General features: G+C 49.3%; 208 protein-coding genes and 1 riboswitch (2 of these 209 only partly in view). Of the genes, 138 read left to right on the forward strand and 70 right to left on the reverse strand.

All coding sequences use genetic code 11. From position 1 onward, the window contains the following. Nucleotides 1-918, reverse strand: the 5' portion of a protein-coding gene (gene rsgA / locus JHJ32_RS00255; RefSeq protein ID WP_200119081.1) for a ribosome small subunit-dependent GTPase A. 3 nt of this gene lie to the left of the window's left edge; 918 of the gene's 921 nt are visible here — the first part of the coding sequence; its start codon is at nucleotides 916-918; its stop codon lies off the left edge, out of view. Between the two features lie 191 nt (nucleotides 919-1,109). On the opposite strand from rsgA, the gene polA reads away from it, so the two are divergent. From polA to JHJ32_RS00345, 18 genes are all read left to right on the forward strand, one after another. Beyond that, nucleotides 1,110-3,911 carry a DNA polymerase I gene (gene polA, locus JHJ32_RS00260; protein WP_200119083.1) on the forward strand — a complete coding sequence of 934 codons (2,802 nt, stop codon included), beginning with the start codon at nucleotides 1,110-1,112 and terminating at the stop codon, nucleotides 3,909-3,911. A 24-nt stretch (nucleotides 3,912-3,935) separates the two neighbouring features. Beyond that, on the forward strand, nucleotides 3,936-5,060 hold the full coding sequence (locus JHJ32_RS00265; protein WP_200119085.1) for a toxin-antitoxin system YwqK family antitoxin: 1,125 nt from the start codon (nucleotides 3,936-3,938) through the stop codon (nucleotides 5,058-5,060). Between the two features lie 68 nt (nucleotides 5,061-5,128). Next, nucleotides 5,129-5,788 (forward strand): phosphatidylserine decarboxylase family protein, encoded by a 660-nt coding sequence (locus tag JHJ32_RS00270; RefSeq protein ID WP_200119088.1) that lies wholly within the window; start codon nucleotides 5,129-5,131, stop codon nucleotides 5,786-5,788. Between the two features lie 15 nt (nucleotides 5,789-5,803). Next, on the forward strand, nucleotides 5,804-6,841 hold the full coding sequence (locus JHJ32_RS00275; RefSeq protein ID WP_200119090.1) for a cell wall metabolism sensor histidine kinase WalK: 1,038 nt from the start codon (nucleotides 5,804-5,806) through the stop codon (nucleotides 6,839-6,841). Nucleotides 6,842-6,926: 85 nt separating this feature from the next. Beyond that, nucleotides 6,927-7,574, forward strand: coding sequence for a DUF47 domain-containing protein (locus JHJ32_RS00280; RefSeq protein WP_079717415.1), 648 nt, complete (start codon nucleotides 6,927-6,929; stop codon nucleotides 7,572-7,574). Nucleotides 7,575-7,595: 21 nt separating this feature from the next. Beyond that, on the forward strand, nucleotides 7,596-8,606 hold the full coding sequence (locus JHJ32_RS00285) for an inorganic phosphate transporter (RefSeq protein ID WP_200119092.1): 1,011 nt from the start codon (nucleotides 7,596-7,598) through the stop codon (nucleotides 8,604-8,606). Between the two features lie 417 nt (nucleotides 8,607-9,023). After that, nucleotides 9,024-10,412, forward strand: coding sequence for an OmpA family protein (locus JHJ32_RS00290; protein ID WP_200119094.1), 1,389 nt, complete (start codon nucleotides 9,024-9,026; stop codon nucleotides 10,410-10,412). A gap of 137 nt (nucleotides 10,413-10,549) precedes the next feature. After that, complete coding sequence (locus JHJ32_RS00295; protein WP_200119095.1) at nucleotides 10,550-10,735, forward strand: CsbD family protein; 186 nt, start codon at nucleotides 10,550-10,552, stop codon at nucleotides 10,733-10,735. 70 nt (nucleotides 10,736-10,805) lie between these two features. Beyond that, nucleotides 10,806-11,582 (forward strand): 5'/3'-nucleotidase SurE, encoded by a 777-nt coding sequence (gene surE / locus JHJ32_RS00300; RefSeq protein ID WP_200119096.1) that lies wholly within the window; start codon nucleotides 10,806-10,808, stop codon nucleotides 11,580-11,582. A 277-nt stretch (nucleotides 11,583-11,859) separates the two neighbouring features. Further along, nucleotides 11,860-12,741, forward strand: coding sequence for a menaquinone biosynthesis family protein (locus JHJ32_RS00305; protein ID WP_200119097.1), 882 nt, complete (start codon nucleotides 11,860-11,862; stop codon nucleotides 12,739-12,741). 152 nt (nucleotides 12,742-12,893) lie between these two features. Next, entirely contained in the window at nucleotides 12,894-16,184 is a 3,291-nt protein-coding gene (secA, locus tag JHJ32_RS00310; protein ID WP_200119098.1) for a preprotein translocase subunit SecA, read from the forward strand. 23 nt (nucleotides 16,185-16,207) lie between these two features. Further along, nucleotides 16,208-16,648 (forward strand): SPOR domain-containing protein, encoded by a 441-nt coding sequence (locus tag JHJ32_RS00315; protein WP_200119099.1) that lies wholly within the window; start codon nucleotides 16,208-16,210, stop codon nucleotides 16,646-16,648. Between the two features lie 99 nt (nucleotides 16,649-16,747). Further along, the gene (locus tag JHJ32_RS00320) at nucleotides 16,748-17,929 is read left to right on the forward strand and encodes a M20 family metallopeptidase (protein ID WP_200119101.1); all 1,182 of its coding nucleotides are present in this window, start codon (nucleotides 16,748-16,750) and stop codon (nucleotides 17,927-17,929) included. A gap of 16 nt (nucleotides 17,930-17,945) precedes the next feature. Next, the gene (locus JHJ32_RS00325; protein ID WP_079717406.1) at nucleotides 17,946-18,506 is read left to right on the forward strand and encodes a hypothetical protein; all 561 of its coding nucleotides are present in this window, start codon (nucleotides 17,946-17,948) and stop codon (nucleotides 18,504-18,506) included. 3 nt (nucleotides 18,507-18,509) lie between these two features. After that, on the forward strand, nucleotides 18,510-19,007 hold the full coding sequence (locus JHJ32_RS00330; RefSeq protein ID WP_200119102.1) for a GNAT family N-acetyltransferase: 498 nt from the start codon (nucleotides 18,510-18,512) through the stop codon (nucleotides 19,005-19,007). 121 nt (nucleotides 19,008-19,128) lie between these two features. After that, the gene (locus tag JHJ32_RS00335) at nucleotides 19,129-19,857 is read left to right on the forward strand and encodes a nucleotidyltransferase (RefSeq protein WP_079717404.1); all 729 of its coding nucleotides are present in this window, start codon (nucleotides 19,129-19,131) and stop codon (nucleotides 19,855-19,857) included. An 8-nt stretch (nucleotides 19,858-19,865) separates the two neighbouring features. Further along, entirely contained in the window at nucleotides 19,866-20,645 is a 780-nt protein-coding gene (locus JHJ32_RS00340) for a metallophosphoesterase (RefSeq protein WP_200119103.1), read from the forward strand. Nucleotides 20,646-20,762: 117 nt separating this feature from the next. Beyond that, complete coding sequence (locus JHJ32_RS00345) at nucleotides 20,763-22,550, forward strand: glycoside hydrolase family 15 protein (protein ID WP_200119104.1); 1,788 nt, start codon at nucleotides 20,763-20,765, stop codon at nucleotides 22,548-22,550. On the opposite strand, the gene JHJ32_RS00350 is transcribed toward JHJ32_RS00345, so the two are convergent. After that, nucleotides 22,540-24,738: a bifunctional alpha,alpha-trehalose-phosphate synthase (UDP-forming)/trehalose-phosphatase gene (locus JHJ32_RS00350; protein ID WP_079717401.1), complete on the reverse strand. Its 2,199-nt coding sequence runs from the start codon at nucleotides 24,736-24,738 to the stop codon at nucleotides 22,540-22,542. The two genes, JHJ32_RS00345 and JHJ32_RS00350, sit on opposite strands and share 11 nt — an antisense overlap. 261 nt (nucleotides 24,739-24,999) lie before the next feature. Here JHJ32_RS00350 and JHJ32_RS00355 point away from each other — a divergent pair, with 261 nt between their 5' ends. Then, on the forward strand, nucleotides 25,000-26,565 hold the full coding sequence (locus JHJ32_RS00355; protein WP_079717399.1) for an FAD-dependent oxidoreductase: 1,566 nt from the start codon (nucleotides 25,000-25,002) through the stop codon (nucleotides 26,563-26,565). On the opposite strand, the gene JHJ32_RS00360 is transcribed toward JHJ32_RS00355, so the two are convergent. Further along, entirely contained in the window at nucleotides 26,562-27,692 is a 1,131-nt protein-coding gene (locus JHJ32_RS00360; RefSeq protein WP_200119108.1) for a polysaccharide pyruvyl transferase family protein, read from the reverse strand. The two genes, JHJ32_RS00355 and JHJ32_RS00360, sit on opposite strands and share 4 nt — an antisense overlap. Nucleotides 27,693-27,907: 215 nt before the next feature. Here JHJ32_RS00360 and JHJ32_RS00365 point away from each other — a divergent pair, with 215 nt between their 5' ends. Then, entirely contained in the window at nucleotides 27,908-29,014 is a 1,107-nt protein-coding gene (locus JHJ32_RS00365; RefSeq protein ID WP_200119110.1) for a DUF748 domain-containing protein, read from the forward strand. A gap of 13 nt (nucleotides 29,015-29,027) precedes the next feature. On the opposite strand, the gene JHJ32_RS00370 is transcribed toward JHJ32_RS00365, so the two are convergent. Continuing rightward, nucleotides 29,028-29,321 (reverse strand): KTSC domain-containing protein, encoded by a 294-nt coding sequence (locus JHJ32_RS00370; protein ID WP_233632416.1) that lies wholly within the window; start codon nucleotides 29,319-29,321, stop codon nucleotides 29,028-29,030. A gap of 22 nt (nucleotides 29,322-29,343) precedes the next feature. Between JHJ32_RS00370 and JHJ32_RS00375 the strand changes: the two genes are divergently transcribed. Then, entirely contained in the window at nucleotides 29,344-30,120 is a 777-nt protein-coding gene (locus tag JHJ32_RS00375; protein ID WP_079717395.1) for an SDR family NAD(P)-dependent oxidoreductase, read from the forward strand. A gap of 12 nt (nucleotides 30,121-30,132) precedes the next feature. On the opposite strand, the gene JHJ32_RS00380 is transcribed toward JHJ32_RS00375, so the two are convergent. The 3 genes from JHJ32_RS00380 to JHJ32_RS00390 all read right to left on the reverse strand — a co-directional run bounded on the left by JHJ32_RS00380 (nucleotide 30,133) and on the right by JHJ32_RS00390 (nucleotide 33,223). Continuing rightward, on the reverse strand, nucleotides 30,133-30,519 hold the full coding sequence (locus tag JHJ32_RS00380) for a PleD family two-component system response regulator (protein WP_079717394.1): 387 nt from the start codon (nucleotides 30,517-30,519) through the stop codon (nucleotides 30,133-30,135). A gap of 117 nt (nucleotides 30,520-30,636) precedes the next feature. Next, on the reverse strand, nucleotides 30,637-31,593 hold the full coding sequence (locus JHJ32_RS00385; protein WP_200119112.1) for a TIGR03885 family FMN-dependent LLM class oxidoreductase: 957 nt from the start codon (nucleotides 31,591-31,593) through the stop codon (nucleotides 30,637-30,639). Between the two features lie 10 nt (nucleotides 31,594-31,603). Further along, nucleotides 31,604-33,223 (reverse strand): alpha-amylase family protein, encoded by a 1,620-nt coding sequence (locus tag JHJ32_RS00390; RefSeq protein WP_200119114.1) that lies wholly within the window; start codon nucleotides 33,221-33,223, stop codon nucleotides 31,604-31,606. A gap of 53 nt (nucleotides 33,224-33,276) precedes the next feature. Between JHJ32_RS00390 and JHJ32_RS00395 the strand changes: the two genes are divergently transcribed. Next, nucleotides 33,277-33,594, forward strand: a complete 318-nt coding sequence (locus JHJ32_RS00395; RefSeq protein WP_233632417.1) for a SemiSWEET family sugar transporter — start codon at nucleotides 33,277-33,279, stop codon at nucleotides 33,592-33,594. 24 nt (nucleotides 33,595-33,618) lie between these two features. Here the strand turns inward: JHJ32_RS00395 and JHJ32_RS00400 are convergent, their stop codons facing one another. Then, nucleotides 33,619-34,413, reverse strand: coding sequence for an SDR family oxidoreductase (locus JHJ32_RS00400; RefSeq protein WP_200119116.1), 795 nt, complete (start codon nucleotides 34,411-34,413; stop codon nucleotides 33,619-33,621). Between the two features lie 259 nt (nucleotides 34,414-34,672). Here JHJ32_RS00400 and JHJ32_RS00405 point away from each other — a divergent pair, with 259 nt between their 5' ends. Further along, on the forward strand, nucleotides 34,673-35,173 hold the full coding sequence (locus tag JHJ32_RS00405) for a hypothetical protein (protein WP_200119118.1): 501 nt from the start codon (nucleotides 34,673-34,675) through the stop codon (nucleotides 35,171-35,173). Between the two features lies 1 nt (nucleotide 35,174). Next, nucleotides 35,175-35,621 (forward strand): DUF421 domain-containing protein, encoded by a 447-nt coding sequence (locus JHJ32_RS00410; RefSeq protein WP_079717389.1) that lies wholly within the window; start codon nucleotides 35,175-35,177, stop codon nucleotides 35,619-35,621. A gap of 72 nt (nucleotides 35,622-35,693) precedes the next feature. On the opposite strand, the gene JHJ32_RS00415 is transcribed toward JHJ32_RS00410, so the two are convergent. Continuing rightward, entirely contained in the window at nucleotides 35,694-36,443 is a 750-nt protein-coding gene (locus JHJ32_RS00415) for a ferritin-like domain-containing protein (protein WP_079717388.1), read from the reverse strand. Between the two features lie 196 nt (nucleotides 36,444-36,639). Here JHJ32_RS00415 and JHJ32_RS00420 point away from each other — a divergent pair, with 196 nt between their 5' ends. Both JHJ32_RS00420 and JHJ32_RS00425 read left to right on the forward strand, forming a co-directional pair. Continuing rightward, nucleotides 36,640-37,464, forward strand: coding sequence for an SDR family NAD(P)-dependent oxidoreductase (locus JHJ32_RS00420; RefSeq protein ID WP_200119127.1), 825 nt, complete (start codon nucleotides 36,640-36,642; stop codon nucleotides 37,462-37,464). Between the two features lie 44 nt (nucleotides 37,465-37,508). Then, nucleotides 37,509-39,224, forward strand: a complete 1,716-nt coding sequence (locus tag JHJ32_RS00425; RefSeq protein ID WP_200119135.1) for an alpha-amylase family protein — start codon at nucleotides 37,509-37,511, stop codon at nucleotides 39,222-39,224. Nucleotides 39,225-39,317: 93 nt separating this feature from the next. Here JHJ32_RS00425 and JHJ32_RS00430 read toward each other — a convergent pair whose 3' ends face one another. Continuing rightward, nucleotides 39,318-39,830, reverse strand: coding sequence for a sigma-70 family RNA polymerase sigma factor (locus JHJ32_RS00430; RefSeq protein ID WP_079717385.1), 513 nt, complete (start codon nucleotides 39,828-39,830; stop codon nucleotides 39,318-39,320). 234 nt (nucleotides 39,831-40,064) lie between these two features. After that, entirely contained in the window at nucleotides 40,065-41,678 is a 1,614-nt protein-coding gene (locus JHJ32_RS00435) for an alpha-amylase family protein (RefSeq protein WP_200119136.1), read from the reverse strand. 197 nt (nucleotides 41,679-41,875) lie between these two features. Here JHJ32_RS00435 and JHJ32_RS00440 point away from each other — a divergent pair, with 197 nt between their 5' ends. From JHJ32_RS00440 to JHJ32_RS00455, 4 genes are all read left to right on the forward strand, one after another. Beyond that, nucleotides 41,876-42,325 carry a DUF2243 domain-containing protein gene (locus JHJ32_RS00440; RefSeq protein ID WP_200119137.1) on the forward strand — a complete coding sequence of 150 codons (450 nt, stop codon included), beginning with the start codon at nucleotides 41,876-41,878 and terminating at the stop codon, nucleotides 42,323-42,325. A gap of 48 nt (nucleotides 42,326-42,373) precedes the next feature. Further along, on the forward strand, nucleotides 42,374-43,165 hold the full coding sequence (locus JHJ32_RS00445; protein WP_200119138.1) for a cytochrome c oxidase assembly protein: 792 nt from the start codon (nucleotides 42,374-42,376) through the stop codon (nucleotides 43,163-43,165). Nucleotides 43,166-43,279: 114 nt separating this feature from the next. Next, a complete protein-coding gene (locus JHJ32_RS00450; protein WP_200119139.1) occupies nucleotides 43,280-44,434 on the forward strand; it encodes a zinc-dependent alcohol dehydrogenase in 1,155 nt (384 codons plus the stop codon). Nucleotides 44,435-44,445: 11 nt separating this feature from the next. Continuing rightward, entirely contained in the window at nucleotides 44,446-44,940 is a 495-nt protein-coding gene (locus tag JHJ32_RS00455) for a hypothetical protein (RefSeq protein WP_200119142.1), read from the forward strand. Between the two features lie 54 nt (nucleotides 44,941-44,994). Here the strand turns inward: JHJ32_RS00455 and JHJ32_RS00460 are convergent, their stop codons facing one another. Then, the gene (locus tag JHJ32_RS00460; RefSeq protein ID WP_079717380.1) at nucleotides 44,995-45,357 is read right to left on the reverse strand and encodes a hypothetical protein; all 363 of its coding nucleotides are present in this window, start codon (nucleotides 45,355-45,357) and stop codon (nucleotides 44,995-44,997) included. 59 nt (nucleotides 45,358-45,416) lie between these two features. After that, a complete protein-coding gene (locus JHJ32_RS00465; RefSeq protein WP_200119145.1) occupies nucleotides 45,417-46,394 on the reverse strand; it encodes an MBL fold metallo-hydrolase in 978 nt (325 codons plus the stop codon). A gap of 110 nt (nucleotides 46,395-46,504) precedes the next feature. Between JHJ32_RS00465 and JHJ32_RS00470 the strand changes: the two genes are divergently transcribed. Together JHJ32_RS00470 and JHJ32_RS00475 are read left to right on the forward strand one after the other, a co-directional pair. Beyond that, nucleotides 46,505-46,801, forward strand: coding sequence for a hypothetical protein (locus JHJ32_RS00470; protein ID WP_139378686.1), 297 nt, complete (start codon nucleotides 46,505-46,507; stop codon nucleotides 46,799-46,801). A gap of 40 nt (nucleotides 46,802-46,841) precedes the next feature. After that, entirely contained in the window at nucleotides 46,842-47,882 is a 1,041-nt protein-coding gene (locus JHJ32_RS00475; RefSeq protein ID WP_200119147.1) for a Gfo/Idh/MocA family protein, read from the forward strand. Between the two features lie 667 nt (nucleotides 47,883-48,549). Here JHJ32_RS00475 and JHJ32_RS00480 read toward each other — a convergent pair. Further along, nucleotides 48,550-50,526 (reverse strand): patatin-like phospholipase family protein, encoded by a 1,977-nt coding sequence (locus tag JHJ32_RS00480; RefSeq protein ID WP_200119149.1) that lies wholly within the window; start codon nucleotides 50,524-50,526, stop codon nucleotides 48,550-48,552. Nucleotides 50,527-50,843: 317 nt separating this feature from the next. Further along, nucleotides 50,844-51,011, reverse strand: coding sequence for a hypothetical protein (locus tag JHJ32_RS00485; protein WP_200119154.1), 168 nt, complete (start codon nucleotides 51,009-51,011; stop codon nucleotides 50,844-50,846). 123 nt (nucleotides 51,012-51,134) lie between these two features. Here JHJ32_RS00485 and JHJ32_RS00490 point away from each other — a divergent pair, with 123 nt between their 5' ends. Both JHJ32_RS00490 and JHJ32_RS00495 read left to right on the forward strand, forming a co-directional pair. Continuing rightward, nucleotides 51,135-51,890, forward strand: coding sequence for an SDR family NAD(P)-dependent oxidoreductase (locus JHJ32_RS00490; RefSeq protein WP_079717375.1), 756 nt, complete (start codon nucleotides 51,135-51,137; stop codon nucleotides 51,888-51,890). A gap of 74 nt (nucleotides 51,891-51,964) precedes the next feature. Next, nucleotides 51,965-52,891, forward strand: a complete 927-nt coding sequence (locus tag JHJ32_RS00495; protein ID WP_200119156.1) for an AraC family transcriptional regulator — start codon at nucleotides 51,965-51,967, stop codon at nucleotides 52,889-52,891. Here JHJ32_RS00495 and JHJ32_RS00500 read toward each other — a convergent pair. Both JHJ32_RS00500 and JHJ32_RS00505 read right to left on the reverse strand, forming a co-directional pair. Beyond that, nucleotides 52,888-54,423, reverse strand: coding sequence for a hypothetical protein (locus JHJ32_RS00500; protein WP_200119158.1), 1,536 nt, complete (start codon nucleotides 54,421-54,423; stop codon nucleotides 52,888-52,890). The two genes, JHJ32_RS00495 and JHJ32_RS00500, sit on opposite strands and share 4 nt — an antisense overlap. 46 nt (nucleotides 54,424-54,469) lie before the next feature. After that, on the reverse strand, nucleotides 54,470-55,447 hold the full coding sequence (locus tag JHJ32_RS00505; protein WP_200119160.1) for a GlxA family transcriptional regulator: 978 nt from the start codon (nucleotides 55,445-55,447) through the stop codon (nucleotides 54,470-54,472). 137 nt (nucleotides 55,448-55,584) lie between these two features. On the opposite strand from JHJ32_RS00505, the gene JHJ32_RS00510 reads away from it, so the two are divergent. The 6 genes from JHJ32_RS00510 to JHJ32_RS00535 all read left to right on the forward strand — a co-directional run bounded on the left by JHJ32_RS00510 (nucleotide 55,585) and on the right by JHJ32_RS00535 (nucleotide 58,025). Continuing rightward, complete coding sequence (locus tag JHJ32_RS00510; RefSeq protein WP_200119162.1) at nucleotides 55,585-56,010, forward strand: SRPBCC family protein; 426 nt, start codon at nucleotides 55,585-55,587, stop codon at nucleotides 56,008-56,010. A 24-nt stretch (nucleotides 56,011-56,034) separates the two neighbouring features. Next, on the forward strand, nucleotides 56,035-56,409 hold the full coding sequence (locus JHJ32_RS00515; protein ID WP_079717370.1) for a DoxX family protein: 375 nt from the start codon (nucleotides 56,035-56,037) through the stop codon (nucleotides 56,407-56,409). Next, a complete protein-coding gene (locus tag JHJ32_RS00520; RefSeq protein ID WP_200119164.1) occupies nucleotides 56,402-56,785 on the forward strand; it encodes an iron chaperone in 384 nt (127 codons plus the stop codon). The genes JHJ32_RS00515 and JHJ32_RS00520 overlap by 8 nt, the downstream gene beginning before the upstream one ends. A gap of 22 nt (nucleotides 56,786-56,807) precedes the next feature. Further along, on the forward strand, nucleotides 56,808-57,257 hold the full coding sequence (locus JHJ32_RS00525) for an SRPBCC family protein (RefSeq protein ID WP_200119166.1): 450 nt from the start codon (nucleotides 56,808-56,810) through the stop codon (nucleotides 57,255-57,257). A gap of 10 nt (nucleotides 57,258-57,267) precedes the next feature. Then, a complete protein-coding gene (locus JHJ32_RS00530; protein WP_200119167.1) occupies nucleotides 57,268-57,669 on the forward strand; it encodes a glyoxalase in 402 nt (133 codons plus the stop codon). Between the two features lie 113 nt (nucleotides 57,670-57,782). After that, nucleotides 57,783-58,025 (forward strand): TfoX/Sxy family protein, encoded by a 243-nt coding sequence (locus JHJ32_RS00535; protein ID WP_200119169.1) that lies wholly within the window; start codon nucleotides 57,783-57,785, stop codon nucleotides 58,023-58,025. 110 nt (nucleotides 58,026-58,135) lie between these two features. On the opposite strand, the gene JHJ32_RS00540 is transcribed toward JHJ32_RS00535, so the two are convergent. After that, nucleotides 58,136-58,675, reverse strand: coding sequence for a dihydrofolate reductase family protein (locus tag JHJ32_RS00540; protein WP_200119171.1), 540 nt, complete (start codon nucleotides 58,673-58,675; stop codon nucleotides 58,136-58,138). Between the two features lie 323 nt (nucleotides 58,676-58,998). On the opposite strand from JHJ32_RS00540, the gene JHJ32_RS00545 reads away from it, so the two are divergent. From JHJ32_RS00545 to JHJ32_RS00565, 5 genes are all read left to right on the forward strand, one after another. Next, complete coding sequence (locus JHJ32_RS00545) at nucleotides 58,999-59,439, forward strand: GNAT family N-acetyltransferase (protein WP_200119174.1); 441 nt, start codon at nucleotides 58,999-59,001, stop codon at nucleotides 59,437-59,439. After that, nucleotides 59,436-60,596: a sugar MFS transporter gene (locus JHJ32_RS00550; protein WP_200119176.1), complete on the forward strand. Its 1,161-nt coding sequence runs from the start codon at nucleotides 59,436-59,438 to the stop codon at nucleotides 60,594-60,596. Before JHJ32_RS00545 ends, JHJ32_RS00550 begins: the two co-directional genes overlap by 4 nt. Before the next feature lie 244 nt (nucleotides 60,597-60,840). After that, nucleotides 60,841-61,734, forward strand: coding sequence for an AraC family transcriptional regulator (locus JHJ32_RS00555; RefSeq protein ID WP_200119178.1), 894 nt, complete (start codon nucleotides 60,841-60,843; stop codon nucleotides 61,732-61,734). A gap of 78 nt (nucleotides 61,735-61,812) precedes the next feature. Continuing rightward, nucleotides 61,813-62,352, forward strand: coding sequence for a lipocalin family protein (locus JHJ32_RS00560; RefSeq protein ID WP_079717362.1), 540 nt, complete (start codon nucleotides 61,813-61,815; stop codon nucleotides 62,350-62,352). A 79-nt stretch (nucleotides 62,353-62,431) separates the two neighbouring features. After that, complete coding sequence (locus tag JHJ32_RS00565; RefSeq protein ID WP_079717361.1) at nucleotides 62,432-62,710, forward strand: hypothetical protein; 279 nt, start codon at nucleotides 62,432-62,434, stop codon at nucleotides 62,708-62,710. 10 nt (nucleotides 62,711-62,720) lie between these two features. Here the strand turns inward: JHJ32_RS00565 and JHJ32_RS00570 are convergent, their stop codons facing one another. Further along, nucleotides 62,721-63,122: a VOC family protein gene (locus tag JHJ32_RS00570; protein ID WP_200119183.1), complete on the reverse strand. Its 402-nt coding sequence runs from the start codon at nucleotides 63,120-63,122 to the stop codon at nucleotides 62,721-62,723. 161 nt (nucleotides 63,123-63,283) lie between these two features. Then, on the reverse strand, nucleotides 63,284-64,564 hold the full coding sequence (locus JHJ32_RS00575; RefSeq protein ID WP_200119184.1) for a sugar MFS transporter: 1,281 nt from the start codon (nucleotides 64,562-64,564) through the stop codon (nucleotides 63,284-63,286). A 274-nt stretch (nucleotides 64,565-64,838) separates the two neighbouring features. On the opposite strand from JHJ32_RS00575, the gene JHJ32_RS00580 reads away from it, so the two are divergent. Beyond that, nucleotides 64,839-65,510: an STING domain-containing protein gene (locus JHJ32_RS00580; RefSeq protein WP_200119185.1), complete on the forward strand. Its 672-nt coding sequence runs from the start codon at nucleotides 64,839-64,841 to the stop codon at nucleotides 65,508-65,510. A gap of 12 nt (nucleotides 65,511-65,522) precedes the next feature. On the opposite strand, the gene JHJ32_RS00585 is transcribed toward JHJ32_RS00580, so the two are convergent. The 4 genes from JHJ32_RS00585 to JHJ32_RS00600 all read right to left on the reverse strand — a co-directional run bounded on the left by JHJ32_RS00585 (nucleotide 65,523) and on the right by JHJ32_RS00600 (nucleotide 69,265). Beyond that, nucleotides 65,523-65,891: an MmcQ/YjbR family DNA-binding protein gene (locus tag JHJ32_RS00585; protein WP_200119186.1), complete on the reverse strand. Its 369-nt coding sequence runs from the start codon at nucleotides 65,889-65,891 to the stop codon at nucleotides 65,523-65,525. Between the two features lie 240 nt (nucleotides 65,892-66,131). Beyond that, a complete protein-coding gene (locus tag JHJ32_RS00590) occupies nucleotides 66,132-67,031 on the reverse strand; it encodes a glutaminyl-peptide cyclotransferase (RefSeq protein ID WP_200119187.1) in 900 nt (299 codons plus the stop codon). Nucleotides 67,032-67,672: 641 nt separating this feature from the next. After that, nucleotides 67,673-68,926, reverse strand: coding sequence for a thioredoxin family protein (locus JHJ32_RS00595; RefSeq protein ID WP_200119188.1), 1,254 nt, complete (start codon nucleotides 68,924-68,926; stop codon nucleotides 67,673-67,675). Nucleotides 68,927-69,049: 123 nt separating this feature from the next. Continuing rightward, on the reverse strand, nucleotides 69,050-69,265 hold the full coding sequence (locus JHJ32_RS00600) for a hypothetical protein (protein ID WP_079717355.1): 216 nt from the start codon (nucleotides 69,263-69,265) through the stop codon (nucleotides 69,050-69,052). A 232-nt stretch (nucleotides 69,266-69,497) separates the two neighbouring features. Here JHJ32_RS00600 and JHJ32_RS00605 point away from each other — a divergent pair, with 232 nt between their 5' ends. The 3 genes from JHJ32_RS00605 to JHJ32_RS00615 all read left to right on the forward strand — a co-directional run bounded on the left by JHJ32_RS00605 (nucleotide 69,498) and on the right by JHJ32_RS00615 (nucleotide 74,213). After that, nucleotides 69,498-70,919, forward strand: a complete 1,422-nt coding sequence (locus JHJ32_RS00605; protein ID WP_200119189.1) for a sensor histidine kinase KdpD — start codon at nucleotides 69,498-69,500, stop codon at nucleotides 70,917-70,919. Between the two features lie 247 nt (nucleotides 70,920-71,166). After that, on the forward strand, nucleotides 71,167-73,380 hold the full coding sequence (locus JHJ32_RS00610; RefSeq protein WP_200119190.1) for a hypothetical protein: 2,214 nt from the start codon (nucleotides 71,167-71,169) through the stop codon (nucleotides 73,378-73,380). Nucleotides 73,381-73,448: 68 nt separating this feature from the next. Continuing rightward, nucleotides 73,449-74,213 carry an SDR family oxidoreductase gene (locus JHJ32_RS00615; RefSeq protein ID WP_079717352.1) on the forward strand — a complete coding sequence of 255 codons (765 nt, stop codon included), beginning with the start codon at nucleotides 73,449-73,451 and terminating at the stop codon, nucleotides 74,211-74,213. Nucleotides 74,214-74,238: 25 nt separating this feature from the next. Here the strand turns inward: JHJ32_RS00615 and JHJ32_RS00620 are convergent, their stop codons facing one another. Together JHJ32_RS00620 and JHJ32_RS00625 are read right to left on the reverse strand one after the other, a co-directional pair. Further along, nucleotides 74,239-75,252 (reverse strand): SDR family oxidoreductase, encoded by a 1,014-nt coding sequence (locus JHJ32_RS00620; RefSeq protein ID WP_200119193.1) that lies wholly within the window; start codon nucleotides 75,250-75,252, stop codon nucleotides 74,239-74,241. Further along, nucleotides 75,249-75,722: a DUF2938 domain-containing protein gene (locus JHJ32_RS00625; protein WP_139378683.1), complete on the reverse strand. Its 474-nt coding sequence runs from the start codon at nucleotides 75,720-75,722 to the stop codon at nucleotides 75,249-75,251. Before JHJ32_RS00625 ends, JHJ32_RS00620 begins: the two co-directional genes overlap by 4 nt. Before the next feature lie 103 nt (nucleotides 75,723-75,825). Here JHJ32_RS00625 and JHJ32_RS00630 point away from each other — a divergent pair, with 103 nt between their 5' ends. Next, complete coding sequence (locus tag JHJ32_RS00630; protein WP_079717349.1) at nucleotides 75,826-76,203, forward strand: STAS/SEC14 domain-containing protein; 378 nt, start codon at nucleotides 75,826-75,828, stop codon at nucleotides 76,201-76,203. 239 nt (nucleotides 76,204-76,442) lie between these two features. Beyond that, on the forward strand, nucleotides 76,443-77,285 hold the full coding sequence (locus JHJ32_RS00635; RefSeq protein WP_079717348.1) for a manganese catalase family protein: 843 nt from the start codon (nucleotides 76,443-76,445) through the stop codon (nucleotides 77,283-77,285). 63 nt (nucleotides 77,286-77,348) lie between these two features. Here the strand turns inward: JHJ32_RS00635 and JHJ32_RS00640 are convergent, their stop codons facing one another. The 3 genes from JHJ32_RS00640 to JHJ32_RS00650 all read right to left on the reverse strand — a co-directional run bounded on the left by JHJ32_RS00640 (nucleotide 77,349) and on the right by JHJ32_RS00650 (nucleotide 78,817). Next, a complete protein-coding gene (locus JHJ32_RS00640; protein WP_200119194.1) occupies nucleotides 77,349-78,011 on the reverse strand; it encodes a hypothetical protein in 663 nt (220 codons plus the stop codon). 18 nt (nucleotides 78,012-78,029) lie between these two features. Beyond that, nucleotides 78,030-78,281 (reverse strand): hypothetical protein, encoded by a 252-nt coding sequence (locus JHJ32_RS00645; RefSeq protein ID WP_079717346.1) that lies wholly within the window; start codon nucleotides 78,279-78,281, stop codon nucleotides 78,030-78,032. A 131-nt stretch (nucleotides 78,282-78,412) separates the two neighbouring features. Beyond that, nucleotides 78,413-78,817: an SPW repeat protein gene (locus tag JHJ32_RS00650; protein WP_200119196.1), complete on the reverse strand. Its 405-nt coding sequence runs from the start codon at nucleotides 78,815-78,817 to the stop codon at nucleotides 78,413-78,415. A gap of 350 nt (nucleotides 78,818-79,167) precedes the next feature. Here JHJ32_RS00650 and JHJ32_RS00655 point away from each other — a divergent pair, with 350 nt between their 5' ends. The 3 genes from JHJ32_RS00655 to JHJ32_RS00665 are packed head-to-tail and all read left to right on the forward strand — an operon-like array spanning nucleotide 79,168 to nucleotide 81,559. Beyond that, nucleotides 79,168-79,665 carry a DUF4142 domain-containing protein gene (locus tag JHJ32_RS00655; protein ID WP_233632442.1) on the forward strand — a complete coding sequence of 166 codons (498 nt, stop codon included), beginning with the start codon at nucleotides 79,168-79,170 and terminating at the stop codon, nucleotides 79,663-79,665. 4 nt (nucleotides 79,666-79,669) lie between these two features. Continuing rightward, the gene (locus JHJ32_RS00660) at nucleotides 79,670-80,371 is read left to right on the forward strand and encodes an SRPBCC family protein (RefSeq protein ID WP_200119200.1); all 702 of its coding nucleotides are present in this window, start codon (nucleotides 79,670-79,672) and stop codon (nucleotides 80,369-80,371) included. 6 nt (nucleotides 80,372-80,377) lie between these two features. Then, a complete protein-coding gene (locus JHJ32_RS00665; RefSeq protein WP_200119202.1) occupies nucleotides 80,378-81,559 on the forward strand; it encodes a zinc-dependent alcohol dehydrogenase in 1,182 nt (393 codons plus the stop codon). A 26-nt stretch (nucleotides 81,560-81,585) separates the two neighbouring features. Here JHJ32_RS00665 and JHJ32_RS00670 read toward each other — a convergent pair whose 3' ends face one another. Beyond that, a complete protein-coding gene (locus JHJ32_RS00670; protein ID WP_079717341.1) occupies nucleotides 81,586-81,846 on the reverse strand; it encodes a hypothetical protein in 261 nt (86 codons plus the stop codon). 125 nt (nucleotides 81,847-81,971) lie between these two features. Between JHJ32_RS00670 and treY the strand changes: the two genes are divergently transcribed. Together treY and glgX are read left to right on the forward strand one after the other, a co-directional pair. Continuing rightward, nucleotides 81,972-86,054 carry a malto-oligosyltrehalose synthase gene (gene treY, locus JHJ32_RS00675; protein ID WP_200119203.1) on the forward strand — a complete coding sequence of 1,361 codons (4,083 nt, stop codon included), beginning with the start codon at nucleotides 81,972-81,974 and terminating at the stop codon, nucleotides 86,052-86,054. A gap of 39 nt (nucleotides 86,055-86,093) precedes the next feature. Then, nucleotides 86,094-88,214 (forward strand): glycogen debranching protein GlgX, encoded by a 2,121-nt coding sequence (gene glgX, locus JHJ32_RS00680; RefSeq protein WP_079717339.1) that lies wholly within the window; start codon nucleotides 86,094-86,096, stop codon nucleotides 88,212-88,214. Between the two features lie 91 nt (nucleotides 88,215-88,305). On the opposite strand, the gene JHJ32_RS00685 is transcribed toward glgX, so the two are convergent. The 5 genes from JHJ32_RS00685 to treZ are packed head-to-tail and all read right to left on the reverse strand — an operon-like array spanning nucleotide 88,306 to nucleotide 92,715. Beyond that, complete coding sequence (locus JHJ32_RS00685; RefSeq protein WP_079717338.1) at nucleotides 88,306-88,695, reverse strand: hypothetical protein; 390 nt, start codon at nucleotides 88,693-88,695, stop codon at nucleotides 88,306-88,308. Nucleotides 88,696-88,707: 12 nt separating this feature from the next. Then, nucleotides 88,708-89,040, reverse strand: a complete 333-nt coding sequence (locus JHJ32_RS00690; RefSeq protein WP_139378681.1) for a four-helix bundle copper-binding protein — start codon at nucleotides 89,038-89,040, stop codon at nucleotides 88,708-88,710. Between the two features lie 10 nt (nucleotides 89,041-89,050). Further along, nucleotides 89,051-90,682 (reverse strand): alpha-amylase family glycosyl hydrolase, encoded by a 1,632-nt coding sequence (locus JHJ32_RS00695; protein WP_079717336.1) that lies wholly within the window; start codon nucleotides 90,680-90,682, stop codon nucleotides 89,051-89,053. Between the two features lie 14 nt (nucleotides 90,683-90,696). Beyond that, nucleotides 90,697-90,876, reverse strand: a complete 180-nt coding sequence (locus tag JHJ32_RS00700; RefSeq protein ID WP_079717335.1) for a hypothetical protein — start codon at nucleotides 90,874-90,876, stop codon at nucleotides 90,697-90,699. A 12-nt stretch (nucleotides 90,877-90,888) separates the two neighbouring features. Further along, entirely contained in the window at nucleotides 90,889-92,715 is a 1,827-nt protein-coding gene (gene treZ / locus JHJ32_RS00705; protein WP_079717495.1) for a malto-oligosyltrehalose trehalohydrolase, read from the reverse strand. 318 nt (nucleotides 92,716-93,033) lie between these two features. Here treZ and JHJ32_RS00710 point away from each other — a divergent pair, with 318 nt between their 5' ends. Together JHJ32_RS00710 and JHJ32_RS00715 are read left to right on the forward strand one after the other, a co-directional pair. Next, nucleotides 93,034-93,726 (forward strand): DUF421 domain-containing protein, encoded by a 693-nt coding sequence (locus JHJ32_RS00710; protein ID WP_233632418.1) that lies wholly within the window; start codon nucleotides 93,034-93,036, stop codon nucleotides 93,724-93,726. Between the two features lie 10 nt (nucleotides 93,727-93,736). Continuing rightward, on the forward strand, nucleotides 93,737-94,426 hold the full coding sequence (locus JHJ32_RS00715; protein ID WP_079717333.1) for a DUF421 domain-containing protein: 690 nt from the start codon (nucleotides 93,737-93,739) through the stop codon (nucleotides 94,424-94,426). A 14-nt stretch (nucleotides 94,427-94,440) separates the two neighbouring features. Here JHJ32_RS00715 and JHJ32_RS00720 read toward each other — a convergent pair whose 3' ends face one another. Both JHJ32_RS00720 and JHJ32_RS00725 read right to left on the reverse strand, forming a co-directional pair. Further along, complete coding sequence (locus JHJ32_RS00720) at nucleotides 94,441-94,725, reverse strand: hypothetical protein (protein ID WP_200119204.1); 285 nt, start codon at nucleotides 94,723-94,725, stop codon at nucleotides 94,441-94,443. 28 nt (nucleotides 94,726-94,753) lie between these two features. Further along, nucleotides 94,754-94,969: a hypothetical protein gene (locus JHJ32_RS00725; RefSeq protein ID WP_079717331.1), complete on the reverse strand. Its 216-nt coding sequence runs from the start codon at nucleotides 94,967-94,969 to the stop codon at nucleotides 94,754-94,756. A 163-nt stretch (nucleotides 94,970-95,132) separates the two neighbouring features. On the opposite strand from JHJ32_RS00725, the gene JHJ32_RS00730 reads away from it, so the two are divergent. Beyond that, nucleotides 95,133-95,324, forward strand: coding sequence for a hypothetical protein (locus JHJ32_RS00730; RefSeq protein WP_079717330.1), 192 nt, complete (start codon nucleotides 95,133-95,135; stop codon nucleotides 95,322-95,324). Nucleotides 95,325-95,350: 26 nt separating this feature from the next. Here JHJ32_RS00730 and JHJ32_RS00735 read toward each other — a convergent pair whose 3' ends face one another. Continuing rightward, on the reverse strand, nucleotides 95,351-96,655 hold the full coding sequence (locus JHJ32_RS00735; protein ID WP_079717329.1) for a M20/M25/M40 family metallo-hydrolase: 1,305 nt from the start codon (nucleotides 96,653-96,655) through the stop codon (nucleotides 95,351-95,353). A gap of 82 nt (nucleotides 96,656-96,737) precedes the next feature. Here JHJ32_RS00735 and JHJ32_RS00740 point away from each other — a divergent pair, with 82 nt between their 5' ends. Together JHJ32_RS00740 and JHJ32_RS00745 are read left to right on the forward strand one after the other, a co-directional pair. Beyond that, nucleotides 96,738-97,052 (forward strand): rhodanese-like domain-containing protein, encoded by a 315-nt coding sequence (locus JHJ32_RS00740; RefSeq protein WP_079717328.1) that lies wholly within the window; start codon nucleotides 96,738-96,740, stop codon nucleotides 97,050-97,052. A gap of 17 nt (nucleotides 97,053-97,069) precedes the next feature. Further along, nucleotides 97,070-97,258: a DUF6358 family protein gene (locus tag JHJ32_RS00745; protein ID WP_079717327.1), complete on the forward strand. Its 189-nt coding sequence runs from the start codon at nucleotides 97,070-97,072 to the stop codon at nucleotides 97,256-97,258. A 15-nt stretch (nucleotides 97,259-97,273) separates the two neighbouring features. On the opposite strand, the gene JHJ32_RS00750 is transcribed toward JHJ32_RS00745, so the two are convergent. The 3 genes from JHJ32_RS00750 to JHJ32_RS00760 all read right to left on the reverse strand — a co-directional run bounded on the left by JHJ32_RS00750 (nucleotide 97,274) and on the right by JHJ32_RS00760 (nucleotide 99,617). Further along, the gene (locus JHJ32_RS00750) at nucleotides 97,274-97,996 is read right to left on the reverse strand and encodes a 2-phosphosulfolactate phosphatase (RefSeq protein ID WP_200119205.1); all 723 of its coding nucleotides are present in this window, start codon (nucleotides 97,994-97,996) and stop codon (nucleotides 97,274-97,276) included. Nucleotides 97,997-97,999: 3 nt separating this feature from the next. After that, complete coding sequence (gene gcvT / locus JHJ32_RS00755) at nucleotides 98,000-99,079, reverse strand: glycine cleavage system aminomethyltransferase GcvT (RefSeq protein ID WP_200119704.1); 1,080 nt, start codon at nucleotides 99,077-99,079, stop codon at nucleotides 98,000-98,002. Between the two features lie 196 nt (nucleotides 99,080-99,275). Further along, a complete protein-coding gene (locus JHJ32_RS00760; protein WP_079717324.1) occupies nucleotides 99,276-99,617 on the reverse strand; it encodes a single-stranded DNA-binding protein in 342 nt (113 codons plus the stop codon). Nucleotides 99,618-99,904: 287 nt separating this feature from the next. Between JHJ32_RS00760 and JHJ32_RS00765 the strand changes: the two genes are divergently transcribed. From JHJ32_RS00765 to bglX, 18 genes are all read left to right on the forward strand, one after another. Beyond that, entirely contained in the window at nucleotides 99,905-100,693 is a 789-nt protein-coding gene (locus tag JHJ32_RS00765) for a PhzF family phenazine biosynthesis protein (RefSeq protein ID WP_200119206.1), read from the forward strand. 75 nt (nucleotides 100,694-100,768) lie between these two features. After that, nucleotides 100,769-101,533, forward strand: a complete 765-nt coding sequence (gene map / locus JHJ32_RS00770; RefSeq protein ID WP_079717322.1) for a type I methionyl aminopeptidase — start codon at nucleotides 100,769-100,771, stop codon at nucleotides 101,531-101,533. Nucleotides 101,534-101,556: 23 nt separating this feature from the next. Next, entirely contained in the window at nucleotides 101,557-102,720 is a 1,164-nt protein-coding gene (locus JHJ32_RS00775) for a hypothetical protein (protein ID WP_079717321.1), read from the forward strand. A gap of 64 nt (nucleotides 102,721-102,784) precedes the next feature. Beyond that, nucleotides 102,785-104,077, forward strand: a complete 1,293-nt coding sequence (locus tag JHJ32_RS00780; RefSeq protein ID WP_233632420.1) for a regulatory iron-sulfur-containing complex subunit RicT — start codon at nucleotides 102,785-102,787, stop codon at nucleotides 104,075-104,077. 6 nt (nucleotides 104,078-104,083) lie between these two features. Beyond that, nucleotides 104,084-104,557 carry a gliding motility lipoprotein GldH gene (locus tag JHJ32_RS00785; protein ID WP_079717319.1) on the forward strand — a complete coding sequence of 158 codons (474 nt, stop codon included), beginning with the start codon at nucleotides 104,084-104,086 and terminating at the stop codon, nucleotides 104,555-104,557. 16 nt (nucleotides 104,558-104,573) lie between these two features. Further along, the gene (locus JHJ32_RS00790; protein WP_079717318.1) at nucleotides 104,574-104,765 is read left to right on the forward strand and encodes a hypothetical protein; all 192 of its coding nucleotides are present in this window, start codon (nucleotides 104,574-104,576) and stop codon (nucleotides 104,763-104,765) included. A 154-nt stretch (nucleotides 104,766-104,919) separates the two neighbouring features. Next, on the forward strand, nucleotides 104,920-107,931 hold the full coding sequence (locus JHJ32_RS00795; protein ID WP_079717317.1) for a SusC/RagA family TonB-linked outer membrane protein: 3,012 nt from the start codon (nucleotides 104,920-104,922) through the stop codon (nucleotides 107,929-107,931). Between the two features lie 14 nt (nucleotides 107,932-107,945). Then, on the forward strand, nucleotides 107,946-109,496 hold the full coding sequence (locus JHJ32_RS00800; protein ID WP_200119214.1) for a RagB/SusD family nutrient uptake outer membrane protein: 1,551 nt from the start codon (nucleotides 107,946-107,948) through the stop codon (nucleotides 109,494-109,496). 192 nt (nucleotides 109,497-109,688) lie between these two features. Continuing rightward, on the forward strand, nucleotides 109,689-110,033 hold the full coding sequence (locus JHJ32_RS00805; RefSeq protein WP_079717315.1) for a PadR family transcriptional regulator: 345 nt from the start codon (nucleotides 109,689-109,691) through the stop codon (nucleotides 110,031-110,033). 66 nt (nucleotides 110,034-110,099) lie between these two features. Further along, nucleotides 110,100-111,740: a PspC domain-containing protein gene (locus JHJ32_RS00810; RefSeq protein WP_079717314.1), complete on the forward strand. Its 1,641-nt coding sequence runs from the start codon at nucleotides 110,100-110,102 to the stop codon at nucleotides 111,738-111,740. Nucleotides 111,741-112,032: 292 nt separating this feature from the next. Beyond that, nucleotides 112,033-114,474 (forward strand): TonB-dependent receptor, encoded by a 2,442-nt coding sequence (locus tag JHJ32_RS00815; RefSeq protein ID WP_200119216.1) that lies wholly within the window; start codon nucleotides 112,033-112,035, stop codon nucleotides 114,472-114,474. Nucleotides 114,475-114,565: 91 nt separating this feature from the next. Next, nucleotides 114,566-117,457: a triple tyrosine motif-containing protein gene (locus JHJ32_RS00820; RefSeq protein ID WP_200119218.1), complete on the forward strand. Its 2,892-nt coding sequence runs from the start codon at nucleotides 114,566-114,568 to the stop codon at nucleotides 117,455-117,457. Between the two features lie 340 nt (nucleotides 117,458-117,797). Then, the gene (locus tag JHJ32_RS00825; protein ID WP_200119220.1) at nucleotides 117,798-120,824 is read left to right on the forward strand and encodes a TonB-dependent receptor; all 3,027 of its coding nucleotides are present in this window, start codon (nucleotides 117,798-117,800) and stop codon (nucleotides 120,822-120,824) included. A gap of 18 nt (nucleotides 120,825-120,842) precedes the next feature. Beyond that, on the forward strand, nucleotides 120,843-122,342 hold the full coding sequence (locus JHJ32_RS00830; RefSeq protein WP_200119222.1) for a RagB/SusD family nutrient uptake outer membrane protein: 1,500 nt from the start codon (nucleotides 120,843-120,845) through the stop codon (nucleotides 122,340-122,342). Nucleotides 122,343-122,405: 63 nt separating this feature from the next. Then, nucleotides 122,406-123,746 (forward strand): glucoamylase family protein, encoded by a 1,341-nt coding sequence (locus JHJ32_RS00835; protein ID WP_200119223.1) that lies wholly within the window; start codon nucleotides 122,406-122,408, stop codon nucleotides 123,744-123,746. A 102-nt stretch (nucleotides 123,747-123,848) separates the two neighbouring features. Continuing rightward, entirely contained in the window at nucleotides 123,849-125,615 is a 1,767-nt protein-coding gene (locus JHJ32_RS00840) for a family 43 glycosylhydrolase (RefSeq protein WP_200119224.1), read from the forward strand. Between the two features lie 12 nt (nucleotides 125,616-125,627). After that, nucleotides 125,628-127,121: a sulfatase gene (locus JHJ32_RS00845; RefSeq protein ID WP_200119225.1), complete on the forward strand. Its 1,494-nt coding sequence runs from the start codon at nucleotides 125,628-125,630 to the stop codon at nucleotides 127,119-127,121. Between the two features lie 22 nt (nucleotides 127,122-127,143). Beyond that, nucleotides 127,144-129,435, forward strand: coding sequence for a beta-glucosidase BglX (bglX, locus tag JHJ32_RS00850; protein WP_200119226.1), 2,292 nt, complete (start codon nucleotides 127,144-127,146; stop codon nucleotides 129,433-129,435). Here the strand turns inward: bglX and JHJ32_RS00855 are convergent. From JHJ32_RS00855 to JHJ32_RS00870, 4 genes are read right to left on the reverse strand one after another with little or no spacing between them, the layout of a single operon-like run. Beyond that, nucleotides 129,422-129,781 carry a hypothetical protein gene (locus JHJ32_RS00855; RefSeq protein ID WP_079717305.1) on the reverse strand — a complete coding sequence of 120 codons (360 nt, stop codon included), beginning with the start codon at nucleotides 129,779-129,781 and terminating at the stop codon, nucleotides 129,422-129,424. The two genes, bglX and JHJ32_RS00855, sit on opposite strands and share 14 nt — an antisense overlap. Then, on the reverse strand, nucleotides 129,768-130,076 hold the full coding sequence (locus tag JHJ32_RS00860; protein ID WP_200119227.1) for a GNAT family N-acetyltransferase: 309 nt from the start codon (nucleotides 130,074-130,076) through the stop codon (nucleotides 129,768-129,770). The genes JHJ32_RS00855 and JHJ32_RS00860 overlap by 14 nt, the downstream gene beginning before the upstream one ends. 18 nt (nucleotides 130,077-130,094) lie before the next feature. Beyond that, nucleotides 130,095-130,718, reverse strand: a complete 624-nt coding sequence (locus JHJ32_RS00865; RefSeq protein WP_200119229.1) for an alpha/beta hydrolase — start codon at nucleotides 130,716-130,718, stop codon at nucleotides 130,095-130,097. A gap of 6 nt (nucleotides 130,719-130,724) precedes the next feature. Beyond that, nucleotides 130,725-131,663, reverse strand: coding sequence for a ring-cleaving dioxygenase (locus JHJ32_RS00870; protein ID WP_079717302.1), 939 nt, complete (start codon nucleotides 131,661-131,663; stop codon nucleotides 130,725-130,727). Nucleotides 131,664-131,797: 134 nt separating this feature from the next. Here JHJ32_RS00870 and JHJ32_RS00875 point away from each other — a divergent pair, with 134 nt between their 5' ends. Next, a complete protein-coding gene (locus JHJ32_RS00875) occupies nucleotides 131,798-132,382 on the forward strand; it encodes a Crp/Fnr family transcriptional regulator (protein WP_079717301.1) in 585 nt (194 codons plus the stop codon). A 372-nt stretch (nucleotides 132,383-132,754) separates the two neighbouring features. On the opposite strand, the gene JHJ32_RS00880 is transcribed toward JHJ32_RS00875, so the two are convergent. Further along, nucleotides 132,755-135,655: a S9 family peptidase gene (locus JHJ32_RS00880; RefSeq protein ID WP_200119231.1), complete on the reverse strand. Its 2,901-nt coding sequence runs from the start codon at nucleotides 135,653-135,655 to the stop codon at nucleotides 132,755-132,757. A gap of 149 nt (nucleotides 135,656-135,804) precedes the next feature. Between JHJ32_RS00880 and argH the strand changes: the two genes are divergently transcribed. Continuing rightward, entirely contained in the window at nucleotides 135,805-137,136 is a 1,332-nt protein-coding gene (gene argH / locus JHJ32_RS00885; protein WP_200119233.1) for an argininosuccinate lyase, read from the forward strand. 1 nt (nucleotide 137,137) lies between these two features. Here argH and JHJ32_RS00890 read toward each other — a convergent pair whose 3' ends face one another. Genes JHJ32_RS00890 through galK form a run of 5 tightly spaced genes read right to left on the reverse strand, consistent with a single transcriptional unit; the run spans nucleotide 137,138 to nucleotide 144,531 of the window. Beyond that, the gene (locus JHJ32_RS00890) at nucleotides 137,138-137,524 is read right to left on the reverse strand and encodes a response regulator (protein WP_200119235.1); all 387 of its coding nucleotides are present in this window, start codon (nucleotides 137,522-137,524) and stop codon (nucleotides 137,138-137,140) included. A gap of 8 nt (nucleotides 137,525-137,532) precedes the next feature. Next, nucleotides 137,533-141,096, reverse strand: a complete 3,564-nt coding sequence (locus JHJ32_RS00895; protein WP_200119237.1) for a response regulator — start codon at nucleotides 141,094-141,096, stop codon at nucleotides 137,533-137,535. Between the two features lie 2 nt (nucleotides 141,097-141,098). Beyond that, the gene (locus JHJ32_RS00900; RefSeq protein ID WP_079717297.1) at nucleotides 141,099-142,247 is read right to left on the reverse strand and encodes a hybrid sensor histidine kinase/response regulator; all 1,149 of its coding nucleotides are present in this window, start codon (nucleotides 142,245-142,247) and stop codon (nucleotides 141,099-141,101) included. A 9-nt stretch (nucleotides 142,248-142,256) separates the two neighbouring features. Then, the gene (locus tag JHJ32_RS00905; protein WP_200119239.1) at nucleotides 142,257-143,330 is read right to left on the reverse strand and encodes an aldose epimerase family protein; all 1,074 of its coding nucleotides are present in this window, start codon (nucleotides 143,328-143,330) and stop codon (nucleotides 142,257-142,259) included. Nucleotides 143,331-143,355: 25 nt separating this feature from the next. Next, nucleotides 143,356-144,531 (reverse strand): galactokinase, encoded by a 1,176-nt coding sequence (galK, locus tag JHJ32_RS00910; RefSeq protein ID WP_200119241.1) that lies wholly within the window; start codon nucleotides 144,529-144,531, stop codon nucleotides 143,356-143,358. 44 nt (nucleotides 144,532-144,575) lie between these two features. Here galK and JHJ32_RS00915 point away from each other — a divergent pair, with 44 nt between their 5' ends. From JHJ32_RS00915 to JHJ32_RS00965, 11 genes are all read left to right on the forward strand, one after another. After that, nucleotides 144,576-144,743 (forward strand): hypothetical protein, encoded by a 168-nt coding sequence (locus JHJ32_RS00915; protein WP_200119243.1) that lies wholly within the window; start codon nucleotides 144,576-144,578, stop codon nucleotides 144,741-144,743. 557 nt (nucleotides 144,744-145,300) lie between these two features. Beyond that, a complete protein-coding gene (locus tag JHJ32_RS00920) occupies nucleotides 145,301-148,285 on the forward strand; it encodes a TonB-dependent receptor (RefSeq protein WP_200119245.1) in 2,985 nt (994 codons plus the stop codon). Nucleotides 148,286-148,338: 53 nt separating this feature from the next. Beyond that, nucleotides 148,339-149,793 carry a RagB/SusD family nutrient uptake outer membrane protein gene (locus JHJ32_RS00925; RefSeq protein ID WP_200119247.1) on the forward strand — a complete coding sequence of 485 codons (1,455 nt, stop codon included), beginning with the start codon at nucleotides 148,339-148,341 and terminating at the stop codon, nucleotides 149,791-149,793. After that, a complete protein-coding gene (locus tag JHJ32_RS00930; protein ID WP_139378678.1) occupies nucleotides 149,793-151,784 on the forward strand; it encodes a beta-galactosidase in 1,992 nt (663 codons plus the stop codon). The genes JHJ32_RS00925 and JHJ32_RS00930 overlap by 1 nt, the downstream gene beginning before the upstream one ends. Then, nucleotides 151,774-154,080 (forward strand): DUF6259 domain-containing protein, encoded by a 2,307-nt coding sequence (locus tag JHJ32_RS00935; protein WP_200119249.1) that lies wholly within the window; start codon nucleotides 151,774-151,776, stop codon nucleotides 154,078-154,080. Before JHJ32_RS00930 ends, JHJ32_RS00935 begins: the two co-directional genes overlap by 11 nt. Further along, nucleotides 154,077-155,288, forward strand: a complete 1,212-nt coding sequence (locus tag JHJ32_RS00940) for an exo-beta-N-acetylmuramidase NamZ domain-containing protein (protein ID WP_233632421.1) — start codon at nucleotides 154,077-154,079, stop codon at nucleotides 155,286-155,288. Before JHJ32_RS00935 ends, JHJ32_RS00940 begins: the two co-directional genes overlap by 4 nt. A gap of 46 nt (nucleotides 155,289-155,334) precedes the next feature. After that, a complete protein-coding gene (locus JHJ32_RS00945; protein WP_200119253.1) occupies nucleotides 155,335-156,558 on the forward strand; it encodes an exo-beta-N-acetylmuramidase NamZ domain-containing protein in 1,224 nt (407 codons plus the stop codon). A gap of 50 nt (nucleotides 156,559-156,608) precedes the next feature. Next, a complete protein-coding gene (locus JHJ32_RS00950) occupies nucleotides 156,609-157,835 on the forward strand; it encodes an exo-beta-N-acetylmuramidase NamZ domain-containing protein (protein WP_176146195.1) in 1,227 nt (408 codons plus the stop codon). 96 nt (nucleotides 157,836-157,931) lie between these two features. Continuing rightward, entirely contained in the window at nucleotides 157,932-158,747 is an 816-nt protein-coding gene (gene murQ, locus JHJ32_RS00955; RefSeq protein WP_200119708.1) for an N-acetylmuramic acid 6-phosphate etherase, read from the forward strand. Between the two features lie 10 nt (nucleotides 158,748-158,757). After that, complete coding sequence (locus tag JHJ32_RS00960) at nucleotides 158,758-160,239, forward strand: sodium:solute symporter (protein ID WP_079717288.1); 1,482 nt, start codon at nucleotides 158,758-158,760, stop codon at nucleotides 160,237-160,239. A 110-nt stretch (nucleotides 160,240-160,349) separates the two neighbouring features. Continuing rightward, nucleotides 160,350-162,896, forward strand: a complete 2,547-nt coding sequence (locus tag JHJ32_RS00965) for a TonB-dependent receptor (protein ID WP_200119255.1) — start codon at nucleotides 160,350-160,352, stop codon at nucleotides 162,894-162,896. Between the two features lie 111 nt (nucleotides 162,897-163,007). Here the strand turns inward: JHJ32_RS00965 and JHJ32_RS00970 are convergent, their stop codons facing one another. From JHJ32_RS00970 to JHJ32_RS01010, 9 genes are all read right to left on the reverse strand, one after another. Continuing rightward, the gene (locus JHJ32_RS00970) at nucleotides 163,008-165,587 is read right to left on the reverse strand and encodes a M14 family zinc carboxypeptidase (RefSeq protein WP_200119257.1); all 2,580 of its coding nucleotides are present in this window, start codon (nucleotides 165,585-165,587) and stop codon (nucleotides 163,008-163,010) included. A gap of 31 nt (nucleotides 165,588-165,618) precedes the next feature. Further along, entirely contained in the window at nucleotides 165,619-166,962 is a 1,344-nt protein-coding gene (locus JHJ32_RS00975) for a RagB/SusD family nutrient uptake outer membrane protein (protein ID WP_079717286.1), read from the reverse strand. Between the two features lie 8 nt (nucleotides 166,963-166,970). After that, the gene (locus JHJ32_RS00980) at nucleotides 166,971-169,946 is read right to left on the reverse strand and encodes a TonB-dependent receptor (RefSeq protein WP_200119259.1); all 2,976 of its coding nucleotides are present in this window, start codon (nucleotides 169,944-169,946) and stop codon (nucleotides 166,971-166,973) included. Between the two features lie 613 nt (nucleotides 169,947-170,559). Continuing rightward, on the reverse strand, nucleotides 170,560-171,987 hold the full coding sequence (locus JHJ32_RS00985) for a RagB/SusD family nutrient uptake outer membrane protein (RefSeq protein WP_233632422.1): 1,428 nt from the start codon (nucleotides 171,985-171,987) through the stop codon (nucleotides 170,560-170,562). Nucleotides 171,988-172,042: 55 nt separating this feature from the next. Continuing rightward, nucleotides 172,043-175,153 carry a TonB-dependent receptor gene (locus JHJ32_RS00990; protein ID WP_200119263.1) on the reverse strand — a complete coding sequence of 1,037 codons (3,111 nt, stop codon included), beginning with the start codon at nucleotides 175,151-175,153 and terminating at the stop codon, nucleotides 172,043-172,045. Nucleotides 175,154-175,262: 109 nt separating this feature from the next. Next, nucleotides 175,263-176,258, reverse strand: a complete 996-nt coding sequence (locus JHJ32_RS00995) for a TlpA disulfide reductase family protein (RefSeq protein ID WP_200119265.1) — start codon at nucleotides 176,256-176,258, stop codon at nucleotides 175,263-175,265. Between the two features lie 6 nt (nucleotides 176,259-176,264). Continuing rightward, on the reverse strand, nucleotides 176,265-177,707 hold the full coding sequence (locus JHJ32_RS01000; protein ID WP_079717281.1) for an amidohydrolase: 1,443 nt from the start codon (nucleotides 177,705-177,707) through the stop codon (nucleotides 176,265-176,267). Nucleotides 177,708-177,852: 145 nt separating this feature from the next. Beyond that, nucleotides 177,853-177,960: riboswitch (SAM riboswitch) on the reverse strand. Nucleotides 177,961-178,165: 205 nt separating this feature from the next. Next, entirely contained in the window at nucleotides 178,166-179,752 is a 1,587-nt protein-coding gene (locus JHJ32_RS01005; protein WP_200119271.1) for a RagB/SusD family nutrient uptake outer membrane protein, read from the reverse strand. A gap of 18 nt (nucleotides 179,753-179,770) precedes the next feature. After that, nucleotides 179,771-182,905 carry a TonB-dependent receptor gene (locus tag JHJ32_RS01010; RefSeq protein WP_200119272.1) on the reverse strand — a complete coding sequence of 1,045 codons (3,135 nt, stop codon included), beginning with the start codon at nucleotides 182,903-182,905 and terminating at the stop codon, nucleotides 179,771-179,773. 656 nt (nucleotides 182,906-183,561) lie between these two features. Here JHJ32_RS01010 and JHJ32_RS01015 point away from each other — a divergent pair. Continuing rightward, on the forward strand, nucleotides 183,562-183,915 hold the full coding sequence (locus JHJ32_RS01015) for a helix-turn-helix domain-containing protein (RefSeq protein WP_079714759.1): 354 nt from the start codon (nucleotides 183,562-183,564) through the stop codon (nucleotides 183,913-183,915). Nucleotides 183,916-183,969: 54 nt separating this feature from the next. Next, nucleotides 183,970-185,124: a methionine aminotransferase gene (locus JHJ32_RS01020; protein WP_200119273.1), complete on the forward strand. Its 1,155-nt coding sequence runs from the start codon at nucleotides 183,970-183,972 to the stop codon at nucleotides 185,122-185,124. 40 nt (nucleotides 185,125-185,164) lie between these two features. Here JHJ32_RS01020 and JHJ32_RS01025 read toward each other — a convergent pair whose 3' ends face one another. Then, nucleotides 185,165-186,583, reverse strand: a complete 1,419-nt coding sequence (locus tag JHJ32_RS01025) for a Gfo/Idh/MocA family protein (protein ID WP_200119275.1) — start codon at nucleotides 186,581-186,583, stop codon at nucleotides 185,165-185,167. Between the two features lie 721 nt (nucleotides 186,584-187,304). Between JHJ32_RS01025 and nagB the strand changes: the two genes are divergently transcribed. Beyond that, nucleotides 187,305-189,233, forward strand: coding sequence for a glucosamine-6-phosphate deaminase (nagB, locus tag JHJ32_RS01030; RefSeq protein ID WP_079714762.1), 1,929 nt, complete (start codon nucleotides 187,305-187,307; stop codon nucleotides 189,231-189,233). An 81-nt stretch (nucleotides 189,234-189,314) separates the two neighbouring features. Here nagB and JHJ32_RS01035 read toward each other — a convergent pair whose 3' ends face one another. The 8 genes from JHJ32_RS01035 to JHJ32_RS01070 all read right to left on the reverse strand — a co-directional run bounded on the left by JHJ32_RS01035 (nucleotide 189,315) and on the right by JHJ32_RS01070 (nucleotide 201,510). After that, the gene (locus tag JHJ32_RS01035; RefSeq protein WP_200119277.1) at nucleotides 189,315-190,631 is read right to left on the reverse strand and encodes a TldD/PmbA family protein; all 1,317 of its coding nucleotides are present in this window, start codon (nucleotides 190,629-190,631) and stop codon (nucleotides 189,315-189,317) included. 4 nt (nucleotides 190,632-190,635) lie between these two features. Beyond that, the gene (locus tag JHJ32_RS01040) at nucleotides 190,636-192,273 is read right to left on the reverse strand and encodes a TldD/PmbA family protein (protein WP_079714764.1); all 1,638 of its coding nucleotides are present in this window, start codon (nucleotides 192,271-192,273) and stop codon (nucleotides 190,636-190,638) included. A 69-nt stretch (nucleotides 192,274-192,342) separates the two neighbouring features. Next, complete coding sequence (locus tag JHJ32_RS01045) at nucleotides 192,343-193,983, reverse strand: TldD/PmbA family protein (RefSeq protein WP_200119279.1); 1,641 nt, start codon at nucleotides 193,981-193,983, stop codon at nucleotides 192,343-192,345. A gap of 104 nt (nucleotides 193,984-194,087) precedes the next feature. Further along, a complete protein-coding gene (locus JHJ32_RS01050; protein WP_200119281.1) occupies nucleotides 194,088-195,881 on the reverse strand; it encodes a hypothetical protein in 1,794 nt (597 codons plus the stop codon). A 3-nt stretch (nucleotides 195,882-195,884) separates the two neighbouring features. Continuing rightward, nucleotides 195,885-198,152, reverse strand: a complete 2,268-nt coding sequence (locus tag JHJ32_RS01055; protein WP_200119283.1) for a hypothetical protein — start codon at nucleotides 198,150-198,152, stop codon at nucleotides 195,885-195,887. Further along, a complete protein-coding gene (locus tag JHJ32_RS01060) occupies nucleotides 198,142-199,623 on the reverse strand; it encodes a BatA domain-containing protein (RefSeq protein WP_200119285.1) in 1,482 nt (493 codons plus the stop codon). The genes JHJ32_RS01055 and JHJ32_RS01060 overlap by 11 nt, the downstream gene beginning before the upstream one ends. A 4-nt stretch (nucleotides 199,624-199,627) precedes the next feature. Continuing rightward, entirely contained in the window at nucleotides 199,628-200,509 is an 882-nt protein-coding gene (locus JHJ32_RS01065; RefSeq protein WP_200119287.1) for a DUF58 domain-containing protein, read from the reverse strand. 14 nt (nucleotides 200,510-200,523) lie between these two features. Beyond that, a complete protein-coding gene (locus JHJ32_RS01070) occupies nucleotides 200,524-201,510 on the reverse strand; it encodes an AAA family ATPase (protein WP_370584461.1) in 987 nt (328 codons plus the stop codon). A gap of 168 nt (nucleotides 201,511-201,678) precedes the next feature. Between JHJ32_RS01070 and JHJ32_RS01075 the strand changes: the two genes are divergently transcribed. The 4 genes from JHJ32_RS01075 to JHJ32_RS01090 all read left to right on the forward strand — a co-directional run bounded on the left by JHJ32_RS01075 (nucleotide 201,679) and on the right by JHJ32_RS01090 (nucleotide 204,551). Beyond that, entirely contained in the window at nucleotides 201,679-202,302 is a 624-nt protein-coding gene (locus tag JHJ32_RS01075; protein WP_200119288.1) for a DUF4159 domain-containing protein, read from the forward strand. Between the two features lie 89 nt (nucleotides 202,303-202,391). Then, a complete protein-coding gene (locus tag JHJ32_RS01080; protein WP_233632424.1) occupies nucleotides 202,392-202,796 on the forward strand; it encodes a DUF983 domain-containing protein in 405 nt (134 codons plus the stop codon). A gap of 39 nt (nucleotides 202,797-202,835) precedes the next feature. Further along, nucleotides 202,836-203,714: an AraC family transcriptional regulator gene (locus JHJ32_RS01085; protein WP_079714772.1), complete on the forward strand. Its 879-nt coding sequence runs from the start codon at nucleotides 202,836-202,838 to the stop codon at nucleotides 203,712-203,714. An 87-nt stretch (nucleotides 203,715-203,801) separates the two neighbouring features. Continuing rightward, nucleotides 203,802-204,551, forward strand: coding sequence for an SDR family NAD(P)-dependent oxidoreductase (locus JHJ32_RS01090; protein ID WP_200119290.1), 750 nt, complete (start codon nucleotides 203,802-203,804; stop codon nucleotides 204,549-204,551). Between the two features lie 87 nt (nucleotides 204,552-204,638). Here the strand turns inward: JHJ32_RS01090 and JHJ32_RS01095 are convergent, their stop codons facing one another. Beyond that, nucleotides 204,639-205,001 (reverse strand): phage holin family protein, encoded by a 363-nt coding sequence (locus tag JHJ32_RS01095; RefSeq protein ID WP_317043084.1) that lies wholly within the window; start codon nucleotides 204,999-205,001, stop codon nucleotides 204,639-204,641. A gap of 172 nt (nucleotides 205,002-205,173) precedes the next feature. Here JHJ32_RS01095 and JHJ32_RS01100 point away from each other — a divergent pair, with 172 nt between their 5' ends. From JHJ32_RS01100 to JHJ32_RS01290, 39 genes are all read left to right on the forward strand, one after another. After that, nucleotides 205,174-206,289: a putative sensor domain DACNV-containing protein gene (locus JHJ32_RS01100; protein ID WP_200119292.1), complete on the forward strand. Its 1,116-nt coding sequence runs from the start codon at nucleotides 205,174-205,176 to the stop codon at nucleotides 206,287-206,289. 288 nt (nucleotides 206,290-206,577) lie between these two features. Further along, nucleotides 206,578-207,786 (forward strand): serine hydrolase, encoded by a 1,209-nt coding sequence (locus tag JHJ32_RS01105; protein WP_079714775.1) that lies wholly within the window; start codon nucleotides 206,578-206,580, stop codon nucleotides 207,784-207,786. 27 nt (nucleotides 207,787-207,813) lie between these two features. Beyond that, complete coding sequence (locus JHJ32_RS01110) at nucleotides 207,814-208,179, forward strand: CoA-binding protein (protein ID WP_079715368.1); 366 nt, start codon at nucleotides 207,814-207,816, stop codon at nucleotides 208,177-208,179. 209 nt (nucleotides 208,180-208,388) lie between these two features. Continuing rightward, nucleotides 208,389-209,426, forward strand: coding sequence for a LacI family DNA-binding transcriptional regulator (locus JHJ32_RS01115; RefSeq protein ID WP_079714776.1), 1,038 nt, complete (start codon nucleotides 208,389-208,391; stop codon nucleotides 209,424-209,426). 2 nt (nucleotides 209,427-209,428) lie between these two features. Further along, nucleotides 209,429-211,024: a solute:sodium symporter family transporter gene (locus JHJ32_RS01120; protein WP_200119294.1), complete on the forward strand. Its 1,596-nt coding sequence runs from the start codon at nucleotides 209,429-209,431 to the stop codon at nucleotides 211,022-211,024. A gap of 125 nt (nucleotides 211,025-211,149) precedes the next feature. Next, the gene (locus JHJ32_RS01125) at nucleotides 211,150-211,848 is read left to right on the forward strand and encodes a response regulator transcription factor (protein WP_079714778.1); all 699 of its coding nucleotides are present in this window, start codon (nucleotides 211,150-211,152) and stop codon (nucleotides 211,846-211,848) included. A 12-nt stretch (nucleotides 211,849-211,860) separates the two neighbouring features. Then, complete coding sequence (locus tag JHJ32_RS01130; RefSeq protein ID WP_200119295.1) at nucleotides 211,861-213,246, forward strand: ATP-binding protein; 1,386 nt, start codon at nucleotides 211,861-211,863, stop codon at nucleotides 213,244-213,246. 147 nt (nucleotides 213,247-213,393) lie between these two features. Then, a complete protein-coding gene (locus JHJ32_RS01135; RefSeq protein WP_079714780.1) occupies nucleotides 213,394-213,891 on the forward strand; it encodes a hypothetical protein in 498 nt (165 codons plus the stop codon). Between the two features lie 18 nt (nucleotides 213,892-213,909). Then, a complete protein-coding gene (locus tag JHJ32_RS01140) occupies nucleotides 213,910-214,356 on the forward strand; it encodes a lipocalin family protein (RefSeq protein WP_200119296.1) in 447 nt (148 codons plus the stop codon). 45 nt (nucleotides 214,357-214,401) lie between these two features. Further along, nucleotides 214,402-215,202 (forward strand): YoaK family protein, encoded by an 801-nt coding sequence (locus JHJ32_RS01145; protein ID WP_200119297.1) that lies wholly within the window; start codon nucleotides 214,402-214,404, stop codon nucleotides 215,200-215,202. Between the two features lie 159 nt (nucleotides 215,203-215,361). Continuing rightward, a complete protein-coding gene (locus JHJ32_RS01150) occupies nucleotides 215,362-216,603 on the forward strand; it encodes a glycoside hydrolase family 88 protein (RefSeq protein WP_200119298.1) in 1,242 nt (413 codons plus the stop codon). 393 nt (nucleotides 216,604-216,996) lie between these two features. After that, entirely contained in the window at nucleotides 216,997-217,614 is a 618-nt protein-coding gene (gene rplC, locus JHJ32_RS01155; protein ID WP_079714784.1) for a 50S ribosomal protein L3, read from the forward strand. A gap of 4 nt (nucleotides 217,615-217,618) precedes the next feature. After that, entirely contained in the window at nucleotides 217,619-218,248 is a 630-nt protein-coding gene (gene rplD, locus JHJ32_RS01160; RefSeq protein WP_079714785.1) for a 50S ribosomal protein L4, read from the forward strand. 1 nt (nucleotide 218,249) lies between these two features. Beyond that, nucleotides 218,250-218,540, forward strand: coding sequence for a 50S ribosomal protein L23 (gene rplW, locus JHJ32_RS01165; protein WP_079714786.1), 291 nt, complete (start codon nucleotides 218,250-218,252; stop codon nucleotides 218,538-218,540). A 6-nt stretch (nucleotides 218,541-218,546) separates the two neighbouring features. Next, complete coding sequence (gene rplB / locus JHJ32_RS01170; protein ID WP_079714787.1) at nucleotides 218,547-219,371, forward strand: 50S ribosomal protein L2; 825 nt, start codon at nucleotides 218,547-218,549, stop codon at nucleotides 219,369-219,371. Then, entirely contained in the window at nucleotides 219,371-219,637 is a 267-nt protein-coding gene (gene rpsS, locus JHJ32_RS01175) for a 30S ribosomal protein S19 (RefSeq protein ID WP_002997495.1), read from the forward strand. The genes rplB and rpsS overlap by 1 nt, the downstream gene beginning before the upstream one ends. 7 nt (nucleotides 219,638-219,644) lie before the next feature. Then, entirely contained in the window at nucleotides 219,645-220,079 is a 435-nt protein-coding gene (gene rplV, locus JHJ32_RS01180; RefSeq protein ID WP_079714788.1) for a 50S ribosomal protein L22, read from the forward strand. 11 nt (nucleotides 220,080-220,090) lie between these two features. Continuing rightward, nucleotides 220,091-220,939: a 30S ribosomal protein S3 gene (gene rpsC, locus JHJ32_RS01185; protein WP_079714789.1), complete on the forward strand. Its 849-nt coding sequence runs from the start codon at nucleotides 220,091-220,093 to the stop codon at nucleotides 220,937-220,939. 60 nt (nucleotides 220,940-220,999) lie between these two features. Beyond that, nucleotides 221,000-221,416, forward strand: coding sequence for a 50S ribosomal protein L16 (gene rplP / locus JHJ32_RS01190; RefSeq protein ID WP_079714790.1), 417 nt, complete (start codon nucleotides 221,000-221,002; stop codon nucleotides 221,414-221,416). Nucleotides 221,417-221,534: 118 nt separating this feature from the next. Further along, nucleotides 221,535-221,768 carry a 50S ribosomal protein L29 gene (gene rpmC, locus JHJ32_RS01195; RefSeq protein WP_079714791.1) on the forward strand — a complete coding sequence of 78 codons (234 nt, stop codon included), beginning with the start codon at nucleotides 221,535-221,537 and terminating at the stop codon, nucleotides 221,766-221,768. 14 nt (nucleotides 221,769-221,782) lie between these two features. Then, complete coding sequence (gene rpsQ / locus JHJ32_RS01200; RefSeq protein WP_079714792.1) at nucleotides 221,783-222,037, forward strand: 30S ribosomal protein S17; 255 nt, start codon at nucleotides 221,783-221,785, stop codon at nucleotides 222,035-222,037. A 1-nt stretch (nucleotide 222,038) separates the two neighbouring features. Further along, complete coding sequence (gene rplN, locus JHJ32_RS01205) at nucleotides 222,039-222,407, forward strand: 50S ribosomal protein L14 (protein WP_079714793.1); 369 nt, start codon at nucleotides 222,039-222,041, stop codon at nucleotides 222,405-222,407. Between the two features lie 32 nt (nucleotides 222,408-222,439). After that, on the forward strand, nucleotides 222,440-222,760 hold the full coding sequence (gene rplX / locus JHJ32_RS01210; protein ID WP_176146075.1) for a 50S ribosomal protein L24: 321 nt from the start codon (nucleotides 222,440-222,442) through the stop codon (nucleotides 222,758-222,760). Then, nucleotides 222,760-223,329: a 50S ribosomal protein L5 gene (gene rplE, locus JHJ32_RS01215; RefSeq protein WP_079714795.1), complete on the forward strand. Its 570-nt coding sequence runs from the start codon at nucleotides 222,760-222,762 to the stop codon at nucleotides 223,327-223,329. The genes rplX and rplE overlap by 1 nt, the downstream gene beginning before the upstream one ends. Beyond that, on the forward strand, nucleotides 223,322-223,591 hold the full coding sequence (rpsN, locus tag JHJ32_RS01220) for a 30S ribosomal protein S14 (protein ID WP_079714796.1): 270 nt from the start codon (nucleotides 223,322-223,324) through the stop codon (nucleotides 223,589-223,591). The genes rplE and rpsN overlap by 8 nt, the downstream gene beginning before the upstream one ends. 129 nt (nucleotides 223,592-223,720) lie before the next feature. After that, complete coding sequence (gene rpsH / locus JHJ32_RS01225) at nucleotides 223,721-224,119, forward strand: 30S ribosomal protein S8 (protein WP_079714797.1); 399 nt, start codon at nucleotides 223,721-223,723, stop codon at nucleotides 224,117-224,119. A gap of 18 nt (nucleotides 224,120-224,137) precedes the next feature. Then, the gene (rplF, locus tag JHJ32_RS01230; protein ID WP_079714798.1) at nucleotides 224,138-224,695 is read left to right on the forward strand and encodes a 50S ribosomal protein L6; all 558 of its coding nucleotides are present in this window, start codon (nucleotides 224,138-224,140) and stop codon (nucleotides 224,693-224,695) included. Nucleotides 224,696-224,703: 8 nt separating this feature from the next. Then, a complete protein-coding gene (gene rplR / locus JHJ32_RS01235) occupies nucleotides 224,704-225,057 on the forward strand; it encodes a 50S ribosomal protein L18 (protein WP_079714799.1) in 354 nt (117 codons plus the stop codon). A 12-nt stretch (nucleotides 225,058-225,069) separates the two neighbouring features. Further along, on the forward strand, nucleotides 225,070-225,588 hold the full coding sequence (gene rpsE, locus JHJ32_RS01240) for a 30S ribosomal protein S5 (RefSeq protein WP_079714800.1): 519 nt from the start codon (nucleotides 225,070-225,072) through the stop codon (nucleotides 225,586-225,588). 5 nt (nucleotides 225,589-225,593) lie between these two features. Next, on the forward strand, nucleotides 225,594-225,773 hold the full coding sequence (gene rpmD / locus JHJ32_RS01245; RefSeq protein WP_079714801.1) for a 50S ribosomal protein L30: 180 nt from the start codon (nucleotides 225,594-225,596) through the stop codon (nucleotides 225,771-225,773). Nucleotides 225,774-225,832: 59 nt separating this feature from the next. Then, nucleotides 225,833-226,279, forward strand: a complete 447-nt coding sequence (gene rplO, locus JHJ32_RS01250) for a 50S ribosomal protein L15 (RefSeq protein WP_079714802.1) — start codon at nucleotides 225,833-225,835, stop codon at nucleotides 226,277-226,279. Nucleotides 226,280-226,282: 3 nt separating this feature from the next. Then, nucleotides 226,283-227,617, forward strand: coding sequence for a preprotein translocase subunit SecY (secY, locus tag JHJ32_RS01255; RefSeq protein ID WP_079714803.1), 1,335 nt, complete (start codon nucleotides 226,283-226,285; stop codon nucleotides 227,615-227,617). Between the two features lie 8 nt (nucleotides 227,618-227,625). Beyond that, the gene (map, locus tag JHJ32_RS01260) at nucleotides 227,626-228,411 is read left to right on the forward strand and encodes a type I methionyl aminopeptidase (protein ID WP_079714804.1); all 786 of its coding nucleotides are present in this window, start codon (nucleotides 227,626-227,628) and stop codon (nucleotides 228,409-228,411) included. Between the two features lie 72 nt (nucleotides 228,412-228,483). Then, on the forward strand, nucleotides 228,484-228,702 hold the full coding sequence (gene infA / locus JHJ32_RS01265; protein WP_013665023.1) for a translation initiation factor IF-1: 219 nt from the start codon (nucleotides 228,484-228,486) through the stop codon (nucleotides 228,700-228,702). Between the two features lie 39 nt (nucleotides 228,703-228,741). Next, a complete protein-coding gene (gene ykgO / locus JHJ32_RS01270; RefSeq protein ID WP_013665024.1) occupies nucleotides 228,742-228,858 on the forward strand; it encodes a type B 50S ribosomal protein L36 in 117 nt (38 codons plus the stop codon). Nucleotides 228,859-228,963: 105 nt separating this feature from the next. Beyond that, nucleotides 228,964-229,341 (forward strand): 30S ribosomal protein S13, encoded by a 378-nt coding sequence (rpsM, locus tag JHJ32_RS01275; RefSeq protein ID WP_079714805.1) that lies wholly within the window; start codon nucleotides 228,964-228,966, stop codon nucleotides 229,339-229,341. A 16-nt stretch (nucleotides 229,342-229,357) separates the two neighbouring features. Further along, a complete protein-coding gene (gene rpsK / locus JHJ32_RS01280; RefSeq protein WP_079714806.1) occupies nucleotides 229,358-229,747 on the forward strand; it encodes a 30S ribosomal protein S11 in 390 nt (129 codons plus the stop codon). Between the two features lie 61 nt (nucleotides 229,748-229,808). Further along, a complete protein-coding gene (rpsD, locus tag JHJ32_RS01285; RefSeq protein WP_079714807.1) occupies nucleotides 229,809-230,417 on the forward strand; it encodes a 30S ribosomal protein S4 in 609 nt (202 codons plus the stop codon). 85 nt (nucleotides 230,418-230,502) lie between these two features. After that, nucleotides 230,503-230,686, forward strand: partial view of a DNA-directed RNA polymerase subunit alpha gene (locus JHJ32_RS01290; RefSeq protein WP_079714808.1) — the 5' end (the start) only. It continues 809 nt past the right edge of the window; only the first 184 of its 993 coding nucleotides appear in the window; its start codon is at nucleotides 230,503-230,505; its stop codon lies beyond the right edge, outside the window.

Raw genomic sequence — 230,686 nt, forward strand, 5'->3', positions numbered from 1 at the left:
TGCGCGCGTGTCGTTGCCATGATAGATGCTCAAATAACTATCATAACGGCTTGGCGCAATGTCGCCCGCTTCGAGCGCCAGCAACACCGCACACCCGGGTTCGTTGATGTGGCGGCAATTATTGAAGCGGCAGCCGTTCATTCGTTCCCGCATTTCGGGGAAAAAGTGGCTCAACTCCTGTTGTTCAATATCGATGATGCCAAGCTCGCGGATGCCGGGGGTGTCGATAAGTCGGCCTCCAAATGGAAGCATAATCATTTCTGCGAAAGTGGTGGTATGCCGGCCTTTGTCTGACCAGTCTGATATATCGGCCGTGCGCAGCGCCGCTTGGGGATAGATCGCATTGATGAGCGTTGATTTTCCTACACCGGAATGGCCGGAAACTAATGTTGTTTTGTCTTGGAACAGCTGTTTGATTATGTTAATGTTGGTCCCGTTGCGCGCGGAGACCTCGTAGCATGGATAACCGATGTGTCTATATATCGACTGATATTCGTTTAGAACATGCATTCCTTCCTCACTGAACAGATCGAGTTTGTTGAATATCAGTCCCGCCGGGATATCATAAGCTTCGGCGGTAACAAGGAAACGGTCGATAAACCCCAATGAAGTGAAGGGCGAAGCTAACGTGACTACTAAAAAAGCTTGGTCCAGGTTGGCAGCGATAATCTGTGCCTGTTTTGATAAGTTTACTGATTTCCGGATAATGTAATTGCGTCGGTCATGTAGGCGAACGATGACGGCTGTATACGGCTCGGCCTCGGGCGCGATATCCACCCAATCGCCTACGGCGATGGGATTCGTGGTCTTGATGTCCTTGGTTCTGAATTTTCCTTTGATGCGGCACCGGTACGAGTTGCCGTCATCAGCAAGGACCTCATACCAACTCCCGGTTGATTTGGTAACGAGGCCTTTCATCCCAGTGTGAAGTTAAGTCCTAAGGTGCATACCGTCATTGGCACAAAAGTCGGAAAAAAAACCACAATATCGCTATCTTTGTAACCACACCGATGCGCTTTTGTGTGAAGTGGGTGAATTGACGCTAACCATCATGGTAGGTTGCGGTGGCTTACGGTACGCTTCATCACCAATGCGAACAAATAAATCAGATGAAAAAACTGTTTCTTTTAGACGGAATGGCCTTGATCTACAGGGCGTATTTTGCATTGAGTAAGACCCCAAGGATTACGTCTACAGGATTTAATACTTCGGCTATATTTGGATTTGCCAATACCTTACTGGAACTGTTGCGCACGCAGCAGCCGACGCATATCGCCGTCGTCTTTGACACCATGGCGCCCACGAACCGGCATGCTGAATTTGAGTTGTATAAAGCAAATAGGCAAGCAATCCCAGAAGATTTAGCAGCAGCAATCCCTTTTGTTTTTAGGTTGGTGGAAGGCTTTAATATGCCCATCATCACGCTTGACGGCTATGAGGCCGACGATATTATCGGTACACTTGCAAAACAAGCCGAAGGAAGAGGCTATACGGTCTATTGCATGACGCCGGATAAGGACTTTGGCCAACTGGTATCTGATAACATCTTTATTTATAAGCCTGCACGGTTGGGGAATGGGGCGGAGGTATTAGGAGTGAACGAGATCCTCGAAAAATGGGGGGTAACTGACGTCAAGCAAGTAATCGATATTCTGGGGCTTTGGGGGGATTCGGTAGACAATATCCCCGGTATACCGGGAATCGGTGAAAAGACAGCGAAAGATCTTATTAAGCGGTTTGGTTCGATGGAAAACCTGTTGGCAAACACCGACCAGCTCAAGGGAAAGCAACGAGAAAACTTGGAGACGTTTGCTGAACAAGGATTGATCTCAAAAAAGCTGGCGACCATTCAATTGGACGTCCCCATTGAACTGGATGAATCCAGTCTTGAAATTCGCGAGCCGAACAGAGAAGCGCTGGAACCATTGTTTGCCGAGCTGGAGTTTCGTACCCTGGGCAAGCGTGTTTTTGGCGAAGCGTTTAATGTATTGGATGTAAAATCTACCGCAGGTACCCAGATGGATTTGTTTGGCAATGCCGCGGAGGGCAGTGGCGACTTATCCGTTGCTACAGCGGAGTATGTGCCGCCACCTGCAGGGCGGAGCGTACACAATACGCCCCACGAATACATACTTGCGGATACAGCGGCGTTGCAACAGGAACTGGCTTCTTTGCTATCGCAACAGCGGTTCTTTTGCTTCGACACGGAGACTACGGGCACCGACGCCAATACGGCTGATTTGGTAGGCTTTTCGTTTGCTGTCGAACCTGGCAAAGCGTGGTATGTGCCCACACCCGCGGATCGGGATGGCTGTATGCGTATCCTGGAATTTTTTAAACCGGTATTCGAGCATGAAGCCATCGACAAAATTGGGCAGAATATTAAGTTCGACATCCTGCTATTGGCGCGCTATGGCATAACCGTTCGGGGTATGCTTTTCGATACTATGCTTGCCCATTACCTCCTTGATCCCGATACCCGCCATGGTATGGATGTGTTGGCCGAAAATTACCTCGGCTATACCCCTATTCCGATTACTGACTTAATCGGGCCAAAGGGTAAAAATCAAGGCAATATGCAGGACGTTGATATGGAAACCATCAAAGAGTATGCAGCGGAAGATGCGGATATCACCTTGCAGCTGAAGGCTGTATTCGAGCCGCTTTTGGAGGAGGCGGAAGCCATGAAACTGGCCAAGGAAGTCGAGTTTCCGTTAATCTACGTGCTTGCCGAGATGGAGCAATGTGGCGTCAATATTGACGTGCCGGTACTTCGCCAGCTGTCGACCTCCCTTGCAACGGATATCGCCGAGATTGAAAAGACTATTTATCAAAAGGCGGGGGTACGGTTTAACATTGCATCGCCTAAGCAGTTGGGTGAGGTGCTCTTTGAAAAGCTTCAACTTGATCCAAAAGCCAAAAAGACAAAAACAGGACAGTATAAAACCGGAGAGGATGTGCTGCTGGCACTCGCTCCTAAAAGTGATATCGTAAAGGATATTCTGGAATTTAGGCAATTGCAGAAGCTCAAGTCGACTTATGTGGATGCTTTGCCTATGCTGATCAACCCGATAACGGGTCGCGTGCATACGTCTTACAACCAGGCGGTGGCAGCTACGGGCAGACTCAGCTCGACCAACCCCAACTTGCAGAATATTCCCATTCGGACAGAACGTGGCCGCGAAGTGCGGAAAGCGTTTATTCCAAGGGATGAAAACCATGTGATTCTGTCTGCTGACTATTCCCAAATCGAACTGCGTTTGGTAGCCCACATGAGCGGTGACGAAGGCATGCTTGATGCATTTGCCAAGGGGCTGGATGTGCATCGTGCCACGGCGGCAAAGGTGTATGGTGTGCCGTTGGAGGAGGTAACCGCTGAGCAGCGCCGGAATGCCAAAGCGGTTAATTTTGGTATTATCTATGGTCAATCTGCATTCGGGCTTTCACAAAACCTGGGCATACCACGTTCGGAAGCCGCCCAAATCATCGAGCAGTATTTTGCCCAGTATCCGGGTATTAAAAAATACATGAGTGATACGATCAACTTTGCCAAGGAAAACGGCTATGTGGAAACGTTGCTTAGACGGCGGCGTTACCTGCGGGATATCAACTCGGCCAACCAGACTGTACGGGGATTTGCTGAGCGAAATGCCATTAATGCACCGATTCAAGGTTCAGCGGCGGATATGATTAAAGTGGCGATGATTGGCATTCACCAGGCTATCAAACGGCAGGGGTTGCAAGGGAAGATGACGATGCAGGTGCACGACGAATTGGTGTTTGATGTGCCCAAAAACGAAGTTTCCGTGTTCAAAGAGCTGGTAGAGGAGCATATGAAAAATGCATTGTCCATGTCTGTGCCCATCGTGGTAGAATTGGGAGTGGGAAGTAACTGGCTCGAAGCACATTGATAGTATTATAATTAAATCGACAAAATGATAGGGCAGTTGCTGATAAGTCTGATGTGGTTGGTCTCGCCGCCGGCATTTCTCGATGACCTGGATACGGTATCGGCGCAACCTGTATACTATGAAAAGGCCCCCGGTGGCAAGACCCGTTTTTTCTACGATGAATATTATTTTCTGGCGGATAAAGACTGTCAATTCAAGGCGATAGAACGTGTTGCTGCCTATGATTTTGAAAAGCAGGTGTTCGTAGGCGAGTTTGCCGATTTCAATAATTGGGGGAGGGCTATCTTACGTGGAAATTACCGTAATGGCAAGAAGGATGGGCCGTTCAAGGCCTATCATCCCAACGGGCAGTTGAAATGGGAGGTTTCTTATGTGCAAGATACGCCGCAGGGCATGTGGAAATACTATTACCCGGACGGTAAGCCGTTATTGGAGGTGGAATACCAGGAAAATAACATGTTCATCCGTAATTTTTGGGATCAACGCGGCCGGCAACGTGTTATCGATGGAAATGGACGATATGATTTCGCCGTAGAGGCAGATGGCTACAATCCCTACGGATATGTACGGTACCTCCGCCGGGGAAAAGTCGTGGACGGGCGCCCTGATGGTGTCTGGGCGATAACCTACTTGTTTGCCGATGCAAATAAGGAGCCGGCTGGCCACGAAGTCTATCAAAAGGGCAGGTTTGTGAGGGGATACGAGGCTTATGAAGACGATGAATTTTTCAATGCTCCCAAATATGGCGTATTGCCGGTATCCTTTTTTCCGCGTGCGGAAGCGATGATTGGAAAGCGGTGTACCATTGACGAGTATAGCGGTTTTACGAATTACTTAATTGAGCACTTGGGAGAATGGTTTGATGGCGAATTGGACGAATTGCCCGACCCATTAACGGTCGAATACACAATTTTGGTGCGCAGAAACGGCGAACCGGGAAAAATCGAAGCAAAAACGACCTTTCCGCAGAAGCGATATGCGGACCTACTAATGATGGGGCTTAATGGGGTCGGATATTGGTTTCCTTCCTACGCCGATGGTGAATATATCGATGACAACCTTACCGTCACCATGGAGGTATTTCCGGACGCCGCCGAACGAAAACTGCGATTTTATAACATCACGATTGAACGTGAAAAAGGGATATGATTGGCGAATGGCGGAATTACTTGCACATGAGCGCAAGTTTATCTAAGTTTGCCTATTAAACTTGACGCATGACCATTCATAAGGAAGGATATACCAGCATTGCAATCGTTGTCTTGGTCGTTTTTGTGGCCAATGCCTTAGTTCATTATTTTATCTCGGACAATACATTTGTGGTTTGGACGGTGTACGTCCTGTCTTTCCTATTGCTGATCACGATCTTGCAATTTTTTAGAAGCCCTAAAAGGCGTATCAAAACTGATGAAAACCTGATCCTATGTCCCGCAGACGGAAAAGTAGTCGTCATTGAGGAAACGGAAGAATCCGAATATTTCTGCGACAGGCGCCTACAGGTGTCTATTTTTATGTCGCCCATCAATGTGCACATCAACCGTAACCCAGTCAGTGGAATAGTGAGTTTCTTTCGTTACCACCCCGGGAAGTACCTGGTAGCATGGCATCCAAAATCATCGACGCTTAATGAACGGACCAGTATTGCGGTACGTACAAACTCAGGAAGGGAAGTGCTCTTCCGTCAAATTGCTGGTGCAATGGCGCGGCGCATCGTGTGGTATGTACAGGAAGGTGCCGAGGTAAAGCAAGGAGAGGAATTTGGGTTTATTAAATTTGGTTCAAGGGTAGACGTCTTTTTGCCGTTGGGCACCCAGGTAGATGTGAAAATCGGAGATAGCGTCTCCGGCGGGCTTACCGTGTTAGGGCGTTTTGCATAGCGATTTATTTTTGTCATGAGATTTATCCTGCTTGTCTTTATTAACGCATTTGCGGTGGGGCTATCTATTGCCTGTGTGAATTTTTATTTTCAGCACAGTTGGCAGCACTTTTTTGTCACATTCGCCATTTCCTTTACGCTTAGCTTTTTGGCATTTTACTACCTTTTTCAACGGTATATTTATAATAAAATAAAACTGATATATAAACTCATTCACAACCTCAAATTGGGGAAGGACCTGAAAGAGGCACTTGGCGAGAAGCTGAGTGACGATCCCATCAATGATGTGGAGCAGCAGGTGAGGGATTGGGCAAAAGAAAAGAAGAAGGAAATCGATACCCTGAAAGAGCAGGAGCGGTTCAGGCGTGAGTTTCTGGCTAATATTTCGCACGAGTTCAAAACTCCTCTTTTTGCTATCCAGGGTTACATCGATGCGTTGCAAGACGGCATGATGCTGGAAGACCCCGAACTGGCGACGCAGTTTTTGATGAAGGCATCGCAGAATCTTGATAGACTGACGTTCCTGATTAAGGATTTGGATGAGATTTCGAAGCTCGAAAGTGGCCAGATACCGATTAATTATGAACGGTTTGATTTGACAACGTTAGTAAAAGAAGTATTGGAATCGATGGAGGATAAGGCTGTTGCCCACGATATATCCCTCGTATTCAAGGAAAAGTACCAACACCCGATGATGGTAAAGGCCGACAGGGAGAAAATAAGGCAGGTACTTGTCAACCTCATTGATAATTCATTCAAGTATGGGAAAGCCAAAGGGCAGACCAATGTCCGGATTTATGAGCTTTTTGAAACGGTGCTGGTGGAGGTGACTGATGACGGAATCGGCATCGAGGAAAAGAATTTGCCGCGGGTTTTTGAACGGTTTTATCGGACAGACAAAAGTCGATCGCGTAAAATCGGAGGGTCAGGGTTAGGGCTTTCCATCGTAAAACATATCATCGAGGCACACCAACAAACCATCAATGTGCGTAGTACGGAAGGTTTAGGAACCACCTTTGCCTTTACGTTAGAAAAAGTAAAGACCGCAATGTAGTGTAGCCGGGGGTTAATGTAGAATCGCTTGTTAATTAACATTAACTTAACATTAACATCATATTTTTGCAGAAATATTTTGTTTTATGTCGCTCAATAGCATATTCCAATATTTTGTCCCCAAAGACAAGAAATTCTTTCCTTTATTCGAACAGGCTAGCAGCAACCTTATCGATATGGCGAAGTTGCTTAAAGAATTGGTTAATCTGTCAGATGCCAGTAAACGGAAAGAACTTACCCGGAAAATTGAAGATCTGGAGCACCGCGGCGACGATATTTCCCACCAAATACACTTGGAGTTGGGGAAGAACTTCATTACCCCGTTTGATCGTGAAGATATCCATACATTGACCAGTTCGTTGGATGATGTGGCGGATTTTATCCATGGCGCGTCCAACCGGATCGAATTATATAAAGTTGAAAAAATCACGGAGCCCATTATTGAAATGGCCGATTTGATTTTGGAAGCAACAGAAGATGTCGCCAAAGCAATACATGAGTTGCGCAATCTGAAAAATATCCGGAATATCACAGATTCCTGTGTGCGTATCAACAGTATTGAAAATAAAGCAGACTATATTTTTGATAAAGCCGTAGGCGAACTGTTTGAATTTGAAAGGGACGCTATTGCGCTCATTAAATATAAAGAGGTATTGTCGGCGATGGAAACTGCTACAGATAAATGCGAGGATGTAGCCAACGTATTGGAAAGCATTCTAGTAAAGAACGCCTAACCTTAGTAATTCGAAGCGTATATGGTCACCACCCTATTGGTTATTGTCGTCATCCTCGCCATTGCATTTGATTATATCAATGGTTTTCATGATGCGGCCAATTCCATTGCAACAATTGTTTCTACCAAGGTGCTTTCGCCTTTCCAAGCCGTGCTCTGGGCTGCTGCTTTCAATTTTGCGGCCTATTTTTATTTTACGGATCATAAAGTGGCCAATACGATAGCCAAAACGGTGCTGGAGGAGTACATTACGCTGGAAGTTATTTTTGCGGGACTGATGGCTGCAATCGGTTGGAATTTATTTACCTGGTATTATGGTGTGCCTTCCAGTTCTTCTCATACCTTGATAGGTGGTTTTGCAGGCGCAGGGATGGCGCATGCGTTTATATTGGGCGACAGTGCCGTAGGCGCAATTAATCTGGGGCCGACGTTGCAGATCATCTCATTCATTGCGCTTGCTCCACTGATAGGGATGTTTATCGCCGTGGTGATAACGCTGCTTATCATCAACATTTCGAAACATGCCAAGCCATCTGTTGCTGAATGGTGGTTTAGAAAGCTGCAGCTGGTATCTTCCGCGGCATTGAGCTTTGCTCATGGCGGCAATGATGCGCAGAAGGTTATGGGTATTATTTTCGTGGCCATGGTGGCCGGTGGGTATCTACAATCGGGAGATCCAATGCCTGAATGGATACCGCTTACCTGTTATTCGGCGATTGCTTTGGGTACCATGAGCGGTGGCTGGAAAATTGTAAAGACCATGGGTACCAAAATTACCAAGGTAAACGCTTTGGAAGGTGTGGGTGCGGAGACTGCCGCGGCCGTAACGCTGGGGATTACCGAGCATTTCGGTATTCCGGTATCCACGACGCACACGATCACGGGATCCATCATTGGCGTGGGCGTCGTTAAACGGGTTTCGGCTGTCAGATGGGGGGTTACCATAAGCCTGTTGTGGGCATGGATACTTACGATTCCCGTGTCGGCTATTTTAGCGGGAATCACTTATGCCATTATTCATTATCTGTTTTAGCATTGACCGGCAAAAAGTGATTTCAAACAAACTTTTGTTTTTTGTTAGGAAACAATGCGATTTATTGATAGATTTACATCGTTTTTTGCCTGACTGACCATTATAGAGGACATGCTGGAGGGTAAATGGTAGGTGATGTTGGAAGGCATTCCGGAGCTTTTCATGCGAAAAACAATGCAGCTGGAGGGATGGATTCGGTTTCAACAGAGCCAAGCAGCCTATTTAAGTAGCTGTATAATAGTTGAATAAGTTCTTTATATCAATACGTCTGAACACGTTATTAGGCCGTTTTTTTTACAAAATCAAAAAAATGGGAAAAACTGGAATAGTATTTGCAAATATTGCGTGAATCAAACTATTGGTTATTTTTGCGAAAAATTAGACAATTAAAAATTTTTAACCTTAAAAAAACAGAGTATGAATTATTCTACAATCAAAACGGCGGTTGCTTGCTCGCTCGTTGCGGCCTTAGGGTTTGCTGAGACAGCACAGGCACAGGAGCCGACTGTATTTGGAGGAAGATCCCAATACAGAACGTGGACAATTGGTGTTAATGGTGGTTTTACAACCCCATCAGTAATTATCGGTGGTTCTAATTCTTTTGGAAAAGAGTTAGGCTTTTTTGAATATAAGCTACGTGAATACTATGGCATTACCCTCCGTAAGCAGTTTTCAAGCTGGTTTGGATTGGAAGGTGCTGTAAACCGTGGACGTATTTTCGCGCATAATGAAGGTGGTGCTAAGACTTACTACAACCCATCTTGGCCAGGAGTAGATCCAGCAGGATATGAATCTGCTGAGACTTCGGTACAATATTCTGCCAGCATTAACGGTGTATTCCAATTCGCAACTATCGATTTCTTGAGAAGAGAAAATGCGGTTAATTTCTATGCCAGTGTTGGTCTCGGTATGTTGGCCTACAACCCAGTAGGTTATACCGATGCAGACGGTTCTACAGGCGCTTGGGATAACAAAGGTAACTGGGGTCAAGAACGTGATGGCGGAGCAGAGTTGACAGGTGACAAAGATTTCAAGAGAGCGACCAACATCCCTGTTGGCGTGGGCATGAAATTTAAATTGTCTGATCGGGTAGCCTTAAACTTGGGCTATACCATGAACTTTGTTGACGACAAGACCTTGTACGGACCGGTAAATGGCCGTGCTACGAACGACAAGTTCTCGTACACTTATGCTGGTTTGGAATTCTCTTTGGGTTCTTCTTCAAAACCGGATTTGACTTGGCACAACCCTGTATCTACACTGTATGACGAGTTGAAAGATCCTTCGTTGCGTAACGAGCTTGAAGCGTTGAAACAACGGGTTTCTACCTTGGAAGGCCTTGTTGACGAGTTGAGCCGCGACGAAGATGGTGACGGTGTATCTGACAAGTTCGACAAATGCCCAGGCACACCTGCAGGTACGCAGGTAGATGGCGCTGGTTGTCCGATTAAATTCCCAGAGCCCGAAGTAAAAGAGGTAACTGGTACGTATCCAAACATCCAGTTTGAATTCGACAGTTCAGTGTTGAAGACAGAGTCTTACGCTACCCTTGACCGGTTGTCTTCTGAATTGCGTGAAAGCGGTGCAACAGTAACCTTGGACGGCCATGCTTCTGCTGAAGGTTCTGAAGCTTACAACTTGAACTTGTCAAGAGACCGTGCCAACTCCGTGAAACAATACTTGGTTAACTCTGGTGTGGACGCAGCTAAAATCAATGTTCAAGCTTTCGGTGAATCAGCTCCGATTGCTTCTAACGCAACGGAAGAAGGCCGCGTGCTTAACCGTCGCGTTGAAATCAAAAAATAAGCAAGTCTTTTAAGAACTTGATAAAAAAAGCGGTTGCCGTATAGGTAGCCGCTTTTTTTTGTTATCCAAATTGTTCTTAAAACTTTTGGTGTGCGCTGTTGTTTATTAGGTAGAGTGATAATTAAAATGATACGACTATGAGCAACTTGAAGTTAAAAGGAAATTGGAATGAATTGAAAGGGAAGGTTAAACAGCAGTACGCGGACTTAACGGATGACGACTTGTTATATGAAGAAGGCCAGGAGGACGAATTGATTGGCCGTCTCCAAAAAAAGACCGGTAAGGCGCGGGATGAAGTAGTCAATTGGCTCAATAGTTTGTAAATCATTGCCAACTTTGAGGGAGGAGCGTTACGGATATTGTCCGTAACGCTTTTCTTTTTAACTTCGTCCCATGACAAAGAAAAGACCTGCTATACTCGTCGTTAATGATGATGGGATTACAGCACCCGGTATCAAAGTATTGATTGAGGAAATGCAGAAAATCGGTGATGTGACGGTGGTGGCGCCGGAAGGCCCCCAATCCGGTACCGGGCATGCCATTACGATTGGCAAGCCACTGCGTATAGACCGTATTTATATTTATCCGGAGGTCGAGATGTATAAATGTTCTGGCACCCCTGTAGACTGTGTCAAGCTTGCCGTGAACAAGGTGTTTAAGGGCAGGAAGCCTGATATCTGTGTGTCGGGTATTAATCATGGGCTCAATAATTCCATTAATGTGCTCTATTCAGGCACCATGTCGGCAGCGGTAGAGGGTGCTATTGAGGATATTCCCTCCATCGGGTTTTCGTATGACGACTTGGAATACGACGCGGACTTTACAAGGTGCAGGCCCTACGTACGGGCGGTGACTGAGCAGGTCTTGGCCAACAAGTTGCCGAAAGGCACCTTATTAAACGTAAATTTTCCCAAAGGAAATATCAGGGGGATTAAAATTTGTAGGCAGGCCGATGCAAAGTGGGCAGAGGAATTCGAGGAACGGACAGACCCGAGCAACCGGAGCTATTATTGGCTTACAGGAGTATTCCAGCTTCGCGATCGTGGCGAAGATACTGACGTTTGGGCTTTACAGCAGGGGTATGCTTCGATTGTGCCGGTGCAATTCGATATGACTGCCCACTATGCCATACCTGAGCTCAACTCCTGGAATTTTGACGTTAGCGGCTGATGAATATATCGAAACTACAAAGGAATTCGTTTTTGTTTGGTTGTGCAATCGGGTTTTTGGCCCCGGCAATTGCATATGTATTGACCCTGTGGTTTGATTCACAGCGTATAACCATCGGCGATAGGCCAACGGCATTATATGTCATTGCAGCGTTAATTAACCTGTTACTTGTGCGTTTTTTTTATCGGAATGAGCTGGAACGAAGCGCTCGCGGCGTGATTTTGGTTACCTTTGCAGCAGCATTGTTGTTAATTATTGTCGAAAAGCTGTCGATAACATGAAACTATCTCTTGGTTTTTCTCCTTGCCCCAATGATACGTTTATCTTTGATGCACTTATCCATCATAAAATCGATACGGAAGGGCTGGAGTTTGAGGTGTTTTATGAAGATGTCGAAACGTTGAACCAGAAAGCGTTTCAGGGAGAATTGGCAGTTACTAAGCTGAGCTACCATGCGTACGCCTACGCAGTGCCGCATTACGTATTGCTTGACGCGGGAAGTGCATTGGGGTTTGGCGTAGGGCCGCTGCTTATTTGCCGGCGTTCCGAGCTGGCGGAGCAGTTGTCTGCCGTTGCCGTAGGCCAACATGCCTCGTCTATCGGCCCATCACCTGCTGACGGCCTTATAGTGGGGATACCCGGGCGGTATACCACCGCTAACTTCCTGTTGGGGCTAGCTTTTCCCGGATTGAAAAATAAACGGGAGATGGTGTTTTCTGATATTGAACGGGCTTTGGTTGAGGGAAGTATTGATCTGGGACTCATTATTCATGAAAACCGTTTTACCTATCAGGATAAAGGCTTGCACAAGGTGATCGATTTGGGTGATTATTGGGAGAAAATGACGCAAGCTCCTATACCATTGGGTGGAATTGTCGTCAAACGGCAATTGCCTGATGAAGTAAAGCGCCGTATTGAACGAACTATCCGAAGGAGCGTGGAATACGCCTTTGCCAACCCAACGTCCGGCATCGATTTCATCCGTTCGCACGCGCAAGAAATGAGTGAGGATGTCCTATATAAGCACATTGAATTATACGTCAATCGTTTTTCACGAACCCTTGGTGCAGAAGGCCGGCTCGCTATACAGACCTTGTTTGATAAGGCTTGGGAGCTTGGTGTGGTACCTCGGCCGACCAACGATTTGTTTTTGTCCTAACTTGCGTGGCATTTCCATTACCAGGCTATCTCACATCTCCTATCCCAAATTTCAAATCTAATAACTAACTTTGCCCAATATGCCATAATGGCGGTATTGCATTTTGGTGCTATTATTGACCATTGGTATATCATACAGTAAACAATTAGCAAATGTTAACATTCTTAAGTAAAATATTTGGCAGTAAGTCAGATCGCGATATTAAACATATTCAGCCGCTGTTGACCAAGATCAAGGACGAATATCCAAAACTTGAAAGCTTGACTCATGACGAGCTCCGGGCAAAAACCGCAGCCTTTAAGCAACGGATAAGTGATTACCTTGCTGATATTGACAAGGAAATCGCAGGACTAAAGGCAGATGCTGAGCAGGAAGGGGTAGACATGTCCCAGAAGACAGCGATTTATGACAAGGTAGACAAATTAGGCAAAGATCGCGATCAAAAGTTGGAGGAAGTTTTGATGCAGCTACTTCCCGAGGCATTTGCCGTAGTGAAAGAAACCGCCCGGCGGTTTACTGAAAATACGGAGTTGGAAGTCACTGCAACGGATTTTGACCGCGAAATAGCCGCATCAAAACCGCATGTACAGGTTGTTGGGGATAAAGCTATCTGGAAAAATAAGTGGACTGCTGCCGGCAATGAGGTGACCTGGAACATGGTACACTACGATGTGCAGCTTATCGGCGGTATCGTACTTCACGAGGGCAAGATTGCGGAGATGGCCACGGGAGAGGGTAAAACACTGGTCGGCACACTTCCGGCCTACTTAAACGCGTTATCTGGTCAAGGGGTGCATATCGTGACGGTAAACGATTACCTCGCACGCCGTGACTCCGAGTGGAACGGCCCGCTGTTTGAATTTCATGGACTGCGGGTAGACTGCATTGATAAGCATCAACCCAATTCACTAGCCCGGCGCAATGCGTACGCAGCAGATATCGTGTTTGGTACCAATAATGAATTCGGGTTTGATTATCTGCGCGATAACATGGCGCAGTCTCCCGAGGCGTTGGTGCAACGGAAATTGCACTTTGCCATGGTAGACGAAGTGGATTCGGTGTTGATAGACGACGCGCGTACACCGTTGATTATTTCCGGCCCGATTCCTCGGGGCGATCAGCATGAGTTTTATGAGTTGAAACCGCGTATAGAACGCTTGGTCAATACCCAGAAGGCGTTTATAAACGGGGTGTTGAATGAAGCAAAAAAGGCCATTGCCGCTGGTGATACAAGTGTAGAAGGGGGAGGGCTTGCGCTTTTACGTGCCCACCGTGGTTTGCCGAAAAACAAGGCGCTGATTAAATTCCTTAGCGAGGGCAGCAACCGGCAAGTACTTCAGAAGACAGAAAATTATTACTTGCAGGAGCAAAGCAAGAACATGCCCAAAGTGGATGCCGAGCTTTACTTCATTATTGACGAAAAGAACAATCAGGTGGAGCTGACCGAGAAAGGGATCGAGCTTATCACGTCTTCGGGTGAAGATCCCAATTTCTTCATCATGCCGGATGTAGGGACTGAGGTCGCTGAGATAGAAAAGTCCGGATTAAGCCCTGAAGAAAAATTAGCCAAAAAAGAAGAGCTGATGCGCGATTTTTCGGTTAAGTCCGAACGTATCCATTCTGTCAATCAATTGCTGAAGGCTTATACCCTCTTTGAGCGGGATGATGAATACATCATTGACGAAGGCAAAGTGAAAATTGTCGATGAGCAGACAGGCCGGATTATGGAGGGGCGCCGTTATTCGGATGGCTTGCATCAGGCGATCGAGGCCAAGGAAAACGTAAAGGTAGAAGATGCGACACAAACCTATGCGACCATTACGTTACAAAATTATTTCCGGATGTATCACAAACTAGCCGGGATGACCGGTACGGCAATTACCGAGGCCGGTGAGCTTTGGCAGATCTATAAGCTGGACGTGGTGGAAATTCCGACGAATGTGCAAACGCAACGTGAAGATAGGCATGATCTCATTTATCGCACGGCGCGTGAAAAATATAATGCCGTGGCGGAGGAAATTCAACGGCTTACCCAAGAGGGCCGTCCCGTATTGGTGGGTACTACTTCAGTAGAAATTTCCGAATTGCTGAGCCGCATGCTCAAGCTTCGGGGTATTAAGCACAATGTGCTGAATGCCAAATTGCACCAACGCGAAGCCGATATCGTCGCTGAGGCAGGGCAGGCGGGCATGGTAACAATCGCAACGAACATGGCAGGCCGGGGTACCGATATCAAGCTTGGGCCGGGCGTGAAAGAGGCTGGCGGTTTGGCAATCATCGGCACGGAGCGTCACGAGTCTCGCCGCGTAGACCGACAGTTGCGTGGACGGGCAGGACGGCAAGGCGATCCCGGCTCTTCCCAGTTTTTCGTATCACTCGAAGATCCGTTGATGCGGTTGTTTGCATCTGAGCGTATTTCGAATATCATGGTTCGCATGGGTGTGCAAGAAGGTGAGGTGATGCAGCATAGCATGCTTACCAAATCCATTGAGCGAGCGCAGAAAAAAGTAGAAGAGAATAACTTTGGAATCCGTAAACGACTGTTGGAATATGATGACGTCATGAACTCCCAACGAACAGTCATTTATGCGAAGCGTAAAAATGCGCTGTTTGGCGAACGTTTGGATGTCGACTTGAACAACACGATTTTCGATGTGGTAGAGGATGTCGTGGCAACCTATAAGGAGTCGGGTACTTACGAAGACTTTCAGTTGGAAGTAATCCGGATTTTTTCGTTGGATCCGGAAATTGATGCAGACGAGTTCGCTCACAGCAATATCGCTGCGCTTACCGATAAACTGTTTGCCCAGATCATCGGCTACTATCGCGAGAAAGGCGATAAGATAGCAAAGCAAACCCTGCCGGTATTAACGGATGTGTTCGCTGCCAGGGGTGGGCAAATAGAGAATATCGTCGTCCCTTTTTCGGACGGGCTAAGAGGTATACAGGTGGCAACCAACCTGAAAAAAGCGGTAGAATCCGGTGGAAAAGAAGTGTTCAAGTCCTTTGAGAAAGGTGTGGTCCTTGCGTTAATAGACGAAGCTTGGAAAGAGCATCTCAGGGATATGGATGAGTTGAAGCAGTCCGTACAAAATGCCGTGTACGAGCAAAAGGATCCCATTATCATTTATAAGATGGAGGCCTTCAACCTGTTTAAGCAGATGTTGGTCAATATGAATAAAGATATTATCGGGTTCTTATTCAAAGGCGAAATTCCTAATCAGCAACCACAGGATGTCCGCGAAGCACGCCCATTACCCCGGCAGGAGGCTAAGGTGAGGACCTCGAAGCCCGAGTTGGTCGCGTCGGGCGGTGGTGCCCCCGTTGAGGATACCCGTGAGGTGCAACGTACCCAGCCGGTTCGTAATGAGCAAAAAGTTGGAAGAAATGATCCTTGTCCATGTGGTAGTGGTAAAAAATATAAAAATTGCCACGGGGCATAAGCAATATAAAAATGGGTAGGATAATGGTAAGAAGTTTTGTATTTGCCGGACTATTGGTCGTCGCCTGCTGCATGGTGGGCCGTGCACAGCAAAACGGCGATGTGGAGATTGTGGCGGATCCGTTGATCAGCCTGATGCAGCGTAGTCGAAAAGGTACCAATATCACCGCTGCAACGGCCAATAGACCCCCGGTGGACAAGAAAAACGCCACGCGTACAACAGCCATGGGGTTTCGCGTTCAGATCTATTCGGGGTCTAACCGCACCGAGGCGTATGCCGAACAGGCGCGTTTCAGGAGGCTGTACAAAGACATTGATACGTATGTTACTTACGAAGAACCCAATTACCGGGTAAAGGTGGGAGATTTCAGGAGCCGTGCAGAAGCCCAGGAGCTTATGCAAGGATTGCGTAAGCAATTCAACAATGTATTTATCTTTACCGAGGAGATTTATATTTATCAATAAAGGGCAACGCGAAAGATGAAACCTGCATAAATTGCCATAAACAAAAGGATATGAGTAATTTATGCAAGCTTCATTGCCGTGTAAAAACAAATTACTCGAATGAAAAATAAGATTGGCACTCTTGCCGCCCAAATTTTTGAGCAAACCGTAGCCCAGCGCAGACACCTCCACCAGCACCCCGAATTATCGTTTGAAGAATACCAGACATCGGCATTTGTAAGGGCAGAATTGGAACGTTTGGCGATCCCTTATCGGTCCATGGCCAATACCGGATTGGTGGCCGAGATAGTCGGTGACCGGCCGTCGGGCAACGTGGTGGCTTTGCGCGCTGACATGGACGCGCTCCCCATTACCGAGGTGGCCGGCAGAATATATGGATCAAAACATGAAGGCGTGATGCACGCGTGCGGGCATGATGCACACACGGCTTCACTCTTGGGAACAGCCCATATCCTTCAATCATTGAAAGCTGACTTTGGCGGCACGGTCAAACTGATTTTCCAGCCGGGTGAAGAGCGGCTGCCGGGAGGCGCAAGCCTGATGATTAAGGAAGGCGTCTTGCAGAACCCTGCTCCGCAGGCTGTGATCGGACAGCACGTAATGCCTTTGATTCCTGTCGGCAAGGTTGGATTCCGCGCAGGTAAGTACATGGCATCTACTGATGAACTGTATGTGACTGTAAGAGGCAAGGGAGGGCATGGAGCCCAGCCGCAGCAAAATATTGATCCGGTAGTAATTGCTGCGCATATTATCACTGCATTGCAGCAGGTAGTAAGCCGCATTGCCGATCCGAAAATGCCCACCGTATTATCGATAGGCAAAGTCGTTGCAAATGGTGCTACCAATGTGATACCGAATGAAGTCTACATGGAAGGTACGTTTCGTACGTTTGACGAAAAGTGGCGTAAAGAGGCGCATGCACAAATGAAGAAAATTGCTTCCGGCATTGCCGAAAGCATGGGCGGTACCTGCGATTTTGAAGTTCGTGTAGGCTATCCATTCCTTGTCAATGAAGAACAACTGACCGCCAGGGTACGGGAATATGCTGTGGAATTCCTTGGCGAAGAGCATGTGGTCGATCTTGATCTCTGGCTTGCGGGCGAAGATTTTGCGTATTATTCACAGGTTGCTGATGCTTGTTTTTACCGTCTGGGTACGGGCAATGAAGCCAAAGGGATAACCGCTGCCGTACACACGCCCACATTTGATATTGATGAGCAGGCGTTGGCGATAAGCACGGGCCTGATGGCTTATATAGCATTACGCCAGTTAGGTAATTAACTTTTGTGCTTTAGCCATGTCTTCGCATCACATTGTCAAGGAAGACCAAGAACCAGCGTTGATCATCGTCGATACCGAGGGAGTAACAAGACCCCAGCTCAACCAGTTGCTGGAATGGAATCCGATTGTAGTCACCCATCATGAAAATGCTCAGTCCGTCATTGATAAGGGCATCAAGGTTGATGTCCTCATCACTGACAAGCAACTGGACTTGCCTCAGGATCATGTTCTCATTTTACCCATTGATGGTACCTTTTTAGATACAGCATTGACATATTTGGTTGGGAGGGGCTGTAAGGCGGCTAACATTATCTCCAATGATGCCGACGTTGACGTATCATTATTCAGGCATATCGATATTCATGTAACGGTATTGGGTGATGGCAAACGCATATTTGCCGTCAAGTCGGGGTTTCGTAAATGGAAACCTCAGGGCGAACCGGTCTATGTGTACACGGCAGTAACTCATACGCTTGGATTGATACGCCAAGGTGAAAACCACTACATTACGGCGAAGGACGGTTTTTATGCCATCCATTTTGCTGAACAGTATGGATTGGTAGGCGAATGTTTATAAGTCATGAATGATATCACCATCCAAGCTGCAGCAACGGCCGACATACCGACCATTCATCGGCTGGCTCATGAAATTTGGTGGCCCGCCTATGGCGGCCTTTTATCCCCGGGGCAAATCAGCCTAATGTTGGAGAATATTTATTCAGCAGATGGATTGCAGCAACAAATGGACGCCGGCCAGCGTTTCTCGTTAGCCATAATGGAGCGTACAGCCGTAGGTTTTGTAGGGTTCCGGCTAAAGCCTTCGGCTACGGACATCATGCGCATTGAAAAACTGTATATCCTCCCCGCTGTGCAAGGGCACGGAATAGGGCAACGACTGATACATCATGTCGCCCGACACGCATTGGTCGCTGGCGCCAATTGCCTGGAATTAAATGTGTATCGGTACAATCCAGCAAAAGCGTTTTATGAACGGCAAGGTTTTGCCGTTGTCGAAGCTGTAAAAATTCCCTATCACGGCTATGTGCTGGACGATTATATCATGCAAAAAAAACTGTAACGTTAATCCGGCTATCCTCGTTTATGCTGCTTTTTTGGAGTAATTCCAAACAATGGCATCCTGAAGATTGTCTCTCAACAGAGAAGCTTATCCGATCAGGGGAGCTATAGGTTATAAGCGAATGATTAACGAAAAAGTAACAGCCTTTTATTGTGATGCGTTGACCTTGTTGAAGAATAATCAATGTGATTTTATGATCGGGGGCGGCCATGCGGTTGTCCACTATACCGATGTGCACCGGGCAACCAAGGATTTGGATATTTTTTGCCTTCCGCAGGAATATCCGAAAATACTGAAGTGTTTCGCAGATAATGGATACCGCACGGAGCTGACTGATTCGAGGTGGCTTGCGAAGGTGTTTAAAGACGATTATTTTATTGACATCATTTTCGATACGGTAAACAATATCTGTAAAGTAGATGACACCTGGTTTACCTATGCAGAGGAGGGCGACTTCTATGGTATGCCGGTCAAGTTTATTCCGCCCGAAGAGCTGATCTGGTGTAAAATATATGTTCAAAATCGGGAGCGTAATGACAGTGCGGACGTCAATCACCTGCTGTTAAAAGCCGGACATCGGCTGGACTGGCCACGGCTGTGGAAAAGGCTGGACACTCATTGGCACTTGTTGTTGGCTCAACTATTAATTTTTCAATTTGTATACCCCTCCGATTACCGGAATATTATACCGGATTGGCTGTTTCATGATCTGATTAGCCGGGCAAAAGAGCAATATGATTTGCCTCCTTCTCAGGAAAAAGTGTGCCGGGGTCCCTTGATTGACCAGACGCAGTATGAGATAGATATTAAGTTGTGGAATTACAAAGCATATACGATAATGACAGTGTAATCAAGCTTATGGAAACAGCAAAAAGAACAATACGGATAGCTGCGATAGGTGATCTTCATGTCCGCGAAACAGACCGTGGGAAATGGAAGGACTATTTTTCGGTTATCAATAAAGAGGCAGACATTCTTGTCATAGCCGGCGATATCACCGATACGGGCGACGAAGATGAGGCTGCGTTATTTGTCGAAGAGCTGAAAGGAAGTTCAATTCCTTTGGTTGGCGTATTGGGTAATCACGATTATGAGAAAGGGCGTCATAAAATTATCAAAGAAGTACTTCAGCAAGCTAATATGCAGGTGCTGGATGGTGAATCGACGGTCATTGCAGGCATCGGGTTTGCAGGTATTAAAGGATTCGGAGGTGGGTTTGGACCAAGGATGTTATCCCGATTCGGAGAGGATATGATGAAATCCTTTGTCCAGGAAGCGGTTGATGAAGGGCTCAAGCTGGAGCGTGCATTGTCGCGGCTAGGGCAGCACCGAGGGGAAATACCCAAAATAGCCATCATGCATTATGCGCCTATTCCAGAAACCGTAGAAGGAGAACCGTTGGAGATCTATCCATTTTTGGGATCTTCCAGGTTGCTGGAGCCGCTGCAGCGGACCAAGGTGGAAGCGGTGTTCCATGGGCACGCGCATATGGGCAAATATGAGGGCCAAACTCCGGATGGTACCAAAGTATGGAACGTATCATTGCCTATTTTAGCCCGCTTAGGTAAATCCGTTCCTTTTCATCTCATGGAAGTGGAAGCCATACTGGAAGAACCAGCGGGAGCACCGATTAAGTGAGTCTACCGTCCCAACTTTATTCCCGTCTTTCTTGGTATTCGCTCCGGTTTTATTATTTTTGGGGAACACTACATATTTAAAACGCTTTTTCTTACACCTAACTAAACTAATCGGTACATGGATAAACGGCACGTCTATAACAGCGGAATCATTGGCAACTGTGCTTATTTGGCGCACATTCAAGAAGACACGAATATTTCCTGGTTATGTTGGCCATCTTTCGATAGTTCATTTATTTTCGGCAGCTTGTTGGATACCGCCAAAGGCGGTCGGTTTTCCATACAGCCGGTCAACGAGTTTAGCAGTAAGCAATATTATATCGAAAACACGAATGTGCTGCGTACAGAGATTACAACGACCGACGGCAGTTACCGGATTACGGATTTCGCTCCCCGATTCAGGCAATATGAGCGCTATTTCAAGCCATTGATGCTTATCCGGAAAATCGAGCCTTTGGAAAGCCGGCCTCGCATCCGTGTAGTGTGTGATCCGGTGAGTGCGTACGGACAGCGTTCGTTTGACAAATACCGGGGAAGCAATCATGTGGGCTTCAATAATGGCGTCGAGCAAATGCGTTTGACGACGAATGTTCCGGTGAGTCATTTTTTCGGCGACGAGTCTTTTGTGTTGAGTGAAACCAAGTACCTTGTTCTTACCTATGGCGAGCCGCTCGAAGCGCCCCTTGAACGTACGGTCGAACACTTTCTTCGGGAGACCATAGGTTATTGGCGCACCTGGATTAAGCACGCCACGATATCCTCTTTTTACCAATCGGCGGTAATCCGCTCTGCATTGGCGCTGAAAATCCATCAGTACGAAGATACCGGAGCCATCATTGCGGCGAGTACCACAAGTTTGCCCGAATATCCGGGGAGCGGCCGAAACTGGGACTACCGGTATTGCTGGCTGCGCGACAGCTATTATGTCATCACGGCGTTGAACCATATCGGACAATTCGAAGAAATGGAGCACTATGCCAATTACATCACCAATATCACCCATTCGGATACCGGCAGGCTTCAGCCACTTTATGGCATAAATGGTCAGTTTGAATTGACGGAGCAAATTTTGGACGATTTGGCGGGCTACCAAGGGAATAAGCCCGTGCGGATAGGAAACCAAGCGTACGAACACATCCAAAACGATGTTTACGGACAGGCGATGATTGCCCTATTGCCCTTGTATACCGATTACCGCTTTGTGTTTAACGAACGTTCGGACGCCGGGCGCTGGGTAGATTACATTCTGCAGAAGATTGGGAAGACCATTGATGAGAAGGATGCCGGAATCTGGGAATTCCGCAATTTTGCCAATCACCATTGCTACTCGAACCTCTTTCAATGGGCTGGATGTGCAGCTGCTTGCAAGATTGGAAGGACGATTGGTGACCAGCAGATGGTCAGCAAAGCCGAAGCGCTGATGCAACGGGCTGCCCAACATATTGAAGCCTGTTATGATGCAGAGCGACAAGTGTATACCAATGCGGCCGGAAGCCCTCATCTTGATGCCAGCACATTGCAACTGATTATGATGCATTATCTGGATCCAGCATCAGAAAGGGCCAAAAACCACCTTGCTGCGCTGGAACGTGAACTGAAGACCCCGGAGGGTCTTTTCTATCGATACCTCCATTCGGATGATTTCGGTAAACCGAGATCAACTTTCTTGATTTGTGCCTTTTGGTATGTGGAGGCATTGGCCTGCGTTGGGCGCGTGGATGAAGCCGTGGCTACCTTCGAACGATTGTTGAGCTACGCCAATCACCTCATGCTATTCAGTGAGGACGTCGACGAGTCTGATGGAAGCCAATGGGGCAACTTTCCTCAAGCGTATAGCCATGTTGGCCTGATGAATGCTGCTTACCGCATTTCGATGAAGCTTGACCAACCCATATTTATTGGGTGACAGGTGGTTTGTTCGATGCTACAAGCTTGGTCAGCAAAACGCGTACATCGCGTTGCCGTTTCAAATAGAACTTCGCCGCAGACACTTCGGTACCAACCTTTATGGTGCATGCTTCCGTTGGCAGTGCCTGAAAGGTGTCCTCGTCTGTCCGATCATCACCTATCGACAAGATGAAGTCGTACCGATTTTCATGAAGGATATCCAAGGTTGCCCGGCCTTTGTTTACTTCCGCACTCCGTATTTCCACCACCTTGTCGCCATCCAGCAGCTGTAAGCCATAGGCAGCCGAATAATCGCGTAGGTTGTCAATGAGCTCGTGCGCCCGCAATGTGCCCAAATCGCGCTGTACTTTGCGGTAATGCCAAGCCAGCGAAAAACTTTTTTCTTCCACGAAAGCACCTGGCGTTCGGTCTGCATACGATTCCATGAGTGTACTTACCTCTTCCTTCCAAGTATTGGAGAGCCCACTTTTCAATCGCCAATCGGCATCGGGCTCTTTTGTCCAAACCCCATGTTCGGCCACCAAGCTATAGGGTCTCCCCTGAAACCACTTTTCGAGCGTACTATGTTTGCGCCCGCTGATGATAACCAAATGATTATGCATGTCAGCTTCCAGCGCATCGAGCAGTTGGTAAAGCTCTTCATCTGGCGAAGCTTTATCAATATCATCTTGGAATCCCACCAGCGTACCGTCATAGTCCAGTAGGAGTAGCCTGCTACTGGCGCGTCGGTATTGGTCAATGATTTGTTGTTCGATATTTGCGCCGACCAGGCGCGCTTTGGTAGTGGATTGTACGTTTTTTGTTTCTTGTAGTTTGTTCATGAATAATGTTGCCCAGTGTTGTACATTGAATTTAAATACAAGCTCACGCATGGCTTTCATGCGCTTTTTCATCTCGGCTGTTGGCATATTCAGAGCATTCAACAGCGCATCGCGGATATCGTGGATGTCGTTCGGGTTGACGATAAGGGCATCAATGAGCTCTTTAGCGGCTCCTGCAATTTCGCTGAGAATGAGTACACCGGTTTCGTCATTTCTGCTGGCGACATATTCTTTGCTGACCAGGTTCATGCCGTCGCGCATGGGGGTGACCAGGCAGATATCTGCTACATTATACAACGCCGAAATTTCTTCGACCGGGTACCCGTGGTAAAAATAGGCTACTGGATACCAATCATACGCACCATATTTTGCATTGATGTGGCCCACCAAGCGATCGATCTGATCCTTGAGTTCGCGGTACCGCGGAACGGTATCACGGGATGGCACAACGACCATATACAGCGTCACCCGTTTATGGAAATCGGGGTTCTCCTCCAAAAACAAATCAAATGCTTCAAGTCGTTGTGTAATACCTTTACTATAATCCAAACGGTCAATAGAAAGAATGATTTTCTGATCGGCAAAATTGGCTTTCAGCTCGGCAATCCGATTCAACACCGGTTCCTCGGACGACAGGGCAGAAAACCGTTTACTGTCGATACCCATGGGAAAAGGCTCTACAAAAACGGTCCGATCATCCACCTCCAATCGGTTTGAGTTGTTGTTCGTTGAAGTAAGGCGGGTAGCCGAACTGATAAAATGGCGGACGTCGTCAAACGTATGGAAGCCGAGCAAATCGGCACCCAGCATGCCTTCCAGTAGTTCCCTTCGCCAAGGAATAAGGCGGAAGAGCTCTTGCGAAGGAAAAGGGATGTGCTGGAAAAAACCGATGGATGCTTCGGGTAGAACTTTCCTTAGCAATCCGGGAAGCAATAATAGTTGATAATCGTGCACCCAAATCGTGTCATCCGGATCGGCATGTTCAAGGATAAGATCCCTGAATTTCTCGTTGACCCGCACATACATTTCCCAATTGCTGAGGTCATAATTGGCGTAGGATGGAAGGTAATGGAAAATAGGCCACAAGACCTCGTTGGAAAATCCTTCGTAGAATCCTTTGATTTCTTCCTCATCCAGAAAGAGGGGAACCAGTCGCTTTTTTTTCAATGCGGATGTAAAATAGGCCCGTTGGTCTGCATCGACTATCGATACGCCGGGCCATCCTATCCAACTGTTTTCGCCCTCCGCATGTATGGAGGCGAGGCCTGTTGCCAATCCTCCCTCACTGGGTTGCAGTGTATAATGATCACCTTCCTCAATGATTTTGATGGGCAACCGGTTGGATACAATGATTGTTTTGCTCACTTTACCTCAAAAATTAAGTTTACGCGCCTGCTTGTCGCGGATAGACGGACAATTCATGAAAAAACACTGATGCCTAATCCGGTGCAGGAGGTATACGGCATAATTAGGATGCCAATCTGATTCAATGTTCACAATATAAGAATAAACAAGCAAAAAGCAAAAAGTTTGGTGGTATTTGCCTTTTATTGTGATGTGTGGTTGTTCCATGATAAACCATAAACAATCCGAAGTCTCCCATGTTATCATTGAAAACGACACATTATGAAAACCAATTCAGCTGACGCATCTACCACAAGTTTTTTGGCGAGAGACGGGATATTGTCCAGCCCTTGGCAAACATCTGCTGTAATACAGGCACAACGGGGAGGACGGGAAGACCGTGTCGAAACCAAGGTGTGGGATGTGCTTATCGCCGGAGGGGGCATTACGGGATTGACCACGGCGTTGCTATTGCAAGAGGCGGGCATCGCATGTGTAGTCGCTGAAGCCCATCATCTGGGGTTCGGCACCACCGGAGGGACGACATCACATATCAATACCATGCTCGATACGCCATACTCCACCATCGAAAGCGACTTCGGTGCGGAAGGTGCCGAATTGGTAGGCAGCGCCGCTCGCGCGGGCCGCGATCTTATTGCACGCAATGTCTCGACGTATCAAATCGCATGTGATTTTGAATACAAAGACGGGATTCTTTTTGCCCAAACAGAAGAAGAGGTTGCTCAACTCGACAAAATTTACGAGGCGTCGCAGCGGGCGGGGGTAGCGGTCGAGCGCGTCGCAACCATACCGCTGCCGTTGCCGTTCATGCAAGCGATAAAATACACAGAACAAGCGCAGATCCATCCGCTCAGTTATCTGTACGCACTTGCGGACGCCTTCGTAAAACAGGGCGGTGTGATACTGGAAAAGACCCGCGTTGAAGACACCGTGCACAAGGACGGTATTCATCACGTGCAGACCAGTGCAGGTGTTGTCCGTGCCCAGCAGTTGGTATACGCCACTCACATTCCTCCGGGGTTGAATATCTTGCACCTACGGTGTGCACCGTACCGCAGCTATGTGCTGGGTGTCCAGCTGTCGTCCAGTAATTATCCCAGTGAGCTGGCTTACGATATGCAGCAGCCTTATCATTATTTCCGAAGTCACCATATCAATGGCAAGCCCTATTTGATTGTGGGCGGAGCAGACCATAAGACGGGACATGGAGACCCGCATGCGGCCTTCCAAGATTTGGAAGTTTATACGCGCAAACATTTTCATGTCTCATCCATAGACTACCGGTGGTCGGCACAGTATTTTGAACCCGCGGATGGTTTGCCATACATAGGGAAACTCCCCGGCGGCGACGAAAATACTTATGTGGCCACCGGATTCAGCGGAAACGGCATCCTAATGGGGAGCTTTTCAGGGCTGTTGTTGGCGGATCTTATTTTGGGACGGGAAAGCCCTTATGAAAAGCTTTTTTCGCCGCAACGCATTAAGCCAATTGCTGGATTTGCCAACTTTGTAAAAGAAAATGCGGATGTAGCATACCGGTTTGTGGCCGATAGGGTGGCGACTGAGCGGCTGGAGGCTTTAGTGGAGCTGGCTCCGGATACCGGTGCGGTGGTTAACTATGACAGCAAACAAATCGCTGTATATAAATCAGCCGCCGGAGCGGTCATCGCATTAAGCCCGGTATGCACACACGCCGGATGTATCGTCACGTGGAATGATGCGGAGAAAAGCTGGGATTGCCCCTGCCACGGCGGGCGTTATGACACCAATGGACGGGTACTTACCGGCCCGCCGCGAAAAGATCTCGCCATTGTTCCGCTTACCTAACATCGGAATGAGGAATGGCTTTCCAAAACATCCAGCATGAGTTGGTGAGTCAGTTTTGATTTGGTTCGAATGGCCGGTAATTTTTCACGTATCTGCTCGCGAATCCCTTCCTGGTTATCCCAAAACTGGTCGATATACGCAATAAGCCTGCCTGCGTTTACCAAATGTAGTGGCGGCATATCAATGGCTAATTCGCTCAGCAAGCCTTTTACTTTGGCGGCATATGGTAATGCGATAAAAGGAACATGCTGCAAAGCAGCAAAAATGAGGAAGTGTAGGCGCATGCCCACGGCGAAGTCGCAGTGTTTCATAATCGACAGCAGCTGGCCTGCTGAATATTCGCCTTTAAGTACATGCGCATGCTGCGGGCGGAGCATCAATGAAATGACAGCGTGTGAATGTTGTAAGTCCCGATGGTCGCGCTCCGTGGGAATGAAAAGGATGTTTGCTCCAAAGCGGTCAACCATGTAATCCGCAGCGTTGGCCAGCAAGGAGTGATACTGATTTTCGTCCAAATCCGGAGCTGCACCACCTGGCTCCCTGACTGAAACGGCAATCAACCTGCGCTGCGTGTTGAGCTGTTCTTTAACCAATACGTCATCGCCGATCGGTTCGGGCTCGAGCAGAAAAGCTGGATCGGCAGTTACATGGATCTCTTTTGTTATCCCGATGCTTTCCAATAAGTGTTTTGAGTCGATGTCGCGTACCGTAATCAAATTTACATGATTTAGGATATCGCTAATGTCGGGGTGTAGCGAACGTTTCTCAAGCGGCCCCACACCAATGGCATATAGCATTACCGGAACGGTTTGCTCAATGGCTATTTTGACTTCGCGTAGGTACAATAAGATATCCTGATCATACAAAATACCACCTCCCCCCAGAATAAAAAGATCCAAATCGGCGATGTGAGGTTTTATTTCGTTAATCGAAAGATCCCGTACGGCTACCACATTATCGGCGTCATGCCGATTGCGGGTGTCATCTACATAGCGGGAGAAAACGGTGACTTCAGCGTCCAATGTGGCCTTGATTTGATTAAGCATCACTTGCAAGATTGCTTCATCGCCTAAGTTCATCCCTCCATAGGATCCCGAAATTCCGATTTTAAGTTGTCGATTATACATAGCATGTAATGTGAAGGGTTCCAGTTGAATAGTTTACAATCAACGCCGTCGATTGTTTCCTTATTTGGCGACAGGGCAAATTTCATTTTAATGAACGGAAAGTCTACGATTTGCTACAGCCAACGTTCAGGAGGCGCTCTTATTCCTCAGATAGTCTCAAAAACAGGGCAAGGGAAAGGTTTTTGCAGTTCTGATAACACAAAGACCTTGTAAGAATGAAGAACCGGAAATGGAAAAAGCAATATAGCATCGTTGCGGGTATTATCCTCTTGCTTGTCATCATTAGGCTGCTTTTGCCTACCATCGTATTGCGGTACGCCAACCGTACCTTGGCCAATTTAAACGGGTACTACGGGCATGTTTCAGACATCGATATCGCGCTATACCGGGGAGCTTATCAACTGGATCGGTTGTACCTCAACAAAGTCGATTCAACGTCCGGCGAGCAAATAAAATTTTTCGTGGTCAACAGGATTGACTTATCGGTTGATTGGCGGTCATTATTGAAGGGTGCGCTTGTCGGTGAATTGGCATTTGAGGCGCCGGAGCTCATCTTCACCAAGGACAAGGCTGAGGTTGATGCTGTAGCCAAGGACACAACGGATTTTCGGCAATTGCTCAAGGATTTTATGCCGTTGCGGGTCAACCGTTTTGAGGTACGGAATGGCCGCATCCGTTATACCGACAGTACCACGTCGCCGCTTGTGGATATCGCGCTTGAAAACGCACATATTATAGCCGAAAACCTGAAAAACACATCTCGTGAAGATGAAAAATTGCCCTCCACCATTCGTGCAAGTGCGCAAGCGTATGGTGGCTCACTGAATCTTGATTTAAAGATGGATGCGTTGGCAGATCAGGCTACCTTTGATCTGACGGCCGAGATAGAAGGGGCAAATTTGCCCGACTTAAATGACTTTTTCATTGCCTATGGGAAATTTGATGTCAGTAAAGGTACATTTGGGCTTTACAGCGAATTTGCAGCAAATAATGGCAAGTACAAAGGATACGTAAAGCCTATCATCACCGATCTGGAGGTCGTGGGGCTTGAGGATCGCGATGATAATTTTTTCCAACGGGCGAAAGAGGCCGTTATCGGTGTGGTGGGCCAGTTGTTAGAAAACCCGAAAGCTGAGCAAGTCGCTACGCGGATACCCATCGAAGGGAGCTTTGGGGAAACCAATATACTCGTTTGGGAGGCGATATGGCAAGTCCTTAGAAATGCATTCATTGAAGCGTTGATGCCGAGCGTTGATCATCAAATCGATATCCGGTCGCCAGAGGAAGTAGCGGGTAGAAGCGGGATTTTTGAGGCTAAGTAGGTAATCGTTATCGTTACGATGAAATCTTGTCAAATGCGTATTGTCCCGCGATATGGGCATTGAAATACTTGCCTTTTGATCGGGCTTGACGCAGTCCGATATAGACCATTTCGGGTACTTCATAATAGGTATAAACAGCTCCCGTTTGAAAGGTGATTTTCAGGATATTGCTGGTTTCACTGTAGTCGATATGTCTAATAACGCTTGATGGCATAGCGAGTCGTCTGACGTAATAACCCGGCGTTCCGGTGATTGTTTGGTTGTTTGTTATGAAACAAATCCGCGTATTTCCTGTTAAATTTGACATAGGCCATATTGAAAAATACGAGATGGAAAGACTGAAAAACAAAGTAGCATTGATCACCGGGTCCGACTCGGGAATAGGGCGGGCTATTGCAATCGCTTACGGCAAGGAAGGTGCAAAAGTAGTGGTCACCTACCGATCGGACGAGGAGGGAGGAAAACGTACCGCAGCAGATATTGTTGCCGCCGGTGGCGAAGCCATCTGTCTTCGATTGGATGTGACCGATGAAGAGCAGGTCGCGAAGGTATTCGATGCTATTATTGAGGAATACCAAAAAATCGATATCCTAGTCAATAATGCCGGAGTAAATGGGAGGAATATACCCGTTGCCCAAATGGATACAGATACGTTTGATACCTGCATGAAGACCAACCTTTACGGACCCTTTTTTTGTAGTAGGGCTTACCTTCAACGGCGAAAGGACAACGCTTCCGAAGGACATATTATTTTTGTGTCGTCTATTCACGAGGATGTCAACACGGCAGGTAATGCAGACTACAACGCATCAAAGGCCGGTATCAAAAATTTCAGCCGGAGCCTCGCCTTAGAGCTTGCCGACAAGCATGTCCGGGTCAACAACATCGCTCCGGGCATGATATTGACGGAGATGAACCAAGAGGCCGTAGAGAGTGATGCGGTGAGAAAGGAAAAGGAACAGCACATTCCCATGAAGCGAGCCGGCAAACCGGAAGATGTCGCTCATGTTGCCGTATTTCTCGCTTCAGCCGATAGCGGTTACGTGACCGGATCAACCTACGTTGTCGACGGCGGGTTAATGATTCATCTCGGACAAGGAGCCTGATTGCGATGTAATCTACTGGGGTAAATAATGGAGGTTTACCACATCGATTACGTCATAAATATCGAACGGCTTGCGGATATATGTCGTTGCGCCGCATTGTTCGGCTATTTTGTCAATATCCCGCAAGGCGGAAATCAGCACAATAGGAATACCGGCGGTTTCTTTGTCGGCCCGCAGTTCCCTGCACAGATCGCTGCCCCACCCCCAGTTTAAATTCTCATCTAAAAGTATCAGGCCGATTTGGTGCTGTTTCAGTTTTTTCTTGATTGTTTTTCCATTGTCCGTCACAACCTCATAATCTTCGAATTGCATAAATTCCGAAACGATATCCAACATGTCGCCATCGTCTTCCGCATACAGGATTTTTTTCGCCATACTCAATGTTCCCTGCCTTTTCATGGGTAATTTACCTCGTTAGCAAATTTAATACATGCGCGTATTAGAATACAATAGTTCGTAATTTTTTTTATTGTTAGCAGCAAAATTAATAGTTTAATCGGCTTTCTCTTGCCAAATTCAAAGTTTAGGGAGGACCGCGCGTCCAAAGTCCTCAATAAATGCCGCCTGTTCGCGGTTTACATTATGCAGGATAAGGCAGTCCACACCCAGCGCCAGGTAAGATTTCAACCAAACTTCGTGTTGGCGAGGGTCGCTTGAAATATTAACAGCCTGTTCCAAGTCTTTCGGCTCTATAAATTTAGCCAGCGCTTCGAATTGCTCGGGTTTCCACAAATCGGCCAGCACCGAACTATCAAAAATGTTAGTGCGCCATTGGTCGAAAGCGCCCGCATATGCAGCCGATTCGCTCCGCGAATAGGAGATTTGTACTTTGACAAACACGGGCTTACCATCCCCCCCGCCTACGCGGAATTGTTTGATCACCCGTTCGAGTTTTTCCAGTGGGTGGTTGATGGTCAGTAGCCCCTCTGCCCAGCTTCCCATCCAATGGGCCGTCTCTTCTGTAATGGCGGCACCCAGCAAAAGCGGACGCTTCGGTGGGCGGGTGTAAAGACGCGCTTCATCTGTGCAGACGCGGCCATGACAGGTGACTGTTTCACCATCCAACAGTCGACGGATGATGTGAAAACTTTCCAGCAACCGCTCATTACGGATGGCTTTGGAAGGCCACGGCTGCCCGGTAATTCGTTCGTTGATCGCCTCGCCACTGCCGAGCGCGACCCATAATCGTTCAGGAGATAAGTCGGTTAACGTAGCGATTGCTTGCGCTGTCACTGCTGGGTGGTGACGGGGACCTGGCGCGCAAATCAAACCAAAGGGAAGCTTACAAGCTTGCATGGCGGCGCCCAACCAAGAAAATACATGGCCACTTTCACCTTGCCGTTCGCTCCACGGTTGGAAGTGATCGGACGAATGAATCGCTGTGAACCCGGCCTCTTCGGCCATTTGTGCGTGGCTTAACAGCTCGGATGGACTAAACTGTTCATGCGACGCGTGATATGCAATTTGAGCCATAAAACTTATTTTATTGGGGAAACTTTTTCATCCATAGATATCCATATGCCGCAAGGGTGATTTCACGGTGGGCAACTTGAGTTTTTCCATCCCGGAAGATTTCCACCCAGTCGTCAGCCAGCACATCGGCCTCATCGGCGGAGACGCTAATTTCCTTATCTGTAAGGTTATGGAAGAGCAGTAATTGCAGGCCTGTCTTGTCTTCATACCGATGAGCGAAAAGCCCTTCATGCCGGACCTTGATGGCTTGAACTGGCGCAGTACCAATAAGGGCGCACTGTTTCCGGAGGGCAATAAGCCGTTTCATGAAGTTGAGTAACGAATCGGGGTCTCTATAAGCGCCGATAACATTTACATGTTTGGGGTCGTAAGGTGCTTCTTGGATGACGTTTCGATTTACGTGGTCAGCCGGCGAGAATCCGCCGTGCTTGCCTGTAGACCACTGCATGGGGGTGCGTACGCTGTTCCGGCCTTTAAGCCGGAGGTTGTCACCCATGCCGATTTCATCGCCATATCGGATCATGGGGACGCCCGGTAAGGTAAAAATGAGGCTGAACGCCAGTTCCATTCGGCATTGGTCGTTCCCAAACATGGGGGCCAGGCGTCGGCGTATGCCATGGCCGTACAGCTGCATCCGCTTTTGGGGCGCAAAGGCCTGGAATATTTCGTGCTGTTCGTCTTCACTCAACTGGTCAAGGGCAAGTTCGTCATGGTTTCTTAGGAAGTTGAGCAGCTGATTTCCATAAGGTATGGATGTTTGCTCGCTTAAGGCAGCATAGAGTGGCCTTGCCGATTTTCGGGCTAAGCTAAGGAAGAGCTTCATGTTCATGTAAAAATTAAAGAGCATGTGCATCTTTTGCCCCTTATCCATGTAGGTTTTCATCGCTGAAGGAGGCACATTGGCCTCGCCAAGTAAGATCACATCACCTTTTCGCAGCGAAGCATAGTCACGCATTTCTGCAATAAACGATTCCAGGTCCAATTTTTCACCATCTTTCAAACCATAGGGTTCGATGAGTAATGTTGCCGCATCTATACGAAATCCGGACACACCCATTTTGAGCCAAAACCCAATTATCTGAAGGATTTCCTGGCGAACCGCTGGGTTGCCAATGTTTAAATCCGGTTGCTCCTTGTAAAATCGATGAAGGTAATATTGTCCGGCTTCCTCGTCATATGTCCAAATGGTGTTCTCTTCGCCAGTGAGTTTGAGGTGCTCTTCGCCGAAATCCCACGGTTCGTCCGACCAAACATAGTAGTCCCGGTATTCGGAGTGTTTGTCTTTTCGTGCCGCTTTAAACCACGGGTGTGCGATGGAGGTATGGTTGACGACCAAGTCAACGATTACCCGGATGCCCAAATCACGGGCATGGTCAATAAGTTCAGAAAATATCCCATGGTCGCCCAGCTTCGGATCGATGCCGTAATAATCGGTCACATCGTAGCCATTATCCCTATTGGGCGAAGGATAGAAAGGCTGAATCCATATACAGGTAATACCTAAGCCGGCAAGATAATTGAGTTTCTCTTTTATCCCCTTCAGGTCGCCGATGCCATCACCGTTTGTGTCATAAAAAGTCTCGGGGTCGAGTGAATACAAGACCATGTTGCTGTACCACGTATCCATCATAGAAAACCTATCGATTTATCAGATCTATGGAGTTGAACAATTGAATAAATGAAATGTTTAGTTTATGGATAAACCATCCGGTCGCCACGATGTTGTGCTTGCATATGGGATTCATCGAAATCATTGGCATCGTGGCGGGTATTTGTACGTCTTCATCTATCATTCCACAGATCATCACAACACTTAGGCGCAAAAAAGCAAAGGATGTGTCGGTACTTATGTTTATTGTACTCAGCACGGGCAATGGCTTATGGATATATTATGGGACAGAAAAAAGCGACGTGCCGATTATTGCGACCAATATCTTGGCACTGTCGCTCAATGTGGTGATGATGGTATTAAAATATCGATACCGGAAAGCCAAATCTTAATTCGATGCGATGCCGCCCACGCTATCATGACTTATTCACGGGCTCCTGTTGTTTTCGCAGGGTATCCGTTGCTTTGCTGTCTGACATCACATTGCTCATCGCTACCTGCATCTTATTTTTGAAGCCAGATATGATCATGTCTTTTCCGTCCATCAGCGCTTTGTAACCATCCCTGGCTACATCTGCGGGGTCTGCCAAATCGCCTTCTTGCACCATCTTTGAGGCCTCCATATCCGCCTTGTTGAAGAAATCTGTGTCGGTAGCGCCGGGCAGCAATGAAGTAACGGTAACATTGGTATCCCGGATTTCGTTGCGGATAGCCTCGCTGAAAAAATGAACGAATGCCTTTGTGCCGTGATATACAGCCTGATAAGGCCCCGGTATTTTTCCGGCAATGGAAGACACATTGAGTATTTTTCCGGAATTGCGGGCGACCATATCTTTCAATACATACTTCGTGAGCACAATGCATGCATTGATATTCAGCTGTACGATAGCTAACTCCCTATCCAAATCGTTGGTGATAAACTCGCCGTATACTCCTTGACCAGCATTATTGACAAGGACATCCAGGGTAATCTGCTTTGCCTTCAGGGCATCAATCACCTCATGCGGTGCTTCAGGGTTGAACAGATCCTTTTGAATGGTAATCACCTCTATGGGGTGCAGTTGTGAGAGCTCACTGCTGACACCATCGAGCTCTTGCTGATCCCGTGCTACAATAACCAAATTATAGCCGTCTGCTGCGAACAGCTTGGCTAGCTCCAACCCAATGCCACTGGTCCCTCCCGTTATCAGGGCAAATTTTCTTGCAATCATAAGTACCTCCGTTAATGTTTACCTACGTGCTGCAAACTTTACACCAACCAAAGGGGGATAAACGGGGGAGCCGTGCGGGTTGCATGAAATCCAGTTTAGTGAACATCAAGGCTGAAAATTAGTACAGTGCCCCTTTGGTTGACCCCACAAATAACGTGTAGGGGATCTAAAATGCGTATTCGTGTGTAATCGGTATTAACGGACGGATTCTTGTATTGAGCATCGCAGGCGTCGGTATGCCTTATGATTGGTCATAACTATGCAGAAAATTCACCAAGTCGAAAAGATTGAACACACGCTTGAGTTAGACGAGAAGCTAAGCCACCAGCAAAAAGGCTGGAATGTGCAGCGGGTTTGTGGTATACTGATTTTGATTGTGGTCGTACTCACCGCGTTAGGGCTCTTCGGCAACGGGCTACTGAGTAAGCGACAGTTGGCAAATGGGGGTACAGCACTTCGATACGATCGGTTCTTACGCTATGAAAAAGAGACGACCATCACGTGGCAATTAAGTGGGAGGGATGAGATTGAAATTCTTATACCGATGCGTTACCTTGATGCGTTCAAAATCGAGAAGATTACTCCCGAAGGTTATGAATCACGTATCGTCAATGGAAATGTTAGCTATACGTTTACGGTGGCGGGCGCAGGTGAAACAGCCATCTATTTTTATTTAAATCCGCAAAAGGCAGGATCTGTGGCCGATACCTGGCGGGTCAACGATCAAGCATTCGAAATAACACATTTTATCTACCCTTAGTATGGAACTTTTTCTTCGCGGGGTTGCCGTATACTTGTTCCTTCTGGCGTTGTTTCGTATACTCGGCAAGCGCAGTTTGGCCGAGACGACAACGTTTGACTTTGTGCTGTTGTTAATTGTCGGCGAAGCCACTCAACAGGCACTATTGGGGAATGATTTTTCCGTGACTAATGCATTGGTGCTGATTACGGTACTAATGGGGATTGACATGGTATTTGTGAAGCTAAAGGGGCGGTATAAGAAGCTCGACAGGCTGTTGGAAGGAACACCGCTGATTTTAGTAGACCACGGGAAACCCTTGAAAGGCAGAATGAGCCAGGCAAGGGTGGATACCGAGGACATTATGGAGGCAGCGCGGCTTGCACACGGGTTAGAACGGATGGAGCAAATCAAATACGCCGTTTTGGAACGAGACGGTCAGATTTCTATTATCCCGTTACCTGAATAGATAATTGTTGCAATATACGAAAGGAAGCTCTGGCTTCCTTCCGTATTGTATTTCGATGCCATGCTCTTGTGCCTATGCTTTAGCCTTGCGGGTACTTCTCTTTTTCGCTTTAGGCGTTCCATCGTCGTTTACCAATAACGCATCGGCCGAACCGGGAGCACTGGCTTCTGCACCTTCATGGGTGGGTTTGGAGCTCGCGCCGGCGTCCATGCCGTCTATTCCTGCTTTCATGGCATCCACCGCAGGGTCGGATTCCGTAGTGATGCTGGACGTGTCGGTAGGTGGTAGCTGCTCCTCAGACGCCGGCTCAATACTGGCTTCGGTATTGATGTCTCTCTCGGCCAATGTCGTCAGCGTGGCGTCTGCTTTCTTTTCCTCGGCAAGGGTCTGTTCCAGCAAGTCGGCAGCCTCCTGATAGCCCAGTGTTTTCGCCAATGTGCTCAAGCTGCCGTAGGTTGCAATTTCATAATGCTCAACTTTTTGTGCAGCTACGATAAGCGCCGCGTCACGATGTGCCGACCCTTCCTCTGTTTCATCAATCACTTGCCAACCCTCATCAAACAGGCCCTGCATCCCCACGCAGAATACGGGCTGTGCTCCCACACCTTTCTTGTAAAAAATTTTTTCCAACCGGCTCACCTGATTGTTTGTTTCCTCACGGTGGTTTCTGAAGGCCGTTTTCAGTTCATCCGTGCTCGCGCGCTCCTCCATACTTTCCAGGACATCACGTAGGTGCAGTTCGCACCAATAAATCTCCTGCAGCAATGTCTGATAGAATAATTCCAGTCCCGACGGCGCTCCTTTTTCAACTTGTGTTTCCATATTATTTCAAATTTTTAGTTATCGCTTACCCTTGATCGCATAACAACAGGAGGTGGTGTCGGTTTTAAAAATATATCAATTGAATTGAGTTGGATTCCGGTGGCGATTGATCGGTTCCTTCAAACCTTCATACCCCGCTTTTGTTAGGCTCTTATAGTGGCAAGAGAACCCTTGAAGACGTTTAGAAACGATACTTATGAGAGCATTATCCGAACAGGTAGTTATGATAACCGGTGCCACAGATGGACTGGGTAAAGCGCTTGCTAAAGCGCTAGCTTGGAAGGGGACGGCGCTCATTTTGCACGGGCGCAATCCGGATAAGGGGAGATCTACGGTTGATGCACTGGTTCAGGAAACAGGCAACAAAAACATTATATACTACAATGCTGATATGGCAAATCTGGGGGAGGTTCGTGCATTGGCGGCTAAGCTTTTGTCGGCACATCAGCAACTGGACCTGTTGATAAACAATGCAGGAATTGGTCCAGCTGGTGGTGGCGGTCGTCGGCAAATGAGTCAAGATGGCTATGAACTTCGTTTTGCGGTTAACTACCTTGCACCATTCTTGCTTACCGATCTGCTTTTACCCCTGCTGCAGCAAACCGAAGGTTCCCGGGTCGTCATGGTAGCTTCAGGGTTGCAGGAACCGCTCGACTTTGAAGATCTCATGCTGGATGCCGCGTATACCGGGCGGCGTGCCTATGGCCAAAGTAAATTGGCCTTGGTAATGCTTGCCATGACCTTGTCACATAGGCTCCGCGATGCGGGTATTCGGATCAATAGCGTACATCCGGCATCACTCATGGATACCACCTTGGTTCGCGAGAGCAACAGTCGCCCCAGAAGCAGCATTTCAGAAGGCGTCGATGCCGTGTTATTTGTGGCCACTTCACCAGAGGTTGCTGATATTAGCGGGGCGTTTTTCGACGGCAAACGGCAAGCGCGGGCCCATGATCAGGCTTATGATGAAAATGCCAGAAAAATGTTATTCACGATAAGCTCAAAGCTTGCCGGATTATAAGCGAACACCTTCTAGTCAACGAACAATCGATACACCGAAAAACTATGGAGCATAAAAAAGCGCAACCGACCCACATTTGGTGGAGCTTATTCGTCGGACTCGCAGCGTCCGGACTATCTATGGCCTTGGGGCAAGAGTCAACTGCACCGGATGATGGCCTTTGGTATAAAAACAGCATCATCTACAACCTTGAAGTAGGCACATTCAAAGACAGCGATGGCGATGGAATAGGCGATTTTCAGGGACTCATCCAAAAGCTGGGGTATCTGGACAGCCTGGGTGTCGATGTAATTTGGCTGGCTCCATTTAATCCGTCGCCGGGGAATGATGATGGTTATGACGTGAAAGACTATTACACGATTAATCCGAAGTTCGGCACGATGGACGATTTTGACCTATTTATGGCTGAGGCTAAGAAAAAAGGTATGAAAGTGATTTCCGATGTTGTACTCAATCATACATCCATCGAGCATCCATGGTACGAGGAGGCGCGCCGGAGTCCCGATTCGCGGTACCGTAGATGGTATGTGTGGTCAGCGGACCTGCCGGACGACGCGGACAAAGGGATGGTATTTCCAGGTGTCCAGCGTACTACCTGGTCTTACGACTCCATCGCCGGTTTATATTATTTCCATCGGTTTTATCCCTTTCAGCCCGATTTGAACTACACCAACCCGGAAGTACAACAGGAAGCTTTCAAGATTCTGCGCTTTTGGCTGGAACAGGGCATGGACGGCTATCGGCTGGATGCGGTACCCTTTATTATCGATGTTCCTGAGACAGGCAGTGAAACTCCTCAACGGATGATGCAGTTGGTGCCCACCATGCGCAATATCATGCGGGATGCAAAACATGATGCGCTGATGTTGGGCGAAGCTAACCTTTCGCCCCAGGAGAATAAGGACTATTTTGGCGAAGATAACAATGGCATGCAGATGATGTTTAACTTTTACGTCAATCAGTTTTTATTTTATGCACTTGCTACGCAGGAGCTCCGCTTGTTTATCAAAGCCATCGAAGATACCAAGGAAAAGCCATCGACGGCACAGTGGGCACATTTTCTGCGGAATCATGATGAGATTGACCTCGATAGGCTGGGGGAACGGCGGCGGGAAGAGGTATACGCCAAATTTGGCCCTGATACGTCCATGCAGCTGTATGGCCGGGGCATACGTAGACGGCTGGCTCCTATGCTTGGCGATCCTAAGCAGTTGCGCATGGCATACAGCTTGTTATATGCCCTGCCGGGAACGCCCGTTATCCGCTACGGCGAGGAGATTGGTATGGGTGATGACCTATCATTGAAAGAGCGATTGGCTGTGCGGACACCGATGCAATGGAGCGGAGCGCCTCATGGCGGATTCACATCGGCAGATACGCCGTTTCGAAATGTTATCAGCCATGGACCTTATGGATACCAGCAAGTTAATGTGATGCAGCAGCTTACAGATTCGACATCACTGCTCAACCATATTAAACGACTTATTCGCACACGCAAGGCCTGTCCGGAAATCGGGCTCGCCGACTTTGAAATCATCCCGGCCAATTCGAAATATATTTTTGCGGTCCGGTACGACTACGGTGACAAGTCACTGCTGACGATCCATAACTTCTCGGACAAGCCGCAAGCATTCAGACTCGAGCATCGGCTATTGGCAGACAACCAATTGACCGATCTTTTTTCTGGTCAACCGGTACCGGTCGAAGATGATCAATTGAAACTTGACGGCTATGGTTATGGTTGGTATCGATTGAAGTAAATGCAGCGTAACTAAACAATTAAATAAATAAAGCCGATACGTGCGGGTATCGGCTTTATTTTTATATTGTGTGATGTATGCAGCTTAACTTGCTTACTTGCCTTTGGCGTATGGCTTGAGCTTTTTCTTGAGCTGCTGCCTGGCCACATGTATGCGGGTTTTTACCGTCCCAATTGGGATTTGGAATTGTTCAGCGATTTCGTGGTATTTATATCCTTCATAATACATGGTGAAAGGATAATAATATTCTTCAGAAAGCTTTGACAAGGCATATTCAATGTCTTTCATAATGAATTTCCCCTCCGCGTTATTGCGCAACGAGCTCTTATAGAGATCGGATGAGGAAATGGTTTCCGTTTTCATAATGATAGCGTTGGTCTTTACCTTCCTTCTGTAATAATTGATGAAGGTATTTTTTAGTATTGTATAAAGCCAAGCTTGTAAATTGGTGCCTTCCTTAAACTTGTTATAATAAGAAAATGCCTTTAACATCGTGTCTTGGACTAAATCACTCGCATTTTCAGGGTCTCGGGTAAAATAACGTGCGTAGTTGTTTAACGAGCCTACTTCCTGTACTACCTTGGTGCTAAATTCAATCTTATTCATAATCTGCTTTGATGATGGTGTCGTGTGTTTTACATTACGTATGTGTGTTTTACATTATCTATGATTTTCAGCTATTTTCATAAACTAAGCACTCATTAACCCATGCTCTTGTCGGCTATTGCTGCCGAATCGAGCACTTACTCAATTTTAACTACCTCACTGATCGTCTGTTTGGCAGAGAAGCAGACAAAAAACCACCTAAAATTGTTTTAATTATTTTAAAAAAGTTTTAAATCATACACCCATCATTAGCCAGCTATATCCATAACCAGGCAGGCCAATAGCGAAGTGCTTATCGGCTACCACTGTGTTTTCCTTATTTATCAAGACGGCAATAAGATGGCTTGGCTTGGTCAGCAACATGACTGTTGCGTCCTGTGGCTGTCCGGAAAAATTATGGACGGCGACTAACAATTTATCGGCCAGCCTATAGCCGAAAGCCAACACCGCATCGTTGCTTGAGCGTAAAAGCGTAAAACTTCCAGAACCGAATAAATCCGCTTTGTCCTGACGAATACATATCATGGTTTTCACGACGTTTAGCAACGAAGTAGCATCTGTCAGTTGGTCCGCTACGTTGACCCTATCATAAGCAAACTCACCCTTTCGTATTAGCGGATAGTTAGGCGCAGCGTCTGAAAAGCCGCCATTAGGCTGATTAGCCCATTGCATGGCGGTACGGACACTTCTTCGTTCGGGTAGGTTGAGGTCGTCTCCCATACCAATTTCTTCGCCGTACCGTATTACGGGTATGCCTGGCAGTGTGAAAAGTAAGCTCATGGCCAGTTTTATGCGGCTGCCATTGTTATCTACCATCGGAGCCAGCCTTCTCCGGATTCCTCTATCGTAGATGATCATCGATCGCTTGGGAGCGAATTGCTTGAAAACCTGTTGGCGTTGGTCGTCAGCGAGACGTTCGAGGTCCAGCTCATCATGGTTTCGCAGAAAATTGAGGTAACGTCTGCCCTCCATAAGTGGTAGACGCTGGATCGCCCGGTGCAATGGGACAGCTTTTTGAGTGGCCAACGCGAGAAATGTATAGTTGTTGAGGTAAAAATTGAATAGCCCGGTCAATTTCCGCCCATTCAGGAAATTGGAGTATTCCTCCGGCTCCACGTCGGCCTCACCAACGAGTATGGCCTGTGCATTATGCCGTAGTGTAGCTGATCGCCAGTCCTCCAGCAATTTATAGGGGTCGCCCACGAAATAGCTATCGCCTTTATTGCGAAGGATATGCGGTACGGCATCTATACGGAATCCGTCTATTCCTTTACTCATCCAAAAATCGATGATACGAATGATTTCGGCCTGTACCCGTGGATTAGCCACATTCAGATCCGGTTGATGGCTGTAAAAAGTGTGGTAAAAGTAGGCAGACACTGAGGGCTCATACTCCCAATTGCTGTCTTCAACGGTTTTAAATACGAGGTCGTCTTTGTCGTTTGGTGGTTTTTGTTTTTTCCAGATATAATAATCGTGGTACAGGGAATCGGGTTGCTCTATAGCCATCTTAAACCAAGGATGAGCATTGCTGGTGTGGTTTACAACAAGATCGAGGATGATCTTTACATCTTTCGCTTTGGCCTCCGCGACCAGCATTCCGAAGTCTTCCATGGTACCCAACCTGGGATCTATCGCATAATAGTCAATGACATCATACCCGTCGTCTTGTTGGTTCGTGCAATAAAAGGGGGCTATCCAGACACAATTGATACCAAGCCCGATCAAATAGTCGAATTTAGAAAGTAAACCGTAGATATCTCCGAGACCGTCCAGATTGCTGTCCTTAAAACTCCGGATATCAAGCGAGTAAACGATTGCGTGTTTAAGCCAATTAATTTGTTGCATATATTTTAGTTTAGTTTGCTTCCAACCCTCATCACGAAGGCTGGTGAACAAGCCGGGTTAACAACGTTTTTCGGTAGTATAACAGGAAAACCAGTTACTGGTTTGAGCAGGCAGATTGCGCCAAGGCATATTTGGAAGAAAAAACGGCCAAACAAAGGAGCGACCTTATGTGTTGCCCCAATTATTTGGAGGCCGCAATGATAGACAACACAATGACAGGCTATCGTTTTGCCCGCATGCGTTCAACATGGGGAGGCGTGTTGGTGGGTATCGGCATGATGGCTGCGGTAGATGAGATTGTCTTCCATCAGCTGCTGGCTTGGCATCACTTCTACGACGGGTCTACTACCGATGTCGGATTGATGGCAGACGGCTTGCTCCACGCGGCGGAAATCATTGCCATAGCCGCTGGATTCATCATGTTATTGAAGCTGAAGCATAGCCAGCTACTCATAAAACGAAGGGCCGTGGCCGGATTTTTCCTCGGCGCAGGTGGCTTTCAACTGTTTGATGGTATCGTCAATCATAAAATTTTACGCCTGCATCAAATCCGGTATGTAGACCCTATTTTGCCGTATGACATCGCGTGGAATGTTGCGGCGTTAATATTGCTTTTTACCGGCATTTATTTGATAAGGCGGACTTAGACGATAGCTATGCATCACCACCCAGTTCATGAAATTACGGTTGGCCATATGGTGCTCCTTGCGGTGCTTTCGGCCATCGCTGCAATCTATGCAGGAAGCTATTGGTATGTGAGGAGGCGAGGCGGTAAGTGGCCGGCATGGCGTGCGCTCAGCTTTGTCTTGGGCATCAGTACATTGATGGCGGGTGGTAGCCCGCCGCTCATGGAAAGGGCCCATCACGACATTTATAGCCATATGGTGCAGCATCTGTTAATCGGTATGTTTGCTCCTATCTTTTTGGTGGTCGGGGCGCCTTTTACCTTAGCCCTGAAAACGCTGCCTGCGGCACCTGCCAGAAGGCTCATGGCATTGCTGAAACACAAGGCCTTTCGGGTGGCGTGTCATCCCGTGGCCGCGATGGTGTTCAATATTGGCGGCATGTATGTGCTATATTTGTCGCCGCTGTACGCCGAGAGTCTGGCCAAACCCTACCTGCATCATGTTATCCATTTTCATTTTTTAGCTGCAGGTTATTTGTTTACTTGGGCCATCATTGGGCCAGATCCGGTGCCGGCACGCCCCAGCTTCCAGGTGCGTGCATGGGTGTTGTTTTTTAGTATCGCTGCTCATGCTTTTCTTGCCAAATACATGTATGCACACTTTTATCCACGGAACGTCCCTTTCACTGGTGAAGCGATTCGTTCGGCCGCCCAGATGATGTATTATTGGGGTGATCTCGCCGAGCTCATCGTCGCCTTCATCCTATTTGCACAAACGCCTTTTGCAAAACGCCTGTCTGCCATGCCCAGCAGGCGTAGCATTTGGCCGCCATTGGCATGGCTCACGTTGTTTTTTCAATGAAAGCCAACAATTGCGGACTTTCGCTGTCATCTCTATGGCATGGCTGAGCAGCTATCGGACAAGTATGAACAATCAGCTCAACCATGAAAGTAGGATGTTTTTAAAACGATTGTTATGTTAGCAATGAATTACCGAGGTCCACGCCGTGTACGGGTGGATCACAAACCCTACCCCGAAATCCTCCATCCCAATGATGCCATTGTACGTGTGACGCGTTCCTGCATCTGCGGCTCGGATTTGCACTTATATCACGGAATGGTTCCGGATACGCGGGTAGGCACCACCTTTGGACATGAGTTTATCGGTATTGTCGAAGAAGTAGGTCCTTCCGTTCAGAAGCTGAAAAAAGGCGATCATGTGCTGGTGCCTTTCAACATTGCCTGTGGTGCCTGTGCTTTCTGTAAGCAGGGATTGTATGGCAATTGCCACGAGTCCAACCCGGAAGCCACAGCAGTTGGCGGGATATTTGGTTATTCACACACCGCAGGGGGCTATGACGGCGGACAGGCAGAATATGTGCGGGTGCCTTATGCCGATGTGGGGCCTACCATCATACCAGCCGATATGGATCCCGACGATGCCGTGCTCTTGACGGATGTAGTGCCCACGGGCTACCAGGCGGCCGAAATGGGCGGCATCAAACCTGGAGATACGGTGGTGGTTTTCGGGGCCGGCCCTATAGGCATTATGGCCGCTAAATGTGCATGGCTTTTTGGCGCTGGCCGTGTCATTATCATCGACCATCTGGAGTATCGGTTGGAGTTTGCTCGCCAATACGCGCAATGTGAAGCCTATAATTTCCGCTCTTTGGAAGATCCGGTGTTGTTCCTGAAACGGGAGACAGGATGGCTGGGAGCGGACGTATGCATTGACGCCGTGGGAGCCGATGCTGCTGGAAGTGCATTACATACCATTACCGGAAAGAAACTGATGCTTCAGGCAGGCGCGGCTATCGCGCTTCACTGGGCAATAAATTCGGTCAAAAAAGGAGGCATTTTGTCTATCGTCGGCGTGTATGGGCCTACGGGCAACCTCATCCCTATCGGAAATGTGGTAAATAAGGGGATTACTATCCGTGCCAATCAGGCATCGGTCAAGCGTTTGCTTCCTCGGTTGATCAAGCATGTGCAAGACGGATACATTGATCCGAAAGGGCTGATCACTCACCGCATGCCGCTCGAAGAAGTCGCTGACGCTTACCACATTTTCTCATCAAAACTCGATAATTGTATCAAGACGGTATTGATACCGTCCTCGGCGAGTAACTAAAAAATCATATTATGGAAAACGACATGTCACAAAAATATTCCCATATCAAAGGTTGGGGTATTGATGCAGATCCGGAGAACGAGCCTACGTATCCGATGAAGCATTACACCGGCGACGATCACCGTCGGCTCGATTGGCAAAGGCCGCCGCAGCAATTGGAAAATGTGGAGGTGCTACATTCCAACGAAAGACCGTATGTGTCGGCTGTTTTTGGTGCCCCGCTTCCGCCCCGAGGATTAAGCGGTGTGCTACGCCGAAAGGCGTTTAAATACAGTGAGTCTCGGTTCGCTCATTGGCTACCGTTATTGTTGGCCGATCGGATCAACGTGGCGGAAGGTTTTTTGGATGACCTCAGGCGTGGTCACATTCCTAATATCCTCGCTGAACGCGGCTGGAACGCAGCTTGGAAATACAATCGCAAGGGGGTTCTCGCCCGTGTGGCGTTAGGTACGCTATTGGCTGCGGGGATCGCCGCTGCGGTATTGGCAAAAAGGCGAGGCAAGTAAACGTGATCGCCTGTGCCACATTCGGGCACGGGAGAGCCGCGCGATGATGCCAGCTTAGTTTGGCAAGTCGTCTGAGTGGTTTTCCCATTCCCGCAAAAAACGATCAAACGCGTCGTCACTTGTATCGAGCCAGTCGATTATGTTTCGATACCATTCTTTCGCTTGCTCAAACACGGCAGTAAGATCATCGGTTACGTAACGATGCACAATAAAGGTGAATTTATCAATTTCACCGTATTTGTTTATCCGTTCCCATTCATAGCAAGGGCTAACGGTTTTTGATAGTGGATCCTCGGCGTGTAACAGCTCCAGAACCGTATGCGTCGGAAAGTGAAGTATCACTACCCTCCCCTTCAATGACGTTACTCCTGGTATCAACTCCGTCAACAAACTAAAGTCGGGTATTTCAAATCTCATGTCATCGGCCTCCCCTCATTGTGTCAATAGCCAAAAGTTCGATGAGTGAGTTAAGGTGGCTATTTCATTTTCTTCATTTGCAGCCAAGCAAGCCCACCTACGACTGCAATTGCCACTATTGAAGTCACCAACGTTTTGTTCAGCATTGGGCGGGCGCTTGGAAGTTCCACCACCCCCCGTCTGTTTACACGTGCAGGCTTTCTTGTGTATCTGCCGTTTTGGGGTACTGCTATCCGGTCGAAATTTTTGACTAAATTTAAGAGTCCCTCGGTGAGTTCACGGCCCCGCATTGGTTTTCCATGTCCGCTTGCGGCTACAGATGGGTTGAGTTCCTGTAACATTTTTACGGATTCCGCCGCCGTTTCCCAGTCGTATGTAAAATATTTCGGCGGACCGGACAGGTGTCTTTTTTGGAAAAGGATAGAGAAGGCAGATTCCTGACGCGTGGTGACGAATGCGTCTCCCGCGATGAGGACCTTGTCGGTGTCACGAAATAACGATATGTGCCCAGGCGCATGACCGGGTGTAAGCAGGTAGCGCCATTTATGGAGAAAGGGCAGGCTGCCGTCTTTGTCCAGAGGGGTTACGCGGTCGCCCAAATTGGCGGGCTTATTCGGGTATAGGAACGATATCCAGCTCATCATTCCCCCGCCCGCGAAGGGATCTGGCGGTGGGTACTCGGCCTGCCCGGTCAGGTAAGGTATTTCCATCGCATGAGCGTATATCGGTACGTCCCATATGCCAAGCAGGTAATGCAATGCGCCTACATGGTCAAAATGGCCGTGGGTAAGGATAATTGCCGCTGGAGGGTTGTCCTCGCCAAACAATTGCGCTGCCGTGTCGGCAATTTTTTGGCCAGCACCTTTGAGTCCGGCATCTATCAGTACCCATCGGCCGTTGTCTGCAGCAACCAAATACACATTCACAAATAAAATCTTTAGCCGCCAGACACCGGTTGTTAACTGTTCGCAACTGCCGTGGTCATCAGTCATCTGACCATCTAAGGCAACAGCTTCACTCATATCTGCTTGTTTCATAATAGCTCCTTTTGTGTGGTAACCTTTAACGAATCAGTTTGTTTGGCAAAAAGAAATACAACAAAACCAGTGGTAAGGTGTTTTTCCATAACAGCACAATGCTACATTGTATGAAACAGATGAAAGTTGCAGAAGACCGTGTTATTCAGCTTAACTATGAAGACAAGAACATTTCCCTGCTCGTCAAGGAGCTTCAGCCAGTGGTTTTTCAGGCGGATGAGGGCTACAACTGCATACTCGGCCCCGATATGCAGACGGGCGTGGTCGGATACGGTGATACCATCAAAGGAGCATTGGCAAGTTGGGAAAGTGCGATGAAAAAGCGGATGGAGCGTGCGGACGACGGTGATGAGGTGGCCCTTTATGCCACAGACATGTTGCAGGCATCCAATAAAAAAGTGTGGTAGTCACTTATGTATCACCTATCGGTAAGTAAAACAGACGGCCATGTCAATACATCATTCCATACCTCGTGAAAAACTCGGCGTAGCACTCGTAGGGCTGGGTGAGTACAGTAGTGGGCAGCTCGGCCCGGCACTGAAAGCAACTGCATATTGTTCTCTGACGGCTGTGGTGAGCGGCAGCGAGGAAAAACGAAAAAAGTGGCAAGACGAATATCAGTTGAAGTCCGAAAACTTGTACAGCTACGCAGATTTTGATCGTATCAAAGATAATACTGATATCGATATCGTCTATATCGTCCTCCCTAATTCGATGCATGCCGAGTACACCATCCGCGCCGCACGTGCAGGGAAACATGTCATATGCGAAAAACCGCTGGCTACAACGGTCGAAGACGGTAAACGCATGATTGAAGCCTGCAATGAAGCGGGCGTCCGGTTATCTGTTGGCTACCGGCTTCATTTTGATCTTTTTCATCAAGAGCTGATGCGACTTGGGCGCGGCCGGACTTTAGGGAAGGTAAGACGCATCATCGCCGATGACAGCATGGCTATCGGCGAAAAAGACCAATGGCGGGTTAAGGGCAGCTTGGCCGGTGGCGGGCCGTTGATGAACAACGGTATTTACTGCGTTCAGGCCGCTCAATACATCACGGGTCAACTACCTGTTGCCGTCAACGCCTCATTTTTGCCGAAGACAGATCCTGAAAAATTCAAGGATGTAGAAGAAGGAATACAATGGGAAATGGAGTTTGTCGACGGCACGGTAGCCATTTGCGAAAGTAGCTACGCCAGGGACGGCAACTTTTTGAGGGCCGAAGCGGATGATGGCTGGTTCGAACTTAGCCCAGCGTATGAGTACAGCGGGCTGAAAGGCAGGGCTTCAACCGGGGAAATGATATTTCCCGAAGTTAATCAGCAGGCCCTCCAAATGGATGATTTTGCGATATGCATAAAGAACAATAAAACCAGCAGGGTAAGCGGCGAAATGGGTTTGAGGGATCTCATCATCCTCAAAGCGATTTATAAATCGGCCAGCGGTGGGCGTAAGGAGCCACTGGATTTGGATGCTTTTGCACAACCATAAAAGGGCTTAATATCTGATCCTGATGTATAGCATAAACAGGCCAAGCACTGCGCCCAAAAAAAAGCAGGTGACGCCAAAGCGTTTTATACGGTTGCGAGCGTTTCCCGATAGAAAAGGGCGCTTTCTGTTTTTGGCCAGCAGGTATGCGCATAAGTATCCCCCGATCAACAACAGTATAATCACCAGCAGCAGCAACTTCATGATATCTTAAATAATCGATGAATGTAGCATTCAAATTTTACAAATCAAAATAAAGGTTACCAAATGCATTATCCTTCACCCTCGTCCGCGCCTTGCCAGACCGCTGGAGCATTATGGCTTTTTAACAAAATGATGACATTCATGCCGTAATAAGGTAGGGTAATTGTACGTCTATATAAATAGTAAATAAAAAATGTCTTTTCATAATTAGGTTTATAATTGGTTAGTTAGAAAGCCCCAATCCTCCCCGTTTCGGGGCTTTTCTTTGCTGTAAATATCAGTTGATTTTCCAGCTACTGTGGCTGGTGTCCCTGTCCGAGATATCGTGGAGACTATTTGCACGGAACCGGATGCCATCGGCGAGTGGCCTACCTGCAGACCTTACCATACGGTATCGCCGATTAGGACAAGGGTCGTTCAGGTACTGTACTGCGCTAAGCCAAATTTCAATGAGCAGCTAAGAAGCTCACCTAAGCCCTTCGAATTCTTTCGGAAACTTAAAGTTGGCAATTTTCACAATTTTGAATCCCGGAAGGCCCAGAGAAGTCCCATACTGATTATACATCCAAAATGGGTCGGTGTTAAATTTGTTGAAGTCCTGCTTTAGGCTTGCATCCAGGTGGTCTATCAATTTCCGGTATTTTTCGGGCAATGTGCTGTAGTAGGAAGGTTTGCCCTTGATTGGGGAGTTCCTAAGCCTGTAAATATATTTCAGTAGGTTGTAACAGGTCGTAAATTGACCACAAGCAATGAGTGCTGCGTTGCTGTCATTTTCTTGGCTTTTGGTGTCAAACCAAAGTGTCGTTCCCATTTCAAAGGCTGCCTGGGCCACAACCTGCATTTCCCTACTGGGGGTCGTCCCCGGTATCGAATCCCTAGCCGAATCATTTGAAAAGGAAAGGTCATACAGGTGGTTGGTCTTGAGCCGATACGTGTACCGTTTACTATTGTAGGCAGCGTTGTACAAGAGAAAACGGATGCGTTTTAAAAAGACGTCGTTGTTGAGCAGCAATACGGAGCTAAACCGCTCTTTCAGCATCCGGTAAATAACACCTACAGGGGTAGCGCCGAAGTGCTTAAACAGATTGCTGACAATTTCAGGAGAAAAGTTCTTATCCAGATCCAAACCTCCCAGTTTATGGATATTACCTTTGATGTATGACCGAATCACTACTAGTATGCACAACAGCAGGCCGCTCAACAGCAACGTGGCTGAGCCGCTCAATATGGACAGTTTCGCGCCAAACCCGTGGGCATTCGCGGTGAATCCGGCAAAGACAGCGGCCAGCCCGATGGCACTTAGGAACGTTAGGACGACAAGCAAGGTGTTGAGTGTGATCCCTTTGACCCCGGTATAAGCAGATTCGTCTTTGGGAGGCACATAAGGATCCATAAGGTCACTGCCGACATCACCGATAAGCATCAGGTCAAACGGAGCAAAACTGGTTCCATCTGCCGCAAGCCGTCGCTCCTGCGCATCCAAAATACTCTCCAACGCCTGGTTGTCCGTAATTCCGCCGTCCATCATTCCAAACAGGAAAGCGTGGTCGATATCTACTGACTTGAAGGCATCGTTAATTTCTTCTGGAGTCGGGTGCTGCGGCAATTGCGCCATCACCCTTTCGACAGCCTCTTCGCCATACAGTCTCACCAATTCGCCTCGGTTCATTTCCTTTAGTCGGACGTAAAGGTCACTCAACAATTCTTCGCCGGTCAGCGATTTATTGTTTTGGTCGGCGGTTATAGCGTTGTTATACGTGAAATCATTGGGGAACATTATTGGCTCGAACCCTGCGGGAAAGCAGGATGAAGCCGCCAGAAGGTCGGACAGCTTGAGTTTCCGGGCAATGCTCCAACCCAGGTTGATGGCAAAATTCCCATACCGGAATTTTCTGTCTTCCCTGAAACCTTTGTCAAATTTCATCTTGATATTTTGCCGGAATAACAAGCCCCTGTAAAATTCCGTCGCGTTGAAACATACCTCTTCCAGGTGAGACGCGGAGTTACCACTGTACAGTTCTCCCAAAAGCGCACCTTCAAACAAGTAATAATCATAAGCCAGGGCAAAGGCGTTGATCATGTTGCGCTTTTTGTCCGGCCTAGATTCCCATTGGCTATCATCATTCAGTATCTTAAACACATAATCCAGTAGAACGGTGCCATTGAGGATGGTGAAAAGCTTTCCGTAAAAAGTGCCAAATGATTGATTTGCCGCATTATGCTGTGCATACATGGCGTTGGTGATCGTACCTCCCGACGCAGACGATATGAAGGAGACATTTTTCAATAAAGGTGTGCCTGCTTCCAATGTCAGCTCGTTCAAGTAGCTCAAGGTGCCTAACGCAAACGAAGCAGCGCGAAAGCCACCCCCGGAAAAGGCCAACGCAATACTCCTGAATGGCGTCTGTTCCCTGCGGGGTTCATTTTTAGACAGATTTTCCATTTTTTTGAGATTTGAGGGAGAGCCGAAAAAGGATCAGTCATTTTTTTATCGTGGCAGGATGATAAATAGTCCTACAATGGCATAGCCTAAAGAAGAATCCTACTTGCACGAGCCAAGTCTGTCTGGTTGCTTTAAAATTATGTACTTTGTTCCGGATTTCCAAATCCGAAGTGGGCGGCGGCGATTGCTGACATGCAAGTTAGTTAGGCTGTTTTTTGTTTTCCCAAAAGGTCGTCCGCTAGCTTTTGGACGTCGGTAGTCAGAAACAAATAAGCCTGCGCTAGGTGGGCTTTGACAATGATTTGACGGAGGACCTATCAAAAACTGAATGAGACATGCGCCAGCCACCGATCGCCCGCTTTTACGCTGCTATCAGCAAGGTTCTGCGACAGGGGCGATTGGTAATTGCCTCCGAAGGCGATTCGTCCGGCATTGATCTCGACACCCGCTACGCCGGTCAGGGAATTGCCGCCCGATTGGGCCACGTCATACCGGCCAACCCTATGTCAGTCTCTTCGCTTCCCTCGATTAGGCTTCAAAATCCCTCAATTCAGCTACGTAGCCTGATATGCATATTCGGACCTTTGTCCTATAAATCAATTACAGTTATGCAAGCAAATGAAAAAATAGCCCTTGTAACGGGTGCCAATCAGGGCGTAGGTTTTCAAATTGCCAAAGCCCTTGCCGACAACGGCTACACCGTGTATGTAGGTTCACGCAATGCGCAAAATGGCGAGGCAGCCGTAGGCGAAATCGGCGGCAAGGCTCGCGCAATACAGCTGGATGTCACCGAGCAACATTCTATCGCTGCGGCCGCGGCACAAGTACAGCGCGATTTTGGTATGCTTAACCTTTTGGTAAATAATGCAGCCATTTCGCACGCCGGAAGCCGGGGCCGTACGCTTGAGGAAATAATGGCTGCAAACCGCCCAAGCGCCGCTTCACTAACCGAAATGCGCACGGTCTGGGAAACGAACGTCTTTGGTGTTGTTGCCATGACGCAGGCTTTCTTGCCGTTGCTCCGCAATGCGCCTGCTGCGCGCATCGTAAACGTATCGAGCGGGCTCGGTTCGCTTACCATGAACATGGACCCGTCCAACCCCTGGCGAACAAGTTTTGATCTGGTTTACGGTTCATCCAAGACCGCGCTCAACGCCATTACCGTTGCTTTTGCCATCGAACTGGAAGGCACCCCTATCAAGGTAAACGCCGTCAGTCCCGGTTTTACCGCTACGGCACTCAACAATTTTCAGGGAACCGATACCGTCGAAGAAGGCTCACGTGAGCCGATACGCGTAGTGCTTGAGGAAGACGGCCCTACAGGGACGTTTACAGGGCCCGAAAGCGTGGTCTTTCCGTGGTGATACCTTCACGTTCAAAACCTATGGTGATAAGATAAATCATCATAGGTTTTTACTTTATTTTTTAAATTTAGTGGATGAAAAGACAAAACAAACTGATCAGATTTACTTCCATCGCTGATGTACACCAGGCATTTGGCCTGCCCAAGCCCCAGAACCCATTGGTGAGCTTAACGCGTTTTGACAAAGACAATCCGTTCAATCCTGATAAGGCTCCGATTTACGATGTGCTGGATTTTTATAAAATAACCTTCATTACCGAAAGCAGCGGAAGGCTGGAATACGGGCAGGACTATTATGATTTCAAAGAAGGAAGCATGATGTTTATGGCGCCGAACCAATTGGTAGGGGCAACCGAATACACCGACGTGGCTTCATCATACGTCATGCTCATCCATCCCGATTTTTTGCTTGGGTATCCACTGGCAAAAAAGATAAAACAGTACGGCTACTTTTCCTATTCAGTCAATGAAGCCCTGCACCTGTCCGATAATGAGAAGGAAGTCATTCTTTCCGTTTACCGGATTATTGAGAAAGAACTTCATAGCCGGATTGACGAATTCAGCCAAGATGTCGTTATTGCACAGGTTGAGCTGTTGCTCAGCTATGCAAACCGGTTTTACAAGCGCCAATTCATTACCCGTAAAGCGGTAAACAACGATTTGCTGCAAAAGATGGAAGCGCTGTTGGACGAATATTTCAACAGTCGGCAATCGCTGCGCCGGGGTATTCCCACCGTACACTATCTTTCGGCACAATTACACGTTTCACCAGGCTACTTGAGCGATGTGCTGCGCTCGCTCATCGGACAAAGCGCACAGCAGCTCATCCACACCAAGTTGATCGATAAGGCAAAAGAAAAGCTCTCCACTACACCATTAGCGGTGAGTGAGATTGCTTATGAATTAGGCTTTGAACACCCGCAATCCTTCAGTAAGCTATTCAGGCAAAAAACCCGTCAAAGTCCCTTGGAATTCAGGGCCGGGTTTGACCGTCATCGCTAAGGTTTGATAAATACAGGCGATCCAGTCAATGCGAGCGTACTGGTCACACGGGTTTGCTGGTTGTCCCAATCGAACTGCGTAGCTGTCGTCATCTTTAATGACGCCGGAAAGCTGTATTGGGCCGATGCTGTTTCTGATGCTTCACTGGTTTTTGCCCACAATACATAAACATAACTTTCATCATCAGCACCATAAAACGCCGCGCCGTCAATATGGCCGGGCAATTGCAGCATGGCCGTTGCAGCGGGATCATATTGCCGGGTTCTTAATAGACCGCTTACGGTGCGCCAAGCGATACCGCCGGATGTGATGGTAGCATGATAAGGGCCAGATGTTATGTTTTGATAAAAGCCCATTGCCTGATAGGGGTCGTTGGCTTGGGCTAATGGCCTGCTTTCAGCAGGGCCATAAATGTAAAGCGCGCTGATACCCGCCTTTTGCGCCTGGACCGCTGCCTTTATTAAAAAATTCCGTTGCACAACATCGCCTCCAATATAGCCGTCGATGGATTTACGCGGTATATTGCTTTCCGTAATGATGAAGGCTTTCTTAGGGTTGGTTGTTCCGTCATACGAATAGTTATCAAGCACAGCCTGAAACGCGTTTTTATGGTTGACGAGTGCCGTAGCCGCTGCGTCAGAATTGTGATTGCTTCCCAAGTAATACATTGGATACACGTGGTAACTTAGGCAATCGAACCACTCACCACCCTTTTTTGGGTAATCGGCGCTGACGCTTCCTCCGTTTGGGTTATCAGTATTGCGTAATATGGCCTCCAGAAAACTCGGATAACCTAAGCCGCCCACGCACACCAGGCCATCGCCATCCAAATGTTTGACGATTTCATAGGTAATCCTGAGCATCCGCACATAGGATTGGATAGGCGCCGCAAAGTTCGGGAGATCGCACGGGTTGGGATCTGTTTGCGCCCAGGTTTGGGTGGCTTCCCAGTTGTTGGTGTAGTCAGGCTCATTCCAGACCTCCCAGTACTTTACATAAGGACCATAAGTCTTCACTACGTTGTAAACATAGCTGGCATAGTAGTTATTGTCATTCACCTTTCCGGCCGAAGACCATATCGGCTCATACAGGTTGGCGAAGGTTTGCGATCGGATGCCATTGCAGTAGCTTGCCTGTTCCCTATGGGCATCAGTTGGGCCGTTGAGGAAGACTGTATGGTCTGTACCGCCCAGTTGTTGGTAAGTTTCAAACGCGTTTAGCCGGATGTCATAGCCCCATTGTTGCACAAAGTGGTCGTACATCGCAGGACGTAGGCTATTCACCCCCACGCCAGCAATACCCTTTGCCGTATTGCCCATTAGCAATTCAGCCAACTGTTCGTCGGACCAACCTTGATAGGCTCCCATGTTAGAACCGTACAGAAATCTTTCTGCCAGGTCTGAGGGGGGCGTTTTCGGTTCGTCCGTCGGATCCGTACGGATTTTTTCTTTTGTGCATGACACCACAAAGGATAAAAGAAGCAAGAAAGAAAGTGCATAAGCTCCACTGGACAGGTGCAATCGTTTAACCATATCGGATTACTTGTAAAAAACGTTAAGCAGCGAGACTATTTGCTCCTCACACCTCGTTAGCCACTCGGGCAAACTTATTCCTATATTCTATCGGCGTAAGCCCGGTAACCTTTTTAAAGGTGTCTCGGAACGCTTTTGTATCGGTATACCCGACATCAAACATGATTTCCGTTACGTTCTTCCTTGATGCCTCAAAGAAACTTTTGGCAGCCTCTATCCTTGCGCGCTGTATATATTCTATGGGTGTATTGTTGGTGGCCTCTTTAAACCTTCTCTCAAAGGTCCTGCGGCCTGTATTAATCAAATTTGCCAGCGTTTCTATTGTTAATTTGTGATGATAATTTTTTTCAATGTAGTCCTGTACTTTTTGGATGCCAACATCACCGTGATTCCGTTGCCCCTTGAATATAGCAAACTGCGATTGGCTATCCCTTCCAATATCTAACGCAAAATATTTGGATATCATCACGGCCGTCTCTCTGTCGGCAAATTTTTCAACTAAGTATAATATCAAATTCCACAAGCTGCTTGCTCCGCCAGAGCTGTAAATATTGCCATGTTCTGTGATGATAGCGCCATCTTCCACTTCCACTTCGGGATATCGCTCTTTAAACTCATTAATATAAGCCCAGTGCGTGGAACACTTTTTTCCGTTGAGGAGACCCGTTTCAGCCAAAAGGAAAGCGCCGATGCACAAACTGGCAAGACTTGCGCCTTTTTCATGCAACTTCTTAAAATAAGGGATTGCCTCTGCGTTAGCCTGAATTCCTTTGGCTGTGTCGCCAAATGTAGGCGGAATGATTAGTAGATCCGTTTCCATTACGTCCTTGAGCAACCTATCGGTTTTGATGGTGTATTCGCCATTGTTGGCGGGCACGTATTCCTTTAAGCCTACATATTCAACCTTAAAAATAGGTCTTTTGCCGAATGTGGCCAAAAACTCATTGGCGGTATGAAACGTTCTGAACGGCGGTGTGACGGCCTCAATCACCCCATATTCAGGTACAAAGACAGATATCTGCATACCAACAATCTAATAAGCCGCAAGATAGGAAATAGTTTGTCATAATTCACCCCTAAAGTTGTCATTTTCACAACAGCTACAATCGTATACCCTATCGTAATTTTGAATTGTAAAATTTAACAAATAAAATACTCGTGATGACACAAGCAACAAGAATTACGGTAGAGGCAACAGCAAATGCTCCCGTAGAAAAAGTTTGGAAGGTTTGGAATACACCAAGCGACATTATGCAATGGAACGCTCCAGACCCAAGTTGGCATAGCCCAAGCAGCGAAAACGACCTGCGTGTAGGAGGGAAGTTCAAGCACCGGATGGAAGCCAAGGACGGCAGCTTCGGTTTTGATTTTGAAGGCGTTTACGAAACGGTAGAATTGCACAAAGAAATTGCTTACACTATGCCTGACGGGCGAAATGCTACTACGCTGTTCACGTCACAAAATTGTAAAACCCATGTGGCAACCACGTTTGATGCCGAGACAGAAAATGACCCGGAGTTTCAGAAACAAGGCTGGCAAGCGATCCTAGACAACTTTGTAAACTATGTCGAGTCAACTAATTCATAAGGCATTGTCTTAATAGATAACAACATGAAAAAGAATAAAACAATCTTTTGGGTGGCCACGATCATCATCATCCTTTGGGAAGGTGTCATGCCGCTTAGCGCCCTGCTTTTTTCACCGGAGCAGGCGACCATAGGTACAAGGCCCTTGGGCTACCCCGACTACTTTGCCTATGCACTGATTATCTGTAAGGTCCTCGGCGTGTTAGCGATTTCCGTTCCGCAAGTCCCGGCCAGGCTCAAGGAATGGGCATATGCGGGACTTACATTCAATCTAGTCTTTGCATTCATCAGCCATGCGGCCGTAGATCAAAACATAGGGTATATGTTGATGCCACTTGCAGTGCTTGGCATTCTTGCCATTTCATATCGCTATAACCGTAAAATCCAGACCTATGGCTAAGACCAATTATCAAACAATTGATGAGTATCATCAGGCATTCAGCGGTGAAACGCTGGCGCGAATGCAGACGATCCGTGCAATCATCAATGAAGCAGTGCCTGAAGCAGAGGAATGTATTAGCTATCAGATACCCTGCTTTAAATACCACGGTTATCTACTATACTATTGCGCATTTCCTAAGCACATCACGTTATCATACCCCTATAGTGAGGCATTTTGGGAACACTTCAAGGCTGATCTGGAGGGGTATAAGATAAGTAAGTCGGCTATCCAGATTCCAACAGAAAAACCGCTACCTAACGCGCTGATAAAAAAAATCATCACGTTCCGCAAACAGGAAAATGAGCAATCAGCGGAGCGTACAAGAAATAATTAGTAACAAATTAAATTTTTTGATCATGGAAAGTAATTCAGTTTCATTACATCGGGTAATCCAGGCAAGTCCTGAAAAGGTCTTTCGCGCATTTGCAGATCCCATCGCCCATGCTACGTGGCTGCCGCCATACGGCTTTGTGTGCACTGTGCAGCAAATGGATTTCACGGAAGGTGGGAAGTTCCGTATGACGTTTATTAATTTCAGTACCGGGAATGGGCACTCTTTTGGCGGAACGTATCTTGAAATAAAACCTAATGAGTTTATTAAATATACCGATACGTTTGACGACCCCAATTTGCCGGGGGAAATGACAACAACCATACGGCTAAAAAAGGTTTCGTGCGGCACTGAACTCAACGTGCTACAAGAGGGAATTCCTTCAGCCATACCGGCGGAGATGTGTTATTTGGGCTGGCAGGAATCGCTGGAGAAATTAATCACGCTTGTAGAGCCGGAAATTCCTGATGCCTAATTCAACGAACATGATTGATCGTAATAATGGCAAATTAGTGAGTGCAATCTTCATTACTTTTCCCGGCAATTGTAGGAGAGCACTCACATTTTACCAGGCCTGCTTCGGCGGCACCTTGCAATTCGAAACATTTAGAGAAACGTTGGAAGGCTATGCCGAGGTGCCAGTCATCAGCGGGTCTCTTGTTTCTGACAGCATCATCATACACGGTTCAGATCTCGTGTATGATGAGGGAAGGACGCTTGGGAACTACATGTCTATTTTCCTGCATTGTCAAAATACTCTTGAAAGAAAAGCGCTTATTGAAAAGTTGGCGGTCGATAAAAAAGATCGTGCTTTCGAAAAGGATGACGACACAAAGCTCATTGAGGTAGTTGATGCCTTTGACGTGAGGTGGGTACTGCATATTTAGCTGCAGCGTTGGGTGGAGTCGCGGAAGCTGACTATCTTTGAATCCGCCGACGGCGATGTCTTATCAATGCCTAAAGCGAGTTACGACTTCACGTTATTGCATTATCTATATCTATGGCATACGACATTGAGTTGGCACAACGAGTAAGGGCCTACCTTGGTGGTGTCTCCGGCATTACGGTACACGAAAAGAAGATGTTCGGTGGGCTGGCTTTTCTGGTTAACGGCAAGATGTGCATCAACGTTACGGACGATTCTTTGATGTGCCGATTTAGCCCCGATCAGACCGACGCCGTTATTCAACGCAAGGGATGCCAGCCGATGGTCATGAAGGGAAAAAATTTAGCAGGCTATTAGCTATGTCAACCCCGAAGGCTTCGCCGATCCAGACGATTTCAATTACTGGATAGCGCTGTGTCTTGCGTTTAATGAAGAAGCACAGGTATCAAAGCCGAAAAGAAAGTAACTCATTGTTTTTTATCAACCCGATACCGGAGCGATACCAATCCGGTATCGTACGTTTTACTATCAAGGAGTGTAAGCCGGGTGCGGCTATCCTGTGGGCGAAAAAGCGGTTTTCCGCTGCCCAGCAGTATGGGGTGTACGGACATCCACAGTTCGTCCACTAACCCTTCCTTCATCAAGGCATCTGTTAGTGATGCGCCACCGTACAACCAGATATCTTTGCCGGGCCCCGCTTTGATCTTACGTGCTTCATTCATCGCATTATCTGATATCAAAACCGCCCCTTCTTTTACTTTTTCCAGCGTTCGAGAAAAAACATATTCGCTCGCAGGTGGCATGCCGGGTACCAGTTGACCGTCATTTCCCTCAGCGTAGGCCTGCGCCACCTCATAGCTCTTCCGCCCGATGAAGACCGCATCAATGCGCGAGAAAAATTCTTTCAAGCCATAGTCCTGGTCGGTAAAACACCAGTCGTATTCTCCGTTGGGGCCTTCTATATAACCATCCAATGTTACGGCCAATCCTAAAATTACATTTCGCATGTTGTTCGTTTTTATGCAACGTTGACTTTCATGGCCCGATGCCGCTTAGGTAAGCGGACATCGGTAGCCCATATGCCGGACTGGTGCCCTTCGCCGCGTGCGCGTATCGGCTTTCTGTCAGGCCGTGGTTCCGGCATAACGGGACATAGCAGCAAGTTCATGCCCTGCAAAGATAATGTATGGTGGCGTATGCCGCAATTCTTGTTAAATGAAACCATTCAAAGAAAATATAGCCGTTGCCTCCCGAATTTATCGTCAGATTAAAAGTGTTTTTTTTATAGCTTTGGTCGTCCCACTATGGGATTGTACAAGGAAGACATAACATGCACATCAAGGAAGTTACCTCAAACACCCCCGGTTTGCGCGAAGCCATGGCGCGGTTCCTGCGCCAGCTGACCGGGCGCGAACGCGTTTTCGACGAGGCGGATCTGGAAGCGTTGATAGCTTCGGAAAACAGCCACCTGTTTGTAGCAGTCGCAGACGACGGCAATTTCGCCGGGATGATTACCGTCTGCATCTACCGTGCGCCCACTGGGCGCAAAGCCTGGGTAGAGGATGTGGTCGTAGACGAGGCGTACCGCGGACAAGGATTGGGTCGGCGGCTTACCGAACACGCTATCGCCTTTGCGAAGGCGCAGGAGGTCGACCTGCTGTCGCTCACTTCCAATCCTACCCGTATCGAAGCGAACAAGCTGTATCCGAGTGTGGGATTTTCACGCAAGGAGACCAACGTTTATGTGATGACCTTTGAATCGAGCCGATGAACTTAAAAAGCGGCCTGCTGCTCCTGGTAATCTACCTCGCCTTTATTAGTCTTGGTCTACCCGATTCGTTGCTCGGACCTGCCTGGCCAACAATGTATGTCGATTTGCGAGTGCCGGTTCATTTTGCTGGTATCATCTCGATGATCATAGCAGGCGGAACGGTAGTCTCGAGCCTATTGAGTGCCAGGCTGATCAGCCGGTACGGCGTTGCGGCTATTACCACCTCAAGTGTACTGATCACCGCATTGGCACTGCTGGGTTTTTCCGTGTCGCAACACTTCGTTTACCTATGCTTGTTGGCGGTTCCGCTCGGCCTCGGTGCCGGCTGCGTGGATGCGGCGCTCAACAATTATGTGGCATTGCACTACCGGGCACGGCACATGAACTGGCTGCATAGCTTCTGGGGAGTAGGCGCGGCCACCGGGCCGATGATTATGGCGGCCCAATTGTCGGCTGGTGCGGGGTGGGCAAGTGGGTACCGTACCGTCGGCTGGATCCAGATTGCCTTGTTTCTGGTGCTGCTGGCGTCATTGCCGCTTTGGATACCAAACGCCACGGAGGGCGACGGGCCAAATAGAGGAAGGCGCCGTTCATTCTACGAATTGCTCAAAATCAGGGGTGTGAAACAGGCACTCATTATCTTTTTCTGCTATTGCACCGTTGAAGCTACCTTTGGCCTGTGGGGCGCCAGCTTCCTGGTATTCGCCAGGGACGTCGAGCCGGAAGATGCGGCAAGGCTGGTATCTGTCTATTTCGTTGGGATCACCGCTGGCCGCTTCATCTCGGGATTCGTGTCCGAACGAGTGGGCAACAAGCAGCTCGTCTATATCGGCGAGGGGTTAATTGCCGCGGGCCTGCTGGTGCTGTTACTGCCGGTTAAGACATTGTTCTTGCCCGGGTTCCTGTTGGTCGGCTTGGGATGTGCGCCCATCTTTCCAAGCCTCCTGCATGAAACGCCGCGCAACTTCGGCGAACAGCATTCGCAGGCAATCATGGGTTTGCAGATGGCCAGCGCCTATATCGGCATAACGGTCATGCCGCTGCTATTCGGCAAATTGGTGTCCCACACGGGCTATGCGGTGCTGCCGGCTTTTATGGGCGTGGTACTGGCCGTGAAAATCGTAATGACCTGGCACCTGAACAGAAAAGTCACTTAGCCGAATAGGGATAGTGCATTCTCAAATCGTCCAACGGGAAGCTCTCTCGTGTGTGCCGGTTTTAGCTTTAGCGTCTGCGCAATTCGGCACCGGTGGCTAAGCCTGCGCTGATTGGGAACGAATAAGCATGCAGCCTTCATGACAAGGCAAGACTTGGAACAAGGGAATCCGATATTTTTGGGCATACAAAAGTCGAGCGATATTTCGTTGGCCATGGTATTTTTGCTGCATAAAAGGAAATAAAATGTTAAACGAATTAAACGGGGTAATGGATTATATTGAAGATCATCTCACCGATGATCTGTCCCTTGAAGCCATCGCCGACTACGCAGGTGTTTCGGACTATCATTTTAGGAAGATATTTTTTTATCTTTCTGGATTGACGCTGAGTGAGTATATCAAAGGACGGAAACTGTCAGAAGCCAATAAAGACTTACTGAGTGGTGATAGGGTAACGGATGTCGCTTTCAAATATGGCTATCAGTCACTAGACGGATTCACTCGTGCGTTCAAGAAATGGAGCGGCTTTTTACCCTCAGAAATAATCAAAAAGGGACCGAACAAATCGGTTCCCAAGCTATCATTTATCATTACTGTAAAAGGAGGAAATACCATGGAATTCAGGCTTGAGGAAAAGCCGGCGTTCAATTTCGTCGGTGTCAGTAAACGGGTACCCATGCAATTCGAAGGCATTAATAGCGGAATTGTGGAATTGGCCAAGAGCATCACCGAAGCGCAAAGGCGAGAAATGCATGCCCTTCAGGATATAGGGCCATACGAAATAGTAAATGTCTCTTATGATGCCGACGCCGGGTTTAAGAAAGAAGAGGGCAATTTGACGCATTTGATAGGTGTTTTGACCACCAAAAGCGAGGTAAGTGAGCTTTTGGACAAGGTGCCTGTAGCGGCCTGCGCCTGGGCGGTATTTCCAAACGAAGGGCCATTTCCGGCAGCGTTGCAGCAAACCATGGCCAGAACGTATTCCGAGTGGTTGCCGTCGTCCGACTACGAAGTGGTTGATGCTCCTACTTTTTCTTTCACCAAAATGGATGCGCATAAAAATGATTATGCATACAGCGAAGTGTGGGTCCCTGTTTGCAAAAAGCGGAAGCGACAGGTAAACGGTTTAGCCGTTTAAAAGGCAAGAAGATTACGACGTAGACCGCGGGGTGTTTTTAAAAACATTTACGGCACACGCCGGTTGACTAAAGACCATATGAGCAAGAAAAACAACATCGTCGTCCTTGTGGCAGTCGTCCTGCTTTACTCGTGCGCGAGCATTCCTCCAAATGCAGAGCCTGTACAACATTTTGAGATGGACCGCTATTTGGGCAACTGGTATGAAATAGCACGCCTGGATCACAAGCAGGAGCGCGATCTTAACAATGTAACCGCTACGTACAGCCTCAATGAAAGCGGGACGATCAGGGTACGCAATAGCGGCTATAATTACGTCAAAGGTAAATGGGAGTCGGCAACCGGCAAGGCAAAATTCAGGGATGACCAACGTATCGGTGCACTAAAGGTGTCTTTTTTCGGCCCATTCTATTCGGGCTACAACGTGATCGCGTTGGATAAAGATTATCAGTATGCCTTGGTAGCAGGTGAAAGCCTGAAATATCTTTGGATTTTATCGAGAACGACAGCAGTTCCCGATAGTATCCGGGAGAGTTACCTTCAAAAAGCCGAACAAATCGGCTATGACACATCGCAGCTTATTTGGGTTGCGCATGATAGGGAGGAACCAGCTCATTAATGGATGTTCCGTTTTCAAAATAGGTACGAACATCCGGCGCTGTTATTTGTTGACTCAAAAGGTAAAGCTCAACAAGGCAATGGAACCATTTGAAATTAAGCAAAGCGACGGCGCGTCTACGATATACGTCACCCACAACAGGACTGGAAAAACGGTGAAATTTTTACCTGTTGAGACCATTCCGGTAGGTATGCAGCAAGTCACCGAATCCATCGTTTACGATGACCTTGGCGGCATGTATCTTGCCGAAATGGCAGATGGCTCTGTTTTAGATGCTGAACTTGTAGAACTCGCTTGGGCGTATTACAACCATGATGCTTCAAAAAAGAATAAAACAGGCGAAGATACAACAGATTAGTAGGAGGCAATCAAAGGCCATCCATGTGAAAGACATTGAAGCGATGGCCGTCAGGGTCGGCGAAGAGAAACCCATAATATCCTTCGCCAAACGCTGACGGTCTGGAAATGAGTCGGCCGCCTGCTTTTTCCACCTCCAACGCCCATTTGTCGACTGTCTCGCTGCCGTTTGCGGATAGTGTAAACACTACCTCGGCTGCCCGATGGGGATCAGCCAATTCAATTTCCAAATTGGCTTTCAGCACATCTTTCAGAAAAAAGTTGATGACGAAGCCAGCCTCGCCAAAGGAAAAGCTAACCAGTTCGCCGGAGCCATGTGTTCCATTTCGTTTAAATCCCAATGCTGTGTAGAATTTTGCTGTCCGTGTCAAGTCAGTGACAGCCAGATTTGCCCAGATTCTTTTCGGTTTCATCCTGTACGCTTGTTACGCTGCCATGTATTAGGCGAGCCTCGTTTAATGACAAAAATAGGGGTTTTATATGCTTGATTAGCAGGGTAAAAGCGACGAGTTTGCGGGGTATTTGAGACATAGGAAGCCGGGTACACGCAGATTTGATCAGGCGTACGCGGCTGCTAAGGCTTAATTTTATATCCCTCAATGGCATAATAGGCAACGAATGCAAATAGCGGGATAGGAACAAAAAAGCCAGCAGACATGTCGTATAGGTCTGAAACGTAGCCCATTAATGGTGGAAACACCGCTCCGCCCCCAACTGACATCACCAAAAAAGACGCCCCTTGCTTGGTATGAGTTCCTAAGCTCCTGATGGCCAATGCAAATATGGTTGGAAACATAATGGACATGAAAAAGAAAACGCCATAAAGCGCAATGAGGGAAGTCCATCCCAATTTCAACGATACGAGGGGTAGCAGCGCACATACCATTAGTGCATAGCAAGCCAATAGGCGGGTAGGCTTAAAGTACCTCATCAGTGCACTGCCCGAAAACCGGCCCATCATAAATAGGAAAAAACCGAGGGACAAGAAATACGGGCCATATCGCACATCAAACCTGGGATGCATATCGTGGTCCGTAACGAAGTTGATCAGGAAGCTAAAAACACCGGTTTGTGCCGCCACATAGCAAGCTTGGGCGGCAACGCCCAGTTTAAAATGCCTGTTTTTCCATAACGGTTTCTTTGAAATATAAGCGGGATGCGAAGGGTCCGAAATTTCCATGTCACTACCTGGCGTGGGGGCAGCGCCATGAGCGTGCATTAAATCTTCCTCATCGATTTTAGGCAGCTTTAACCGGGAGAAAACAAAGGCAATCGCCAGAACGGACAATCCGATGATAGCGAAGGGAAGGATAATGGAGATCATTTTTTCGCCTTCCACATGGCTGCGATTGCCATAAATGGATAAGGCGATCAGCGGGCCGATTACCCAAGCAAAGCCATTGAAAGACTGGGCAATATTGATTCGCCTTTCAGCGGATTCCGGAGGGCCCAGCTTGGTGGTATAGGGGTTGGCCCCTGTTTCCAGCGTTGCCAAGCCTGCGCCGATCACCAAGAGGCAAAAGAGAAAAAGAACAAACGATTGTAGCGGTGCGGTGCCCGCAGCGAGTAATGCGCCGATTCCAAAAAGGCTCAACCCGAATATAATTCCCTTTTTGTAGCCATATTTTTGGGTGTATAGACCGGCCGGTATGGCCATGCAAAAATAGGCCCCGTAGAGTGAGACTTGTATAAAGCTTGACTGCCATTTTTTTAAGTGCAACAATTCTTGGAAGTTCTTGTCGAGCGTATCCAGCAAGCCGTGTGCGATGCCCCAGGTGAGAAACAGTGCGCTTATTGCCATGAAGGGTGTGGTATAATTCACCCCGTCTGTAATGAAAATTGATTTTTTACTCATAATGTAGGCCGTCTCCTTGAGAATCGAGTCAGCCTAAAATAAGGAAATCCGGCGGATTATAAACAAAAAATGTAACGTCAGAACGTTGCCGGCCTGGAAATGAGCTCGTTTTTTCAAACCCTGTATGAAGGCAGTCATCGGTCCGCCCGACGCAGATAATCATTTCGTTTCCTCATGAAATAAATCAAGTCTGGCACAAAATCATTTCGGTTTTACAGTGCGAAAAGCTGGGATACCTTTGCTTGCATTGGCAATGAGTTAACAATCATTCGAAATGAAATTTGGTTTAAAATTCCTGCCGGTTAAGGACATGTTTTATTCGGTCATCCCGACTGTTGGTACCTATCTCGAATACCTAAACGGTGCTGACAATGCACTGTTTAAAAATCTGTGGGTTTCTCTCGGGGTCGGTTTAGTGGTCTCTTTGGCCTTGGCCATTCTATTTTACAGGGAAAATGTAAAAACATTTAAAAAATCGCTGGCCGAAATTCTGGCGGTCGGTTATTTTAACCATTTCTCCGGCAGGCTGGGAAAATTAGTAAAATCCAAGGTTCCTGTTGATTTTTCTTTTCCAGACAATTCGTTAAAGACATTCACTACCGACAAAATCAACGTTGAAATCGGAATCCCGAAAAATTTTTCTTCATTGTGCAGCTACGCCAATGCGGTGGAGCGAAAAGCGGAGATCGTTTATGTCAGGGAAGCGTCCCAAAGCGAACCTTTTTGGCTTCGTGCCAATATCGACAATGATAGTTTACTGATTTACGAATACCCCAGAACCTTGTTTTCGCTTCCCAAGTACCTGAAGGATGATTTTGGGGATAGCGAAAAAGCAGAAAAAAGTTCCGTAGAAGTATATGCATACTTTAAGCAGAAAATTAACCAGCTACGAATAGCGTACGCCAATGAAATTGCGGATGATCGACTACATTTTATTGATGTTTAATGCACTCCGGTATCATCCATACAGCGACTCATATTCCCTTATCGCCCGTTTAGGAGCTCGTTCTCGCCAACCTTCCAGCAGTAACTTCGCCAATTCATTGAAGTCGACGCGGGCCAGCCGTACCAGCACATAATCATACCCATCGAAATGCGGCGTAGTAAAGTATACTACGGGATTCGATGCAAGCAAGTCATCCTTTCTTTTCGTGTAGACCGCCAGCGATGCCAGGTCTTCCTGTACGCGGGCAAAGATTTTCTTGCCCGCATAAAACCCGGGCGTTCCATGGCACAGCCTTTCATTTGCTTCGGGTAGATGGGATACCGCTTCGCGGATGACATGTAGGAAAAATGGATAATCAACCTGCAATTTGTTTTTTGTCATCGTTTTATCTCCTTATTTTCACCTGACGCCTGCGGGTATATGCGTTCGACTTGCAGCCGGCTTGTAATATACGCAACATCTATTGTACTTAATGGTATTGCCGATTATCAAATTATCGCAAGCTCCGGCTATGCAAGGACATAACGCTGCCATCAGTGCAATAGAAATATTTTCTGATATCGGATTTACGAAGATACACATCACCGGGAGAGGTTGGCGCAGCCCCGGGTGTTCTATCACTTACAGCGCCTGCGGTTTGATCTCGAACAAATAAGGCCACATTTTTCCGGTTACATACAGTGTGCTGTCTGCATCATTGTATGCGATGCCATTCAGCTCATTGTCTTGCGCTTTATGGTCGTATATTCCGATCAGATTTATCCTTGATTCAACCACTCCATTTAGCGGATTGATCACGACGATATAGTCTTCTTGGTAAACATTTGCGTATACTTTTCCTTCGATATATTCCAGCTCGTTCAGCTGAGGCACAGGACCCTTATCGTCAAATACAGGGACGGTGTGTAATACACGGAAGGTTTTTGGATCAATGAAATACAACACATTTGAACCATCCGATTTTATCAGCTTCGTGCCATCGTACGTTATTCCCCAACCCTCGCGCGGTTGATCATAGTTGAAGGTCTTAATCAGTCTGAACGAATGCCTGTCAAAGACAAAGCAGGTGTTCTCGCGATAGGTCAAGACATAGATACTATCACCGACTAAGGTCATTCCCTCGCCGAAATAGTTGTCGCCTATTTCTTTTGACCGGATAACTTCCCCGGATTTTACGTTGACAGTCCGCAGCGTTGAAGCACCCTTAATCCCCGTCGTTTCATGGAGTGCCCCATGCTGATATTGTAAACCCTGCGTATACGCGCTCGAATCGTGAGAATAGCGGTTGATTACTTCGTATCGAAACTGTTTTGGAACCGGGGGGAGCAGCGTAAATGCGGAAGAAACCCGCAGCCTTTTGCCCGTATTAAGGAATACAAGGGCAGAAGCGGTATGTTGCCCCATCTTTATTTCGGCTGAATTGACAACCAAGCCTTCCGTGCCATTTTTTATGTCGAGAATCCCGTTGTCTATATAATATTGAATTGAATCGACTCCCGTTGGCAGACCCGCTATGGTCAAGTCCAACGGTTTACCATGCGTTAATCTCTTGCCTTCTGCTATATTTACAAAACGTAAATCCGCGGATCCGGTGCAGGCAAGGAAGAAAAAAAACATTGAATAATGTATGCTTTTTGCGTTCATCCAAAACTACTATCAATATGCAAGGTCGCCTGTGTCATATGTATCCTATTTAAAACAAAGATATTAATGAAATATGTTTTTCAAAACGGTGCGTTTAGGAGCAAACAGCTATGCAGGAACTTTTTTAACAAAGTTTTAACATTTTTCCTTAATCCATTGGGGGAGTTATACGTCTATATAGTAGTTTTTAAAAATTGTCTTTTCATAATTTAGGTTTATAATTGGTTAGTTAGAAAGCCCCGATTCTCCCCGTTTCGGGGCTTTTCTTTCATGTCCATCGGATTCAGCCGAAAACGAGCAGTCCGTCACTCGCCCGAAGCGCCGGCAAGCCGCCCTTCCCTTATCCTTCCCTCCGCCCCTGTCCGCATATCCTTCGCTAAAAGTACCCAAAAACGGCTCTTTAGCGAAGGTAAAGCGTTATATAGCGGTAGAAAGGCGTATACAGAGGGGGCTGCAACCATCGCAGCAACAGGGCATGCCACGGGGGACGATATGACATTTTGGGGAATAAAGGGGGCCTACTTGGCGTGTATCCGTGCGCGGATGCGATTGGCGGCGGCTGCAAATCGTTCATTCGGCATCAGCTCATCGCAGCGCATCATCCACGCCCAGGCCTCCCGCAAAGCTGGATCGTCGTCAGCCAGCGCGGTGTCGTATGCGTTGGCAGCTTCATACAAGAAGGAGACAAGCTCGCGTGTATAGGTGTTTACCAGGAACGGTTTATCGGCCTCAAACCCTTTGATGGATGTGCTGTCCTGCGCCTCGTTCAAAAAAGACTCCGTGACTGCCTGGTACCGCCGGTTGTCTTCTGCCTTGACGGAATCTGGGGGAATGGTCATGATGCTATCTACCAAGGCCTTGCCCCAGCGCTTTACGCCTGCGGTATCCCGCACCGATACGTGATGCATCAGGCTTAGGCGTAGAAACCGCTGCTGTTGCCGCTCGCCGAGATGAGGGAGCAATTGCTCAGAAAAAGCAAGTGCCTGCTTCACGTCAAACGGTCGATAGGCGGCAAGCGCTTCGGCAGCACCATCGGTAAGTACTCCAAACAGGCGCGGAGCCAGTTTGCGCTGCTGCTCCGCATCGAGCAGGTGATAGTGGTCAAGCAGGAAAACCAGCGCGAGGTTGTGCATACTGTTGATATGCTCACCCAAGAAGGCCAGTTCGTCCGGCTGGGTGAGCGAGCTCAGGGGAAGCGCCTCGAAGTAGGTGTTTATCGCTTGGCTATTGCTTATGCCGAGTTCGTTCATCTTGACGATGTAGCTGCGCAGAAACGCGGGATCGCGCTGGCCGTTGTTGAATGCCGATTCGAGCCTGCGCAGGTTTTGCGCGTCGCTTGCCGATGCCAGGGCGCGTTCAGCATGGGCAATGAATGCCTGTGCACCGAAGTAGCCTACCGCACGATGTAACAGGTTGCCTTGGGCATCAAGGTATAGGTACGTGGGATAGGCCGCCACCTCATATTGTTTGGCCAGGGCTATGCCGTCACCCTTCTCGGCATCGAGCTTGTAATTGATAAAGGACGTGTTGTATGACTCGCCCACCTCGGGTAAGGGTAGTACTTCCTTATTCATGCGCTTACAGGGGGGGCACCAATCCGTATAAACATCTACGAATATCAGTTTGCCCGCGGCCTCAGCGGCGTTCAGCGCTTCCGACCACGTACCCTCAAAAAATTGGACACCCCTATCGGGATCGGGCGCTGCCTTAGCCGGCAGCATCGGCGGAAAAAGTATGCAAAGTAGGAGAAGGAAATGGTCTGTCGTCTTCATGCAGACGAATATCGGCTTTTATCGCCGGAATCCAAAAAGCGGTAGTCTCTATACGGCTCCGCATGCGGTGTTTCGCTGAAATGCCGCCTGAATGTGCGTTTAAACGTGTACAAAGTCGCGACCTTAGTCACTGGATTGTGTATCTGTGTCAGTCGGGGCTCCGCCGTCGCCATCGGCGTTATCGGCATCGTCCTCGGTCTCGCGGCTTTCTTCGTCATCTGCATCCATATACTGTTGTGGTCTATCGAAAGCCATGTGGGCTGCATGTTCGTTCTCCAAGGTGCTCTTCCCCTTTTTCTCCGGATCATCCGGTACGTGTTGTTTGTTGTTGCTTGTCATCGCCAATATCCTCCTTTTATTCAACAGCACGCAAGGGTAAATGTTTGGCTGCTCATTGCATTGAGGTGAAGCATCCCATAGATTGGGAAGTACGTTAACCGGGAGAACCGGTAAATAGTCGATAGCTCGCCGACACGGAGCTAAATTGACGGAATTTTGACCTTCTATACGAGGAAATTAAATTGTTTTCAGCACTTTTGTAGTATTAGGCGTACAAGTTGATAATTTATCGTTGAAAAGCAAATATAGCCGTTCATTTTTGGCCTTGCTTAGGGGGTGCTGGCAGGAGCTGGTGGGAAAGCCAGGGATGCTGCCCAATGAAAACCGCAGTTTTAATGTGGTGTCGCTATTTATGATTGCACTGGTGGGGATTTTAATCCCCTTAAACTTTTATTTGGGGCTGCCGGTGCTTGCGATTGTCTTGATCGTTACCGAAATTATGCTGATTACGATGTTCGGCTTATCGCGCTATCGCGGTCTGCACCGTACGGGATTGCATGTGTATGCCGGCTACAGCTACCTGCTGGTCATCTTTACTTACTTCTACAACGATGGGAGTGCCGGACCGGCGCTTTACTTTTTTTTGCTCACCTATCAGCTGCTCATTGCGTTTACCAGCAGCCGGCTGCAGTGGGTATGGACGATATTGCACTTCCTGTTGCCCGTTAGCTTGCTGGCGATGGAATACGTCAACCCATCGGTCATCTATAATGGTTACGACTCCAGGGGTGCCCGCTTTGCCGATCTCATGACCTCGATTCCCATCATCGTCATCTGCACCTTTGTGGCAGCAAGCTACTTCCGCAAAAGGTATGAGTGCGAACGGGCAGCGGCCGAAGAACATGCCAAGCATATTGAGCAACAGAATGAACGCATCCGGCTGCAGAATGAATTGTTGACGGCTGCCAACCGCGAAAAGGTAGAGCTGATATCCATCCTCGGCCATGACCTGCGGAATCCGATGAATGCCATCATCGGTACACTTGAAATTCTGACCAAAGAGGAACTCCCTCCCGACGTAACCAAAAAGCTTAAGGAGGATTTGCTGATGGCTGCACACAATACGTCCGACCTGTTGAATAATGTACTGGCTTGGGTATCCGGGCAGATCAAGGGTATTCACCCCCTGCTTACCTGGGTGGAACCCTGCAGCGTCATCGAGCGTATATTGGCCGTGCAGCGTTACATGGCCGAAAAGAAAGGAATAGCCATCCAACTGAGTATCGAAAAGGGCATTAAAGTGATTTCAGATGCTGAAATGCTGGAAGTAATCATCCGAAACCTGATAAGCAACGCTTTGAAATTTACACCCCAAAACGGCACGATAACGCTGTCTGTCGTGGCTGATGCCGCAACCGGACAATGTATGATTTCGGTGCGCGATGACGGGGTGGGCATGACTGATGAGGATGTAAAGCGGATTTTCAACGGTCATATCCAGTCAACCTATGGCACGGAGAGCGAAAAAGGAATAGGCCTGGGCTTGTTTCTATGCCGTGAGCTTACACTCCGGCTGAACGGTGAGATTTGGGCCGAAAGTGAACTGGGCAAAGGTTCTGTCTTTTTCCTCGCATTGCCGCTCTATGACAATGGCAAGGCCAATGATCCGGTCACCCCGCGCCTGACCGAACGGGATGAAGCCGTTGCCGGATAATTGGGCTCGTGGCTTACGGGATGGATACAAACCACGTTATACACCTGAATAGTCTGAAAGCACCATGCGGAAAGCCAGCCGTTTAAAAATTAGGACGGCTGATTCGGTTTTTTAAACATGCTTGCGCAAAGCAGCGGACAATCTTAGCGTAACATTCGGACAACGATAACGCGCATGCCGCCCAGTAGCAGTTGGAGTGATTTATGTAATAAACGCTTAACACTTCGGTTAAATGCGTTGAACTTACATGAAGAAACAGAAAGATAATGTATCACCTTGGAGCTTGCATCTCACCCAGCAGCTTTTGAGCCAAGCTGCCTCAGTCGTCACAGAAAAACAACTTTCAAACAGGACAGTGAAGGTGATCCGAACCGACGATGCGCTGGCGGTATGCGTACACCAGGCGAAGGGTACTAAGCTGGTTTTCCGGGCAGCGTATACGCCGGCGGCAGATTTGACGATCGCCCACAGCCGGTCAGCAGGCGCTGAGCTAAGCTATACACTCCGGTCTGCGATTGGCCGCTACCGGGTGGTCATCTGGATGGATACCATCCAGCAGGTGCCGATGCTGCGCTATGTCACGCACTTCACCCCGCGGGACGATTTCCGTATCCCGTTTTGGCCGAAAGATGTATTGATACTCAATCCTGACGGCGGCATAGGTGGTGTAGAAGCCAATATCCACGTGGAACAGCTGGGCCTTCGCAGTGGCATGGTATATTTCAGTATCACGGAGCCAGCGGAGGGATCGGCGCTGTACCTGCAAAACCTGACCGCACTAAACAACTATTGCGCGGATACCGGTACTTCCGTGGCCGGTACGGTAGATGGCAAATGGCCCGAGTTCGGCTTTGCGCCGCCGGCGACAACCGACAAGCCGTTGTGCGGTGGTAAAGAATACACCATCGGCGATGCGTTTGTCGCCTTCGCCGACCGGGTGCCCACTGATCAATTTGACAAGGCAAAGCAGTTTACAGATTTGCTCGCCGGCCTTTATGTGCAACTGCCCAAACCGCCAACGGCATATCATGATTACGTGGGCATTGCAGCCAAGGCGTTGCAGGAGCTGGCTACCCATAAGGGCTGCTGGTCGCATCACCAGGGCCATAGTTACCTCAATGCTTATGTGTGCGACTATAAAACGCCGCCCGAAATCATGGTGCAGCTGGCAGTGCTGCTGCCGCTGAAAGAGTATGAGGAGTGGATGGGCGAAGAAGTGCCGTTGATCGCCGAGATCGAAGCGGGGCTTCCCGAGTTTTACGATGCAAACGTCGGCACCGTCAGGCGCTGGCTGCCCGCTGCGGACCACCAGTTGGACGGCAGCGAAGAGCAGAAGCAGGTGCTGGTCATGGACTCCTGGTACTTGCACCACCCACTACTCAACCTTTCGCGCATGGCGCTTCACGGCGACGAAGTAGCAAAAGACCTATTTTTGAAGTCGTTAGATTACACTATCCAGGTGGCTCACCACTTTGACTATAAATGGCCGGTGTTTTATAAGATGGATACGTTAGAGGTGGTCAAGGCCGAGACAAAGCCAGGAGCCGGTGGCGAAAAGGACGTCGGTGGGATCTATGCACATGTGATGCTGCAAGCGTGGGATCTCACCGGCGATGACAAGTACCTGAGGGAGGCTAAGAAAGCAGCCCAATCGCTCGTGTCGGCGGGTTTCGACCTTTTCTACCAAGCTAATAATACGGCGTTTGCCGCTGGGGCGATGCTCCGCCTATGGAAGGCCACCAAGGATGAAGTGTACCTCGATTTGGGTTATCTCCTCATGGCTAATGTCTTTAAAAACCTGGCGCTGTGGGACTGCCGGTACGGATATGGGAATCATTTCCCCCTGTTTTTCGCTGTCTTCCCACTGAATGATGCGCCTTACACGGCGGTCTACGAAGAGGTGGAGGTGTTTGCCGCCGTGCATGAGTATTTATCGCAGGCGGACGATACGCCCTTGTCGCGTTCGTATGCACTGCTCCTTGCCGAATTCATCCGCTACGCGTTGCACCGGATGGTACATTATTACCCTACGGTATTGCCGCGGGAGATGCTGGCCAATGATGTCAAAACGGGGGAGATAGACCCCAATTTGTGGGTGCCACTGGAGGATATCAATCCAGGGTGGGACAAGTCCGGCAGTGTGGGGCAGGAGGTATATGGCGCGGCTTTTCCGTTTGCCGTCATCCCGAGGCACTACATGAAAATTGCAGGTGGGGCATACCTGCTCTTCGTCGACTACCCTACCGCAGAAAGGGCCGCAGAAAACCGGGAGCTGCGCTTCAAGGTGCTGGGCGATGAGCGGCTGTCGTGCAAGTTGTATATCCTTCGGTCAGGCACGGGCGAATCACTGGATATCACAGTCTCGGCGGCGCAACAGGGGGGCATCAAACCTCAAACCGTTGGGGGTGATACCGTTTGCTACGAGGTGCATGGCAAACAACATGTGGTGATCAGTTGGTAATATTTGCCGGCAAAATGGGGCAGTAACGAATTCAGGCAGTAATTGTTAACGAAAAAAACGAAGTTATTATGGAAGCAGTCAAAGCAATCTATGAGGACAAACTGATCCAACCGGTAAAAGGCAAGCGCATTTTGATCACCGGAGGAACTACGGGTATCGGGCGGGCTACTGCCCACCTGCTGGCACGTGAAAACCAGGTAATGATAGTAGGCCGGCATGAGCAAGAGCTGGAGGATGCACTCAGCGATTTTCGGCAACCGACTCAATCGCGGGGAGGCCTGGCCGGTGAGGTGGGCGATTTGGTAAACCCGCAGGATATCGAAAGGCTTTTCAGCCGCGTGGATGAGGAATTCGGCCAGCTGGATGTGCTCATCAATAACGCAGGGCTCGCCTTCAACAGCATTTTAGAAGGGAGTTATGACGACTGGGCGTATATTCTCAACACTAACCTGTTGGGCTACCTCGCATGCAGCCGCCAGGCAATCGATCGTATGCGCGCCCGTGGCGAGGGCCATATTGTCAATATCGGGTCGATGAGTGCCGATGTGCGCGAGAAGGACAGCTCTGTGTATGTGGCGACTAAGTCGGGCATCCAGGGATTTTCTGAGTCCCTACGGAAAGAGGTGAACGACCTGGGCATTAAGGTGACCCTCATCGAGCCTGGGGCGGTGGGTACGGACATGCAACCCCGCGAGGGGCAGGAAGAGCAAATAGAAAAGCTGGAGATGCTGAAAGCCGAAGACATCGCTGTGGCTATTTATTACTGCTTGTCTACTCCAAAACGGTGCGACGTGGTGGAAATGCAAATCAGGCCGCACCAACAGCAGATTTAAAAAACACAAGGCGCTGCCGCAGGAACTATGGCTGTGACTTGCGGCGCGCCTCCTTTTCTTTCTTCATCCGCTGGCGCACACCGTCATCGACGCCGGTTCCTGCTTCCATGGGTTCATGTACACTGCCGGAAGTGGGAGGGGCTGGGGGCGCATTTTCGACTTGGTACTTATGCGCAATATTTGCTGATATCCGTTCGGTAAAATGGGGCAACAGCCGGTGGAAAAAAACCGCCACCTTTGCCTTGCCGCCCACGGCAGCTTGTTTACGCGGCCGAATAGCACGGCGGATAACCGCATTGATCACTTTTTCGGGCGGATCCATGGCGGCCATCCGGGGGGTACCGCCGCTGTAATTGGCAGCGTGCCGCCAAAAAGGAGTGTCTACGGCCCAAGGCTTTATCGTTACGACCTTTATCTGCTTATGGCCGCTCAGCCTGAGCTCCTGGTTGATGGCCTGCCCCAAATTCAATATGCCTGCTTTTGTGGCAGCATAAGACGCATGGTAGGCAATGGGGCTGTTGCTTTCTACCGATCCCATATTGATCAGCGTACCATATCCTTGCTTTCGGAATAGGGTGATGGCGGCATAGCTACCATAGATGAATCCGGTAAGGTTGACATCTACCAGACGGGCCTGATCAGCAAGCGGAATTTCCCAAAACCGCCCAATGGCGCCTACTCCGGCCATGTTTATCCATACATCTACGGTACCATACCGGGTTACCGCGGCTTCGGCCAGGTGCTCCACGGCTTGCGGGTCACTGATATCCATCGGCACCACCAAGGCCGTGCCGCCGGCTTGGCGTATGCCGGCAGCTATTTCTTCAAGTACCGATCCCCGCCGAGCGGCAAGTACCACATTAGCCTTGTAGGCCCCCAGTTGTTCGGCCACGCCACGGCCGAAGCCGCTGGAGGCACCAATAATGACAAACGTCTTTCCGTGGATTTTTTTTTGGCCGGAAGGGCCAAGCTTGGCGGTACCGCAACCGGTAAGCAATAGGACGGCAAGGGCATACCAATAAAAGGTGCTTTGTTTCATAGCGATTTATGCTTGGTGAATAATGGCATAGGCGCTGAGCATACGCGCGCTACAGATATGCTGAAAACCAGATGGGCGGCAAGCAGATGGAGGTAAAAGGCAGTGCGTCCGTTTCGCGGTGGGGCTGGATGCAACCGGAAGGCGGTATGCCACCACATGACGGCCGTAAGGCCACCACACCAACCATATAACAGGGCATGGGACAGTGTGGGCTTGGCGCGCATATATTTCCAGCTATGATAAAACACCGCAGCCAAAGCACAACCTATCGCATAATGGGTCGCCCAACCGGCAGGTCGCGCGATGCCGCTTTTGCGGGGTAGCAACGTGCCACGCAGCAGGTGATCCAGTAACAGAGGTTCGTTGAAATTGTCGCGCGCCGCTCGTGAGGCCAGGTGGCTGAATAGGGTCATCGTGCTGGTCGCCACAATACCGGCGGCAATGAAGCGTGGTGATTCCCGGTAGCTCATAACATTGTTTTTTCCATTCGTTGCCATCGCTATGCCATTCTTGGGCAGAGGGGTGCGCCGAAGTGGTATGGAATTGTCATTCTGATAGCAAAAAGATAAGACTATGGTAACCTTGATGACCAATTTCCCCGACCACGTGGTGGCTTACCGGGCAGCCGGGACCGTGACAAAAGATGAATACGAAGCGGTGGTAATGGCGCGGGTAGACGAGGTGGCCGCACGCTACGGGAAGATTAATTTCATCGTTTTTTTGGAAACAGGGATGGAAAATTACAGTTTGACGGCGTTCGTTGACTACCTCAAAATCAGCTTCAAGCATTTCAGCAAGTGGAACCGCATGGCCATTGTATCGGACCAGCGCTGGCTGCGGATGGCATACGAAGCATTGAGCCCGCTGGTACATGGCGAGATACGGTGTTATCCGTTGGATGATTTTCAGACGGCGAAAGAATGGGTGTCGGCGCCGCTGCCGGCCGATTGATAAGATCTGGGAAGTGTAGCGCGACTTTGCCACCTTATCTTGTATTCTGAACAGGATATGCTGTTTTCAGTACACCCGCCGGAAGCATTGCTAACAGGTTTCTGATCGATTATGCCCGGATGATGGGCTTTTTGTCAGTTGTCACAGGTTACCGGGGTTATCGGGGGGTTATGGAATAGTGGTTGTCAACGCTATGTTGGAGTATTAACCCTATCAGTTTACCAATTAAATGAATCATTATGTTTTATCACGAAAAAAGACTGCAGTATCAAGTGCGGGTGGACAAACCGGACCCGCAATTTGCACGCCTGCTGCAACAGGCTATCGGCGGTATCGAAGGGGAGATACGGGTATGTCTACAATACCTGTTTCAAGCGTGGGGCAACAGGGGGCCTGCTAAATACCGCGATATGTTGCTCGAAACCGGCACCGAGGAAATATCGCATATCGAAATGCTGTGCACCGCTGTGGCGCTCAACCTGGAGGGCGCAAAAGGGAATGTCATCGACCAGGTGGTGTCTGAAAATCCCGTGGTAGAGCAGATTATGGGCGGTATGGACCCGCGCCATTACCTCTCCGCCGGATTGGCGGCAATGGCTACTGACGCTAATGGCGTGCCGTTCAATGGTTCATGGGTGGTGGCCAGTGGCAACCTGGCGGCAGATATGTACGCGAATGTGATGGCCGAAGCAACTGGCCGTACGTTGGCTACTCGCTTGTGGCAATCGACCACCGACCCGGGCATGAAAGATATGCTTGCCTTTTTGATAGCACGGGATAACATGCATCAAAATCAGTGGCTCGCTGTCTTGGAAGATCTCGGTGGTGTGGAAGGTGTGCATCCCATCCCCAACAGTTTCCCGCAGGATCTTGAAAACCAAAGTGTCAATTATGCATTTGTATCGACAAATATCGAACGGCCCGAAAATCCGAATGCACGGTGGAGTACTGGCGCATCCATAGACGGCAAGGGACAGTTTACGTTTGAACATATCCGGGCCATGGGAGACGAACCGGTGTTGGCGCCGCCGATAAAAGAGGGCTATGCACAGAAGGAGCAGCAACTCGATAAAATCCTTTAACTGAAAATTCTCGCCCGGGCTGCATTAAGCCGGGGCGGGAATCTTTTTTTGTTTGGTCAATTGTCAATCTGCCGGTTGTGCCATTAATAAACCGTCTTTTATCATCCGCTCCAATAAAACCTCCGGATATTCCTTGGCAAAGGCATCGATGCTTGCCGGGTTGACTGTCTCGGACTGTGCCGACCAAACCAGCCGATCGGTTGCTGCATTGTAGAGGTTGGTCTCCAGAAAATAGGTTTTGTCCGTCACGTAGTAGCCCGGATCATACATGATAGGATGCCAGTAATTGAAGTATGTGTAGAAGCCGCCATACCAATTGTACATCGGAAAGGGGGCATAGCGGGCAGTGCCGCGCACATACCGGGTGTTAGCTTCGGTATCGATGAGTGACACCGTAAGGATGGCGTCCACGCCGGTTTCCTGTATTTTGGCAAATAATTCGTCACGCGCCGGAATTTGGTGGAAAAAGTCAGGCGTAAAGATGTCCGAACTCTTTACCGCTTTGATGTTCAGTTCGGCGGCCTTGGCCGCCAATGCGTTTTCCAATTTGGTGCGTACTTCGATATTGCGGCTTAGCGCAGTGATTAGTACGCTTTTGCTTTCGCCGGTACTGACGTCTACGGCCGGATCTTTCCACGATCCGGTAATGCGTGTGGATGTGCTGCAGGCACTGATCAGCACGCACAGAATAAGTGGCAGGAGTTTTCCCGATTGGTGTGTTTTCATGGTTTACTCGTTTTAATGTTACGTTGCTTTTCCTTTAAGATCCCAGTGGTCTTTCAACAGCTTACCGTCTTCCGACTTCTTTAGCCGCCTGACGTATCGCTCGCCTTTAATCTGCCCTTGCTCGTCTTTTTTCCCGAGGAATAAAAGAATGGGCGCCCCCGTAGCGTCGGTCTTGAAAGCGAGGTCCAGGTTTTTGTAGCTGGTTTCAACCAAGGTGTTGGGAGCATATTGCTTGTCCAAAATTTTTAGTATGTCATTGCCCAAATTCATGGTTTATCGTTAATTTAACCTGATTAAGTAAAAGGGCATCCGGTAGATGTAAGGTGCCGACCGCAGAGGCGTCATACATTCGCCAGATGCCCGAGTTTAAGACATGTGCTGTACGTCCTGCACATGTGGCATCAATGAGTAGTTCCCCGCAGTGCGCTGCCCTGGCGACCTGGCCTCCGGGGCTGGGCATGCTGTGATGCCGATACCGTAAACAATCCAGCACCAGCTTCCAAAATTCCCAAGATGAGGTGAGGCCCGTAAAACTGGTCGGCAAACCCGAATAGCCAGGGCGAAGCAGCAAGCACTAATCCGGCAAAAACGTCTATCGCCAAGTGGGTTGACATTGGAATTGCCTTCACCACGCCTCCCTCATAGTCGGTGAATAGCGACATCCCGATAATCGCCACCCCGATGATGACGGCCACCCAAGTTGCTGCCGCGATGGACGTAAACCCAAACAGCCAAGGGGCTGCAATCAGTAGTAATCCTGCCATATAATCCAATACGGCATGAAATCTTCGGCCAATGAATCTCATAATCTTTTTTGTTTAGTACAACACTTATTTTTATATGCAGTGGGTAACGAAAAATTCACGCCAAATTAACGCAGAAAGCCCAGGCGGCTGCGACGCATGTTAGTGTCCTAAATCAGCGACCGCTTGTTTGCTTTTGAAGAAGTGCGTTCCATATCCGTTTACATCACAACCGTGGCACTCGCCCCGACAACCAGCTATGGTGTAGCTAATGGCTGGCATTGTGCCGGAAAACAGCTTTGGAACGGACTTGGCAACGTAAACGGCAGTAAACGGAAATATCATTAAAGATAAAACACATGAAGAAGAAGGAGAAAAAACAAATGAAGAAGATCAACTTGTTGTGGCTAGTGATGCCATGTGTCCTATTAGCGGGAGCCTGTGATGATGACGACGATGATAGGGTAGACCGCATGCAAAATCAGGAGTTTGTGACGCTTGCGGCAAGTAGCAATCGCTTCGAGATAGAGGCGGGAGAACTGGCTGGTGAACAGGGAGCTGATGACCGCGTCATTGAATATGGCAACCATATGGTGATGGACCACGGCATGGCAGGTACCGAGCTCGCGGCGTTGGCAACCGCTAAAGGCTGGAATATGCCGAACGACTTATTAGAAAAAGAGCGCGAAATGCTGGAAGACTTGATGGTACTCGAAGGCGCGGCATTCGACCAGGAGTTTGCACGGAAGATGGTGATCTCCCATGAAGAGGCCGTCTCGTTGTTTGAGCGTGCCTCCGGTCCGGAAGGGGTGCTGGATGAAGAGTTGAGGGAATGGGCCGCAGGCAAGCTGCCGACATTGCGGGCACATCTGGAGGACGCGCGTGCGTTGAATGCGCAGATCAATCCGTAAAATCATGAGTAGGAAAATCGTGAAAAATGTAGGCACAACCGAGCGCATCGTTTCCATTGCGCTCGGTGCCTACTTGGGGTATAACGGCCTTAAAAATCTACGCTACCAATCGGTACCAGCACTCCTGGCCAGCGGGTACCTGTTTGTTCGTGGTGGGCTGGGCTATTGCCCAATCAGTCGGTGGCTGGGCAAAAAGGACATCCACAACCCTGCCATCAACGTCAAAGCAGTCATGACCGTGAATAAGCCCAGGGAAGAAGTGTACCGCTATTGGCGGGCGCTGGCCAACCTTCCTTCATTTATGCCCCACCTGCACGAGGTGGCGGAGATAGACGAACGGCGTTCCCACTGGATTGCCGAGATGCCGGGCATGGGCGGCAAAATCGAGTGGGATGCCGAAATTGTCAAAGATGAGCCTAATGAATTGATCGGCTGGCAATCCATCAACGGAGCGCCTGTCAAAAACGCCGGAAAAGTACAATTTTATGATGCCCCCAGACGAGGCACGGAGATGCGGGTGATTTTTAGTTACCACCCGCCTGCTGGCGGACTAGGCACCGCGGCGGCAAAATTGCTGAACCCGCTTTTCAAAGGCGTGATCGAAAATGAAATTTACAACTTTAAACGCGTAATGGAGGCTGGCGAAATACCTACCACTGATGGACAGCCTGCCGGAAAGCGAACCGGAAAACTGAAACTGATATAAGCTGTTATGAAAGCACTGTGTTGGAATGGGGTCAAGGACCTAAAAGTTGAAAAGGTCGACGACCCTAAAATACTGAATGAGCGGGACGCTATCGTGAAAGTGACAATGAGTTCCGTATGCGGCTCTGACCTGCACTTAATCAACGGGTTCGTTCCTTCAATGCAAGCGGGGGATATTCTGGGGCACGAGTTTATCGGAGAGATTGTCGAGGTGGGACCCGAGGTGCGCCAGTTGGCAGTGGGCGACCGCGTAGTGGTGGTGTCTATCATCGGCTGCGGGGAGTGCGAATACTGCAAGGACGAACTGTGGTCGCTTTGTGACAATTCCAACCCCAATGGCATCCTGCAAAAGAAAGTATTCCAGTATCCGACCGCAGGCATTTTTGGCTATTCGCACCTTTTTGGCGGCTATGCTGGCAGCCATGCCGAGTACATCCGGGTGCCCTTTGCCGACCACGGCGCATTTAAAATACCGGATGACATACCAGACGAGAAGGCCGTATTTGTGTCTGATGGTGTACCCACCGGCTACATGGCCGCAGAGATGGCGGACATTAAGCCCGGCGATGTCGTAGCGGTATGGGGCGCCGGGGGTGTTGGGCAGATGGCCATCCAGGCGGCCTATCACCTCGGGGCGGAGCGCGTCATTGCCATTGACAGCGTTGACTACCGGCTGGCAGCAGCAGCTACCCATAGCAAAGCAGAAGTGATCAACTACCGGGATGCCGATGTACTGGACGTACTCAAGGAATCTACTGGCGGCAGAGGGCCGGATTGTTGCATTGACGCTGTGGGTATGGAGGCCAACAGTACGGGCATAGAACATTACTATGACCGGACCAAGCAGTTTTTAAAATTGGAGACCGATAGGCCTGCCGTGCTGCGACAGGCGATTGCGGCTTGCCGAAAAGGAGGCACCGTGTCCGTAGTAGGGGTGTATGCCGGCTTTGCGGATAAGATACCTATGGGACTCTTCTTGAATAAGGGGTTGACCATGCGTGGTGGCCAGATGCATGGCCAACGTTATGTGCCCCTGTTGTTTGAACTTATCCGCGAAGGAAGAATAGATCCCGCTTTTATGCTTACCCACCCCACCCCACTCCGTGATGGACCAAAGGCCTACGAACTGTTCAATGGGCGGACAGATGGTTGTATGCGCGCAGTGATTATGCCACAGCAGGCCAACTGAACATATCGCTGGCGCACCGAGTTTGATTAATATTGTTGATAAAGAAAATGCTGTAGGTCTTCCAGGGTGTGAATAGGTTCTACGCGGTGGGTACCGTAATTGACAGCATACACTTCGCTGTCACCCTCTTCCTTGGCATCGCCTGCCGCCGGTAAATATTCTTCCACACCAAGCCAGGGTTTGCTGCGCAGGATAAAAAAGCGAAGTAAACGGCCGTTGGCGAAACAAGGGCCTTCAGGTGGATTGAATCCCATCAGTTCAAGTTGGTGCCTGTCAAGCGTCTTCATGGTACTCCCTTTCTTTGGCCAACACGGGGTGGGTCATTTTGTTTGATTATCGGATACAAAAAATCGTACTTTTTTTAAAAAACTATTCCGAACAATCATCGGATTGGTGGGTTAACCCATTACTTATGGAGAATGTACCTGCTACGACTTATCGGATTCAACTAAATAAGGACTTCACGCTTTCGGATTTGGAGCGGTTGATTCCTTACCTCCAGCACCTGGGCATCGGTGCGGTGTATGCATCACCGGTTTTCGAGGCTGTGCCGGACAGCACGCACGGGTATGACCAGACAAATCCCCTGCAAATCAATCCGGAAATCGGTACACTCGAACAATTGAAGAATGTGGCTAAGCAACTTGCGGCTGCAGGTATCGGCTGGATACAGGATATTGTGCCCAACCATATGGCCTTTCATCCCGGCAATGCTTGGCTTTGGGATGTACTGGAAAATGGATCCGACTCGCGGTTTAGCCGCTTTTTCGATACGCCGATAGCGTTTCCGGACTATTTTTCGGACCGCCTGATGCTGCCATTTCTTGATGCGCCGCTGGATGACGTGATTGCTGCGGGCCGCCTGAAGGTGCAAGCCATAGGCAACAGGCTGGTCTTTGACCACAACGGACAGCAATGGCCCATTAATGCAGCCGGACAGGCACTTATCCGCCCGCACCTTGGGCAGGACGGCAATCTGCCCCCTGAATGGCAGGAGTCGCTTATCCGTAAAGTGATCGCCTGCCAGTATTATGAGCCATGCCACTGGCAGGAAACGGAGCATCGGATTAATTACCGACGGTTTTTTACGGTGAATGGCCTCATTGCGGTGAATGTGCAGGATCACCGCGTGTTTCAAGCCACGCACAGGCTGTTGGCCAAGCTGGTAAAGGATGGCGTATTTACCGGGCTGCGTATTGATCATGTGGATGGTCTGGCTGACCCGACGGGCTACCTGCTCCGGCTGCGGCAACTGGTGGGTGAAGATATTTACCTGGTGGTCGAAAAAATTCTTCAGCAGGCTGAGGCGCTCCCCAGCCACTGGCCCATACAGGGCGCCACGGGCTATGAATTCCTGGCTATGGTCAACGGCTTGCTGGCCGATGGCAGCAGCGAACGCCGGATGTCACGTTTTTATGATAAGCTGGTAGGGCAGACACCCCCATCGCAGCTGCTGCACGAGGTAAAGCGCAAACAGTTGCATGACGCGATGGCGGGTGAGCTGGACAACTTGTTTCATTTTTTCCGCGATGGGATACTGAACGGCAGTGAGCTGCCAGGAAACGTGGATGAGCCTGCGCTTAAGGTAGCTTTGGCTTCATTTGTGGTTCACTGCCCAGTGTACCGTTGGTATGGGCGCACGTTTCCGCTGAGTGAGCCGGAAGCGGACGCGGTACGGCATACGTTGCAGCAAGCCGCCGCAAGCGAACCGCAATTGCGGGAGGCGCTGAGTTTTTTGGAAAGCCAGCTGGTCCCGGCTTTTTTATCCGGTACCAAACGGCGGGTTAAGGATATGACCACATTTTACCAGCGGTGCATGCAGCTTACCGGTGCACTTATGGCCAAGGGGCTCGAAGATACGCTCATGTACAGGTACCACCGTTATATCGGCGCAAATGAGGTAGGCGGTACGCCTGCGATGTACAGCGTTGCTGTGGCCGACTTCCACCGGTTTATGCAAGAGCGCGCCATGCAGTACCCGGATGCATTGAACGCGACGGCAACGCACGATACCAAGCGTGGCGAAGATGTAAGGGCACGATTGCAAACCATCACGGCATTCCCGCGCGTCTGGACGGCGACGGTAAAGGCGTGGATGCGTTTGAACGCACCCTATAAAACCGAGGGGATGCCGGATGTAAACGATGAATATTTTTGCTATCAAACGCTGTGGGGAACATTCCCGATGCCGGGCCAGCCGATCAAAGGGTACCGCGAGCGATTGGAGGCTTACCTAACCAAAGCACTGCGTGAGGCAAAACGATATACCGACTGGACGAACCCCAATCAAACGTATGAGTCGGCAACCGTCCGTTTTATCCGGCGCATATTGCGGCCGGGCACGCCTTTCTACCAGGAGTTTCGTGCGCTGCATGCGCAATGGGCAGATGTAGCTATCGTCAATTCGCTTGTGCAGATAGTGCTTAAGTTTACGTGCCCAGGGATACCTGACATCTATCAGGGCTGTGAGGGATGGGATCTGTCGTTTGTGGATCCGGACAATCGCCGCGCCGTGGATTTTGATATGCGGCGCAAATGGCAGCAGAAGTTGCGAGCGGAACGGCAGGGAACAGCCATGGTGGATGAATGGTGGGCAGATCGCTACAGCGGACTGTTGAAATATGCCGTCACCGAGCGTCTGGCACAGCTGCGGCTGTCGCATAAGACACTCTTCGGGACAGGCAGCTATGAACCAGTGACAGCGGCTGGCAGACGACGCGACCATGTACTTTCGTTTGTACGGCGGCAAGGCAATGAATGGTTGCTGGTGGCCGTCCCTCTTCATTTGCGGGAGACAATGGTTTCCGGCGCCTATAGCGCAAAACAAATCGATTGGGGCAATACACGGATACAACTACCCGAAGGTGCTCCGCAAAAATGGCGGCATGCCATCACGGGTGAGACTTATGAGGTAGAAGGTGCTTTGCGGCTTGCTGATGCCTTCCGGCGGTTGCCGGTGGGGGTGTGGACAGCTTCGGATATACCGCGCGAAAGCAAGCGTGGTGCCGGCGTGCTGCTGCCGCTGTTTTCGCTTCCAGGGCCCTATGGGGCTGGCGATCTGGGCCCCGAGGCTCATCGGTTTGCCGATTTCCTGCGTGGGGCGCGGCAACGCTATTGGCTGATGCTTCCTCATAACCCGACGGACGAGGGCGTGGGGTATTCGCCCTATAGTACCCGATCGGCGATGGCCGGCAATACGCTGCTGCTGAGCCTTGATGAATTCGGGAGGCAAGGCTGGATTACCGAAAGTGAATTGGCGGTCAACCGCCGTTCCGTATCTGCCCGTGTGGATTATGCGAATGCCGAAGCGTTGAAGCATGTTTTCTTGGGCAAGGCGTTCCGCAACTATATGCAGCAATGGAATGGCAAGGAGGAGCCGGGTTTCGGCGACTTTTGTGCACGTGAGGCCGACTGGCTGGACGACTATGCGGACTACGTGATGCTCCGCGAGCTTCACCAAGGCAAACCCTGGTATGCCTGGCCACGGGCGTACCGCAACCGGGAACAACAGGCGATAGCCACATTCCGAAGTAAGCATGCACTTGCACGCCAGCAGGTGAAGTGGCTACAATATCAGTTTTATAGGCAATGGCAGCGCTTGAAGGCGCATTGCCACCAAGCCGGTATCAGGCTGATAGGGGATCTGCCGTTCTATATCAACCACGATGCGGCGGATGTATGGGCACATCCCGAACTGTTCAGTCTGGACAGCCGTGGTCGCATGGTGGGCACGGCGGGTGTACCGCCGGATTATTTCAACGCCGACGGGCAAGCCTGGGGTATGCCGGTTTACCGCTGGGAAAACCATGCCGCGCAAGGCTATGGATGGTGGATAGCGCGCATACGCAAAAATATGGAGTTGTATGATTTGCTGAGGCTCGACCACTTCAGGGCATTTCATGACTATTGGGAAATTCCCAAAGGGGCCAATAGCGCCAAGCAGGGCAAATGGCGGGTCGGACCGGGAGCAGCGCTCTTCGATGCGGTAAAGGAGGCAATAGGCGAGCTGTCCTTCATCGCGGAAGATTTGGGCGATATCCATGACGGTATCTACCAACTGCGCGACGGACTGGGCCTCCCGGGCATGAAGGTGCTGCAGTTCGCCTTCGGCGATGATGTGGGGACAAACCTCCATGCGCCTCACCTCCACGCCGCCAACGATGTGGTGTTTACCGGCACGCATGACAACAACACAGCTGCGGGATGGTATCGTGATGAGTTGCCGGCCGAAGGCAAGGCACAGTTGAGCGCTTACGCCGGCACGGGGCGCCTGAATCCGCAACAGGCGTGCGATGTGCTGTGCCGCATGGCTTACGCTTCCCCGGCACAACTGGCCCTCATCCCGATGCAGGACTTGCTGAGATTGGGTGGCGAGGCCCGGATGAACGTGCCCGCTGCGCCGCAGGCTAATTGGCAGTGGCGGCTGGAGGCCAAACAGCTGACCTCCCGTTTGCAGCGGCAGCTGTGCGAGTGGGTGCAGCTCTACGGCCGATAATATTTGAAACAAAAACTATCACTTTATAGTTGTCTGGTTATGGAACGCTCAATCTATCCGGGGAAACCTTATCCATTAGGAGCCACATGGGATGGCGAAGGAGTGAACTTCTCCCTTTTTGCCGAAAATGCTACAAAAGTACAGCTCTGCCTGTTCGATGGCGATGCGGTGGATGCCCGTGAGGAACGTATCACCCTCACGGAACGCACCCATCAGGTGTGGCATGGTTACATTCCCGGCCTGCCGCCGGGCCAACGGTATGGCTACCGCGTGCACGGACCTTTTGACCCGCATGCTGGGCATCGGTATAATCCGCACAAGCTGCTGCTCGATCCGTACGCCAAAGCGGTATCCGGTGTGGTCAATATGCATGAGGCGCACCTGGGATATGAAGTGGGCCACCCTGATAGTGATTTGAGCTTCAGCAAGGTGGATAGTGCACCCTATGTGCCCAAATCTGTAGTCATTGATCCGGCATTCGATTGGGAGGGCGATACGCAGCTCAATATTCCTTTCCATAAAACCATCATCTATGAGGCCCATGTAAAAGGATTGACCAAGCTCAATCCGGAAGTTCCCGAAGCACTACGTGGTACCTACGCCGGGCTGGGTCATCCGGCAACGGTACGCTACCTCAAAGAACTGGGCATTACGGCCATTGAGTTGATGCCGGTGCACCAGTTTGTCAACGATCGGCAGGCGGACGGCCTGTCCAATTACTGGGGGTATAATTCTATCGGTTTCTTTGCTCCTGAAGCGCGCTATGCGGCTTCCGGGACCATGGGCGAGCAGGTGCAAGAATTTAAAAATATGGTCAAGGCACTGCATGCCGCGAACATCGAAGTGATCTTAGATGTGGTATACAACCACACCGCGGAAGGCAACCACTTGGGGCCTACGCTATGCTTCAAAGGCGTTGACAACGCCGCCTACTATCGGTTAACAGACGATTGCCGGTATTACATGGATTACACCGGAACCGGCAACACGTTGAATGTCAATCTGCCCAATGTCTTACGGCTAATTATGGACAGCCTGCGGTATTGGATCACGGAAATGCACGTTGACGGCTTCCGCTTTGATTTGGCTGCCACGCTGGCACGCGAGCTTCATGAAGTGGACCGTTTGAGTGCTTTTTTTGATATCATCCACCAAGACCCGGTGATTTCGCAGGTGAAGCTCATTGCTGAGCCTTGGGACCTCGGCGAAGGGGGTTACCAAGTGGGTAATTTTCCGCCCGGATGGGCCGAATGGAATGGCAAATACCGCGATTGCGTACGTGATTACTGGCGTGGCGCAGAAAGTACGCTATCTGAATTTGCGGAGCGCTTTACGGGGAGCTCGGACCTGTATCAGGATGATTACCGGCGGCCGACAGCCAGCATCAATTTCGTGACCGCCCATGACGGATTTACACTGAATGACCTGGTGTCTTACAACGATAAGCATAATGAAGCGAACGGCGAAGACAATCGCGATGGCGAGAGCCACAACCGCTCGTGGAACTGCGGTGCTGAGGGTCCGACCGATGATGTGGAGGTCAACGCGCTGCGTGCGCGGCAGAAGCGCAATTTCCTGACGACACTCCTGCTATCGCAAGGCGTGCCTATGCTGTTGGCAGGCGACGAGGTGAGCCGGACGCAACAGGGGAATAATAATGCGTATTGCCAAGACAACGAAATTTCATGGTTCCATTGGGACAAGCTGGATGAGAGACTACTGCAATTCACCCGCAAAGTCATCGCCCTCCGCCGTAAGCATCCGGTGTTCTGCCGCCGGAAGTGGTTTACCGGACGGCCTATCAAGGGCATCGGCGTGGAAGATATTGCCTGGTTTCTGCCGGACGGCCGGGAAATGCCAGACGAAAACTGGGACCATGACTTCGCCCGCTCGCTGGCGATATTCCTTAGTGGCCACGGTATCCACTCCCTTGGTGAGAAAGGAGAGCGCATCATCGATGATAGCTTTTACTTGATTTTCAATGCCTACCATGAACCGCTGGATTTTGTGTTGCCCAAAGACAAGAAATACGGCCGCGCATGGGAAAAGGTGATTGATACAGCTTTGGAAGCGGATGACGCTGACGGAGATACTTATCAAGCTGGCGATACGGTGCAAATCGTTGGCAGAGCCGTTCACGTGTATCGGCAAGTTAAATAGCCGGAATCCTGTACTGAATCAATGCTTGCTGATTTATAGCCTGACTACGCTGGTGCGGTGCATTGCGCAGGGCCAGGGCTGGCGCTAGCCGTTAAGAGCGCCTATAAACGAAATCAACGGGGATGTGCCGTTTCATCTGCGATGAATTAACAGTCAGGAGGCTGGCAACGATAGACAACAGACCGAACGCTACATGCGGCATGTAGGTGTCTTCATAAAAGTAAAATAACCAAGGCGAAGCAACCAAAAAGATACCCGTAAAGAGGTCGCCCCACAGGTGGGTAGACATGGCTATTTTTTTGGAAACTCCACCTTCGTAGTTGGTGAATAACGACATGACAATCACCATAAAGCCCAAAGCCATCATGATATTTCGGGCGGCTGGTATGGCGGCAAAACCAAAGAGCCAGGGGCTGGCCAGCATGGCGATGCCAGAAAGGTAATCAAGTACGGCGTGTACGGGTCTACTAATGAATCGCATGATGGGTGTGTTTTAGTGGTCATTGATGAATTGGCGGCATGCCTCGCTGCATAGCAAACATGCCGCGGCACATTGCTGGCAATAGTCTTCTTCCTGCTTGTCACATTCCTCGGCGCAAAGCTTGCAAACAAAGTCGCAAACGGCAAGTAAAGACGGTACGAGTACCGATTTCCGCTTTATCGAGCGCACCAATAGCATACACGTGTCGGCACAATCCTGGCTTAAGCGAATGCAAGTAGCCAACGCACCGACGCGCTCGGAAGCCAAGCAAGCGGCCGCACATTTTTCACTACTCAGTGCACAGTGCCAAAGTTTTTCCAATACGGCGTGATAGCGTTCGTCCATGATTTACAAGTTAAGTGGTGGCGTCGTCGCGGTGCTCCAGCCGTACGACAATGCCTTCATCTCCATTGAGGTAAATGTTTTCGCTAATTATCGTGTCTTCCATCTCCGGCGATGTTGCGACGACCACCTGTCCGTGGAGGTAGGGTTGCTGGCTTTGCCGGTATCGGCAAGGGCGCGACGTCAGGTTCAAGACCACCAGAAAGCTGTCGCCATCCGGTGAATCACGCCGGTAAACTATTACCTGATCGTTGGAAAACAGCGGCGTGTAACTTCCCTGGTTCAATGCCGGTTCCGAATTTCGCAATTCGATGAGCTTGCGGTGCAAGGAAAGCATGGAGAAAGGGTCGTCACGTTGCCGCTCCACATTGACACGGCGATAGCGCTTGTCTACCCGAAGCCACGGCTTGGCCGTGGAAAACCCGGCATGTGCCTCGCCAGACCATTGCATAGGCGTGCGGCAGGGGTCGCGGCTTAAATCTTTCTCGGGCATATTAAGTCCTTGCGGGTCTTGCATTTCTTCGGCCGGAATGGCTACATCACGCATGCCTATTTCATCGCCGTAATATAAGGTGGGTGTGCCTCGCAGGGTGAGCAGCAGCATGGCCGCTACCCGTGCTTGGGATTCGCCCACGCGGCTGACGATGCGTGGATTGTCATGATTGCCCAAAACCCAGTTGGGCCATCCATTAGCGGGCAGCGCGCCTTCGTATTGGTCTATCGCTGCGGCAATCTCCTGAGCTTGCCAGGGCAACCGCACCAGCAGGAAATTGAACGGCATATGTGCCCCGTCATTTTGCGCACCATAGTACGTCATGAGCTGCTGTATGGGCAGATACACCTCGCCGATGAGGACACGCTCGTCATACGCGTCAGTCACTTCCCGCATACGGGCAACAATCGCGTGCACCTCAGGTTGGTCGGTCGAGTAAACGGGCAGCAGTTGATCGTAAGTGGGCTGGCTTTCGGTATAATCCGGATTCACCGGGTTGTCGCGCAACTGGGCGTCTTTGATAAGGTGCCACATCACATCGACACGGAAACCGTCGACACCTTTATCCAGCCAAAAACGCATGACATCATACATGGCTTCCTGCACAGCTTCATTACGCCAATTGAGATCCGGCTGTTCTTTGAGAAACCCGTGGTAGTAGTATTGCCGCGTATGGGCATCCCACTCCCAAGCGCTGCCGCCGAATACGCTTTTCCAGTTGTTGGGCTCACCGCCGTCGGGCTTGCCGTCTTGCCAGATATACCAATCGCGTTTGGCGGACGCTTTTGAGCTCTTTGATTCGACAAACCAGGGATGGAGGTCTGAAGTGTGGTTGGGCACAAAATCCAAAATAACCTTCAGGCCGCGTTGGTGTGCTCCCTGCAGAAGCTGCTCGAAATCGTCCATTGTGCCAAACAGCGGATCGATATCCGTATAGTTGGCGATATCGTATCCAAAATCGGCCATGGGTGAAGGATAAAACGGAGATATCCAAATGGCGCGTACACCTAACCATTGGATGTAATCCAACCGATGCATAATCCCTTGCAAATCACCAATGCCATCTCCATTCGCATCGTAGAACGAGCGCGGATAGATTTGATAAATGACACCGGTTTTCCACCAAGGCGAATGGGTTGTCAATGAAGTCATGAGCGCTGTGTTTACTAGAACCTTACCTCAGGCGTATCGGTGACCGAATCCGGATCCAGACGGTTTACGCTGGTATCCAGGGGGTGAATGGAATCGCCGACACTGTCCCGGCGCACGGGGTCGTCCCCGCGTGGCGGTGTGTGCGTGCATGAAAGTAAGGCCAAACAGATCGTTGCTAAAATTAGTGTTTTCATCGCGTTATCGTTTTATGTTGTTGAAGCAAATACCAGTACACTTACCGGTGGTAGGGCAAGCGCATCCGGGCTTGCGGCAGCGCCGTGTTGCAGGTCTGCCACCGTGGAGTCTAACAAACATATCCACGTTGTGTTTGGTGGAAGCGTATAGGGGAGCGGTTGATCCCCGAGATTAAACAGTGCCACCAGCGTTGATTGCCCGGCTTCGTCCTGCCTGATCATACTCCAGGCGCGCTCGCTGAGGACGTCAACTCGAGTGCCGGCTTTGTTGAAGTTTTGCAGGGCCTTGTGCGTGCGACGAAGATGGATGAGCCGCTTATACCACGTCAACAGCAGCCGGTAGTTGCCCCATGTGCGCTTAGACCAATCGAGTATGCATGCCCGGAAGGTATCCTCTGCCTGCGGATCGGGCGGTTCTTCGTCGCCAAGAAAGTGTGCGAACTCACGCTTTCGGCCCTCTCGGACCAGCTTTACCAGCTCGGGGTCGCTATGGCTGGTAAAGTAGAGAAAAGGGTTGTCTTCACCGTACTCTTCGCCCATAAATAGCATGGGGACGTAGGGCGATAAGAGCGTGGCCGCCGCGGCAACACGCAATTGGGCGTCTGTAAGCAACACCGATAAGCGCTCACCGTTTTTGTGGTTGCCCACTTGATCGTGGTTTTGGATAAAGGAGATGAACTTGAACCCGGGGATGCCTGCTGATGAAGCGCCGTATTTCCGTTGCCGAGCCTTGACGTACTCGCCGCTGTGCACAAAACCTTCAGTATAAGCTTTGGCCAGCTGGTGCACGGTGCCAAAATCTTCATACCGTTCCTTGCCCTCCGGATAGAGCAAGACGAACAAAGCGTGGTGGAAGTCGTCGAGCCATTGGGCGTCGAACCCATAACCGTTGGTTTTGGCGTTTTGGATGACCCGGGGGGCGTTGAGGTCGCTCTCGGCGATCATATGCACCGGTTTTTGCGCGTGCTGCGTATAGCACTCGACCACTTCATTGATGTATTGCAGCACATGTATGGCCCCCGTATCAATGATGGCGTGAATGGCGTCCAACCGCAGACCGTCGATGTGAAAATGATGAAACCAATGGAGTGCGTTGGCCGCGAAATAATCGCGTACACCATCTGACCAGGGGCCATCAAAATTCAAGGCTGACCCCCAAGGTGTTTGGTAAGCATCGGTAAAATACGGTCCAAACGCATTGAAATAATTGCCCTCCGGACCCAAGTGGTTGTACACGACGTCGAGAATGACGGCGATGTCATGGCGATGGCAGGCATCCACCAGTCGCTTCAGCCCATCGGGGCCACCGTAGGATGCCTGCACAGCGTAAGGAAACACCCCGTCGTATCCCCAGTTGCGTGTGCCGGGAAACTGGGCTACGGGCATGATTTCAATCGCATTGATGCCGGTGGCGACGAGATCTTCCAGGCGGGGGATGATGGCATCAAACGTCCCGGCTTCGGTAAACGTGCCCACGTGAAGCTCATACAAAACCAACTCGCTGAGCGCTGGATTTTCCCATGCCTGATCCGACCACCGGAAGGCACCGTGATCGACCACCGCGGAAGGGCCATGAACACCTTCCGGCTGGAAGTGGGAGGCCGGATCTGGAAAGTCACCTTCCCCGTCGGGCTGGTAGTAATAGCGGGTGGCGGGCGAACAGTCATCGACGGTTGCCTCGTAATAACCATCGGCGCTCTTGATCATGGCGATGCGTTTTTCCACCGGGGAAACGATATGGAGGGTCATGGTTCGCTTTAATGGTGCCCACACACGGAAAAAGCACGTCCCGTCGGGCCGAAGATGGGCTCCTGTTGTAATGATTGGCAGTTGTTGCATGATGTCTCGGTTTGCTGTTGGTGTGTTTATCATTTTTCATGCCTAATCGGAATAGGTGGCCCCTGGTGTTGCAGGAATGCCGGATGACCTGCTTGTCGTCCGAGCCACTGTCCATTTTTGTGGTGTGTTTGTCAAGACAACTGTACTTCCTTTCCTTTCGCGGACGGCGCAGTAGCAGCACTTGACGACGATCGGCTCCCTTTCGTAAGGATTCTGGCAAAGTTTCGGTTGTACGGCGCGCGAAGACCAAGTGGGCGGAAATCTGGCATGCCGTTGGAACCTGAAGTTGGACAGCTGAGGCTACTACAGGTAAGGTGCATGGATAAGGAAGACATTAAAATCAACGATTGGGAGCGTATCCTCCTTGGCGATGCTCCTGCTATCTTCCTGGTGGAAGTATTGCTGAGAACCATTGTTGTGTACTGTGCGTTACTGCTGGCCTTGCGTTTGATGGGCAAACGGATGACCGGTCAGCTGTCTGTTACGGAAATGGCCGTGATGATTACACTCGGGGCAATTGTGTCCGTACCCATGCAACTGGCAGACCGCGGTGTACTGCTGGGGTTGCTCGTGCTATCTTGTGCGCTGCTGTTTCACCAAGGCATCAACTACTGGCAGCTGTATAGCAAGCGGGCGGAGCAGCTCGCAGAAGGCCGCGAAAGCTTGCTGGTAAAAGACGGTGTCTTACAGATGGAGGCCATGAAAGCAAACAAAATTTCGCGCCAGCAGTTGTTTGCGGCACTGCGAAACAAGCAGATCTTTAACTTGGGGGAAGTGAAGCGCGTATACCTGGAAGCGGCAGGCTTGTTTTCCATCTTTACGTTTGACAAGCCGCAGCCCGGGATGCCAACGATGTACGAAATGGATGAAGAGGTGTATACGCGGCCTGTGGAAGAAGGACAATGTTATGTGTGTGATACGTGTGGGACGTTGTTTGGCGACCATAAGCCGGAAGAAGGGACGTGCTGCACCAACTGCGGAAGCATACGATGGATAACAGCGATTCGATAAAAACCACGCTATGGAAAAACAAGATATTCAACTGTCAGACCTGCCCCGGATACTGTTTGGGGAAGTGCCGGGCATCTTTTACGTGGAGGTGATCTTCCGAATAGCCATCATTTACCTGGTGCTAATGGGTTCCATGCGCCTGATGGGAAAACGAATGGCTTCGCAAATTGGCAGGAATGAAATGGCGGCGATGGTGTCGCTTGCAGCGGCTATCGGTGTGCCGCTGCAGGATCCCAGTCGCGGCATCTTGCCAATTTTTGTGATCGCTTTCGTGGTCATGCTTTTTCAGAGCGTCATAGCCGCGCGTGCGGCCACCGACCAGCGGTTCGAACGGATAAGTCAGGGCAATGTGGAATTGCTTATTACCGATGGTGTACTCAACCTGGAAGGGATGAAGAAAAGCCGATTATCCAGAGGAAGGCTTTTTGCCCAACTGCGGGCTTCGCAAATCACGCATCTGGGGATGGTAAGTCGCCTATTTCTGGAAGCTAATGGCACCTTCAGCCTGAAGCCCAATCCGGAGCCAACTGCGGGGTTGCCCGTGATTCCCAGCTGGGACAAAGATTTCCTGGCCACCATGGAGACGGACTCCGAACAGGTAGCATGTGGGCACTGCGGAAAAGTCGTGGCCAAAAAGGAACAGCCGCTTACCTGCGCCAGCTGCCATCGGGCCAATGAATGGTCTATCGCGGTAAAGTGAGCGCGACAGCCCGCTTATTGCCGTTTGACAAACTTATGGAACGTGCTGACCTCGCCGTCGGCTTTCGTCTCCTGGTACAGGAAATCCAGGTTTTCCTCATCAAATTCCTGGAAAAAGTCCTCCCAGGGGATTTCTTTCAGGGTATCCTGGTTTTCGCTGTTTTCAGGAAAATGAATACGAAGGATGCCCTCGTCGTCTGAATTGCCGCCTGTACCTTTTACTTTTGCCGGAACTCCGCCGCGCTCGGCGGCCCAATTTTTTATCTCGTCGTGGTCGTGAGTTTGCTTGGATGTGCTCATGGTTCAAGAAATGTGATATTAGTTATAGCTAATCTTGTGTGCCTTTGTCCGGATTGCGGTTGGGATTTTTGACACGGACATTCTGCGCCGGTGTTTCCTCATCTTCCAAATAGCGGTCCGTCACCTGCTGCTCGCCTTCGGGATTGGTCACCGCGAATGCATCCCTGAGGTTGGTGCCGCCTTTGCCCCGGCCTGCTGGTCTGCCCTTCCGCCGGATGTCGTTTTCATGCCTATCAGTTCCCATATCGATACTCGTTTTGTTAACATTTTTTATTACTAAAACCAACAGCCGCGTTTTTATTTTGTTTTAAAGCACCGTATTGTTTTAAAAAACTGATAAACAGATTGAATTTTTATAAACAAAATGTTAAGCAACATTGTTAGCCCGGTAAAGAGGAATGACTACCATGATTGAAAACGAAAAAGTTGCACATCCGTTCGAGGCAGCGGAGCAAGCGAAGAACAACGAAAGAAAAAAAAGCGAGAGGAAAACGGACAGGCTGCAGCAAAACCGTAATCAGGAAAGGAACCACAAAGACCTAATCCCGAAATGGTATACGGGTATTACCAAACCTTCCTGCGATGGGATGATTTGGTAGCCACCATCGAATGGTGAGCTAATCCATTAATGTTCGAGTTTGGGAACCCTATTTGGTGTGGCTTCTCCCGTGACAATGCTCTTCGCCCCTAAGGCGATGGCCTTGATGGAAGAAGCGATATTTTCAACATTTAGGGTTTCCACCTCATCGTTTACCGTATGGTAGTATTGGTCCTGATCAATCTGAACCGTTGAAAAGGTATGTGCAGGTACACCTAATGCCGCCAACGACGCGTTGTCACTGCGATAGAAAAGATTTTGGGTAGGATATGGGTCCGGATGGAAAGTAAAATCCGTTCCTTTGACATTTTGTTGCATGAGTTCAGCCAAATTGGACTGGCTGTATCCTGTCACGTATAGCGAGTTGGGTCCGAAAGGCGCATCTTTGCCAATCATCTCAATATTGATCATGGCCACGACCTTATCGGCATTGATCTGCTGCGAAAAGTACTTTGATCCCACCAAACCGAGCTCCTCGGCGGTAAATGCTACAAACAGCAGCGTGCGCGCATTGTCATTGCGTTTCTTGTAATAGCTTGCCAAACTGATGACGGCCGATACACCGGAGGCATCGTCATCCGCGCCGTTGGCAATGGAGTCTTGCCCCACCGGCTGGATGATACCGATATGATCATAATGGGCCGAAAAGATGACATACTCATCAGGCTTGGATTTGCCGGGTAACACACCCACAAGGTTAAATAGGGGCAGCTCTTCAATCGTATTGGTAAAACTCACACGGAATGACTGGGGGATCTGATCGGCCAGTACGTACACGACCGAAGGGGTCGGTGAAGCGGCCGCTTGCTGGTTGATTCGGCCGCGCATTAAAATGCCCCTATACCGCTCGAACAATTGGCTAAAACTGGGATCAACCACGACGATGGCGTCTTTGCCCCCCGTAGATACGTCGCGGAAGCGTTGGGCGAAGTCCTCACCCGCCTTGATCTGCACAAGCGATACCCCCGGTTCGGTATTCCAGTTCATGCCCGGGCTGTTGCTCGATATGATGATATGCTCCTGTGGAATTTCTGTGCCGTCAAAGGTGACCTCCCACGTGGCCGGACTGATCCGCGTCACCAGGAATGTCTGGCGATAGTCATCACCGACATAGGGCGCTAGCCCGATTTTTCTGAATTCCGTGGCGATGAACTGGGCGGCCCGTTCAATGCCGGGCGTAAAGGAACCTCGGCCCTCCATCTCGTCTGCTGCCAATGTGTTTAATATCCGGGCCACTTCTTTCGTATCTACGACCTGATCCAACGGCTGGCGCACGGCGCATCCGGCTAAAAGCCATGCAACTACGACAAAAGGGGTGACTATCCTACGCATAATGACGATTTTGAACAGCCAAATGTATGCATTTTCCTGATTATCTTGTTAGCTTTGTAGGATAACCTTATATTGATAAGACATGAAAGAAATTACGGTCGAAGAGCTCAAGGAGAAAATAGACAAGAATGAGGACTTCCAGTTGATAGATGTGCGCGAGGAGTTTGAATATGAAACATCAAACCTTAATGGCAAAAATATCCCCTTGGCGGAGGTCGTGCTCGAGAAAGATAAGATAGCCCGTGATAAACCGGTGGTGGTTCACTGCCGTAGCGGCAAACGGAGCGCGCAAGCTATCCTATTGCTCGAAAGGGAAGGATTTGACAACTTATACAACTTGCAGGGTGGGATACTGGCGTGGCGTGACGCATTTGATCCCGATATGCAAGTGTATTAATCGGCTACGGGAGCGCCATGAAAAGGCATTTTTTATATAACACCTTGCTGAATATTGGGCTGATCTTGATGATATTCAGTGCCGTGGCCGCTTATAACAGCAAGCAGTATCCGGTGCTGGCCATCTCTGTCGTGATCGTGTGTGTGCTGGTCTATTTGAAATACCGGCTACTAAAACAGGTACGCCAAATGACCAACAAGAGGTGATTGGCTGTATGCCGCTTAGGTAGTTTCCGCTAGGCGGACAAGTTCGTGCCCATTCATGATAGGAATTACCGATACGGTATCCTGCTGCAAACAGAAGGAGATGTCTGCGTCAATATTAAGCCGCTGCATGCGTTTGCTGTGCGAGGCTTTACTCAGGTAGGCCTTCAGATTGTCCTTGGCCTCCAGGTACAGGCTTTCCGCGGCATGTGCTGCATCGTCCAGCTCAATGCCGCCGGTGTTAAGGCGGTTGGCTAATGCGCCTGCAAAGACCGTATCCTCCAGGCTGAACTGATTTTTCCATCCAGCGCAGACCATGAGTACATGGTGGTTTTGGCTTTGTAACCAGCGTGACAAGGCGCTGATGTTCAGGAATGATCCGGCAACGACAGCTGTAGCGCCGGCGCTCCACTGAATGGCACGGGTACCGTTTGTGGTGGTCAGTACGACTGTCTTTCCGCCTACCTTGTCCGCAGTGTAGGAAAAGGGTGAATTGCCGAAATCAAAGCCTGTTACCACTTCGCCGTCACGCTCAGCTGCTAGCAGGTGGCCATTTCCCCGATAGGCCAAGCATGCCTCAACTTCGGCAACGGGGATGATTGCTTTTGCACCGTTCGCCAGCCCGTAGCATATCGACGAGGTAGCCCTGAAAATGTCGATAACGACAGCAATGGTGTCATCAAGCGGATAAAAGGGCAATAACGCCGGGCTCAGGCAAACACGGATGCTTTTAGGGGCCATGCGTTATTTGACAAACGGAGGTTTTACAACCACGGCTTTCACCCGGTTGTTTCGTATCTCAATGTAAACGTCGCTGCCTTCCTTGGCATGGTCAATGGCAACGTACCCCAAGCCGATGGACTTTTTAAGCGTGGGCGACTGCGTACCTGACGTGATCCGCCCGATGGGGTTGCCGTTGGCATCCACGATGCCGTAGCCATGGCGGGCTATGCCGCGGTCCATCAGCTCAAACCCAATCAGTTTATGTTTTAGGCCAGCTTCTTTTTGCTTTTTTAGCCCCTCGGCATTGACAAAATCCTTGGTAAACTTGGTCACCCAGCCCAACCCGGCCTCCAAGGGCGACGTCGTGTCGTCAATATCGTTGCCGTAAAGGCAAAAGCCCATCTCCAGCCGTAGGGTATCACGTGCCCCCAACCCGATGGGTTTGATGCCGTAGTCGGCACCGGCCTCAAAAATGGCGTCCCATACGGCCTTAGCGTGCTCATTAGCCACATAGACTTCGAAGCCGCCGGCCCCTGTGTAGCCCGTAGCGGACACTAGGACATTGTCGACGCCGGCAAACGTGCCTTTCTTGAACGTGTAATACTCCATGGTGGCCAGATCAATATCCGTAAGGCTGGCCAGTGCCTCCGCGGCTTTTGGCCCCTGTATGGCAAATAAAGAAGTTTCATCCGAGATGTTTTTCATTGTCACGCCATACGTATTGTATTTAGCGATCCAGTCCCAGTCCTTTTGAATATTGGAGGCGTTGACGACCAGGAAGTAGGTCTTCTCGTCGATGCGGTAAACGAGAAAATCGTCCACGATGCCGCCGGTCTCATTGGGAATATAAGCATATTGTACTTTTCCGTCATAAAGTTTGGATGCATCGTTGGAACTGATCTTTTGCACCAGATCCATTGCACGGTCGCCTTTGAGGATGAATTCGCCCATGTGACTGACGTCAAACACGCCCACGCCGTTGCGGACGGTCTCATGTTCGTCATTGATGCCCGAATACTGGACAGGCATATTGAAACCGGCGAAAGGGACCATCTTGGCTCCCAGGGCTACGTGTACGTCGGTGAGGGCGGTGTTTTTAATCATGGATGCAAGCGATTTGTTTCGGGGCAAAGCTAATGAAACCTACCCGAATTGCCAATCAAAAAGAAAGATGAACCACGTGCCGCGGGCCAATGTGCCTCAATGCCTGCAAGCGTGCAGGCATCGGGCGCGTTGGCGCGAGTTCACTCTGCAGTAAGCAGAGCTGCTTACCGCAGGCAGGCTTGTCGCTACGACCTCACTCGGGCTTGCGGCTGAGCAACAGCACTTCATTTACATTGACTTCAGTGACATAACGCGTGATCCCCTCCTTATCTACGTACTGGCGGTTGACGAGTTTGCCCTCGATGGCAATCTCAGAACCCTTGGTGAGGCTCTTCTCGGCGAAGACTGCTTGCCTACCCCAAAAAACGAGGTTGTGCCACTGCGTGTCCGATACCCACTCGCCCTGGCCGTTGCGATGCCGCTCGTTGGTCGCAATGGAGACGCGGGCCAAGCTTCTGTTGTTGCTGAAGGTTTTGACTTCGGGATTGCTACCTAAAAATCCCGTGAGGCGTACACTGTTTTTTAACGTGTTCATGATAGTAATACAAATTAGTGAAACAAGCGATTAACGAACGATGGACTTCCAGTGCCATCGACGGAGCAAAAATGGGCAACCGAAAGGCAATTAGTCGGATGATAAACGGATATATCCGTTTATAAACGGTTATAATCGGCTAACATTACGGTATCATCAAGCTGCATCCGGTAGCTGTTTGCTGAATGGCGATGTGGCTTGCATGAGCCGGATGATAATTATCCGGAAGGGTGAGTGTATTGGAGATAAAACCGAATTTACCTAAGTTTGTTCCATTAGCTTAGCATATGACCCTAAAAATTTATCAAATCGATGCCTTTACCGACCGCGTATTTTCCGGCAACCCCGCTGCGGTATGTCCATTGGATGCCTGGCTGGACGATACGCTCATGCAGCAAATTGCTATGGAAAATAATCTAGCAGAGACGGCTTTCTATGTACGCCGGGGAGGTGACTACGAAATCCGGTGGTTTACCCCAACCGTGGAGGTTGACCTTTGCGGCCATGCGACGTTGGCGTCAGCCTTCGTCTTGTTCAACTACGAAGGCTATGGCGGAGATACCATTCGTTTTCACTCGTCACGCAGCGGAACGCTCCCGGTGAAGCGTGAGGGCGAGTACCTTACCCTGAACTTTCCGACCGACGTGCTGGAGCCAGCTGCGCTGACCGCTGAATTGACGGCAGGCTTTGACATCGTGCCCCTTGCCGCCTACCGGGGAAAAACCGATTACATGCTGGTATTCGAAAACGAAGCCCAAGTTCGGTCGGTTAAGCCGGACTTGGGCCGGATCGCACAGTTGGCAGCCCGGGGTGTCATCATTACGGCCGCAGGCAATGAGGTCGACTTTGTCTCCCGTTTTTTTGGCCCGCAATCGGGCGTTGATGAAGACCCGGTGACGGGTTCTGCACATACGACCTTAATCCCATATTGGGCAGACAAGCTTCGTAAAGACACGTTGGTAGCCAAGCAGCTTTCGGCCCGTGGAGGATGGCTCCAATGCAGATACTTAGGAGATAGGGTGGAGATAAGCGGGCAGGCAAAGCGGTATTTGGTCGGCGAAATCCATGTGGTGTAGTCATTGCTTTTTAGTACCTTTGAAAAATTTGGCCCCGTTGGGCTCATTTATTGAATACCAAAAAGGATAAAAACGATGTCAATCACGAGTGAATCGGAATGGATTGGGATGAAAAACGTCAGTGAGGTGGTCGCCACAACACTACGGGAGATGCGCGATTATGCAAAGCCCGGTATGACGACCAAGGCGCTGGACGATTTTGGTCGGCGGCTCCTGGAAGCGCAGGGGGCAAAACCGGCACCGACCTTGACTTACGGGTTCCCGGGTTGCACCTGCATTAGCCTGAACGGCGAAATAGCGCATGGGGTACCTGGCCAGCATCGTATCATGCAAGAGGGTGATCTGGTAAATATAGACGTTTCGGCAATGCTCAACGGCTTTTGGGCCGACAACGGCGGGTCATTCGTCTTGGGGCAGGATAGCCATGGGCATCAACGGTTGGTAGATACTTCAAAACGTATTTTGCAAAAGGCGATCGCCCATATCCGGGGTGGGGTGCGCATCGCTGATATTGGCCGGTTGATTGAAACCGAAGCGAAAAAGTCGGGGTATACCGTCATAAAAAATTTGACAGGCCACGGCGTTGGCGGGGGGTTACATGAAGAACCCCATGAGATAGCCAACTACTATGATCGGTTTAATCGAAACCGGTTTAGGAAAAACACCACCGTGGCCATCGAAACGTTTATATCAAGCCGCTCTACACACGCTGTAACGGCAGACGACGGATGGACCTTGGTGGGAGATAAAGGTGGTTTTGTAGCTCAGCACGAGCATACTATTGTGGTGACCGATGGCCCCCCGATTATCTTGACAGCGATGAATGGAATTGGAAACTGATAGGAGGAAAGCGTAGATACCGAATGCTATTCAACGAGATTATCGGACAGGCAGTCATCAAACGAAGCCTCATCAACACCGTAAAAGAAAACCGTGTCAGCCATGCACAGCTTTTTCTTGGGCCGGAGGGCAGTGGAAGCTTAGCCTTGGCCGTGGCTTATGCGCAGTACCTCAATTGTGACAACAAACAGCCTGATGACAGCTGCGGCGAATGTGCCTCTTGCCGCAAGTACAATAAGCTTATCCATCCCGACCTGCATTTTTCTTATCCCTTCTTTGCCAAACACAAGGAAGATACGGCAGCAACGTACGCGGACGCGTGGCGGAAGGCCTTTTTGAATAATCCATACCTTGGCCTTGACCATTGGCGCAGTCAGCTTGATGCCGAAAATAAACAGGCCAATATCAATATTGCCGAGGCCCATCATATCATCAAAAAACTAAGCTTGAAAGCTTATGAGGCCGAATATAAGGTGCTCATCATGTGGCTGCCCGAATACCTCGATACGCAGGGCAATGCCTTGCTGAAACTCATCGAGGAGCCGCCGGCAAAGACACTGTTCCTACTGGTGGCCGAACAGCAGGAAAAAATATTGAACACCATCATCTCCCGCACGCAATTGGTGAAGATAAACCGCCTTGCCGATGCGGAGATCAGCAGCTACCTGATGAATAGCCGGCAGTTAAACAAGCAGCAGGCCGACGAAATCGCGTTCATCAGCAATGGCAGTGTGCAACAGGCGCTCAACCTGCTGGGCGACGATACAAACGGGCATTTTGATTTGATGATCCGCTGGCTACGCTACTGTGTGACAGACGCCGGGGCTGCGCTGATCAAAACCTGTGATGAAGAATTATCGAAAATGGGACGTGAAAACCAAAAAAGTTTCTTACTTTACGCCATCAATATGATGCGGCAGGTGGTGTTGCTGAAGGAAGGGATGACTCGATTGGTCCACCTGCCCGGTGCCGAATGGGATTTTGCACAGAAGTTTAGCAAGCATTACCAGCTGACGCAGATCGAACGGGCTATCAGCCTGTTTGAGGAGGCGTACTATCATGTCGAACGCAACGCGAATCCGAAAATATTATTTTTAGATTTATCTTTGCAACTGGTTTTAATATATAAATATCAAACGTTCCGCCAGCTGGCGGACTCAACATATAGCGATAACTATGGGATGTAGCAGTTGCTCATCCGGCGGAGGGTGTGGAAGTACACCGGCAGGATGTCAAAACAACGGCGCCTGCATGACGAGCGGATGCAATAAATTGGATGTATACGATTGGCTGGCCGACATGGACATGCCAACAAATTATAAACCTTTCAATATCGTGGAGGTGCGGTTTAAGGGGTCTCGGAAAGACTTTTACGTTAACCACGAAAACCTTTACCTCGAGATGGGCGAAATGGTGGCCGTAGAGCCCAATACCGGGGGATATGACATTGGCCATGTGTCCATGACGGGAGAGTTGGTCAGGCTGCAATTGAAGAAAAACAACGTAGACCCAGCCAGCGTGACGAAAAAGGTGTACCGGAAAGTGACCGACGCCGACATCAAGAAATGGCAGGCTGCCAAGGACCTCGAATGGGAAACCATGCACCGGGCGCGTAAGCTGGCGCTCGACCTGGGACTGTCCATGAAAATCAGCGATGTCGATTACCAGGGCGATAAGTCAAAAGCTACTTTTTATTATACCGCGGACGGCAGGGTGGACTTCCGTGAGCTGATCAAGCGCATGGCCGAGGCATTCCGTATCCGGATTGAGATGCGCCAAATCGGTATGCGCCAGGAGGCCAGCAGGCTGGGAGGTATCGGATCCTGCGGTAGGGAACTCTGCTGCTCTACGTGGCTTACCGACTTCAAGACGGTATCCACGTCGGCCGCCCGCTATCAAAACCTGTCGCTCAACACGCTGAAACTCGCGGGGCAATGCGGGAAACTGAAATGCTGCCTCAACTACGAGCTGGACAGCTACATGGACGCGTTGAAGGATATTCCCAACAACATCGAACGGATAGAGACCCAGAAAGGTGTGGCTTTCCTCCAGAAGACCGATATTTTCAAGAAACTGATGTGGTTTAGCTACCCCGGCGAAGAAAACTGGATTCCACTAACAACCGATAGGGTAAAGGAAATCCACCACCTGAACAAAGAGGGAATAAAACCGGAAGATATCGGAGCCGTTGTCATCGAGGCCGTGGCGGAGAAGGTGGTCAATTATGACTACGAAAATGTAGTGGGGCAGGATAGCCTGACGCGACTGGATGAGCGGAACAAGAAAAAGCGTAAGCAGGCAAAGAATAAACGTAAGCCAGAAGGGAAGAAACCGAAGCCGGGGCAAGAACAGCCAAAACAGGATAAGCCTGAAAGCCGGAACAAACCCGAAAGCCGGAAGGAACCGGCGAAGAAGCAGGCAGCTACGTCTAAAACGCCTGAAAATCAAACGCAAGACGGAAAGCCTGCTAAACCGAAAAGACGCTTTCGGGGTAACCGGAAAGGAAAAGCAGGGGGGCAGCAACCCAATGGACAAGCCAGCTAACGACAGATGCGCTACCTTTTGACTGCACGGTACGGATTATTGGGCATGATGATATTTGCCGCTTCCTGCACGGATACGGCGGTGTTGGACCAAAACGTGCCCATTACTGATCGCGCATGGCATTACGATGATCAGCCCCGCCTGACGGCGCATATTACGGATGCCGGCAAGCACTATAACATCTATCTCAATCTCCGGCATACGCCGGATTATAAGTATTCCAATATTTTCGTGCTCCTGCACCAACATCACCCCGATGGAAGCGATACAACCGAACGCTTTGAATTGCGCCTTGCCGAACCGGACGGCCGTTGGCTGGGTCGTGGCGGCGGAAGCTTGTACGCCCACCAACAGCTAATCAAGGAAGCTGTACGATTTCCGGATACGGGCAATTATGTGTTTGTCATCGAGCAGAACATGCGTGAAAATCCGCTTCGCGAGGTCGCCGATGTAGGCATTCGGATAACTCCGGTAAACTAGTTGTATTGTACGAGCCATGAAGAAATTACAACAAATCATCACCCACCCTTATTTTAGCTACGTATATCTTTTTGTCGTCGTGTTCTGTATCATTTGCCTGCTCGTGCTGCCGCAGGGACATCCGCTTACCACCGGTGCAGTAGCCGTGGGGCTTGCCCTCTTCGTGCTGCATCGCTACCGGAAGTACTTGCTTAGGAAGCAGGGTTAACCGGCTACAAAAAAAATCACCTAACCCGAAAACAATAATTCTTATCATTTGTTGTTGTGTCAGCTATATAACGCGGTGCGCGTTTAATAGCCCTGTCCGGTTATAATGAACCGCTATGCTTAGCCAATTAATTAAACAAAACACGCAATAAATTATGAGCACATTTCCATTAACTAATCGACAATCAAGCGTCGGCATTGCCCTGCTGTGGCTGGCGTTGTTGTGTCCAATTCTTGGGTATGCCCAAGCAGGAGGCATCCAAGGAAAAGTAGTAGACGAAAGCCAACAGCCGCTAGCGGGAGCCTCTGTGGTGATCAAAGAGCTGGACAGGCAGGCGGGTACCAACGCCGAAGGACTTTATTCGTTTACGAACGTCCCTTACGGGACATACACCCTGTCTGTGTCATTTATTGGCTACCAAAGCATGGAGCGCAGTGTGACGGTGTCAAGCGCGGAGCAACTGGTTGATTTCAACCTGGTATCCAGTGGCGAAAGCCTGGATGAAGTGGTAGTCATTGGCTACGGCACCGCCAGAAAGCAGGATGTCACCGGTTCGGTCGCGTCGTTGCAGCCCAAGGATTTTAACAAGGGGGTGATCGTTGCCCCCGACCAGTTAATGCAAGGCCGGACGGCAGGTGTGATGGTCATCAACAATACTGGTAAGCCTGGTGGCTCCACCACCGTGCGGATTCGGGGGAACTCGTCCATCCGTGCAGGGAACAACCCATTGTTTGTGGTGGATGGGATTCCCTTATCTGGTACCTCTGCGCGTCCAGGGGGACAGGGGGGATATAGCTCTGACGGAGGCAATCCACTTAATTACCTTAATCCCAATGATATCGCAAGCATGGATATTTTGAAAGATGCGTCTGCTACAGCGATATACGGCTCGCGTGGTGCAAACGGCGTGGTACTCATTACCACCAAGCGTGGCCAAGCCGGCTCACCTACGCTGAACGTGCTCGCGTCGACCGGTATATCCAACGTACTGAGAAAGCCGGAGGTGCTGAATGCTGACGAGTTCAGGCAGGCTTTACAATTCTATACGCCAGATAATACCTCAGATTTCGGCGGCAATGAAAATGCATTCGATGCTATCATCCGATCCGCAGTTACGCAGAACTATTCGATGGACATCTCGGGCGGTAATGAGGATGGCCGGTATCGGATTTCGCTCGGCTACTTGGATCAAAATGGAATCATAGAGACCGATAGATTGAGAAAGTACACTGCCAACGTGAGTGGAAACTTCCGGTTTTTGGAGAGTAAGAAGTTACGGCTGGATTTTAATATTTTGGCGGCGCAGACGGATGAAAATAATGCACCCTTGGATGTGGATGTGGGCTTTACAGGCAACGTGATCTCCCAAGCGCTCCAATGGAACCCGACATTGCCCTTGCGGGATAGCAACGGCGAATTGGCGTTTCAGTCGCCCGATTTGAGAAATCCGCTCACAACGTTGACCGCATATAAAGATATTACCAAGGTAAATACTATTTTGGCCAGCATCGCTCCGTCCTTCAAGATTACCGATGAATTAGAGTATAAACTCATGTACAGCCTCACCCACCAAGCTGGGCGACGCACGGGGCGGTTTATTGCCGGAATGATCAATCCAACCGATGTGAACAACGGCTCTGCTTTTATCGGAAACGACACCGAAACCAATCACCAGCTCACGCATACGCTGTCGTTTGATAAGGAAATTACAAACGACTTGAGCCTTAATGCCGTGGTGGGCTATGAATATTTGAGTTTTGATACCCGGTGGAATTCAGTGAGCGGCAGTGGCTTCTCTGATTTGGAAGGGCTCGACTATTTTGACTATTTACAGTATTCCATTGCCAATAATAGAAATGCCAACTCCTTCAGGAGTCCGACCAATGAACTTCAATCGTACTTCGCAAGGGCAACTTTCAACTACCAGGATCGTTACTTGTTTACCGGGACGATTCGGCGAGACGGCTCTACGAAATTTGGCGAGAACAATAGATACGCCAACTTTCCTTCCCTCGCGTTCGCATGGAACATCTCCAACGAAGCATTCATGGAGGGGAATAGACTTTTCAGCAACTTGAAGCTACGTTTGGGATGGGGTCAGACGGGTAATCAGGAGTTTCCATCGGGCGCTTCGCGGGATCGTTATGTGTTCAGTGCTCAGAGTATTGCACAAGCCAATTACGGTAACCCGGATTTACGATGGGAGAGTTCGGCTACCATCAATGCCGGCATTGATTTTGGATTGTTCCAAAACAGGCTTTCCGGCTCAATCGACTATTTCCGCAAGGCAACCACGGATGCCCTGTTTGAACAAACCCTCGCCCAACCAGCTCCCAGCGGCCGGATATGGGTCAACTTGGATGGAGAGATCATTAATGAGGGTGTGGAATTGGCACTAATGGGCAATGTTGTCCAACGCGAGAACTGGAATTGGAATCTGGGCGTGAACGCGACTTATCTGGAGAACCGGGTGGACGGCCTACTTGGTTATTATGAAACCGCAGCCCTTCGGGGACAGGGATTTTCCGGTGTACTGGGACAACGGATGGTGAGTGGGCAGCCGCTCAACGTGTGGTATCTAGCGCAGTTTGAAGGCATTGATCCCGCAACCGGAACCAGCATATATAGAGGCCTCGATGGGACGGTGGGCACGGATGTGGATCCTGCACTAAACAAGTTTTATTTGGGAAGTCCCAATCCTAAGTATTTACTGGGAATCTCCACCGACGTTAGCTATAAACGGTTTAGTCTCAATGTCAACATGCATGGTGCGTTTGGCCACTACCTGTTCAACAATACCATGGCCACGGTGTTGGGCGTGAATAACCTGTCTAACCGGAATATTGGCCGCCGTTTCTTTGATATGCAGGCGGGAGAATCGACCTCCAATTCGGCGGCACCTTCCAGCCGGTATCTGGAAAAAGGAGATTTTCTGAAAATGTCGAATATGACGTTGAGCTATAACGTGGGCAACATCGGCAACACCATCAGAAATCTGAATGTATCGCTCACGGGGCAGAACTTGTTTGTACTCACCGGTTACAACGGATTCGATCCTGAAGTGAATACCGACGGTACAACCAATGGAGTGCCTTCGTTGGGTATTGAGTATCTCCCTTACCCGCCTGCCAGAACGTTTCTTTTAGGTGTTAATTTCTCATTGTAGCAAAACTTGGAATCATGAACACAATTAAATTATATCGTACCATTTTATTGGTCATTGCGGGACTGTCACTTTCCTGTACCGACTTGGACGAACAGCTTCGAAGTGAGTTGGAGCAAGGTGGGACAGACGTGAATACCTCGGATTTATTGATCGGAGCCTATCTGGCCTTGAATACGCCTTACCAACAGGAACAACGTTGGGTGTTGGAGGAAATATCTACCGATGCGGCCATCGCGCCTACTCGTGGTGGCGACTGGGATGACAATGGGATGCATCGGGCTATCCACCTCCATACATGGAACGCCGATAACGCGTACATGAACAATACATTCGTTAACTTGTTAACAGCACAGTTTCAGGCCTCCAACGTATTACGCAACAACCCGACGGCACAGCAAGCCGCCGAGGCGCGGTTTATCCGGGCACTGAGCATGTTTGATGTGCTGAACCTCTGGGGTGTGGTGCCTTACCGGGAAGATTTGGATGATTTTCGGACAAATCCTACGACATTGCAAACGCAGGAGGCCATCGATTTTATTGCAAGCGAGCTGAATGCGATCATGGGAGACCTCCCCAGCTCAAGTGCAGCGTATGTAGCCAACCAGAATGCGGCGAGGACGTTGTTAATGAAGTTATACCTGAATAAGGGCGTATTCCTGAACAGGGAAAACCCAACTTTCGAGGCGGCCGATATGAATCAGGTGATCGAATTGGCTAATCAGATTACGGCCAGCAACAGCTATACCGTCTCTGTTCCTGGCAGGTACTTCGATAATTTTGCGCCAAATAACCATGCCGTATCCACAGAAAACATCTTTACATTGTACAACGAAAACGGAGTACGGGGCGGGGCCGTCGATCGGACGTGGAATACGGTGGCCCACTACAACATGGTACCCGGTGGCTGGAACGGTTGGTGTACCCTTTCGGATTTTTATGATTTATATGATGAAGGTGATGAGCGGCTGGGGATTTACTACGAATATCCGGCAGACACAATGAGTAACCCGGATCGGCGGCGGAATGTAGGTTTTTTCATCGGCCAACAATACAACATGAGTACCGGCCGCCCGTTGAACGCCAGGAATCCTTCCAGCCAACCGCTGTCGTTTACACGGGAAGTAACCATCCGCACATCTGGAGCTACCCTGGAAACCGCAGGCATCCGCGTCATGAAGTATGCATTTGACTACAGTGTGCTTTCGGGACAGCGCAATAACGACTGGGTGGTCTTCCGGTATGCCGACGTGCTGTTGATGCAAGCAGAAGCGATACTTCGCGGTGGTACAGGTACCCCCGCCGAGGCACTTGCCTTGGTGAATACGATACGGACCAATCGTGGTGCAGCACCTTTTGCCACGCTTTCGCTGGATGATTTAATTGATGAGCGCGGCCGGGAGCTTTATTGGGAGGGCTGGCGGAGGCAGGATTTGATCCGCTTTGGTAAGTTCTTGGAACCGGGGCAGGTACGGACGACTGCTTCGGAACCACATCGTTTGGTATACCCCATCCCAAGCCAACAGATAGCGGTCAATCCAAATCTGCAACAGAATCCTGGATATTGATAGCAGCAAAGAATAAAGGCTAAACGAACGAGAATAACTTATCCGGACATGTAACCGCCCCGAATGTTTTCGGGGCGTTTTTTTTATGATTGCTGAGGATTTGCAAAATTTTGTTGCTGATAATCAGGGTTTTGATTTTTTATATACTACTATGTATTGCATAGTACAAACCAAAACATATATCTTTGTATTATGATAGTAGATAACACGCAGACCCAAATGAGGAAAGGGATACTGGAATACTGTATCCTTTCCATTATCTCGCGAGGCGAGATATATGCCTCAGACATCATCGGCGAGCTCAAAAAAGCAAGACTGCTGGTGGTAGAGGGTACTTTATATCCTTTGCTGACGCGGCTTAAAAATAACGGCTTACTGAGCTACAGTTGGAAAGAATCGACATCGGGCCCACCCCGTAAATATTACCAAATTACGCCAGCGGGGCTAGAGGTGCTTGGAAAATTAGACAGCACTTGGGAAGAGCTGGTCTTTGCCGTGCAGACATCCATGGAAGGTCGGCAGGGTGAAGGAAAGTAGGAAGGAAACATCATCAAATAAACAGGTAACAGACATCAGACAGTAAACGATAAAAACCACAAGAAAATGAACAGGACCATCATCATCAATATAAACGGCATCGTGTTCCACATCGAGGAAGATGCCTATGAAGTGCTTCGCTCGTATATGATCGATGTAAAAAAGCACTTCGGACACACGGCTGACAGCCACGAAATTGTCGGCGATATCGAAAACAGGATCGCCGAAATGTTTAATGAGCGGATTTTCCAGGGTAAGAAGGAAGTCATCACTATGGAGGATGTCAACGATGTTATCGCCCAAATGGGACGCGTGAGTGACTTCGAGACCGGCGACCAGCAAGAGGCCTACACCGAAGCATCATACGAGATACCCCACATGAGCGGGCAACGGAAGCTGATGCGCGACCCTGACGATAAGGTGTTCGGCGGGGTGTGTAGCGGCCTTGGGCATTACTTCGGTATCGAGGCCCGTTGGATACGGCTCATCCTCGTGCTGTTGTTCGTCTTTGGGGGTACTGGTCTCCTGCTGTATATCATCCTATGGATAGTCATGCCGCTTGCCCGTACGCGTGCAGATCGGATGGCTATGCGGGGCGAAGCGCCCAATTTGCAGAATTTCAAACGCAGTTTTCAGGAGGAAATGGAGGGCCTCCGATCAAATTTTACCGGGGCCGAGGCAGGGCTTAGAAGGGGTCTGGACTCGGCCGGCAATTTTCTTGTAAAGGCATTTGTCGTATTGGCTAAGGTCATCGGCGTATTGTTTATCGTAGGCTTATGCGGCGGCCTGGTAGTACTGGTCATCAGTATCGTGGCTTCCTTCGGCTTTCTCGGAGCGGACACGGATATGGCCATGTTTCCGCTGAACGTCATTGAACCGGGCTCCCGTACTCCCGTGCTGATTAGCGCGTTGGTGGTAGCAGTGATTCCATTCATAGCGCTTGTGGCATTAATTATCCGTATCTTATTCAATCGACCGGTGATGGGCCAATATACTGGATTCATACTGCTCGCCGCATGGCTGATAGCGGCAGGATTCACTATCGTATATGCTACGCGGACCGTCAATGACTTCCGCGAGGAGAGCACGGTAGTGGAAGAACAGCCGCTGGAAAGGCAGCCGGTTTATTACCTGTCCAAGAACGACCTCACCGTCATCCGGCTCCAAAATGATTCATTGGATAGGGCATCGCGCATCCGGCACCGTGCCACCATCCGCAACCGCAACTTCCTGGAATGGCAAAGCCGTATGCACATGCGCATTGTCAAAGTCGACTCCACGCAGACTCCTTCGGTCACCTACGAATATGTAGCACGCGGTGCTACCTATGAATTGGCTGCCGAACGTGCCGGTAAAATTGATTATCACTTCCAGCAACAGGGCGATAGCTTGATATTCGACAGTCATTTCAATATTGCAAATGAAGAGCTGATGCGTGATCAACGGCTTTACCTCAAACTGAACATCCCGGTAGGCACAAGGCTTATTATTGACAGGGAGCTGCGCCGTCACGTATCGGATTTGCCGTTTAACCAATGTGAAGGGCTTTATGGATATGCAGATGGAAATGCACCCGATAAAACAGAGTGGATAATGGCTGAATCGGGCCTGAAATGTGCGATCGCACCGTCGGCCATTGAAGAGGCCCCTGGGGCTGTCGATACCATGCAGGTCGACAGTATCGCAGACACTTCGGCATCGAACTGATGAAAAAACGACTGTTCGTCACCCCAAATAGGCATTTCGTCAAAAATAATTGGTGATAGTGAACGAAATCAAGTGCTTTGTATCTGCGTAGCAAAAAAATAAAAACGTACCATGCAACTTTTTGACCACATATGGCGTCATATGGACAAAAATAAACGATGTAGATAAAACACAGATAACAAAACAGCACCATACAGTTCTAAAATAAAAATCGCATAAAATACAGTAATTCAGTTGATTAAAAAGCGTTAGGCTTTTTGATAAGGGGGGTTCTGTACAGTTACTAAGCAACATGAAGCATTTTAAACACACACTTATAGCCTTTCTTCTTACGACAATTCTGGCGACTGCAGCGTACACCCAACAGGCTTCTATCGCGGGCCGGGTGCTCGATGAAAAGAACGCACCGCTGGATTTAGCCACCGTTAATTTATTGGCGGCAAGGGACTCGTCAGTGGTAAAGACGGCTTTCCCCGATGAAACCGGAAACTTCATGTTTACCGGGGTGCAGCAGGGTACATATTTGGTTAGGGCCGTATTGGTGGGATATGAAGACGCCTTGAGCGAAGTCGTAGAAATCGCGTCGGCGACAGCTGCAAAGAACCTTGCTCCCTTGGTCCTGAAAAATACCAATACGGTATTGGATGAAGTGGCGGTGACAGCACCGCAGCGGCCACTGGTAGAACGGAAACCCGACATGATGGTCGTCAACGTGGAAAATTCCACGCTGGCCGCCGGCAATACGGCAATGGATATTTTGGAGCGGTCACCTGGCGTGACTGTAGACAAGGATGACAACATCAGCCTGATGGGAAAACAGGGTGTGATCATCATGATCGATGGCAAGCAGACCTACCTGTCTGCCGAGCAGTTGGCCAACTTTCTGCGCAATACGGATGGCAATACCATCAAATCCATTGAGCTGATTACGAATCCCTCGTCCAAATATGACGCTTCGGGCACGGCGGGCATGATCAATATCGTGCTGAAGAAAAACCGGATGGCAGGCACGAATGGTACATTTACCGCGGGCACAGGATACGGGTTTGGCCATAAGGCAAACACGTCGTTGAACCTTAATCACAAAGTGAACCGGCTAAACGTGTTTGGTACCTATAGTTACATGGACAACGAAGGTGGTAATGAGATAGGCATTTTCCGTTCTATCGTGCAGCAGGATGTCAACACCGATTTCCAGCAATATACCGAGTTCAACCGGAGGAACAGAAACCACTCCTACCGGGCAGGGGTAGACTATAACACCTCCGACCGCAATGTGGTGGGCGTACTGCTAAGTGGCTACGCCAGTGGGAACGACAATAATAATTCGAGTAATACGTTGATAGGCCGTACCATCTTGTCGCCGGATTCAACGTTGTTTACTTCTTCGTTGTTTGACGGTAGCTACCGTAGCTTTGCAATCAACGCAAACAACCAGTTTACCATTGATAGCAATGGACGGAAATTGGTAGCTGACGTCGATGTATCGCGCTTTTCAAACCGGAATGATGCCGACTACAACAATACATTTTACTTGCCGTCGGGCGATATCAAGGGGCAGCCTTTGCTGTCGCGGAGCAATATGCCTACGATTATCAATATTCGCGTAGCTAAGGTAGATTATACCCACCCCTTTGGAAAGGGAAATAAAAATAAGATAGAAACCGGAATGAAATACAGCAACGTATCGTCAGACAATGATATGCGGTTTGAAAATCAGGTTGGCGGTGTATGGCAGAATGACGTGGGACGCACTAACCATTTCTTGTACGAGGAACAGGTCGCCGCGGCTTACTTAAATTACAGCACCACCTTAGGCAAGCTGGGCATCCAGGCTGGGTTGAGGAGCGAATACACGGTGTCTGATGGCAACTCCATCACCATGGCCAATCGCATCAAGCGGGATTATCTTGATTTTTTTCCAAGCGTATTCCTCAACTATAACATTTCGGATAATCATCAGACCGGCCTCTCGTACAGCAAACGGATCAATCGGCCAAATTATGGCAACCTCAATCCGTTCGAGTATTTTCTTGACCAATATACATCCGAACAGGGTAACCCCTACCTAAGGCCCGAATATACCCATGCCTTCGACTTTTCGTATACACTCATGCAGAAGTACCATTTGAGCGCCGGATATAACCGCACGAATGACGTTATTGCCGAGTCGATGGGACAGGATGATGTAACTAAGCGTACATGGGTGACACGCGATAATTTGGCTAAGCAGGAAATATGGTATGGCAATTTGAATGTGCCGGTAAAGGTGACCAAATTCTGGAATACCAACACCAATTTGAATGCCTTTTATATGGGTTTTGATGGTCCGCTGGGTGGAGAATACCTTAGCCAAGGACAGTTTGCCTGGCAGCTGAGAAGCAACCATACGTTTACCATTCTCCCGACCTTTACTGCCGAGACATCGGTCAACTACCAATCGTCCTTGGTTTATAGCATTTACCGTATCGGTTCGCAATGGTCTATCGATGCCGGGCTGAATAAGTCTTTCTACAATAAAAAAGCAAATTTGAAATTTTCCGTAAGCGACATCTTTGATACCCGCGTACAGGACGTGCGTACGCAGTATGCAAACTTGAATACGGTTATCAATCAAAAGAACGAGACAAGGGTTGCGCGGCTTACCTTCACCTACAGCTTTGGCAACATGAAAAACGGCGCCCGCCGTAATGATGGTCAGAGTGAGGAAAAAAGCCGTATAAATATGCCTTAGTGTGTTTGGGCATATAAATTTGTGGTTCGCCACCGCTGATGTGAATCGGCGGTGGTTTTTTGTTCACGTCCGAAATCCTTATGTTTGCCATATGCATCGCCGAGCTCGCATATTGAAAGCGTTAGCCACCCTCATTGTCTTCCTTTCTGTCGGTCTGGCACCTGCGCAGGAAATCCAGCGCATCGGTTCGCCGTTGGTGCAGCAATATGCCAAATCGGACTACAAAGCGGGGAATCAAAACTGGGCTGTCGCTACGGGGGAAAACGGTATCATGTATGTTGCCAATGCTGACGGATTGCTGGTTTTCGATGGCCAATACTGGGCGTTGCACCACCTGCCGAACAAGAGCACGGTACGGAGCGTGGCGGTAGACAGCGCCGGGCGGATATATACCGGAGGATTGGCCGAGTTTGGGTATTGGGAGGATTCGGGCTATGGACAGATGCGCTACACGTCCATAAGTCGGTTATTGGGAGGTGATGAACAGGTGCGGGATGAGGTATGGAAAATTATCATTGATGGCGACCGTGTGCTTTTTCAGTCGTTTTCTACCTTGTATATTTATGAGGATAATGCCCTACAGGCCATCAAAGGGCGTGGCGAACCATTTCTCTTTTTGCATCATGTGCGGGGACGTATGTTCATTGAGCTTATACCTTCGGGCCTTCATGAGCTAAAGGACGGTGAACTGGTCGCCCTAAAGGATAAGGACCTATTAAATGGGGCAAATATCCTGACAATGCTGCCCTTCGGGCGTGATGAGGTGCTTATCGGTACCGCTAAATCGGGCTTGTTTTTGATGGATAGTACATCCGCCATCCGCAAATGGCATAATGCCGCCGATGGTTTGCTGCAGGCAGCCCAGCTGAATAATGGTATGCGGGTGTTGCAGCACTATTATGCATTTGGCACCATACTCCAAGGCGTGGTGATTATGGACGAACAGGGGCATATCGTACAGCATGTTCATAAGGGAAATGGTTTGCAGAACAACACGGTGTTGGGGATTCATGCGGACCGCCAGCAGAATATTTGGGTTGGCCTCGACAATGGCATCGACCGGATCGAAATCAACGCGCCAATTTATTACTATGCAGACAACAGTGGCAGTATAGGCACCGTGTATGCGGCCCGGATATTTGGGGGTAACATCTATCTGGGTACCAACCAAGGGCTGTTTTACAGCCGGTGGCCTGCTGGCAAAAGCTACGAGCCTTTTACGTTTACATTGGTAGCAGGGTCGCAGGGCCAGGTGTGGGACCTCTCGGTAGTGGATGGCCAGCTGCTATGTGGCCACAACGATGGTACGTACAATGTGCTTGGCAATAAACTGGTACCCCTGTCATCCGTGACGGGAGGCTGGGCGCTTAGGCGACTACCGAACCAGCCGGATCGGCTATTGCAGGGTACATATACCGGCTTGGCGGTGTTTGACAGAACTGCGAGCGGCTGGCAATTTTCGCACCGCATCAGCGGATATAATGACCCCTCACAATTTATCGAGCCGGTATCGGACAACCGGGTATGGGCAAGCGGCTACCAAGGGCTGCGACTGCTCACATTGGACAACGCGTTTGCACGCGTGCAGCATACCCAGGTGTATGATTCGGCAAGTGGACTGCCGAAGAGCGCCTTTATCAATGTGTTTATGTTAGCGGGGCGTCCGGTATTTGCTACCGATAGCGGCTTCTATCGATATGATGACATTACCGATAGATTTTATGCTTATGACCAGTTAAATGGGCAACTGGGATCTTTCGCCGCTTCAAATAAAATCATTCATGCGGGCGCTAATCGGTACTGGTTTGTCAATCGCGGGCGTATTTCATGGGTCCATTTCGGGGAAAAAGGATCGATTCAAGTAGACTCCATGCAGTTTGCAACCCTCAATGGCCGGATGATGAATTTCTATGAAAGCATCAACCGAGTCAAAGATAAGGTATACCTGATCAGTCTGGACGATGGTTTTGCGATTTACCAAACAGCCGACTCGGTGGCGGCTAAACCGCGCTTGCCACTTCCGCTTATCCGTACCGTAAGTAACATTACCGATAGCCTCTCCAGTGCACAGTATACCGCCGATGCGGCTCCCGAAATCCCCTATCGGCACAACAATATTCGAATAAGCTACGCGCTCCCCTGGTATAGCGCGATTCCCCTGCGCTATCAGTTTTACCTGGAAGGCTACTCCCGTACATGGTCTGAATGGGATGAAGCCGCCCAAAAGGACTTTACCAACTTGCGGCACGGAGATTACGTCTTCAAGGTACGGGCTATGGCTCCCGACGGTATGCAATCCGGTATTACCGAATTCAGATTTACCATCCTGCCGCCATGGTACCTATCTTGGATAGCCCTGATGGTATACGCGCTGTCGTTCGTGCTTATCCTCCTCGCGGGAAGGGGATGGTATCGCCAGAAAATCCAAAAGCACCGGGAGCTGATACAAGCCAATATGGATAGAAAGCAACGGGAAGCACTGGCAAAAGAGGCCGAGCAAAATGAACAACGGCTCATGAAGCTCAAAAATGAGCAATTGGAGCGGGAGCTGGCCAGCAAAAACCGCGAATTGGCTAATACAGCAATGAGTATCGTATACAAAAACGAACTCCTCAATAACGTGCATGATGAGCTGCTCCAGCTCCGGGATAGCGACGGGCGAAAATTATCCAATGATCAGCTTCGCAAAATCAATAAAATCATTGAAGATGCACGTAGCGACGAACGGGATTGGAATGTCTTCGAAGAGAGTTTCAACGAAGCGCATGAAAATTTTTTCAAAAAACTTAAAGCTGATTACCCCGAATTGGTACCTAATGACTTAAAGTTGTGTGCCTACTTGCGGATGAATATGAGCAGTAAGGAAATAGCATCCTTACTCAATATCACGACACGCGGCGTGGAAATCAGACGGTACAGGCTGCGGAAGAAACTCAATATTCCCCATAACAAAAACCTTACGGAGTTTCTTCTGGAGCTCTAAATGCGTCGGAATCGCACCTCACCTACTACATCATTACCTCTCATCTCCTATAGTGTAAATTGTACACACATTAACTGTGGTTGAGCAGGTTGGCTTATGTTGTAATGTATTGATTGTTAATTTTTTGTTTCGATTTTATTTCCTTAATGAGAAATTATTTTAGGGGTGATGTAGGGATGTGTAAGTTGTTTTTTTGTTGGGTTAGGCCATACATCAGACTTTTGCAAAACAATACTGCTCGCGGGCTGTATTTTTTAAAACCAATTGAACTCGTAAAGTCGGGTCATGAAACACACTATATTAAAGAAAGATTAAGTAACCAATTTAATTGAGTAACGACATGAGGAATTTATTTACATGCTGCTTATTGTTGCTGTATATGTTGCCTGCCTGGGTGTACGGGCAGCAGAACAGAATAAGCGGGAAAGTGACGGACGCACTGACGTCGGGGGGGATACCTGGTGTCACTGTTATGGTAAAAGGGACATCGGCAGCCACCCAAACAGATGGAACCGGCAATTACTCCATCGAGGCAGCAGGAACGGATACGTTGATTTTCCGATCCCTCGGTTTTGCTACGCAGGAAGTGGCTATAGCTGGCCGCACATCGGTGGATGTCGTGTTGGAGGATGAAGGCACCGAATTGGAAGAAGTGGTGGTCATCGGTTACGGTACTGCCCAAAAACGGGATTTGACCGGATCGATTGCTCGAGTGAGCGGAGCTGACATTGCAGATAGGCCGGCAGCAAATCCGGTGGCTTCATTGCAAGGACGCGTATCGGGCGTGCAAGTGACTAACTCTGGTAGGCCAGGGCAGGAGCCGGACGTACGAATCCGGGGTACGAACTCCATCAATAACGTGAGGCCCTTGTATGTGGTAGATGGTATCCTAAATGACAACATTGACTTTTTGAATCCGGCAGATATCGAGTCTATGGAAATCCTGAAGGATCCTTCTTCGTTGGCCATCTTTGGTGTACGGGGTGCGAACGGTGTCATTGCCTTCACAACCAAACAGGCCAAGGCCGGTCAGCTTAACTTTAATTTTAACTCAACGGTAGGCTTCAAAAGTGTCGTAGACCGGATGGCGATGACGGATGCTGCGGGCTTCCGGATGCTTTATGATGAGCAACTGGCTAACCAGGGGTCTACACCGTTTAACTATAATGGCTGGACAGCCAATACGGATTGGCAGAATGAGATTTTTCAAACGGGGATGCTTAACTACAACAACATCAGCGTAAGCGGAGCCTCGGAAAAAAACAAATTCTATATGGGGCTGGGATATACCCTTGACCAGGGAATAATCAGGCATGAGCAACTTGATAAAATTACCGTTACCATCAACGATCAATTAAGCATAACCGATAACTTCCGGGTGGGCGTAAACTTAAATGCCTACCACGCTGACCTGCCTCCACCACAGGATATTATGGAAAGCGCGGTAGGTAGCGCATTGCGCGCAGCGCCTATCGCCCCGGTATTTAATGAAGAATATGGTCTGTATCACACCTTGCCGCTTTTTCAGCGGGCACAGATAAGTAATCCGTTGACGAATGTAGAGCTGCGGCGTGGTAACTTTATCCGCCATGAATATCGCGGCGTGGGAAGTGTATTCGGTGAGGTTGATTTTTTGCAGCACTTTACGTTCCGGGCTTCCTTCCTCGGGGACTTTGGTTTTAACAAGGATAGGTCATATACGCCGCTGAGGAATTATTACAATCCTGATTTGACGGGGGAAGATAAAACCGATCGTGTAGGATTGCTCACCGATGTGAACCAAGGACAAAACAACATGACTAAATTGCAAACAGACTGGTTGTTGACTTACAAAAATACGTTTGGTGAACATTCCCTCACTGCGTTGGTTGGATATACAACGTATAGCACCCGTTTTGAAGGACTAACCGCAAGGCGCGGCCAGGGATCGGGTGATCCGATACCCAATGATCCGGATAAATGGTTTGTTGGCATCGGATCTACGGATACACAGGAAAGTAACGGCACCGCATGGGAACGGAGGACAATTTCTTACCTAGGTCGGGTGCTATACAATTACCAAGGTAAATATCTGCTCAATGCATCATTTAGGAGAGACGGAAGCTCAGCCTTTATCGAAAGTAATCCATGGCAAAACTTTGGATCTGTCGGCGCGGCGTGGGTGATAAGTGAGGAAAACTTCCTGTCGGAGGCGTCGTTTATTGATAACCTGAAAATTAAAGGTTCTTGGGGGGTGCTGGGAAATCAAAATACCGGTGATGATTATCGATATCCGATGTTTCCCTTGTTGGTTGCAAACAGCTCCGCTGTATTTGGAAACAATATTTTCCCCGGTTATGAGCCGCAATATATCCCTGATCCAAACTTGCAATGGGAAACTGTCACAGCTTGGGAAACCGGTTTTGAGTTTACCGGTTTTGCAAGTCGGCTTACGATGGAAGCCAACTACTACAATAAACTGACGAGGCATATCATGGTGGAGGTGCCAGGTATTTTGGGCACGAAACCTGGACTTTCAAACCAGGGAACCATCAAAAACCATGGCATCGAATTAGCAGCTTCGTGGAACCAACAACTTAATGACGATTGGTCATTCTCGGTTGGGGCCAATCTAACCACCCTATCTAATGAAGTGACGTTCTTGGTGAATGAGGGCTATCAGATCTTGCGAAACGCTTCACGTACCACGGTAGGCTACCCGATCGGGTACTTCTATGGCTATGTCCACGATGGCATTTTTCAAAATGAAGCTGAGGTTGCCGCAGGCCCCACAAATGCTATGGGATCAGGCAACAACGTTTTTTTGCCGGGTGATATCCGTTATAAGGACATCAATGGCGATAACCGGATTGATGCCAGCGATAGGACAATGATTGGTAATCCTACACCCGATTTCATCTATGGAGCCAATATAAGCGTTACCTTCCGGCAGTTTGATCTCGGCGTGGAGGTGATGGGTGTACAGGGGAATGAAATTTTTCGTGATTGGAACCGTAATCAGTTTGCGCAGTTTAACTTCCAAGCAGATCGTCAGAACCGTTGGCATGGTGAGGGTACATCCAATTGGGAGCCGATACTGAATACATCGCGTGCCAACAACCGAGAGATATCTTCGTATTTTATTGAAGATGGTAGTTTCGTACGTATCCGGAATATACAGCTTGGCTATAACTTGGCCCAAGAAGTGGCAACACGGTTGCGGTTAAAGAACGTCCGGATGTTTGTCAATGCGCAAAATCCTTTCACGTTTGCTAAAAATACCGGATATACGCCGGAAATTGGAGGGTCTGCCATCCAATTTGGCGTGGATAATGGCACCTATCCTGTGCCCGCCATCTATACATTTGGTATTAACCTGAATTTCTAACCTACAGAGCTATTGAACATGAAAACGCAATATAAAAGAAAAAGATTGACTTACCTGGCACTGGGGATATTGTCTACAATCCTGGTAACCGCATGCGGAGAAGATTGGCTTGGTGGAGAGCCCCTTGGTAGATGGACCGAGGATGATATGCCTGCCGGTTCGTTGGAAGGACAGGTGTTTGGTATTTACGCTGGATTGCGGAGTGAAGGTACAAGTGGCCTTCCGTATGTGGCTATCCACAATATCCGGGCAGATGATGCCAATATCGGCGGAGGTGTCGGCGACGAGGCAGGAGCAGGGCCGATATTTGATGACTTTGGCTATCCGCTGGATTACTGGTTGATCAATAATTATTGGACCAATCATTACAGCTTGATTGCGCTGACCAACAACCTGATCAATGATGCAGATAGTCTGGAAAACCCAACGGAATTGACTGCTGTCAATGTCGGTGAGGCAAGGTTTGTCCGGGCGTTTGCCTATTTCAATTTGGTCCGCACATTTGGTGAAGTGCCGAAGATAGATTTCAGGATCTATACACAAGATCAAGCCATCGTACCCAAATCGAGCATTGCGGAGATTTACGCGTTGATTGATGAAGACCTGAACGCTGCCGTTGCCGTACTGCCCAATCGGTGGGAAGAACGGTTCAGCGGACGGATTACACGCGGTGCGGCGTTGGCTTTGCAGGCAAAAACGCATTTAGCGAGGGGGAGTTGGGGCGCTGCATTAGCTGCGGCTGAAGCGGTTATCTCATCTGGCGAATACGACTTAAGTGTCCCTTACGATATGATATTCCGGGAGGAAAGCGAAAACAGCAAGGAGTCTGTTTTTGAAATTCAGGCCCATTATACGCAAAATAATACGGGCCTAGGCATCACATTGGCTAGCAGGCAGGGTGTTCGGGGAGCAGGCGAGTTCGATCTGGGGTGGGGTTGGAATGTGCCCAATGAAATCTTATTGAGCGCATTCGAAGAGGGCGACCCGCGGAAGGATGTCACGGTACTTTATTCCGACAGTGTGAACGCGCCGTACGGCGAACGTATTCCCGGCGGACTTGAACGAGATTACTGGAACAAAAAGGTGTATACAAATCCATCGATCCGGAGATCCACCGGCAGTCGCCAAGGGCAATGGTTTAATTTTCGGGTGATACGGTATGCTGATGTGGTGCTCATGGCTGCGGAGGCCGCAAACGAAATGGGGAATACGGATTTGGCTTTGGAATACCTCGAACAGGTGCGGGCCCGTGCTAGGGGAGCGAATGTTGATATATTGCCGCCGGTGACTACACGCGATCAAGAGGAGCTTCGCCAAGCCATTCGGCATGAGCGACAGGTAGAACTGGGTATGGAAAACGAACGCTTCTATGATCTGGTCAGATGGGGTATAGACGTGGAGACGTTCCACGCGGCGGGTAAGACGAGCTATCAACCGCGGCATCGGTTCATCCCAATTCCGCAGGTCGAAATCGACCGTTCCGGTGGAGTACTTGAGCAGAATCCGGACTACCGGTAATCCTTGACAAGGACGGTGTTGGTAACATCCATCTGTCCTTTTTATTTAATTTTCTTAATCCGAATGAGAGTTTTGTTATCAATTGCGTTGTTTGGGCTGTTTCTCGCCTGTCATACAACACCTACAAATAATGAAGGGCAACCGACTTCACTATCCGACGATTCCCTGCTTACCCTGGTGCAACGCCAAACTTTCCAATACTTTTGGGAAGGTGCCGAGCCGGTGTCGGGTATGGCGCGAGAGCGTATCCATATCGATGGTGAATATCCGCAGAATGACGAGGATGTCGTTACCATCGGTGGCAGTGGCTTTGGCCTGATGGCACTATTGGTGGGTATCGAGCGCGAATTCATCACGCGGCAGGAAGGTGTCGAGCGATTTGAGCGGGTCATTGGTTACCTCGAAAAAGCCGACCGCTTCCATGGCGCTTGGCCACATTGGCTTGAAGGCCCAACGGGTAAGGCAAAGCCTTTCAGCAAAAATGACAATGGCGGTGATTTGGTAGAAACCGCTTTCATGGCGCAGGCGCTGATCTGCGTGAGGGAATATTTCCAGCAGGGCGATGAATACGAAAAGCAATTGGCTGCACGCGCCGATGCCCTCTGGAAAGCTATTGAATGGGACTGGTATCGCCAAGGCGGACAAAACGTGCTGTACTGGCACTGGAGCCCCACGGCGGGCTGGGCCGCCAACCATCCCATAAGGGGCTATGATGAATGCCTCATTACCTATATATTGGCCGCCTCTTCGCCGACCCACGGCGTCCCTGCTGAAGTGTACCATGAAGGGTGGGCCCGTGGAGGCGCTATTAAGTCAAATGCCGAACGTTATGGCCACCCGATTGAGTTGCGCCACAACGTCAGGGACAGCACGGGAGTAGGGCCGCTGTTTTGGTCGCACTATTCGTACCTCGGCCTCAATCCCAAGGGATTGAAAGACCGGTACGCCGACTATTGGCAGCTCAACACGAGTCATGCGCTTATCCATCGTAAGTATTGTATCGAAAACCCGAAGGGTTTTAAAGGGTATGGGCCCAATGCCTGGGGGCTCACGGCAAGCTATTCCATAAAGGGATACGCAGCTCACAATCCCGACGAAGACTTGGGTGTCATTGCGCCTACGGCGGCGCTGTCTTCTTTTCCGTACACGCCCGAATACAGTATGGAGGTAATACGCTACTTGTATGAGCACTTGGGGGATAAAGTGTGGGGCAAATACGGATTTTATGATGCGTACAGCGAAACAGCCGATTGGTTCCCCCAACGTTACCTCGCAATCGACCAGGGGCCGATACCTGTGATGATTGAAAACTACCGCAGTGGGTTGCTCTGGAAACTGTTTATGGGGGCACCAGAAATTAAAGAAGGATTGAAAAAGCTGGGATTCGAAAGCCCGGAGATTTAATGGGTAGTTGGTGATCCGTGATCGGTGGTGAATGGTCGGTGAGCAGTGATGAGTGGTCAGAACACCGTAAGCTATAGGCATAACGCATACAGCATAAAAAGCATGAAACATCATTGGAAATATGGTTGGTTGGTTATTGGAGCTTGGTTGCTATGCAGCGGAACCATCCGCGCCCAGGTACCGCGCACGTACTGCAATCCGATAAATATCGACTATGGTTATACACCGATTCCTAATTTTTCGGAATGGGGGCGGCATCGCGCCACGGCTGATCCCGTCATTGTGAACTACAAGGGCGACTACTATCTCTTTAGCACCAATCAGTGGGGCTATTGGTGGAGCAGCGACTTGTCGAAATGGAACTTTGTGTCCAAGAAATTTTTGCGTCCGTGGAACGGGGATGTGTATGATGAGCTCTGTGCACCGGCTGTGGGAATCGTGGGCGATACCATGCTTGTATTCGGCTCTACCTATACGGACAAGTTTACCATCTGGATGAGTACCAACCCCAAGGCCAACGAGTGGCAGCCGCTGGTCGACTCGTTCGCCATAGGCGGCTGGGACCCGGATTTTTTTACAGATGATGATGGCCGCTTCTACATGTATAATGGTAGCAGCAACCGTTATCCGCTTTACGGCATCGAATTGAACCGGCAGACCATGGAACCGATAGGCACCCGTAAGGAGCTATATCTGCTGGAAGACTGGCGCTACGGTTGGCAGCGCTTCGGCGAATACATGGATAATACCTTTCTCGACCCGTTTATCGAGGGGGCCCACATGACCAAGCACAACGGTAAGTATTACCTGCAATATGCAGCCCCGGGCACTGAGTTCAGCGGGTATGCCGATGGGGTGGCTGTTGGTGACAGCCCCCTGGGTCCGTTTGCAACACAGTCTGACCCACTGAGCTATAAACCTGGTGGCTTTGCGCGGGGCGCGGGACATGGGGCGACATTCCAGGATAACGATGGCAACTATTGGCATGTGGCAACCGTTGTCTTAGGCGTAAAAAATAATTTCGAACGGAGGCTGGGCATGTGGCCCGCGGCGTTCGATGCTGACGGTGTGATGTATTGTAACACCGTATTTGGGGATTATCCGCATTATCTGCCCGACGGACCTACTGATCATCTGCGGAGCAGGTTTACGGGCTGGATGCTGCTCAATTACAACAAGCCGGTGCAAGTGTCTTCCACCCTTGGCGCGGCGTATCCGGCAAACCATGCCGTGGATGAGAGCATGAAGACCTATTGGAGCGCCGCCAGCGGCGATAAGGGCGAATGGATACAAAGTGATCTTGGAGCCGTCAGTACCGTACACGCCGTCCAGATTAATTATGCCGATCAGGATGCAGATAGTGCCTATTTAGGTAAAATGCAGGGCATATATCACCGATACATCCTATCTTACTCGGAGGACGGCAAACGCTGGAAGGTACTGGTAGATAAGAGCCAAAATGATACCGATGTCCCGCATGATTACGTGGAACTTGAGGCTCCGGTACAAGCGCGGTATATCCGGCTGGAAAACATACACATGCCTACCGGAAAATTTGCCATCAGCGGCCTTCGCGTGTTTGGGAGGGGGCAGGGCCGCAAGCCTGATTCGGTGGAGGATTTTATCGTCATGCGCACGGAAAAAGATAAGCGTAGTGCGTGGATCAAGTGGAGCCCCGTAGACGACGCGTATGCGTACAACATCTATACCGGCCTGGCACCGGATAAGCTGTACAACTGCATCATGGTGCATGGTGCCAACGAGTATTATTACAAGGCGATGGACAGCCAAAAGCCTTACTACTTTGCCATCGAGGCGATCAATGAAAACGGGGTGTCCGCGAGGAGTGAAGTAAAACGGGTTGAATAGAACAAACGACTGATGAAAAGGATTTTTTTGTTTTTGGGTATTTGGGGGGCGGTGGTTTTCGGATATGCCCAGCCCGGCAAACCGTATAATGTGGTGTTCATCTTGAGCGATGACCACCGGTATGACTTCATGGGATTCATGGACAAGGTACCCCATCTGGAAACACCCCATATGGACCGCATGGCGCGGGAAGGGGCGCACCTGGAGAATGCTTTTGTTTCTACTTCCCTCTGTTCGCCCAGCCGGGCGTCTATTCTTACCGGTCAATATGCGCATACGCATACCATTGTAGATAACAATGCGCCCATGCCCGAAGGGCTCACCTTCTTTCCGCAGTATATGCAGCAAAAGGGGTATAAAACCGGGTTTTTCGGCAAGTGGCATATGGGTAATGAAGGTGCGGGTAAACAGCCCGGGTTCGACCAGTGGGTGAGCTTCAGGGGGCAGGGGGTGTACTATTCGCCGACGTTCAATATCAACGGGGAGGAAGTGAAGCAGCCCGAAGGAAGCTACACGACCGATCTGCTGACCGAATATGCCATCGACTGGCTTAACAGCTTAGACAGCGAGCAGCCGTTTTTCCTGTACCTATCTCACAAGGGCGTGCATGCTGAGTTCGAGCCTGCCGAAAGGCACCGGGGGACTTATAAAGACATGCCGGTTGTGACCCCGCCTTCCATGTACCTGACCGCGACAGACAGTAGCATGCGGGTGGGTACCGAAACGCCTTACGATGGCCCGGTGAACCGGGAAGATATACCGGAATGGGTGCGCAAACAACGATACAGCTGGCATGGCGTGGATTATATGTACGATGGAGCGATCGTATTTGAGGATTTCTATCGCCAGTACTGCGAGACGCTCCGCAGCGTTGATGAGAGCATCGGCGCTGTTATCGCCTGGCTTGAGGAGCGGGGCCTCGCCGAAAATACACTGGTGGTTTACATGGGTGACAATGGGTTCCTTTTCGGTGAACATGGCCTGATCGACAAGCGGAACGCGTACGAGGCATCTATGCGGGTACCGCTGCTGGCCTGGTCGCCGAAATTGGTCAAGCCGCAAACGAAAATCAGCCAGATGGTGATGAATGTCGATATCGGTCCTACCGTCCTCGACTTGATCGGTATGGAAAAACCGGAGCAGATGCAGGGTTATTCTTTCCTGCCGTTACTGCAGGGTAAGTCTATCGAAGGGTGGCGCGATAAGGTGTATTACGAATATTATTGGGAATGGGCATTCCCGCAAACGCCCACTATCTTTGCCGTACGCACCGACCGATACAAATATATTTTTAACCACGGGCTATGGGATGCCAATGAGCTGTATGACCTGGAGAATGATCCGTATGAAATGAACAACCTGATCCGCGATCCCCAGTCGCAGGAGATTGCCGGTCAGTTGAAGAAAGAACTCTGGGACTGGCTGGAGGCTACAGATGGTATGCAGATACCTCTTAAAAGGATTGATCAGAAACGTATCGATCACCGCTACCGTGGCACATATTGATGCTTTATCACGTATAACAATTATGAAAACACATACTCAACTGGTGATTCTCGCTTGCTTAGCCCTTGGTATAGTCAAGAACGAGGCATTTTCCCAACAACATAACAACGATATGGACCGCTTTGTCAGCGAACTGATGAGCCGGATGACCATCGATGAGAAAATCGGACAGCTCAATTTGGTCACTGCGGGAGAGGCTGTGACCGGATCAGTGGTCAGTACCGACGTGGAATCCAAAATCAAAGAAGGAAAGATCGGCGGGATCTTCAGCATGAGCACGCCGCAGCGTATCCGTGCTGCACAGGAACTGGCGGTCAATCACTCAAGACTGAAAATTCCCATCATTTTCGGAATGGATGTTATTCATGGTTATAAAACGATGTTTCCGATTCCGCTGGGCCTTGCGGCTTCCTGGGATATGGAACTTATCCAGGAGACTGCACGCATTGCTGCCATGGAGGCTTCAGCTGACGGGTTGAACTGGACATTCTCACCCATGGTAGATATCTCGCGTGACGCACGCTGGGGGCGGATATCCGAAGGTAGCGGCGAAGACACCTACCTTGGGTCGCGCATTGCTGAGGCGATGGTACGGGGCTATCAGGGTGACGACCTCGCCGCTCATAACACGTTGATGGCGTGTGTTAAGCATTTTGCGCTATATGGGGCTGCTGAGGCAGGGCGCGACTATAATACAACGGATATGAGCCTGCACCGCATGTATAACGAATACTTGCCTCCGTACAAAGCGGCTATCGATGCAGGGGCTGGTAGTGTGATGACCGCTTTCAATGACATCAACGGGGTGCCCGCTACAGCCAATAAATGGTTGATGACGGATGTGTTGCGCAATCAATGGGGGTTCACCGGGTTTGTCGTGACGGATTATACGGCAGTCAACGAACTTATTGACCACGGGTTAGGCGACTTACAGGAAGTGTCTGCCCTATCGCTGAAGGCCGGGGTGGAAATGGATATGGTGGGCGAGGGATTTCTGACTACACTGAAAAAATCGTTGGACGAAGGTAAAGTAAGCGCGGCCGATATCGATCGTGCCTGCCGGCTCGTATTGGAGGCGAAGTATAAACTCGGGCTGTTTGAAGATCCGTTCCGTTATATCGATGATAACCGGGCAAAGGAAGTGATTCTGAACGCCGAACATTTGGCCAAGGCGCGAACGGCTGCAGGAAAGTCGTTCGTGTTGCTGAAAAATGAAGGGCATGTACTGCCTCTTAAAAAGCAGGGGACGGTAGCACTGATCGGGCCACTGACGAATACCGGCGCCAACATGCCGGGCACGTGGAGTGTGAGCGCTGATCTGGAAAACACGCCTTCCCTGCTGGAGGGAATGTGTGATGCGTTGGGTAACCAGGTGAAGATTGTCCATCACCACGGGTCGAACCTGCTGGAGGATGCAGCGTATCAAGAGCGGGCCACGATGTTCGGGCGTACCATACCCCGCGATGAACGGCCCGAGCAGGAGGTGATCGCCGAGGCTTTGGCAGTCGCCGGACAGGCGGATGTGATCATTGCGGCCTTGGGAGAAAGTTCGGAGATGAGCGGCGAGAGCTCCAGCCGTACCGATATCAGCATTCCTGCTGTACAGCAACGGTTATTGGCCAAGTTGCTGGAGACCGGCAAGCCGGTGGTGCTGGTGCTGTTCACAGGACGGCCACTTACGCTTACCTGGGAAAATGAGCATGTGCCCGCCATCCTGAATGTGTGGTTCGGGGGTACGGAAACCGGAAAGGCCGTGGCTGATGTGCTCTTTGGGGATGTAAATCCCTCGGGGAAATTGCCGGCCACGTTTCCGCAGCACGTGGGACAAGTGCCTTTGTACTACAGCCATAAAAACACGGGACGGCCATTGGCAGATGGGCAGTGGTTTCAAAAATTTCGCTCCAATTACCTCGACGTGAGCAACGATCCGCTTTATCCTTTTGGATATGGACTGAGCTATACGACGTTTGCCTACGGTGAGTTGACGCTCAGTACGACCGAGCTCCAGCGGGACGGTAAGCTCCAGGTCAGCGTGGATGTGGCCAATACGGGTGATTATGCCGGTGAGGAAGTCGTGCAGCTGTACATCCGTGATTTGGCTGGGTCGGTGACGCGCCCGGTCAAAGAGCTTAAGGGGTTCCGTAAGCTGCACTTGGCGCCGGGGCAGTCGCAACAGGTCACCTTTGACTTGACGGAAGAAGATCTCAAGTTTTACAACGCCGAACTGGAATATGTTGCCGAACCGGGGGAATTTGCCGTGTTTGTGGGCACAAATGCCCGTGATGTGCAGGAAAAACGTTTCACGCTACAGTGATAAATAACGAAGACCGGACCTGTGGTGCGAGGTTACGGGTACGGTGCCCTTTTCCGGTGGTGTCTTCAACCAAGATGATTTCGCCGGGTTGGAATTGCCGCTTTTCGCCCGTAGAAGTTTCGATTTCCACGCCGATATCCAGCATCACGATGAATTGTCGCTGTGGCGCGTTATGAAATGTATAATCGTAACCGGCAGGAACCTTGCGGAAGATAATTTCCCGGACCGGATATCGCTCAGAAAGGTAGCCAATAGGACCCGCGTCGGTAAGGGGATACCTTATGGTTTCGAAGCGGCTATCACCCTTTTCATCCGTATATAAGCGAGTGACGTCAAACGTTTCCATCGTTGGGCTGTTTCTCCATTAAATGATTCCATTCGGGGTGCCGCTTCAGGTATGCCTGCACATAAGGGCACAACGGTATCAATAGTTCGCCGTTTTGCTCGATGTGGGTAAATACCTTGCCTACCAGCGAGGCGGCTACGCCACGGCCTTCCAAGGTTGCGGGCACCTCCGTGTGGATAAGGTATACCCGTTTGCCATGTTGTTTATAATCGATGAAAGCCACTTGGCCGTCTATCGTTAGCTGGTATTGACGTTGTGTTTCATCTTTTACGATGGGCATTTGTTGTAGTTCCATAAATATAACGTTGAAATGTCAGGTCAAAACAAATTCATTCGCCAGCAATGTTTCATCAGCGCTGATACTATGCGGCTTCTGAGGATAAATTTCCATTTTGACATCGGCCCCCATTTCACGGAGGACAACGACACTTTCTCCAATTCGGTACAGTGGTACATGCGGGTCGTTGTCCCCGGCGGTGATCAGGATGGGGGTGCCGTCGAAATTGCCCTGATAATTGGCCATATTCAGTGTTTCGCCAATAAGCCCGCCGGTAAACGCTATCACGCCGCCATACCGCTTGGCACGGCGTGCCACGTATTCTAATGTAAGGCAAGCTCCCTGTGAAAAGCCGACGAAATAAAGCTGATCGGGAGTGATGCCGTGCCCGGCAGCTTCCGCAACCACTTCATCCAAGAGGGCAAGCCCCGAGTCCAAAGCAGGTTGGTTGTTGGCTACCGGTGCCAGAAAGCTATAAGGATACCACGAGTTGTTGGTAGCCTGGGGAGCAAACAACAGCGCGTCTTCGACGTGTAGGTGGCGCTGCAGGGAGAGAATGCCTTGTGCAGTGCTGCCCCGTCCGTGGAGCAGCACTACGGCTTTTTTGGCGTGTGCAGCCAATTTGCCAGTTTGTATGATTTGTTTTTCGTGCGTGTACATAGCAGATTAATCTAATTGCGGTAAAACTTGCTCAATCCGCTTGCGGTACCCTTCATATTGCGACGGCAATTTGAGTCCGCTGCCAAGCTCCGCTACGGTTTCATCCGTGGCGAAACCGGGATTGTCCGTGGCAATCTCAAACAATACGCCGCCCGGTTCACGGAAGTAGAGCGAATAAAAGTAATTGCGGTCGATTTTCTCCGTGATGTTGAGTCCTTGGGCGATGATCTTTTCCCTGAAGTGCATCAATGCAGCTTCATCCTTGACCCGGAAAGCGACGTGATGGACGGAACCGCCTGCAACGAGCCCCACGGCTTCGCCGGGAGCCTCGACGATGTCCACCAACGCCGCATGCGCTACCGTATCGGTAATAAAACGGTAGCGGTTTACCTCCTGTTGGAGGAGACGATAACCGAATATCTCAGTCAAGATACGTGCAGTGGCGTCCATCTTGGTGGTGGTGATGGTGATGTGGTGGAATCCGCGCGTGGCGTGGTCGGCTTTTACTTCGTCAGTTTCCCAAGGTGTACGGGTATCCGTTTTTTGGGGAACGGTGAGTTCCAGCTTCAGGCCATCGGGGTCGATGAACGAAAGGTACTGTTCGCCGAATTTTTCAGCGACGTTATTATAAATAATGTTGTTGGCGTCAAGCCGTTGCCGCCAAAACTCAAGGCTTCCTTGGGGTACTGCATAACCGATTTCGGTGACTTGCTGGGTGCCGCGGCGACCTTGGCGCACGCGGTTACCCCACGGGAAAAAAGTGAGGATGGTACCCGGCGTACCCACTTCATCACCGAAATAGAAGTGATACGTCTCGGGGTCATCGAAATTGACGGTTTTCTTGACCATCCGTAAGCCTAATATACGGGTATAAAAATCGTAGTTACGTTTGGCGTCCCCCGCGATGGCGGTGATGTGGTGGATGCCCAAAATGCTGTTGTCCATGATATTATCCTTTCTTTGTTGATGCAAAAATAGAAAGGTCATATCCCCTGCACATTAACCTATGACAAGAAATGGCCTTGTGTATTTAATACAAATAATTGTTATGTTTGATTCAACAAACAATAAACTTAACGATGTTTGCTGTCATTAACGATTATGTAAGCCGCTGCGCAAACTTTTCGCCGGACGACCTTGCGGTATTCAACAGGTTATTAAAAGCCAAATCAGTGAAGCGAAAGCAGTTGCTGCTACGGCAGGGCGAAGTTTGTGATTTTGAGGCGTACATCGTAAAAGGGTGCATCCGTACTTATTATATCGACGAAAATGGCAGCGAAGTGATTTTGCAGTTTGCTGTTGAGGATTGGTGGGTAAGTGACATCGGGAGCTTCCATGAACATAAACCCAGCCTCCTGTATATCGAAGCCATGGAGGATAGCGAGCTACTGACGCTTAATCCATCGCGCAAAGAAGAATTATTGGCAAAGGTGCCCAAATTTGAGCGGGTTTTTCGGCTCATGGTGCAACGCCATCTATCTGCTCTGGAGCATCGGCTGATTCGCACGATTGCCCAAACGGCAGAAGAGCGGTATCTGGAGTTTGTCCGGCAATACCCCAAAATCGTGCTGCGTGTACCACAACATTATATCGCATCTTACTTGGGGATGACGCCTGAATTTTTAAGTAAGGTAAGAAAGCGGTTGGCTACACGTAAAGACTAAAAGCGGCGTAAAAGTTCCCAGCCTTTACACCGCTTTTGTCAAATAAAAAATAAACAAATAGGTTTATAATTGGTTAGCAAATTTTTGTCCCAGTTTTAAGACGTGGAAGTCTATCATCAATTTATGTTTACAATATCGAGTAATTCACGATTCACTTACCTTTTTGATTTTCCCAAAAGCAACTGAATCAATACCATTTTCCCCTGTTATGGCTACAAACGTATGAATATAAATTATTACCGCAAAGGTTTTTTTTAAAAATAAGTGAGTAAACACTCACAATAATTTGCTTTATCCTTTTAGCAGGGCATTGCAAAAAAGCGCAGTTTTATGCTGCGCTTTTTTGTATTGGATGAAATATCTCCTAATCCATCAACGGAATGCCCGCTCGTCAAGGTGTTTTTCCATATCAAGCAAATCGATGCCGCGCTCCCACCAATCAGGCGCCGGCTTGCCTTTGAGGTGATGGTCAAAAAATTCAAGCATCCGTACGGCATAGTCTTTTTTATTGGGATCTTTCGCGATACCGTGATTTTCGCCTTTATACGTAATCATCACCACGGGCTTATTAAGCCTGCGTAAACCATTGTAATATTCGATGCCCTGCGTGTAATCTACCGCGCCATCTTTATCGTTATGGAGCAGCAGTAATGGGGTTTGCACTTGTTTGATGTGAAAAATAGGCGAATTGCGGGTGAATGCCTCCCAGTTGTCCCAGTAACCAGGAGTGAGCCTGCCTTGGCTGGCTTCGAATATGGGCTGGTTGGTGCTGCCGCTGTTCCAATAAATGAGGCTGTACATGCTAATCATGTTGGTGAGCGGTGCGCCGGCTGCCGCTGCTTTAAAGATGTTGGTCTGCGTGATCAGGAATGAGGTTTGATAACCGCCCCATGAGTGCCCGTGTATGGCTACGTTATCACTATCGACAATGCCTGTAGCGATGGCTGCCTTGACTGCAGGAATTACGCAAGCTACGGCTGACATACCCGGATCATTGAGCTTATATTTGATGTCGGGCATCAGTACCGCATAACCATTGCTGGTATACACTGTCCGATTGAAGCCGCCGCCGGGGTAGGCGGGCATGGCATAGCTGTTGAGGCCCTGGGTGAGCCGCTCGTAGATATAGGTGATGGTGGGGTAATGCTTCCCTTCCTCATAGCCTGCGGGCAAGTATAAAGCAGCCTGGAGGGTGTCTCCATGATCACTTACGTAATTAATCAGCCTTACACCGGATGACCAGGCGTAGTGTTTTTGGTCAGGGGTGTTTTCGGTCAGTTGGGTGGCGTTGGCGAGGTCGGGAGCGGAGCTCGCCAGCCATTCTGGTGATTTGACGCTGTTTTCTTTTGTAAACGTAAATACCGGTTTATCTTCGGCTTTTTGTAGGCCGCTGTAGCCGTGGTCATCCATAAACAAAAGCTGCAAGCTTGTTTTGCCTGCCCCCAGCAGTGCGATGCCGCTTTGTTTCGTGGCATCGTTGAACACAGCGAAGTACTGCGGTTTTTTTAAGTCGATCGCTTTGTCATTCGGATAAATGCGATAGGCACCCGCTACCTGCGTCTTGGTCTGTTTCCAATTGTCAGACAATGATAGGGCGTGTTTGCCGTCGGCGGTGATACGCCAAAGGTCATAATTGTCGCGAATAAAAACAAACTTCGAATCTTCCGACCATCCGAAATGAGGCGTGGCCGGTTTGGTGACGTTATGGTCATCCTTTTCATTCACAAACGACGCGTCGACTTGCGCGGTGAGTGGGTAGGTCTGCCGGGTGGTGAGATCAATCGAATAGAATGCGCCGTCTTGATAATAGCTAATCAGCTTACCGTTCGGTGCAAAGGGAATCCCTCGTGCGGCAGACTGGTAGTATTTTTCGAGCAACAGGGTTTTTTCGCCGTTTTTAGTGTCAATCAGGTAGAGGTCGACGTAACTTTGTCCATCCAAGCTGTTGCTCCATTCGTAAGGCGAATAATCGTAGCCCAGCGCATACAGCTGCTTGGGGCCTATGGTGACGTTTCGCATGGTGCTGTCTGCCAACTGGATGAAGCGGTTGTCTGCCAGACGATATGCGGCGGCAAAGCTGAAATTTTTGTCGCGTTGCTGCTGTACCTGCTGGGCTGATTGCAGGCGTTTATCCTGCCAATTCCAAATGATCACGTCTGGTTTTTCAACATCCGCTTTGTCTTTAGGTTTGGCCGCTATCGCCGTTTTGCCCGCTTGGGAAGTGTCTGCTTTGGCGATTACTGCGGAGTCGGCCTTGATGCTGTCTTTGCTGGCTACCGAATCCGCGTTGCCAGGCCCGTCCGCTTTGCCGGCTTTCTTCTCCAGCTTGGCGATGCCGAAGAAAAGCGTGCTCAGATCGTCAGACCAAAACACATCGCCATGCTCACTGATGCCTTTCCCTTTGGGGAAGTGTTCATCATCGATACCCGAGTAAATGACCTTTGCGGTATGATCGCCGTTGATGCGGCTGATGCCAATGACACTATATACAGGAGTCTTATAAGCTTCGTCTTTCTTGGCTTTGAGCAACGCGAAGGCAGTGCCTTCATCGTTCCAACGGATACGGCTGTAGGAGGCCTTGTCATTGTCAAGAGCTGTGGTAATCCCGGTAGCCATATCGCGTAAGAAGATGCCGTTGCCGTTTTGCCCGTTGGCATCCACGGTGTACGCGAGGTAGTTGCCCGTTTTATTAAACGCATAGGCTGATACATTGCCCAGGTTGAAGCTCTTCTCGGTCGCTAGATGATATAACAGTAGGTCTGTGCCTTTAGGGGCATCATCGCCTTTTGGTGCTCCGTCCGGTGCGGCAAAGCTAACGGCTATCCAGGCCGGCTGCTCGCCGGAAAAACCGAAGTCTTTGATTTTTTCAAAGACCACCTTTTGGGTATCCGGCAACGAAATAACGTGCAGTTTGCTGTAGAGGGGTTTCCGTGCTTTTTCCGCTGCCTTGGCTTCGGCGCGTTTAGGCGACTCGCGAAATGCGGCATATTTTCCATCGCGGCTAAATACGGCCGTAGTTGCGGTGCCCCCTATGGCAAAATCATACCGCAAGGTATCCTGGGTATGGCGCAAGACGAGTTTTAGATCGCCTTCCGTAGGTCCATCTACCCATGCCAGCCACTGGCCATCGGGCGATAGGGCCGTGTTGTAAGGGCGTATGTACTGCCAGGCGGCGATATCCTGCCACGTCAATGGGGGTTTTTCTTGGGCACGTATTCCGATAGTAGAAAATGCGGCCACGAAAAGGAAAAGGGAAAGCAGTGTTTTCTTCATTGTGCTACGGTGAATTTGGTGTTACTTGTAATGTGTAGGCTAAAATATCGCTTTTTGCCAGTTCTTTTGCAAGAAATGCAAATTTTTGATATCGTTTATTTACGGCCGCTTATTGAATGCCAAGCATTTTGCATAAGTTTGCCCTTGAAATGAAGATTTGGCAAAAAAATACCGACGTAGATCGTTTCGTAGAGGCATTCACGGTGGGCAATGACCGCGAACTCGATTTGCAATTGGCGGCTGCGGATGTCTTGGGATCATTGGCACATACCCGCATGCTGCATACCATTGGGTTGCTGGATAGCCGGGACTTGGCTGCGGTGCAAGATGGACTCAAGGCGCTGTACCGTGAGGTCATAGCCGGTGACTTTTCCATTGGCGAACATGTGGAAGATGTGCATTCGCAGGTGGAGCTGCTGCTCACACAGCGCATCGGCGATGCAGGGAAAAAAATCCACAGTGGCCGCTCCCGCAACGATCAGGTTTTGGTGGATCTGAAGCTTTTTTTCCGTACCGAAATCGAACGCATGGTCAAAAATACGGGGGACCTGTTTAACCGGCTTGTTTCGTTGAGCGACAAATACCAATCGGTGTTGCTGCCGGGTTATACCCACCTGCAGATAGCCATGCCGTCTTCATTCGGGCTTTGGTTTGGTGCCTATGCCGAGAGCCTGGTAGACGATATGGAGGTGATGCTGGCCGCTTGGAAAGTATGCAATAAAAACCCCCTCGGCTCTGCCGCTGGCTATGGATCGTCGTTTCCGCTTAACCGGAGGCTGACCACGGAATTGCTTGGATTTGAAACCCTCAATTACAATGTGGTGTATGCGCAGATGGGGCGCGGAAAGACCGAGCGTATACTGGCACAAGCGATGAGTTCGGTAGCGGCCACCCTGGCCAAACTGGCTATGGATATCTGTCTGTACATCAACCAAAATTTTGGTTTTATAGGCTTCCCGGACCACCTGACTACAGGTTCCAGCATCATGCCTCATAAGAAAAATCCAGATGTGTTCGAATTGGTAAGGGGCCGGTGTAATAAGATACAAGCGTTGCCCAACGAAATAGCCTTGATGACGACAAACTTGCCGTCCGGCTACCACCGCGATTTGCAATTGCTCAAAGAAAATCTTTTTCCTGCCTTTAAATCCCTAAATGAGTGTTTGGAGATTACGGCGTTTATGCTGGACCATATCCAAATCAAAGACGATATACTGGCAGACCCCAAGTACGATTACTTATTCAGCGTGGAAGTGGTAAACGATGAAGTGCGGAAAGGCATTCCGTTTCGTGAAGCTTACCGCAACATTGGATTAGCCATTGAGGCGGGTACGTTTAAACCGCAAAAAGCCGTCAATCACACACACGAAGGCAGTATTGGTAACCTTTGCAATGCTGAAATCCGACAGGCCTTTGACGCGGTGGTCACAGCATTCGGATTCGAGCGGGTAAACGAAGCTCTACGTAAATTGGTGGACTGAATCAACCGCGCTCGCGTGCATTCAAACCGTGCTCTTTGAGCAGTTGCAATAGTTTGTCCACATCGATTGGTTTGGCGATGTAGCCATCGGCTCCGGCCTCCAAGCATTTCTCCCTATCGCCGCGCATCGCTTGTGCGGTGACGGCAATCACGGCTAAATGGGCATACCGGCTATCGCCCTTGATGGCTGTGAGCGTTTGATAGCCATCCATGTCGGGCATCATCATATCTAAAAGCACCAAACTTATCTGGGGATGATGTTTTAATAATTCCAAGCCTTCCGCTGCGCTGGTAGCCGACAAGCAGGGATAGCCTTTTGTTTTCAGCGTGAGTGCCAGCGCAAAAATATTCCGGGCGTCGTCATCAATAATAAGAATTTTCTTTTCCATGGCAATCGCTATGTGGTTCTGTCATACAACCATACCCTCAGTAAGGAAGTCAGCTGGTCGATATCTACCGGTTTCGAGATGTAGTCCGATGCTCCCGCCGTAATGCACTTTTCGCGGTCGCCGAGCATCGCTTTGGCCGTTACCGCGATTACGGGCAAATCCTTGAATTGCGGGTGTTGCCGTATTTTCGTGGTGCTTTCATAACCATCCATGTGCGGCATCATCATATCCATCAGCACAATGTCTGTCTCGGGATGGTTTTCCAATTGTTCCAATGCTTCTACCCCATCGGTGGCCGTTATCACATGCATTCCTAAATTTTCGAGCGTTTTGGTCAATGAAAAAATGTTGCGCACATCGTCATCGGCTATCAGTACGGTTTTCTTATGCAAGACATCTTTCATTTGGAGTTGCAGTTTGCCGGTTTTCGCCAGGTTTTCTTTCTGCGATTCTACCAAATGTAAAAAGATAGCGACTTCGTCGATAATCCGTTGATAGGAATAGGCCGTTTTGACGACGATGGAATCGGCATATTGCTTAATGCGGAATTCTTCCGCGGGAGATAGGCTTTTGCCGGTAAACACAATGATGGGTACGTCTTCCAGCCCAGGGTTTTGCCGCACGGTTTCTAACAAGTCGTAGGCATTTTTGTCCGGTACGCCCATATCCAGAATGACGCAGTCTGCCTCATTCTTTAAAAGGCTGTCGACGCTGTCGTTTATCGAGTGTCTCACACTAGACGAGATCTTAAATGACTCAAGGAAGTAGGCTAATGCTTCGGCATGTTTGGTGTTTTCTTCAACGATGAGTACTTTTTTCGAACCCTTTGCCAGTGCCTTTTCCAGCTTCCTGAACATTTCCTGCATATGTTCAAGGGCCATGGGTTTGCTGAAAAATTCGACCGCTCCATGTTGGCGGCTTTCTTTCTTTGCTTCCAGCGAAGACATGATGTGCACTGGTATATGGCGGGTTTCGGTATTTGATTTCAATTCTTCCATCACCTGCCAGCCATCTTTCACGGGCAGTTTGATGTCGAGTAGAATTGCCAGGGGTTTATACCGAAGGACCAGTTCCATGACTTCGTCTCCTCGTACGGCAACAATTCCCCGGTAATGTTGGCTGCGGGTAAAGCGGAGTAGCTCTTTGGCAAATGCGGTATCGTCTTCGACGATTAGGATGACCTTATCCACGGGTGTTATACGGCTCCGGTCATCCGGTATCGGCTGGGGAATGACCGATTCGATATGTCGCAAAGGAGCCGGGTCTGCGGGTTGTGCAGCTTCGTAGCTATCAACGGCGGGGTTGGGCGCACCTGTTTCTTGCGCTATTGGCTTGGCAACAGGAACTGTCAGTGTGAAGATGCTTCCTTTTCCGAGCTCGCTGCTCACGTCAATATCACCCCCGAGTAGCCGAGCCAGTTGGCGGCTGATGGAAAGCCCGAGTCCTGTGCCGCCATACTTGCGCTTTGTTGAGCCATCTGCCTGCGTGAAAGCTTCAAACACCTGCCAAAGCTTTTCGCTGGGAATGCCCACCCCGGTGTCTTCCACGGTAAACTCCAGCCAGTCTTCGTCTTTAGCCTTGGTGTTTACGGTTAATTTGACATGGCCTTCGGAGGTAAATTTCAATGCGTTGGAAAGCAAATTCTTCAATATCTGCTCCAGTTTCATCTTGTCAATCTCCAAGGTGAACGCTTGCGGCATTGCGTTAATGACCTGCAATTCGAGCTTTTTGTCGTTGGCTACCGGAATGAAAGTGCTTTCCATGTTATCAAGCACCTCAGCGACGTGTACGGTGGTGTATTCTACATCCATCTTGCCCGCCTCGATCTTGGAAAGATCAAGTAGTTCGTCAATCAGTTGCAAAAGGCCGTTTCCAGAGTTGTAAATGACCGAAGCTGATTCCTTTTGGTCGTCGGTCAGGTTCTGCTCGCTGTTTTCAGCGAGGTAGCGAGAGAGCAGCAAAATGGAGTTGAGCGGTGTACGTAATTCGTGCGACATATTGGCCATGAACTCGGTCTTGTATTGCGTGCTGAGTTCGAGCTCCTTGGCTTTTTTCATGATTTCCGCATTTCGCTCACGAATGATGCGGTTACGCTCTTCCAGATCGAGGTTGTTTTGTTGCAATTCTTCCTGCTGCACCCGCAACTCTTCTTCCGACGCTTGCAACCTTTGCGCATGGGCCTCCAACTCTGTATTCAAGTTCTCCAATTCGCTGTGCTGCGCTTGCAGTTCCTCTGCCTGCGTTTGGGTTTCTTCCAAGAGCTCCTGGAGCTTTTTGCGGCTTTGTGCGCCATAGATAGCCGTGCCGATGTTCTGGGCGGCTGCATTGAAAAATGCCAGCTCGTTGGGGGTAAATGGATCCAGCGCAGCCAGCTCGATTACGCCGATGACCTTCCGTTCATGGAATATCGGAAAGGCAATCACACCGCCCGGCTTAATTGCTCCCGTAGCGTGCGAAATGACCACCGCCTCCGCATTGATTCCGTCCAGTACCATCGCCTTTTGGCTAAGCATGCACTGCCCAGCAATACCCTCACCCGGTGCGATGCTGGTGGCCTTGTCCGGTTGGAGCGCATACCCACTTTCAAGGAAGAGCGTATCACCATTGATAAGATAAAGGGCTCCGGCCTTGCTGTCCGTGTATTCAGCCAGGAAATTGATGATATCGGTGCAGATGGTATCCACCTGTTTTTCGCCGACCATCTTTTCGTTTAGCTCCGCCACGCCGCTTTGTAACCATTCATTATTTTCAAGCCGTTCAAAAGATAGGGCAAGGGATTCGGCCATTCGGTTGAGCGAGCCTGCTAAGCTGCCGAGGGCATCTTTTTCCTCGTCGTTTATCCGGATGGTGTAATCTCCTGCTGAAATTTGAGCCGCAATGCCTTGTATCAAATCGATACGTTGTTGCATCTCCCATTCTTTTTGTTCCAGCTGCAGCGCCATGGCCCTGCGCACAGCCATATCGCGCACGATTCGTATGTAAAAAACCACGGCGACCAGAATGGCCAGTAGTGCCGCCAGCACAATCACGCCGGGTGTATACGTGGCAAATCGGTTTTGTACGGTGGTACGGGTATCAAGCAGGCGGTTTTCTTCACTGATCATTTGATCGGCCAGTGTATGAATGTTTATCATAAAGGTCCGGCCCACCTCCATGTCTTCCGTGTTGATTGCACCGGTCTTCTGCTTGGTTTCTATCATTGCGTTCATGCGGGCAATGCGCAAACTGAGTGTTTCTTTTAGTTGCCGTCCGGTCTCCTGTTGGGCAGGATTGTCACGGGTGAGCTGCAGCACCTGGTCGATGTATTCATGGGCCTGTCGGCAGGCCGTGGAATAGGGATCCATAAAGAGCAAATTCCCGGTAAGCAAATATCCACGTTGTGCCGATTCGGCTTCCCGTATACTGGATATCGTTTGGCTGATTATCCGGGTCACCTCGTGGGTCCGGCGTACTTCTTCCGAACTATGCAGCAACCTGTCAATACAGATGTAAGAGATTACGGAACTGATTATCAGTAACAAAATCGATAAGCCAAAACCAGTTTTTAGATTAGCGTTTGCTTTACTATACATAACTAGGAAGTTTGGGGTGGTGGTGTATTAACGGTTATCCTTGCAGATGCAGGCAAGGTGAAATAAAAGGTGGAACCCTTCTCCAACTGGCTTTCTACACCGTATTTTCCGCCATGGAATTTGACGATCTCCGCACAGAGATAGAGGCCCATTCCCAAGCCGCGGTATTCGGCGCTTGACTGTTTGGTTCGGTAAAATTTCGTGAAGAGATTGACTTGTTCTTTCTTGTCTATGCCAATCCCATGGTCTTTCACACTGATTCGGATTTCGTTGTCTGGGGTCTCGCAGGCATCAAGGTGTATTTTTTCCGTTTCGGGCGAGTATTTCGCGGCATTGGACAGATAATTAAGAATAACCTGCTCCAGCCGCAGTGCATCTCCCCGGACCACGATGTCTGCGTTTCCGCTTCGAATCACCTCACGCTCGGGGTTGCTTTGTTGGAAAATATCGAGCACATCATCCAACAATTGGTTGAGGTTAAATTCGGAGAGGTTGAAATCTAACCTTCCCGATTCCATCTTGGCAATATCAAGCAGCTCGGTCATCATGTGGTTTAGCTTATCCACCTGGTTATTGGCTTTATTGATAAACTGTAGCGCTCTGGCGATTTTGTTGTCATGGATGGCCACGCCGGCAAGTTGGATATACGCTTTCACGGAGGTCAGCGGGGTTTTCACCTCATGGCTTGCCATTCCGATAAACTCGTCTTTCTTCTCTTCCGCCCGGATGCGGTGCGCTATTTCGTTGCGTAATTCCTGCTGCGTACGGGCCAGCTCCTTCGCTTGTTCTTGGAGCTTGATAAACATTTTTATTTTAAGTACGAGGATGTCCGGGTCGATCGGTTTCACCAGGTAGTCATGGCCACCGGAGGTGTATCCCTTTGTGATGAAAGCTTTACTGACATTTACCGCAGAGAGAAAGATGATTGGCAGTTCGCTGGTTTTACTAATACCCGAGATGGCTTCAGCAACTTCGAAACCGTCCATGCCTGGCATCTGCACATCGAGTATTACGAGCTGATAATCATTTTTTAGTACTTTTTTCAAGGCTTCTTCCCCTGACGATGCTGTATCCACTTCGAAGCCCTGCGCTGTCAGAATCTTCTTTAGTGCTTTAATGTTTTCAATTTTGTCGTCTACGATTAATATCATCGTGTAAAGCTACTTGACTACTGAAAATCGATATATCGTTTGAGATTCAAATACGTGTCCGGGTAAAAGTAATGTGGTTGGGAAATCCAACTGGTTGGGTGAATCCGGAAAATGTTGGGTTTCCAAGCAGAATGCCCCATGTTTTTCATAGGGGTTTCCTCGTTTTCCTTTGTCTTTGCCTGTGAGAAAATTGCCGGTATAAAACTGGAGCCCCGGTTCGGTCGTCAGTACTTCAAGGTTGATGCCCGTGACCGGCGACCGCACCGTAGCTACCGGGCGCTTTTTAGCCAGTGCTTCCGTATCCAAGATATAATTATGATCGTACCCTCCGTTGCCTTTGATTAATTGATCGTCGGGCTGCATGATGTCTTGCCCGATGAGCTTAGGCGTCCGGAAATCAAAGGGTGTGTTTTCCACGGGTGCCGGTACACCGGTAGGGATTTGATGTTCATCTACCGGAAGGTAATTGGCCGCTTGTATTTGCAAAATGTGATTGTGTATATCGCCGTTTCCTTCTCCGTTGAGGTTAAAATAGGCGTGGTTGGTTAGGTTGATGACGGTAGGCTTATCGGTCTGCGCCCGATAGCTGATGATGAGTTCATTGTTGTCCGTCAATCGGTATTTGACCATGACGGAAAGTTTGCCCGGGAACCCCTCTTCGCCATCGGCAGCTACGTAATAGAAATCGGCCTTTTCTTTGTAGACGATGCGCCTGTCCCATATTCGGCTGTGAAATCCGTTGGCGCCGCCGTGGAGGGCGTTTGGGCCATTGTTCGGTTCGATATAGAACGTTTCACCGTCGATGGTAAAGCGCCCGTTGGCAATGCGGTTTGCAAATCGGCCCACCGTCACGCCGTGGTATTGTTCGTCTGCTGCAAGGTAGCCCTTAATGCTGTCAAAACCCAATACGACATCGGTGGGATTGCCGTGTTTATCGGGTACAAGCAAGCTCACGATACGGGCACCGTAATCAGAAAGTGCTACGGCCATCCCACGGCTGTTTTCCAGCGTGATAAGGTGCGTGTTTTTGCCCGAGATCTGATGTTCGAAGTTACGTGCTTTGGGCAGTGTATAATGAGTCATGGTTTGATCTGTTATGTTGAAACGCTTATCCGGTTATTACGCTGGTACCTGCTGATATATTGGCGACATAAACGTGTGCTGCGTATCCGGTCTTTGCCGTATAAGCATTGGTAACAGCAGCGATCACCTCCTCAACCCGGTCTGCGCTCACCAAGTTGATGGTGCAGCCGCCGAATCCGCCGCCCATCATCCGGGCGCCCAATACCGCTGGATTGTCCCGCACAAGGTCTACCAGAATATCCAGTTCGTCACAGCTCACTTCATACAGGTGCTGGAGCCCGTCGTGGGTCTCGAACATACGCCGGCCAAATGACTCAAAGTCGTTCTGCTTCAGGTCCTCGCAGCCATCTTGTAGTCGCTGTATTTCCGTTACTACGTAATAACACCGGTTGTACACCACCCGGTCCACAGGCTTTACATATTGGTCAAGCTGCGCGAGGGTAGCGTTACGCAGGCTTTTCACTTCGGGGTTGTGCTGTTGGATAAGTGACAGTCCATATTCGCATTGTTCCCGGCGTTCGTTGTATGCCGATGAAGCCAGGGAGTGTTTGACCTGCGTGTCAAACAATACGATCCGCAGATCTGGATTATTAAACGGAATGTACTCGTAGGAGAAGTCAGCACAATCCAATTTGATTAATCGTTGTTCTTGTCCGAATACACTTGCAAATTGATCCATCAATCCGCATTTGACGCCGACAAACTCATTTTCGGCAGCTTGCCCGATAAGCGCAATATCCAGCCGTTGGATGCCTAATGCAAACAGTTCATTGAGCGCAAAAGCGGTGGCACACTCCAAGGCCGCAGAAGACGAAAGGCCAGCCCCCTGAGGAATATCGCCGCCAAATACGAGGTTAAACCCGTGCAACGGATACTCGCGTTGTTGCAACTGCTGCACGACGCCCAAAATATAATCTGGCCAAAGCAGCGGCGAGCGTTCAATGGTGGCCAGCGTTGAGGAATATGATTGGTCCTGATCCAAGGCATGCAGCCGTATGGCGCCATCATTCCGTTTTCCGACAGCGACGATGATGTTTTTATCTATAGCGGCGGGGAGCACCAACCCATTGTTGTAGTCGGTGTGCTCGCCGATGAGATTTACGCGGCCCGGCGACCGGACGATGAGTGGCGTGTCGTTAAAGAGCGCTTGGAATTTCTCATATACTGAATCTTGTAAGGAAGTTACTGCTGTGGTGTTCATTAGCGTTTATAAAAATCAAGCGTCTAAAGTACGAAAAAAAATGGATGGGTCAAGGATGGAAGCCTGCGAAGCAGGGCAACCGCAAAAAACAGCAGCGGATTAGCTCGCCCTCGGGCGTCGTTAAAAGCAGCGCTTTCCGCCATCCTGAGGTCTTCGATGCGATGTCCCGTGGCAGCCTAACTTCAGGCACATTCTCCATATCGATGACTTAAGTCAACCTTACTCCAAATTTACCTAAAACAGTATATCAATATGAATATAAGTTGCCTTTTCTTTTTAGTTTATTCGGTTAACAATGGCGCAAATGTGCGGTGCGGTCACCGAACCCCAGCAGGCGTGCCATCGTGCTGCTGCGATGAACCATCGGGAGCGACGTGTTGCAGAGCGGGTGCCTCACACCGCGCACACCTAGACCAGAAATTTTGCGGGAAACATCGGAATTGTTCAAAACTACCGGCAGGGCGAACGTGTGTCAATGAACGTTGGGAAAGGCGCGATTGTTTGTGCGTTTTCTTGCGTATTCTGTGTAGTGATACAGCTGGTTCTATTCAAAAGATGGTATTTTGGATTAAAATAGGGTTTGTTTTTGTAACAAAATGAAAAAACATGCATAAACATGCATAAATGTAAATGATATTTTCTATACTTGTGGAGCCAATTACTTATGCCGAAATGAACGATCGGGTCGGGATTTTACAGCCAGCTTAAGTTGCTGGAACAGGACACGTTTTTTTTGGGTATGAGTTACGAATAATCTAAATGAGTTGATATGAAAAAAAAAATTTATTTATTGCTAGGACTATTGATGTCCTTCCTCCTGCCTTCCAAAGCGCAGGAGCAAACCATTTCAGGCACGGTAACTGCCTTTGAGAATGGGATGCCCCTGGTCGGTGTGTCCGTCAAGGTGAAGCAAACGGGGAGCGGTTCTTCTACGGACGATGCGGGGCGCTACCAGATAGCCGCCTTGGACGGGCAGACGCTTGTATTTAGTTACGTGGGCTATGCTACGCAAGAAATACCTGTAGCTGAATCTACGATAATCGATGTACAGCTGACCAGTGACAATCCTCTTGAAGAGGTCGTCGTTGTAGGTTATGGAACGCAGCGCCGTGCGGAGATTACAGGGTCTGTTGCCACGATTCGGGGCGAACAGATAAGTGCCCAAGCGGTAAGAAGTCCCTTGCAGGCTTTGTCTGGTATCACCCCGGGGGTGGAAGTATTGCAGAATTCGGGACAGCCAGGCAGCGCGCTGAGTGTCCGGGTGCGTGGGGGAAATTCAATTCTGGGGGGCAACGAACCGCTTTATGTGGTGGATGGGTTTCCGATATCAGGTTCGCTGGAAATTATAAATCCAAATGATATCGTCTCCATGGAGGTACTGAAGGATGCCTCAGCGACTGCAATTTATGGATCGCGCGGTGCAAATGGCGTGGTGATGGTGACCACAAAAAAGGGGACGGCAACGGGTACGAAGATCGAATACAACGGTTATTACGGTTGGCAGAGCGTTTACAAGACCATGGATATGCTTGGTGCGCGTGATTTTGCTGTCCTTGCCAACGAGCGAGCGGCCAATGATGGTGTGGCGCCCTTTTTTACGGACGAAGAAATCGCTTCGTTTGGTGAAGGAACGGATTGGCAGGACGCCATCTTCGATACGAGCCCCATGCAAAATCACTCTGTGCTGATAGCTGGCGGCAGTGAACGTACGAAATTCAGTATTTCGGGCAACTACCTTGATCAGCAGGGGGTTATTCTCAACTCGTTTTATGAACAAATGCAACTTCGCAATACGATAGACCATGAACTGTTTAAAGGGTGGAATATATCCTTGAATACGATAGTAAACCGTTCGAAAAGCAATATCCTCAAGAGTGACAACACCGAACGGGGCAGCGGTGTGCTAAGCGGCGCACTTATCGCACCTCCTACGATCGGAATTCATAACGAAGATGGTAGCTACCGAAACATCCGGGCGTATGCTTTCAGTCCAGATATTGCGGAGAACCCGGTAATGACGGCGCTCGAGCGCACGGATATAACCACCCGGAAAAGCTTGCTTGCCAATGGTGCCCTGACCGGTAACCTGACCGATGACTTGGTGCTGCGTACCTCCGTGGGTGTGGAGTACCAAAACAATAGGGCCGATTTTTATTCGCCAAGGATGTTTCAGGTATCGGCCAATGGCGATGCTACGCTCAGCTATGGTGAAGTAATGAATGTGGTCAATGAAAACACCATGACGTACACAAAACGGTTTGGAAACGGGCATGAAATAAAAGCTTTGGGGGGGCTGACCAGCCAACGCACAATCACCCAGGGAGTGACAGCCGGAGCTACTGGTTTTGCGTTGGATTTGCTGACCAACCTGAATTTGCAGTCTGGTAACGACCCGAAGATCCCGCAATCGTATCGAACGGAATATTCTATCCTTTCTTGGCTGGGGCGGGTTAATTATTCTTACCAGGACAAGTACTTGTTGACTGCTAGCATCCGTGCGGACGGCTCTTCGCGGTTCGGCCGGGAGAACAGATGGGGGTATTTCCCTTCGGTGGCTGGAGCCTGGCGGATTAGCGGTGAGGAGTTTTGGGGGGATCTATCTACGACTATCAACGATTTCAAGCTGCGGGCCAGCTGGGGAAAGACCGGTAGTACATCCATCGATCCGTATCAATCGCAGGCAGTGCTTCTAGGGCTTCCCGTGGTATTCGATGATAATTTAACAGTGGGCTACGGGCCGGGAGGTATCCAGCCGAACCCTGAGTTGAAATGGGAAACCACCGGACAGTTCGATGTGGGCATAGACCTAGGTTTTTGGAACAATCGGCTATCGCTGGTGTTTGATTACTACCATAAGAAAACCCGGGATTTGCTGACGTCTTCTCCGCTTCCTTTGTCCAGCGGATACGTGTCTGTACCAAGGAATGTGGGCAGCGTGGAAAACAAAGGGATAGATGCTTCGATAAATGGTGCAATCGTAGATAATGATCGGTTTAAATGGAACGTGGGTGTAAACCTTTCGATGAACCGCAATAAGGTGCTTGAATTGGCTGACGGTGCTGATATCTTTGGCGCCACCTTGGGCCTTCCTGTCGGCTTGCCGGTCAGCTTAGTGCGGGAAGGGCACCCTGTAGGCGTGTTTTACGGGTATGTGGAAAACGGACTAACCGCCGACGGGGCAATCAATTTTGTTGACCTAGATGGGAACGGTGTCATCAACGCGTCGGATCGTACCATTATCGGTGACCCCAACCCTGACTATATATTGGGTATCAATTCATCGCTCACCTATAAGAATTTGACACTCTCATTTTTGCTCAACTGTGTACAAGGCAACGACATCTTCAACTATGGTTTTACGAATATAGCTGATGGGTTTAGCTTTGGAATCAACCAAATACAGGATGTTATGGGCAATTATTGGACCGCAGATAATCCCAATCCGAACGCAAAGTATCCAAAAATTAGTTCGACTACCGTTTACCGGGCATCCGACCGATATGTAGAGGACGGGTCGTATATCCGGATGCGGAACGTGCAACTGGCGTACACGTTTAAGAATCTGCGTCTTAAAGCGCTTAATCTGGAAAACTCTCAGGTGTATTTGTCTGCACAAAATTTGTTCACCATCACGGATTATTCGTTTTATACACCCGAGGTTAATACTGTTGGCGGCGGGATTTCCCGAGGAATTGATCAATACGGTTATCCGGACGCTCGTACATTTTTACTCGGTGTGAGGCTAAGGTTTTAGTCTGCCGTGCAGTGGATTTTAAGAAAATTGTCAACGCAAGAACAATAAAAAGGATGAAAAAGTTTGTTTTTATAGCTCTAATGGCTTTATCGGCAGTCGCTTGCAGCGACTTTCTGGAAGAGATTCCGGAAGACCGAATCACAGAGGAGAACTTTTACAAGACGCTCGAAGACGCGCAAGCCGCAGTCGATGCAATTTATCAACCAATACGTGTGGTATCGGTTTTTGGCGGCCAATACTTGCTTCAAGTGGAAATCATGGCTGAGTTTTCCATTGGAAGGGGCTCGACGGCCGCCGTGGGGGCCTACCAGGGGCTTGATGCGACCAATGCGCAGCGGGTCGGGCTGGTCTGGCAATACCTTTACCAAAGTATCCTCTATGCTAATACAGCCATTGAACGGATTTCCGAAATGACGGATGTCAACGAAACGGCCAAAGAAAGGTTACTTGCTGAAGCACGTTTTATGCGGGCATTCAGCTATTATCACTTGGTAAGACATTGGGGTGCCGTACCGTTGATTTTATCGACCACACAGGGGCACACTGCCCGAACGCCTGTGGACGAGGTGTACGCCTCGATTATCGTCGATTTGGAAGTTGGCGAATCGGTGCTGCCTGATGTACCCGCGCAATTTGGGCGGCCGACAAAGTGGGCAAGTAAGGCTTTCCTGGCGGATGTGTACCTGACCCGCGGCGAATGGGCGCTGGCCCAACAAAAGGCGGAAGAAGTGATCAGCGCAAACAAATTTGGCTTGGTTACTGTGGCCCAGCTCAACGATTGGGATCGGATCTTCGGCGCGGGGGCGAACGGCACTTCTGAGGAGATTTTCTACCTAAAATATAATCACTTGAACGGGACGCAATGGCCTCATAACCTGCTCTACCAGGGAACCCCCTATTCTCCGTTTGGAAACTATGTGATGACCTCCTCGCTTGATAATAAATTCCTCAATGAATGGAATGATAATGACTGGCGTAAACAGTGGGGTGTATTTACCCATTATACCGACCCGACTACAGGGCAGGAAGTGCAATTGCCCGGGCTAGCACCCGTGCAGTTTAGTAAATTCAGGGATCCTAACGCCCCGACCAGTTCAGGCCACGCGAATGACTATCCGTTCCTTCGGTATGCCGATGTCTTGTTGATACAGGCCGAAGCTTCGGCAATGGCTGAAGGTGGGCCATCTGCTACGGCCATCGAACTCCTGAATAGAATCAAACGGCGTGGATACGGGTACCCAATCGATACGCCGTCGCCGGTTGATTACCCGTCAAGTGGGTGGACCGCCTCATCATTTCAGGATTCGGTTTTGCAGGAACGGGCATATGAACTTTTTCTGGAAGGGAAAAGGTGGCTAGACTTGAAGCGTACAAATAAGATTAACGCGTCTATCCTGAAATACACCGGTATCACCGTGGCCGATGCGCATATCAACTGGCCGATTCCCCAGCAGGAGATTGACACCAATCCGGAAATCAACCAGGCGGATCAAAATCCGGGGTATTGATGGTTATGCGGTATGGATTAACGATAGGGTGGGGCGTAGTTCTCCTATGCAATGTGCTGGTGGGAGTCGCGCAGCATGTTGCATCCGTACGCATGCATCAGGGGGTGCCTACACTTTTTGTGGATGATAGCCCATACCCCCCTTATGCGTATATGTCCTACCTGGGCGAACCGGCTTATTACCGGGAAGCGGCGCAAGCAGGGGTGCATTTATATAATATCCCTGCTTACTTAGGTGACCGAGGGATTAATTCAAGTAGCGGGATTAAGCCCTTCCGCAAGCCGATTTGGATCGGCGAAGAGACCTTCGATTATGCAAGTGTTATCCATGACTTTGAGGAAATCATAGCTGCGGATACGCAGGCACTGGCCATTATCCGCATTCATTTGGACCCGCCGGTATGGTGGGAGCAAAAATACCCGGAAAGTGCTTGCTTGCTGCCGGATGGAACTACCTACCGAAATAGTTTTTACAGTCCGTTTTGGCAAGAAGAAGCCGGAAAGGTACTGAGCACCTTTGTTCGATGGTTGCTGGAATCTGAATATGCCGATCACCTGGTGGGTATCCATGTCGCTGGCGGGTTTACCGAAGAGTGGATGTATCACTTTAAGGATGAGTTTTATGACGATAATCCGGCGCGGTTACAGGGGTTTAGAACATGGCTGCGCGAACGCTACCGGTATAATGTGGACAGTCTGCGGCAGGCTTGGAACGAGCCTAGGGTGACTTTTGAGACGGCAATGCTCGCGGATATCAGCGGGCGGACCAAGTCGGAGCAGTGGCGCCATGCGGACACTTCAGGAAGGATATTCGACACCTTTGCTTTCCATGGCGAAACGATGGCCGATCATGTCGCCTATTTTTGCCGCATCGTCAAAGAAACCAGCAAGAATAGATTGCTTACCGGCGCCTTCTACGGGTATCACTATTTCGTGAGTGATCTGCGCCGGGGGCACGGGGCGCTATCAAAATTGTTGCGATGCCCGGAATTGGATTACCTGTCCAGCCCGAATGATTACAACCGCGTAAGTGGCGAAGACTGGCCCCCTTTTGCGGCCATCAAATCGGTGCAGCTGCATGGCAAGCTTTGGTTGGCGGAAAATGATACGCGAACCGCTATCACAACAATGTTGCGCGACCGTGCACCCGAAGTGGCCCCGCCGGGAAATGCATATACGGATGGCGTATGGGTAGGGCCGCAGTCCATGGACGTTTCGGTGTCCTTGCTTTGGAAAAATCTGGGCCGTATGTTGGCTTACGGTTATGGAGGGTGGTGGTTTGATATGTGGGGAGGCTGGTTCAGTGACCCCCGCCTCATGCATGTCATCGAAAGCGGGCAACGATTTTTCAACCGGTATCCAGACAAAGCAGTGCCACAGATGAAGGCAGAGGTTGCGGTCGTCGTAGACGAGCAGCTTGGCTTTATGGATGCTTCTTTCGGCAAACTAACCGGATCGGTGCTGCGCAACCGCTATCCACTGGGCAGAATGGGGGCACCGTATGATTTGTATTTGCGCGACGATTTGGACTTGCTGGCTGACGGCGATTACCGTGTGGTGTGGTTGATGGGGGTTCTCACCCTTACTGCCGCGGAACGGAAATTCATTAATGCTGCCACCGGACGGGGCGCTTGGGTGATTTGGACAGACGGCCATCGCTCGGAGGTCTTCCAGCCCGGGGATACGCCATTGATAACCACGGAAAAATTGCAATGGGAAGCTGCGGCACTCAACGACTTGCTACGCCGGGCTGGTGTGCATTGCTATGTAGATGGCGGCGATGATGTCGTCTACGCCGGAAGAGGTTGGCTATGCATTCACTCGCTCCACGGCGGCAAGAAGACGTTACGGTTGCCCTTCCGCGCGAAAGTAATCGATCCGGAAGATGGGCAGGTGTTGGCCGAGGCTGATACGTTTGCGATGCACATGCCGCCGAACACGACCAGGATTTTTAGAATTGAACCATCAAACAACCATGACAATGATACCTAAAAGATATGTTGCTTGGCAGTTCATCTGCTTATTGGCGATGACCTGTTTTCTGCCGTTTGGCGCATTCAACGCTGCTTATTCGCAGACCGGCGAACCTGACAATTTGGTTTCCTTAAAAAATGACCACTTCCAGGTGGCTTTTGACCGTACTACGGGTGAGCTGAAGAAAATGGTATTTCTGCCCGAACGTGTGTCGTTTTTAGCGGAAACCGCTTCGCAGGGGAGTTCGCCATGGGAAATAACAATAGCTGGTGGCAATCAGCCAAGCCGAGTCAATATCCAGTCGGCTACCCGATTTGTGTACCATCACACTGAAAATCAGCTTGAGCTGAAATGGAGTGATTTCCCCGAATTGCCGAAAGGTTTTACCGTGACGGCCTATGTGGGGTTGCTTCCGGACTCCGCAATGTCAACTTGGCGTATTGAGATTGACGGCATTCATGGGAAGCGTATCAGCAAAGTCACCTTCCCGCGGCTTGCCGGGCTCACTGACTTGGGGGATGAGGAGCTGGTGGCGCCTGATTGGATGGGGTCGCTGCTTCAGTCGCCTCGCAAGGAACTATCCGCATCTGGGGGAACACAAAAGCGGTTTGCGTGGTCTTATCCGGGCCATATGTCCATGCAGTTCTTGGCGCTATATAATCCGCATCGCGCAGGGCTTTATCTCGCCTGTGATGATACCGCGGCATATAACAAGGAGTTTTCGCTTTCCATGGATAGTGCCGAGCAGTTATCTTACAGCGTCGATCATTTTCCTCCCTTTGACGATCAGCAGGAAACCTATCGGCCGGATTATAGTTTTATCATTGGGGCATTCAAGGGGGATTGGTTAACGGCTGCACAGCTTTATAAAGGTTGGGCGGAGCGGCAGCCGTGGTGTCTCAACAGCCGTCTGAAAAACCGTCTGGTCCCTGCGTGGGTGGAAAACACGGGTTACTGGGTTTGGAACAGAGGCCGGGGAGCACATGTGCTCCCCCCGGCAGCGGCGCTGAGCCGTCGGCTGGGGCTTCCGGTGAATGTACTGTGGCACTGGTGGCACGGGGGTTCTTATGACGACTCTTTCCCCGAGTATTTTCCGCCGAGGGATGGCAAACAGCAATTTATAAGCGAATTGCGCAATGCACAACAGCAAGGAGTACATGCGTTGGTATACATGAATGCCTTAAAATGGGGCCCCTCTACCCAAAGTTGGAAAGACGAGCACGCTGAGCGGTATGCTGGCAAGGATATCCATGGTCATGCGTTGAGCCATGTATACAACATCTTCACAAAAAAGGCGTTGACAAATATGTGTGAGGCTACGGACTTTTGGAAAAACAAATATGCTTCGTTGGTGGATACCGCAGTGAACCAGTATGGTGTAGACGGGGTATACATGGATCAGGCTTGCCAGAGCCGTATGTGTTATGACCCTGCTCATGGCCACCCTATAGGTGGTGGCAACTATTGGGTTCAGCATTTCGCACGGAAAGATCAATTGATACGCGCATCCTTCCCTCAAGGAGGCAACCAGGTATTGGCGGGGGAAGGCGTCGGTGAGAATTGGCTGCCATTCCTGGATGTGTTCTTGGCACTGCAAGTGAGCAAGGAGCGGTATGCCGGCATACACAGCTGGCAGACGGTCCCCCTGTTTCAGGCGGTGTATCACGAATATGCTATCACTTTTGGTAATTACTCGTCGTTGATGACTCCTCCCTATGATGAACTATGGCCCCGGGAATTTGCTCCTGCTGATGCCGAAACGCCCTTAGACCCGGTATTCAATAGGCAGTTTTTAATGGAGCAGGCACGGTCGTTTGCGTGGGGTATGCAACCCATGATTGCCAACTATCAGCCATCGTTGGATTCGGCAAGGGAAACGGAGATCGGTTATATCCTGCGTTTGGGCAAAGTGCGGCAGGCGGGATTGAAATATTTCGTTCATGGCGAATTCAAGCGGCCGCCAATGATCGCGATTCCGGAAGAAACGATATCGATTTCGAAACTCTCCATCTATGCCGGTCATAACGAAAAGGTCACCCGCTTTGAAAAATCCTATCCGACGGCATACACTTCGGCATGGAAATCGCGTGATGGCTCATTGGCCGTTGCCATAGCCAGTATCAGCAGACAACATCTTCCGGTTGATTTTATGATGAATACGGCAGATTATGGCCTGGAAAGCGCTGGTGAAATCTATGTGTACGACGAAACGGGCATGACGAAGTTGGGCGACTACCGAGACGGGACGAGCAAGGTACGTTTTACATTGCCGCCAAGGGGAATATGTTTTATCGAATTTATTCCGTCATTATGAGGGTATTGCGTGTATCGTTGGTTTTGACCTTGATGGTATGCTGTGTGTGCGGCGTGGCGCGCCATGCTGACATGCCGCTGGTACCTGGAGCAAACCGTATGGATGTATACTTGCCGCTACTTGAAGGAAAGGGCGTCGGGCTTGCCATTAACCAAAGTTCGCTTGTTGATGGCACGCGACTGATCGATACGCTGCTCAGCAGCGGGGTGCATGTGGTGCGTGCATTTGGGCCGGAACATGGTGTCTCGGGTCAAACAAGTGCTAATCGGTTTGTTGCACATGGGACTGACGAGCGGACTGGCGTGCCTGTGACGTCTTTGTTTGGAGCATATTACAAACCGACCAAGCAGGATTTGGAAGGTATTGACGTGATGGTGTTTGACATGCAAGACGTCGGTGTGCGGTTTTATACGTACATTTCCACCTTGCATTACGTGATGGAAGCGTGTGCTGAAAATCATATCGCGGTAATTGTGCTGGATCGTCCAAATCCGAATGATGGCTATATCGATGGCCCGGTACTGGAGCCCGCATGCCAATCGTTTATCGGCATGCATCCTATTCCCGTGGTACATGGCATGACCATGGGCGAGTACGCTCGGATGATCAACGGCCAAGGCTGGCTCCATGGCGGGCTACAATGCCCACTTACGGTTATTTCCATGCTAAACTACCGCCACGGGATGGACGATGAGCTTCCCGTGCCGCCTTCGCCCAACTTAAATACGCAGCGCTCGATCTATCTTTACCCATCGCTATGCTGGTTTGGTGGGACCGCCATCAGCGACGGGAGGGGTACGTATACGCCATTCCAATTGCTGGGAAGCCCTGCATTGCGCGGAAAATATGCATTTTCATTTGTGCCGCAGGCAATCCATGGAATGAGTGAACATCCCATGCACGCGGGAGACACGTGCTATGGGTTGGACTTAAGGGGGCTGGATTTGGAGGCTTTCCGGGCGACTAAACGGCTGAACTTGCGGTGGCTGCTCGAACTGTACGAGGCCTATCCGGATAAAGCAAATTTTTTCAACCGCGAAGCGGAATTGGGCGAGGACGCTGTTTTGCATTTTGATCAACAGGCAGGAACACAGTCGCTCCGAAAGCAGTTGAAAGCCGGGTATACCGAAGCGCAGATCCGGGAAAGCTGGGAGCCAGCGCTTAACCGGTATAGAGGTATGCGGAAAAAATATCTGCTCTATGAATAAGCAGGAACTAAATCGTAGTGAAATAAACAACATAAATGTTCAGATTATGAAAATTCAGGTTTTATTATGGGTGATGGCCTTGTTTTTTATCGCCCAGTCATGTTCTTCTTCAACGAGTAAACAACAGGCTGAAACTGGTAGCGAATCCGTGCTTGCTGTTGAAGACAGCATCATCACCGGTGCGGCACAGACCGAAGCCTATGTCCCTTACCTTCAGGGTAGGCGGGTAGGGCTGACCATTAACCACACGTCTACCATCGGGGGCAAATTGAGCATGGATAGCCTGCTCGCCCTGGGTGTGCAGATTGTGCGGGGCTTCGGGCCGGAGCATGGCTTCCGGGGCGATGCCAGCGCAGGAGCCAAGATTAATGATGAGGTTGATGAGAAGACCGGGGTGCCGCTGGTGTCCCTGTATGGCAAGAAATATAAACCGACGAAAGCGGATTTAGCGGGTATCGATGTCATGATATTCGATATGCAGGATGTGGGCGTGCGGTTTTATACTTACCTGTCAACCCTCCATTATATCATGGAGGCCTGTGCCGAAAACGATATCGAGTTGCTCATCCTCGACAGGCCGAATCCGAACGACGGCTATGTAGATGGACCTATTTTGGAAAAGGGCTACGAGTCGTTCATCGGTATGCATCCGATTCCGATTGTGCATGGGCTTACGTTTGGCGAGTATGCCGCCATGATCAACGATCAGGGATGGCTGGCCAATGGGATAACATGTAAGATCAACGTGATCCCTATGCTGAATTACTATCACGGGAAGCCCTACACGCTGCCCATTCCGCCATCTCCCAACTTGAATACCCAGCAAGCGATCCTACTCTACCCGTCCACTTGCTTGTTTGAGGGGACCGATATCAGCGAAGGGCGGGGCACGATGCATGCGTTTTCCATTGTGGGAAGTCCTAGGCTTAAAGGAAAGTATGATTTTTCATTCACTCCGGAATCTATCCCCGGCATGAGCGAAAACCCCAAACACCTGGATAAAGCCTGCTATGGGTTGGATCTGAGGTCGTATGATACGGATGTGTTTAAGGAAACCGGCCGCATTAACCTGTCGTGGCTGAAGGAATTGTATGAAGCGTATCCTGATAAAGATTTGTTTTTCAGGGATTCCTTCAAACGATTGGCCGGGAATGACAAGCTCGCCCAACAGATTAGGGACGGTGTATCGGTGGAAGATATCCAACAGAGTTGGGAGCCGGGCCTCTCTGCGTATAAAGAACTTCGGAAAAAGTATCTCCTGTACAACTAATTAATTGCCCTGTGATGTTTGCAATGCTAGTTAGTATATGGCTTTCTTGGATGCCTTTGGTAGCTGATGCCGTTGACGCCGTGTCCGGCGCAGCCGAACCGGCTGTGCTTTGTGGTGCAGATCGCTTATTTGGGGAGTATATACATCTTATTAGTGGGAAACGCGTTGCGTTGGTTTCCAATCATAGCGGTAGATTGGCAGACGGAACTCATTTGGCGGATGCACTATACGCACATCCCGATGTGCAGTTGGAGGTGTTGTTTGGAATGGAATTCGATATACGTTCCAATGATTATGCTATACCACGCGATCCGCAGAAAACGATTGATACCCCCACAGGCGTGACAAAATACTCCCTGTACGGAGATATTCACAAGCCCACTGCTGCTATGTTAGGCGAGGCCGAGGTCATCGTATTCGATATTCAGGAGGTAGGCCTTCGATTTTATGAACACGTCAATATTTTGGGTTTCGTGATGGAAGCCGCTGCCGAACAGGGGTTGGAAGTCATCGTGTTGGATCGGCCAAATCCATTGAATGGCATCGATATGGATGGTTTTGTGACCGACGATAAATACCGCTACACATTCGGGGCATATGGAAAGATTCCCATTCGGCATGGCATGACCATGGGCGAACTGGCCAAGCTCTATATCGGGGAAAGGCTGCTTCGAGTGGAAGATGCGCCCAAACTTCATGTAGTGCCGATGAAAGGATGGCGGCGGTCAATGTGGTTTGACGATACGGGCTTGCCCTGGCGGAAGCCATCGCCTAATCTGCTGACGCTCGATGCCGTGATGGCGTACGAGGGCACGTGCCTGTTTGAAGGGTTTAATGTTTCGGAAGGCCGGGGGACAGCTAGGCCTTTTGAGTACATTGGCGCGCCTTGGCTGGACAATTTCCAAGTTGTCCGATTGATGGACAGCTTGGGCTTCGACGGAGTGGACTTCGAGTCCGTCACATTTGAGCCAACACAAATGCCATTTTTAAGTAGGCCACCTGAGTTTAATGAAACGCATTGCAACGGCGTGTATCTCCGTATCAGGGATCGCAATGTCAGTGCAGGATATCGAATTGGCATAGCATTGGTTTGGGCGATTAATCGGCTACATCCGGATAAACTAGTCTGGAATGAACAGGTACTATATCGCTTAACGGGAACAGATCGCTTGATTAGTATGATTAAAGCGGGAAAAACACCGGCAGATATCTATCAATCTTGGGAAGCTGAGGTAACACATTTTAAGCAAATGCGCACACCGTACTTAATGTATTGATAACTGGAAATTGATAGTGACAAAATGTTCCGATCCGTACTTTAATTGAGCTATAAAAAGAAAATTTCGTAAAATTGTTTTTACTTAGATATGCAGATGACGAACACTACCGAGAAAGAATCGAATTACCAGGATTTGGACAAAATGTCTGTTGATGAGCTATTGATGAACATTAACAAGGAGGATCAGACAGTTGCCATTGCTGTACAAAAGGCTATTCCACAGATAACGCGTCTCATTGAAGCTACCGTAGCTTCAATGAAAGCGGGAGGACGGTTGTTTTATGTTGGTGCAGGTACGAGTGGCCGTTTGGGGATTCTGGATGCCTCGGAGTGCCCGCCTACCTTCGGTGTACCGTATGATTGGATTATCGGCATCATTGCCGGAGGAGACAGCGCTATCCGCAAGGCTGTGGAGTTTGCCGAAGACGACGAAGAACAAGCGTGGCTGGACCTACAGGAATATGGCATCAATAGTAAGGATGTGGTGGTGGGAATCGCCGCTTCCGGCGGGACTCCCTATGTAAAAGGAGCACTGATGGCAGCCAACAACGCGGGCTTGGTGACAGGGTGTATCGTATGTAACGACCGTACGGTCATCGCCGCAGAAGCCCAATATCCCATAGAAGTGATTGTCGGGCCGGAATTTGTCACCGGCTCTACTCGTATGAAAGCCGGTACTGCGCAGAAGCTGGTACTCAATATGATTAGTACTGCGGTGATGATCCGGTTGGGCCGGGTAAAGGGAAATAAAATGGTCGACATGCAGCTAACCAACAATAAGCTGTTTAGCCGGGGTATCCGTATCATTATGGAGGAAACAGGGATTGATGCGCAAACTGCCTCCGATTTGCTTGAAAAGCATGGTAGTGTTCGCAAAGCTATCGAACATTCCCGCATAGCGGATCATTAACCCTAAACGTATGACGCCGACTGTTCTTCTGTTTTTTTTGGTGGCCTACTTTGGCCTCTTGCTTGGCATCGCTTATTTTACTTCGCGGAAATCAGCAGACAATGCCACCTTTTTCGTTGCTAACCGCAATGTCAAATGGTACATGGTAGCCTTTGGTATGATAGGTACGGCACTTTCAGGGGTCACATTCATATCCGTGCCGGGAGCGGTGGGAAGTAGCGACTTTGGTTATTTCCAATTCATATTGGGTAATGCAGTGGGGTTTGTCATCATTGCCTATGTGCTGCTGCCTCTGTATTACCGGATGAATCTTACCTCCATTTATACCTATCTGGAGGAACGCCTGGGGCAGCGGAGTTATAAAACAGGTGCCATGATATTCTTGATATCGCGCACGATAGGCTCGGCGTTCCGGCTTTATCTGGTGGCCATTATCCTCCAATGGTTTATCTTCGATGCCTGGAATGTTCCTTTTGCCGTCACTATTGCGCTGTGTTTACTGCTCATCTGGCTGTATACCAATAAGGGTGGATTGAAGACCATCATCATTACGGACATGTTGCAAACGTTTTTTCTGGTGTTGGCGGTCATCCTTTCCATCTATTTTATGGCCGATAGTCTGGGGTTGGGGCTGATGGAGACCATCGAGACGGTGAAAACAAGCAGTTATTCAACGGTGTTTTTTTGGGAAGATTTCCTGGGGAACCGCATCCATTTCTGGAAGCATTTTCTTGGCGGAATATTTGTAACCGTGGCAATGACGGGTTTGGATCAAGACCTTATGCAAAAAAACCTGAGTATGAAAACCATCGGGGAAGCACAAAAGAACATGCTTACCTTTACGGGGATATTTGTGATTATCAATTTGTTTTTTTTGGCTGTGGGCGCTTTGCTGTTTAACTTCGCCGCCAAAAACAGTATCGATGTGGCCGGCCTGCCTACACCGGACTACTTGTACCCCGAAATCGCTCTGCATCACCTGGCCATGGTACCGGGTATTATTTTTATGATGGGGCTTACGGCCGCTACGTTTGCCACGACCGACTCGGCATTGACGGCGCTGACGACTTCATTTTGCGTCGATTTTCTTAATTTCAACAAACGGGCTAATCCAAATGATGCTGATTTAGTAAAAACGCGGAATCGCGTACATTTTGCCTTTTCTGTAATCATGTTACTGGTCATCATGGTGTTCAGGGTCATCAATGACGACTCGGTCGTGAACGCCATTTTCACGGCGGCGACGTACACTTATGGTCCGCTGCTGGGGTTGTTTGCATTCGGGATTTTTACCACGCGGCAGGTGACCGATCGGTTGGTGCCTTACTTGTGTGTGCTGTCGCCACTCATCTGTTATTTGGTCAACACGTACGTTATTGTGCCCCACACCAGCTACGCTGTTGGTTTCGAATTGATCATCTACAACGGCGCGCTTACTTGGTTGATGCTCTGGGGCACTTCGTCCGCCGAACGCAAACCGGTGGTCAGTTAAAGAAAGGCTTCGGTTGTATGCAATAAGCATTAAATGTACTTGGGTTAGGTATGATTTATACCTATTAAAGTCTATCGATTCAGTATAGATTTGTTGGTATAAATGTAAGCATGAATAAGCTGATCGTACCAAGTGTAATTATTCTTTTTTGGATAAATGTCGCGTGTGGCCAACAGATCTTGGTCGGCACCGTTAAAAACACCGCAGACGAACCCGTTGTACATGCCACATTAGTGGTGAAGGGTACGAATGCCTATACCGTAGCAGATGAGAAGGGCCAATTTCACCTTACGGTGCAGGTAGCTCCTCCATTTTCGTTGCAAATTAATTCGGTTGGCTACCAGTCAAGGGAAATCCGTATCCATGAATGGCCGGAAGGACCGTTGCGGATTACCCTTACCGCGGACAACGTGTTGTCGGAGGTTGTGGTAACTTCCCGGCGGCGCAGGGAGCTGTTGCAGGAGGTTCCGATACCGGTGTCGGTTATTAGTGGAACGCTGGCGGACGATGCCGGAGCATTCAACGTCAATAGGCTGAAAGAGCTGGTACCATCCGTTCAGCTGTATTCGTCTAACCCCCGTAACACGGGATTGAGTATCCGGGGGTTGGGTACCACATTTGGTCTCACCAACGATGGGATCGATCCGGGCGTGGGCTTTTACGTGGATGGTGTGTATTATGCGCGGACAGCGGCTACAACGCTCGACTTTATTGATGTTGAGCAGATTGAGGTATTGCGCGGCCCGCAGGGTACATTATTCGGCAAGAATACCGTGGCGGGGGCTTTCAATGTAACTACGCGCAGGCCAACGTTCACGCCTGAGGCTAACGTTGAGCTGAGCTACGGAAATTACGGCTTTATCCAGGCAAAAGCATCCGTTAGCGGACCATTGAGTAAAAATCTTGCCGCACGCGTTTCATTCAGTGGTACCCAAAGGGATGGCTTGCTTTACAATGTAGCTACACAAAAGCCGGTAAATGACTTGAATAACCTTGGCTTGCGTGGCCAGTTGTTATACGCTCCTTCTGAAAACCTACACGTTTTATTTGCCGGGGATATAAGCCGCCAACGGCCTGACGGCTATGCGCAGGTGTTTGCCGGCGTAGCGCCCACGTTGCGGGCTGCCTACCAGCAGTTCGAGCAGATTCTTGCCGATTTGGATTATGAATTGCCAAGTCGAAATCCGTTTGATCGGGTTATCGATCATGACACACCATGGCGGTCTGGACAGGATTTGGGCGGCATTTCGGCGAATGTGGATGTGAAGGTTGGGCCGGGTACGCTCACCACCACGACGGCATGGCGCTTTTGGAATTGGGATCCTTCCAATGACCGCGATTTTACTGGCCTGCAGGGCCTCGCCTTATCTCAAGCGCCCTCACGGCACGATCAATGGTCGCAGGAAGTGCGGTGGGCAGGCGAATTTTCGAATCGATTGAGTGCTGTTGTTGGCCTGTATGCTTTCGGTCAGGCCTTAAGGGCTGATCCTGCGCATACCGAGGAGGCAGGCAGGGATCAATGGCGGTTTTCGCAGAATACCGAAAGCCCGCTTTGGAAGACCCCCGGCTTATTGGACGGCTACGGCATCAAAACCTATCCCAGCTTGGAAACCTTTAGTGGTGCTGTTTTCGCTCAAGTGGACTATGCCGTGACGTCGCGGTTGCGTATCCTTCCGGGTATCAGGCTGAACTACGACGACAAATCCGTGAATTTCAGGCGGGAAACTTATGGCGGTTTGCAGACCGACGATCCCGATTTGCTTGCTATTAAACGGGCAGTATATAGCAACCAAGCTTTTGAGGCAGACGTTGAGGATACCAATATCTCGGGGCAACTTACAGTAGCATTTAAGGCTACAGCTACTATCAACGCCTTTGCTACGTTTGCTAATGGGTTTAAACCCGTAGGCCTTAATCTGGGAGGCTTGCCGAATGCCAATGGTCAACCGATGTTGGAACTGGCCGTCATTAAACCGGAACGTGTCAACCATTATGAGGTTGGAATGAAAGCCCAATCGACAGCGGGTACCGTACTGAACGTAGTTGTCTACCAAACGGACGTTCGTGATTATCAGGCCCAAGTACAGACCGCTGACCTTTCAGTAAATAGAGGGTATTTGGCAAACGCGGAAAAGATACGAGTAAGAGGCGTTGAGTTTGATGGGAGCATTCGGTTCAATAACTACGTTTCTTTGTATGGGTCGCTTGCCTATACGGATGGCAAATATGTCTCGTTTACCAATGCCCCACCGCCGCTGGAAGAAACAGGCGGACCCACGTTCAAGGATATTTCTGGCGGTAAACTCCCCGGTATTTCGAAATGGGCAGTATCGTTGGGAGGGGAAGCCGCTACGGCAGCCGGTTCTTTTTTGGGGCATGACGGTCAGTTCTTTTTGGGTGTCGATGGTTTTCATCGGTCGTCTTTTTCTTCCAATCCGTCGCCATCAACCTACCTGATTGTGCGTGCTTATACCTTATTGAACGCGCGTATTGGTTTTAGGGCCCTGGATGGCGTCACGTTATTTCTCTGGTCTCGTAATCTGCTCGATACGGATTATTTCGAGCAACTGTTGCCTGGAGCCGGCAATGCCGGTCATTATGCCGGCGTGCTTGGGGACCCCCGGACATACGGCATTACGTTGCGGTACGCATTTTAGGCGTAATTAAGTGCCGACGATTTGGTGCGTCGCGATCTTTTTGTGGATTTTTGTCATTCGGTGCTCAATGCAAATGCGGGCGCATTTTTGAAGATGCGCCCGCGTTTTGGGTTATCGCCCGCGCCCCCCGCCTGTGATGTGGCCCCCGAAAAAGATACTGTTGATTACCAAACGGTCTGTACCATGCCAGTATTTCCGGTATGTGGGATCATCTGAAAATAAGATTACGTTTCCTTGACCGGCGGAAGAGGCCAATATATAGGCTTTATCCCGAAATCGATCCAGGTTATGTTTGGAAATATAACCATTGACCCAAGGTTCACTGTCAAACTGTGCCACGGTCGAGAACTGATCCGCACTGGGTAGCAGTATGGTGCCGCCGTCGATATTGACAAACAACTTGCGGTTTTGAAGTCCGAATGCCACGGGGTGGGTCACGTCGATATCGGCCGAGAAGATATTGCCACTTATGCGGTCTGGCGCCGTCGCTTCTGCACGCGTCACATAATCAAGCCGCCGGGGCTTTGGTTCCCGCTTGCGCGTAGTATCCCGGTATACTTTTTCACGTGTGATACCGTTGGCGATGGCCCATTCTGCTGCGGATTGAAATGCGATGAGCGTACCGCCACTGTTGACCCAGGATTTGATGCGCTCGGTTGTACCATTATCCCACAGGTCGTTATACGACCCCCCTGTCAGAATCAAAGTTGTATACCTGGTGAGGTTTGCTCGAGGGATATTGATTGGGTCAATTTTGACGACCGGTAATTTGAGATGCTCGTTGAGTAGGTACCACACCTGTCCGGCTTGGGCCGAATTGATGCCTTGGCCAAGCACCAGTGCGACCGTGGGTTTATTGAGCGCCTGGATATTATTGCTTCCCAAGTCGATGCCTTCTACATTAAACCCGGTGGAAACGCTGTAGAATTTCAAGCCGGTATCGTTGGCAACTGTTGTGATGGCTCGGTGCAGTGAATCGCCACCGATGGATTGTCCAGCTACTGGAATAACCAGCGAGCCGTATCCGAAGTTTACAGGTCCGTCTGCCGTTTGGGACGTAAATGGCTTAAATGCCGCTTTCACGAATACCCCTTTTTCGAGCAGTGCATATAGCGCCCTCGGGGCGTTATATTCCGTCCAACCCATTAAGTAAGCATAGCTAGGCTTGTTGCCGACGATTGATCCCGATATAGTTTTAACGCTACTTACGCGATTCCCGGCCTTGACTTCGCTCGCAGATTTGGCATATTTCAGCCCATAAGCGTGGATAATGGAATAAGAAGTACTGCCATAAAAAACACTGTCCTGTATTGGCGGAGTTTCTTCAAAGATCGAATGTACCAACCGGAATTGTGGCTGCATTGCGGGCACCACGTAAGCCGAGCCCTGCTTAAATGGTTTGCCGTCGATGGTTTGGTCACCTCCAAGCTCGAATACTGCTATCCGATGACGTAAAAGCAGATCGACCAATTTTTGCGTAAGTGACTTGTCATGTTCGTCTCCGAATACATATGATTTAGTTTTGTGCGCGCGGGCTTCGTCCAATGCCGTTCGAAAAAAATCCTTTTGCAGTTTGAATAATCCGGCTTTTTCAGCGACAGCTCCTTTGATGGTGGCCAGCCCGGTAAGCAATTGATTCCGGACGGTAAATCGAAATTCCAGCAGTCCGTTTGGGGTTTCCTGTAACAAGCCTCTCGAACTGCCTTGTTCAAACGTTGCACCAACGGCCCCATGAAAATCTGGGTAAGTGGAGCCATAAATGGGTGAAAAATTATCGAAGACCTCTTTGGTGAAGTAAAGGGAGCCAATGCCATCTAATGCTTCAACGTGATATTTCGCTAGTACTGCATTGAATTCATACGAAGATTTTGGAATCAGCGGACTCTCGGAGCTTTTGGGAGTAGGCTCAAAATAATAGGTGCTGCCACCGCCCATCTCATGGAAATCGATGTGTACATTCGGGTACCATTGATGGAAAAAATCGATTTTCGGTTTGGTTTCTACCTGGGTTATGCTCAACCAGTCTCGGTTTAAGTCTGTAAAATAGTGGTTTGTCCGGCCGCCGGGAAATTGCTCTAAGTGTTCCTTATCGAGCGGATCGGCCACAGGTGGGGTTGACTTATAAGCATTGTGCCAATTGGCGGTGCGGTCGCGACCATCCGGATTTTGGGCGATGTCAATGAGTATCACTGCTTCACTCAACCATTTTTGGGTTTCTTCGCTTTGGCTGGCGGCAAGGTAGTAGGCGGTAAGCAAGGAAGCCTCTCCACTGGAGGTCTCTGCGCCATGTACGCTATAGTCTAGCAGCACCACCACCGGGGACGTGCCGGCATCGAGTTGCGGCGCTTGTGGATCAACCTGTCTGATATGTTCCTGCCGGATTTCTTCCAAACGTCCGTGGTTGGCGGCAGACGTAATTGTTGCAACTGCCAACGGACGTCCCTCGTAAGATTGGCCAATGATTTCGACACTGATTTTGTCTGAAAGCCGGTCGAGTTCTTGGAAATAGGCGATTATTCGGTCGTGGCGTGTGTAGTGCGAGCCGATAGGATAGCCAAGGAACGCCTCAGGCGAGGGGATGGACGGGTCGAACTGTGCGGTTGGAAAATAGTAGCTGTCTTGGGCTACGGCGCCATCGATAACGAGGCCAAAGATGAGTAATTGTACCAAAATGGTTTTTAGCTGCTTCATTGTGATTTCTAGCGGTTTGAAATGGTGAATATTAATAACCTGGATTTTGTTCGACATCAGGATCGGAGAGAATATCCGAAAGTGGAATAGGAAAAAGCCAAAAATTGCGATTGGCCAAACCCAGCACATCACCGGCACGCTCGGTGCGGACCAGATCGAACCAGCGGTGGGCTTCAAACGCAAACTCGACGGCACGTTCTTGTTCAATAGCCAGCAGGATTTCCGCCTGGTCATCAGAGGTTAGGTCATCCGCGTCCGCGCGTGCCCGTATGGTGTTCAGATCGGCCAAAGCACCTTCCAAATTATTGAGGTGGGCGCGTGCTTCTGCGCGGATGAGGTATAACTCGGCAATCCGGATGACGTAAGCCGGATCGACGCTTGAAGAGGTCGTGTTGTACAATACGCCGTAGACCCCCGTACCGCTACCGGCGATAAGTGCGTGGCGGGCGCCACCAATTGCTGGATTATTTAACCATTCAACAGCCCGGTCAGATGGCTTTAGTGTGTATTGCCCGCCAAAGGAACTGGGGTACCAAAGATTCCAATAGCTGTTTCGGTCGTTGACGGAAAACGAGAGCTCGAACACCGATTCCGTGCTTAAAAAAGGTTCGGCAAAAAATTGGTTGAATGGTTTCACCAGCTGGTATTTGGTGTTGTCAATGACTTGCGTAGCATAACTTTCGGCGTCTGCCCATTGGCGGCGATAAAGGTGAAGCCGAGCCCGCAATGCACGGGCAACGCTTTTTTGCGCTCGGTTTCGTGTACTGTTGTCTTCGGGCAACAGTTGTTCGGCCTCTATTAGGTCGGCCAACACTTGGTCGTATGTCTGATCGAGCGTACTCCTTCGGATGCCTTTCAATGCGTCGAGACTTTCCGTTGGCTGCAATTGAAGTTGTATGCCACCCCATCCGCGTCCCAAGTCGAAATAACCCAGCGCCCGGATGAAATAAGCCTCACCCAAAATTTTACTCTTTTCGGCTTCGGGTAGCAGCGGGTCATTGACAGTGGCTATTTTGGCGATAATGTGATTTGCAGTATTGATGGCACTGTAAATGGTCTGATAAGCCGAAACGGTGGTTACATTATCTGCCGGGATAGCATTTTGATCCAATTGCAAGTATTGGCTTAAGGTACCATTGAAAATAATCAAATCTGCAGGCATCGTACCCAACGTGGGATAGGAAGAGGCGTAATAGTTTTGTATTTCATGGTAAGCACCTGTGATTGCTGCCCTCGCCGTACTTGCATCCACGATGGCTACGGACGAGGCAAGGGCATTAGCCGGCAGTTCAGTGAGGTGTTTCTCGCAGGCACCAAATCCGAAGACTAAGGCAACGAGACCGGAGAGCATCGATTTGCGGTTAGTTAGATTCATACAGTATTTTACAAAGTTAAATTAAAACCTAATTGGATTGTCCTGGGTTGCGGCACGGTTGCCCAGTCGTAACCTGCTGTATTCTGACTTGCACTTTGCGAACTCACCTCAGGGTCTAGTCCCCCATAATTGGTGAAGGTAAGCAAATTCGTGGCTTGCAGGTAGGCGCGCAAGCGGCTTAACCCGATTTTGTTACTAACGGTAGGCGGTAAGGTATACCCAAGGGAAACCGTGCGGAGCCTGATGAATGAGCCGTCTTCGAGATAACGGCTGCTGAGACTGGCTACATTGCCGCCGTAGTTGTTGGTGGCCGAATTATTTTCAGTGGGATCGCCACGGTAGGTGGTAAGCCGCGGTATGTCCGTGATATCTCCTGATTGCTGCCAACGTTCCAATTGTCTGGGAATGAATCCGATGTTGGCTTGGGTGCCTCCATGCACCAGAAAGAAATCGTGCATATTTAAAATTTTGTTTCCCTGCTGAAAGTAAAAGAAGAAGCTAAAATCGAACCCCTTGTAGGAGAGGTTGTTCGTCAGCCCACTGGTGTAGTTGGGCAGCGCATTGCCGACAATATGGCGGTCTGCCGAGGTGATGATGCCATCGTTGTTCAGGTCTTGGTAAACGGCATTGCCGGTTTGCGGGTCGACATATAATTGGCGGTACAGGTAGAATGAATTGACAGGATACCCGGCCCTTAGGATGGAGGTGTTTCTCCCAGATGCGCCCTGCGTGATATCTGACGCCAGCTTTTCAATTTTATTCCGGTTGAAACTGATGTTGAAATCCGCACTCCACCGGAAATTGCGATTAGCCACATTTACAGAATTGAGGGCTAATTCAATGCCCTTATTGCGTACTGCACCGTAGTTTTGCAAATACGAGGTAAAACCCGAGCGGTAAGGGACGGGGACATTCAGCAATAAGTCATAGGTATATTTGTTGTAGTAATCGGCAGTGATATGGAGCCGGTTACGGAAAAAACTTAGATCAAGGCCTACGTTGATTTGACGAGTGGTTTCCCATGTTAGGTTTGGATTAGCCAATTGGGAAGGAGAAGTACCCGGTTGTTCAAGGTAATTTGCTCCTGAAGACCAAAGTCCTTGCGCGGCATATGCTCCTATACCATTTTGATTGCCGGATAGGCCAATGCTCGCTCTAAATATCAAGTCGCTGAAGACATTGAGATTTTGGACGAACGGTTCCTGCCCTGCGCGCCAGGTTAGTCCTGCCGACGGAAAATAACCCCAACGGCTGTTTGCGCCGAATTTGGATGAGGCGTCACCACGTAAACTGGCGTCCACCGTGTATCTGCCGAGATACGTATACGTTGCTTTCCCAAAAAACGAAACAAGCTTGGATTGGGCACGGGAAGAAGAACCGGAGCGCGTGGCTGCAACCGAAATATCTTTCAAATTATTGGTAGCGAAGCCTTGGCCGCTGGCAGATGTGCTTTGATCCAGCACGTTCTGCAAGGTGTTGCCCACCAAAGCATTGATATGGTGCGTGCCGTTATTGCCAAAGGTCTTGATGTAGGTGAGCACTTGTTCGTTGAGTAATACCAAGTTTTTTGTTTCTACTGATGATGCGGATCCGCCGACACTCAGTCCGGCAATGATTAGGGTGTTGGCATAGTTGTTTTCATAAACGCTGTTATTGTCTAAACTCCAGCTACTGCGTAACCGGAGTTCTGGCAGGATGGTGTATTCAGCATAGCCATTGCCAATCGTGCGCCAACCCACGGCATTATTGTCGAGATTTTCTATCAGGGCGATATGATTGTCAAAACTGCCATGGCGCGCAAATGTTCCGTCACCATTGTAAACGGGCAAAAACGAGCGCGGGAAAATTGCCGAATTGATGACACCACGGGGGTTGTTGTCGCTACTGCTCACATTCCGGTATGTACGCGAAAGATTGATGCTGGTGCCTACTTTAAGCTTGCTGGTGACCGCGTTGTCGTAATTAATCCGGCCGGTATAACGGTTGAAGCCGGAAGGTTTGACAATGGATTCCTGATCAAGGTAACCGAAGCTGATGTAATAATTGCTGTTTGCGTTTCCTCCCTGTGCTGACAGCTCATAGTTTTGCGTGCGCGCTGTACGAAATAGGTCGTCGATACGGTTGTAAGTGGCGAAATTGGCGGCGTCGGAGAACGGCAATGTAGCCGTAGCGGGGTCCCGTCCGTCGTCGATGGCTGTGTTTAGGGCTGATTCGTTGAAAAGCTGCGCCGTGGTAGCGCCATCGGTTACTCGAAATCGTTTTGCCGCTTCGGACCACCCTTGGTAGGTATTGAAGCTGATGCTGCCCTTTGTATTCTGCTTACCCCGTTTCGTGGTGATGATGACTACGCCGTTGGCACCCAATGATCCATAGATGGCGGTGGCGTTGGCGTCCTTAAGGATTTGTACATCTTCGATGTCCGAAGGGTTTAAATCGGCCAGAGGGTTGGACTGCTGTTGATTGCCCATGCCGGTTGTAATCGGGTCATTATTGCTGATAAAGACACCGTCTACGACATAAAGCGGATCCACAGATGCATTTATGGAATTGTTTCCCCGGATGCGGAAGGTCACTCCGCCTCCCGGCACACCGGAGTTTGCACCGACTTGCACACCGCTGACCTTGCCCTGTAGGAGCTGGTTGATGCCAGCTGCAGGGATCTCGTTCAGTGCCTCGGCCCTGACACTTGCGATGGCACCAACGATATATTTCCGTTGCTGTGTACTGTAGCCCGTTACCACGACGTCCTCCAGCAATGTGGCGTCCGGCTCAAGCGCTATCTGTATGGGGCTTCGCTGCACGATGACGGTATCTGACTTGTATCCGATATAGCTGACAATCAATGTATAAGGAAAGGGCTGGCCGGTTATGAGCCTAAATGCCCCTTTGTCGTCTGCCGTTGTGCGATGTGTGACACCGGCAATTTGCACGGAAGCGCCAGCGAGGGGCTCCTTCGTCGATGCGTCAATGATCGTTCCGTTCAACGCGGAATTAACTAAAGGTGTGGTTTGTTGTGCCCAAGCCCATGGAGATGTATGACTCAGGGATAAGGCGACTGTTACGCTTATCGCAAGCCATGATTTTCGCCTTAAAAAAGGCGAGGATGGAAAATGTTTTGTGTTATATTTAAGGAACATCGTTGTCTCTGTTTTTAACATAGAAAATAAGCCGGTATGCGGCAATGGTAATTCACGCTGGCATCAGCTGCCAAACGGACCTTTGAAGAAGCCGGATGAAGATAGGGGAGAAACAGCAGTGCTTATTGACAACTGCACGTGTACATGCCGGGCATGTAAGTAGCAAAGGAGGGAGTTGGCGGTTGGGTGGCGGCGGAAGCTTGGAAAGCCCCGTTCCAGGGATATCCATGCCCAAATTCGGACAAAAGAAAAACAGGTCGTATCATCTTATATTTATTTAATTACTTAAGTGTTTCCTTGATGGATGGTCGCTGTTCCTGCACCCAATCCACGCTGTCAAAAGTACGTGATCACCTGCTTCTGATAAACCTATAAATACTACCTATCGTAGGTAGTTTTCATGCCCATTCGGTAAATGGTTGGAAGCGGGAAGGGATCCCAACCCTTCCCGCTCTCTTCATCATAAGTTAGGATTGTTGTTCCATTCATTCACGGGAATGGAAAAAAGGTAATAGGGACTGTTTGCCACTAATGGGCTGTTGTCCGGGAATACCCGGATGTAATGGCCTTTTATTAACAGATGCTGACCGTTGGCCGGATAAGTAAGTGTTGACTCGCTGCGGTCGACGGCGCGTTGCAATCGCAAGATGTCGGTGAGTCGGAATCCTTCACCCCACAATTCGCGGCGGCGTTCGAGCAGGATTTCTTCGATGAGTTGCGCCGCATTGAAGGCGGTTTCTTCGAGCTCGGGCAGGTTCCGTTTCAGGCGGAGTTCGTTCAGTGCGAGGAGGGCGGTTGACAGATGGCCGAGGCGGGCTTCGCTTTCAGCCTCTATAAGCGCTTGCTCAGATGCACGCATTAAAGGAATATGGCCGGCTCGGTCGGGCTTGTTGATGAACTTTTTATACTTAAGCCACCTGTAAATCGGATGTGAGGGGTCACCTTCAAATTCAAACAGCGATTTGCGGATGTCTTGGTCGTCGAATAATTGCCAAAAATAGGGGTCGGGCATGATGCTCCGGTAGCCTGTGGGCGGAGTGACGTCAATGTAAGCGAAAAATGAAGCGCCTCCGAGATTCTGGTCGGCTTGTTGGGGGTGCCCCCATATCCATTCAACGTTACTGGCATCGTTGAAACCTTCGAGGTACTGCTGAGCACTCATAATGGGGAAGCCTTCGCGTGCCTCGCGTGCTTTCTGCGCTGCCAGCTCCCATTGCTCGGTGGCCAGATAAGCGCGAGCCATCAGTCCTTTCACCACGTGTAAGTTGGGCCGGTTTTTGATTGTGCGTTGATACGTCTCGAGCAGTTGTTCGGCGTTTGCTAAGTCAGCAAATACTTGATTGTATACGGCTTCTACGGTAGCCCGGCTTTTCCCTTCAGAAGCTGGGCTTGTTGGCTCGGTATAGATAGGTACAGCTGGCGCGTCTTTGTCTTTGGCGTACGTAAATTGGTATTGTTGCACGAGGTTGAGGTAGGCAAATGCCCGCAGTGCATAGGCTTGTCCTTTTAGCCACTTTTTTTCGTCGTCCGTACCATCGGCGCGATCCGTGTTGGCGAGAATGTTGTTGGCATTGTCGATGACTTTATAAAGTAATGTCCAGAAGAACAGCGCCCGTCTTGTGGTGTTGTCATAAGGGTCACGGAACGGGTAGGAGTCTCGGAATCCGTATACTCCGTCCCTGGCGATCGCGTCTTCGCCCATCACCTCGTTAGTCAGCATGATTGCTGCGAATCCCGGATTGTCTTGGGAGGTGGCATTTTCCATCAAATACCGGATGGTGCCATTTACCAGCGCATCGATGTTTTGGGTCGAAGAGAAGGCTTCATTGCCTGTGAGGTTATTGGCAGGAGCCGTGTCGAAAAAGCTGTCACTGCATGAGGTAGTCAAAAAGACTAGCCAAACGCATACTATAAAAGTTATGTTCAATCGTTTCATCGTCTTGTTAAAATGAAATATCCATACCAAAAGTGAATGTTTTCTGCGCCGGATAACGGTAAAAAGTTACCCCATCCACGGCTTGTTCGGGATCGAGGCCATCCGGTCCGAAAAAGGTTAGTAGGTTTTCACCCCGTCCATATACACGTAAGTGCTGCAAACCAATACGGCTGGTCCACGAAGAAGGGAATGTGTAGGCCAGGTTGACGTTGCGCAACCGCGCATAGCTGGCATCGTAAAGAAAACGCGATGATATGCCATTCCAGCCCGTGGTTACCGTGGTGAGGCGCGGTATATCGGTGTTGGGGTTGTCGGGGGTCCAGCGGTTGAGCATGTCGCTGCTCCAGGTACGGCCAAAGTTTTCGCCGTTGTGGGATAGCATGACGCGATCCAGGTCAAGTATCTTGCCGCCGAGTGAATAGGCCAATAAAGCCGATAATTCAAAACGTTTATACGTAAATGTGCTTGTCACGCCGCCGTAGAAATCAGGCAGCGAACTGCCCTGAAAATATTGGTCGGCGTCTGCAAAGACACTGGTGGTCGAACGGCCGCTTGACGCATCGCCTTTATACCAAAGCGGCTTGCCGTTTTCCGGATCCACACCCGCCCATTCGCGGATATAAAAGTCATATACCGAGCTGCCCACGACCAGTTTTTTTGTGCTTCCTAACTGGCCAACGTTACCTGAAATGATTTCGTTTTGTGGCAATTCGGTGATCTTGTTGGTGAAATGAGCAAAGTTCACACCCAAGTTCCAGCGGAATCCGCTGGCATTGACAAGAACACCCTGCAGCTGTCCTTCAAAGCCTGTGTTTTGTAGCGAGCCGATATTGTCGTCGATTTCACCGAACCCAAGTGACGGCGCCAGCGGCCTGCTGAATAACAAGTCTTTAGAGCTGCGTTTGTAGACTTCGAAGGTCCCGCTCAAACGGTTGTTGAGTATTGCAAAGTCCAGCGCAGCATTGAAATTGAGGTTAGTTTCCCACTTTAAGCCCGGCGTGGGCAAACGGGCAGTAATTAGCCCCGCCTGGCCAAGGCTGTTGTATATCGAATAAAGGTCCTGGTAAGCATAGTATCCCCCCAAGTTGTCGTTTCCTTGTGCGCCATAGCTTGTCCGTATGGTCAGGTTGTCGAGCCACGACACGTCAGCGAGAAAAGCTTCGGACTTGGCGTTCCACGAAGCGCCCAAGGACCAGAAATCGCCCCAGCGCGACTCAGGGCTGAAGCGGGAAGAACCGTCTCGCCTGAAGCTGGCCGAAAAGAAGTACCGCTGGTCATAATTATATTCCAGTTTGCCGAGGAAACTGGCAAGCTTGTAGTTGTCGGACAAACCGGTGAATGCCGTGATGAGCGAAGCCGCGGCGGGTTCTTGCTTGCCAGAAAAGCCAAAGTTACTGCGCCCACCGGATAGCGACGACACGTTGTAAACATAAATCTCCTGCCCGGCCAGTATATTGACATGATGCCTTTCGGCGAAGTCAAATGTGTAATCCAACAGGTTGTTGAATGTATAACCCAACGCCCGAGAGGCGCTTTTGGTGACGGAACCCCGGTTTGCTACTCCGCTGCCGAAGTCCGGATTGGTATACGAATGGTTCAGAGCGTTGGTGTAGTCGGCATTGATGCTGCTTTTAAAATGTAAACCAGGGACGAGGTTAAGCTGGACGCGGCCGCGGAAGGTGATGAGATCCCGCTTATTATTGTGCTTGTTAAGATAAGCCTGTCCAAGTAAATTGGTTCCTGCCGATGCCGTGCTGGGACGGTAATTGCCAAAATCGTAGATGCGATTGCCGTTATGGTCAAGTTTGTAAGAGCCATCCGGATTGCGTTCGTATAGCGGATAGATGTTAGCTATTAGTCGACCGATGTTGGCGTAATTCCCCGTGTTGCTGTCGGACTGCGGTGGTGCATCTTGGTTAGTCGTAGACGCGGATATGTTGACGCCCGTTTCAAACCAGCGATTAACCTTGGTGTTGTAGTTTACCCGGGCACTGAGTCTGGTAAATTGTGAACCGATAATGAAGCCTTGATCCCTGAGGTATCCTCCAGACACAAAATAGCGGGATGAATTGCCGCCGCCGCTGATGCCGAGATCGATTTGGTTGCGCATGCCGTTGCGCGCCAGGGATTCGGCCCAATCATCATTCCATAATGGGGTAGCTCCAGCCAAAAGGCGACCATTACTTCCCACTGGATTGGGGTAGCTTGGTCCGAATGGGTTTATCTTCAGTGTATTGACGAGTTCATTGCTGGCGTATTGCGCCGCTTCTTCCGGGGTTTTCCCTTGATCCAACTGATTGTTGCGCAAGGCCTCCCATTGCAATTCGAAATAATGCTGTGTGCTCAATTTACTGTAGTCTTCTACAGCCCTGTTGGATATACCCGAATTGGCGTTGAGTGTCACGGTCGGGTTGGCGTCGAAATTTCCTTGTTTAGTGGTGATGATGATGACGCCGTTGGCTCCCCTGGACCCATAAAGTGCGCTTGCCGCGGCGTCTTTCAATACCGATATGGATTGGATGTCGGCAGGGTTGATTGCGTTGATATCGCCGGCGTAGGGTGCGCCGTCCACCACGTAGAGCGGGGCACTGGACGCATTGACAGAGCCGATGCCGCGTAAGCGTATTTCGGCGTCGCTGCCCGGTTGTCCGGCCGAGGCTACAGATTGCAAGCCTGGTACAAGCCCCTGCAACGTCCGGCTCACGCTTGAAACCTGCTGCTTGTTGATCTCCGTGGCGCTGACCACAGATGCTGAACCTGTATAGGTGGCCTTGGTAGCGGTGCCATAGGCGACGACCACTACTTCACTGAGCGCACTGTTGACCGGGTTGAGCGACACGTCCAATGTGCCCGTCGTGGCTAGTAGTTCACGTGATTCATAGCCGATGTAACTAAAAACCAACGTGGTGTTGGCGGCAACATGAATGGTATATCGGCCGTCACTGTTGGTAGTCGTAGTGGTTTCCGTACCCTTTACTACGATATTGACACCAGCCAGTGGCTCATTCGTGTTGGCATCGCGCACTTGTCCCTGAACCGTCTCCTGCCCGGCCAGCCCAGCCGTGGGATTGACGATTAACCCGATCAGGCACGATAGGATAAAAATCAATGGTTTCATATTTATTTGTAATTTTTATTAAAATATGGTCAGCGCATTTATTGGGCAAAGCTCACGCAAGGGAGGGATAATCGTCCCTCCTTGCGGCTGCCTTTTTGCGTTTTTTAGCTTATTCGCCTAGCAATTCCTGTAATTTTTTCTGCAGTTCTTCCCCCCGGAGATTCCGCGCGACGATAGTCCCATCTGGTCCAATCAGAAAATTCGCCGGGATGGCCCGTACTCCATAAATAGCCGCAGCTTCACTTTCCCAAAATGTCAGGTCGGAAACATGCGGCCAGGTAAGCTTATCGGCTTCGATTGCTTTTAGCCAGGCCTCTTTTGTCTTGTCGAGTGAGACGCCGAAGACAGTGAAGCCCTTATCCTTGTACCGTTGGTAGGCGGCCACGACATTGGGGTTCTCCCTGCGGCAGGGGCCGCACCATGCAGCCCAGAAATCCAGCAGTACGTACCCTTTACCGAGGTGGTCAAAAAAGCGAATGGTGCGTCCGTCCGGTGCGTTTGAAGTAAAGTCAGGGGCTTTATTACCTGGTAATACGGTTTCCAGCGTATTGGCGAGCCCGAGTAATACGGTTGCGTACTGGGTATGCTGTAGTGACGGAGCGAGTTGGCTTACATAATCCCTGATTTCTGAAGGGCTCAGCCTGTAGGCAAAGTAACGGTATAGAACATACGCGGAGGTGATCGAGGCAGGGTCTTCCTTGATGAAATCGGCAATTTGTATATTCCGCTGGCGGCTGCTGTAATCCACAAAACGGTCATGCGATTTAGAGCCGGACACCACGGTATTGCGATAGGATTCACCGCCGTCGAACGCTACCGTTATCGGCCCCTCTTCCAGGAAAATATAAAACGGCGTCTTGTCTTTTTCAAGCGTGAGTCCGTACAGTTCAGGCAACTGCACGCTTGTGGCGAAGCTGAATGCACCGTTTTGAAGTGCCGCTGAATCAATGGTGTGGAAAATCTTATTATCAAACCGCTGTAGGTATATCGTGCCGGTTTGCATGTCCTTTACGGTACCCTTAAGCTGTAGCGGTTTGGCTTGCTGGGCATATACAGCACTGAGCAAAAGTGTTGAGAGTATGCTTAATGTTATTCTTGTTTTCATATTTCGTTAGTTGTTTTTTAAACGATAATCCAGTGCTGGGGCGCGGTCGCCAAGTAATGACTCATAGCGGAAGTTGGCACCCCTGCGGGATTCGAACTCTTCTTTTACTTCATTGATCAACGTTGGCTTGGTATAAAGGTCTATAGCTGTGAGGGCAAAGACCTTTGCGGTATTGATGAGCGACTTGGTGCCGATGGTGGTTCCGCCGGACGCCACATTCTGCCAGCTGTGGCCAGCACTTCCAGGTACGAAGGTAGCGGTTCCAAATGATACGGTTGGTACGTTCCAGCTTACGTCACCGACGTCTGACGAACCACCTCCCTGTGACGGTTTTTCTTCCTCCAGCGGCTGGACTTTCGCAACGTCATCCAACGCAGCGCTGTTAAGGCCCAAATCTTTCACGATAGCTTCGGCGAAAGCCCGCTCCCGGCTGTCATAGTGAATGCCGCCCACTGTTTCAAGATTTTTTTGCACGATTGCCGCTAGTCGTCGATTAGGCAGTTTCTCGTAGAATCCTGCAATAATTTCGCTGCTTACCGTGGTTTGGGTGCCTTTGGCAGCCCCTTCGGCAGCTTCGTTTACCCAACTGACGAGGTCTTGCAGTACCTCCCGCTTAGGATGGCGGATGTAATAGGATACCTTAGCGACTTCGGGTACTACGTTGGGTGCCTCGCCTCCGTTAGTAATGACATAATGGATACGTGACTCTGACGGAATATGCTCGCGGAGCAGGTTGACCATGTAGTTAAGGGCTTCCACGCCATCTAACGCGGAGCGCCCTTTATCGGGACTGGCTGCCGCGTGTGCCGCCTTGCCGTGGAAGGTATAATCAACCATTTGGATAGCCGTACCCGTAGCTACGTTCACGGCATTTCTCGTGGCAGGGTGCCAATCCAATACGACATCGATTCCCTTGAAGAAACCATCCCGCACCAGATAAACTTTCCCGCCGCCGCCTTCTTCTGCTGGGGTGCCAAATACTTTTATGGTACCCTGGTGGCCGGTGCTTGCCAGCCATTCCTTGATGGCGACGGCCCCCGCTACCGAGGCGGTGCCAAATACGTTGTGTCCACAGGCATGGCCGTTTCCGCCTTCAGTTATCGGCTTGCGGTAAGGTACGGTATCCTGGGATATCCCCGGCAATGCATCAAACTCGGCTAAGATGCCGATGACAGGACTGCCACTGCCATAAGTGGCGATGAATGACGTGGGCATTCCCGCTAATCCGGCCTCTACGGCAAAACCCTGTTCTTCAAGATGATTTTGGAGGATTCCTGAACTTTCCTTTTCCAGAAAGCCCAATTCAGGGGTTGACCAGATAGCTTTTTGGATTTGGTCGTAAGTTTGGAACGAACGGTCTAAATAACTTAACGGGATATCCGTCGTGTTTTGACCAAATAGGGCGAAGGGAAGTAGTATGAGTACGATAAATGTTTGTTTTTTAATCATGTCTGTCGCTATGTTAGTTTTGTGATAACTACGTTTTCATCATTGCCGGTCCCGTCGTGGCTCATCCTCGTTTTGATAATCAAGTAAGTGTCTTCAAGTAGCTGAGATAATTGGATGCTTGGCATCGCGTACATAGCAAGCATTTCACTTATCTACACCTTTGGCAGCGCCCAAGGCAGGATTTAGCACCTTAATGTAGCTTCAGGTTGCTAAGACGTCACAGGGCCTTTCCCTCGGTCTTTCTTGATAAGCACAAACAAAAAGAACTCGGCGGAGCAAAAGTAAAAATAAAAACTATTAAGTTTATAGATTTTATGTGAAATATTTATTTGCGGCGACAATGCTTGCAGCAGAAGTAAAGCGATTATTAAAAACAAAAAAAGAGGCCTTATAACTAAAGCCTCTCCGGTCTAACGGGTTTCGAAATGATCCCCGCATAAGAAGTTATTTAACGGGTGTTAATAATTAGGGTTTTGCTGATTAGCCAGAATTGGATTTGTTGTGACTTCCGTGTTATTGATCGGCCATAGGAAGCGGTAGTCGCTATATGGAATGGCTGGAATCTCTGCGGCGATAGCGGGTTTTCCGACCCCGTAATCCGATCCGTCGTTTTGAAATACACCGCCCCAAGCGCCCGATTTAATCTTCGCTGGAATACCTCCGGTGCTGTAATCAGGGTCCAGCACCAATCGGTGGATGTCTGGCCAGCGGCGTCCTTCTGCGGCAAATTCGATACGTCTTTCGTTTAGAATCGCCTGGATTAAGTCAGTAGGAGCTGATGTAAAACGCGCATCGGCTGGCACGGAGCGATCACGGACAGCATTGAGCAGCAACAGTGCCTGCCCCGTATTGCCCGTTCTGGCATACGCTTCCGAGACATTCAGTAATACCTCTGCATATCGAAGGATTGGAGCCCAATCGGATTGGGTGGTGTAGTCTGTGTATTTCTTGGTAAAGAAATGACGGTACGTCCCTGTCTCGTCTTGTACCTGGAGCAGCTCACGGCGTAAATCACCTGCTACCCAAAACGATGCATTATATAGGTTAGGACTGGTTGATACCAATCCGCGGCCACCAGGTCCTGCGGGACCCAGCATGCGGGCGAGTGAGCCATTGGTGCCTGGGTTTGAATTTTGTCCGTTAGCAATTGAGAATATGGATTCGGTGTTGTTTGAGTAATTAGTGAAAGGTCCGTCAGGACTTACTGTCAGCGAGTAGCTACCTATCGGGCTGGTAAACGTACCGCCGGTGGCATCGGTGCCCAATTTAGTTCCTTCGGCAATTACACCTGCCCAATCGCCAAGATGCAGTTTGATTCTTGTTTTTAAGCCGATTGCGGCACCCTTTCCTGCTCTGTTGATGGGGCTGTTTGCGGGTAGCACACTTTCTGCATAATCAAGGTCGGCAAGGATCTTTTCATAGGTGCCGGCAACCGTGCCGCGGTCTACCGTGCTCGCCCGTTCAACTGTCTCCGTGGAATTAATGCCAAAATCACGGTAGGGCACACCATAGGCACCGGCATTCGCCCCCTCGGCATAAGGCAGGCTGAAGTGCAACAGCAGTTCGTGATGTGATAAAGCTCTTAAGAACCGAGCCTCGCCTTCATAAATATTAGCCGCTTCCGGGGTGATGATTCCTGCGGATTCCGCTCCGCGCACACCTTCTATGAATAGGTTCGCCTGGTTAATAAGGTTGTAGAGCTGATCCCAATGGTTGGTGTTGTTTGCCGAGGTCGTTGAGTAGGTAGCCTCATAGGTGATTTGGTAAAACTGCTCCAGATTCACCACATCTTCACCTCGAACCTCAGCCTGCTGGATAGATGCCGCTCCAAATGGATATCCCCGTCCGGCGCCACCGTTATAGGTGCCAATGGCTGCTTGGCTGTATACTCCGTTTGCTGCCAATTCGACGTTTTCAGGTGTGTCAAATATTGCTGCTTCGGATAGTCGATTATAGGGGCCTAATTCCGTAAAACTATCCTTGCAGGAAGATGTGGCAAAGACCAATCCGCTCAATAGTATTAATGTCTTGTTTATCCTTTTCATTTCGTGTCAGATTTTTGATTATAAACTCAAGTTGATGCCAAACGTGAATGTTCTGGGGACTGGGTTTACGTTGTCGTCCAGGCTGGGCGCTCTGTTTGTTGTGACGCTGTTTGCAATTTCCGGGTCGATACCTGAATATCCCGTGATGACAAAGGCGTTCTGTACCGAGGCATAGATCCGGGCGTTGTTTACGTTGATCCGACTTAGCAGCGCTTGGGGCAATCGGTACCCCAAGGAGATGTTCTGGAAACGCAAATACTTTCCATCTTCAAGGAAGCGGCTGTTCAAATGGCCGGCTTGATTAAGGCGGTTGGTCTGTCCGGCCCACAGGATCGGAACATCTGTGTTTGGATTTTCAGGTGTCCATGCATTGAGCATTTCCCGGCTGTTGTTTGCGTAAGATTGGGTGGTGAGGGTCGATTGACGGGTGAGGTTGTAGACCTTGTGCCCACCAGCAAATGTCAGGAATAAGCTAAAGTCAAAGTTTTTGTAGTTGAGGGTATTGTTGAATCCACCATACCAAGTTGGGTTTGACTGGCCTAAAAAGATTTTGTCTTCAACTGCATTTAAGGCGCGCGTTGTTTGAGAGGTGTTCGATGGGTCGTTTGGATGGAATATCGACCATGATCCATCTTGAGGGTGGATTTGGGCCAACGTCCGAACTCCATCTAAATATTGGACGAAAACAGGGTAGCCGTTTGCCGGATTCACCCCATAATATTCGTAGCCGAAAAATTCAGCGATAGAGCGTCCGACTTCAGTTCTGTGGTATGTATTTACCAGGGGTGCGCCGGCCAGCTGCGTAATTTCGTTTTTGACGAAGGTTAAATTCAGGTTAGAAGTCCACGAGAAATTAGTCTTGTGGATATTCGTCGTGTTTAGTGTGAATTCCCATCCTTTGTTATTTAGCCTGCCGACATTTGTGTTTATCTCATTGCCGGGTATGCCTTGCGAAGGCGGGACGGGGACGGCCAAAATCAAGTTGTCAACATCATTTTGGAACCAATCGGCTGTCAGTGTTACCCGGCTGGCGAACAGGGACAGATCCAAGCCTACGTTGGTTTTTTTACTTGTTTCGAATGTTAGATCGGGGTTGCCGACCTGCGAAAAGAAAAATCCGCTGATGTCGCCGTATAAACGAGGGGCATAGACGCCTGCATAAGGAAACGCGCCGATTTCAACGTTGCCGACTTCGGCATAACCTCCCCGTATTTTTAAGTCATCGATGAAGCTTAATCCATCAGCATTTTTAAAGAATCCTTCCTCTGAAAGCCGCCAACCCAACGATATACCGGGTAGCGTGGCTCCTTGGTTGCCCCATGGTAGGGACGAAATTTTGTCATGTCTCAGAGTTGCTGTAAGTAGGTACCGGTCCAATACCGAATAATTCAGCCGCCCAAAGAGTGACGTGAGCGATCTTTCCTCGTAGCCGCCGCCAGAATTTTGTGTTCCGAACGTGCCGGAGATAATGTTCTTTTCGCCGAAAAAGGTATGCGCGAGGTCAATGCCTTGGCCAAAGAAGTTGTTGTCAAAGCTTTTCTGTGCTTCATAGCCGCCGACGAATCCGATTTTGTGGATACCGACCTGCTTATTGTAAGTGAGCGTATTTAGCCAGTTGTAGCGGAAAAAGCGGGAGTAGTAGTTGTAGACTACACCATTGCTGCCTCTACCGTCGCCGTGGTCAGGATTTTGGTATTGGAAACGCTCGGTGTTTAGGTTGATGAGGCTAATCTGCGTTCTGAGGTTCAGCCCGTCGGTAATTTTGACATCTGCAAACGTAGATCCGGTAAAGTTCAGGCTTTTCGTATCAAACCAGTTGTGGTCTAAAACATATTGGAGGTTGGTCCGATTGTCTACAGTGTTGAATAGGTTTGCGCCACTGCCTAATGCGGTCCCCGATGGATTAAGGTTGTATGTGCCGTCGGGCCACACGGCCGGAACATTCGGTGGAAGTAATACTGCGCTGTTTACGTTGCCGGATAAGGCACCTGCTCCGGTGTTTAATCCGGTGTTTGTGGTGTGGGATAATGATCCGGTAACACCCAAAGTGAGGTAGTTATTTAGCGTTTTATGCTCCAGGTTTGTCCTTAGCTGATAACGGGTTTGGTCGTTATTGACTGTGATCCCTTGCAAATCAGAATAACCTAATGAGAAGTAGTAGCTTGTCGCTGGCGTAGCTCCGCTGAATGACAACGCATGGTTTTGCTGAAAGCCGGTCCTAAAGACGATGTCTTGCCAGTCGGTGTTGTATGGCTCATTGGTTTCAGGGTTAAGTGTAGGGTTGGCCATGGATGAGGTTACCCCGGTGTTTGCGGCTTTTTGGTTGTTTACAGCGATAAACTCGTCAGCATTGAGTAAGTCGAACCGCTTAGCCGGTTGCGTAGAGGCAATCCAGCCATCGTACGTTAGTTGGGCTGCGCCTGATTTGCCCTTTTTGGTGGTTATCAATATGACCCCATTAGCAGCTCTGGATCCGTAGATGGCGGTAGCCGAGCCGTCTTTGAGTACTTCTACGCTCTCAATGTCATTGGGGTTGATATCTCCGAGCGGATTATAAGCAGCGTTCCCCGAACCCCAGTTGCCGGATACGTAAGGCAAGCCATCGACTACATATAAAGGCTCGGCGCTGTTCGAGATGGAGTTTGTGCCCCGTATACGCACGCGGGCTGCCTGGCCAAGGATGCCACTCGGTGTGGAGGCTTGTACGCCAGACACCTGTCCTTGAAGGAATTTGTCAAAACTGGGTAGCGCGACATTCTGAAAGGCTTCACCCTTTACCGTGCCTATTGAGCCGGTCAGATCCCGTCTTTCTTGTGTGCCATAACCAGTCACCACGACCTCGCTTAATGCGGTCGCATCAACAGTCATTACCACATTAAGTACATTGCTTGACCCCACCTCCACGGTCCGGGAAATGTATCCGAGAAATCGGAATTCCAGGGTTTTAACAGTTGATGGGACATTGATGGTGTACGTCCCCGAGGCATCAGTTTGAGTGGCGACGCTTGTTCCAACAGCGAGCACCGACACCCCGGCTATCGGAGCGCCGTCGTCAGAAGCGGTGACGCTACCGCTAATTCTCCTGTCTTGCGCATGGACTGATCCTATCAGCGCAATGCCCAGCATAAAAAAACATAGTAGTTTTTCTTTCATGTGATTGAATGTTAAGTGAAAAATTGATGGTATTTAGAGAAAAGTTATCTCCCAAGTTTAAATAACAGCTTACAATTCGAATAAAGTTATTAAGCCCTTATATGAGTTGAAACGTTCGGTTTGCTTCGAAAAACATGCTGCTGTTCGTTGCGGTGTTTCGATTTAGATGCAAAATGACTTTACGGAAAGTTTGTCGGGTTGTTTTTTGTTCGATGTGGCATGTGTGTTTGTAAAAAATGTAGCGATAATGTGTGATTTACGTTATAAAATGTGTTTGTATGTGCAATTTTATAATAAAAAAATGATTTTTAAGTAAAAAAATTACATTTTTATTTTATTATTATTGTATTATGCTTTTTTTGCTGATTAATTGTTGTTTTTCTTGGGTCATATTTTGTGGAAATAGTAGTCGTTTCGATTTATAAGGCATTTTTTTAAGAACGGCGGATGTTTCCATCCACCGCCTTCAACTAAACAACAAACAAACTTCTTTATTTTCCCGTTGCCGTCCGGCAAAAAATATCTACTTATTTGGTAGTCTTTTTTAATAAAAAAATATACTTTTGCATTGCAACAAAGATAACAGGTTCATGTAAGGGAAAAAACGCATAAATCCTGCGGCAAATGCGCAGATTCTATGCCCAAAAAAAGCAGTTATGGTACAAACGGGTATTTTAGCTAATATTAGAAGACTCCGGAAGGCACGCGGGTTCTCACAAACGGATATGGCGGAAGCATTGCATATCGCATTGAAGACTTATCAGAATATAGAAGGTGGCGTTACCCGTATAGATATTGATCGGCTTGGCCAGATAGCCCAGGTGCTGGATGTTGGCCTGCCTAAACTGTTAACCGATGAAGAAACGGCCGATATGGACGTCGCCAAATTTATCAGTGAGGAAAAAGCATTATACCACAAAATTATCCATGATAAAGAGGCGTACATCGCGCAATTGGAAGATAGCATTCGCTTTTATCAGGAAATGCTACGAGAACATCGGGTCATATGACGGAAGGTTCAGTGAAAATGTTTAACCTTGCACCATGTTGTTTATCATTGATTAATGAACTTCCTTCGATCTAAATTGCCCGATACCAGTACTTCGATTTTTACCCGAATGTCGCAACTGGCCGCAGAGCATAAGGCGATCAATCTTTCACAGGGCTTTCCGGATTTCGACTGCTCGCCAAAGCTCATTTCATTGGTGGAACGGGCGATGCGGAGCGGGCAAAATCAATATGCTCCCATGGCAGGGGTAATGGCGCTCCGCGAGCAAATAAGTGCCAAGGTGGAAGCGACAATCGGCGTGGCTTACCATCCTGAGACCGAAATTACTATCACGGCTGGAGCAACCCAGGCGCTTTTTACCGCAATGGCGGCCGTAATACATCCCGGTGATGAAGTGATTCTGTTCGAGCCGGCCTACGATGCTTACGCACCCAGTATCAGGGTGTTTGGCGGCATACCCAGGCCTGTTGCCTTACTTGCCCCTGATTTTGCGATCGACTGGAAAGCAGTCGGGGAACTAATGACGCCCAGGACGCGACTGATTATTATCAATTCTCCCAATAATCCTACCGCGCGTGTGTTGACAGGCGCTGATTTCGAGCAGCTTTCCCGTATCGTCCAAAATCGGCATTGTTTTGTGCTGAGTGATGAAGTGTATGAGCATATCGTGTATGATGGGATTACGCATCGCAGTGTTATGCATGATGCTGAACTTCGTAAGCGGGCTTTCATCGTAGCCTCTTTCGGTAAACTATACCATTCCACAGGCTGGAAAGTTGGGTACTGCCTTGCGCCCGAAACTCTTACCAGTGAATTCCGTAAGGTGCACCAGTTCAATGTGTTCAGCGTAAATACACCTGTCCAGCATGCACTGGCGGGCTTTTTGCATCTCAAGGATGAGTACCTTGGTCTTGGCGCGTTCTTTCAGCAGAAGCGCGACCTTATGCTTGACGCGCTTCAGGCGACTCGCTTTGGGGTGCTGCCTTGCCAAGGCACCTATTTCCTCCTGGCTGATTATTCGTCCATCAGTGATTTGCCTGAGCATGTCTTCTGTCAGGAGCTGACCAAGCAGTATCAGGTAGCCACGATCCCGGTTTCGTCGTTTTACAGCCAGGAGACCAATCAACGACTTGTCCGGATTTGTTTTGCTAAACAATCCGAGACAATGGCGCAAGCTGCCGACCGCCTTGCCCGTGTCTCACAGTTGTAAAGCTATGGTGGGCATTTTTCACCGTCCGATTGTACCGCCGTTAGTTGATTTGCCGTACACCCGTAGTGGCACCGCCATCTAACGTGAGGTTCACCGGTTGGTTGGTCTCCCACGCCCCACGTGTGAAATCCGGTATATCGAGTGAGCCTGATCGGTTGGTTACGGACTGTTCGCTCAACGGAAAGATACTGCTCCATAGCGCGCCGTCGTAAACGTCTTGGTCCAGCGGCAGGCCGTTTCGCAGGCAATCGATCAACCGCCAGTCCATAACGAAATCCATTCCCCCGTGTCCGCCTATTTGCTTGGCTACCTCGCCAACATGTTTGATGAGGGGCGGTGTGTACCGATTATACAAGTCCTGTAATTCGTGTTCTTTAAGCCAATCATGGCCAAAAGCAATGCGCTCAGGTGACGGCCATTTGGACGCTACGCCCTTGGTCCCGCTGATGAGGTGAATACGCGAGTAGGGACGCGGTGAGCTGACGTCATGTTGTACCATAATGGACTTTCCCTTAGCGGTCTTGATTAAGGTCGTGTTCATGTTTCCACGGTAGTTCGCGCCTACAAAAGGTTGGAAAAATCTGTCTTCTTTGGCTTTTTCCGCAGCGGTTTGCGCCATTATGAAGTCATTGGTCGAGAGCGAGACCAAATAGTCCATCTTGTCGCCTCTATTGATATCGAGGCATTGGGCAATAGGGCCAAGGCCGTGGGTGGGATATAGGTTTCCGTTGTGCGTGGCATTCATCCGTAGCCGCCACATATCGGCATAGCCGTTTTTGTCAAAGTTCAGTTCCAGTAAATCATGGATGTATGCACCTTCAGCATGAATAATTTCGCCGAATAAGCCGTTTCGAGCCATATTGAGGGTGAGCATTTCAAAGAAATCATAGCAGCAGTTTTCCAGCATCATGCAATGCCGCCTTGTTTTTTCGGAGGTTTCCACGAGCTCCCAGCACTCGTCAAGGGTGACCGCTATGGGTACTTCGCACGCCACGTGTTTACCGTGTTGCATGGCGTAGACCGCCATCGGGGTATGCAGGTGCCAGGGGGTACAGATATACACGAGATCGAGTTCCTCGTTGGCCACCATGTCTTTCCAGCCCTCTTCCCCACTGTAGGCCTTGCCTTTCGGGAGCCCCGCTTTTTCCAGTATAGCCTGTGTTTTTTCAACCCGATTGGGATCCTTGTCACAGAGCGCTTTGATTTCCACGCCGTCGATGTGCGATATGCGTTGCACAGCACCGGGGCCACGCATTCCTAAACCGATAAAGCCGATGCGTACCTTGTCGATCTTGGGTGCGGCGTATCCGCTCATGTTAAAGCGCTGGGGTCGCATCTGTTGATAAGATGATGGCTGTAAGTTCTTTGCATTTGCTTCGCCCGTCACGGCCGGTAGCGTTGCTACGGCTCCAGAAAGCAAGGTAGCGTTTTTAAGGAAGCTTCTACGGTTGTATTTCATAACAGCAATTGGGTAGTAACAATTTTTATAAGCAAGTATAGGACGGTTAGTCGAGTAATCAAAGCGTTAAGTCAACGCAACCGTTTGTTTAAAATGCGTTATCCGTCAATAGTTCTTTTTTTAGCAATCCCCTCCGCTTCCGAAGGCTATTGTGGTTTACCGATCGGCTACCGTTTGCTTACCTTTCGTCTATCCCTCGCTTACTCCTGGTTTACACTTGCTATACCCTTTCTTTACCGATTCCATACCGATTCCATACCGTTTCTTTACCCTTTCCATACCGATTCCATACCGTTTCTTTACCCTTTCCATACCGATTCTATACCGTTTCTTTACCCTTTCTATACCCCTTCTATACCCTTTCTATACCCCTTCTATACCCTTTCCATACCGATTCTATACCGATTCTTTACCCTTTTCTTACCCGTATAGTAACCGATGGGTACGGTAAAGGTAGCGGATCTGTAACGGAATACCGTTCAATTCCTATCTTCAGCGGCTACCGGTGGTCAATCCGGTGGATGTTCTGGTAAGATTCGAAATTTTATAAGCATTACCTGGCGCGGCATTGATGACAATGTGCGTTCCGGGGGCAGATCAACCGACGCACACGATTGCATAACGTTGTCCATCTAAAAAAAGCAATTATTTGCAAAAAATCTACGCGACGTATAGTCATTTATCATTAGTTTTGCGTCTCACCTTATACGTAATTCCTAAAATGGCGAGATTAAATTTACTGGAAGAAACACGCTTCGAGAAAGTACCCGTAAGTGTTTACTCCAATCCGACCACGGCTTCGTTGGCCGTGGCCAAGCGTATTGCCGACCTTATCCGCGGCAAACAAGAAAAAGGTGAGCAGGCCATCCTTGGCCTTGCTACAGGTGCAACCCCTGTAAAAGTATATGCAGAGTTGGTACGCCTGCATCGGGAAGAAGGGCTCAGTTTCAAAAACGTCATTACCTTCAACCTTGACGAGTACTACCCCATGTTGCCCGATTCGGAACAGAGCTATGTGACGTTCATGAACAGGCACCTCTTTGATCATGTTGATATTGACCGGGCCAATGTACACATTCCCGATGGCACATTGCCTATGGAGGCTATCCATGACTATTGCTTGGCTTACGAGCAGAAGATTACGGAATTGGGTGGCCTCGATCTGCAGATACTTGGTATCGGCCGTACAGGTCATATCGGATTCAACGAACCGGGTTCTGCTCCCAATTCCGGCACGCGATTGGTTACGCTCGATGATTTAACACGTCGTGATGCCTCCCGCGATTTCGGCGGTAAGGAAAATGTACCCACCAAAGCCATCACCATGGGTATCGGCACTATTTTCAAGGCCCGGGAAATTATCCTGATGGCATGGAATGAGAAAAAGGCCGAAATCGTAAAGAAGGCTGTCGAAGGCGAAATTTCGTCCGATGTCCCTGCTACCTATCTGCAATTGTCCGATAGCGTTGAGTTTGTACTCGACAAGGATGCGGCCTCCCAACTGACTCGCTTCGATACTCCTTGGCTGGTTAAGGACTGTGAATGGGACCGGAAGACCATTAAAAAAGCAGTTGTTTGGCTTTCGCAGACACTTAAAAAACCCGTGCTGAAGCTTACCGAAGACGACTACAATAACAACGGTATGGCTCAATTGGCAACAGAAAAGGGCCCTGTTTACAATATTAACATCGATATTTTCAACCAATTGCAGCATACCATTACGGGATGGCCCGGAGGAAAACCGAACGCTGACGACAGCCAACGGCCCGAACGGCGTGATCCGGCGAAGAAGCGTTCCATTATCTTTTCGCCACATCCGGATGATGACGTAATCTCCATGGGAGGTACGTTCATCCGCCTGGCAGACCAAGGACATGAGGTGCATGTGGCTTACCAGACGTCCGGAAACACGGCGGTTTGGGATGATGACGCCTTGCGGTTTATCGAATTTGCAACGGATTTTGCCAAATCGCAGGGTATCGACACGCAAAAATTGGAGAGCCTGTATAAGGATGCACGGCAATTCATCCAAGGCAAAAAACCCAACCAAATCGATACGCCGGAATTGCTTACTGTCAAAGGGCTTATTCGCAAGGGAGAGGCTATTGCCGGTGCCCGGTTTGCAGGCCTCCCCGATGAAAACATCCATTTTCTGAATTTACCATTCTACGATCGCGGAAAATACAGTAAAAACTTGGTTTATGAAGACGATATCCAACAGACAATGGAACTGTTGCAACGTGTAAAACCTCATCAGATTTTTGCCGCTGGTGATTTCGCAGATCCGCATGGTACCCATAAAGTGTGCTTTGATATCATCCATGAGGCAATGAAACGGCTGCGTAAAACAGAGGCGTGGACAAGAGACTGCTGGGTATGGCTGTACCGCGGAGCTTGGCACGAATTTGAGATCCACGAGATTGAAATGGCTGTGCCGCTTTCGCCACAAGAAGTGTTGCGCAAACGGTATGCGATTTTCAAGCACCAGTCGCAAAAAGATGTACCCGTGTTTCCCGGCGACGACGCGCGTGAATTTTGGGTGCGTGCTGAGGAACGTACACGGGAAACCGCCAAATTATACGACGGCCTGGGAATGGCTGAATATGAAGCGATAGAAGCGTTTGTACGGTGGAAATTTGAAGATGACTAACAGAGAAGCCACAGGCAAAGGCTTTTAACTGAAAATGGCCGTCTGGAAATTGCTCCAGACGGCCTTTTTTTTTAACGCTTTTTAGATCGCGTCAGACAACGAAGTAAACGTGAAGTCTCTGATTTTCATGGGGGGTACCATGATATTGCCTGAGCGCTCGGTCTTGCCTAAGTCCTCGACGTTGTTAAGCATAATGATTGGGCTCTCATTGAATCGGAAGTTTTTTATCGGAAATTGAATGGCTCCATTTTCAATATAGAACGTACCGTCGCGGGTGAGTCCGGTAAGTAACAGGCTCTGTGGATCTACCGATCGGATGTACCAGAATCTGGTGACCAGGATGCCACGCTCCGTGCTTTTGATCATTTCTTCCAGCGAAGAGTTGCCTCCCGGGATGATCATCCCCCAACTCGATGGAAGTGGGTCTACCCCTTTTTGGGCAGCCCAATATCGCGAGTACGACAGATTTTTTACAATACCGTTTTCCACCCAGGTTGTCTTTTTCAGGGGAAGCCCATCGCTGTCCCATGTTGGCAAAGGTAGTTCGGGATTTAACGGATCGGAGTAAATGCTGATGCGTTCGTCGAAAAGCTGTTCGCCGAGCCGTGTCCCGCCCCCTTTCTTGCTCATGAAGCTCCTTCCTTCGTCGGCACTTCGGGCATCGAATCCGCGTAATATCCAGCTTACCAGATCACTCGCCGCCAAAGGCTCGAGTATGACGGTATACTTACCGGGTTCGATGGCCTTTGCGCCGGCGGATGTCTTGGCTTTTTGGGCAGCCACCTTGCTCATTTTTAGGGTGTCCAGCTTGTCTACGTCGTTGAAACTATTGCTGGTATAGCCCGATCCGGTGCCTTCCTGGTTGCGTATGGTAACGGAAAAAGACACGTTGGTACTCCGGTTGTAGGCATAAAGTCCCTTCGAATTCATCATTGCCCGGAAGCCGGTGTTGTTGTTTAGAAACCCGGCGGCTTCTAACTGTTCATCCTTGGAGACTTGGATGCTCTGACCGACCATGTCTGCCCGACGGGCCGGGTCAATGGCTGCAGTATTCGCTACGTAGGTCAATGATTCATCATAGGTCTGGGGACCCAACATCGGCATATATTCTGGATTCTCAGGGGATAGCCGGGCCAATTCTTCCGAACGTTCGACGGCCTTCTTCAGCGAGGCGTCATCAAATTCATTGATACTTGCCGAACCTACTTTTTTACCATATACCGAACTTACCGAGAGGCTCATGGTGCTCGCCGCGCCAGCGGTTGAAACTGCGTTGTTGGCATAGCGGATATTCCCTTCGTCGTTACCGCTCAGTGAGGCTACGCATTCGTCGGCCGTGGAAAACCTCAGTACCTTGGTTAATATAGCCTGTGCTTCTTCTTTGCTTAAAATTGCCATTGTATTAAATATTTCTTGCTGTATTGATTACATTAACTCCATTGAACCGTGTGGTCGCACTGCCGTGGGATACGGCATTGCTCTGCGAAGGCTGGCCTTTGCCGTCATTAAATGCACCACCGAGTCGGTAATCCGATTCGTCGCAGATGCCTGCACACGAATTCCAAAATTCCTGTGTATTGGACTGGTAAGCCACATCATTGAGCATGCCCACGATTTTACCATTGCTGATTTCATAAAATAGCTGTCCACCGAACTGGAAGTTATATCGCTGTTGGTCTATAGAAAAACTACCATCGCCAATAATGTAAATCCCTTTTTCCACATCTTTGATCAGATCGTCAACAGATAACTTCGTTTTGCCGGGCTGCAATGATACATTGGGCATGCGCTGAAACTGCACATCCTCCCAGCCCTGGCTATAGCTGCAGCCGTGTGATTCGTTTTCACCGAGAATATGCACTTGATCGCGGGTGGCCTGGAAGTTGACCAGAACGCCATCCTTAATCAGATCCCATTTTTTGCATTTCACGCCTTCGTCATCGTAACCCACCGCACCAAGGGAACCAACTTCGGTTTTGTCGGCTATAACATTGACCAATTCGTTGCCAAAGTTGAAATTTTTGGAATTCAGCTTATCCATCGTCAAGAAACTCGTGCCTGCATAGTTGGCCTCATAGCCCAATACGCGGTCAAGTTCGGTGGAGTGCCCCACCGACTCATGTATAGTAAGCCATAGATGCGAGGGGTCAAGCACAACGTCGTATTTGCCGGGTTCAACGGATTTGGCTTTGATTTTCTCTGTCGCGTTCTGGGCGGCAGCCTTTACGTCTTCCAGAATGTCGTACCGCTTCTTATAACGTGTGACCACGCCTGCTACTTTGTCTTCCGGGCGGGCGTTTAGGTATTCATAGCCCATCCCCATTGGCGAGCTTAGCGCATTTCGCGTTTGAAACTTGCCTGAGGCACGGTCAATGACGGTCACGTTGAAACTTGGATAGATGCGGTGGATGTCTTGGTCGATATACGATCCGTCCGTGGAAGCAAAATATTTCTGCTCATTGATGGCCGCTATGCGGGAGCTGACAAAATTAGCGCCATTTTCCATGGCTACGCTATTGACCTGTAGCAGCAAATCTACCTTCTCTTTGATAGGCACTTCAAAGGCATTGGTTTCAATAGGGGTCTGCCAACTGACTTCGCCATAACCTTGTTGTGGAGCTAAGACAACCGGGCTGCCCTGTATCTTTGCGTTTGCTTTTGCGATAGCAACGGCTTGGCCGGCGGTTTTTGCGATGTCTTCCTTCGTCATATTGTTGGTGGCGGCAAAACCCCAGCAGCCATTTACGATGACGCGGATTCCTACGCCATACGACTCCGTATTGGCAACGCCCTGTACCTGTTTTTCGCGGGTAAAGACAAATTGGTTGAGGTAACGGCCGATGCGTACATCAGCGTAGGTAGCGCCTTGTGCGGTGGCCTCATTCAATGCGGCATCTGCCAGTGCCTTCTTGGTCTGGGCATCTGCTCGCTCCATCAGGGCTTCCAAGGGGTCGATGGGGCGGGCAAATAAGCCCATTTTGGGCATAAACAATGCCCCCATGCCCATTGAGGTGTAATAGAGGAAATCTTTTCTTTTCATCCGTTAATAGTTTGATATGACAATTTGTTTTTACGGCATTTTGGATACTTCGCACTTCTTTGGGGTGACTTATCCAATGGCTCGGCCGGTATTAATGACATTGATACCCTTAAAATGGGCGGTTGACGACCCATGCGACACCGCGCTGACCTGAGAGGGCTGCCCCTTGCCGTCGAAAAACGTCCCAAACAGGCGATAGTCTTCTTCATCGGCAATGTCGGCCATGGCATTCCAGAACTCCTGCGTATTGGCTTGATAGGCGACGTCTTTCAGCATGCCCACGATTTTTCCGTTGCTGATTTCATAGAACAGCTGTCCGCCAAATTGGAAGTTGTACCGTTGCTGGTCGATGGAATAGGAGCCGCGTCCTACAATATAAATGCCTTTTTCTACATTTTTAATGATGTCTGCCACTTTGCGGCTTTTTTTGTTGGGTAGTAATGAAATGTTCGGCATGCGCTGGAATTGGATGCTGTTCCAGCTATCGGCGTAGCAGCAGCCTTGCGAAGCATCAAGGCCTAAGATGTGGGCCTGATCGCGGATGGTTTGGTAGTTGACCAATATGCCGTCTTTGATAACGTCCCATTTTCCGGCGGGGACTCCCTCGTCATCATATCCTACGGCACCCAGGGAGCCGAGCTGTGTACGGTCGGCCACCACATTTACGAGTTCATTGCCGAAGTTAAAATTTTTAGCTTCCCATTTGTCAAGTGTCAGGAAGCTTGTGCCGGCATAGTTAGCCTCGTATCCCAATACGCGGTCAAGTTCGGTAGAGTGGCCTACCGACTCATGAATAGTAAGCCCGAGATGCAATGGATCTAATACCAGGTCATACTTGCCGGGGGCTACGGACTTCGCCCCGATTTTTTCCTTGGCATGCTGGGCGGCCGTGGCGGCGTCGGCGAGGATATCGTACCGATCTTTGTAAAGTGTTACGGGTACGCCATCGATCTTGTAGGGTGTACCAGGCGTAAGGTACTCATAGCCCATCCCCATGGGGGCACTTAAACTATCGCGGGTTTCAAACTTGCCGGACGAGCGGTCAATGGCCGTGACGGTAAACGTTGGCCATATACGGTGGATGTCTTGGTCAATATACGAGCCATCCGTACTGGCGAAATATTTCTGCTCATTGATCATGAACAGGTTGGATGTGACAAAATTGGCTCCACCGTCCAATGCGGATTGATTGGCAGCGAGCAGGAGTTCGACTTTTTCGCCCACGGGTACCTCAAAAGGATTTTTTTCGATCGGTGTCGCCCATGTCTGCTCCCCTAATCCCTTTTGGGGAGCCAATTGGACAGGTTCAGCCATGAAGCGTGCATTGCCTTTGGCGATGGCAATTGCCAGGGCCGTCGCTTGTGCGATGTTGTCTTTATCCACTTTGTCTGTCGCTGCAAACCCCCAGCAGCCGTCCGCGATGACTCGAATGCCTACACCATAGGACTCCGTACTTTGCAGTCCGCGTACCCGCTTTTCCTGCGTCGCAATCGTCTGGTTGAGGTAACGCCCAATGCGTACATCTGCATAAGTGGCGCCCTTGCTTTTGGCTACGTTGAGTGCCACATCGGCCAACTCCTTTTTGAGCGACGTATCGATGCGATCCAAGGCTGCTTGCGGATCGATGACCTTTGCAAAAGCAGGTAAATCCGCTAAAAGGTAAGCTCCAAAGCTCAGACCCGATAATTTCAGGAAATCTTTTCTTTTCAATTTAGTACTGTTTATTAGGGTGTTGACAGAAAAAAGCGTGTGTAGTCCGCACCTGTTAAATTATGAAACCAAAATAAGGTTTGTAAATGCAAAATCTGCAAGATTTACATAACATTTTGGTTATATTGTCTTGAATCGTACCACAATATGCTTGCTGCTATTAGAAATAAGAGAAAAAATAGCCATTTCGGTACCTCGTTTTTTAATCTGGATTTGTTTCTGGCTTCTTCAGGGCGTTTTTTGCTGTTTTCTGTCACGAAAGATTCCATGGCTTGCATTGCGGCAAAGTCTTTTGCCGCTTGCCAATCGGAATTATCATATACATAAAACCATGTACTATCGCCTTGTTGGACCTCCATGGAATGCCATCCGGTGCGCCGAGGCCAAAATGATAGCTGGAAGAAGTCGGGTAAAGACTCATGCTGCAGTAGCGGGTATGCCGTTCCGTCTATACTAATTGGGGTGTCTGGATGTTGTAGCGACAGGTCCGTCCGTTTATGGGCTGTTGGAAAACGCGGCGTTTGCACATAATGCGGGTTTTGCCGGCGGCCAGCAGCGGTGTTGTCGAGGAGAAATGACCAAAATTGGGCATAGCTTGCCTGTTGATTCCTTAGCCACCAAATGTAACTGTTGCTGATAGTCATCGCCGTGACGAATCCTTTGCCATAAAGCTGTGAGGCCGCAACGACTTGCTCGTTATGGTATAGTAGGGGGCGTTGGGATGGATTGATTTGAATCGTGCTGAGGGCGCTAACCGGTAACCGGGGGTAATCCTTTTTGGCTGCAGATCGCATGGTGACACCTTGCTCATGTTTCGTTGAAATGGCGGAAGCTCGGAATTGTTTGCCCAGCAGTGAGCTGGTTTTTCCGTCATGGATAAACAGGAGGAGGCCCATCCCCGAGCGGACGGCTTCGGCTATCACTTGTTGTTCATGCCGGGAACATGCAGCCAATTCGGCTTCATCGGCTATCAATAGGTCCGTGTGCTTGAATGTAGACTCACCAAGTGGGTATGCCAGCGATGTCGAGGATGCTTCGCTGTAGCTGAACGAAAATTTGCCAGTAGAAATGCGGGCCCTGAAGGCCGTACCATAATGCAGTTGCTGAAACCAATTGGTCAGGAATTTATACTCAAAAGAAGGCGAGGCGGCCAGCATCACCACATGCAGTGGTTGCGAGGGCCTAATGGTCACCGGTAGTTTCTCGTGTTGCAGGGTATCTTGTCCAGCTATCGCCAGCACGCTGAAAAGGTTGTTGCCCAGTTGTTTGGGGTGGCAAGTGAGCGTAAATGGGTGAGTGCTTTGCGGTGGTATAATCGCGGAATCGACAGGTTGGGCGGCACTTAATAGGATGACTTTGGCTTCTTGTTCCGAGGGGTTGTTGTATTGTCCGTGCATAACAAGCGGCGTAGAAGCCGGTAGTTGCAGTGGCCACTCACCGAAAATGAATCCGTGGGGCCGCTCGGGCGCATGGTAACGTATCGGATGGCCGTCAAGTGCCTTTAATTGATACGGAGTAAGGCCAAACCCATGGACGGCAAATGGCGTGTGGGGATATTGCTGAAGAAAAGCCTCCCAATCTTCAATAAGCGGAATCTGGAATTTGCGAGCGATTATGCTGTCTGTGGTGACGACATCGCTGTTTCTCACTGAAATATCGATAGCAGTTTCCGGGGTTCCCCGAGTAAAGATTGCCAGTTCATCGGAGTTAGGGGAGAAGGACCAGCTTGATGGATAGCTCAGTGGAAATAGCAGTCCCGTGAGCGCCCCTATTGCCAATAGTCCGGCGGTGCACCTGACGAGGTACGGCACTCGGCTTTTTGACCGCCGTTCATTCACGACGATGTAGCAAAACAGGACAAGTGCAAAAACAATAAAAAGTGCGTGGAGCAACATCATAGTTTAATTCATGGTTAATTGCTCGAAATAAAGCTGATAAATAGCCCCTTCACTTGCAAAGCCCTTTTTTTGTGGCTGTTGCTGAAGCGTTGGCAGCAACTCGTGGATGGCTTTTTCAACCAACTGAATTTCGGCCAGGCTATTCTTTCCGTCATGTTCTTCCAGCAGCCGTATCGCCTTAAGTGCGGTAAGGTATCGGGTAGGCTCCAGGCTGGCTGCATCCATGATGCTACGTTCTGCTTCAACGAGGAGTTGACGGCCGGCTTCATCCAATTGTTGGGTAGCTTTGAGGTTGGAGAGATAGGCGAGCGCACGTTTCAGTTGCTGTTGCATCGTCAACCGGTCCGGTGTGGCCGGTGCTTTATAATGCTGTTTTCCGCCTGTGATTTCCAGCAGCTCTCCGGTAAGACGCTTTTCGGGATTCAACGGCGTTGTTTTAGTAGGCGCTTTACCCACGTAAACCCTCGACTTCTGTTGCAGTTCTTTTAACAAGCGAAGGGCCTTATAGGCATAGGGTAAGGCTTCTCGGGGCTTGTAGGTGCGCAGGCGTAATTCGGTGTTCCACATTTCCGTAAGCGTTGCTTTAAGGTGGGCCTTTTGTTCGGCATCAAAAAAGGTGGCATCCTCAGCGCGGTCGTGTTGATGGGACATTTCGGCGATCAGTGCTTCCACGCTGACGGGCACTTCCGAAGGCTGTTCCTCTTGAAACGCTGCTGCATGTTCTTCATGGCCTTCATGGTTCGGATCGTGGTTTTTCCAATCCCGGATTTTGGCGTGACTTACCACTTCTTCTTTTGGCAGGTGCCCATGGCTGTGGCTTTCGCCATCGCCATGATCATGGCCTATGTGGCCTCCGATGGCATCTTCGGCCTCTTCGCCCAGGAATTGCCCATACCGCAGGCGTAGGAGCTGTTGGTCAATGCCCAGGTTATTGCTTCGGTTGTGGGCTTCTGGCGTGGAGAGCGAGTCCATTTCGGCAATGAGCTTTTCCGTGTCGATAATGATTTGCCGCTGGCTTCTGAAGTATTCGGGTACGAGATCGACGCCGCTCACCATACCCGACATGCTGAAGAGTTCAGCCGTGTCTTGCAAGACGACTACAAATACATCGGATCGGCTCTCCTGCCCTGCGTTGTCGCTGGCTTTCATATAAAAATAAAGTTCATCGCCTGGTCCCATGCCTAACTTCTTCAGATCAATCGTCTGCGCGATTGTTGCGTCTTTTTTGCCTCTTACTGCGGCGTTGAGTGGTATTTCATGTGATTTGAAGCTCACGCCTTCCCCTTTGCCCGTGGATACCGTAGCCATGATATGTGCTCCGTGGATTGCGTAGTCGTCTTGCAGTGAAGCTTGTAGCTTGACGGCTTCCGGAAAACCGAAGTCGATTACGGTGTGTTGCTCGGGGCTACTTACCCGGATGGCAACCGGCAGGTCGGCAATTAGCTCCAGCGGATAAAGAGTGGACAGCTCGCCATCCAGCGACAGCTGGTAAAAGCCGCTTTTGCGCGGCTTGAAATCGACCTTCCATTGGAGGCTGTCTGTGCTAAGGGGGTGCATATTGAGTATGGTTTTCCCATCAAGCAACATGGCCATTTCGCGGACGCTGCTGGAGGTGGCGATGCGTAAGCCAATGGTAGAACCAACGGGAGCAGTAATGTCCAAATCATGTTGTTGGCTTTCCGGCAAACCGGTATAGGTTGGCGGTACAATGCTTATTTGCGCTGCGGTTATCGCTGGGGGCAAGTTGAGTGGATCCCTGGGGCTTGTGACGGTCTGTAGTGGACGGTCTGCCTGGCCACTGTTCAAATGAGGTGCCACGTATTGTGAGACGATGAAGTAGGTGATGGCCGCGGCCATTAGGGTTCCGGCGGGTTTACTCAGTATGCGGTAGCTGACAAACTCACGAATCGGCAAACTGGATACGGACTTATAGAGCCGGTGAAGCTGTAACCGTTGAAGCATGCCCAGGGACTCGGGCGACCGCAATAGCAGCGACGTACTGTGCTCCAACTGAGGGAAACGGATGTCAAGCATGTCGGCAATCTGGCTGTCGCTTATTTTGGCGATTCCAGCGAAATGTACCAGGCTTGAGAATAATATGCCGCATATCAGTGGATATACCCAAAGTGGCGGCTGCATAAAACACAGTACGACTGCACCGATCACCAATGTAGCCGCAATAGCATAACATAGCTTGGCCGCAAGTTGGTAGGCCAGCCAATGCTGCTTACGTTTTAGTACCCATTTTAAGCCTTCTGTATTATTCATCATTTGGTTTCGACTTATAGGTCATGATTCGCTCCGCAGCAAAGGCCAATAACGCTATCCAGATCAAATAAGGTACCGCGTTTGCCTGGCTTGCTACACGGCCCGCATCACGGACGGTCGTTGTGCGATAAGGTAACGAAACGCTGCCAGCCAGTAGCCGTTTGTCCTGAGGATACGTATGGAAACTATTGATAAGGAGCGGTTCATTTGCGTTGACCAAGATAGGAATCATGCCGTTTATATAAGCTTCCGACCAGATTAGATCCGTCCATTGTGGATTAAACCGGGTGTAACAGCGGAAAAGTGTATATCCGTGTTGCCTACTTACGGTTAGCAAAGGTCTGCCATATGCATCCTGCCAGACCGGCGCCTGGTTATCCTCGGCAACAATCATCTTGTAGACTCTTGCTGTCGGACTGTTCAAGTGGCCATTTACCGGCACGATGTAATTGTTTTGCTGCTCCTCTGGCAATCCGGGCGCATAACGAAAAATGACTGAAACGGTCATAAGCGTATCTGAAAGGCCGGCCTCCGTAAAGTCAAACAGGATGTCACACGGCTCCCCCGGTTGGTATGCCGCCATTTCCATCGGCAAATCTGTCGTTTGTTGGTATGCGGCCAACAGTGCGCTGAGGTAGCGCTGATCAGGTATGGGGGTATCTACGGCAAACCGGATGCGCATTTTGCGATTGCTTACGGGTACCCATTCCAACTGGCCATCCGTTTTCACCAAAGTCTGCCCCTGCTCTGCCTTCACTCGAAGGCCTTGTTCGCTGCCATCAGCCTGAACAACGAGCCGTTCAAAGTTGGTGCCTTCGGTACTTGATGATGCGACGATTGCCGCGATGCTGTCAGATGCCGTGAACCACGCCCGTGCAGCCCAATGAACGGGGGTTTCATCCTGGTTTTCAAAAGCATGCCAGGTCAGATCAACCGCGGTCGAGGGCATATCACCCGTTAGTCGGCTGATTTGTAAGTCGCTGAAAATTGCCACGGGAAATCCAGTCGGCAAGATCGTATTCAACCGATTGACGAGCGCAAATGGATTTGCCGATTGGGCGATGGTGTCCGCTGCTTGTATGCTGATTTCGCGAAATCCGGATTCAAAGGCTCGTGCCCCATACCCCTTTTTGAGCAGACTATCGATCATGGCCCGTTGGCGTTCACCAAGCTTTTCAGGGTATGCCGCCCCCAGTAATATCCATCCTGTCTCCTTTGCTTTCGGCCTGCTCATGTCGATATGTGGAGCAGCCAATAAACAAGATAGGACGAGGATGATTAGGCAACGCAGCAACAATAGGGGCCAGTTCTTGATCCTCAGGCGGTTGATGCGGTTTTTTTTAATATCGCCAAAAATCTTGGTGCTGCCCACTTGCAGTACATTGCGCCGTTCTTTGCGCCATAAGTGTATGAGTACCGGAATGATAATGCCGGCAGCTGCTAAAAAGCCAAGGGGGTATAAAAAATCGACCAACACGTTATCGCGATTGTTTATTTCTGCGGACTAAAAAATCTCTTAATGCTTGTGCAGGCAGCTCGTTTGCATTGACCAGCGTATAATAAACCTGGTTGTTGAGTAGCTTCTTTTTGGTCGCCGCCAAGTAGTTGTTCAGTGGTTGCGGTGCTAATGCTGCGGACGGACCGAGCATGATTACTTCTCCGGTCTCCAGGTCTTCCAATGCATCATATCCCTTGAATCGTCCCTCCAGCTCATTTTCAGCCATTAAGTGAAGCAAGATTACCTCCTGTCGTTGCGCGTGAAGCAATGCCGTCAGTTTGGTTAATTCATCTTGGTGTTCGTAGAAGTCGGTGATGATCACGACCAGATCCCTTCCGGCAGCTTGGTACAATTGCTTATACCGATCGAGATTTTCAAATCGGCCTTGGGCCTCCATGCTACCCAGCACATGGTAGATGCGTTGTAGTTGTTGGCTATGCTGCTTTGAGGGAATGCGCTGAACACCTTCACCATTGAAAACGGTAAGGCCTACCTTGTCACCTTGGCGGTAAGCAAGTAGTGCAAGGGCCGAGGCAAGTTGCGCGGCGTACTGAATCTTGCGGTAGCCGCCACAGTCGTGATTCATGGAAGCGCTGGCATCTACTATCAAATGCACGGCAATGGTCTTTTCCGTTTCAGCCTGCCGGATGTAATACCGGCCTGTACGTCCGAATACTTTCCAATCCAGGTTTCGCAGATCATCTCCGGGGAAATAGCTGCGGTATTGACTAAAACTCACTCCTTCTCCCTTGAGCCTGCTGCTGTTTATGCCACTCATAAAACCGTCCACGATGGTTTTGGCCGCCAAGGATAAATCTTTGATGGCTATCATCGTTTTGGCATCAGGTAGCTGTTTCATCATAACGCTATATGCGGTTAGGCAAGCTTGCTGCCCAATATGTTAATCAGTTCTTTTGTTAAATCATCGCTGGTTATTTTTTCACTTTCCGCAGCGAAGTTCATCAGCACGCGATGCCTCAAGACGGGAAAAGCCATCTGGTTGATGTCATCAGGAATAGCCGCAAAACGTCCTTGCAGTAGAGCCCGGGCTTTCGCTGTCAGTATAAGTGCTTGCCCGGCCCTGGGGCCGGCACCCCATTGCACCCATTTGTTGACATACGGCGGTGCGCCATCGCCGGGGCGGGTCGCCCGGACGAATTCACCGACGTACTTGACGAGCTGATCACTGATTTCCACTTCGCGTACCAATTGTTGTAAATGCTGTATCTCACTACCGCCGATTATGCTTTTCACGTGTTCTTTTTTCGTTCCGGTGGTATTGCGCAGTATTTGTATTTCCTCGTTTGCGGAAGGATAGCCGATTTTGATGTAAAGCAGGAATCGATCAAGCTGCGCTTCCGGAAGTGGGTAGGTGCCTGCCTGCTCAATCGGATTTTGCGTCGCAAGGATAAAAAAAGGCTTGTCGAGGGGATACGTTTTGCCGGCATAAGTTACTTCAAATTCCTGCATAGCCTCCAGCAATGCGGATTGCGTTTTCGGCGGGGTACGGTTGATCTCGTCCGCGAGAATGATGTTGGCAAATAAAGGGCCATTGATAAATTTAAAGTGACGTTTGCCGGTTTCTTTATCCTCTTCCAGTATTTCGGTGCCGATGATGTCTGCTGGCATCAAATCTGGTGTAAACTGGATGCGCCGGAAAGGCAGGTCAAGTGCTTGGGCCATCGTCCGCACCAGTAGCGTTTTGGCCAGGCCGGGTACGCCTTCCAACAGGCAATGCCCCCCTGCCATCAAGGCCACGAGAATTTCATCAATGACGTCATCTTGCCCTACGATGACCTTCTGGATTTCTTTTTTCAATAAGGAGAGTCTGGAGACCAACTCCGTTACCATGGTTTCTGACACGTTCAAAGCAACAGCATTAAAGTAAAAAATACCCGTTTTGGGAAAACATGCTCAATATAAAGCCAATTTTGGTCAAAATAAAACAGTATGCGCATGCTTATCAAGAAAATTACAATAAAAGGGCTGAAAACGGATTGTTTTTTGGATATAGCATGCTATTTTAGATGGATGTTACGATCAACGTTTACGTTTGTGCGGCTGAAGTACCAATCCGGCGATTGGGATACCGATCAGCGGATGCCATCCAATGTCCTGAACTCGCTGCTGGAATATACGACGATACCCCTATCTATGGAAGAGAAGGTAGTCGATCTGGCAAGTGACGAATTGTTTAATTATCCGTTCTGCTATTTAAGTGGTCATAAACTGGTGCAATTCAATCAACAGGAAGCCAATCATTTCAAGCAGTATGTTGAACTCGGCGGTTTTGTCTTTGCCGACGATTGTAATCATGATATAGACGGGTTATTCGCCCGATCATTTGAGGAGCAGATGCGTGTGCTCTTCGGTGCGGATGCGATGAAAAAAATCCCCAATGATCACCCACTTTATTCATCATTCTTTACGTTTGAAAAAGGACCGCCTACGAGTTCTTTCGAACTCAATGGCTGGGGAGACGATTTGGTGCATGACTACTTGAAAGCCATCGAGGTCAATGGAAAAATCGGCGTATTGTACAGCAATAAGGATTATGGTTGTGAGTGGGACTATGACTTCCGAAATAAACGTTTTCTGGCCAAAGACAATACGCAGTTTGCCGTGAATATTGTTGTGTATGCCCTGGGCGCCTGATTATCGTGGTTGCGATTCCGTAAAAAGTACCATTATTCGGTGACATATTACCAAAGCGTATCGCTACACGAGAATACCTTTGTGTCATCATGAATACAACAAAACCAATGGACACGATGACATCGTTTAAGGCCGTGGCGCATGCCAAATGCCCTCGTTGCCGTAAAGGAAATATATTTACGGGCAAAGCTTATGGGTTGAAGGTGCAAAAGATGAACGAAACCTGCCCGCATTGCGGTTTGCGTTTTGAACGCGAACCAGGTTACTTTTATGTCGCCATGTTTGTGAGTTATGCCATGGCTGTAGCCGAGCTGGTGACAGCTTGTGTGGGTACTTATTTCCTTACCGGATATATGGACGGCCCCTGGCTTTACCTGATCGTGGCATTTGCCACAGCACTGGTGTTCGCACCTTTTAATTACCGGTATTCGCGGGTCATTTTGTTACATTGGCTCACACCGGGGCTCCAGTACCAGCCGGAAAACAAAAAATGAACGTCATAAACCCGCGGAAAAATGCTATACTTACAACCTATGGCACAACAGGGCTATCCGGTATACCACATTGCGGGTTTAGGGACTTTTCAACCCGATGTTTTGGTGCAGCCATTCGCTCCGTATATCGACATGCATCATAAGCTTCATGTACCCCATCGACATAGCTTTTACCATATGGTGTATTTCACAGCGGGAAGTGGCTGTCATACGATTGATTTTCATCGATTTGAAGTGCGTCCGTTTCAATTATATGCGATGATTCCGGGGCAAGTGCATCATTGGGATTTTCGGGGAAATGTAGATGGATATGTGCTCAATTTTACAGCCTCATTCTTTCAATCATTTTTATTGCGGCCTGATTATTTGGAGGAGTTTGCTTTTTTTCGCGGTCAGGCACAACAGGCTGTACTGGACATCCCTGTATCCATGCGCACGGGGGTGACCGCCTTGTTCGATGAGATGGTGTCGTTGGCCTCTTCCCTTGATACGTTGCGAATCGACCAATTGCGCGTTCGTGCCTTGACGTTATTCTTGGAGCTGGCCACGTTGCAGGAGCCCGCCAAGCCAGCGCCGCTTTCGTATAATGCAACCCTCCTCCGGAATTTCCAGAAGCTTGTGGATAAGCACTTTGCATCCTTGCGCTTGCCCAAGGACTACGCTGCATTACTGTATATCACGCCCAATCACCTCAACGCGATTTGTTCCGATCTATTAGGGCAGTCAGCTGGCGAAGTGATTCGTGAACGTATCATTTTGGAAGCTAAGCGATTACTGGTGAATCCCGAGCTTTCTGTTGCTGCGGTAGCTGACACGCTTAATTTTAAAGACAATTCCTATTTCACCAAGTTCTTTAAGAAATACACCCGCACTACACCAGAGGCTTTCCGCAAGGCATTGACTGCTGATTTTGGCTAACTCATTTTTGCGTCTGACCGTCGTCACTTTTCGCCAACCAAAACGTCCCTATCTTTGTTATATCAAAACCAACAAAAGAAATTGACTATGGGAACATTAACGGATAAAGTAGCCGTCGTCACGGGAGCAGCGTCTGGCATTGGCCGTGCCGTGGCGCAGGCGTATGCGCGGGAAGGTGCAAAAGTGGTTGTCTCTGATATCAGCGTAGGGGGTGGCGAGGAAACGGTAAAACTGATTAAAGATGCTGGAGGGGACGCGTTTTTTATTGCCGCGGATACCGCTAAGCCCGATGATAATGAGCGCTTGGTTGAACAAGCTGTTGAACAATACGGCGCGCTGCACATTGCATGTAACAATGCGGGTATCGGCGGGCCTTCCGGGCCTACGGGCGAATATCCCATAGAAGGATGGGATAAGGTTATTGCCATCAACCTCTCGGGCGTATTCTATGGCTGCCGCTATCAAATACCGGCTTTATTGCAAGCTGGTGGAGGTGTTATCGTCAATATGGCCTCTATCTTGGGGCAGGTAGGGTTTGCAAACTCGGCCGCGTATGTGGCCGCTAAGCATGGCGTCGTCGGCCTCACCAAAAACATCGCGCTGGAGTATGCAGCCGGGGGCATCCGGGCCAACGCTGTAGGCCCTGCGTTTATTAATACGCCGCTATTGAAAGACATGGACGACGACACCATCAATTGGCTGGTTTCCAAACATCCCGCTGGTCGGCTGGGTGAGGCCAGCGAAGTCGCAGAGCTGGTGCTTTGGTTAAGTACCGACAAGGCTTCCTTCGTGAACGGTGCGTATTACGCTGTGGACGGTGGCTACCTGGCCCAATGACTTAGCTACGTTAACCTTTATTATTATACATAACCTGGTGCCCGATCCGTGATCAAGTAACGATCGCTTTTGGGCACCATAATTTTGTCAGTCGCTATCTTTCGAGCCAAAGATACTGTTGAAGAGCAGCTCAATCAAGGCCACGATAATCGCGAATACCGCCGCCCACCAAAAATTGGCCACGTCAAATTTGCTGCCCATAAAATAACTGGTAAGTTGGACCATCAATACCGTTATGATAAAAGAAATGAGTCCCAGTGTGAGCAAGTTGAGCGGGAGTGTGAAAATCCGGAGCATTGTGCCGATGGTCGCATTCACAAAACCGATAATGAGCCCCGCCAAGATCGCCCAGCCGAATCCAGCAATACGGACCGCGGATTCCGGGAGGATCAAGGCCGCTAAGAAAATAGCTAAACCCGTCAATAATATATTAATGATAAATCGCATCATAACTGTTTGTTTTTATTGTTTTCGATCTGTCATTAAGCGTGGCAATGCTTCATGAGCTTTCTTTTGCACGTGGCTGTTCATATATATTTCGCATGTCCATATAGTTTACCTAAGTTTGCTAATATAACTCATAAAGTAAAGTACCAACGAAATTGTTTGGCGAATAATAAAAATGATTTCAGAACCTACGTATTTGGCGGCAAAGATCGTATCACATCGGATAGCCGCACATTTTTCAAAGCAGGCGAATAGTGCTGGCGCGGGGATAAAACATGCACCGGATGCACAGGTTGTTGAAAGCTTGATTGATACCGCATTTTGGGCGAGCCTCCGGAGGGAAGAAGGGTATGAACCGAAGATATCGCTGGCCTTTGTGCCACCGGATATGGCGGGCAGCAGTTTGGTTTTTCACCATCAACAACGCTTTACCCCGCACAACCTCGTCAAGCTGTCCCCCGCTGTCGTGCAGCCGGGGATTCACCTGGGCATATGGCTGGACGGCGACAATTTTTATATCTGGGGCACAACCCATGATGTGCCTGCGCATTGCATGGTGGTGGAAGTGGTCGAGGCTGGATTATTGGTCGTGAAACAGAAACATCATGACGGTACGGGTAAGTTTATCAATGTAGCGGTATTAAAAGGCAATCAGATTAAAGTTGTCGACGATAACCATTGGGGGTTGACGGATTGCCCGGGCATGCTTTCTTCTTTATTGGGGCTATCCGACTCTTCGTCAGCGCGGTCGGAAAACATATTAATTCAGCTGGCATTGGCGATGCGCAGCCACGGGCGAGGTGCACTGCTTTTGGTGGTGCCCCCGAACAGTTCAGCGTGGCTGCATTCGATTGTCAAGCCGATAAACTATTTGGTGGAGCCTCACATGATGTTGCCTCCCGATGATCGTGATCCATCACCTGGTCATCGCTTTACAGACACCTTACGCAAAATGATTCGGGCCGTAGGGGGGTATTCAGCCATTGATGGCGCTACGGTGATTACCCAAGATCACTGTTTGCTGGCTTTCGGTGCAAAGGTGGCGCGTTCTCCGCACTCGCTACCGGTAACGCAATTGATGATTACGGAGCCGGTAGAGGAAAGTACCGTTCAACTGCTGGACGCCACCAATATCGGCGGGACCCGGCATCTGGCCGCTGCCCAATTCGTGCATGATCAGCATGATGCACTGGCCATGGTGGCCTCACAGGACGGGACTTTTACCGTATTTGTATGGTCCGAAAAGCAGCAAATGGTGCACGGCCACCGCATAGATACCTTGTTGATGTAAAGCATCGTAATAATTCTGTTGAACGGCCGTTAATTAAGACAAAAGCACTTGCCATTGCAAGTCAATTGCGATACCTTCGCGCCATGAAACTTGAATGAGTGAACCATTCACGGAAAGACATGAATTGAGCTAAGCGATTTATTGGATGCCACTGAAGACAAGCAGCAGGCGAAATATCCCGCTGCTCTTGCCAGCTTCATTGCCTCCTGATAACCAACCTGGCGAAGTGTTTGATTGATGTGATGTACACGTCAGTATGATTTGAATGAAACCTGCATAAGCTGCCGAATGAAGATTACAGGAAAGCCGTTGATTCATTATATTACCATTTTTGCGCTCCTAATAACTGTTTTAGGTGCTTGCACATCAACAGAAAAGAAGCGAATTAAAGCAGAGCGAAAGCAACATGAAAAAGATAGCCTGGCACTGGTCTATGATAGCACACAAGCCGATCCGCGCCTCGATGCTTTTATGCAGCGACTGCATAGGCGGTCCGGGTTTAACGGCAATGTGCTGATAGCTAAAAAAGGGAAAATTCTTTACCAAAATACGTTTGGATGGGCGGACTATTTAATGAAGGACAGCCTGAAAATCACCTCCCAATTCGAACTGGCGTCTGTATCTAAGCCCTTGACGGCAACGGGTGTGCTCAAACTTTGGGAAAAAGGTAAAATTAAGCTCGAGCAGACTGTCGACGAATTTTTCCCCGACTTTCCCTACCCAGATGTCACGATTAAGCAACTGCTTACCCATCGTTCGGGGCTTAGTAATTACCTTTACTTTACCGATCAGACGGAGATTTGGCCGGATAAACACAAGGGCATGTCCAACATCGATGTCATGAATTTATTGGCCAAGCACAAACCGGATCGATACGGCAAGCCGGATGGACGTTTTTTCTACAACAACACCAACTACATGATTTTAGCGGCTATCGTCGAAAAGGTGACGGGCGAGGATTTCGCGGTGTACATGCAGAAAAATGTGTTTTCCCCGGCGGGTATGAAAAACACTGCCGTGTATTCGAAAGCGGTATACGAAAAGATCCCCACTGACGTTGTTGGGCATGACCGCGTGTGGAGGCGCTCTGTGGTACAGAATTTCCAGGATGGCCCCGTGGGAGACAAAGGTATCTATAGTACGGTTCAAGACTTATTCCTATTTGATAGAGCATTGCGGGAGGGGCGCCTGCTTGAGCAAGAGACGTTAGATTCGGCCTATGCTGGTTATAGCAAGCCCACAAAAGAGCTTTTTAACTACGGCTATGGATGGCGTACCTTTGATCCGGGAGATCACAAAGTCGTGTATCACACCGGCTGGTGGCATGGGTTCCGCAACCTGTATATCCGCGACTTAAAGGAAGATATCACGATAGTATTGCTCACAAATCTTGCCAATGGCAGCTTACTTCATCTGGACGAGTTGTATCAAATTCTTGACATGCCGGTGATTCGCCAAGCGGCGTATTCTGCCACCGGCGAATTTATGGCCCAATGATTGATGACGTTTACCAAACGACTTGTAATGGCATCAAAGAAAACACTTATCCTCGGCGCGACCGATAACCCTGCACGGTACGCCTATTTGGCGGCGCACAGGTTGGTAGCCGGGGGCCATGCTATCGTCAATATCGGCATTAAGCAAGGAGAAGTAGCAGGCGCACCCATACAGCTTGCGGGTGATGTACTGCCTGATGTCCACACCATCACGCTATACGTCGGTCCGCAGCGTCAACCTCAATATTACGATTACATCCTTAAAACGAACCCAAAACGGATTATTTTTAATCCGGGTACCGAGAATTCGGAGTTGGAGGTATTGGCCAAAGAACAGGGAATCGATACGATTCGAGCCTGTACGCTGGTACTGCTAAGTACAGGCCAATATTGAAGGATACGGCGCATCTGAGCCTTATTCATAACCTATCCGAAACAACGACCAAACGATAGACAGCGGAAATGTGAAAGCGCGGTATCCTGAGTTTATGCAACGGGCGTTTGTCTTAAATACGTAAGCTTTTCGTCGCTTTGACAGCAAACCGTGCGCCGCCGTTTGCATTTTCCATGAAATTAATGTTGTTTTGAATTTGTTGTAAAACCATGACACCCAAAAAGCCGAAGTCGGAAAATAGCATCGTTGATATCGCTAAAGCGCTTGGAATATCTCCGGCGACCGTATCCAGGGCGCTCAATAACAATTTACGCATCAGCGAAGCGACACGCGCGCGCGTGAAAGAAATGGCGAAGGAAATGGGGTACCGCCATAATAGCATGGCTTCCTCCCTGCGTAATCGCCGTTCGAATATCATCGGGCTTATTGTGCCGCGTATATCGATGTACTTTCACGTTTTTTTTATTACCTCGCTGCAACGGCAGTTGCAGGCTGCTGGATACAATTTGATGATTTGCCAGTCCAATGATTCGGTGAGTGTAGAAAAAGAATTGGCAAACACCTTGTATTCTGCGAGAGTCGATGCGTTAGTGGTATCGCTTACGCTTTATACCGAAAATATTGCTCACTTTGACGGTTTTTTACGGCAAGGCATACCTTTGGTCTTTTATGATCGCGTGCCGACACGCCGTACCGAAGCTTATGTAATTAAAGGGGATGACTATCGTGGTGGATTGCTGGCTGGTAATCATTTGATACAAGCGGGGTGCCAACGTATCGCTTACATCAGTGGGCCGCTATCGTGCAGCATTTATCAAGAGCGTACACGTGGTTTTGTTGATTCCCTTGCAAAACACCACATACCATTGCGCCAGGAGTGGATATATTATCACGAACTAACCGCTGAAAATGCATGGGACAGCTTACGTAAACTGTTTGAGGGCGATATCATTCCAGACGGCTTATTCGCTGCAAACGATACGACGGCCATTGCGGCGGTAGCGTTTGCCAGAGAACGAGGCATTGCCATCCCGGACGAACTGAAAATCGTCGGTTATTCCAATGACCCGCGGGCAGCGATTATTACACCGGCAATCACTTCTATCGAGCAATACCCCAATGACATGGCAGACAAAGTAGCCGAAACACTTATCAATGCCCTCCAGCACCGCCATACGCCCTCACCCAACACCATCGGCGAACCCTTGATATGTCCGGTAGACTTAGTGCGGAGGATGACCACCTGACTATGCCTTTATCTTCAACTATTATTGCTGCATCAAGCTTTGTTGGATTCACCCTTTTTGTGGGGATTTACGCTTGGATCCGCATGCGCAATGACAATCTGAGCACAAAAGACGGTTACTTTTTAGGTGGACGAAGCCTGACGGGCGGTGTGATCGCCGCATCGATGATCATGACGAACATCTCGACGGAGCACTTGATAGGCATGAACGGTTCGGCGTATAAAAATGGATTTGTCATCATTGCCTGGGAGGTCACCTCGGCCCTTGCGCTGATTGTCGCGGCGGTTTACTTTGTGCCGCGATATTTGAGCATGGGGCTGACCACAATACCGGAATATCTTGAGCGGCGATTCGACAAGGGCACCCGCTCACTGATTGCATTGTTTCTGTTAGTCTCGTTTGCCGTGACCTTGCTGCCCATCGTTTTGTATACGGGCGCGATTAACCTGGAGAGTATTTTCAATATTTCGGGTATCCTTGGCGTAGACCGGGGGACCGGGCTTTGGGTTACGGTAGTGATCGTGGGGTGTTTAGGGGCTGCATATGCCATTATTGGCGGATTAAAGGCCGTCTCGGTCTCAGACGTCATTTACGGGTATGGCTTGTTGTTCGGGGGCTTGCTGATACCGGTGCTTGCACTGGTGTATATCGGCGAGGGGAATCCGTTACAAGGGGTGACAAAGGTTTTTGAGTACAGTCCGGCTAAATTTAATGTCATTGGTGAAGAAGATTCTGTTTTGCCGTTTAGCACACTTTTTACGGGATTGATAATCAATCAACTTTATTTTTGGTGCATGAACCAGACGATCGTACAGCGGGCATTGGGCGCAAAGAACCTGAAAGAAGCACAGCGGGGATTGCTTTATACCGGATTGTTGAAGATACTGGTGCCGTTCATCATTGTGTTGCCGGGTGTCATCGGGTATTACTATTTTCATGACGCTTATTATGACAACCAAGACATGGTGTATCCCGAATTGGTCAAGCACGTCCTGCCAATGCCCTTATGGGGGCTTTTTGCTGCCGTGATTGTAGGGGCTGTGTTGAGCACGTTTAATGCTGTACTCAACAGCGCTTCTACAATTTTCAGTATCGATATCTACCAACAACTCATTAAAAAAGATGCGGAAGAAAAGAGGTTGGTAAAAATGGGGCGTTTGGTAGCAACCTTGCTTGCCGCTACATCCATAACGGCCGCTCCGTTCGTGGCGGATGCACCTGAAGGGCTCTATCAGCTTTTACAGGAGCTTAATGGAATCTTTTTTATCCCCATAGCGTCCATTATGATTGGCGGATTCTTCTTCAAAAGTATATCAGCACAGGGAGCCAAAACCGCCTTGTTTACCGGCTTGGTGTTTTATGTGAGTTGCACCTTCATTTTCGAGGTGAATCTGCATTTTGTGCACATTTGGGGTATCGAATTTCTGTTGAATATGGCAGTGATGCTGGGTATATCAAGGTTTTATCCTGCAAAGCCAATAGCGGGGGAAACTGGTAGCACAGCAGTGCCCATGGAGGAGTGGCGGTATACGCGGCCCTTCGCTGTTGTGCTTGTCATCGTCACATTGGCCATATATCTTTTATTGGGAAATGTATAGGCAACTTTCCGAGGTTGATGCGCCGAGGTATGACATGGCCAATTTGCTACTTATAAAGTAAGTCCCTTTGCCTATGTGAGTTAATTTGATATTTTTGAGGCAGAAAGCTAATTAATGGCTAGGCGATGAAAAGAATCATGGTGATTGAAGATGAGGCACACGTTGTTTCATTTATAAATAAAGGGCTTTCAGAAGAAGGGTTCGAGGTCAGCGTGGCCTTTGATGGCAAGACAGGCCTCCAGATGGTCCGGTCGACCGCGTTTGATTTAATCATTTTGGATGTGATGTTGCCGGATACCAATGGCATAGCGGTTTGCAAATCCATTCGAGAAGAGGATGCACACATTCCTATACTCTTTTTGACGGCGCTGGGCACATCCGAAAACGTGGTAATGGGGTTGGAGGCCGGAGCCGACGATTACCTTGTCAAACCGTTTAAATTCATTGAGTTAGTGGCCCGCGTACGTTCACTCCTGCGACGTGCTGCTCATGCGGGAGGTACAGCGGCGGATCCGCAGGACGATTATATTTATCGCGTGGCAGACCTCGTTCTCAATGACTATACGAAGACATTGACCCGCAATGAAGAGCCGATTTCGCTAACCACAACGGAATACCGTATGATGCTTTTCTTCCTGAAACACAAAAACAAAGTGTTGTCGCGTGCCGACATATTGGAAAACGTGTGGGGCGTTAATTTTGATATGGGCACGAATGTCGTGGATGTTTATGTAAATTACCTTAGAAAAAAAATCGATAAGGTGCCTGGCCGGAAACTCATACACACGGTTATCGGCATGGGATACGTGTTGCGAGAACCCTAACCCGTCACGATTATGAGAAAGAGCCTGATGAATACCCAGACCAAGATAGCGGTAATGCTCATTGTAGCATTCCTGGCGATCATCATGTTGTTCAGTGGGTGGGTCTACTTCGCTATACCGGGTTTTTTGCATGATTATTACTATGACGTATTGGAGATCCGTGCCGTGGCGGCTGGCAAAATGGAATTGGATAAAGATCAGCGAGGGCTTGACGATCTGAGAAGCGTGTTTTCAGAGAAGCTGATGCATGAGCAGGATTACTTTTTCAAAATCGAAAAGAATAAAGACTTTAAAAATGAAGCCGATAGTTTAGGTATACCTCTGTCGTTTTTTGAAACGGCGCTCAATGAGGGTGGTGCCCGTTATCAGGATAAACAGCTGTTTTATGTGGCCGTGGTTTATCCCAGTAAGCAAGGGAACTACGTCATTGTTTCCCAAGCACAGGATTACTTTGAGGAAAGTTTTGTAGCTTACTTAAAAAAGACATTGGTAGCGGCCATTATTATCGCGTTCTGTGTGTCGCTTTTCATCGCTGTATATTATTCGAAATATATCTTCAAGCCATTGCGGGAGATTACTGAAAAGGTCCAGCAAATCAGCTCGGAAAACCTGCATCTTAGGCTGGATAGCCGCAACAGTAACGATGAGATGGACGAATTGATTCACACGTTCAATGATATGCTCAACCGGATTGAAACGGCTTTTGAAACACAGAATAATTTTATCAGCAACGCATCGCACGAATTGCGCACGCCCCTTACGGCGATCATCGGCGAAGCAGACGTAGCGCTGTCTAAGGACAGGACGCCGGAGGAGTACAAAACATCGATAAAGGTAATGCTTGAAGAGGCAGAAAAACTGGACGCAAAGACCAATGCGCTGCTGTCTCTCGCACAAACCGGATTCAATGGCAAAATACAGCGGTTCGAACGTTTGCGTATTGATCAGTTGATTTGGGATGTTAAGAATACAGTGGAGAAGCTAAACCCCAAGTGCAACCTGCATATCGATACGAGCTTATTGCCAGAGGATCCAATGAAGCTAACGATCAAAGGCAATGAGCAACTGTTGCACCTTGCGCTGGCCAATATTATCGCAAATGCATGTAAATATTCGGATAATCAGAAGGTAAATGTTTCTTTGGGGGCTTCTGATGACCACGTAGTCATTGTCGTGAAGGATAAGGGTATCGGTATACCCGCAGACGAGTTAAAATACATTTATGATCCATTTTTCCGTGCATCCAACACCAAAAACTATGCGGGTTACGGCATTGGATTGCCATTGACAAGAAATATCATAAAAATGCATCAAGGAAAAATAAGCGTATCTTCCCTTCAAGGCGGTGGCACAACCGTTCAACTGACCATTCCGGCATGGCGCCGGATCGATGAATAGCCTTTCTATTTTTCCTTTTCTCATCTCTTTTTAATTTCTGTAGGTAATTTCTAATGGTGTTTTAATGGCTGTTTTAAGCCTGTCTAATACCTGTGAGGTACTTTTGTTGGCGAGTTGGATGAAATTGTCTATTAAAATCAAAAAGCAATGGAAAAAAATGTCTTAATCCCGACGGATTTCACTATTGAATCACTGAATGTTGTTAAATCGGTGTTGAATGACAGGCCTTATGAATGCCGATACAACATTATTCTGTTGCATGGGGTCCAAATGTCGGACTCAATTACCGATTTGCTTTTTTATTCGAAAGCAAAAATGCTCGAATCGCTGAGTAATCGGCATTTCGATGAGGCTTGCGGGGTAATAAGGAACAAATATGCCTCGGGTATTAATTCCATGCGCGTTGATTTATTCAACGGTTCGTCCCAGGCTGCGTTTGATGGTTATTTACTGGGTAACCGGATAGATGAGATATACGTCCCCGGAAGGTATCGGCTACGTACGTCAAATAAAAAAAGCGTGAATGTACTTCCCTATATCCGGAAATGTGGAAAACCGGTGATTTCGGTTGATTGGAACATGGAAGTTGTGTTGCCAGAGAAGGGAAGCCTGGCAGAGATATTTTATAATGAAGCCACAGCTTAGTTAAAAAGGTTATGAAAGATGAAACGGTTATTGGTAGTTTATATAAGCGTGTTTGCGTTCATCCTCATGGGATTTACCTGGCTGATACGTTCGGCCCCTAACCCGGAGAGGCTCATCCTTGGCCAATGGAAGGAAACCGGCTGGGTGTATGAGCGGCTCAATAAAGTAGGAGACGAGGAAAAAGTAAACATGCAGGAAACCCTTCAGGACGGGTTGGTTCTCCATAAAGCGGAGATATGGTCCTTTTTGCCGAACGGGCGACTGAGGCTCCAGAAGAGTGACGGAGAGGAAGAGACGATCAGGTGGGCTATAAAAGGGCGTGGAAATATATTGGAAATCAAATATAACGACGGACACAAGGAGCAGTACGATCTTTCACAGTTAGCTGACGACCAGTTAGTGCTAAACTTTGAGTTGGATACACAGGTGAAGGGGCTGGCCAAACTGACATTCGATCGGTTATAGACCAATATTTAAATTATTATGTGTTAATAGAAAATCGGTATTACTATGCTTCGGAAATTCAGCAATAGCAGGACACAGGGAGATAATATTAAATTAGGTACACTTACCGCATTCTCGGCAGGGATGGTCAATGTCGTCTCGTTGTTGCTATTCCTTTCCTTTAGCTCTAACGTGACCGGATACTATGCGATACTGGCGGCCGAGATCGTGAAAGGCAATTGGTACCAGACAGCGATAGTTTTTGCCTGGATATTCCTTTTTTTCATGGGCGGCTTCGTAGCCAACTTCATGGTTATACATTTCAACAAACGGAATAAGTATTTCGCCCACTCGCTGCCTATTTCGCTTGAAATACTTTGTTTGCTTGTGGTAGGTTTTTACGGGCAATTTTATTACCGGGAAACCCTGGCGGAGACAGAACTATTGCTTGCCTTTCTGCTCTTTGCGATGGGGCTCCAAAATGGGCTTACCGCAAGTATCTCCAATTTCGCTGTGAAAACAACACACTTGACCGGTACGACGACTGATTTGGGTATTTTGTTTTCTATGTTTACGAAACGGGAGTTTCGGTCTAACCCTGTCCTTAAGAAGCGGGCTTGGTTGTTGTCGGCTATTACAGCCGCTTACATTACCGGTGCGATCGTCGCCGGGATCGCTTATTTTCACATCGGATTTAAACTGTTTTATGTCATCAGCGCATTTTTGGTTGTTGTCATCGGCTATGATGCCTACAAAATTAGGGTGGTACGTTACTATTGGAATTCGAGCAGGAAGAAATGTAAGCAGGTACAAGCCCAGGATGCCCGTGAGCGGTTGGTCGGGGCACCTGTAGAAGATTTGGAATAGGACGCGATATGACAAAAAAAAATAGAGGCGTTGGAACGGTTATCCACGCCTCTTTTTTTTGAAAGCAGGCAATCGGCGTAAACGTTTGCGCGTTTTAATGCAAAAACTTATTTTTGGACACCGCGTTAGGTCGGCTACTATTATAAACGTAATGATGTCATGAAATACTTATCAACCTTTTTTCTACTGGCCATGGGTTCGGTACTCATGGTATGGGGGTGTAAATCCGCAGCACGTCAGGATGAACTGCAACTCAGTGCGGCCTTTATAGACGAACAACTTGATGAAGCCATCGCGCAGATGGCGGTGTTGGCGGATGGGGTACCGGCAGAACGCATGCCGCGTACCTTTCTGGGTGATACAAGCGTGACATCGGATACAAAATGGTGGACCTCGGGGTTTTATCCCGGCTCATTGCTATACCTTTATGAGCATTCCGGTGATGAGCGTTTGCTTCTCTTGGCGAAAGATAAGTTGCGTATACTCGAAAAGGAAAAGTACAATAAAGGTACCCATGATCTGGGTTTTATGTTGTATTGCAGTTTTGGCAATGCATTGAGGCTTACTCGTGATACCGCTGCTTACAACGAGGTGCTGCTCACGGGAGCCAAATCGTTGATAAGCCGTTACAACCCTACCGTGAAAGCGATTCGCTCATGGGAGGGGTGGACCTATCCCGTCATCATTGACAACATGATGAACTTGGAGCTGCTTACACAGGCGTCCGAGTTGAGCGGCGACCGCCAGTACCGTGACATTGCAATAACCCATGCCAATACAACGATGAAAAACCACTATCGTCCGGACTACAGTTCTTATCATGTGATTGACTATAATCCGAAAGACGGCAGCATTGTGGGTAAGAAGACAGCCCAGGGTGCTTATGACGAATCTGCATGGGCACGCGGACAGGCTTGGGGGCTCTACGGCTACACGATGATGTACCGTGAGACGGGCGAACCAGCATACTTGGATTTTGCCAGTAACATAGCCGCCTTTATCCTGGACCATCCCAATATGCCGGAAGATTTAATCCCCTATTGGGATTTCAATGCGCCTGACCTACCTGATGACAGTCCTTATGCAAGCCGTTATAAAGCTAACCGTGATGCGTCTACGGCTTCCATCCTGGCTTCGGCTTTGCTGGAACTGCACACCTATACGCAGGGGGAAATCAGCGCCCGGTACCTTGACGCGGCTGAAAAGATGCTGAAAAGCCTGTCGGCCGCGCCCTATAAGGCAGAACAGGGTACCAATGGCGGATTTATCCTGAAGCACAGCGTAGGGTCTATTCCGCATGGCAGCGAAATCGATGTGCCGCTCACCTATGCCGATTATTACTATATTGAGGCATTGATTAGGTATAAGCGGCTGCTGGAAGGTAAACCGCTTTTTGATTGAAGGCAGCGACCGGAAAGCGCTTATTCCGCTAAACGGTGATGGCGCTTGTGCGTTCGCTGTCTCGTTCGCTGTCTGCTTTATCCGCTCACTGACTGCTGCGCTGTGTGTACAGGCACCGTGCCCGGCAGTACCTTGCTGGTGTATTTTCTGCTGAAGCGGAGATAGGGGCATAGCCGGAGCGGTAGCAGGTAAGCACGGATGGCGGCCAGAGAAGCGGGCTACGGGGAGGCCGAACACGGGGCCAGCGGCACCTTGCTGGAAAAATAAAAAAATAATTCACTAACTATTTGATACTTAAAGTAAGTTTCCTATCTTTGCCGTCCCTTTTGAGGGGATGGTATGTCTTGAGCGAAGCCCTACTGCTTCGATGGACGTTAATAGATTAATAGAAACATGTCAGGAATTATTGGAAAAAAAGTAGGAATGACCAGCATTTATGACGCTGACGGGAAGAATATTCCCTGTACGGTGATCGAAGCTGGCCCGTGCGTGGTAACGCAGATACGCACGGAAGAAAAAGATGGCTATTCCGCTATTCAACTTGCTTTCGATGAAGCAAAGGAGAAGAACACAACAGCCGCTTTGAAAGGGCACTTCGCTAAAGCGAAGACTACGCCTAAGCGTAAATTGGTAGAATTTAAAACCTTCCCCGATGAAAAGACGTTGGGTGACGTGGTTACCGTTTCCATTTTTGAAGAAGGCGAATACGTAGATGTAGTCGGTACCTCCAAAGGAAAAGGTTTTCAGGGCGTCATGAAACGTCACGGTTTTGGTGGCGTCGGTGGGGCTACCCACGGTCAGCACAACCGCTTGCGTGCTCCCGGTTCATTAGGTGCTTCATCATGGCCGTCGCGGGTATTCAAGGGCATGCGTATGGCTGGCCGTACAGGAGGTGACCGCGTGAAGGTTCAAAACCTGCAGGTATTGAAGGTTTATGAAGAACAAAACCTTATCGTAGTCAGTGGTTCGATCCCTGGGGCAAAAGGTTCTTACGTAATCGTAGATAAATAAGGAGATGGAAGTTAACGTTTTAAATATATCAGGTAAAGAAACAGGTGCCAAGGTGCAACTTCCTGAATCGGTGTTTGGGGTGGAACCCAACGACCATGCGATTTACTTGGATGTAAAGCAATACCTCGCTAACCAGCGTCAAGGTACGCACAAGTCCAAGCAACGGAATGAAATCGCAGGTTCTACGCGCAAGCTACACAAACAAAAAGGTACGGGAGGAGCCCGTGCAGGTAGCATCAAATCCCCGTTGTTTAACGGCGGTGGTCGTATCTTCGGCCCACAGCCCCGCGACTATAGCTTTAAACTTAATAAAAAGCTGAAGGCATTGGCGCGTAAATCCGCGTTGAGCTACAAAGCCAAGGAGAATAACGTCGTAGTATTGGATGAGGTGAATTTCGATTCCATCAAGACCAAAAACTATATAAACTTGGTAAACAGCTTGAATATCGCTAACGAAAAAACTTTGTTGGTTTTACCCGCGCAAGATAACAACGTTTATTTATCAAGCAGAAATCTGAAAAAAGCAAAAGTAATCACTGCTCATGAGCTGAACACTTACGATGTGCTGAATGCTGGCAAGCTTTTGTTGACCACGGCTTCTGTTAAAACCTTGGAGGAGGCATTTGCCAAATAATATGGAAATTATCAAGAAACCCGTATTGACCGAGAAAGCATCATTGCTCACAGAAAAGCTGAATCGCTATGCTTTCAAAGTGGACCATAGGGCAAATAAGATACAAATCAAACAAGCAGTAGAGCAGATGTTCGGCGTGACGGTAGTCGCGGTGAATACGATAGTTGTGGCTGGTAAAGCAAAAAACCGCTACACAAAGGCTGGGTTTGTATCCGGAAGGACCCCGAAATACAAGAAAGCCATCATCACCATTAAAGATGGCGAAACGATTGACTTTTACAGTACGATATAATTAAAAATGGCAGTTAAAAGATTCAAACCGGTTACCCCTGGTACTCGCTTCCGTGTAGGAGGAGACTATTCAGATATCACCACCAATGTACCTGAGAAGTCATTGGTCGTAAAAATCAAGAAGTCGGGGGGTAGGAATAATTCCGGTAAAATGACTATGCGTTACATCGGTGGGGGACATAAAAAAGCATACCGATTGATAGATTTTAAACGCGATAAGAAAGATATCCCCGCAAAAGTTGCCACGATAGAATATGATCCAAACCGTTCCGCACGTATTGCGTTGTTGCACTACGTCGATGGTGAGAAGCGCTATATTATTGCGCCGGAAGGATTGAAAGTGGGGCAGATGCTTGTGTCAGGCGATGCAGTTGCTCCCGAAATCGGCAACACCTTGCCATTGCAAAACATTCCCTTGGGTTCTATCATTCATAATATTGAATTGAACCCAGGACAGGGCGGCACCATAGCCCGCAGTGCTGGCACCTATGCCCAGCTTTCTGCCCGCGATGGCAAGTACGCCATTATTAAACTGCCCTCAGGCGAAAGCCGCATGATATTAGCTACTTGCTTGGCTACTATCGGTTCGGTATCTAACGCCGAAAAGGCCAACGAGGTATTGGGTAAAGCAGGCCGGAAACGCTGGCTGGGCCGTCGCCCAAGGGTTCGTGGCGTGGCGATGAACCCAGTCGATCACCCGATGGGCGGTGGCGAGGGCCGTGCGTCCGGTGGGCATCCGCGCTCACGCAAAGGCTTATTGGCTAAGGGATATAAAACGCGTAGCAAGAAGAAAACATCGAATCGTTACATCATTGAGAGAAGGAAGAAATAATGGCTCGCTCAATTAAAAAAGGTCCTTATATCGACCACAACTTAGAAAGAAAAGTTCTTTCTATGAACGAAACAAATAAGAAATCAGTAATCAAGACTTGGTCTCGTAGATCGATGATATCACCTGATTTTGTTGGCCATACCTTCGCAGTGCACAACGGCAATAAATTCATTCCCGTGTACGTAACGGAAAATATGGTAGGTCATAAGCTTGGTGAATTTGCGCCTACGCGTACGTTCAGGGGCCACGCAGAAAAGAAAAAATAATTAGGCAATGGAAGCAACACGAAAACTAAAAAAGTCTGTTATCATTAAACAGCGCAAAGAGCAGGAAAAGGCTCAGGTAGGAGGAGCTTCTACTGCCAAATTAGTAAACTGCCCTACCTCGCCGCGCAAAATGCGCTTGGTCGTTGATCTTATCCGTGGCGAAAAGGTGGAACATGCTTTATACATCTTGAAGCATACCAACAAAGAAGCGGCTATCCGTGTGGAAAAGCTGCTGCTCTCAGCCATTAAAAACTGGGAAGCAAAGAATGAAGATAAGTCTGTGGAAGAAAGCGGCTTATATGTAAAAGAAGCTTTCGTAGATGGTGGGCGGCAATTGAAAAGGCTGCGTCCAGCACCGCAAGGCCGGGGATACCGCATTCGTAAACGTTCGAACCACGTTACCTTGGTGATAGACAGCAAGAATAACGTAGCACAAAACTAATTTATCAAGTAATGGGACAAAAAGCAAATCCAATAGGTAACAGATTAGGAATCATCAAAGGCTGGGATTCCAATTGGTTCGGGGGCAAGAACTATTCCGATAAATTAGTTGAAGACGAGAAGATCAGGAAATACCTGTCGGTTCGTATCGCCAAGGGCGGGGTAGCCAAGATAGTTATCGAGCGTACTTTGAAACGCATTACAGTGACTATCCATACGGCTCGCCCAGGGATCGTGATTGGCAAAGGTGGGCAGGAGGTTGATAAGATCAAGGAAGAGCTGAAGAAGCTGACGAAGAAGGATGTTCAAATCAATATTTTTGAGATTAAACGTCCGGAATTGGAAGCTCAGTTGGTGGCCGAAGGGGTCGCTAAACAACTTGAAGCGCGTATTTCTTTCCGCCGCGCGATGAAAACTGCCATTGCATCTACAATGCGCATGGGCGCTGAGGGCATAAAAATCATGTGTTCCGGACGTTTAGGAGGGGCTGAAATGGCCCGGACCGAACAATATAAGGAAGGACGTATTCCCTTGCATACATTCCGCGCAGATATCGATTATGCATTGGTGGAAGCATTGACCACTTACGGGAAAATCGGCGTGAAGGTGTGGATATGTAAAGGTGAGGTTTATGGCAAGCGGGATTTATCGCCTAACGTAGGGCAGACATCAGGCGTAAAACAACGCGCCGATGGCGGAGCGGGTGAATTCCGCGGTGATAACCGCCGTGGTGGCGGTGAGCGTCGCGGAGGTGATCAGCGCCGTGGTGGTGGTGAGCAACGTCGCGGTGATCAACGTCGTGGCGGGGCACCTGGCCAACAACGTAGCGGAGGAAACCGGGGCGGTCAAAGGAGAGGTTAAGTTAGTTTTTTAGATTTTTAGATAGCAACTGCCAAGTGCAGTGTTAATTAAGATACGAACATGTTACAGCCAAAAAGAACAAAGTTCAGGAAGATGCAGAAAGGCCGCATGAAAGGCAACGCAACCCGCGGGTCGGAGTTGGCTTTCGGCTCTTTCGGTATCAAATCAATGGAGCCCGCGTGGATTACCAGTCGCCAGATTGAAGCCGCGCGTATTGCGGTAACCCGTTACATGAAACGTGAAGGCCAAGTGTGGATCCGCGTGTTCCCGGACAAGCCTGTAACCAAGAAGCCGGCCGAGGTGCGGATGGGTAAAGGTAAAGGTGCTCCGGAATATTGGGTAGCGGTAGTGCGTCCCGGACGTATGCTGTTTGAAGCAGAGGGTGTGCCTTTGGAAGTAGCCAAAGAGGCATTGCGCCTTGCTGCACAGAAACTGCCCGTACAAACGAAGTTTGTGATACGTAGGGACTACGTATAAACATAAACGCACACTGGCGCTGTCTGCCATTGGTTTTGCCGCCGTTACCGGCAAGCCGCCATGGGGTCCAACCGTGGAAGTACGCTGATGGAGGCATCCAGTAAAATAATAGATAGAAATGAAAAATTCAGAGATCGTAGAATTGTCAACAGAGGACTTAGTGGCCAAAATCGCTGAAGAGAAGGCTGCCCTCACCAAATTGAAGTTTGCACATGCTGTTTCGGCGATAGAAAATCCCAACCGGATCAAGTATACGCGTAAGACTATCGCGCGCTTGATGACCGAGTTGACGAAACGCAAGAAGGCCGAGAAAGCGGCCAGCGAAGCTAATGAAACAGCCGCTGAGGCATAAAAATCAAAGTCGAAATGGAAAGAAATTTAAGAAAAACAAGGATCGGCTTGGTAGTGAGTAACAAAATGGACAAATCCATCGTGGTGGCTGTGGAGCGTAAAGTGAAGCACCCTATCTATGGCAAGTTCGTAAAAAAGACTACCAAATTTAAAGCTCACGACGAAAACAATACCTGCGGTATCGGCGACACGGTGTTGATTATGGAAACGCGTCCGCTGAGCAAGACCAAAAATTGGCGTTTAGTAGAAATTTTAGAAAGGGCTAAGTAACATGGTACAACAGGAATCAAGACTTAATGTGGCCGACAACAGCGGGGCTAAGGAAGTATTAGTCATCCGTGTGTTGGGCGGTACCGGCAAGCGTTATGCATCAATTGGCGACAAGATCGTTGTTACCGTAAAAAGTGCTTTGCCCTCTGGAAACGTGAAGAAAGGAACGGTTTCCAAAGCAGTAGTCGTAAGGACGAAAAAAGAAGTCCGCCGTAAGGATGGGTCTTATATCCGTTTTGACGACAATGCTGCCGTATTGTTGAATAATCAGGATGAACCCCGCGGAACACGTATCTTCGGCCCGGTAGCTCGGGAATTGCGTGAAAAGCAGTTCATGAAAATTGTATCATTAGCACCGGAGGTATTATAATCATGGGACAGACAAAGACATCGACACATAAGATTAAAATCCGTACTGGGGATTTGGTGAAAGTCATCTCTGGCAATTCCAAAGGATCCCAAGGGAAGGTGTTGGAAGTACTGATAGCCGAGAACAGAGCTATCGTTGAAGGAGTGAATATGGTAAAGAAACACGCCAAACCCAGCGCTGCTAACCCTAACGGAGGCATTATCGAGAAGGAAGCGCCTATCCACATTTCCAATCTCGCTTATATCGACCCCAAAAGTGGTAAACCAACTCGCATTGGGCGTAAAGTGACTGAAGTAAATGGTAAGAAGAAAATCGTTCGCATAGCGAAAAAATCAGGGGAGGTGATTGACTAATGGCATATGTACCAAGATTAAAAGCGAAGTACAAGGATGAAATCCGTACCACGCTGAAAGAAAAATTTCAATATAAAAGCGTCATGCAGGTGCCGAAACTCGAGAAAATCGCTGTGAGCCAAGGCATCGGTGCAGCAACTGCCGATAAAAAGTTGATTGATAACGCAATCAATGAAATGACCATCATTACGGGTCAGAAGGCTGTTGCAACGCGCTCGAAAAAAGACGTTTCAAATTTTAAGCTCCGCAAAGGAATGCCGATAGGCGTACGGGTGACGCTTCGCGACAGCAAGATGTATGAGTTCCTGGATCGGTTGATCGCTGTAGCGCTTCCGCGTATTCGTGATTTCAGGGGCATCAACGATAAGGGCTTTGACGGCCGGGGTAACTATACGTTGGGTATTACCGAGCAGATTATTTTCCCAGAGATTGATATCGATAAGATCAATAAAATTCAGGGAATGGATATTACCTTTGTAACCAGTGCAAAGACCGATGTGGAAGCACTGGAGTTGTTGAAGCAGTTTGGATTACCATTCAAAAATCAAAATACAGTAACTAATGGCTAAAGAGGGAATTAAAGCACGCGAGATAAAACGCGCTAAATTGGTAGCAAAGTATGCGGAAAAGCGTGCAGCATTAAAGGCTGCAGGTGATTATGCTGCGCTTGATAAGTTGCCAAAGAACGCGTCACCTGTCCGTTTGCACAACCGCTGCAAATTGACGGGGCGTCCAAGAGGCTATATGCGCCAGTTCGGCATTTCACGGGTAACTTTCCGTGAAATGGCGGTGGCAGGGAAGATTCCAGGAGTGAAGAAGGCTTCCTGGTAATTGATGGTCAATGGTCGGTAACGGATAGTCGACACGGCGAACCGAGAAGTGCAAATTAGAATTTTTAACCGATAATAGGTCCGGAAGCCATGGTGGCCGAAGGAAACCGTTGTCACAATAATACAATAAATGAATACAGATCCAATAGCGGATTACCTTACCCGAGTAAGGAATGCCATTAAGGCCAACCACAGGGTTGTTGAAATTCCTGCATCGAACCTTAAGAAGGAGATTACGAAAGTGCTCTTCGATAAAGGTTACATCGCGAATTACAAATTCGATGAAGACACCGTACAGGGTACTATCAAAATCGCATTGAAGTATCACCCGGTGAGTAAAGTTCCGGCTATCCGCACCTTGAAACGTGTGAGCAAACCCGGCCTGAGAAAATATGCAGGAGTGGATACCATGCCACGTGTGTTGAATGGATTGGGAATCGCCATTCTTTCTACGTCCAAAGGCGTAATGACCGACAAGGAAGCCCGTCTTCAGAATGTCGGCGGCGAGGTTTTATGTTACGTATATTAATCAGGAGGAACACACAAGATGTCAAGAATTGGAAAAGCACCTATCGCCATTCCCGCCGGGGTGACGATTACTGTATCAGATAAAAACTTGGTAACGGTAAAAGGGCCGAAGGGTGAATTGAGCCAGCAGGTGGATAAGGATATTACCGTAACGCAGGAGGACGGTCAATTGTTGGTAAAGCGCCCTACGGATCAGAAAAGGCATAAAGCCCTTCACGGCCTGTATCGTTCGCTGTTGAATAACATGGTTGTTGGCGTTACCGATGGATATAAGACTACACAGGAACTGGTAGGGGTTGGTTATCGGGCCAATGCGCAAGGATCGACCCTTGATCTTACGCTCGGATTTTCTCACCAAGTTGTACTGATTCTCCCCAAGGAGGTAAAGGTGACGACAACAGCTGAGAAGGGGAAAAACCCGACCATTACATTGGAGTCTATAGACAAACAATTGTTGGGACAGGTAGCCGCGAAAATCCGCTCATTGCGTGCACCAGAACCATATAAAGGAAAAGGTATTAAGTTTGTTGGCGAGCAGTTGCGGAGAAAAGCAGGAAAATCTGCAGCTAAAAAATAGTAACAATCATGGCAGAAAAAAAAGTATCGCGTAGGGATCGTATCAAAAAGGGGATTAGAAAGCACTTATCCGGATCACCTGAGCGCCCACGCTTGTCTGTATATAGGAGTAATAAAGGCATTTATGCACAAGTGATTGACGACCAAGCTGGAGTAACATTGGTTTCCGCGTCATCCTTGGCTAAGGATTTTTCGGCATCAGGCAACAAAGTGGAGCAATCCAAGGCTGTTGGAAAGCTGATCGCTGAGAAGGCATTGGCCGCCGGAATTAATAAAGTAGTTTTTGACCGTAACGGATATCTGTACCATGGCCGGGTGAAGTCGCTTGCCGAGGGTGCCCGTGAAGCCGGTTTGGATTTTTAATCAATCGAGAACATGTCATTAAGCAATATAAAACGAGTTAAATCGAGCGAAATCGAATTGAAGGATCGCTTGGTCAGTATCCAACGGGTGGCGAAAGTAACGAAAGGCGGCCGTACGTTTAGCTTTTCAGCGATTGTCGTTGTAGGTGATGAAAACGGTGTAGTCGGCTATGGCCTTGGGAAAGCCAAGGAGGTTACAGAAGCCATTACCAAAGGGATCGATGATGCCAAGAAGAACTTAATCAAGGTGCCTATTATCAAAGGTACCGTGCCTCACGAACAATACGGAAAGTTTTCCGGTGGCAATGTCTTGATTAAGCCTGCCGTACATGGTACGGGCGTATTGGCCGGTGGCGCTATGCGTGCTGTTTTGGAAAGTGCCGGCGTAACCGACGTATTGGCCAAATCGCTGGGTTCGTCCAACCCGCATAACGTGGTAAAAGCAACTATCGATGCACTGTTGAAGATGCGTGACGCTTATACGGTGGCTCAACAACGCGGCGTTGATTTGAATAAAGTATTTAACGGATAACTGTCATGGCAAAGATCAGAATTACCCAGATTAAGAGTATCATTGATAGAAGCGAGCGCCAAAAGCAGACCATGAAGGCGTTGGGGCTACGCAAAATCAACCATTCTGTCGAAGTAGAGGCTACGCCCGCTATCATCGGTATGGTGCGGAAGGTGAATCACCTTATCGCAATAGAGGAAGTATAATTACGTTTAATCGTTATACCTGTATAGTGAAAGCGAAGGTATAACATAATATCAGAAAGATGAATTTAAGTAATCTAAAACCCGCAGAAGGATCAATCAAAAGCAGGAAGCGTATAGGCCGTGGTACAGGTTCTGGTCGTGGCGGTACGTCTACACGTGGCCATAAAGGAGCGCAATCCCGTGCTGGACATAGCACGAAAATCGGTTTCGAAGGCGGTCAAATGCCATTACAGCGCCGGGTACCTAAATTTGGTTTTAAAAACCCTAATCGGGTAGCGTATGTTGGGATTAACTTAGACGTGTTGCAGGGATTGGTCGAGAAATTTAACTTGGCTACCATAGACTTTGAAACACTTAAATCGCATGGATTGGTTTCCAAGAATGATTTGGTGAAAATTCTGGGTAGGGGAGAATTGACGTCTAAGATAGAAGTAAAGGCGCATGCATTTTCAGCCACAGCACAACAAGCGATTGAAGCTGCAGGGGGCTCGATTGTAAAACTTTAATACATGAAGAAGTTAATCACAACCTTGACCAATATTTGGAAGATCGATGATCTGAGGACGCGTATCTTGAATACGATTTTGTTTCTCTTGATCTATCGTGTTGGATGCCACATCGTGTTGCCTGGCGTCAACCCCGCTGCACTTCAGCACGAAGCAAAAGAAGGGTTGCTCGGTTTGCTCGACATGTTTGCTGGTGGTTCATTTTCCCGTTCAGCAATATTTGCATTGGGGGTAATGCCCTACATTTCGGCGTCCATCGTGGTTCAATTACTCGGGATAGCTGTACCCTATTTTCAAAAAATGCAAAAGGAGGGTGAGAGTGGGCGGAAGAAGATGAATCAGATCACCCGCTACCTTACGTTGGCTATTACGTTGGTACAGTCTATTGCTTATGTACGTACCCAGATTGACGGTGGTGCCAAGATGATAGCTGATCCGATGTTTACTATCCTATCGGCTTTTGTACTGACGGCAGGTACGTTGTTCGTTATGTGGTTGGGCGAGCGGATTACCGACAAAGGTATCGGCAATGGTATTTCATTGATCATCATGACGGGCATCATTGCCCAATTGCCAAGCGGTATTACCGCCGAGTGGTTTTCCCGGATGAGTACTGGTGGCGGAGGCCCGATTCCATTGTTACTGGAGTTTGTAGCCTTGTTTTTCGTTGTGATTTTTACTATCCTCATTGTGCAGGGCGTACGCAAGATACCCGTACAGTATGCCAAGAAAATTGTTGGTAATAAGCAGTACGGTGGTGTCAGGCAGTATATACCGTTGAAAGTGAATGCAGCCGGCGTAATGCCGATTATTTTTGCGCAGGCCATCATGTTTGTACCCATGAGCCTTAGCCAGTTTTTTCCGGACCTGCAATCTTCTTTCCTGACGTCGCTCAGCAATTATACTTCGGTAGCGTATAATGTAACGTTTGCTGTCTTGATTATTGCATTTACGTTTTTCTACACGGCAATCATGGTCAATCCGCAGCAGATGTCGGAAGACATGAAGAAGAATGGCGGTTTTATCCCGGGTGTAAAGCCAGGGCAAGCGACCAACTTCTACATTGATAGCGTGATATCTAAAATCACGTTACCTGGTGCGATTTTTTTGGCTATCATCGCCATCTTACCAGCAATAGCAAGTCTTTTTGGCGTGAATAATCAATTCGCCCATTTTTACGGTGGTACATCCCTGCTCATTTTGGTGGGGGTTGTCCTTGATACGCTGCAACAAATCGAAAGTCATCTGTTGATGCGTCATTATGACGGATTGATGAAGACCGGCCGCATAAAAGGACGCACTCCTGTGGCATCGGGACCCACCCAATCGGTAATATAGTCTTTAGCATGTCTAAAGTATATTATAAGTCGGCCGAAGATGTTGAGCAACTGCGAAAGTCAGCTACCGTGCTTTCGCAGTTGCTTGGTGAAATCGCCAGGGAAATTAGGCCAGGGATTACGACATTGGCTTTGGATAAATTGGCTTATGATTATATCCATGATCATGGCGGGCGCCCGGCTTTTCTAAACTATAATGGATTTCCCAACTCATTATGTATCTCGGTCAATGACCAGGTTGTCCATGGCATCCCGAGCGATTACGAACTTCGGGAAGGCGATATCGTTTCGGTAGATGGTGGTGTCGAATTAAACAACTTTATCAGTGATTCAGCATACACGTTCGCGGTAGGCGAAGTGGCGCCGGAGGTAGATCGGCTTCTTCGTGTGACATTGGAGTCGCTAAATCTAGCCATCAAACAAGCTGTAGCCGGCAAGCGGGTCGGAGACGTGGCTTATACCGTGCAGGAGCATGTTAGTCAATACGGCTATGGTATTGTTCGCGAGCTTGTTGGCCATGGGGTCGGATACAAGCTTCATGAAAAGCCAGAGATTCCCAACTATGGCAAACGCGGCACAGGGACAAAACTTGAAGAGGGGCTTGTGATCTGTATTGAGCCCATGATCAATATGGGTAAGGCTGGAGTAAAGTTTTGGGATGATGGATGGACGGTGAGTACAGCCGATGGCAAGCCGTCGGCACATTATGAGCATATGGTGGCTATACGTAAGGGGGTACCCGATGTCCTAACCACTTTTGCTTATATTGAAGAAGTTTTGAATAAAAAGGGTTGACATTCAGTTTTTTTTGCTTATCTTTGCATCCCTGTTTGTGCAGGGGTATAATTGGATAATAATCAAGACTATATGGCTAAACAAGCCTCAATCGAGCAAGACGGAGTCATTAAAGAAGCGCTATCAAACGCCATGTTTCGCGTGGAGTTGGAAAATGGGCACGAAATTATTGCCCATATCTCGGGAAAAATGCGGATGCATTACATTAAGATATTGCCGGGGGATCGCGTGAAGTTGGAAATGTCTCCCTACGATTTGACCAAAGGAAGAATTACGTATCGATATAAATAAAAAGCGGAAGGGACGCCGCTTAATCAGTAACATAAGATCATGAAAGTCAGAGCATCCATTAAAAAGCGTAGTGCGGATTGCAAGATTATCCGTCGCAAAGGAAAGGTATTTGTAATTAATAAAAAGAACCCCAAGTTTAAACAACGTCAGGGATAGGAAATCTTAGGTTTTAGATTTTGGATTTACGATTGCCAACAAAGATAGGTAGTAGGTCACCAATCTAAAATCTAAAATCTAAAATCGTAAATCACTAAATAAAATATGGCACGGATCGCAGGTATAGATTTACCTAAAAACAAAAGAGGAGAAATAGGCCTCACATACATTTACGGGATTGGCCGTTCGACGGCGCAGCGTATTTTGACAAAGGCAGGCATCGATTTCGATGTCAAGGTGCAGGATTGGGATGACGATCAGTTGACGGCTATCCGCACCGTTATCAACGATGAGATCAAGGTGGAAGGTGCTCTTCGCTCGGAAGTGCAGCTGAACATTAAACGCCTGATGGATATCGGTTGTTACCGTGGCCTTCGTCACCGTAAGCACCTGCCGGTTCGTGGCCAACGTACAAAGAACAACTCACGTACCCGCAAAGGGAAGCGTAAGACTGTCGCAAATAAGAAAAAAGCTACTAAATAATAATTGAGAAGAGACAATGGCTAAGACTAAAAAGGTAAGCAAGAAGCGTATTGTTGTCATTGAGCCGGTTGGTCAGGCGCATATCAACGCTACTTTTAATAATATTATCGTTACGCTTACTAACAACCAAGGGCAGACCATATCGTGGTCGAGCGCAGGCAAAATGGGCTTTAAGGGTTCTAAGAAAAACACCCCTTATGCAGCTTCTCAGGCAGCTTCTGATTGCGGCAAGGTAGCGCACGATTTAGGGTTGCGTAAGGTAGAAGTTTTTGTGAAAGGGCCGGGTGCAGGACGCGAGTCGGCCATTCGGACGTTGCAAAACTCGGGTATTGAGGTGACGTCTATCAAAGACATCACGCCGCTGCCCCACAACGGATGCCGCCCCCCGAAACGTAGACGAGTATAATTTTTTTAAAGCTAAGATTCTTCAGCTACAGGCTGAATGATACTTTAAAACCAACAACTATATGGCGAGATATACAGGACCAAAGTCCAAAATTGCCCGGAAATTTAGAGAACCTATTTTCGGGCCTGACAAAGCATTAGAACGTAAAAACTACCCTCCCGGCCAGCACGGGGTTTCAAAGCGGAGAGGAAAGCAATCCGAATATGCGGTGCAATTGCTTGAGAAGCAAAAAGCGAAATATACCTACGGTATATTGGAGCGTCAGTTTGCCAACTTATTCGCCAAGGCATCTTCTAAACATGGCATCACCGGTGAAGTATTCTTAAAGCTTCTTGAAGCTCGTTTGGATAATACGGTGTACCGGTTGGGTATAGCCGCAACGCGTTCGGCTGCTCGCCAACTGGTGAGCCACAAGCATATTACGGTAAACGGCGAGGTGGTCAATATTCCGTCATACAGCCTTCGCCCAGGAGATGTCATTGCGGTACGTGAGCGCTCGAAATCCCTTGAAGCGATAGCAAACGCTGTCGCCGGCCGTAAGCTAAATAAATTTAGCTGGTTGGAGTGGGACGCTAATGAGTTGACCGGCAAATTCCTAAATTATCCGGAACGCGCTGAGATTCCTGAGAATATCAAGGAAAACTTAATTGTCGAGTTGTACTCCAAATAAGTAACACGTGAGGATAGCATAGCCTTTTGGGTTATGCTATCCTGCGGTTTAGCAATTTTTGTAAACAAACATTAAGAATAAGTAAATGGCAATCTTAGCATTTCAAAGACCTGATAAAGTTATCATGCAGAAATCAACGGATTTCGATGGCACGTTTGAATTTCGTCCATTAGAGCCGGGTTTCGGTGTGACCATCGGTAATGCTTTACGCCGTATTCTATTGTCCTCACTTGAAGGATATGCAATTACGTCGGTTCGTTTCTCAGGTG

It is taken from the genome of Parapedobacter sp. ISTM3, from assembly GCF_016533505.1.
GTDB classification, from domain to species: domain Bacteria; phylum Bacteroidota; class Bacteroidia; order Sphingobacteriales; family Sphingobacteriaceae; genus Parapedobacter; species Parapedobacter luteus.

Bases quoted from the DNA above. Each gene is read 5' to 3' on its own strand.
- polA (WP_200119083.1), top strand. From the start codon at position 1,110: ATGAAAAAACTGTTTCTTTTAGACGGAATGGCCTTGATCTACAGGGCG.
- JHJ32_RS00265 (WP_200119085.1), top strand. From the start codon at position 3,936: ATGATAGGGCAGTTGCTGATAAGTCTGATGTGGTTGGTCTCGCCGCCG.
- JHJ32_RS00270 (WP_200119088.1), top strand. From the start codon at position 5,129: ATGACCATTCATAAGGAAGGATATACCAGCATTGCAATCGTTGTCTTG.
- JHJ32_RS00275 (WP_200119090.1), top strand. From the start codon at position 5,804: ATGAGATTTATCCTGCTTGTCTTTATTAACGCATTTGCGGTGGGGCTA.
- JHJ32_RS00280 (WP_079717415.1), top strand. From the start codon at position 6,927: ATGTCGCTCAATAGCATATTCCAATATTTTGTCCCCAAAGACAAGAAA.
- JHJ32_RS00285 (WP_200119092.1), top strand. From the start codon at position 7,596: ATGGTCACCACCCTATTGGTTATTGTCGTCATCCTCGCCATTGCATTT.
- JHJ32_RS00290 (WP_200119094.1), top strand. From the start codon at position 9,024: ATGAATTATTCTACAATCAAAACGGCGGTTGCTTGCTCGCTCGTTGCG.
- JHJ32_RS00295 (WP_200119095.1), top strand. From the start codon at position 10,550: ATGAGCAACTTGAAGTTAAAAGGAAATTGGAATGAATTGAAAGGGAAG.
- surE (WP_200119096.1), top strand. From the start codon at position 10,806: ATGACAAAGAAAAGACCTGCTATACTCGTCGTTAATGATGATGGGATT.
- JHJ32_RS00305 (WP_200119097.1), top strand. From the start codon at position 11,860: ATGAAACTATCTCTTGGTTTTTCTCCTTGCCCCAATGATACGTTTATC.
- secA (WP_200119098.1), top strand. From the start codon at position 12,894: ATGTTAACATTCTTAAGTAAAATATTTGGCAGTAAGTCAGATCGCGAT.
- JHJ32_RS00315 (WP_200119099.1), top strand. From the start codon at position 16,208: ATGGTAAGAAGTTTTGTATTTGCCGGACTATTGGTCGTCGCCTGCTGC.
- JHJ32_RS00320 (WP_200119101.1), top strand. From the start codon at position 16,748: ATGAAAAATAAGATTGGCACTCTTGCCGCCCAAATTTTTGAGCAAACC.
- JHJ32_RS00325 (WP_079717406.1), top strand. From the start codon at position 17,946: ATGTCTTCGCATCACATTGTCAAGGAAGACCAAGAACCAGCGTTGATC.
- JHJ32_RS00330 (WP_200119102.1), top strand. From the start codon at position 18,510: ATGAATGATATCACCATCCAAGCTGCAGCAACGGCCGACATACCGACC.
- JHJ32_RS00335 (WP_079717404.1), top strand. From the start codon at position 19,129: ATGATTAACGAAAAAGTAACAGCCTTTTATTGTGATGCGTTGACCTTG.
- JHJ32_RS00340 (WP_200119103.1), top strand. From the start codon at position 19,866: ATGGAAACAGCAAAAAGAACAATACGGATAGCTGCGATAGGTGATCTT.
- JHJ32_RS00345 (WP_200119104.1), top strand. From the start codon at position 20,763: ATGGATAAACGGCACGTCTATAACAGCGGAATCATTGGCAACTGTGCT.
- JHJ32_RS00355 (WP_079717399.1), top strand. From the start codon at position 25,000: ATGAAAACCAATTCAGCTGACGCATCTACCACAAGTTTTTTGGCGAGA.
- JHJ32_RS00360 (WP_200119108.1), bottom strand. From the start codon at position 27,692: ATGTATAATCGACAACTTAAAATCGGAATTTCGGGATCCTATGGAGGG.
- JHJ32_RS00365 (WP_200119110.1), top strand. From the start codon at position 27,908: ATGAAGAACCGGAAATGGAAAAAGCAATATAGCATCGTTGCGGGTATT.
- JHJ32_RS00370 (WP_233632416.1), bottom strand. From the start codon at position 29,321: ATGTCAAATTTAACAGGAAATACGCGGATTTGTTTCATAACAAACAAC.
- JHJ32_RS00375 (WP_079717395.1), top strand. From the start codon at position 29,344: ATGGAAAGACTGAAAAACAAAGTAGCATTGATCACCGGGTCCGACTCG.
- JHJ32_RS00380 (WP_079717394.1), bottom strand. From the start codon at position 30,519: ATGAAAAGGCAGGGAACATTGAGTATGGCGAAAAAAATCCTGTATGCG.
- JHJ32_RS00385 (WP_200119112.1), bottom strand. From the start codon at position 31,593: ATGGCTCAAATTGCATATCACGCGTCGCATGAACAGTTTAGTCCATCC.
- JHJ32_RS00390 (WP_200119114.1), bottom strand. From the start codon at position 33,223: ATGATGGATACGTGGTACAGCAACATGGTCTTGTATTCACTCGACCCC.
- JHJ32_RS00395 (WP_233632417.1), top strand. From the start codon at position 33,277: ATGTTTAGTTTATGGATAAACCATCCGGTCGCCACGATGTTGTGCTTG.
- JHJ32_RS00400 (WP_200119116.1), bottom strand. From the start codon at position 34,413: ATGATTGCAAGAAAATTTGCCCTGATAACGGGAGGGACCAGTGGCATT.
- JHJ32_RS00405 (WP_200119118.1), top strand. From the start codon at position 34,673: ATGCAGAAAATTCACCAAGTCGAAAAGATTGAACACACGCTTGAGTTA.
- JHJ32_RS00410 (WP_079717389.1), top strand. From the start codon at position 35,175: ATGGAACTTTTTCTTCGCGGGGTTGCCGTATACTTGTTCCTTCTGGCG.
- JHJ32_RS00415 (WP_079717388.1), bottom strand. From the start codon at position 36,443: ATGGAAACACAAGTTGAAAAAGGAGCGCCGTCGGGACTGGAATTATTC.
- JHJ32_RS00420 (WP_200119127.1), top strand. From the start codon at position 36,640: ATGAGAGCATTATCCGAACAGGTAGTTATGATAACCGGTGCCACAGAT.
- JHJ32_RS00425 (WP_200119135.1), top strand. From the start codon at position 37,509: ATGGAGCATAAAAAAGCGCAACCGACCCACATTTGGTGGAGCTTATTC.
- JHJ32_RS00430 (WP_079717385.1), bottom strand. From the start codon at position 39,830: ATGAATAAGATTGAATTTAGCACCAAGGTAGTACAGGAAGTAGGCTCG.
- JHJ32_RS00435 (WP_200119136.1), bottom strand. From the start codon at position 41,678: ATGCAACAAATTAATTGGCTTAAACACGCAATCGTTTACTCGCTTGAT.
- JHJ32_RS00440 (WP_200119137.1), top strand. From the start codon at position 41,876: ATGATAGACAACACAATGACAGGCTATCGTTTTGCCCGCATGCGTTCA.
- JHJ32_RS00445 (WP_200119138.1), top strand. From the start codon at position 42,374: ATGGTGCTCCTTGCGGTGCTTTCGGCCATCGCTGCAATCTATGCAGGA.
- JHJ32_RS00450 (WP_200119139.1), top strand. From the start codon at position 43,280: ATGTTAGCAATGAATTACCGAGGTCCACGCCGTGTACGGGTGGATCAC.
- JHJ32_RS00455 (WP_200119142.1), top strand. From the start codon at position 44,446: ATGGAAAACGACATGTCACAAAAATATTCCCATATCAAAGGTTGGGGT.
- JHJ32_RS00460 (WP_079717380.1), bottom strand. From the start codon at position 45,357: ATGAGATTTGAAATACCCGACTTTAGTTTGTTGACGGAGTTGATACCA.
- JHJ32_RS00465 (WP_200119145.1), bottom strand. From the start codon at position 46,394: ATGAAACAAGCAGATATGAGTGAAGCTGTTGCCTTAGATGGTCAGATG.
- JHJ32_RS00470 (WP_139378686.1), top strand. From the start codon at position 46,505: ATGAAACAGATGAAAGTTGCAGAAGACCGTGTTATTCAGCTTAACTAT.
- JHJ32_RS00475 (WP_200119147.1), top strand. From the start codon at position 46,842: ATGTCAATACATCATTCCATACCTCGTGAAAAACTCGGCGTAGCACTC.
- JHJ32_RS00480 (WP_200119149.1), bottom strand. From the start codon at position 50,526: ATGGAAAATCTGTCTAAAAATGAACCCCGCAGGGAACAGACGCCATTC.
- JHJ32_RS00490 (WP_079717375.1), top strand. From the start codon at position 51,135: ATGCAAGCAAATGAAAAAATAGCCCTTGTAACGGGTGCCAATCAGGGC.
- JHJ32_RS00495 (WP_200119156.1), top strand. From the start codon at position 51,965: ATGAAAAGACAAAACAAACTGATCAGATTTACTTCCATCGCTGATGTA.
- JHJ32_RS00500 (WP_200119158.1), bottom strand. From the start codon at position 54,423: ATGGTTAAACGATTGCACCTGTCCAGTGGAGCTTATGCACTTTCTTTC.
- JHJ32_RS00505 (WP_200119160.1), bottom strand. From the start codon at position 55,447: ATGCAGATATCTGTCTTTGTACCTGAATATGGGGTGATTGAGGCCGTC.
- JHJ32_RS00510 (WP_200119162.1), top strand. From the start codon at position 55,585: ATGACACAAGCAACAAGAATTACGGTAGAGGCAACAGCAAATGCTCCC.
- JHJ32_RS00515 (WP_079717370.1), top strand. From the start codon at position 56,035: ATGAAAAAGAATAAAACAATCTTTTGGGTGGCCACGATCATCATCATC.
- JHJ32_RS00520 (WP_200119164.1), top strand. From the start codon at position 56,402: ATGGCTAAGACCAATTATCAAACAATTGATGAGTATCATCAGGCATTC.
- JHJ32_RS00525 (WP_200119166.1), top strand. From the start codon at position 56,808: ATGGAAAGTAATTCAGTTTCATTACATCGGGTAATCCAGGCAAGTCCT.
- JHJ32_RS00530 (WP_200119167.1), top strand. From the start codon at position 57,268: ATGATTGATCGTAATAATGGCAAATTAGTGAGTGCAATCTTCATTACT.
- JHJ32_RS00535 (WP_200119169.1), top strand. From the start codon at position 57,783: ATGGCATACGACATTGAGTTGGCACAACGAGTAAGGGCCTACCTTGGT.
- JHJ32_RS00540 (WP_200119171.1), bottom strand. From the start codon at position 58,675: ATGCGAAATGTAATTTTAGGATTGGCCGTAACATTGGATGGTTATATA.
- JHJ32_RS00545 (WP_200119174.1), top strand. From the start codon at position 58,999: ATGCACATCAAGGAAGTTACCTCAAACACCCCCGGTTTGCGCGAAGCC.
- JHJ32_RS00550 (WP_200119176.1), top strand. From the start codon at position 59,436: ATGAACTTAAAAAGCGGCCTGCTGCTCCTGGTAATCTACCTCGCCTTT.
- JHJ32_RS00555 (WP_200119178.1), top strand. From the start codon at position 60,841: ATGTTAAACGAATTAAACGGGGTAATGGATTATATTGAAGATCATCTC.
- JHJ32_RS00560 (WP_079717362.1), top strand. From the start codon at position 61,813: ATGAGCAAGAAAAACAACATCGTCGTCCTTGTGGCAGTCGTCCTGCTT.
- JHJ32_RS00565 (WP_079717361.1), top strand. From the start codon at position 62,432: ATGGAACCATTTGAAATTAAGCAAAGCGACGGCGCGTCTACGATATAC.
- JHJ32_RS00570 (WP_200119183.1), bottom strand. From the start codon at position 63,122: ATGAAACCGAAAAGAATCTGGGCAAATCTGGCTGTCACTGACTTGACA.
- JHJ32_RS00575 (WP_200119184.1), bottom strand. From the start codon at position 64,564: ATGAGTAAAAAATCAATTTTCATTACAGACGGGGTGAATTATACCACA.
- JHJ32_RS00580 (WP_200119185.1), top strand. From the start codon at position 64,839: ATGAAATTTGGTTTAAAATTCCTGCCGGTTAAGGACATGTTTTATTCG.
- JHJ32_RS00585 (WP_200119186.1), bottom strand. From the start codon at position 65,891: ATGACAAAAAACAAATTGCAGGTTGATTATCCATTTTTCCTACATGTC.
- JHJ32_RS00595 (WP_200119188.1), bottom strand. From the start codon at position 68,926: ATGAAGACGACAGACCATTTCCTTCTCCTACTTTGCATACTTTTTCCG.
- JHJ32_RS00600 (WP_079717355.1), bottom strand. From the start codon at position 69,265: ATGACAAGCAACAACAAACAACACGTACCGGATGATCCGGAGAAAAAG.
- JHJ32_RS00610 (WP_200119190.1), top strand. From the start codon at position 71,167: ATGAAGAAACAGAAAGATAATGTATCACCTTGGAGCTTGCATCTCACC.
- JHJ32_RS00615 (WP_079717352.1), top strand. From the start codon at position 73,449: ATGGAAGCAGTCAAAGCAATCTATGAGGACAAACTGATCCAACCGGTA.
- JHJ32_RS00620 (WP_200119193.1), bottom strand. From the start codon at position 75,252: ATGAAACAAAGCACCTTTTATTGGTATGCCCTTGCCGTCCTATTGCTT.
- JHJ32_RS00625 (WP_139378683.1), bottom strand. From the start codon at position 75,722: ATGAGCTACCGGGAATCACCACGCTTCATTGCCGCCGGTATTGTGGCG.
- JHJ32_RS00630 (WP_079717349.1), top strand. From the start codon at position 75,826: ATGGTAACCTTGATGACCAATTTCCCCGACCACGTGGTGGCTTACCGG.
- JHJ32_RS00635 (WP_079717348.1), top strand. From the start codon at position 76,443: ATGTTTTATCACGAAAAAAGACTGCAGTATCAAGTGCGGGTGGACAAA.
- JHJ32_RS00640 (WP_200119194.1), bottom strand. From the start codon at position 78,011: ATGAAAACACACCAATCGGGAAAACTCCTGCCACTTATTCTGTGCGTG.
- JHJ32_RS00645 (WP_079717346.1), bottom strand. From the start codon at position 78,281: ATGAATTTGGGCAATGACATACTAAAAATTTTGGACAAGCAATATGCT.
- JHJ32_RS00650 (WP_200119196.1), bottom strand. From the start codon at position 78,817: ATGAGATTCATTGGCCGAAGATTTCATGCCGTATTGGATTATATGGCA.
- JHJ32_RS00655 (WP_233632442.1), top strand. From the start codon at position 79,168: ATGCCATGTGTCCTATTAGCGGGAGCCTGTGATGATGACGACGATGAT.
- JHJ32_RS00660 (WP_200119200.1), top strand. From the start codon at position 79,670: ATGAGTAGGAAAATCGTGAAAAATGTAGGCACAACCGAGCGCATCGTT.
- JHJ32_RS00665 (WP_200119202.1), top strand. From the start codon at position 80,378: ATGAAAGCACTGTGTTGGAATGGGGTCAAGGACCTAAAAGTTGAAAAG.
- JHJ32_RS00670 (WP_079717341.1), bottom strand. From the start codon at position 81,846: ATGAAGACGCTTGACAGGCACCAACTTGAACTGATGGGATTCAATCCA.
- treY (WP_200119203.1), top strand. From the start codon at position 81,972: ATGGAGAATGTACCTGCTACGACTTATCGGATTCAACTAAATAAGGAC.
- glgX (WP_079717339.1), top strand. From the start codon at position 86,094: ATGGAACGCTCAATCTATCCGGGGAAACCTTATCCATTAGGAGCCACA.
- JHJ32_RS00685 (WP_079717338.1), bottom strand. From the start codon at position 88,695: ATGCGATTCATTAGTAGACCCGTACACGCCGTACTTGATTACCTTTCT.
- JHJ32_RS00690 (WP_139378681.1), bottom strand. From the start codon at position 89,040: ATGGACGAACGCTATCACGCCGTATTGGAAAAACTTTGGCACTGTGCA.
- JHJ32_RS00695 (WP_079717336.1), bottom strand. From the start codon at position 90,682: ATGACTTCATTGACAACCCATTCGCCTTGGTGGAAAACCGGTGTCATT.
- JHJ32_RS00700 (WP_079717335.1), bottom strand. From the start codon at position 90,876: ATGAAAACACTAATTTTAGCAACGATCTGTTTGGCCTTACTTTCATGC.
- treZ (WP_079717495.1), bottom strand. From the start codon at position 92,715: ATGCAACAACTGCCAATCATTACAACAGGAGCCCATCTTCGGCCCGAC.
- JHJ32_RS00710 (WP_233632418.1), top strand. From the start codon at position 93,034: ATGGATAAGGAAGACATTAAAATCAACGATTGGGAGCGTATCCTCCTT.
- JHJ32_RS00715 (WP_079717333.1), top strand. From the start codon at position 93,737: ATGGAAAAACAAGATATTCAACTGTCAGACCTGCCCCGGATACTGTTT.
- JHJ32_RS00720 (WP_200119204.1), bottom strand. From the start codon at position 94,725: ATGAGCACATCCAAGCAAACTCACGACCACGACGAGATAAAAAATTGG.
- JHJ32_RS00725 (WP_079717331.1), bottom strand. From the start codon at position 94,969: ATGGGAACTGATAGGCATGAAAACGACATCCGGCGGAAGGGCAGACCA.
- JHJ32_RS00730 (WP_079717330.1), top strand. From the start codon at position 95,133: ATGATTGAAAACGAAAAAGTTGCACATCCGTTCGAGGCAGCGGAGCAA.
- JHJ32_RS00735 (WP_079717329.1), bottom strand. From the start codon at position 96,655: ATGCGTAGGATAGTCACCCCTTTTGTCGTAGTTGCATGGCTTTTAGCC.
- JHJ32_RS00740 (WP_079717328.1), top strand. From the start codon at position 96,738: ATGAAAGAAATTACGGTCGAAGAGCTCAAGGAGAAAATAGACAAGAAT.
- JHJ32_RS00745 (WP_079717327.1), top strand. From the start codon at position 97,070: ATGAAAAGGCATTTTTTATATAACACCTTGCTGAATATTGGGCTGATC.
- JHJ32_RS00750 (WP_200119205.1), bottom strand. From the start codon at position 97,996: ATGGCCCCTAAAAGCATCCGTGTTTGCCTGAGCCCGGCGTTATTGCCC.
- JHJ32_RS00760 (WP_079717324.1), bottom strand. From the start codon at position 99,617: ATGAACACGTTAAAAAACAGTGTACGCCTCACGGGATTTTTAGGTAGC.
- JHJ32_RS00765 (WP_200119206.1), top strand. From the start codon at position 99,905: ATGACCCTAAAAATTTATCAAATCGATGCCTTTACCGACCGCGTATTT.
- map (WP_079717322.1), top strand. From the start codon at position 100,769: ATGTCAATCACGAGTGAATCGGAATGGATTGGGATGAAAAACGTCAGT.
- JHJ32_RS00775 (WP_079717321.1), top strand. From the start codon at position 101,557: ATGCTATTCAACGAGATTATCGGACAGGCAGTCATCAAACGAAGCCTC.
- JHJ32_RS00780 (WP_233632420.1), top strand. From the start codon at position 102,785: ATGACGAGCGGATGCAATAAATTGGATGTATACGATTGGCTGGCCGAC.
- JHJ32_RS00785 (WP_079717319.1), top strand. From the start codon at position 104,084: ATGCGCTACCTTTTGACTGCACGGTACGGATTATTGGGCATGATGATA.
- JHJ32_RS00790 (WP_079717318.1), top strand. From the start codon at position 104,574: ATGAAGAAATTACAACAAATCATCACCCACCCTTATTTTAGCTACGTA.
- JHJ32_RS00795 (WP_079717317.1), top strand. From the start codon at position 104,920: ATGAGCACATTTCCATTAACTAATCGACAATCAAGCGTCGGCATTGCC.
- JHJ32_RS00800 (WP_200119214.1), top strand. From the start codon at position 107,946: ATGAACACAATTAAATTATATCGTACCATTTTATTGGTCATTGCGGGA.
- JHJ32_RS00805 (WP_079717315.1), top strand. From the start codon at position 109,689: ATGATAGTAGATAACACGCAGACCCAAATGAGGAAAGGGATACTGGAA.
- JHJ32_RS00810 (WP_079717314.1), top strand. From the start codon at position 110,100: ATGAACAGGACCATCATCATCAATATAAACGGCATCGTGTTCCACATC.
- JHJ32_RS00815 (WP_200119216.1), top strand. From the start codon at position 112,033: ATGAAGCATTTTAAACACACACTTATAGCCTTTCTTCTTACGACAATT.
- JHJ32_RS00820 (WP_200119218.1), top strand. From the start codon at position 114,566: ATGCATCGCCGAGCTCGCATATTGAAAGCGTTAGCCACCCTCATTGTC.
- JHJ32_RS00825 (WP_200119220.1), top strand. From the start codon at position 117,798: ATGAGGAATTTATTTACATGCTGCTTATTGTTGCTGTATATGTTGCCT.
- JHJ32_RS00830 (WP_200119222.1), top strand. From the start codon at position 120,843: ATGAAAACGCAATATAAAAGAAAAAGATTGACTTACCTGGCACTGGGG.
- JHJ32_RS00835 (WP_200119223.1), top strand. From the start codon at position 122,406: ATGAGAGTTTTGTTATCAATTGCGTTGTTTGGGCTGTTTCTCGCCTGT.
- JHJ32_RS00840 (WP_200119224.1), top strand. From the start codon at position 123,849: ATGAAACATCATTGGAAATATGGTTGGTTGGTTATTGGAGCTTGGTTG.
- JHJ32_RS00845 (WP_200119225.1), top strand. From the start codon at position 125,628: ATGAAAAGGATTTTTTTGTTTTTGGGTATTTGGGGGGCGGTGGTTTTC.
- bglX (WP_200119226.1), top strand. From the start codon at position 127,144: ATGAAAACACATACTCAACTGGTGATTCTCGCTTGCTTAGCCCTTGGT.
- JHJ32_RS00855 (WP_079717305.1), bottom strand. From the start codon at position 129,781: ATGGAAACGTTTGACGTCACTCGCTTATATACGGATGAAAAGGGTGAT.
- JHJ32_RS00860 (WP_200119227.1), bottom strand. From the start codon at position 130,076: ATGGAACTACAACAAATGCCCATCGTAAAAGATGAAACACAACGTCAA.
- JHJ32_RS00865 (WP_200119229.1), bottom strand. From the start codon at position 130,718: ATGTACACGCACGAAAAACAAATCATACAAACTGGCAAATTGGCTGCA.
- JHJ32_RS00870 (WP_079717302.1), bottom strand. From the start codon at position 131,663: ATGGACAACAGCATTTTGGGCATCCACCACATCACCGCCATCGCGGGG.
- JHJ32_RS00875 (WP_079717301.1), top strand. From the start codon at position 131,798: ATGTTTGCTGTCATTAACGATTATGTAAGCCGCTGCGCAAACTTTTCG.
- JHJ32_RS00880 (WP_200119231.1), bottom strand. From the start codon at position 135,655: ATGAAGAAAACACTGCTTTCCCTTTTCCTTTTCGTGGCCGCATTTTCT.
- argH (WP_200119233.1), top strand. From the start codon at position 135,805: ATGAAGATTTGGCAAAAAAATACCGACGTAGATCGTTTCGTAGAGGCA.
- JHJ32_RS00890 (WP_200119235.1), bottom strand. From the start codon at position 137,524: ATGGAAAAGAAAATTCTTATTATTGATGACGACGCCCGGAATATTTTT.
- JHJ32_RS00895 (WP_200119237.1), bottom strand. From the start codon at position 141,096: ATGTATAGTAAAGCAAACGCTAATCTAAAAACTGGTTTTGGCTTATCG.
- JHJ32_RS00900 (WP_079717297.1), bottom strand. From the start codon at position 142,247: ATGATATTAATCGTAGACGACAAAATTGAAAACATTAAAGCACTAAAG.
- JHJ32_RS00905 (WP_200119239.1), bottom strand. From the start codon at position 143,330: ATGACTCATTATACACTGCCCAAAGCACGTAACTTCGAACATCAGATC.
- galK (WP_200119241.1), bottom strand. From the start codon at position 144,531: ATGAACACCACAGCAGTAACTTCCTTACAAGATTCAGTATATGAGAAA.
- JHJ32_RS00915 (WP_200119243.1), top strand. From the start codon at position 144,576: ATGGGTCAAGGATGGAAGCCTGCGAAGCAGGGCAACCGCAAAAAACAG.
- JHJ32_RS00920 (WP_200119245.1), top strand. From the start codon at position 145,301: ATGAAAAAAAAAATTTATTTATTGCTAGGACTATTGATGTCCTTCCTC.
- JHJ32_RS00925 (WP_200119247.1), top strand. From the start codon at position 148,339: ATGAAAAAGTTTGTTTTTATAGCTCTAATGGCTTTATCGGCAGTCGCT.
- JHJ32_RS00930 (WP_139378678.1), top strand. From the start codon at position 149,793: ATGGTTATGCGGTATGGATTAACGATAGGGTGGGGCGTAGTTCTCCTA.
- JHJ32_RS00935 (WP_200119249.1), top strand. From the start codon at position 151,774: ATGATACCTAAAAGATATGTTGCTTGGCAGTTCATCTGCTTATTGGCG.
- JHJ32_RS00940 (WP_233632421.1), top strand. From the start codon at position 154,077: ATGAGGGTATTGCGTGTATCGTTGGTTTTGACCTTGATGGTATGCTGT.
- JHJ32_RS00945 (WP_200119253.1), top strand. From the start codon at position 155,335: ATGAAAATTCAGGTTTTATTATGGGTGATGGCCTTGTTTTTTATCGCC.
- JHJ32_RS00950 (WP_176146195.1), top strand. From the start codon at position 156,609: ATGCCTTTGGTAGCTGATGCCGTTGACGCCGTGTCCGGCGCAGCCGAA.
- murQ (WP_200119708.1), top strand. From the start codon at position 157,932: ATGACGAACACTACCGAGAAAGAATCGAATTACCAGGATTTGGACAAA.
- JHJ32_RS00960 (WP_079717288.1), top strand. From the start codon at position 158,758: ATGACGCCGACTGTTCTTCTGTTTTTTTTGGTGGCCTACTTTGGCCTC.
- JHJ32_RS00965 (WP_200119255.1), top strand. From the start codon at position 160,350: ATGAATAAGCTGATCGTACCAAGTGTAATTATTCTTTTTTGGATAAAT.
- JHJ32_RS00970 (WP_200119257.1), bottom strand. From the start codon at position 165,587: ATGAAGCAGCTAAAAACCATTTTGGTACAATTACTCATCTTTGGCCTC.
- JHJ32_RS00975 (WP_079717286.1), bottom strand. From the start codon at position 166,962: ATGAATCTAACTAACCGCAAATCGATGCTCTCCGGTCTCGTTGCCTTA.
- JHJ32_RS00990 (WP_200119263.1), bottom strand. From the start codon at position 175,153: ATGAAACCATTGATTTTTATCCTATCGTGCCTGATCGGGTTAATCGTC.
- JHJ32_RS00995 (WP_200119265.1), bottom strand. From the start codon at position 176,258: ATGAAAACAAGAATAACATTAAGCATACTCTCAACACTTTTGCTCAGT.
- JHJ32_RS01000 (WP_079717281.1), bottom strand. From the start codon at position 177,707: ATGATTAAAAAACAAACATTTATCGTACTCATACTACTTCCCTTCGCC.
- JHJ32_RS01005 (WP_200119271.1), bottom strand. From the start codon at position 179,752: ATGAAAAGGATAAACAAGACATTAATACTATTGAGCGGATTGGTCTTT.
- JHJ32_RS01010 (WP_200119272.1), bottom strand. From the start codon at position 182,905: ATGAAAGAAAAACTACTATGTTTTTTTATGCTGGGCATTGCGCTGATA.
- JHJ32_RS01015 (WP_079714759.1), top strand. From the start codon at position 183,562: ATGGTACAAACGGGTATTTTAGCTAATATTAGAAGACTCCGGAAGGCA.
- JHJ32_RS01020 (WP_200119273.1), top strand. From the start codon at position 183,970: ATGAACTTCCTTCGATCTAAATTGCCCGATACCAGTACTTCGATTTTT.
- JHJ32_RS01025 (WP_200119275.1), bottom strand. From the start codon at position 186,583: ATGAAATACAACCGTAGAAGCTTCCTTAAAAACGCTACCTTGCTTTCT.
- nagB (WP_079714762.1), top strand. From the start codon at position 187,305: ATGGCGAGATTAAATTTACTGGAAGAAACACGCTTCGAGAAAGTACCC.
- JHJ32_RS01035 (WP_200119277.1), bottom strand. From the start codon at position 190,631: ATGGCAATTTTAAGCAAAGAAGAAGCACAGGCTATATTAACCAAGGTA.
- JHJ32_RS01040 (WP_079714764.1), bottom strand. From the start codon at position 192,273: ATGAAAAGAAAAGATTTCCTCTATTACACCTCAATGGGCATGGGGGCA.
- JHJ32_RS01050 (WP_200119281.1), bottom strand. From the start codon at position 195,881: ATGATGTTGCTCCACGCACTTTTTATTGTTTTTGCACTTGTCCTGTTT.
- JHJ32_RS01055 (WP_200119283.1), bottom strand. From the start codon at position 198,152: ATGATGAATAATACAGAAGGCTTAAAATGGGTACTAAAACGTAAGCAG.
- JHJ32_RS01065 (WP_200119287.1), bottom strand. From the start codon at position 200,509: ATGATGAAACAGCTACCTGATGCCAAAACGATGATAGCCATCAAAGAT.
- JHJ32_RS01075 (WP_200119288.1), top strand. From the start codon at position 201,679: ATGTTACGATCAACGTTTACGTTTGTGCGGCTGAAGTACCAATCCGGC.
- JHJ32_RS01080 (WP_233632424.1), top strand. From the start codon at position 202,392: ATGAATACAACAAAACCAATGGACACGATGACATCGTTTAAGGCCGTG.
- JHJ32_RS01085 (WP_079714772.1), top strand. From the start codon at position 202,836: ATGGCACAACAGGGCTATCCGGTATACCACATTGCGGGTTTAGGGACT.
- JHJ32_RS01090 (WP_200119290.1), top strand. From the start codon at position 203,802: ATGGGAACATTAACGGATAAAGTAGCCGTCGTCACGGGAGCAGCGTCT.
- JHJ32_RS01095 (WP_317043084.1), bottom strand. From the start codon at position 205,001: ATGATGCGATTTATCATTAATATATTATTGACGGGTTTAGCTATTTTC.
- JHJ32_RS01100 (WP_200119292.1), top strand. From the start codon at position 205,174: ATGATTTCAGAACCTACGTATTTGGCGGCAAAGATCGTATCACATCGG.
- JHJ32_RS01105 (WP_079714775.1), top strand. From the start codon at position 206,578: ATGAAGATTACAGGAAAGCCGTTGATTCATTATATTACCATTTTTGCG.
- JHJ32_RS01110 (WP_079715368.1), top strand. From the start codon at position 207,814: ATGGCATCAAAGAAAACACTTATCCTCGGCGCGACCGATAACCCTGCA.
- JHJ32_RS01115 (WP_079714776.1), top strand. From the start codon at position 208,389: ATGACACCCAAAAAGCCGAAGTCGGAAAATAGCATCGTTGATATCGCT.
- JHJ32_RS01120 (WP_200119294.1), top strand. From the start codon at position 209,429: ATGCCTTTATCTTCAACTATTATTGCTGCATCAAGCTTTGTTGGATTC.
- JHJ32_RS01125 (WP_079714778.1), top strand. From the start codon at position 211,150: ATGAAAAGAATCATGGTGATTGAAGATGAGGCACACGTTGTTTCATTT.
- JHJ32_RS01130 (WP_200119295.1), top strand. From the start codon at position 211,861: ATGAGAAAGAGCCTGATGAATACCCAGACCAAGATAGCGGTAATGCTC.
- JHJ32_RS01135 (WP_079714780.1), top strand. From the start codon at position 213,394: ATGGAAAAAAATGTCTTAATCCCGACGGATTTCACTATTGAATCACTG.
- JHJ32_RS01140 (WP_200119296.1), top strand. From the start codon at position 213,910: ATGAAACGGTTATTGGTAGTTTATATAAGCGTGTTTGCGTTCATCCTC.
- JHJ32_RS01145 (WP_200119297.1), top strand. From the start codon at position 214,402: ATGCTTCGGAAATTCAGCAATAGCAGGACACAGGGAGATAATATTAAA.
- JHJ32_RS01150 (WP_200119298.1), top strand. From the start codon at position 215,362: ATGAAATACTTATCAACCTTTTTTCTACTGGCCATGGGTTCGGTACTC.
- rplC (WP_079714784.1), top strand. From the start codon at position 216,997: ATGTCAGGAATTATTGGAAAAAAAGTAGGAATGACCAGCATTTATGAC.
- rplD (WP_079714785.1), top strand. From the start codon at position 217,619: ATGGAAGTTAACGTTTTAAATATATCAGGTAAAGAAACAGGTGCCAAG.
- rplW (WP_079714786.1), top strand. From the start codon at position 218,250: ATGGAAATTATCAAGAAACCCGTATTGACCGAGAAAGCATCATTGCTC.
- rplB (WP_079714787.1), top strand. From the start codon at position 218,547: ATGGCAGTTAAAAGATTCAAACCGGTTACCCCTGGTACTCGCTTCCGT.
- rpsS (WP_002997495.1), top strand. From the start codon at position 219,371: ATGGCTCGCTCAATTAAAAAAGGTCCTTATATCGACCACAACTTAGAA.
- rplV (WP_079714788.1), top strand. From the start codon at position 219,645: ATGGAAGCAACACGAAAACTAAAAAAGTCTGTTATCATTAAACAGCGC.
- rpsC (WP_079714789.1), top strand. From the start codon at position 220,091: ATGGGACAAAAAGCAAATCCAATAGGTAACAGATTAGGAATCATCAAA.
- rplP (WP_079714790.1), top strand. From the start codon at position 221,000: ATGTTACAGCCAAAAAGAACAAAGTTCAGGAAGATGCAGAAAGGCCGC.
- rpmC (WP_079714791.1), top strand. From the start codon at position 221,535: ATGAAAAATTCAGAGATCGTAGAATTGTCAACAGAGGACTTAGTGGCC.
- rpsQ (WP_079714792.1), top strand. From the start codon at position 221,783: ATGGAAAGAAATTTAAGAAAAACAAGGATCGGCTTGGTAGTGAGTAAC.
- rplN (WP_079714793.1), top strand. From the start codon at position 222,039: ATGGTACAACAGGAATCAAGACTTAATGTGGCCGACAACAGCGGGGCT.
- rplE (WP_079714795.1), top strand. From the start codon at position 222,760: ATGGCATATGTACCAAGATTAAAAGCGAAGTACAAGGATGAAATCCGT.
- rpsN (WP_079714796.1), top strand. From the start codon at position 223,322: ATGGCTAAAGAGGGAATTAAAGCACGCGAGATAAAACGCGCTAAATTG.
- rpsH (WP_079714797.1), top strand. From the start codon at position 223,721: ATGAATACAGATCCAATAGCGGATTACCTTACCCGAGTAAGGAATGCC.
- rplF (WP_079714798.1), top strand. From the start codon at position 224,138: ATGTCAAGAATTGGAAAAGCACCTATCGCCATTCCCGCCGGGGTGACG.
- rplR (WP_079714799.1), top strand. From the start codon at position 224,704: ATGGCAGAAAAAAAAGTATCGCGTAGGGATCGTATCAAAAAGGGGATT.
- rpsE (WP_079714800.1), top strand. From the start codon at position 225,070: ATGTCATTAAGCAATATAAAACGAGTTAAATCGAGCGAAATCGAATTG.
- rpmD (WP_079714801.1), top strand. From the start codon at position 225,594: ATGGCAAAGATCAGAATTACCCAGATTAAGAGTATCATTGATAGAAGC.
- rplO (WP_079714802.1), top strand. From the start codon at position 225,833: ATGAATTTAAGTAATCTAAAACCCGCAGAAGGATCAATCAAAAGCAGG.
- secY (WP_079714803.1), top strand. From the start codon at position 226,283: ATGAAGAAGTTAATCACAACCTTGACCAATATTTGGAAGATCGATGAT.
- map (WP_079714804.1), top strand. From the start codon at position 227,626: ATGTCTAAAGTATATTATAAGTCGGCCGAAGATGTTGAGCAACTGCGA.
- infA (WP_013665023.1), top strand. From the start codon at position 228,484: ATGGCTAAACAAGCCTCAATCGAGCAAGACGGAGTCATTAAAGAAGCG.
- ykgO (WP_013665024.1), top strand. From the start codon at position 228,742: ATGAAAGTCAGAGCATCCATTAAAAAGCGTAGTGCGGATTGCAAGATT.
- rpsM (WP_079714805.1), top strand. From the start codon at position 228,964: ATGGCACGGATCGCAGGTATAGATTTACCTAAAAACAAAAGAGGAGAA.
- rpsK (WP_079714806.1), top strand. From the start codon at position 229,358: ATGGCTAAGACTAAAAAGGTAAGCAAGAAGCGTATTGTTGTCATTGAG.
- rpsD (WP_079714807.1), top strand. From the start codon at position 229,809: ATGGCGAGATATACAGGACCAAAGTCCAAAATTGCCCGGAAATTTAGA.